Annotated in this window: 213 protein-coding genes, 1 tRNA gene and 1 other RNA gene (2 of these 215 cut by a window edge); 111 read left to right on the plus strand and 104 right to left on the minus strand. The window is 63.6% G+C overall.

The window, feature by feature from the left end; translation table 11 throughout:
- A protein-coding gene (locus ABIB00_RS00275) for a nuclear transport factor 2 family protein (protein WP_354102987.1) crosses the window boundary here: on the minus strand, nucleotides 1-88 show its 5' end (the start). 380 nt of this gene lie to the left of the window's left edge; 88 of the gene's 468 nt are visible here — the first part of the coding sequence; its start codon is at nucleotides 86-88; its stop codon lies beyond the left edge, outside the window.
- A gap of 77 nt (nucleotides 89-165) precedes the next feature.
- Entirely contained in the window at nucleotides 166-528 is a 363-nt protein-coding gene (locus ABIB00_RS00280) for a YbgC/FadM family acyl-CoA thioesterase (RefSeq protein WP_354103395.1), read from the minus strand.
- Nucleotides 529-718: 190 nt separating this feature from the next.
- Here ABIB00_RS00280 and ABIB00_RS00285 point away from each other — a divergent pair, with 190 nt between their 5' ends.
- Complete coding sequence (locus ABIB00_RS00285) at nucleotides 719-928, plus strand: hypothetical protein (protein WP_354102988.1); 210 nt, start codon at nucleotides 719-721, stop codon at nucleotides 926-928.
- Between the two features lie 300 nt (nucleotides 929-1228).
- Nucleotides 1229-2530, plus strand: a complete 1302-nt coding sequence (locus ABIB00_RS00290) for an RNA-directed DNA polymerase (protein WP_354102989.1) — start codon at nucleotides 1229-1231, stop codon at nucleotides 2528-2530.
- A gap of 12 nt (nucleotides 2531-2542) precedes the next feature.
- On the opposite strand, the gene ABIB00_RS00295 is transcribed toward ABIB00_RS00290, so the two are convergent.
- On the minus strand, nucleotides 2543-3886 hold the full coding sequence (locus ABIB00_RS00295) for an IS5 family transposase (RefSeq protein WP_354102990.1): 1344 nt from the start codon (nucleotides 3884-3886) through the stop codon (nucleotides 2543-2545).
- A 133-nt stretch (nucleotides 3887-4019) separates the two neighbouring features.
- On the opposite strand from ABIB00_RS00295, the gene ABIB00_RS00300 reads away from it, so the two are divergent.
- Nucleotides 4020-4337, plus strand: a complete 318-nt coding sequence (locus ABIB00_RS00300) for a hypothetical protein (protein ID WP_354102991.1) — start codon at nucleotides 4020-4022, stop codon at nucleotides 4335-4337.
- Nucleotides 4338-4360: 23 nt separating this feature from the next.
- On the opposite strand, the gene ybgC is transcribed toward ABIB00_RS00300, so the two are convergent.
- From ybgC to ABIB00_RS00340, 7 genes are all read right to left on the minus strand, one after another.
- Nucleotides 4361-4825: a tol-pal system-associated acyl-CoA thioesterase gene (ybgC, locus tag ABIB00_RS00305; protein ID WP_354103396.1), complete on the minus strand. Its 465-nt coding sequence runs from the start codon at nucleotides 4823-4825 to the stop codon at nucleotides 4361-4363.
- Between the two features lie 194 nt (nucleotides 4826-5019).
- Nucleotides 5020-5364, minus strand: coding sequence for a type II toxin-antitoxin system RelE/ParE family toxin (locus ABIB00_RS00315; RefSeq protein ID WP_354102992.1), 345 nt, complete (start codon nucleotides 5362-5364; stop codon nucleotides 5020-5022).
- Between the two features lie 222 nt (nucleotides 5365-5586).
- Entirely contained in the window at nucleotides 5587-6504 is a 918-nt protein-coding gene (locus ABIB00_RS00320) for a metallophosphoesterase (protein WP_354102993.1), read from the minus strand.
- Nucleotides 6505-6633: 129 nt separating this feature from the next.
- Nucleotides 6634-7692 (minus strand): Holliday junction branch migration DNA helicase RuvB, encoded by a 1059-nt coding sequence (ruvB, locus tag ABIB00_RS00325; RefSeq protein WP_247341745.1) that lies wholly within the window; start codon nucleotides 7690-7692, stop codon nucleotides 6634-6636.
- The gene (gene ruvA, locus ABIB00_RS00330) at nucleotides 7689-8306 is read right to left on the minus strand and encodes a Holliday junction branch migration protein RuvA (protein ID WP_354102994.1); all 618 of its coding nucleotides are present in this window, start codon (nucleotides 8304-8306) and stop codon (nucleotides 7689-7691) included. Before ruvA ends, ruvB begins: the two co-directional genes overlap by 4 nt.
- Entirely contained in the window at nucleotides 8303-8830 is a 528-nt protein-coding gene (gene ruvC, locus ABIB00_RS00335) for a crossover junction endodeoxyribonuclease RuvC (RefSeq protein WP_354102995.1), read from the minus strand. Before ruvC ends, ruvA begins: the two co-directional genes overlap by 4 nt.
- A gap of 70 nt (nucleotides 8831-8900) precedes the next feature.
- Nucleotides 8901-9647, minus strand: a complete 747-nt coding sequence (locus ABIB00_RS00340) for a YebC/PmpR family DNA-binding transcriptional regulator (protein WP_354102996.1) — start codon at nucleotides 9645-9647, stop codon at nucleotides 8901-8903.
- A gap of 205 nt (nucleotides 9648-9852) precedes the next feature.
- Between ABIB00_RS00340 and ABIB00_RS00345 the strand changes: the two genes are divergently transcribed.
- The 5 genes from ABIB00_RS00345 to ABIB00_RS00365 all read left to right on the plus strand — a co-directional run bounded on the left by ABIB00_RS00345 (nucleotide 9853) and on the right by ABIB00_RS00365 (nucleotide 17704).
- On the plus strand, nucleotides 9853-11598 hold the full coding sequence (locus ABIB00_RS00345; protein ID WP_354102997.1) for a methyl-accepting chemotaxis protein: 1746 nt from the start codon (nucleotides 9853-9855) through the stop codon (nucleotides 11596-11598).
- A gap of 109 nt (nucleotides 11599-11707) precedes the next feature.
- The gene (locus ABIB00_RS00350) at nucleotides 11708-13132 is read left to right on the plus strand and encodes a methyl-accepting chemotaxis protein (protein ID WP_354102998.1); all 1425 of its coding nucleotides are present in this window, start codon (nucleotides 11708-11710) and stop codon (nucleotides 13130-13132) included.
- Nucleotides 13133-13713: 581 nt separating this feature from the next.
- Entirely contained in the window at nucleotides 13714-14178 is a 465-nt protein-coding gene (locus ABIB00_RS00355) for a (2Fe-2S)-binding protein (protein WP_247341764.1), read from the plus strand.
- Between the two features lie 8 nt (nucleotides 14179-14186).
- Nucleotides 14187-16364, plus strand: coding sequence for a xanthine dehydrogenase family protein molybdopterin-binding subunit (locus ABIB00_RS00360; protein WP_354102999.1), 2178 nt, complete (start codon nucleotides 14187-14189; stop codon nucleotides 16362-16364).
- Nucleotides 16361-17704 carry a c-type cytochrome gene (locus tag ABIB00_RS00365; RefSeq protein WP_354103000.1) on the plus strand — a complete coding sequence of 448 codons (1344 nt, stop codon included), beginning with the start codon at nucleotides 16361-16363 and terminating at the stop codon, nucleotides 17702-17704. Before ABIB00_RS00360 ends, ABIB00_RS00365 begins: the two co-directional genes overlap by 4 nt.
- 227 nt (nucleotides 17705-17931) lie before the next feature.
- Here the strand turns inward: ABIB00_RS00365 and ABIB00_RS00370 are convergent, their stop codons facing one another.
- The 6 genes from ABIB00_RS00370 to ABIB00_RS00395 form a co-directional block, all read right to left on the minus strand.
- Nucleotides 17932-18624 carry a hypothetical protein gene (locus tag ABIB00_RS00370; protein WP_354103001.1) on the minus strand — a complete coding sequence of 231 codons (693 nt, stop codon included), beginning with the start codon at nucleotides 18622-18624 and terminating at the stop codon, nucleotides 17932-17934.
- Between the two features lie 606 nt (nucleotides 18625-19230).
- Nucleotides 19231-20055 carry a TIGR00282 family metallophosphoesterase gene (locus ABIB00_RS00375; protein WP_354103002.1) on the minus strand — a complete coding sequence of 275 codons (825 nt, stop codon included), beginning with the start codon at nucleotides 20053-20055 and terminating at the stop codon, nucleotides 19231-19233.
- A complete protein-coding gene (locus tag ABIB00_RS00380; RefSeq protein WP_354103003.1) occupies nucleotides 20033-20629 on the minus strand; it encodes a 5-formyltetrahydrofolate cyclo-ligase in 597 nt (198 codons plus the stop codon). The genes ABIB00_RS00375 and ABIB00_RS00380 overlap by 23 nt, the downstream gene beginning before the upstream one ends.
- Nucleotides 20630-20818: 189 nt before the next feature.
- Nucleotides 20819-20978: non-coding RNA, 6S RNA (gene ssrS, locus ABIB00_RS00385), on the minus strand.
- 48 nt (nucleotides 20979-21026) lie between these two features.
- Nucleotides 21027-21410, minus strand: a complete 384-nt coding sequence (locus tag ABIB00_RS00390) for a cell division protein ZapA (RefSeq protein ID WP_354044819.1) — start codon at nucleotides 21408-21410, stop codon at nucleotides 21027-21029.
- The gene (locus ABIB00_RS00395) at nucleotides 21407-21727 is read right to left on the minus strand and encodes a DUF4164 domain-containing protein (protein WP_247341857.1); all 321 of its coding nucleotides are present in this window, start codon (nucleotides 21725-21727) and stop codon (nucleotides 21407-21409) included. The genes ABIB00_RS00390 and ABIB00_RS00395 overlap by 4 nt, the downstream gene beginning before the upstream one ends.
- A gap of 310 nt (nucleotides 21728-22037) precedes the next feature.
- Here ABIB00_RS00395 and tkt point away from each other — a divergent pair, with 310 nt between their 5' ends.
- From tkt to ABIB00_RS00435, 8 genes are all read left to right on the plus strand, one after another.
- Complete coding sequence (gene tkt, locus ABIB00_RS00400; RefSeq protein ID WP_354103004.1) at nucleotides 22038-24023, plus strand: transketolase; 1986 nt, start codon at nucleotides 22038-22040, stop codon at nucleotides 24021-24023.
- A gap of 170 nt (nucleotides 24024-24193) precedes the next feature.
- The gene (gap, locus tag ABIB00_RS00405) at nucleotides 24194-25201 is read left to right on the plus strand and encodes a type I glyceraldehyde-3-phosphate dehydrogenase (protein ID WP_354103006.1); all 1008 of its coding nucleotides are present in this window, start codon (nucleotides 24194-24196) and stop codon (nucleotides 25199-25201) included.
- Between the two features lie 141 nt (nucleotides 25202-25342).
- Entirely contained in the window at nucleotides 25343-26539 is a 1197-nt protein-coding gene (locus ABIB00_RS00410) for a phosphoglycerate kinase (RefSeq protein WP_354103007.1), read from the plus strand.
- 67 nt (nucleotides 26540-26606) lie between these two features.
- Nucleotides 26607-27674, plus strand: coding sequence for a class II fructose-bisphosphate aldolase (fba, locus tag ABIB00_RS00415; RefSeq protein WP_354103008.1), 1068 nt, complete (start codon nucleotides 26607-26609; stop codon nucleotides 27672-27674).
- Between the two features lie 199 nt (nucleotides 27675-27873).
- Entirely contained in the window at nucleotides 27874-28899 is a 1026-nt protein-coding gene (locus ABIB00_RS00420) for a class I fructose-bisphosphate aldolase (RefSeq protein WP_354103009.1), read from the plus strand.
- 3 nt (nucleotides 28900-28902) lie between these two features.
- On the plus strand, nucleotides 28903-29607 hold the full coding sequence (locus ABIB00_RS00425) for a thiamine phosphate synthase (RefSeq protein WP_354103010.1): 705 nt from the start codon (nucleotides 28903-28905) through the stop codon (nucleotides 29605-29607).
- Nucleotides 29608-29615: 8 nt separating this feature from the next.
- Complete coding sequence (locus ABIB00_RS00430) at nucleotides 29616-30680, plus strand: tetratricopeptide repeat protein (protein ID WP_247341804.1); 1065 nt, start codon at nucleotides 29616-29618, stop codon at nucleotides 30678-30680.
- 97 nt (nucleotides 30681-30777) lie between these two features.
- Entirely contained in the window at nucleotides 30778-31563 is a 786-nt protein-coding gene (locus ABIB00_RS00435) for an inositol monophosphatase family protein (RefSeq protein ID WP_247341807.1), read from the plus strand.
- A gap of 446 nt (nucleotides 31564-32009) precedes the next feature.
- Here ABIB00_RS00435 and ABIB00_RS00440 read toward each other — a convergent pair whose 3' ends face one another.
- The 4 genes from ABIB00_RS00440 to ABIB00_RS00455 all read right to left on the minus strand — a co-directional run bounded on the left by ABIB00_RS00440 (nucleotide 32010) and on the right by ABIB00_RS00455 (nucleotide 38870).
- Entirely contained in the window at nucleotides 32010-33134 is a 1125-nt protein-coding gene (locus tag ABIB00_RS00440; protein ID WP_247341809.1) for an AAA family ATPase, read from the minus strand.
- A gap of 129 nt (nucleotides 33135-33263) precedes the next feature.
- On the minus strand, nucleotides 33264-36422 hold the full coding sequence (locus tag ABIB00_RS00445) for a multidrug efflux RND transporter permease subunit (protein ID WP_354103011.1): 3159 nt from the start codon (nucleotides 36420-36422) through the stop codon (nucleotides 33264-33266).
- A gap of 6 nt (nucleotides 36423-36428) precedes the next feature.
- Nucleotides 36429-37622 carry an efflux RND transporter periplasmic adaptor subunit gene (locus tag ABIB00_RS00450; RefSeq protein ID WP_354103012.1) on the minus strand — a complete coding sequence of 398 codons (1194 nt, stop codon included), beginning with the start codon at nucleotides 37620-37622 and terminating at the stop codon, nucleotides 36429-36431.
- A 228-nt stretch (nucleotides 37623-37850) separates the two neighbouring features.
- Nucleotides 37851-38870, minus strand: a complete 1020-nt coding sequence (locus ABIB00_RS00455; RefSeq protein WP_354103013.1) for an SAM-dependent methyltransferase — start codon at nucleotides 38868-38870, stop codon at nucleotides 37851-37853.
- A 211-nt stretch (nucleotides 38871-39081) separates the two neighbouring features.
- Between ABIB00_RS00455 and ABIB00_RS00460 the strand changes: the two genes are divergently transcribed.
- The 5 genes from ABIB00_RS00460 to ABIB00_RS00480 all read left to right on the plus strand — a co-directional run bounded on the left by ABIB00_RS00460 (nucleotide 39082) and on the right by ABIB00_RS00480 (nucleotide 42717).
- Nucleotides 39082-40101, plus strand: a complete 1020-nt coding sequence (locus ABIB00_RS00460) for a flagellar motor protein MotA (RefSeq protein ID WP_247341821.1) — start codon at nucleotides 39082-39084, stop codon at nucleotides 40099-40101.
- 4 nt (nucleotides 40102-40105) lie between these two features.
- Entirely contained in the window at nucleotides 40106-41134 is a 1029-nt protein-coding gene (locus ABIB00_RS00465; protein ID WP_354103014.1) for a peptidoglycan -binding protein, read from the plus strand.
- Nucleotides 41134-41580 (plus strand): GNAT family N-acetyltransferase, encoded by a 447-nt coding sequence (locus tag ABIB00_RS00470; protein WP_354044805.1) that lies wholly within the window; start codon nucleotides 41134-41136, stop codon nucleotides 41578-41580. Before ABIB00_RS00465 ends, ABIB00_RS00470 begins: the two co-directional genes overlap by 1 nt.
- A gap of 125 nt (nucleotides 41581-41705) precedes the next feature.
- Nucleotides 41706-41927 carry a hypothetical protein gene (locus ABIB00_RS00475; protein WP_354103015.1) on the plus strand — a complete coding sequence of 74 codons (222 nt, stop codon included), beginning with the start codon at nucleotides 41706-41708 and terminating at the stop codon, nucleotides 41925-41927.
- A 208-nt stretch (nucleotides 41928-42135) separates the two neighbouring features.
- On the plus strand, nucleotides 42136-42717 hold the full coding sequence (locus tag ABIB00_RS00480; RefSeq protein WP_354103016.1) for a hypothetical protein: 582 nt from the start codon (nucleotides 42136-42138) through the stop codon (nucleotides 42715-42717).
- Nucleotides 42718-42964: 247 nt separating this feature from the next.
- Here ABIB00_RS00480 and ABIB00_RS00485 read toward each other — a convergent pair whose 3' ends face one another.
- Nucleotides 42965-44791: an ABC transporter ATP-binding protein/permease gene (locus ABIB00_RS00485; protein ID WP_354103017.1), complete on the minus strand. Its 1827-nt coding sequence runs from the start codon at nucleotides 44789-44791 to the stop codon at nucleotides 42965-42967.
- Nucleotides 44792-45039: 248 nt separating this feature from the next.
- On the opposite strand from ABIB00_RS00485, the gene rpmE reads away from it, so the two are divergent.
- A complete protein-coding gene (gene rpmE, locus ABIB00_RS00490) occupies nucleotides 45040-45267 on the plus strand; it encodes a 50S ribosomal protein L31 (RefSeq protein ID WP_247341837.1) in 228 nt (75 codons plus the stop codon).
- A 92-nt stretch (nucleotides 45268-45359) separates the two neighbouring features.
- Here the strand turns inward: rpmE and rcdA are convergent, their stop codons facing one another.
- Entirely contained in the window at nucleotides 45360-45869 is a 510-nt protein-coding gene (rcdA, locus tag ABIB00_RS00495; protein ID WP_247341840.1) for a protease adaptor protein RcdA, read from the minus strand.
- 546 nt (nucleotides 45870-46415) lie between these two features.
- Nucleotides 46416-46607 (minus strand): DUF1192 domain-containing protein, encoded by a 192-nt coding sequence (locus ABIB00_RS00500; protein WP_247341843.1) that lies wholly within the window; start codon nucleotides 46605-46607, stop codon nucleotides 46416-46418.
- 111 nt (nucleotides 46608-46718) lie between these two features.
- On the opposite strand from ABIB00_RS00500, the gene ABIB00_RS00505 reads away from it, so the two are divergent.
- Both ABIB00_RS00505 and ABIB00_RS00510 read left to right on the plus strand, forming a co-directional pair.
- A complete protein-coding gene (locus ABIB00_RS00505) occupies nucleotides 46719-47717 on the plus strand; it encodes an NAD(P)H-quinone oxidoreductase (RefSeq protein WP_354103018.1) in 999 nt (332 codons plus the stop codon).
- A 153-nt stretch (nucleotides 47718-47870) separates the two neighbouring features.
- Complete coding sequence (locus ABIB00_RS00510) at nucleotides 47871-50747, plus strand: EAL domain-containing protein (RefSeq protein WP_247341849.1); 2877 nt, start codon at nucleotides 47871-47873, stop codon at nucleotides 50745-50747.
- A 12-nt stretch (nucleotides 50748-50759) separates the two neighbouring features.
- Here ABIB00_RS00510 and ABIB00_RS00515 read toward each other — a convergent pair whose 3' ends face one another.
- Nucleotides 50760-51029, minus strand: a complete 270-nt coding sequence (locus tag ABIB00_RS00515; protein ID WP_354103019.1) for a DUF7662 domain-containing protein — start codon at nucleotides 51027-51029, stop codon at nucleotides 50760-50762.
- 144 nt (nucleotides 51030-51173) lie between these two features.
- Here ABIB00_RS00515 and ABIB00_RS00520 point away from each other — a divergent pair, with 144 nt between their 5' ends.
- Complete coding sequence (locus ABIB00_RS00520) at nucleotides 51174-52670, plus strand: diguanylate cyclase (protein ID WP_354103020.1); 1497 nt, start codon at nucleotides 51174-51176, stop codon at nucleotides 52668-52670.
- A 97-nt stretch (nucleotides 52671-52767) separates the two neighbouring features.
- Here ABIB00_RS00520 and ABIB00_RS00525 read toward each other — a convergent pair whose 3' ends face one another.
- Nucleotides 52768-53643, minus strand: a complete 876-nt coding sequence (locus ABIB00_RS00525; protein WP_354103021.1) for a UTP--glucose-1-phosphate uridylyltransferase — start codon at nucleotides 53641-53643, stop codon at nucleotides 52768-52770.
- A 202-nt stretch (nucleotides 53644-53845) separates the two neighbouring features.
- Between ABIB00_RS00525 and ABIB00_RS00530 the strand changes: the two genes are divergently transcribed.
- Both ABIB00_RS00530 and ABIB00_RS00535 read left to right on the plus strand, forming a co-directional pair.
- Entirely contained in the window at nucleotides 53846-55243 is a 1398-nt protein-coding gene (locus ABIB00_RS00530; protein WP_354103022.1) for a lytic murein transglycosylase, read from the plus strand.
- A 199-nt stretch (nucleotides 55244-55442) separates the two neighbouring features.
- On the plus strand, nucleotides 55443-57146 hold the full coding sequence (locus ABIB00_RS00535) for an SGNH/GDSL hydrolase family protein (RefSeq protein WP_354103023.1): 1704 nt from the start codon (nucleotides 55443-55445) through the stop codon (nucleotides 57144-57146).
- Nucleotides 57147-57308: 162 nt separating this feature from the next.
- Here ABIB00_RS00535 and ABIB00_RS00540 read toward each other — a convergent pair whose 3' ends face one another.
- Both ABIB00_RS00540 and ABIB00_RS00545 read right to left on the minus strand, forming a co-directional pair.
- Nucleotides 57309-57677, minus strand: a complete 369-nt coding sequence (locus ABIB00_RS00540; RefSeq protein WP_247446321.1) for a CsbD family protein — start codon at nucleotides 57675-57677, stop codon at nucleotides 57309-57311.
- Between the two features lie 60 nt (nucleotides 57678-57737).
- Nucleotides 57738-58475: an SDR family NAD(P)-dependent oxidoreductase gene (locus tag ABIB00_RS00545; RefSeq protein ID WP_354103024.1), complete on the minus strand. Its 738-nt coding sequence runs from the start codon at nucleotides 58473-58475 to the stop codon at nucleotides 57738-57740.
- A 99-nt stretch (nucleotides 58476-58574) separates the two neighbouring features.
- Between ABIB00_RS00545 and ABIB00_RS00550 the strand changes: the two genes are divergently transcribed.
- Both ABIB00_RS00550 and ABIB00_RS00555 read left to right on the plus strand, forming a co-directional pair.
- The gene (locus ABIB00_RS00550; protein ID WP_354103025.1) at nucleotides 58575-59354 is read left to right on the plus strand and encodes an SDR family NAD(P)-dependent oxidoreductase; all 780 of its coding nucleotides are present in this window, start codon (nucleotides 58575-58577) and stop codon (nucleotides 59352-59354) included.
- A 141-nt stretch (nucleotides 59355-59495) separates the two neighbouring features.
- Nucleotides 59496-60383, plus strand: a complete 888-nt coding sequence (locus tag ABIB00_RS00555) for a TauD/TfdA dioxygenase family protein (protein WP_354103026.1) — start codon at nucleotides 59496-59498, stop codon at nucleotides 60381-60383.
- Nucleotides 60384-60551: 168 nt separating this feature from the next.
- On the opposite strand, the gene ABIB00_RS00560 is transcribed toward ABIB00_RS00555, so the two are convergent.
- A complete protein-coding gene (locus ABIB00_RS00560) occupies nucleotides 60552-61196 on the minus strand; it encodes a YqgE/AlgH family protein (protein WP_247343712.1) in 645 nt (214 codons plus the stop codon).
- A gap of 151 nt (nucleotides 61197-61347) precedes the next feature.
- On the opposite strand from ABIB00_RS00560, the gene ABIB00_RS00565 reads away from it, so the two are divergent.
- From ABIB00_RS00565 to ABIB00_RS00575, 3 genes are all read left to right on the plus strand, one after another.
- Entirely contained in the window at nucleotides 61348-62187 is an 840-nt protein-coding gene (locus ABIB00_RS00565) for a protein-disulfide reductase DsbD domain-containing protein (protein ID WP_247343715.1), read from the plus strand.
- A gap of 140 nt (nucleotides 62188-62327) precedes the next feature.
- Complete coding sequence (locus tag ABIB00_RS00570; RefSeq protein WP_354103027.1) at nucleotides 62328-63695, plus strand: flippase; 1368 nt, start codon at nucleotides 62328-62330, stop codon at nucleotides 63693-63695.
- Between the two features lie 197 nt (nucleotides 63696-63892).
- Nucleotides 63893-64717: a sulfite exporter TauE/SafE family protein gene (locus ABIB00_RS00575; RefSeq protein WP_354103028.1), complete on the plus strand. Its 825-nt coding sequence runs from the start codon at nucleotides 63893-63895 to the stop codon at nucleotides 64715-64717.
- 46 nt (nucleotides 64718-64763) lie between these two features.
- Here the strand turns inward: ABIB00_RS00575 and ABIB00_RS00580 are convergent, their stop codons facing one another.
- The 12 genes from ABIB00_RS00580 to cysG all read right to left on the minus strand — a co-directional run bounded on the left by ABIB00_RS00580 (nucleotide 64764) and on the right by cysG (nucleotide 75983).
- Nucleotides 64764-65552 (minus strand): 3-hydroxybutyrate dehydrogenase, encoded by a 789-nt coding sequence (locus ABIB00_RS00580; protein WP_007599857.1) that lies wholly within the window; start codon nucleotides 65550-65552, stop codon nucleotides 64764-64766.
- A 2-nt stretch (nucleotides 65553-65554) separates the two neighbouring features.
- Nucleotides 65555-66730, minus strand: coding sequence for a DUF3734 domain-containing protein (locus ABIB00_RS00585; protein ID WP_247446315.1), 1176 nt, complete (start codon nucleotides 66728-66730; stop codon nucleotides 65555-65557).
- A gap of 79 nt (nucleotides 66731-66809) precedes the next feature.
- Complete coding sequence (locus ABIB00_RS00590) at nucleotides 66810-67313, minus strand: CAP domain-containing protein (protein ID WP_354103029.1); 504 nt, start codon at nucleotides 67311-67313, stop codon at nucleotides 66810-66812.
- Between the two features lie 90 nt (nucleotides 67314-67403).
- Entirely contained in the window at nucleotides 67404-68441 is a 1038-nt protein-coding gene (locus ABIB00_RS00595) for a sulfate/molybdate ABC transporter ATP-binding protein (protein WP_247446314.1), read from the minus strand.
- Nucleotides 68431-69342 carry a sulfate ABC transporter permease subunit CysW gene (gene cysW, locus ABIB00_RS00600; protein ID WP_354103030.1) on the minus strand — a complete coding sequence of 304 codons (912 nt, stop codon included), beginning with the start codon at nucleotides 69340-69342 and terminating at the stop codon, nucleotides 68431-68433. Before cysW ends, ABIB00_RS00595 begins: the two co-directional genes overlap by 11 nt.
- 9 nt (nucleotides 69343-69351) lie before the next feature.
- Nucleotides 69352-70188 (minus strand): sulfate ABC transporter permease subunit CysT, encoded by an 837-nt coding sequence (gene cysT, locus ABIB00_RS00605; protein WP_354103031.1) that lies wholly within the window; start codon nucleotides 70186-70188, stop codon nucleotides 69352-69354.
- A gap of 36 nt (nucleotides 70189-70224) precedes the next feature.
- Nucleotides 70225-71238, minus strand: coding sequence for a sulfate ABC transporter substrate-binding protein (locus ABIB00_RS00610; RefSeq protein WP_502917781.1), 1014 nt, complete (start codon nucleotides 71236-71238; stop codon nucleotides 70225-70227).
- A 112-nt stretch (nucleotides 71239-71350) separates the two neighbouring features.
- Nucleotides 71351-72082 carry a phosphoadenylyl-sulfate reductase gene (locus ABIB00_RS00615; RefSeq protein ID WP_354103033.1) on the minus strand — a complete coding sequence of 244 codons (732 nt, stop codon included), beginning with the start codon at nucleotides 72080-72082 and terminating at the stop codon, nucleotides 71351-71353.
- Nucleotides 72079-72594, minus strand: coding sequence for a DUF934 domain-containing protein (locus ABIB00_RS00620; RefSeq protein WP_354103034.1), 516 nt, complete (start codon nucleotides 72592-72594; stop codon nucleotides 72079-72081). Before ABIB00_RS00620 ends, ABIB00_RS00615 begins: the two co-directional genes overlap by 4 nt.
- Complete coding sequence (locus tag ABIB00_RS00625) at nucleotides 72581-74236, minus strand: nitrite/sulfite reductase (protein ID WP_247446310.1); 1656 nt, start codon at nucleotides 74234-74236, stop codon at nucleotides 72581-72583. Before ABIB00_RS00625 ends, ABIB00_RS00620 begins: the two co-directional genes overlap by 14 nt.
- An 11-nt stretch (nucleotides 74237-74247) precedes the next feature.
- Nucleotides 74248-74565, minus strand: a complete 318-nt coding sequence (locus ABIB00_RS00630; RefSeq protein ID WP_354103035.1) for a DUF2849 domain-containing protein — start codon at nucleotides 74563-74565, stop codon at nucleotides 74248-74250.
- Complete coding sequence (gene cysG, locus ABIB00_RS00635) at nucleotides 74562-75983, minus strand: siroheme synthase CysG (protein ID WP_354103036.1); 1422 nt, start codon at nucleotides 75981-75983, stop codon at nucleotides 74562-74564. Before cysG ends, ABIB00_RS00630 begins: the two co-directional genes overlap by 4 nt.
- Nucleotides 75984-76228: 245 nt before the next feature.
- On the opposite strand from cysG, the gene cysD reads away from it, so the two are divergent.
- The 3 genes from cysD (at nucleotide 76229) to ABIB00_RS00650 (ending at nucleotide 81419) form a co-directional block, all read left to right on the plus strand.
- On the plus strand, nucleotides 76229-77023 hold the full coding sequence (gene cysD, locus ABIB00_RS00640) for a sulfate adenylyltransferase subunit CysD (protein ID WP_247446358.1): 795 nt from the start codon (nucleotides 76229-76231) through the stop codon (nucleotides 77021-77023).
- Nucleotides 77024-77042: 19 nt separating this feature from the next.
- Nucleotides 77043-78959, plus strand: coding sequence for an adenylyl-sulfate kinase (cysC, locus tag ABIB00_RS00645; RefSeq protein WP_354103037.1), 1917 nt, complete (start codon nucleotides 77043-77045; stop codon nucleotides 78957-78959).
- A 294-nt stretch (nucleotides 78960-79253) separates the two neighbouring features.
- Complete coding sequence (locus tag ABIB00_RS00650) at nucleotides 79254-81419, plus strand: malate synthase G (protein WP_354103038.1); 2166 nt, start codon at nucleotides 79254-79256, stop codon at nucleotides 81417-81419.
- Nucleotides 81420-81487: 68 nt separating this feature from the next.
- On the opposite strand, the gene ABIB00_RS00655 is transcribed toward ABIB00_RS00650, so the two are convergent.
- Complete coding sequence (locus ABIB00_RS00655; RefSeq protein WP_007599832.1) at nucleotides 81488-81643, minus strand: Thivi_2564 family membrane protein; 156 nt, start codon at nucleotides 81641-81643, stop codon at nucleotides 81488-81490.
- A 274-nt stretch (nucleotides 81644-81917) separates the two neighbouring features.
- On the opposite strand from ABIB00_RS00655, the gene ABIB00_RS00660 reads away from it, so the two are divergent.
- Nucleotides 81918-84011 carry a methyl-accepting chemotaxis protein gene (locus tag ABIB00_RS00660; RefSeq protein ID WP_354103039.1) on the plus strand — a complete coding sequence of 698 codons (2094 nt, stop codon included), beginning with the start codon at nucleotides 81918-81920 and terminating at the stop codon, nucleotides 84009-84011.
- A 66-nt stretch (nucleotides 84012-84077) separates the two neighbouring features.
- Here the strand turns inward: ABIB00_RS00660 and ABIB00_RS00665 are convergent, their stop codons facing one another.
- Both ABIB00_RS00665 and ABIB00_RS00670 read right to left on the minus strand, forming a co-directional pair.
- Entirely contained in the window at nucleotides 84078-84731 is a 654-nt protein-coding gene (locus tag ABIB00_RS00665) for a DUF2865 domain-containing protein (protein WP_354103040.1), read from the minus strand.
- Nucleotides 84732-84747: 16 nt separating this feature from the next.
- Nucleotides 84748-85536 (minus strand): L,D-transpeptidase, encoded by a 789-nt coding sequence (locus tag ABIB00_RS00670; protein WP_354103041.1) that lies wholly within the window; start codon nucleotides 85534-85536, stop codon nucleotides 84748-84750.
- A 209-nt stretch (nucleotides 85537-85745) separates the two neighbouring features.
- Between ABIB00_RS00670 and ABIB00_RS00675 the strand changes: the two genes are divergently transcribed.
- The 5 genes from ABIB00_RS00675 (at nucleotide 85746) to ABIB00_RS00695 (ending at nucleotide 89877) form a co-directional block, all read left to right on the plus strand.
- A complete protein-coding gene (locus tag ABIB00_RS00675) occupies nucleotides 85746-86861 on the plus strand; it encodes an AI-2E family transporter (protein WP_247446303.1) in 1116 nt (371 codons plus the stop codon).
- A gap of 77 nt (nucleotides 86862-86938) precedes the next feature.
- A complete protein-coding gene (locus tag ABIB00_RS00680) occupies nucleotides 86939-87310 on the plus strand; it encodes an ElaB/YgaM/YqjD family protein (RefSeq protein ID WP_247343768.1) in 372 nt (123 codons plus the stop codon).
- 83 nt (nucleotides 87311-87393) lie between these two features.
- Nucleotides 87394-87849, plus strand: coding sequence for a hypothetical protein (locus ABIB00_RS00685; protein ID WP_354103042.1), 456 nt, complete (start codon nucleotides 87394-87396; stop codon nucleotides 87847-87849).
- Nucleotides 87850-88037: 188 nt separating this feature from the next.
- Nucleotides 88038-89180 carry an OpgC domain-containing protein gene (locus ABIB00_RS00690; protein WP_354103043.1) on the plus strand — a complete coding sequence of 381 codons (1143 nt, stop codon included), beginning with the start codon at nucleotides 88038-88040 and terminating at the stop codon, nucleotides 89178-89180.
- 88 nt (nucleotides 89181-89268) lie between these two features.
- Nucleotides 89269-89877 (plus strand): TetR/AcrR family transcriptional regulator, encoded by a 609-nt coding sequence (locus tag ABIB00_RS00695; protein ID WP_247344333.1) that lies wholly within the window; start codon nucleotides 89269-89271, stop codon nucleotides 89875-89877.
- 7 nt (nucleotides 89878-89884) lie between these two features.
- On the opposite strand, the gene ABIB00_RS00700 is transcribed toward ABIB00_RS00695, so the two are convergent.
- From ABIB00_RS00700 to urtA, 16 genes are all read right to left on the minus strand, one after another.
- On the minus strand, nucleotides 89885-91543 hold the full coding sequence (locus ABIB00_RS00700; RefSeq protein WP_354103044.1) for a CHASE domain-containing protein: 1659 nt from the start codon (nucleotides 91541-91543) through the stop codon (nucleotides 89885-89887).
- 299 nt (nucleotides 91544-91842) lie between these two features.
- Nucleotides 91843-92466, minus strand: coding sequence for an urease accessory protein UreG (gene ureG, locus ABIB00_RS00705; RefSeq protein ID WP_354103045.1), 624 nt, complete (start codon nucleotides 92464-92466; stop codon nucleotides 91843-91845).
- Nucleotides 92467-92517: 51 nt separating this feature from the next.
- Nucleotides 92518-93246: an urease accessory protein UreF gene (locus ABIB00_RS00710; RefSeq protein ID WP_354103397.1), complete on the minus strand. Its 729-nt coding sequence runs from the start codon at nucleotides 93244-93246 to the stop codon at nucleotides 92518-92520.
- Nucleotides 93227-93856 (minus strand): urease accessory protein UreE, encoded by a 630-nt coding sequence (locus ABIB00_RS00715; protein ID WP_354103046.1) that lies wholly within the window; start codon nucleotides 93854-93856, stop codon nucleotides 93227-93229. The genes ABIB00_RS00710 and ABIB00_RS00715 overlap by 20 nt, the downstream gene beginning before the upstream one ends.
- An 11-nt stretch (nucleotides 93857-93867) precedes the next feature.
- Complete coding sequence (locus tag ABIB00_RS00720) at nucleotides 93868-94167, minus strand: putative quinol monooxygenase (RefSeq protein ID WP_247343784.1); 300 nt, start codon at nucleotides 94165-94167, stop codon at nucleotides 93868-93870.
- Between the two features lie 24 nt (nucleotides 94168-94191).
- The gene (locus ABIB00_RS00725) at nucleotides 94192-94491 is read right to left on the minus strand and encodes a putative quinol monooxygenase (protein WP_247343788.1); all 300 of its coding nucleotides are present in this window, start codon (nucleotides 94489-94491) and stop codon (nucleotides 94192-94194) included.
- A gap of 129 nt (nucleotides 94492-94620) precedes the next feature.
- Nucleotides 94621-96336, minus strand: a complete 1716-nt coding sequence (ureC, locus tag ABIB00_RS00730; protein ID WP_354103047.1) for an urease subunit alpha — start codon at nucleotides 96334-96336, stop codon at nucleotides 94621-94623.
- A gap of 37 nt (nucleotides 96337-96373) precedes the next feature.
- Nucleotides 96374-96913 carry an HD domain-containing protein gene (locus tag ABIB00_RS00735; RefSeq protein WP_247446298.1) on the minus strand — a complete coding sequence of 180 codons (540 nt, stop codon included), beginning with the start codon at nucleotides 96911-96913 and terminating at the stop codon, nucleotides 96374-96376.
- 57 nt (nucleotides 96914-96970) lie between these two features.
- Nucleotides 96971-97276: an urease subunit beta gene (locus ABIB00_RS00740; RefSeq protein ID WP_007599812.1), complete on the minus strand. Its 306-nt coding sequence runs from the start codon at nucleotides 97274-97276 to the stop codon at nucleotides 96971-96973.
- Nucleotides 97277-97286: 10 nt separating this feature from the next.
- Nucleotides 97287-97589, minus strand: coding sequence for an urease subunit gamma (locus ABIB00_RS00745; protein ID WP_247446297.1), 303 nt, complete (start codon nucleotides 97587-97589; stop codon nucleotides 97287-97289).
- Nucleotides 97590-97626: 37 nt separating this feature from the next.
- Nucleotides 97627-98457 carry an urease accessory protein UreD gene (locus tag ABIB00_RS00750; RefSeq protein ID WP_354103048.1) on the minus strand — a complete coding sequence of 277 codons (831 nt, stop codon included), beginning with the start codon at nucleotides 98455-98457 and terminating at the stop codon, nucleotides 97627-97629.
- A 36-nt stretch (nucleotides 98458-98493) separates the two neighbouring features.
- Nucleotides 98494-99189, minus strand: a complete 696-nt coding sequence (urtE, locus tag ABIB00_RS00755) for an urea ABC transporter ATP-binding subunit UrtE (protein ID WP_354103049.1) — start codon at nucleotides 99187-99189, stop codon at nucleotides 98494-98496.
- A 3-nt stretch (nucleotides 99190-99192) separates the two neighbouring features.
- Nucleotides 99193-99954 (minus strand): urea ABC transporter ATP-binding protein UrtD, encoded by a 762-nt coding sequence (urtD, locus tag ABIB00_RS00760; RefSeq protein ID WP_247343809.1) that lies wholly within the window; start codon nucleotides 99952-99954, stop codon nucleotides 99193-99195.
- Between the two features lie 4 nt (nucleotides 99955-99958).
- On the minus strand, nucleotides 99959-101128 hold the full coding sequence (gene urtC / locus ABIB00_RS00765; RefSeq protein ID WP_354103050.1) for an urea ABC transporter permease subunit UrtC: 1170 nt from the start codon (nucleotides 101126-101128) through the stop codon (nucleotides 99959-99961).
- Entirely contained in the window at nucleotides 101125-102732 is a 1608-nt protein-coding gene (gene urtB / locus ABIB00_RS00770) for an urea ABC transporter permease subunit UrtB (RefSeq protein WP_354103051.1), read from the minus strand. The genes urtC and urtB overlap by 4 nt, the downstream gene beginning before the upstream one ends.
- A gap of 82 nt (nucleotides 102733-102814) precedes the next feature.
- A complete protein-coding gene (gene urtA / locus ABIB00_RS00775) occupies nucleotides 102815-104137 on the minus strand; it encodes an urea ABC transporter substrate-binding protein (RefSeq protein ID WP_247343819.1) in 1323 nt (440 codons plus the stop codon).
- A 504-nt stretch (nucleotides 104138-104641) separates the two neighbouring features.
- Between urtA and ABIB00_RS00780 the strand changes: the two genes are divergently transcribed.
- The 3 genes from ABIB00_RS00780 to ABIB00_RS00790 all read left to right on the plus strand — a co-directional run bounded on the left by ABIB00_RS00780 (nucleotide 104642) and on the right by ABIB00_RS00790 (nucleotide 106943).
- Nucleotides 104642-106126, plus strand: a complete 1485-nt coding sequence (locus ABIB00_RS00780; protein ID WP_354103052.1) for a DEAD/DEAH box helicase — start codon at nucleotides 104642-104644, stop codon at nucleotides 106124-106126.
- Nucleotides 106127-106176: 50 nt separating this feature from the next.
- A complete protein-coding gene (infA, locus tag ABIB00_RS00785) occupies nucleotides 106177-106464 on the plus strand; it encodes a translation initiation factor IF-1 (RefSeq protein ID WP_007599789.1) in 288 nt (95 codons plus the stop codon).
- A gap of 266 nt (nucleotides 106465-106730) precedes the next feature.
- Nucleotides 106731-106943, plus strand: coding sequence for a cold-shock protein (locus ABIB00_RS00790; protein ID WP_247320093.1), 213 nt, complete (start codon nucleotides 106731-106733; stop codon nucleotides 106941-106943).
- Between the two features lie 76 nt (nucleotides 106944-107019).
- Here ABIB00_RS00790 and ABIB00_RS00795 read toward each other — a convergent pair whose 3' ends face one another.
- From ABIB00_RS00795 to ABIB00_RS00810, 4 genes are all read right to left on the minus strand, one after another.
- Nucleotides 107020-107637: a TadE/TadG family type IV pilus assembly protein gene (locus tag ABIB00_RS00795; RefSeq protein WP_247343825.1), complete on the minus strand. Its 618-nt coding sequence runs from the start codon at nucleotides 107635-107637 to the stop codon at nucleotides 107020-107022.
- 23 nt (nucleotides 107638-107660) lie between these two features.
- Nucleotides 107661-108233: a TadE/TadG family type IV pilus assembly protein gene (locus ABIB00_RS00800; protein ID WP_354103053.1), complete on the minus strand. Its 573-nt coding sequence runs from the start codon at nucleotides 108231-108233 to the stop codon at nucleotides 107661-107663.
- Between the two features lie 217 nt (nucleotides 108234-108450).
- Nucleotides 108451-108948, minus strand: a complete 498-nt coding sequence (locus ABIB00_RS00805; RefSeq protein ID WP_247343830.1) for a pilus assembly protein N-terminal domain-containing protein — start codon at nucleotides 108946-108948, stop codon at nucleotides 108451-108453.
- A gap of 154 nt (nucleotides 108949-109102) precedes the next feature.
- Complete coding sequence (locus tag ABIB00_RS00810; protein WP_354103054.1) at nucleotides 109103-109930, minus strand: sterol desaturase family protein; 828 nt, start codon at nucleotides 109928-109930, stop codon at nucleotides 109103-109105.
- 260 nt (nucleotides 109931-110190) lie between these two features.
- Here ABIB00_RS00810 and ABIB00_RS00815 point away from each other — a divergent pair, with 260 nt between their 5' ends.
- The 10 genes from ABIB00_RS00815 (at nucleotide 110191) to ABIB00_RS00860 (ending at nucleotide 119107) form a co-directional block, all read left to right on the plus strand.
- On the plus strand, nucleotides 110191-110355 hold the full coding sequence (locus ABIB00_RS00815; protein WP_011084259.1) for a Flp family type IVb pilin: 165 nt from the start codon (nucleotides 110191-110193) through the stop codon (nucleotides 110353-110355).
- A gap of 68 nt (nucleotides 110356-110423) precedes the next feature.
- Nucleotides 110424-110570 (plus strand): hypothetical protein, encoded by a 147-nt coding sequence (locus ABIB00_RS00820; RefSeq protein WP_247343835.1) that lies wholly within the window; start codon nucleotides 110424-110426, stop codon nucleotides 110568-110570.
- A gap of 122 nt (nucleotides 110571-110692) precedes the next feature.
- Nucleotides 110693-111217, plus strand: a complete 525-nt coding sequence (locus ABIB00_RS00825) for an A24 family peptidase (RefSeq protein WP_354103055.1) — start codon at nucleotides 110693-110695, stop codon at nucleotides 111215-111217.
- A 127-nt stretch (nucleotides 111218-111344) separates the two neighbouring features.
- The gene (gene cpaB, locus ABIB00_RS00830; protein ID WP_247446287.1) at nucleotides 111345-112142 is read left to right on the plus strand and encodes a Flp pilus assembly protein CpaB; all 798 of its coding nucleotides are present in this window, start codon (nucleotides 111345-111347) and stop codon (nucleotides 112140-112142) included.
- 11 nt (nucleotides 112143-112153) lie between these two features.
- Nucleotides 112154-113629, plus strand: coding sequence for a type II and III secretion system protein family protein (locus ABIB00_RS00835; protein ID WP_354103398.1), 1476 nt, complete (start codon nucleotides 112154-112156; stop codon nucleotides 113627-113629).
- A gap of 17 nt (nucleotides 113630-113646) precedes the next feature.
- Complete coding sequence (locus ABIB00_RS00840; protein WP_247343843.1) at nucleotides 113647-114384, plus strand: CpaD family pilus assembly protein; 738 nt, start codon at nucleotides 113647-113649, stop codon at nucleotides 114382-114384.
- Entirely contained in the window at nucleotides 114381-115649 is a 1269-nt protein-coding gene (locus ABIB00_RS00845; RefSeq protein WP_247446286.1) for a CpaE/TadZ family protein, read from the plus strand. The genes ABIB00_RS00840 and ABIB00_RS00845 overlap by 4 nt, the downstream gene beginning before the upstream one ends.
- A 19-nt stretch (nucleotides 115650-115668) precedes the next feature.
- Nucleotides 115669-117129: a TadA family conjugal transfer-associated ATPase gene (locus ABIB00_RS00850; RefSeq protein ID WP_354103056.1), complete on the plus strand. Its 1461-nt coding sequence runs from the start codon at nucleotides 115669-115671 to the stop codon at nucleotides 117127-117129.
- Between the two features lie 16 nt (nucleotides 117130-117145).
- On the plus strand, nucleotides 117146-118123 hold the full coding sequence (locus ABIB00_RS00855; RefSeq protein ID WP_354103057.1) for a type II secretion system F family protein: 978 nt from the start codon (nucleotides 117146-117148) through the stop codon (nucleotides 118121-118123).
- A gap of 9 nt (nucleotides 118124-118132) precedes the next feature.
- A complete protein-coding gene (locus ABIB00_RS00860) occupies nucleotides 118133-119107 on the plus strand; it encodes a type II secretion system F family protein (RefSeq protein ID WP_354103058.1) in 975 nt (324 codons plus the stop codon).
- Nucleotides 119108-119165: 58 nt separating this feature from the next.
- Here the strand turns inward: ABIB00_RS00860 and ABIB00_RS00865 are convergent, their stop codons facing one another.
- The 3 genes from ABIB00_RS00865 to ABIB00_RS00875 form a co-directional block, all read right to left on the minus strand.
- Entirely contained in the window at nucleotides 119166-119993 is an 828-nt protein-coding gene (locus ABIB00_RS00865) for a tetratricopeptide repeat protein (RefSeq protein WP_354103059.1), read from the minus strand.
- A 93-nt stretch (nucleotides 119994-120086) separates the two neighbouring features.
- Nucleotides 120087-121475, minus strand: a complete 1389-nt coding sequence (locus tag ABIB00_RS00870; protein WP_354103060.1) for a metallophosphoesterase family protein — start codon at nucleotides 121473-121475, stop codon at nucleotides 120087-120089.
- A 253-nt stretch (nucleotides 121476-121728) separates the two neighbouring features.
- Nucleotides 121729-121932 (minus strand): hypothetical protein, encoded by a 204-nt coding sequence (locus tag ABIB00_RS00875; protein WP_354044638.1) that lies wholly within the window; start codon nucleotides 121930-121932, stop codon nucleotides 121729-121731.
- Nucleotides 121933-122134: 202 nt separating this feature from the next.
- On the opposite strand from ABIB00_RS00875, the gene ABIB00_RS00880 reads away from it, so the two are divergent.
- Nucleotides 122135-123508: a leucyl aminopeptidase family protein gene (locus tag ABIB00_RS00880; protein WP_354103061.1), complete on the plus strand. Its 1374-nt coding sequence runs from the start codon at nucleotides 122135-122137 to the stop codon at nucleotides 123506-123508.
- Nucleotides 123501-124343, plus strand: coding sequence for an NlpC/P60 family protein (locus ABIB00_RS00885; RefSeq protein ID WP_354103062.1), 843 nt, complete (start codon nucleotides 123501-123503; stop codon nucleotides 124341-124343). The genes ABIB00_RS00880 and ABIB00_RS00885 overlap by 8 nt, the downstream gene beginning before the upstream one ends.
- 6 nt (nucleotides 124344-124349) lie before the next feature.
- Here the strand turns inward: ABIB00_RS00885 and ABIB00_RS00890 are convergent, their stop codons facing one another.
- The 6 genes from ABIB00_RS00890 to ABIB00_RS00915 all read right to left on the minus strand — a co-directional run bounded on the left by ABIB00_RS00890 (nucleotide 124350) and on the right by ABIB00_RS00915 (nucleotide 132838).
- Entirely contained in the window at nucleotides 124350-125987 is a 1638-nt protein-coding gene (locus tag ABIB00_RS00890) for an ABC transporter ATP-binding protein (protein WP_354044635.1), read from the minus strand.
- 4 nt (nucleotides 125988-125991) lie between these two features.
- Nucleotides 125992-127173: an ABC transporter permease gene (locus ABIB00_RS00895; RefSeq protein ID WP_247343872.1), complete on the minus strand. Its 1182-nt coding sequence runs from the start codon at nucleotides 127171-127173 to the stop codon at nucleotides 125992-125994.
- On the minus strand, nucleotides 127173-128282 hold the full coding sequence (locus tag ABIB00_RS00900; protein ID WP_247446276.1) for a microcin C ABC transporter permease YejB: 1110 nt from the start codon (nucleotides 128280-128282) through the stop codon (nucleotides 127173-127175). The genes ABIB00_RS00895 and ABIB00_RS00900 overlap by 1 nt, the downstream gene beginning before the upstream one ends.
- A 2-nt stretch (nucleotides 128283-128284) precedes the next feature.
- Complete coding sequence (locus ABIB00_RS00905; protein WP_354103063.1) at nucleotides 128285-130159, minus strand: extracellular solute-binding protein; 1875 nt, start codon at nucleotides 130157-130159, stop codon at nucleotides 128285-128287.
- 14 nt (nucleotides 130160-130173) lie between these two features.
- On the minus strand, nucleotides 130174-132075 hold the full coding sequence (locus ABIB00_RS00910; protein WP_354103064.1) for an extracellular solute-binding protein: 1902 nt from the start codon (nucleotides 132073-132075) through the stop codon (nucleotides 130174-130176).
- A 211-nt stretch (nucleotides 132076-132286) separates the two neighbouring features.
- Complete coding sequence (locus ABIB00_RS00915; protein WP_247343882.1) at nucleotides 132287-132838, minus strand: c-type cytochrome; 552 nt, start codon at nucleotides 132836-132838, stop codon at nucleotides 132287-132289.
- Between the two features lie 218 nt (nucleotides 132839-133056).
- On the opposite strand from ABIB00_RS00915, the gene ABIB00_RS00920 reads away from it, so the two are divergent.
- Both ABIB00_RS00920 and ABIB00_RS00925 read left to right on the plus strand, forming a co-directional pair.
- Nucleotides 133057-133797 (plus strand): 3-deoxy-manno-octulosonate cytidylyltransferase, encoded by a 741-nt coding sequence (locus ABIB00_RS00920; protein WP_247446273.1) that lies wholly within the window; start codon nucleotides 133057-133059, stop codon nucleotides 133795-133797.
- A gap of 21 nt (nucleotides 133798-133818) precedes the next feature.
- Nucleotides 133819-134664: a prephenate dehydratase gene (locus tag ABIB00_RS00925; protein WP_247343888.1), complete on the plus strand. Its 846-nt coding sequence runs from the start codon at nucleotides 133819-133821 to the stop codon at nucleotides 134662-134664.
- A gap of 126 nt (nucleotides 134665-134790) precedes the next feature.
- Here the strand turns inward: ABIB00_RS00925 and ABIB00_RS00930 are convergent, their stop codons facing one another.
- Entirely contained in the window at nucleotides 134791-135804 is a 1014-nt protein-coding gene (locus ABIB00_RS00930) for an LLM class flavin-dependent oxidoreductase (protein ID WP_247343891.1), read from the minus strand.
- Nucleotides 135805-136191: 387 nt separating this feature from the next.
- Between ABIB00_RS00930 and metF the strand changes: the two genes are divergently transcribed.
- The 5 genes from metF to ABIB00_RS00955 all read left to right on the plus strand — a co-directional run bounded on the left by metF (nucleotide 136192) and on the right by ABIB00_RS00955 (nucleotide 143318).
- Nucleotides 136192-137103, plus strand: a complete 912-nt coding sequence (gene metF / locus ABIB00_RS00935) for a methylenetetrahydrofolate reductase [NAD(P)H] (RefSeq protein WP_354103065.1) — start codon at nucleotides 136192-136194, stop codon at nucleotides 137101-137103.
- Nucleotides 137104-137109: 6 nt separating this feature from the next.
- Entirely contained in the window at nucleotides 137110-140967 is a 3858-nt protein-coding gene (gene metH, locus ABIB00_RS00940) for a methionine synthase (RefSeq protein WP_354103066.1), read from the plus strand.
- A 380-nt stretch (nucleotides 140968-141347) separates the two neighbouring features.
- Nucleotides 141348-141479: a hypothetical protein gene (locus ABIB00_RS00945; RefSeq protein WP_354103067.1), complete on the plus strand. Its 132-nt coding sequence runs from the start codon at nucleotides 141348-141350 to the stop codon at nucleotides 141477-141479.
- Nucleotides 141480-141535: 56 nt separating this feature from the next.
- The gene (locus ABIB00_RS00950; protein WP_354103399.1) at nucleotides 141536-142228 is read left to right on the plus strand and encodes a hypothetical protein; all 693 of its coding nucleotides are present in this window, start codon (nucleotides 141536-141538) and stop codon (nucleotides 142226-142228) included.
- A gap of 82 nt (nucleotides 142229-142310) precedes the next feature.
- Nucleotides 142311-143318: a DUF3592 domain-containing protein gene (locus tag ABIB00_RS00955; protein ID WP_354103068.1), complete on the plus strand. Its 1008-nt coding sequence runs from the start codon at nucleotides 142311-142313 to the stop codon at nucleotides 143316-143318.
- Between the two features lie 718 nt (nucleotides 143319-144036).
- Here the strand turns inward: ABIB00_RS00955 and ABIB00_RS00960 are convergent.
- The 8 genes from ABIB00_RS00960 to ABIB00_RS00995 all read right to left on the minus strand — a co-directional run bounded on the left by ABIB00_RS00960 (nucleotide 144037) and on the right by ABIB00_RS00995 (nucleotide 155387).
- The gene (locus tag ABIB00_RS00960) at nucleotides 144037-144666 is read right to left on the minus strand and encodes a glutathione S-transferase family protein (RefSeq protein ID WP_247344349.1); all 630 of its coding nucleotides are present in this window, start codon (nucleotides 144664-144666) and stop codon (nucleotides 144037-144039) included.
- 390 nt (nucleotides 144667-145056) lie between these two features.
- Nucleotides 145057-146559 (minus strand): glycerol kinase GlpK, encoded by a 1503-nt coding sequence (gene glpK, locus ABIB00_RS00965; RefSeq protein WP_247343901.1) that lies wholly within the window; start codon nucleotides 146557-146559, stop codon nucleotides 145057-145059.
- Between the two features lie 255 nt (nucleotides 146560-146814).
- Nucleotides 146815-147588 carry an SDR family NAD(P)-dependent oxidoreductase gene (locus tag ABIB00_RS00970; RefSeq protein WP_354103069.1) on the minus strand — a complete coding sequence of 258 codons (774 nt, stop codon included), beginning with the start codon at nucleotides 147586-147588 and terminating at the stop codon, nucleotides 146815-146817.
- 125 nt (nucleotides 147589-147713) lie between these two features.
- Entirely contained in the window at nucleotides 147714-148856 is a 1143-nt protein-coding gene (pimD, locus tag ABIB00_RS00975; RefSeq protein ID WP_354103070.1) for a pimeloyl-CoA dehydrogenase small subunit, read from the minus strand.
- Nucleotides 148857-148987: 131 nt separating this feature from the next.
- A complete protein-coding gene (gene pimC / locus ABIB00_RS00980) occupies nucleotides 148988-150178 on the minus strand; it encodes a pimeloyl-CoA dehydrogenase large subunit (protein ID WP_354103071.1) in 1191 nt (396 codons plus the stop codon).
- Nucleotides 150179-150194: 16 nt separating this feature from the next.
- Nucleotides 150195-151382 carry an acetyl-CoA C-acyltransferase gene (locus ABIB00_RS00985; RefSeq protein WP_354103072.1) on the minus strand — a complete coding sequence of 396 codons (1188 nt, stop codon included), beginning with the start codon at nucleotides 151380-151382 and terminating at the stop codon, nucleotides 150195-150197.
- Nucleotides 151379-153073: a dicarboxylate--CoA ligase PimA gene (gene pimA, locus ABIB00_RS00990; RefSeq protein WP_354103073.1), complete on the minus strand. Its 1695-nt coding sequence runs from the start codon at nucleotides 153071-153073 to the stop codon at nucleotides 151379-151381. Before pimA ends, ABIB00_RS00985 begins: the two co-directional genes overlap by 4 nt.
- 217 nt (nucleotides 153074-153290) lie before the next feature.
- Nucleotides 153291-155387, minus strand: coding sequence for a 3-hydroxyacyl-CoA dehydrogenase NAD-binding domain-containing protein (locus ABIB00_RS00995; protein WP_354103074.1), 2097 nt, complete (start codon nucleotides 155385-155387; stop codon nucleotides 153291-153293).
- 127 nt (nucleotides 155388-155514) lie between these two features.
- Here ABIB00_RS00995 and ABIB00_RS01000 point away from each other — a divergent pair, with 127 nt between their 5' ends.
- From ABIB00_RS01000 to ABIB00_RS01040, 9 genes are all read left to right on the plus strand, one after another.
- The gene (locus ABIB00_RS01000; protein ID WP_247343920.1) at nucleotides 155515-156381 is read left to right on the plus strand and encodes an IclR family transcriptional regulator; all 867 of its coding nucleotides are present in this window, start codon (nucleotides 155515-155517) and stop codon (nucleotides 156379-156381) included.
- 66 nt (nucleotides 156382-156447) lie between these two features.
- On the plus strand, nucleotides 156448-157245 hold the full coding sequence (locus ABIB00_RS01005) for an ABC transporter ATP-binding protein (RefSeq protein ID WP_354044619.1): 798 nt from the start codon (nucleotides 156448-156450) through the stop codon (nucleotides 157243-157245).
- The gene (locus ABIB00_RS01010; protein WP_007599709.1) at nucleotides 157242-157955 is read left to right on the plus strand and encodes an ABC transporter ATP-binding protein; all 714 of its coding nucleotides are present in this window, start codon (nucleotides 157242-157244) and stop codon (nucleotides 157953-157955) included. The genes ABIB00_RS01005 and ABIB00_RS01010 overlap by 4 nt, the downstream gene beginning before the upstream one ends.
- A 12-nt stretch (nucleotides 157956-157967) precedes the next feature.
- The gene (locus ABIB00_RS01015; protein ID WP_247343927.1) at nucleotides 157968-158846 is read left to right on the plus strand and encodes a branched-chain amino acid ABC transporter permease; all 879 of its coding nucleotides are present in this window, start codon (nucleotides 157968-157970) and stop codon (nucleotides 158844-158846) included.
- A 1-nt stretch (nucleotide 158847) separates the two neighbouring features.
- Entirely contained in the window at nucleotides 158848-159864 is a 1017-nt protein-coding gene (locus tag ABIB00_RS01020) for a branched-chain amino acid ABC transporter permease (RefSeq protein ID WP_247343930.1), read from the plus strand.
- Nucleotides 159865-159895: 31 nt separating this feature from the next.
- Nucleotides 159896-161131, plus strand: coding sequence for an ABC transporter substrate-binding protein (locus tag ABIB00_RS01025; RefSeq protein WP_354103075.1), 1236 nt, complete (start codon nucleotides 159896-159898; stop codon nucleotides 161129-161131).
- Between the two features lie 121 nt (nucleotides 161132-161252).
- Nucleotides 161253-162479, plus strand: coding sequence for an ABC transporter substrate-binding protein (locus tag ABIB00_RS01030; RefSeq protein ID WP_354103076.1), 1227 nt, complete (start codon nucleotides 161253-161255; stop codon nucleotides 162477-162479).
- A gap of 240 nt (nucleotides 162480-162719) precedes the next feature.
- Nucleotides 162720-163949, plus strand: coding sequence for an ABC transporter substrate-binding protein (locus ABIB00_RS01035; protein ID WP_247343937.1), 1230 nt, complete (start codon nucleotides 162720-162722; stop codon nucleotides 163947-163949).
- Nucleotides 163950-164135: 186 nt separating this feature from the next.
- Nucleotides 164136-165419 (plus strand): glycerate kinase type-2 family protein, encoded by a 1284-nt coding sequence (locus ABIB00_RS01040; RefSeq protein ID WP_354103077.1) that lies wholly within the window; start codon nucleotides 164136-164138, stop codon nucleotides 165417-165419.
- A gap of 140 nt (nucleotides 165420-165559) precedes the next feature.
- Here the strand turns inward: ABIB00_RS01040 and ABIB00_RS01045 are convergent, their stop codons facing one another.
- The gene (locus tag ABIB00_RS01045) at nucleotides 165560-166093 is read right to left on the minus strand and encodes a MarR family winged helix-turn-helix transcriptional regulator (RefSeq protein WP_354103078.1); all 534 of its coding nucleotides are present in this window, start codon (nucleotides 166091-166093) and stop codon (nucleotides 165560-165562) included.
- Between the two features lie 177 nt (nucleotides 166094-166270).
- Here ABIB00_RS01045 and ABIB00_RS01050 point away from each other — a divergent pair, with 177 nt between their 5' ends.
- The 3 genes from ABIB00_RS01050 to ABIB00_RS01060 are packed head-to-tail and all read left to right on the plus strand — an operon-like array spanning nucleotide 166271 to nucleotide 169816.
- Nucleotides 166271-167311, plus strand: a complete 1041-nt coding sequence (locus ABIB00_RS01050; RefSeq protein ID WP_354103079.1) for a branched-chain amino acid ABC transporter permease — start codon at nucleotides 166271-166273, stop codon at nucleotides 167309-167311.
- A 7-nt stretch (nucleotides 167312-167318) separates the two neighbouring features.
- Nucleotides 167319-169088 carry a branched-chain amino acid ABC transporter ATP-binding protein/permease gene (locus ABIB00_RS01055; protein WP_354103080.1) on the plus strand — a complete coding sequence of 590 codons (1770 nt, stop codon included), beginning with the start codon at nucleotides 167319-167321 and terminating at the stop codon, nucleotides 169086-169088.
- Complete coding sequence (locus tag ABIB00_RS01060) at nucleotides 169085-169816, plus strand: ABC transporter ATP-binding protein (protein WP_247343952.1); 732 nt, start codon at nucleotides 169085-169087, stop codon at nucleotides 169814-169816. Before ABIB00_RS01055 ends, ABIB00_RS01060 begins: the two co-directional genes overlap by 4 nt.
- Before the next feature lie 191 nt (nucleotides 169817-170007).
- Here ABIB00_RS01060 and ABIB00_RS01065 read toward each other — a convergent pair whose 3' ends face one another.
- Entirely contained in the window at nucleotides 170008-170628 is a 621-nt protein-coding gene (locus ABIB00_RS01065) for a pyridoxamine 5'-phosphate oxidase family protein (protein ID WP_354103081.1), read from the minus strand.
- 120 nt (nucleotides 170629-170748) lie between these two features.
- Here ABIB00_RS01065 and ABIB00_RS01070 point away from each other — a divergent pair, with 120 nt between their 5' ends.
- Nucleotides 170749-171633, plus strand: coding sequence for a LysR family transcriptional regulator (locus ABIB00_RS01070; RefSeq protein ID WP_354103082.1), 885 nt, complete (start codon nucleotides 170749-170751; stop codon nucleotides 171631-171633).
- Nucleotides 171634-171756: 123 nt separating this feature from the next.
- Here ABIB00_RS01070 and ABIB00_RS01075 read toward each other — a convergent pair whose 3' ends face one another.
- Entirely contained in the window at nucleotides 171757-172176 is a 420-nt protein-coding gene (locus tag ABIB00_RS01075; RefSeq protein ID WP_354103083.1) for a PaaI family thioesterase, read from the minus strand.
- A 234-nt stretch (nucleotides 172177-172410) separates the two neighbouring features.
- Nucleotides 172411-173580: a 4-hydroxybenzoate 3-monooxygenase gene (gene pobA / locus ABIB00_RS01080; RefSeq protein ID WP_354044610.1), complete on the minus strand. Its 1170-nt coding sequence runs from the start codon at nucleotides 173578-173580 to the stop codon at nucleotides 172411-172413.
- 215 nt (nucleotides 173581-173795) lie between these two features.
- Between pobA and ABIB00_RS01085 the strand changes: the two genes are divergently transcribed.
- The 11 genes from ABIB00_RS01085 (at nucleotide 173796) to ABIB00_RS01135 (ending at nucleotide 183260) form a co-directional block, all read left to right on the plus strand.
- Nucleotides 173796-174812: a TRAP transporter substrate-binding protein gene (locus ABIB00_RS01085; RefSeq protein WP_247343965.1), complete on the plus strand. Its 1017-nt coding sequence runs from the start codon at nucleotides 173796-173798 to the stop codon at nucleotides 174810-174812.
- 205 nt (nucleotides 174813-175017) lie between these two features.
- Nucleotides 175018-175527, plus strand: coding sequence for a TRAP transporter small permease (locus ABIB00_RS01090; protein WP_007599673.1), 510 nt, complete (start codon nucleotides 175018-175020; stop codon nucleotides 175525-175527).
- A 2-nt stretch (nucleotides 175528-175529) separates the two neighbouring features.
- Nucleotides 175530-176849 carry a TRAP transporter large permease gene (locus ABIB00_RS01095; RefSeq protein ID WP_247343970.1) on the plus strand — a complete coding sequence of 440 codons (1320 nt, stop codon included), beginning with the start codon at nucleotides 175530-175532 and terminating at the stop codon, nucleotides 176847-176849.
- Between the two features lie 11 nt (nucleotides 176850-176860).
- Nucleotides 176861-177322, plus strand: a complete 462-nt coding sequence (locus tag ABIB00_RS01100) for a DUF3237 domain-containing protein (RefSeq protein WP_354103400.1) — start codon at nucleotides 176861-176863, stop codon at nucleotides 177320-177322.
- Nucleotides 177323-177366: 44 nt separating this feature from the next.
- The gene (locus tag ABIB00_RS01105) at nucleotides 177367-177555 is read left to right on the plus strand and encodes a type II toxin-antitoxin system HicA family toxin (RefSeq protein WP_247441729.1); all 189 of its coding nucleotides are present in this window, start codon (nucleotides 177367-177369) and stop codon (nucleotides 177553-177555) included.
- Between the two features lie 5 nt (nucleotides 177556-177560).
- Nucleotides 177561-177959 (plus strand): type II toxin-antitoxin system HicB family antitoxin, encoded by a 399-nt coding sequence (locus ABIB00_RS01110; RefSeq protein ID WP_247343978.1) that lies wholly within the window; start codon nucleotides 177561-177563, stop codon nucleotides 177957-177959.
- A gap of 151 nt (nucleotides 177960-178110) precedes the next feature.
- Complete coding sequence (locus ABIB00_RS01115) at nucleotides 178111-178920, plus strand: crotonase/enoyl-CoA hydratase family protein (RefSeq protein ID WP_354103084.1); 810 nt, start codon at nucleotides 178111-178113, stop codon at nucleotides 178918-178920.
- Nucleotides 178917-180800, plus strand: a complete 1884-nt coding sequence (locus tag ABIB00_RS01120) for a feruloyl-CoA synthase (RefSeq protein ID WP_354103085.1) — start codon at nucleotides 178917-178919, stop codon at nucleotides 180798-180800. Before ABIB00_RS01115 ends, ABIB00_RS01120 begins: the two co-directional genes overlap by 4 nt.
- Nucleotides 180801-180826: 26 nt before the next feature.
- Nucleotides 180827-181588, plus strand: a complete 762-nt coding sequence (locus ABIB00_RS01125; protein WP_247343988.1) for an SDR family NAD(P)-dependent oxidoreductase — start codon at nucleotides 180827-180829, stop codon at nucleotides 181586-181588.
- 10 nt (nucleotides 181589-181598) lie between these two features.
- On the plus strand, nucleotides 181599-182018 hold the full coding sequence (locus ABIB00_RS01130) for an acyl-CoA thioesterase (protein ID WP_354103086.1): 420 nt from the start codon (nucleotides 181599-181601) through the stop codon (nucleotides 182016-182018).
- A gap of 90 nt (nucleotides 182019-182108) precedes the next feature.
- Entirely contained in the window at nucleotides 182109-183260 is a 1152-nt protein-coding gene (locus ABIB00_RS01135; protein WP_354103087.1) for an ABC transporter substrate-binding protein, read from the plus strand.
- Between the two features lie 75 nt (nucleotides 183261-183335).
- Here the strand turns inward: ABIB00_RS01135 and ABIB00_RS01140 are convergent, their stop codons facing one another.
- Nucleotides 183336-184064: a glutathione S-transferase family protein gene (locus tag ABIB00_RS01140; protein ID WP_354103088.1), complete on the minus strand. Its 729-nt coding sequence runs from the start codon at nucleotides 184062-184064 to the stop codon at nucleotides 183336-183338.
- A 38-nt stretch (nucleotides 184065-184102) separates the two neighbouring features.
- Entirely contained in the window at nucleotides 184103-184408 is a 306-nt protein-coding gene (locus tag ABIB00_RS01145) for a hypothetical protein (protein WP_354103089.1), read from the minus strand.
- A gap of 113 nt (nucleotides 184409-184521) precedes the next feature.
- On the opposite strand from ABIB00_RS01145, the gene ABIB00_RS01150 reads away from it, so the two are divergent.
- Nucleotides 184522-185220, plus strand: a complete 699-nt coding sequence (locus ABIB00_RS01150) for a helix-turn-helix transcriptional regulator (RefSeq protein ID WP_247441720.1) — start codon at nucleotides 184522-184524, stop codon at nucleotides 185218-185220.
- A 5-nt stretch (nucleotides 185221-185225) separates the two neighbouring features.
- A complete protein-coding gene (locus ABIB00_RS01155; protein WP_354103090.1) occupies nucleotides 185226-185549 on the plus strand; it encodes a YkgJ family cysteine cluster protein in 324 nt (107 codons plus the stop codon).
- Nucleotides 185550-185603: 54 nt separating this feature from the next.
- On the opposite strand, the gene ABIB00_RS01160 is transcribed toward ABIB00_RS01155, so the two are convergent.
- A complete protein-coding gene (locus ABIB00_RS01160) occupies nucleotides 185604-185999 on the minus strand; it encodes a hypothetical protein (protein ID WP_247441717.1) in 396 nt (131 codons plus the stop codon).
- A gap of 275 nt (nucleotides 186000-186274) precedes the next feature.
- Nucleotides 186275-186622 (minus strand): DUF3307 domain-containing protein, encoded by a 348-nt coding sequence (locus ABIB00_RS01165; RefSeq protein WP_247344354.1) that lies wholly within the window; start codon nucleotides 186620-186622, stop codon nucleotides 186275-186277.
- Nucleotides 186623-187025: 403 nt separating this feature from the next.
- Between ABIB00_RS01165 and ABIB00_RS01170 the strand changes: the two genes are divergently transcribed.
- From ABIB00_RS01170 to ABIB00_RS01185, 4 genes are all read left to right on the plus strand, one after another.
- Nucleotides 187026-188471 (plus strand): TAXI family TRAP transporter solute-binding subunit, encoded by a 1446-nt coding sequence (locus ABIB00_RS01170; RefSeq protein ID WP_354103091.1) that lies wholly within the window; start codon nucleotides 187026-187028, stop codon nucleotides 188469-188471.
- A gap of 120 nt (nucleotides 188472-188591) precedes the next feature.
- Entirely contained in the window at nucleotides 188592-188810 is a 219-nt protein-coding gene (locus ABIB00_RS01175; protein WP_247441713.1) for a hypothetical protein, read from the plus strand.
- A gap of 110 nt (nucleotides 188811-188920) precedes the next feature.
- Complete coding sequence (locus ABIB00_RS01180) at nucleotides 188921-190030, plus strand: cyclic nucleotide-gated ion channel (protein WP_354103092.1); 1110 nt, start codon at nucleotides 188921-188923, stop codon at nucleotides 190028-190030.
- Between the two features lie 12 nt (nucleotides 190031-190042).
- Nucleotides 190043-190828, plus strand: a complete 786-nt coding sequence (locus ABIB00_RS01185) for an enoyl-CoA hydratase/isomerase family protein (protein ID WP_354103093.1) — start codon at nucleotides 190043-190045, stop codon at nucleotides 190826-190828.
- Here ABIB00_RS01185 and ABIB00_RS01190 read toward each other — a convergent pair whose 3' ends face one another.
- A complete protein-coding gene (locus tag ABIB00_RS01190) occupies nucleotides 190829-191263 on the minus strand; it encodes a DUF6157 family protein (RefSeq protein WP_354103094.1) in 435 nt (144 codons plus the stop codon). It abuts the gene before it with no gap.
- Between the two features lie 17 nt (nucleotides 191264-191280).
- The gene (locus tag ABIB00_RS01195; RefSeq protein WP_354103095.1) at nucleotides 191281-191928 is read right to left on the minus strand and encodes a glutathione S-transferase family protein; all 648 of its coding nucleotides are present in this window, start codon (nucleotides 191926-191928) and stop codon (nucleotides 191281-191283) included.
- 83 nt (nucleotides 191929-192011) lie between these two features.
- Between ABIB00_RS01195 and ABIB00_RS01200 the strand changes: the two genes are divergently transcribed.
- Both ABIB00_RS01200 and ABIB00_RS01205 read left to right on the plus strand, forming a co-directional pair.
- Nucleotides 192012-192992, plus strand: a complete 981-nt coding sequence (locus tag ABIB00_RS01200) for a helix-turn-helix transcriptional regulator (RefSeq protein ID WP_354103096.1) — start codon at nucleotides 192012-192014, stop codon at nucleotides 192990-192992.
- 138 nt (nucleotides 192993-193130) lie between these two features.
- Entirely contained in the window at nucleotides 193131-193364 is a 234-nt protein-coding gene (locus ABIB00_RS01205) for a hypothetical protein (RefSeq protein WP_354103097.1), read from the plus strand.
- Nucleotides 193365-193421: 57 nt separating this feature from the next.
- Here ABIB00_RS01205 and ABIB00_RS01210 read toward each other — a convergent pair whose 3' ends face one another.
- The 3 genes from ABIB00_RS01210 to ABIB00_RS01220 all read right to left on the minus strand — a co-directional run bounded on the left by ABIB00_RS01210 (nucleotide 193422) and on the right by ABIB00_RS01220 (nucleotide 196359).
- Nucleotides 193422-194369 carry a fatty acid desaturase gene (locus ABIB00_RS01210; RefSeq protein WP_354103098.1) on the minus strand — a complete coding sequence of 316 codons (948 nt, stop codon included), beginning with the start codon at nucleotides 194367-194369 and terminating at the stop codon, nucleotides 193422-193424.
- A gap of 15 nt (nucleotides 194370-194384) precedes the next feature.
- Nucleotides 194385-195401, minus strand: coding sequence for an alpha/beta fold hydrolase (locus tag ABIB00_RS01215; RefSeq protein ID WP_354103099.1), 1017 nt, complete (start codon nucleotides 195399-195401; stop codon nucleotides 194385-194387).
- A 154-nt stretch (nucleotides 195402-195555) separates the two neighbouring features.
- Entirely contained in the window at nucleotides 195556-196359 is an 804-nt protein-coding gene (locus ABIB00_RS01220) for an MBL fold metallo-hydrolase (protein WP_354103100.1), read from the minus strand.
- A gap of 180 nt (nucleotides 196360-196539) precedes the next feature.
- On the opposite strand from ABIB00_RS01220, the gene ABIB00_RS01225 reads away from it, so the two are divergent.
- Entirely contained in the window at nucleotides 196540-197739 is a 1200-nt protein-coding gene (locus tag ABIB00_RS01225; RefSeq protein WP_247441699.1) for an MFS transporter, read from the plus strand.
- 47 nt (nucleotides 197740-197786) lie between these two features.
- On the opposite strand, the gene ABIB00_RS01230 is transcribed toward ABIB00_RS01225, so the two are convergent.
- The 3 genes from ABIB00_RS01230 to ABIB00_RS01240 form a co-directional block, all read right to left on the minus strand.
- Entirely contained in the window at nucleotides 197787-198794 is a 1008-nt protein-coding gene (locus ABIB00_RS01230) for a zinc-dependent alcohol dehydrogenase family protein (protein ID WP_354103101.1), read from the minus strand.
- Between the two features lie 15 nt (nucleotides 198795-198809).
- The gene (locus ABIB00_RS01235) at nucleotides 198810-200423 is read right to left on the minus strand and encodes an acyl-CoA synthetase (RefSeq protein WP_354103102.1); all 1614 of its coding nucleotides are present in this window, start codon (nucleotides 200421-200423) and stop codon (nucleotides 198810-198812) included.
- Between the two features lie 114 nt (nucleotides 200424-200537).
- Entirely contained in the window at nucleotides 200538-201305 is a 768-nt protein-coding gene (locus ABIB00_RS01240; protein WP_247344048.1) for a FadR/GntR family transcriptional regulator, read from the minus strand.
- A 164-nt stretch (nucleotides 201306-201469) separates the two neighbouring features.
- Between ABIB00_RS01240 and ABIB00_RS01245 the strand changes: the two genes are divergently transcribed.
- On the plus strand, nucleotides 201470-202675 hold the full coding sequence (locus ABIB00_RS01245; RefSeq protein ID WP_354103103.1) for an ABC transporter substrate-binding protein: 1206 nt from the start codon (nucleotides 201470-201472) through the stop codon (nucleotides 202673-202675).
- Nucleotides 202676-202722: 47 nt separating this feature from the next.
- On the opposite strand, the gene ABIB00_RS01250 is transcribed toward ABIB00_RS01245, so the two are convergent.
- Nucleotides 202723-203667, minus strand: a complete 945-nt coding sequence (locus ABIB00_RS01250) for a helix-turn-helix domain-containing protein (protein ID WP_247344054.1) — start codon at nucleotides 203665-203667, stop codon at nucleotides 202723-202725.
- 268 nt (nucleotides 203668-203935) lie between these two features.
- Between ABIB00_RS01250 and ABIB00_RS01255 the strand changes: the two genes are divergently transcribed.
- From ABIB00_RS01255 to ABIB00_RS01280, 6 genes are all read left to right on the plus strand, one after another.
- Entirely contained in the window at nucleotides 203936-205825 is a 1890-nt protein-coding gene (locus tag ABIB00_RS01255; RefSeq protein WP_354103104.1) for an AMP-binding protein, read from the plus strand.
- Between the two features lie 41 nt (nucleotides 205826-205866).
- Nucleotides 205867-206838 (plus strand): ABC transporter permease, encoded by a 972-nt coding sequence (locus ABIB00_RS01260; RefSeq protein ID WP_247344060.1) that lies wholly within the window; start codon nucleotides 205867-205869, stop codon nucleotides 206836-206838.
- Nucleotides 206839-206879: 41 nt separating this feature from the next.
- Nucleotides 206880-207896 carry a sugar ABC transporter substrate-binding protein gene (locus tag ABIB00_RS01265; protein WP_354103105.1) on the plus strand — a complete coding sequence of 339 codons (1017 nt, stop codon included), beginning with the start codon at nucleotides 206880-206882 and terminating at the stop codon, nucleotides 207894-207896.
- 75 nt (nucleotides 207897-207971) lie between these two features.
- Complete coding sequence (locus ABIB00_RS01270) at nucleotides 207972-210095, plus strand: ABC transporter permease (protein WP_354103106.1); 2124 nt, start codon at nucleotides 207972-207974, stop codon at nucleotides 210093-210095.
- The gene (locus ABIB00_RS01275; RefSeq protein ID WP_354103107.1) at nucleotides 210092-211189 is read left to right on the plus strand and encodes an NHL repeat-containing protein; all 1098 of its coding nucleotides are present in this window, start codon (nucleotides 210092-210094) and stop codon (nucleotides 211187-211189) included. The genes ABIB00_RS01270 and ABIB00_RS01275 overlap by 4 nt, the downstream gene beginning before the upstream one ends.
- Nucleotides 211186-212682 carry a sugar ABC transporter ATP-binding protein gene (locus ABIB00_RS01280; RefSeq protein WP_354103108.1) on the plus strand — a complete coding sequence of 499 codons (1497 nt, stop codon included), beginning with the start codon at nucleotides 211186-211188 and terminating at the stop codon, nucleotides 212680-212682. Before ABIB00_RS01275 ends, ABIB00_RS01280 begins: the two co-directional genes overlap by 4 nt.
- Before the next feature lie 9 nt (nucleotides 212683-212691).
- Here the strand turns inward: ABIB00_RS01280 and ABIB00_RS01285 are convergent, their stop codons facing one another.
- The 3 genes from ABIB00_RS01285 to ABIB00_RS01295 form a co-directional block, all read right to left on the minus strand.
- A complete protein-coding gene (locus ABIB00_RS01285; protein WP_354103109.1) occupies nucleotides 212692-213180 on the minus strand; it encodes a DUF2059 domain-containing protein in 489 nt (162 codons plus the stop codon).
- Between the two features lie 32 nt (nucleotides 213181-213212).
- Nucleotides 213213-214415: an OpgC domain-containing protein gene (locus tag ABIB00_RS01290; RefSeq protein ID WP_354103110.1), complete on the minus strand. Its 1203-nt coding sequence runs from the start codon at nucleotides 214413-214415 to the stop codon at nucleotides 213213-213215.
- A gap of 311 nt (nucleotides 214416-214726) precedes the next feature.
- Nucleotides 214727-217783 carry an ATP-binding protein gene (locus tag ABIB00_RS01295; RefSeq protein ID WP_354103111.1) on the minus strand — a complete coding sequence of 1019 codons (3057 nt, stop codon included), beginning with the start codon at nucleotides 217781-217783 and terminating at the stop codon, nucleotides 214727-214729.
- A gap of 299 nt (nucleotides 217784-218082) precedes the next feature.
- On the opposite strand from ABIB00_RS01295, the gene ABIB00_RS01300 reads away from it, so the two are divergent.
- The gene (locus ABIB00_RS01300; RefSeq protein ID WP_354103401.1) at nucleotides 218083-218577 is read left to right on the plus strand and encodes a hypothetical protein; all 495 of its coding nucleotides are present in this window, start codon (nucleotides 218083-218085) and stop codon (nucleotides 218575-218577) included.
- A 197-nt stretch (nucleotides 218578-218774) separates the two neighbouring features.
- Here the strand turns inward: ABIB00_RS01300 and ABIB00_RS01305 are convergent, their stop codons facing one another.
- Nucleotides 218775-219527 carry an SDR family NAD(P)-dependent oxidoreductase gene (locus ABIB00_RS01305; RefSeq protein WP_354103112.1) on the minus strand — a complete coding sequence of 251 codons (753 nt, stop codon included), beginning with the start codon at nucleotides 219525-219527 and terminating at the stop codon, nucleotides 218775-218777.
- A 93-nt stretch (nucleotides 219528-219620) separates the two neighbouring features.
- On the opposite strand from ABIB00_RS01305, the gene ABIB00_RS01310 reads away from it, so the two are divergent.
- The 4 genes from ABIB00_RS01310 to ABIB00_RS01325 all read left to right on the plus strand — a co-directional run bounded on the left by ABIB00_RS01310 (nucleotide 219621) and on the right by ABIB00_RS01325 (nucleotide 222886).
- A complete protein-coding gene (locus tag ABIB00_RS01310) occupies nucleotides 219621-219932 on the plus strand; it encodes an ArsR/SmtB family transcription factor (protein WP_354103113.1) in 312 nt (103 codons plus the stop codon).
- Nucleotides 219933-220387: 455 nt separating this feature from the next.
- Nucleotides 220388-221134 carry a DUF5131 family protein gene (locus tag ABIB00_RS01315; RefSeq protein ID WP_354103114.1) on the plus strand — a complete coding sequence of 249 codons (747 nt, stop codon included), beginning with the start codon at nucleotides 220388-220390 and terminating at the stop codon, nucleotides 221132-221134.
- A gap of 3 nt (nucleotides 221135-221137) precedes the next feature.
- Nucleotides 221138-222289, plus strand: a complete 1152-nt coding sequence (gene tcmP, locus ABIB00_RS01320; RefSeq protein ID WP_354103115.1) for a three-Cys-motif partner protein TcmP — start codon at nucleotides 221138-221140, stop codon at nucleotides 222287-222289.
- Between the two features lie 9 nt (nucleotides 222290-222298).
- The gene (locus ABIB00_RS01325; protein WP_354103116.1) at nucleotides 222299-222886 is read left to right on the plus strand and encodes a hypothetical protein; all 588 of its coding nucleotides are present in this window, start codon (nucleotides 222299-222301) and stop codon (nucleotides 222884-222886) included.
- 338 nt (nucleotides 222887-223224) lie between these two features.
- Here the strand turns inward: ABIB00_RS01325 and ABIB00_RS01330 are convergent.
- Nucleotides 223225-223301, minus strand: a tRNA-Met gene (locus ABIB00_RS01330).
- 309 nt (nucleotides 223302-223610) lie between these two features.
- On the opposite strand from ABIB00_RS01330, the gene ABIB00_RS01335 reads away from it, so the two are divergent.
- Nucleotides 223611-225080, plus strand: coding sequence for a coniferyl aldehyde dehydrogenase (locus ABIB00_RS01335; RefSeq protein ID WP_354103117.1), 1470 nt, complete (start codon nucleotides 223611-223613; stop codon nucleotides 225078-225080).
- Between the two features lie 125 nt (nucleotides 225081-225205).
- Complete coding sequence (locus ABIB00_RS01340) at nucleotides 225206-226798, plus strand: GMC family oxidoreductase (protein ID WP_354103118.1); 1593 nt, start codon at nucleotides 225206-225208, stop codon at nucleotides 226796-226798.
- Between the two features lies 1 nt (nucleotide 226799).
- Here ABIB00_RS01340 and ABIB00_RS01345 read toward each other — a convergent pair whose 3' ends face one another.
- Entirely contained in the window at nucleotides 226800-227561 is a 762-nt protein-coding gene (locus tag ABIB00_RS01345; protein WP_247344103.1) for an SDR family oxidoreductase, read from the minus strand.
- A gap of 129 nt (nucleotides 227562-227690) precedes the next feature.
- On the opposite strand from ABIB00_RS01345, the gene ABIB00_RS01350 reads away from it, so the two are divergent.
- Nucleotides 227691-228082, plus strand: the 5' portion of a protein-coding gene (locus ABIB00_RS01350) for a CvpA family protein (protein WP_247344106.1). It continues 121 nt past the right edge of the window; the window shows 392 of its 513 coding nt (coding positions 1-392); it begins with the start codon at nucleotides 227691-227693; its stop codon lies beyond the right edge, outside the window.

The following is a 228082-nucleotide window of genomic DNA, read 5'->3' on the forward strand; positions in this document are numbered from 1 at the left end:
GGTCGCGCGAATTCCAGGTGTCCTCGGCCATGCGGGCCTTCTGCGCGGCGGTCTCACGGGTGAAGGGCGGAAGCGGCGGGCGCGACATGATGGCCTCATCGGTTGACGGGAGCGCAATCTACGCCTGCATGCCGCGGAGTCGAGAGGCCGTCCGCTATCGCCCGATCACGAAATCAGATCAGCCTTCATCATGGCGCGGATCGATTTCGGGATCGGCTGGGCGCGGCCGCCGCTGATGAAGGCGACGCGCACCTCGGCTTTCACCAGCACGTTCTCCCCGCGCCGCACCTCCTGCGCCAGCATGATCGAGGCGCCCTTCACCGCGACCGGCCAGGTCACGACGTCGAGTACGTCGTCCATGCGCGCGGGCTTGAGGAAATCCAGATGCATCGAGCGCACCACGAAGGCGAAGCCGGCGTCCTCTGTCGCGGGCTGCTCGAACAACGCTTGCTGCTCGGCACCCATCAGCCGCAGATGATTGGTCCGCCCGCGCTCCATGAAGCGCAAATAATTGGCGTGATAGACGATGCCGGAAAACCCTTGCTTTGAGCTATCGCAACATGGAGTTCAGTAGGGATAACGCTGCCACAAGGGTATCTCGGCGACGTGGGCGCTTCACAAACCTGCCTTCCAAGCAACATTTCTCCCTTCAACTCATGTACATTGCAAAAAAAGGTGCTCTATGACATAATAACAATTATTACGTGTGGAGCACATAATGACCATAGATGACCTAACGACAGCGTTGAAGTTTTTGAAGCCGGGCCAAATGGCTGCGTTACCCTATTCCGTCTATGAGATTTTGTTTCCGCCGGGAGAACCGGACGAAAGGGCTCGCGAGCGAGCATACAATTTTGCGAAACAGCACGGATGCATCATTGAGAACAAGATCGCTGAACAACAAGTTTGGTTCAAAAAACCGACATAGATAGTTGCCGCCTACAGGCAGAAGTCCGCACTTGATCGAACGCGGAGCAGGCGCATATTCAGTAGATGGCGGAAACAATTGTCACTTGCAAATGCGGCGCGGTTTATCGGCGCACAACCACTAAGCTGACCGTCAGGGATAAGGGCAGCTTTGAGTGCAAGTGCGGCCATACCCTTGAGTCTTGGAGTGGTTCTGTGCTGCCCATTTATCGCAAGATTTCAGATGCCCCTGCAAAGTGATTGCCCCCGCGTCGTCTGATACTTACCTCACTAGCTTGAGATTTTGATTGGAATTTGCTCGATGACGACTCGCTTGTCTAAGGCGTCAATTGAAAGGGCAATCGACCATATTGCCGCATTTGGTGATACAGATGTATTTCCTCATCCCATCGAAACAGCCTTTCTGGTCGAGAAAAAGAATGAAATCGCGGCCGAACTGAGCATCCTCGATTTAGATAAATTTGAGCCTGCGCAAGCAATCGAGACGATTGCCCCTAAGAGCAGGTGGGGCTTCCGAATCGTGCATCAATTGCCCCTGCTAGAAACAATTCTTTATACCGCCGCCGCAATCGAGATCGGTGCAGACATCGAAAACATCAAGCGGCCAATTGATGAATTCGGACCCTTTGGATATCGTTTTGACAACGCCGGAAAGGATGGATCGCTTTTCATTCCTGACCGATCTTACAAGCATTGGCTTGAGTGGCAGCGAGAGCAACTGAAACAGGCACAATATTCTCACGTCGTCGCGACCGACATCGCGGACTTCTACCAACGTATTTATTTCCACCGGATTGAAAACATTCTGGACGTCGCAACCCAGCGCAAGGGAATCAAGTCTTTCATCGAAAAACTTATCAAGCGAATTCGCGGCAAGCAGTCCTACGGAATTCCAGTCGGGGGGAGTGCTTCCAGAATCATTGCTGAGGCAACTTTAAGTGACGCTGACAGCGCCCTAGCGAACGAAGAGTTCGTATTCACGCGATTCGTTGATGACTATCGAATCTTTTTGACCGAAGACCAAGCCCCCTACGTCGTTTTGGCCTTCTTGGCTGAACAGCTTGCTACCAACGAAGGTCTTTCGCTGAACGCTCAAAAAACTAAGGTTTGGACAATTGCCGAGTTTGAGGAGGAGCTTGATAGTCAGGAGGATGACGTCTTCGATACGGCAGAGCGCGCAGCTATAGAGGCCTTAACTCAGTCGTTGTATTTTGATGAAGAACCCGACCCCGATGAGATCGAGAAAATTCGAGCATTGAATCTTGTTGAAATGCTTGAAAACGAGCTCGCTAATGACCTCTGGGACTTTGGCAAGATACGGTTGATCTTTCGAGGATTGAGACTCACCGCTGACGCAGATGCGCTAAAGGTGATTATCGAGAGATTTGATGATCTTTTGCCTTTCACTAAAGAATTCGTCCTTTTTGTAGATGCGCTTCATAATGCTGGCGCGGTTCTCGGAGAAGAGATTGCGAACAAGGTTTTGCAGTTCCTTCAAGCTGGCGCTGCCACCTCTGTGCCGACGATTCAAGTATGGTTATTGGAATTGTTTGTTCGCGGCTGCTTCGGCATCGATCATAAAAACCTAACCAGTCGTCCGTGAAGAACGCTAATTTCAGACCGGATTGATCGTCGGCCCCACGAAGAGAGCGCTGAGGATTTGGCGCAACAAAATCCTCAGCCAGCGGATCAGGCGGCGGAAGTTGTAGCCGACGGCGGCGAGGACGGCGTTGTTGGCATCGCCGCGCCGGAACCAGAGATAGTTGCGGCCCATGCGATGCTCAGCTTTGAGATGGCCGATGACGGGCTCGACGGCGGACCTGCGACGGAGTTCACGCTTGATCTGTGGCGTTACCCCTCGCTTCTGGCCGGAGAGGAAGACCCTGAGCTTGTAATGGGGTGGTGCATTGTGGCCGCGGTAGCCCTTGTCTGCGAGGATGCGCGCGATGGTGTTGCCGACCAGCGCCTCCATGTCCGGGATCACGGTTTCCAAGGTGTGGCCGTCATATGGATTGCCGGGCAGCGCCTTCACGTGGGTAACGAACTGGCCGCCCTTGCAGTGCTTGAGGGTGGTGGCAACGCTGACCTTGACGCCGAACTCGTAAGGCCGATGGGCCTTGCCTTTGCCGATGCATTCGACTTCCGGTGCATGCAGGGAATAGACCTTCGGCCCGCGTTGACGTTGCTGCTGCTCGCGCACGCGGCGAGCCAGCAACAGCAGCCTGGTGAACGCTGCTTCGAGCCCGCCATTGCCCTCGATCTTGCGCCCGATGTCGCGGATGACGCGGCCGAGGTAGGTGCGCATCTTCCTGAGCATCCGGTTGGCGCGCTTGAACTGTTTGGCATGGGCATAGCGCTGATGCTGGATCAGGGCGAACTTGCCCACCCGTGCATAGGACTGGCGCAGATTCACCCCATGGCACTGCGCCAGCCGCACCAGCTTCTCGCGCGCCCGGTTCAGAAGCTTGGCATCGGTGGGGAACGTCACGTTCTTGGGCTGCACCGTGGTGTCGATGATCACCCGTGACAGCTCGGACGGCTTGATCGCCATGGTCCTGGTGGCAACCGACAGGCTCTCCTGCAGCAGCGCCTGCAGCCGTTCCTCGCCCATCCGGTTGCGCCAGCGCGTCAGTGACGAGCGATCGAACACCAGCCGGTGCTGGAAGAACTCCTCGCCGCAGAAGAATTGGTAGTAGGGGTTCTCGACCCAGCGCTCGCACAGCACTTCGTCGGACAGGTCATAGGTGTGCTTGAGGATGGCCAGCCCCGCCATCAATCGCGTCGGCAGTGGCGGGCGGCCCGGGTCATCCGTGTAGACCGCGCCAAACTCCCGTTCCAGGAACTCCCAATCCACCGTGCGCCCCAGCGCCACCAGCGGATGCTTCAGGTCGATGATCTGATCGAGCCGGGACCGGAACAGATCCTGCTCTCCCGTCTCCCGCCGTTCCGGTGGCCGCATCTGGTCCCCCCGCCAAATCGTTCAATGGCGAGTGAATCACAAATCAAATTTGCAAGGAATCCCCTTCGTTGCACCCGATTCCCGGCAAGCTCAATTAGCCCAGTGCGCCGTTTCCAGATTCTAAATCAACGACTTGGGAATTCTTCACGGACGACTAACCAAGGCTGTCACGGGGCATACCCTAACACAGCGCCATAGCTTTATTGTTCGAGGACTAAATGGCGACGTAAATTTCTTTCGAAAAAACAAAACGCGGTTCGAAGAACTCAACGGATTTGAAAAACACCATTTCATGATCGGCGCGACCTGCTTGCCGAAAGATGAATTCATTAACTGGATTGGCGCGGTCAAGCCGAACCTTGATCGGCCGCTTGATGCTAGATTCTGCGACTGGGTGAAGACAAAAAACGGCGAACTAGAGAAAATAGTCGAAGCCCGAATTCCCGCATAGACGGTACGAGCAACTTCTTTTTCCTAGGGAATGCTACTGTCCATTGCAAGACCGTGCCCCATAGCAACGCGTAGCGCCTTCGGAATCCGCTGCGCCTTTCCGCCGGAGACAAATGCGACACGCACGCGGGCCTCGACTAGCAGGTCATTCCCGCGCCTGCATTGTTGCAGTAGCGAGATTGAAGCGCCCTTCACTTCTAGGGGCATGGTGACGATATCCAGCACATCGTCCATAAAGGCTGGTTTGAAAAAATCTAGTGTCATCGAGCGCACTACGAATGCAAAGCCGGGTGCTTCGGTCTGTGTTTCTTCAAACAGAGCGCGGTGATCAGTCCCGAGCAAACGCAAGTAGTTCGTTCTAGCCCGCTCCATGAAGCGCAAATAATTTGCGTGATACACCAGCTTTGAAAAATCGGTGTCCTCATAGTAAACGCGGACCTGCATATGATGGCCGCCGTCGCGAATTTCGCCGTCGAGATGTGGTTTCATCATGTGGGGCACATTTTCAATTGAGGCACCGGCCTTTCCGCCCATCCCATTGTCCATCGACCCAAGGAGACAAGGTCCTCCGAGCTACGCCGGAACATCGTATTAGACAATTCCGAGGAAGTCCGTATCCTCATAATAAACCCGGACCTGCATATGATGGCGGCCGTCGCGGATCTCGCCGTCGAGATGGACTGTCATTTCGAAAACTCTCGCTCTATATCTCGACGCCCGTCCAAGACTCGCACAATGGCTATTCGATCAAGCCCGACGAGGTAAAAAGCGATATAACCATCAATCGACAAACCTCGAAGTGACGCCCTCAACTCACTCCGATCCGGCCCCATAAGGGGAAACTTCCGCAGCTCATCGAACCGCTCCGAAAATCTTGCGGCCAATCGATCCGCTGCAGCCGAACTACGCTCGGCGACATATGAATGGATCTCAAGAAGGTCTGTGCGAGCGCGCAAGGACAGAACGACCTGCACGCGGCCCCCTATCGCTTCGCCCGAGTTTGCCTGAGGAATTCGTCGAGGTCCCACGGGACTACGCGTCCTGCTTCCACGTCTGCCATCCCTTCATCGATCGCGTCTCTGAGCGCTCGAAACTTCTTGGCTTGGGACAACAGATAATCAGCCGCTGACTCCTGCATCTCCTCAGGAAGCAGCTCAAGGGCTTCGACAGCTTTCTCGATGGCAGAATTCATCAGATCAGTATAGCGCAGCCCCAGGCACGTGCCCAGATGCCTGTCCGAAATTTAGCGACTACGCGACCACCGGCCCCCGTCCCAGCGTCACTTCGACGATCTCAGGCGGCACGCCGACGCGGAGCGGCAGGATGCTGCAACCGAGGCCGCCGGAGATGATGACGTCGCATTTCAGCCGGACATGACCATAGGCGAGCCGGAGGCCATGCTGCGGCGGAACGGCCGGCGACCAGCCGAGCAGACGGACCTGGCCGCCATGGGTGTGGCCGGACAGTTGCAACGCGACGCGGGCGGGCACGCGCAGCGCGACGTTAGGCTCATGCGCGAGCAGGATGATCGGCGCGTCGTCGGTGACCTTGGCAAGCGTCGCGGCGAGATCGTCGGCGCCGAAGTGTCCCGTGCTCCGGAAGCGTCGCGCCGGCAGAAAAGCGAGTTGATCGCCCAGCCCCGCGAGCCAGAACGCGCGGCCGTCCTTGGTGATCCGCACGGCGTCGTTCTCGTAGACGGGAATGCCGGCCGCCTCCAACGCGCGATGCGCGACCGTCGGCCCCTGCCCGGCCTGCTGCACGGTCCTGTCGGCCCAATAGTCATGATTGCCCATGACGGCATGGACGCCGAGCGGCGCCCTGAGGCCGGCCAGTACCTTGGCCCATTCGCTCGCCGGAATGATGCGCGTGACCTGGTGCAGACCGGCGACATAGTCGCCGAGCAGCACGATAATATCCGCGTTCAGGGCGTTGGTGCGATCGACGATGGCCTCGATCCGCTCCAGCGACATCCAGGGATCGCAGGCATGGATGTCGGCGATCACGGCGATCTTCAGCGGAAAATCCGCAGGCCATTGCCGCGGGGTTGGATGATAGCGGGTGACGCTAAGTCGCACCACCGGTTCGACGGCAAAGCCATAGGCCGCGGTCGAGAGGCCGAGCGCGGACAGGCCGCCCATGGAACGGAAGAAATGACGGCGCGTGATCATGGCAGCCCGATCGTGATGCAGCTTCTTGATGCGATCCGATTGGAGCGGAAATGGGGTGCGTTTGTGCAGACCCTCTGCACGAGATTACCGGAAATTCATGATGGCCCGAGCACTCAGCACTTGCGCAGGTCAGTCGTCGCTTTCGTCGGTGCCGAACAGGCCGAACTGTGCCGCCGCATCGCGCGAGGGCTCGCTGATGCCGAGATGGCGGAAGGCGTGCGAAGTGAGCAGGCGGCCGCGCGGGGTGCGCTGCAGATAGCCGCACTGGATCAGATAGGGCTCGATGATGTCTTCGATCGCATCGCGCGGCTCGGACAGAGCGGCTGCCATCGTCTCCACGCCGACCGGGCCGCCGCCATAGTTCTGCGCGATGGTCGTGAGGTAGCGGCGGTCCATGGCGTCGAGGCCCGCGGCGTCGACCTCGAGCGCGCTCAGCGCGTGGTCGGCAATCTTGCGATCGATCCTGTCGGCATCGGCCGCCGAGGCGAAATCGCGTACGCGGCGCAACAGCCGGCCGGCGATGCGCGGCGTGCCGCGGGCGCGGCGCGCGATCTCGTTGGCGCCGTCCGCGCTCATGCCGACCTTGAGCACGCGGGCGCCACGGGTGACGATGCTTTCCAGCTCCTCGATGGTGTAGAAATTCAACCGGATCGGAATGCCGAAGCGATCGCGCAAAGGATTGGTGAGCAGGCCGGCACGCGTGGTGGCGCCGACAAGGGTGAATTTCGACAGTTCGATCTTCACCGAGCGCGCCGCCGGGCCCTCGCCGATGATGAGGTCGAGCTGAAAGTCCTCCATCGCGGGATAGAGCACTTCTTCCACCGCCGGGCTCAGGCGATGAATCTCGTCGATGAAGAGCACATCGCGCTCTTCGAGATTGGTGAGGAGTGCTGCGAGATCGCCGGCCTTGGCGATCACCGGGCCCGACGTCGCGCGAAAGCCGACGCCGAGCTCCTTGGCCACGATCTGTGCCAGCGTGGTCTTGCCGAGGCCGGGCGGGCCGACGAACAGCACATGATCCAGCGCCTCGCCGCGCTTGCGTGCCGCCTCGATGAAGATCGAGAGGTTCTTGCGCGCCTGCTGCTGGCCGACGAAGTCAGACAGCGATTGCGGGCGCAGCGCGGTATCGCCGACATCATCGCTGCGGCGCTCGGGCGTGACCATGCGGTTGGCCTTCGGGTCGCTCACTTCGACAGCTCCTTCAGGCCTAGCCGGATGAGCTGCGCGGTCTCGGCGCTCTCGCCGGCGCTGCGCGATGCCGATGCAATGGCCGCAGCCGCCTGCGGCTGGCCGTAGCCGAGATTGACCAGCGCGGAGATCGCATCCGCGACGGGCCGCGGCGCGCGCTGGTCGTCAACGGCACCGGCAAGATGCACCACGGCCGGGTCAATAGTTGCGAAGGCCGGCGCCTTGTCCTTCAGTTCGGTGACGATGCGCTCGGCAACCTTGGGGCCGACGCCGGGCGTGCGCACCACCGCGGCCTTGTCGCGCAACGCGATCGCGTTGGCGAGGTCGGAAGGCTGCAGCGTGCCGAGCACGGCAAGCGCGACCTTGGCGCCGACGCCCTGCACGGTCTGGAGCAGGCGAAACCATTCGCGCTCGTGGTCGCTGCGGAAGCCGAACAGTTTGATCTGGTCCTCGCGGACATAGGTCTCGATCGAGAGCACGGCGGCCTCGCCCGGCGACGGCAGATGCTGCAGCGTGCGCGACGAGCAATGCACTTGATAACCGACACCGCCGACATCGAGAATGACGAAATCCTCGCCGTAGGAATCGATCAGGCCCTTGAGCTTGCCGATCATAACCCCACCACCTTCAGCCTGAGCGCCGTGCTCGTGCGATGATGGGCGTGGGTGATGGCGATGGCGAGCGCGTCGGCGGCGTCCGCGGACGGCGGATCGGCCTTGGGCAGCAAGATCTTGAGCATCATCGCGATCTGGTGCTTGTCGGCGTGGCCAGCGCCGACCACCGTCTTCTTCACCTGGTTCGGCGCGTATTCGGCAACACTGATGCCGAATATTGCGGGCGCCAGCATGGCAACGCCGCGGGCCTGACCAAGCTTCAGTGTCGCAGCGCCGTCCTTGTTGATGAAAGTCTGTTCGACCGCCGCTTCCATCGGCTTGTGAACGGACAAGATCGCGGCGAGCCCTTCATGGATCGCGAGCAGCCGGCTTGCGAGCGGCAAATCGTCCGGCGGTTCCACCGAGCCGCAGGCGACGTAGATCAGGCGGTTGCCCTCGGCCTCGATCACGCCCCAGCCGGTGCGGCGCAGGCCGGGGTCGATGCCGATGATGCGAACGGGGACGCGAATCGGGAGCGCAGTCATGGGCCAGTGATAGCGGTTGGCTGCCGTGGGGGAAACAGAAACAGAACGGAAGTAACAGGGGAAGTGGGCCCTACCCGCCCATCTTCGCCAGCAGCGCGTCCGACACCTCGAAATTGGCGTAGACGTGCTGGACGTCGTCATGCTCGTTGAGCAAATCCATCAGCTTGATCAGCTTCTCGCCGGTCTCGTCGTCCACCGCGATCGTGTTCTGCGGCTTCCAGATCAGCGCCGCCTTGCGCGGCTCGCCGAATTTGGCTTCGAGCGCCTTGGCGACGTCGCGATAGCCTTCGGTCGAGGCGTAAATCTCGTGGCCGCCTTCGCTCGATACCACGTCGTCGGCGCCGGCTTCGATGGCGGCATCCAGCACCGCATCGTCGGAGGCGACGCCGCGGTCGTATTCGATGATGCCGGTGCGGTCGAACATGAAGGAGACCGAGCCGGTCTCGCCGAGATTGCCGCCGGACTTGGTGAAGAAGGAGCGGATGTCGGAAGCGGCACGGTTGCGGTTGTCGGTCAGCGCCTCCACAACGACGGCGACGCCGCCGGGGCCGTAACCCTCATAGCGGATCTCGTCATAATGCTCCCCGTCATTGCCGAGCGCCTTCTTGACGGCGCGCTCGATATTGTCCTTCGGCATGTTCTCCTGGCGCGCCGCGATGATGGCCGCACGCAGGCGCGGATTCATGTTGGGGTCTGGCGTCCCCAGCTTGGCCGCGACGGTGATTTCCCGCGCCAGCTTGCCGAATAGTTTCGACTTCTGGGCATCCTGCCGCCCCTTGCGGTGCATGATGTTCTTGAATTGGGAATGTCCGGCCATGCGTGATCTTCTCTAGGGAGTCGTGTGCCAAGATGAGCGTGGGAAGCGCGGCCTTATAGGCCGCCACCCCACTGGAATGAAAGAGGCTCTACGACTTTAAGGTAATAGCGTAGTGGCCCCTGCCTAGATGTCAGGCATCGTTAACCCTGATTTCATTCCAGCCTGCGAAAATAGCGTCCGACCGTTCCCCGACAAGAGAGACCTGATGGTGTTCGGACTATTTCGGAAGCGTCTGCCGGACATGGCTGCGCCTGCGGCAACCCCGCAGGCTGCGCAGCCGGTCAATTCCGAGCCCGCTCCGGCCGTTGAGGGCGATTCCGCCAAGGAAATCCTGGAACTGCTGGAACTCGAGCTGGGAGCGATGATTCGCCAGCTCGAGCGCGCCGCCAATTCGGTGGCCGGCGGCGCCGGGGCGACCGCCACGACGCTTGCCGCCATCCGCGACCGCACCGACGCGCTGACCGGCCGGACCAACGCCGCGCAATCGAACGCCTCGACCTTCGCCCATGCCGCCGACAAATTCACCCAGTCCGCGCACGGAATCGGCGCGCAGGTTCGCGAAGCCGGCAAGCTCGCCGACGAGGCCAGCGCCGCGGCGCAGGAAGCGCGCGCCAATGTCGATCGCTTGCGCGAGTCCTCGGCCGCCATCGGCAACGTGGTCAATCTGATCGCACAGATCGCGCGGCAGACGACGCTGCTCGCCCTCAACTCGACCATCGAGGCTGCGCGTGCGGGTGATGCGGGAAAAGGCTTTGCGGTCGTCGCCACCGAGGTCAAGGCACTCGCGGTGCAGACCCAGGGTGCCACGGAAGAGATCACCAAAAAGATCGACGCGCTGCAGCGCGACGCCACCGGCTCCGCGGACGCGGTGCACCGCATCTCACAGGCGATCGAGGCTATCCGTCCGGTATTCGAGACGGTCAACGGCGCGGTCGCCGAACAGAACGCCACCACCAGCGAAGTCTCCGGCAACGCGACAAGTGCGTCGGAGTTCATCGTCTCGGTCGGCGAAAGCGCGGCCGAGATCGATGCTGCCACCAAGGCGGCCGAGACCCACGGCGAGAACGTCGCCAGCGCCGGTAAGACCGTGACCGCCTTCGCACAGAAACTGAAATCGCGTTGCGCCGTGCTGCTCCGCCAGAGCGAGCATGACGACCGCCGCAAGACCGAGCGGCTGCCCTGCCATCTCAAGCTCGAAACCGCTCGCGGGGTGCTGCCGGTCTACGAGCTATCGATGGACGGCGTGCTGATCGGCGGCGCGGACGCGGGCCGCCTTGCACCGCAAGCAATGATTGAAGGTACTCTCGAGGACGTCGGGGCCTGCCGCCTGCGCGTGGTCGAGCAATCCAAGGCCGGCGCTCGCGCGCAATTCGTTGCGCCCAACGCCGCGCTCAACGAAAAGATCGAGGACAGGCTCTGGTCGATCCACGAAGAAAACACGGAGTTCGTCACCCGTGCCATGGAGGCGGGTAACGCGCTGACCGGAATCTTCGAGCAGGCGGTTGCATGCGGCGATGTCGGGATCGACGACCTCTTCGACATCGATTATGCCGAAATCGCAGGAACCGATCCGCAGCAATACCGCACCAGATATCTGGACTGGGCCGACCGCGCGTTGCCGCCGTTCCAGGAAGCTTTTCTGGCGAAGGATCCGCGCCTGGCGTTCTGCGCCATGGTCGATCGCAACGGTTTCCTGCCGGTGCACAACAAAATCTATTCGCATCTGCAGCGACCGGGCGATGTCGCCTGGAACACCGCCAACAGCCGCAACCGGCGGATCTTCAACGATCCGGCGGGGTTGGCCGCCGCGCACAACCTGCGCTCGTATCTGGTCCAGAGCTATGCGCGCGACATGGGCAATGGGAATACCGTGATGATGCGCGAGATCGACGTCGCGATTCGCGTGCAGGGCCGGCACTGGGGCGGATTCAGGACGGCCTACAAGCTCTAGTGCGCGCTCAGGCAAGACATCAAAGCGCGAATCACCTCTTAAGATCGAAATTGGAATGGGAATGCCGCGGAGAGCCGGCGAACGGCTCTGACTGGAGGACTCTCAAGACATGTCCGTCGTACAATTTGCAGTACTGGACACCGGCTCCAACCGAACGCTTGCCGAACGGCTGATCGATCAGCTCGCCGACCGCATCGGCGGCCTCGGCGTGGAACTCGCCGACATTGCCGGCAACGTCCAGGAAGTCGCACACCGCGTCGCGAACCAGTCGGATCGGTTCCATCATCTCCAGCAAACCGCCGAGACGATGGTCTCGGCCAATCACGACATCGCCAATGCGTCACAGGCGGTGCAATCAACCACGTCAGCGGCGGTCGGCGAGATCGCGCAGTCGCGCAATGCCGTCGACACTGCGGTCAACCACATCTCCGAACTTGTCGCAGCCGTCGAACGCATCGAGGCGCGGCTCAGCGCAGTCGGTTCGGCGCTGGCGCAGGTGGCAAAGGTCTCCGGCTCGATCGAGGCGATCGCGAAGCAGACCAATCTGCTCGCGCTCAACGCCACCATCGAGGCGGCACGCGCGGGCAATGCCGGCCGCGGCTTCGCGGTGGTCGCAAGCGAGGTGAAGAACCTCGCGGAAGCCACCCGCCAGGCCACGCACCAGATCTCCGAGACCGTGCGCGATCTCGACGGCCAGATCGAAGGCCTGATCGGGGAGAGCAGCGACGCCTCGCAGCGCGCAAAGACTGCCGGCGAAGGCGCCCAGCAGATCTCCGGCATCATCTCGCGGGTCCAGCAGGGCTTCGCCTCCGTGGAAGCGGAAATCGGCAGCGTCACGCGCGCCGCGACCTCCAATCTCGGACACTGCGACACCGTCATCAGCGAGCTCAACGAGCTTGCCAAGGGCGTTGACCTGTCCTCGCGCGATCTCAAGAACGCCGATCAGCGCGTGACCAAACTGCTCGACACGTCCGAAGGCCTGATCGCACTGATCGCCGACAGCGGCGTCGAGACATCGGATGCTCCGCTGATCCGCGTCGTCGTCGAGACCGCAAAGCGGATCTCGGATGAATTCGAAGCCGCAATCGGCCGCGGCGAGATGACGCTCGATCGGTTCATGGACGAGAACTACCGGGAAATCTCCGGCAGCGATCCCAAGCAGTACAATACCAGCTATGTCGAGTTCACCGACCGCCTGCTGCCCGCGATCCAGGACCCGATCCAGAAATCCGATTCGCGGATCGTGTTCTGCGTCGCCTGGGCCAAGGGCGGCTATCTGCCGACGCATAACCCGAACTATCGCCTGCCGCAGGGCAAGGACCCGGTCTGGAATAACGCCAATTGCCGCAACCGCCGCCTGTTCACCGATCGCGCGGTACAGAAGGTCGCGGCCAACACCAAGCCGTTCCTGCTGCAGACCTATCGCCGCGACATGGGCGGCGGGCAGTTCGTGCTGATGAAGGATCTGTCCTCACCGATCATGATCCGCGGCAAGCACTGGGGCGCCTTCCGGATGGGTTTTCGGCAGAGCTGACGGTCGTCGCGACGCGCCTGCCGCGACGGCGCTATGGCGTCCCTCAATCAAAACCTCGAAAACAACCCCATGCACAGTAGCCGGGGTGAGCGGAATCAATGGCTTAAGCGCCTGACGAAACCGTGGGTTAGGCGCCCGCCTGGTGAAGTCGTTGCGCCGTCGGGCAAAACAGGCGCACGATGGCATCATCGCGGATGTTGGGTATCGCATCGTTGGATCCGGCGGCTGGCCGTTGCGATCGATCGCGTCAGAACTGCACCGTGCTCGCCGTCGGTCGACTTCCACAATCGCACGACTTTCGTCATCGCATGATTTTGCGCATTTGCACGATCATCTGCGGCGACCAATGACGCATGTGAAGAAAAAGTGTCAGAAAATGACGCTTATCATATCAATTAGCGCAAGATCACTGCAGCGATCGCCGCACAAATTCGTGAACGTCATGGCCTGACGCGCTCGCCGCGCAAATATGCATTGTCGAAAATTTCGACGCTTCATCGTTTCGCATCGATATGATTATTGTCGCGCGCAAATTCGCTGACTAGATCGCCGTAAGCGATCAAGCGAGCAAGGGGATGCATATGGCAACTGTTCTCACCATCAACGGCGAAACGAAATCCTTTGACGCGCCACCTGAAATGCCGCTGCTGTGGGTGCTGCGCGACGTCCTCGGAATGACCGGCACCAAATTCGGCTGCGGCATCGCGCAGTGCGGCGCCTGCACCGTGCACGTCGACGGCAAGGCGGTGCGCTCCTGCGTATTGCCGGTCAGCGCAGTCGAGAACCGCGCCATCACCACGATCGAACATGTCGGCAGCACGCCGTCGGGCGCGAAGGTGCAGAAGGCCTGGCTCGATCTCGAAGTGATCCAGTGCGGCTACTGCCAGTCCGGCCAGATCATGGCGGCCGCCGCGCTGCTGGCGGCGACGTCCCATCCGGACGATTCCGACATCGACGCTGCGATGGCCGGCAACATCTGCCGCTGCGGCACCTATGTGCGCATCCGCGAGGCCATCAAGCAGGCCGCCAGCGGCCGTCAGTCGTGAGGTCCGCCATGATGATAGACAAGACACTTCCGGCCGTTTCCCGCCGCTCGCTGCTGACTGGCGGTCTCGCCACCGGTTTCCTGCTCGCCTTCCATCTGCCGCTGCGCGCCGCCGTCAACGAGCCGGTGCAGCCGGTTGACACGACCGACGGCAAGTTCGCACCGAACGCCTTCATCCGCATCGACGAGACCGGCCGCACGATCCTGATCATGCCGCAGGTCGAGATGGGCCAGGGCACCTACACCTCGATCTCGGCAGTGCTCGCCGAAGAGCTCGACGCCGACTGGAGCAAGGTCGAGGTCCAGCACGCGCCGCCGAACGACAAGCTCTACGGCAATCCGGCTTTCGGCCTGCAGGCGACCGGCAACTCCAACTCGATCCGTGCCTGGTGGACGCCGCTGCGCAAGGCCGGCGCCACCGCGCGCGCGATGCTGGTGCAGGCCGCAGCCAGCCAATGGGGTGTCGAGCCCGCAAGCTGCTCGGCCGCGAAGGGCGAGGTCGCGCATGCCGCGAGCGGCCGCAAGCTCGGCTATGGCGCGGTGGCGCTCGCCGCGCAGGGCCAGACGCCGCCGAAGGATGTCGCGGTCAAGGACCGCAAGGACTTCGTCATCATCGGCCAGCCCCTGAAGCGGCTCGACACACCTGACAAGGTCAACGGCAAGGCCGTCTACGGCATCGACGCGATCCTGCCCGGCATGAAGTTCGCAACCGTCGCTGCCTGCCCGGTGTTCGGCGGCAAGGTCGGCAAGGTCGACGACAGCGCGGCGGTCAAACTCCCCGGCGTGCGCAAGGTCGTCGTGCTCGACGACATGGTCGCCGTGATCGGCGATCATATGTGGGCGGCGAAGAAGGGCCTCGAAGCGCTCCAGATCGAGTGGAACGAGGGCCCGAACGCCAAAATCACCACCAAGGACATCTGGGAGGATCTGCGCAAGGCCAGCGAGAAGGACGGTGCGGTCGCGAAGTCCGACGGCGATATCGTCAAAGCGCTCGCGAGCGGCGACAAGTTCGAGGCGGCCTACGAGTTGCCGTTCCTGGCGCACGCCTCGATGGAGCCGATCAACGCCACCGTCCACGTCAAGCCGGACTCTTGCGAGATATGGACCGGCACGCAGATCATGACGCGCGTGCAGTCCGAAGCGGCGAAGGCCGCGGGCCTTCCTATCGACAAGGTGATCGTCAACAATCATCTGCTCGGCGGCGGCTTCGGCCGCAAGCTCGAGCCGGACATGGTGATCGCGGCGGTCAAGATCGCCAAGCAGGTCGACTACCCCGTGAAGGTGGTGTGGACCCGCGAGGAGGACATCCAGCACGACGTCTACCGCCCGGTCTATCGCGACCAGATCACGGCGTCGCTGGTCGACGGCAAGGTCGCGGCCTGGAAGTACAAGGTCGCGGGCTCCTCGGTAATGGCACGCTGGTTTCCGCCGGCGTTCCAGAAGGGGGTCGACATAGACGCCGTCGACGCGGCGATCGATACGCCGTACGACTTCGCCAACTTCCATGTTGAATATGTCCGCGCCGAACCGCTGTCGGTGCCGACTGGTTTCTGGCGCGGCGTCGGCCCGAACAACAACGTGTTCGCGGTCGAATGCGCGATGGATGAGCTCGCGCGCAAGGCCGGCAAGGATCCGATTAAATTCCGAAGGTCCATGCTGACCAAGAACCCGCGCATGCTTGCGGTACTCAACCACGTCGCTGAAAAATCGGGCTGGGGGCAACCACTGCCACCGCGCGTCGGCCGCGGCGTTTGCGTGCAGCCGTCGTTCGCAAGCTTCATTGCGACCGTGGTGGAAGCGGAGATCGACGATATCGGCGAAATCAGGCTACGCCGCATCATTTCGGTGGTCGACACCGGCATCGCGGTCAATCCCGACACGGTGAAAGCGCAGATCGAGGGCGGCCTGGTGTTCGGCCTCACAGCCGCGCTCTACGGCGAGATCACCATCGAGAAAGGCCGCGTGCAGCAGTCGAACTTCCACGACTACCGCATGATGCGCATCAACGAGACACCGAAGATCGAGGTCATCGTGGTCAAGAGCGGCGAGGCGCCCGGCGGCATCGGTGAGGCCGGCGTCAACGCCGGACCGCCCGCGCTGCGCAACGCCATTTACGCGGCAACCGGCATCGCGCTGCGGCGCCTGCCGATCGACCGGAAACTGCTGGCTGCGGGGAAAAAGGCATGAGCGGCAAGATGCGTATCCTCACGAGCCTGGTCGTGATCGCCATTGTCGTGGTGGCGCTTGGCGTCTGGATCATCCGCGGGCCCGGCCCGCTCGACTTCGCCGGCGGCCCCAAGGTGGCGCTGGCGGACTACCGCGCCGGCAAGCCGACCGGCGTGCCGGCGAGGCTCGAAAACGCGAGTCTGGTCGAGCGCGGCGAATATCTCGCGAAGGCGGCCGACTGCATGGTCTGCCACTCCAAGCCCGGCGAGAAGGAATATTCCGGCGGGCTCGGCTTCAAGCTGCCGTTCGGCACCCTCTATTCCACCAACATCACGCCGGACAAGGACACCGGCATCGGCAATTACAGCGACCAGGATTTTCTCAACGCCGTCCAGCGCGGCAAGCGCCATGACGGCGCCCGGCTCTATCCGGCGATGCCGTACACGTCCTACACCACCATGACCGACGAGGACGTGCTGGCGGTGAAGGCGTATCTGTTCAGCCTGCCGGCGGTGCGCGCGAAGCCGCCGGAGAATACGCTTTCGTTCCCGTTCAACCAGCGCTGGGCCATGATCTTCTGGTCAGCCGTGTTCAATCCGGACACGCGCTTTGCGCCCGACACCTCCAAGAGCCCGGAGTGGAACAGAGGTGCGTATCTCGCGGAGGCGCTCGCGCATTGCGGCGAGTGCCACACCCCGCGCAATCTCGGCTTCGCGCTGGACAACCGCAAGAAATTTGCAGGCGCGATCACGGCTGGTTGGCGCGCCTTCAACATCACCTCCGACAAGGCCACCGGCCTCGGCAACTGGCGCGACGAGGACCTGATCTCCTATCTCTCGCTTGGTCACGCGCCAGGCCACGGCTCGGCGTCGGGGCCGATGGGTGAAGCGGTCGATCACAGCTTTAGCCAGTTCGCCCCCGAAGACATCCGCGCCGTTGTTGCTTACTTGCGCAGCGTGCCGCCGGTGCCCTCGCCCGACCTGCCCGCAACCACGGCGCCCGTCGCACCCGCCTCGCACAAGGACGGCGTCACGGCGGATGCACGCGGCAAGCAAATGTTCGCCAGCGCCTGCGCCAGTTGCCACGGCTGGAGCGGCGAGAGCCCGGTCTCGCCGATGGCAACGCTGACCGGCACCTGGGCCGTCAACGATCCCGCCGCCACCAACGTCGCGCAGATCGTGCTGTCAGGCACCAAGCGCCACACCCCGGACGGGGCGCTGTCGATGCCCGCGTTCGGCAACGCGTATAGCGACGACGAGATCGCGGCGGTCGCCAACTACGTCACGGCACGGTTCGGGGCGAAGGGCTCGAAGCTCACGGCGAAGGATGTGGCGGAGTTGAGGGAGCAGACGGCGGAGTGATCACGGCGAGATTAATGGGCGATCGCGCATCAATCTCCGCTGTCGTCCCGGATAAGCGAAGCGAAGATCCGGGACCCATAACCCGCCGGTTTGGGCTTGGACAAGACTCGGAGCAGGAGCTTTGGCCCACGCTTCTGCCGGGCACCATGTACTTTATCCCCGCAGGGCATCGAGTTCCTAGTTTTGAGCCGCCACCGGTTGTTTCCGGAAGGCTGACGCGCCCGCGGCTATGTCTGCTCTTTTTTCTGGTCCAGGTAAGGAAGCAGTCCTGAGAGCAATCCCAAAGGAGTTGGATTGTTGGGACCGCCGTCTTTACTCGTCTGTCGAGGTGGTGCAACGGCTGGCAGAGATGATGGAGGAATTGCTGCGTACCTAGATCCGAGGGCGCCTAGTAAACCGCTTAACGTTCCAGGCGTCTGGCTTCTTCGTTTCATCCACGCTTTGTGAGCGGCGGCATGGTTGCCAAAGCGCTTTTTGCTCATTGCTTCGATGCAGTGAAGGCAAACCATAATAAATCGCCATTGCGGGGCCATCTTTTTACTCTGGGCGAATTTCTTCTTCTGGCCCCTGTGGCTGACGATCTTAGCAAGTTCGTCAGCTATGAAGGAGTGCTCAAACGTAATGAGCCGTTTTGTGTGAGCAAATCTGTTTCGAACGTTTCTGATGATATCTAGGTTCGTCTGCACGCTCGCATCTAAAATGCCAAGATACCCGGCGAACTTGATCTTCCGGTCAAATGATCCTAGAGGGCCTTCGTGGTCAGATAGAATCGTTTCCCATTCCTCTTGAGATATTTTTCGAAGTCTCGCTTTGATTGATAACTCTAATTCGTCCTCCACTGTCAAAGCGCCTATGACTGCGTATGAAACGGCAAGTGGCGGCTCAATGAGCGCATCCATTAATGCGTTTCGTTCTTCCATGCTGAGTTCGCGCGTCGCAATCTGGCGCTTCTCGCGTGCTTTCCTTCCTCGGTTTCTGGGCACAAGTACCTCATGAATAAAAGAAGGATAAGGAGCTCGACGAGAAGGAGGCACAAGGGCGCTTCAGAGCTGCGCTAGGCGGGCATTTCAACGGTACCGATGCCGCTGAAGGGTGAACTCAAGACCAATGCGAAAGGGAAAAAGGCCAAGGCTAACCAAAACGACGACGGTAGTAGCGGAGAGCCTTAAATATGCGCTCGCCCTGTTGGACGAGATACAAAACTACGGCCAAGAACTTTTTTGCGAATATGGCCACGACGCTGACGGTTGGCCATAGTTTATCAGGCTTCTCGTGGATTGATACTAGGGCCCATGTTAGGCCTGTGACCGTTAGCGCTGGAAACCAGAAAATTGCCGAAAGATACACCCATCCGGCTCGCCTTCGAATGGCCCACCGGATGACTCTTTTGTTGGTTATCACCAAGCTATTGGCAAGCATGGTGATAGGCCAAAATACGATGCTGGATATTCTAGCTAGTATTCTTTTTGCAGCAGCGATCATTGTCGAATTTGCTTCGCTGCGCGCGCCATCAGTCCGCCGCACTATCAGCTCAACCAGAATCTCGGCGTCGCCGGCTCCAGCCGGCCGCCCATACGCACCGGCGCAACCTTCAGCGCGAGCCCCGTCGCATCGTCCGTTTCCACCGCAACGCCGCTGAGCGTCGCCGCACCCGCGGCCGGTTCGAATCTCCCCGACGGAATCCCCGAGGTAAACCTCCGCAGCGGTTCTTCTTTCTGCATGCCGATGATGGAGTCGTAATCGCCGGTCATGCCGGCGTCCGTCATGTAGGCGGTGCCGCCGTTGAGGATCTGATGGTCGGCGGTCGGCACATGGGTGTGCGTGCCGACGACGAGGCTGGCGCGGCCGTCGCAAAAGAAGCCGATGCCCTGCTTCTCGCTACTCGCCTCGCAATGGAAATCGACGACGATGGCGTCCGCGGCAACGCCGAGCGGACAGGCGCCGAGCTCGCGCTCCAGGGCTGCGAAGGGATCGTCGAACGGGGTCATGAAGACGCGGCCGAGCGCGTTGACGACCAGCGCGTGCTTGCCGTTCTTGGTCTCGACCAGCGCCGCGCCGCGGCCGGGCGTGCCGCGCGGATAGTTCGTCGGCCGCACCAAACGCTCCGCGCGCTCGATGAACACCAGCGCTTCGCGCTGGTCCCAGGAGTGATTGCCGAGCGTCACGGCGTCGGCGCCGGCGTCGAGAAATTCCTGATAGATCGCTTCCGTGATGCCGAAGCCGCCGGCGGAATTCTCGCCGTTGACGACGACGAAATCGAGCGACCAGTCCTTGACCATGCCGGGCAGATATTCGGCGATGGCGTTGCGCCCCGCACGGCCGACGACATCACCCACGAAGAGAATGCGCAACTTCAGAACTCCGGAAATCGAATACGTCGGATTCCGTTAGCACATAATCCAGCGCGACGTCGTGGGATAGTGCCGGAACCGCCTTGATCTCCTGCGCTGCAAAAGCGAGCCCGACAGCGATGATGTTGTTGGCTTTTCGCAAATGCGCGAAGGTGTAGTCGTAGTGCCCGGCGCCATAGCCGATGCGATGGCCGAGACGGTCGAAGGCAGCGAGCGGCGTCAGCATGATGTCCGGAATGACTTCAGCGGCCCCGGGCGACGGCTCGGGAATGCCGAGCGGACCGAGCATCAGCCGATCGTTCGGATGGAAGATGCGGAAGATCAGCGACTGGCCGCGCGCGGTGACACAGGGCAGCGCGAGCCTGGCGCCCTCCTCGGCCAGCTTCTTCATCAGCGGCATCGGATCGATCTCGCTGCGGATCGGCGAATAGCCGGACACGATGCTGCCAGGCAGGAGCTGGAACGGCAGCCCGCGCTTGGCGAGCTTGGCGGCGGCGGCGGTACGCTTCTTTTCGCTCAGCGCATCGCGCGCCGCGAGCGCCTTGGCACGGAGTTCGGCTTTCGAATTCGACATGCGCAGGGTCCCCACGTCATCACCCGCCTAGTCCGCCCTTGCGCAATGGAGCGGGTGATCCAGCGTTCCAGAGAAGGTGGTGATTCACACAAAGGCCGCGGCGTACTGGTTGCCCCGGTCAAGCCGGGGCATGACATCTGTTGAACCAGCCGCAGTCGTTTCAACAAGCACAAATCGAGCAAACAAAAGTGCGAAGCCGCGAACGCCGTTGAAGCACTCGATCCCGGAGTTCCCTACGAAAGTAGGTGGGCACCATATGTCCGAGCCCACGGGCCCGGCCAGGGACAGTTCCCTAAAGGATCGATAAGGCCCCGGGGATTATGGCTCCTGACGCGCGTCGCAGCCTCGCTCGGGCAATGTAACAACGATGCTGACGAATCGCCAGCCCAGTGAAGGGTCAGCCGATCGCGATCCCGTTGCCGACGGTCCGGTTCAGGACCTGGGTCGATTTCTCGATGCGCTCGGCGGCGGCGTTCAGTGCGTTGACGACCGCGGTCTGGCTCAACCGGGCGCGCTCGACGGCGGCATTGCGGAAATCCCGCAATTCGGTCAACTCCTGCTCCATGGTGCGGATGCGGTTGCCGGCGTCGACCAGCTCGTCGCAGACGGTCAGCGCCGCCATCACCGTGAGCCGTGCGTCGCCGATCTCGCCGAACTTTCCGCGCAGGGACTGGATCCGCGTCTCCAGGCTTTCGGCGAGCTTGAGCAGCCGCACCTCCTGGCCCTCCTCGCAGGCCATGCGGTATTGCCGGCCGTTGATGGTGACGTTGATGTGGCTCATCCGTCCTCTCCGGTATCGAGCACCGAGCGTATCGTGACGATCGCGGAATCCAGCCGATCGGAGATCTCGCGGCTGGAGCGTTCGAGCTTGCGCGCCTTCACCAGCGCGCCGTCGAGCTCGTCGGCAAGCCGTGAGCGGTCCGCGCCCAGCGCCTGGATCCGCGCCGCGAGCTCGTTCTCGTCGCGGTCGGCATCGCGCCGCCGCTCCACCGCGTTTTCGAGCGAGTCGAGCGCCGCCATGAGCCTGCGGGTCGCGATCTCGATCTCGACGGCAGAGGACTCGGTCATGGCAGAGCTGTTGGAAACGCGATCGTTCATGCAGTCAGCGGCGGAACCTGTGGCCTTGCCCATGGGCTTTTCCTTGGGCTTTTTCTGGGGCTTGCCGCCCGGCAAAAGACTCGGTTCGGCAAGCGGTTAGAAGCAGAAATTTACGTGGCAAGCCAGGGAAGCGCAACGCCGCCGCGAAACTATGCACCGCTAAGCAACTTTTACGGCCAAACCGACGTTTGATTGCCTTGGACTCCCGGAACCGAGGTGCTATTTCAGCCCCCGACCTTCAGTGCCGCCAGGCTCCCCCCATACGGCCCGCACCCGCCGCCAAGCGCCTCATTTCAGACGGATTTCAGACATGACGCAAGTCGACCACACCCGTATGGCCAACGCGATCCGCGGCCTCGCAATGGACGCCGTCGAGAAGGCGAAATCCGGCCATCCCGGTTTGCCGATGGGCGCGGCCGACATGGCCACGGTGCTGTTCACGCAGTTCCTGAAATTCGACGCCGCCGCACCTAGCTGGCCGGATCGCGACCGCTTCGTGCTCTCGGCCGGCCACGGCTCGATGCTGCTGTATTCGCTGCTGTACCTGACCGGCAACTCCGACATGACGCTGGACCAGATCAAGCAATTCCGCCAGGTCGACTCGCTGACCCCCGGACATCCCGAAAATTTCCGCACCAAGGGCATCGAGACCACCACAGGCCCGCTGGGCCAGGGCATCTCCACCGCCGTCGGTATGGCGCTCGCCGAAAAAATGCTCGCCGCCGAGTTCGGCAAGAAGATCGTCGACCACCACACCTACGTGCTCGCCTCGGACGGCGACCTGATGGAAGGCGTGTCGCAGGAAGCGATCGCGATGGCCGGGCACTGGAAGCTCAACAAGATGATCGTTCTCTACGACGACAACGGCATCTCGATCGACGGCCCGACCTCGATTTCCGATTCCGTGGACCAGGTGAAGCGTTTCAAGTCGGCGGGCTGGGCCGCCGAGAAGATCGACGGCCACGACCAGGCCGCGATATCGGCCGCGATCACGCGGGCGCAGAAGTCGAGCAAGCCGACGCTGATCGCCTGCCGCACCACCATCGGCTTCGGCGCGCCGCATAAGGCCGGTACGGCGAAGGCCCATGGCGAAGCGCTCGGCGCCGACGAGCTCAAGGCCGCCAAGGAAAATCTCGGCATCTCGCTCGAGCCGTTCTCGGTCCCGGACGACGTGCTGAAGGCGTGGCGCGCAGCCGGCAGCCGCGGCGTGGCAGCTCGCCAGGAATGGGAAGGCCGTCTCGGTGAACTCGGCAGCCGCAAGCGCGCCGAGTTCGAGCGCCGCCTGCGCCATGAGCGTCCGGCCTCGCTCGTGAAGGCAGTGCGCGCCTACAAGAAGGAGCTGCTGGAAAAGCCGATGACAGCGGCGACCCGCAAATCCTCGGAAGCGGTGATCGAAGTCATTGCCGGCGCCATGCCGATGGAATTTTTGGCAGGCTCGGCCGACCTCACGGGGTCCAACAACAACAAGGCGAAGTCGGCAACCGCCTTCTCGGCCAAGACGCCGAAGGGCCGCTTCATCCATTACGGCATCCGCGAGCACGGCATGTGCGCGGCCATGAACGGCATCTTCCTGCACGGCGGTTTCGCGCCGAACGGCGCGACCTTCCTGGTGTTCACCGACTATGCGCGCCCTGCGATGCGCCTTGCCGCGTTGATGGGCGCCGGCGTCGTCTACGTGATGACGCACGACTCCATCGGCCTCGGTGAAGACGGCCCGACCCATCAGCCGGTCGAGCATCTCGCCGCGCTCCGCGCCATCCCGAACATGCGTGTGTTCCGCCCCTGTGATTCCATCGAGGTGGCCGAATGCTGGGAGCTCGCGCTGAACCGCCTCGACGGCCCGACCGTGCTGGCGCTGACACGGCAGAACCTGCCGCAGCTCCGCACCACCGCGCCGAACGACAGCCCTTGCGCTCAGGGTGCCTACGAACTGGTGGCCGCCCAGGGCGAAGCCAAGGCAACGCTGTTCGCCTCCGGCTCCGAGGTCGAGATCGCGGTCGCGGCCCAGAAGCAGCTCGCCGAACGCGGCATCCCGTCGCGGGTGGTCTCGGTTCCCTCGCTCGAGCTGTTGTTAGCGCAACCAGAGGCCAAGCGCGCCGCCATCATCGGCAACGCGCCGGTGAAGGTCGCGATCGAGGCGGCGGTACGCTGGGGCTGGGATGCCGTGATCGGCCATGACGGCGAATTCATCGGCATGCATTCCTTCGGCGAAAGCGGTCCAGCGAAGGAGCTTTACAAGCATTTCGGCATTACCGCCGAGGCTGCGGTGAACGCCGTGCTGAAGCGCGTTTCCTGAGAGTTGAGCTTGCCAAAAAAAGGGATTACCTAAGTTCTCATATGATCAAGCACCGCCCGGCTGAACCGGGCGTCCGCCCTAAAAAAACCCTCGCAGGCGCGCTAAGCGCGTTGTGCGGGAAGATCGGCGTTATCGAACACCGTCATTGAACGGTCATAAGGAGACGAAACATGGTGGTCCGCGTCGGAATTAACGGTTTTGGCCGCATCGGCCGCAACATCCTGCGGGCCATCGCTGAGTCCGGCCGCAAGGACATCGAGGTCGTCGGCATCAACGACCTCGGCCCGGTCGAGACCAACGCCCATCTGCTTCGCTTCGACAGCGTCCATGGCCGCTTCCCCGGCACCGTGACCGTCGAAGGCGACACGATCAGCCTCGGTGGCAACAAGATCAAGGTGACCGCCGAGCGCGATCCCTCGAAGCTGCCCTGGAAGGACCTCGGCATCGATATCGCGATGGAGTGCACCGGCATCTTCGCCTCGAAGGACAAGGCGTCTGCGCATCTGACCGCCGGCGCCAAGCGCGTGCTGGTCTCCGCGCCCGCCGACGGCGCCGATGCCACCATCGTCTACGGCGTCAACCACGACACGCTGAGCAGGGACCATCTGGTCGTCTCCAACGGCTCCTGCACCACCAACTGCCTCGCTCCGGTCGTCAAGGTGCTGAACGACCTCGTCGGCATCGAGACCGGCTTCATGACCACGATCCACGCCTATACCGGCGACCAGCCGACGCTCGACACCATGCACAAGGATCTCTATCGCGGCCGCGCCGCCGCGATGTCGATGATCCCGACCTCGACCGGCGCCGCCAAGGCGATCGGTCTCGTGCTGCCGGAGTTGAAGGGCAAGCTCGACGGCGTCGCGATCCGCGTGCCGACCCCGAACGTCTCGGTCATCGACCTCAAGATCGTCGCCAAGCGCGCCACCGATCCGAAGGAAATCAACGCGGCGATGAAGCGCGCCTCCGAGCAGCAGCTCAAGGGCATTCTCGGCTACACCACGGCGCCAAACGTCTCGATCGATTTCAACCACGACCCGCACTCCTCGACCTTCCACGAGGACCAGACCAAGGTGCAGAACGGCACGCTGGTACGCGTGATGTCCTGGTACGACAACGAGTGGGGTTTCTCGAACCGCATGGCGGACACCGCCGTTGCGATGGCGAAGGTGATCTAAGAACGTAGGTCCCATGTCCCGGACGCGGTGCAGCGCGCGTGCGCTGCTCCGCAGAGCCGGGACCCATGTTCCCCGCGTAGGTCCCGGTTCTGCACAGCGGCACTTCGCGCCGCAGTGCACCCGGGACAAGAGGGCCCAGAGATGACCAACAAATTCCGCACCCTCGACGACGTCGACGTGAAGGGCAAACGCGTGCTGCTGCGCGTCGATCTCAACGTGCCCATGGACGACGGGCGCGTCACTGACGCGACCCGGCTCGAGCGCGTCGCGCCGACCATCACCGAAATCTCCGACAAGGGCGGCAAGGTCATCCTGCTCGCGCATTTCGGCCGGCCCAAAGGGCGCGATGCCAAGGACTCGCTCAAGCCCGTCGCCGAGGCGCTCGCCAAGGTCGTGAAGAAGCCCGTCGCCTTCGCCGACGACTGCATCGGCGAGCCCGCGGCCGCGGCCGTTGCCGGCTTGAAGGACGGCGACATCCTCTGCCTGGAAAACACCCGCTTCCACAAGGAAGAGGAACAGAACGATCCCGCCTTCGTCGCGGAGCTGGCCAAGCTCGGCGACATCTGGGTCAATGACGCGTTCTCGGCCGCGCACCGCGCCCACGCCTCGACCGAAGGCCTCGGCCACAAGCTGCCGGGCTATGCCGGCCGCACCATGCAGGCCGAACTGATTGCGCTGGAGAAGGCGCTGGGCTCACCGGCCAAGCCCGTCATCGCGATCATCGGCGGTGCCAAGGTCTCGACCAAGATCGACCTGCTCGAAAACCTCGTGACCAAGGTCGACGCGCTCGTGATCGGCGGCGGGATGGCCAACACCTTCATGCACGCCCAGGGCGTCGGGATCGGCAAGTCGCTGGCCGAGAAGGATCTCGCCGCGACTGCGCTGCGCATCATGGAGAAGGCGGAAGCCGCCAACTGCGCGATCATCCTGCCGGTGGACGCGGTCGTCGCCTATCATTTCGCCGCCAACGCGCCGTCGCATGCCTATGGCCTCGACGCGATCCCGGCCGACGGCATGATCCTCGACGTCGGTCCGCAATCGATCGCACGCGTCCATGCCGCTATCGACGACGCGGCGACGCTGGTCTGGAACGGACCGCTCGGTGCCTTCGAGATGCAACCCTTCGATCGCGGCACGATGGCGGCCGCCAAGCATGCCGCCGAGCGCACCAAGGCCAAGAAGCTGATCTCGATCGCGGGCGGTGGCGACACCGTCGCGGCCCTCAACCAGGCCCATGTGGCCGGTCAGTTCACCTATGTCTCGACCGCCGGTGGCGCATTTCTTGAATGGATGGAAGGCAAGCCCCTGCCCGGCGTCGAAGTTCTGCGCACCAAATAATCAATCGCGAATAATTAGCGGCCTTCAAGAAGTGGCCTTTGCAGGCCCAAACGGGAGAAGAAGACACATGGCTCGGATCACGTTGCGTCAATTGCTCGACCATGCGGCAGAGAACGATTACGGCGTACCGGCCTTCAACATCAACAATATGGAGCAGGCGCTGGCGATCATGGACGCGGCCAATCAGGTCGACGCGCCCGTCATCATCCAGGCCTCGCGCGGCGCGCGGTCCTACGCCAACGACATCATGCTCAAGCACATGATGGACGCGGTGACCGAGATCTATCCGCACATCCCGGTCTGCGTGCATCTCGACCACGGCAATGAAGCCGCAACCTGCATGACCGCGATCCAGGCCGGCTTCACCTCGGTCATGATGGACGGCTCGCTCAAGGCTGACGGCAAGACCCCCGGCGACTGGGGCTACAATGTCGGCGTCACCAGGATCGTGACCGACATGGCCCATCTCGGCGGCATCTCGGTCGAGGGCGAGCTCGGCGTGCTCGGCTCGCTCGAGACCGGCATGGGCGACAAGGAAGACGGCCACGGCGCCGAGGGCAAGCTAAGCCACGACCAGCTCCTGACCAATCCGGACGAAGCCGTGAAGTTCGTCCAGGAGACCCAGGTCGACGCGCTCGCGATCGCGATGGGGACTTCTCACGGCGCCTACAAATTTACCCGCAAGCCCGACGGCGACATCCTCGCCATGAACGTGATCGAGGAGATCCACCGCAAGCTGCCGAACACCCATCTCGTCATGCACGGCTCCTCGTCGGTGCCGCAGGACCTCCAGGACATCATCAACGCCTATGGCGGCAAGATGAAGCCGACCTGGGGCGTTCCGGTCGCCGAGATCCAGCGCGGCATCAAGAACGGCGTTCGCAAGATCAACATCGACACCGACAACCGCATGGCGATGACCGGCCAGATCCGGAAAGTGCTCAAGGACAATCCGGAAGAGTTCGACCCGCGCAAGTACCTGAAGCCCGCGATGGACGCGATGACCAGGCTGTGCAAGCAGCGGCTCCAGGAATTCAATACCGCCGGGCAAGCTTCCAAGATCAAGAAGGTGCTTACGACGGCCGAAATGGCCAAGCGCTACGCCAAGGGCGAGCTCGCCCCCCGCGTCGCGTAGCGATCGCGCGGTGGCGTAACCAGCCCCCACTTTCTCCGTCATTCCGGGCGCCGCAAACCGGCGAGCCCGGGATGGCGACCTTGTTGCCGGTACCAAAGCCCCTCCCCCCTTGCCCTGCGACGAACGTTAACTCGGCATTTGCCCGAGAACGGTCTATTTTCACAGGCAAGGGCAGAAATCGTTTTGGGAGGACCTCTCGATGAATCTGACTGAGCTCAACAGGATCGCGACCGCCATGGTCGCGCCCGGCAAGGGCATCCTTGCCGCCGACGAATCCTCCGGCACCATCAAGAAGCGTTTCGACGCGATCGGCGTGGAATCGACCGAAGAGAACCGCCGCGACTATCGCGAGATGCTGTTCCGCTCGAAGGAAGCCATGAGCCGGTACATCTCCGGCGTCATCCTCTATGACGAGACGATCTGGCAGGACGCGAAGGACGGCACGCCCCTGGTCAAGCTGATCGAGAGCAGCGGCGCCATTCCCGGCATCAAGGTCGACGAAGGCACGCAAGCCCTGCCGATGTGCCCGGGCGAGCTCGTCACCGTCGGGCTCGACAAGCTCGCCGAACGGCTGAAGAGATATTACGAGCGCGGCGCACGCTTCGCCAAATGGCGCGCGGTGATCGACATCGGCAGCGGTATTCCCTCGATGACCGCGATCAGCGTCAACGCCCATGGGCTGGCGCGCTATGCGGCGCTGTGCCAGGCTGCGCAGATCGTACCGATCGTCGAGCCGGAAGTGCTGATGGACGGCGATCACGACATCGATCGCTGCTATGAGGTGACGAACCGCGTGCTCAACAAGACCTTCCAGGAATTGCGCCTGCAGCGGGTCGCGCTCGAGGGCATGGTGCTGAAGCCGAACATGGCAGTCTCCGGCAAGAAGTCCGCGAAGCAGGCTTCCGTCGAGGAGGTCGCGGAGAAGACGATACGGCTGCTCAAGGCCTGCGTGCCCGCGGCGGTGCCCGGCATCGCCTTCCTCTCCGGCGGCCAGTCGGATGAAGAGGCGACCGCGCATCTCAACGCCATGCACAAGCTCGGTCCGCTGCCCTGGGGCCTGACCTTCTCCTACGGCCGCGCGCTCCAGGCCGCACCGCAGAAGGCCTGGTCGGGCAAGGCCGAGAACGTCGCAGCCGGACAAAACGCATTCAGTCACCGCGCGCGTATGAATGGGCTCGCCTCCAGAGGCGAATGGCAAAGCAGCCTGGAACAGAAGGCAGCCTAGATCTTGTCGAACAAATCTCCTCCGCCGCGCCCTGCGCCGCGCCTTTATCTCGCGACGCCTGTCGTCGATGATCACGCTTCGCTTCTGGCCGAGCTGCCCGGCCTGCTTGCTTCCGCCGACGTCGCGGCCGTGCTGCTGCGGCTGAAGGAGACCGACCAACGCACCATGATCTCGCGGATCAAGGCTCTGGCGCCGCCGGTTCAGAACGCGGGCGCCGCGCTGCTCATTGAAGGCCATGCCGAACTGGTCGCGCGCGGTGGCGCCGACGGCGCGCATCTTGCGAGCCTCGCTGCGCTGGAAGAGGCCGCACCCTCGCTCAAGCCCGATCGTATCGCCGGCGTCGGCGGGCTTGAGACGCGCCACGATTCCATGAGCGCGGGCGAGCTGGGCGCCGACTACGTGCTGTTCGGCGAGCCCGACGAGAAAGGCCAGCGGCCGTCGTCTCAGGCGATTGCCGAGCGGCTGGATTGGTGGGCCGAGTTGTTCGAGCCGCCCTGCGTCGGCTTTGCCATGTCGCTGGAAGAGGCCCACGAATTCGCCGCCAGCGGCGCCGATTTCGTGCTGGTCGGCGAGTTCATCTGGGCCGATCCGCGCGGACCCAAGGTCGCGCTGATCGAGATCGACGCTGCGATCAGGAAGGCCTATGCGACAGCGCTTGCCGGCCAAGATCCTGCGGGCCGGAAGCCTGCGGGTCGAGAGCACGGCTAGCGCCCGACATGAAGCTCCCGCGCATCACCATCCTGGCCACGTTGCTGCTCACGGTGCCTGCGGCCGCGCAGCTCCAGATCACGCCGCCTGCGGCGACGCCGAGCCCGCCCGCCGAGAAACAGAAACCCAAGCCGCCCCCGGTCGCCAAGAAAAAGGAGGCCGCGCCGGCTCCCAAACCTTCGGCGTCCCCCAAGCCGGCCCCGGCAGCAACCGTGATCCCGGCGCCTCCGACCGACAATTCCAACGTCGATCTGGTGTTCGGCGCCTATCAGCGCGGCCAGTACAAAACCGCCCTCGATCTCGCCACCGCCCGTGCCGCGACCGGCGATGCCAAGGCGATGACCATGCTGGGTGAACTCTATTCCAACGCCATGGGCATCCGGCGCGACTACGCCAAGGCGCTGCAATGGTACAAGCGCGCCGCCGATGCCGGCGACCGTGAGGCGATGTTCGCGCTCGCCATGCTCAGGATTTCCGGCCGCGGCGGCGCGGTCGATAAGGGCGAGGCGGTCAAGCTGATGGCCTCCGCCGCCAAGCTCGGCGAGCCCAAGGCGGCCTATAACCTCGCGCTGCTCTATCTCGACGGCCAGACCCTGCCGCAGGACGTCAAGCGCTCCGCCGAGCTGCTGCGCCAGGCCGCCGATGCCGGCCTGCCCGAGGCGCAATACGCGCTCGCGACCTTCTACAAGGAAGGCACCGGCGTGCCCAAGGACCCCGAAAGGGCGGTGCGTCTGCTCCAGGCCGCCACGCTGACGGACAATGTCGATGCCGAGGTCGAATACGCCATCGCGCTGTTCAACGGCACCGGTACGCCGAAGAACCAGCCGGCGGCCGTGGCCCTGCTCCGCAAGGCCTCCCGCCAGGGCAGCGCGATCGCTCAGAACCGGCTGGCCTGGGTCCTGATCAACGGCATGGGTACATCCGTGGACAAGGTCGAAGGCTTTAAATGGCATCTCGTGGCCAAGACCGGCGGCAAGGGCGATCCGGAGCTGGACAAGCAATTGTCCGATTTGCCGGCCGAGGAGCGCGCCAAGGTCGAGGCCGCCGCCAGGAAATGGCTCGGGACCAAATGACTTGACGCAATGACTTGACGTTGGGCCCCTCGCAGGGCACCCAATCTCTCAAACAGGCGCGATTTCGCGCCATTTCCCCCGTTCAAGACCAGAGCTCATGCTGTATTCCGCAACTATCAACGTCATGGTCAAGGCCGCGCGCCGCGCCGGCCGCAGCCTCAAGCGCGATCTCGGCGAGATCGAGCATCTCCAGGTCTCGCTGAAGGGACCGGCGAATTACGTCTCGCTCGCGGACAAGCGCGCTGAGGAAATCGTCTACCAGGACCTCGCCAAGGCCCGCCCCGGCTACGGCTTCATCGGCGAGGAAGGGGGAACGCGCGAGGGCTCCGACAAGAGCCACACCTGGATCGTCGATCCGCTCGACGGCACCACCAACTTCCTGCACGGCATCCCGCAATTCGCGATCTCGATCGGGCTTTCGCGCGAGGGCACGATCATCGCAGGCGTGATCTACAACCCCGCCAATGACGAGCTCTATATCGCCGAGCGCGGCAAGGGCGCCTTCCTCAACGACCAGCGCCTGCGCGTTGCCGGCCGGCGCCAGCTCAACGAATGCGTGGTGGCCTGCGGCCTGCCCCATATCGGCCGCGGCGACCACGAGGAATTCCGCCGCGAGATGACCGCGATCCAGGACCGCGTCGCCGGCCTCCGCCGCTTCGGCGCCGCCTCCCTCGATCTCGCCTTCGTCGCCGCCGGTCGTCTCGACGGCTACTGGGAGCGCAATTTGCAATCCTGGGACATCGCGGCGGGTATGATCATGGTGCGCGAGGCCGGCGGAACGGTCACCGACATCGACACGCCCGGCGATGCCCTGGTGACGGGCAATGTCGTGTGCGGGAATGAGTTCGTGCACGGGGAATTGGTGAAGGTGTTGAGGAAGTAGGCGTAGGCCGAGGTCGCGCCTTACACACCTCTGTCATCGTCCGCGAAGGCGGACGATCCAGTATTCCAGAGAGTTCAGTTGGATATGGAACGGCCGCGGCGTACTGGATGCTCCGCCTGCGGCAAGCTATCGACTTGAGAAGTAAAGCCCGGCGACGATGAGAGCAGCAAAGATTGCCCATGGAACGGCTAAGTCTCGCAAGACACCGCCCCGGCAGGCCGCAGACAACGTTCCGGGGAGCCAATAGAGCACGATAAACAGCTTGGTCCTTATGCCGCCCCACTTGACATAGCTGGGCTGCTCATCGACCGGCCTTCGGAAATCGCGCCAAATGTAAAGAGCGCCCGTAAGTATATAAGCGATTGCTATGGCGGCCACCATTCTCATGGATCGCCTGCTCCTTCCCAAGCCGCTGGGTGGCAGCTCTGCGGCTTCATCTGAACCAACTAAGCGTCATCCTCGTCGGATTCGTCGCGGTACTCACCGCCGATGGTCAGGCCCTCGATGGCCGTGGCGCCTTTCGACTTGATCACCCGGCGAAGTGGGACCGAACTCTCGCTTCGCAACGCCTCCATCAGCTGTTCCGAATGGGTGACAATCCAGATGTCGGCGCGGCGTGACGCCTTGGCGATCAGCCGGGCCAGCGGTGCCAGCAGCGACGGATGCAGGCTTGTCTCGGGTTCGTTCAGCGCGATGAACGGCGGCAGCCGGTAACCCATGAACACCGCGAGCAGGCAGATGTATTTCAGCGTGCCATCGGATAGTTCATGAGCCCTGAACGGCCGCGGCATATCCGCCAATTGCAGATCAAATTGACAGAAGCCGTTTTCCTCCCATGCGCGGAGTTCGGCGCCCGGGAATGCATCCTGGATTGCGTCCTGCAGGTCGTTGGCGTCTTCCCGAATGACATAGAGGGTCGCGAGGGCGGCAGCCAAATCGGTTCCATCGGCGCTGAGCGAGGGCGTTGCGATCGCCAGACAAGGCTTTCGTATCGGTGACGCCGGATCAGTGCGAAAGTCATGATAGAATCGCCAGCCCAGCATCGCATTTCTGATCAGGTCGATTTCCGGGCATTGCTTGCCATTGGAAAAAGCCGCAAGCGCGGTCTCTGACGGCAGCACCGCATCCTTGTGAGCGTTCCAGGCGCCGCTCTCGCCGCGGACGCTGATGAGCGAATTAATCCGCTCCATCAGCTTGACCGTCCGTTTGCCGTGCGTCGCCTCGATACCTTCCGCCTTGATCATCGGCTCGCCGGAAAACGCGGCCTGAGCCGGGCTTGGAAACCCCAGCTCGATGGAATACCTCATGCTGTCGAATGTGGCCGAGAGGCGCAGCCGCCCGTCTTCGCCTCGCTTGCGAATGCCGGACCAGCAGACCGAATTCAATCCGCCTTCATCGGCGATCGTGCGGGTGATTTGACCGGTCGCCGCGTCGCGCAACAGCGACAAGGACTTGTAGAGATTGGATTTGCCGACACCATTCTCGCCCACAAACACGGATAAGGGGTGGATGGGTATGGAGAGCCGCCGAATGGAGCGATAGTTCGAGATCGCAATTTCAATCGGACGCATCGCATGCTCTCAATCGGCAGGCTGCCGTGCATTCGCGATGCAGCGCGAATGACGGTTTTTTCAATCCAGGGATGCAGTCTGGATTGACGCTCCCAAGAAAGCAAGCCGAAGGCAAAACCGATCTGGCGTTCAGTGGCCGGCCCTTGCCGGCGCGGGCGGCCCATACATCTCGGCCTCCTCCGCCACCTTCTCCCGATCCCCGCCCAGCACGCGCTGCACGGAGACGAAGAACACCGGCACCATCAGCAGGGCCAAGATCACCACCGCAATCATGCCGCCCATCACGATCGAGCCGAGCGATTGTTGGCTGGCGCCGCCGGCGCCGTGGGCGATGGCCATCGGCAGCACGCCGCAGATGAAAGCGAGACCGGTCATCAGGATCGGGCGGAAGCGCAGGCGGCAGGCCTCGATGGTGGCGTCCACCAGCGGCTTGCCTTCTTTCCGCAGATCCTTGGCGAATTCGATGATCAGGATCGCGTCCTTTGCCGCTAGCCCGATGATGGTGATCAGGCCGACGGTGAAATAGACGTCGTTCGGCAGGCCGCGCAGCATCGCCGCAATCACGGCGCCGACGATACCGAGCGGCACAGTGAGCAGCACCGCGAGCGGAATGGTCCAGCTCTCGTACAGCGCGGCCAGACACAGGAACACCACGAACACCGACAGCGCCAGCAGGAACGGCGCCTGCGAGCCGGACAGCTTTTCCTGCAGCGATTGTCCGGTCCATTCATAGCCGAAGCCGCGCGGCAGCTTGCCGGAAAGCCGCTCCATCTCGGCGATGGCGTCGCCCGAGGTGAAGCCGGGCTTGGCCTCGCCCGAGATGCGCACCGCCGGATAATAGTTGAAGCCGGCGATCTGGGTTGGTCCGCGTGCCCATTCCACGGTGGTAAAGGACGAGAACGGCACGAGCTGCCCGCGGCTGTTCTTGACGTTGTAGTTGAGGATGTCCTCGGTCCGCATGCGGTCGCGGGCATCGGCCTGCACCACGACGCGCTGCATGCGGCCGCGGTTCGGGAAGTCGTTGATGTAGTTCGAGCCGAGATTGGTCGAGATCGTGTTGTTGATGTCCTCGAAGGTGACGCCGAAGGCGCCGGCCTTTTCGCGGTCGACCACGAGATTGACCACGCCGGCCTCGGGCAGGCCCTCGACATAGACCTTCTGCAGCACAGAGCTGGCATTGGCCTCCGCGATCAACTGGTCGGCGGCACGCATCAGGGCCGGATAGCCCTTCTGGCCACGGTCCTGGAGGCGGAACGAGAAGCCCGAGGAATTGCCGAGATTGTCGATCGGCGGTGGCTGCAGCGCGGCGATCTTTGCGTCGCGGATTGACGACGACAGATCGCGGTTGATGTCCGTGACGATCGCCGCTGCCGAATCCTTCGGCCCGCGCTCCGACCAGTCCTTCAGGGTGATGAAAGCCTGCGCGGTGTTCATGCCCTGGCCGGAGAAGCTGAAGCCGGTGAGGAAGGTGACGTTGTCGACGCCCGGCCGCTCCGCCAGATATTTCTCCACCTTCTCGATCACCGCCTCGGTGCGAGCATAGGAGGAGTCGGAGGGCGTCTGTACGTCGGTGGTGACGAAGCCCTGGTCGTCGACGGGCAGGAAGCCGCCGGGCAGGTTGACGAAGGCCCAGGACAGGCCGGCGAGCAGCGCGACGTAAACCAGCATCAAGCGGCCGGTGCGCTTGAGCGAGAAGCCGACAGTGCGCGAATAGCCCTCCTTGCTGCCGTCGAGCATGCGGTTGAACCAGCCGAACACGCCCTTCTTGGCGTGACCGTGGCCGGCCGCGACGGGCTTGAGCAGCGTCGCGCACAGCGCCGGCGTCAGCGACAGCGCCAAGAAGGCGGAGAAGCCGATCGCGGCGACCATGGTCACGGAGAACTGGCGGTAGATGATGCCGACCGAGCCCGGGAAAAACGCCATCGGCACGAACACCGCCATCAGCACCAGCGTGATGCCGATGATGGCGCCGGTGATCTGCGTCATCGCTTTCCGCGTCGCTTCCTTCGGCGGCAACCCTTCCTCGGCCATGATGCGCTCGACGTTCTCGACCACGACGATGGCGTCGTCGACGAGGATGCCGACCGCGAGCACCATGCCGAACATCGAGAGCATGTTGATGGAGTAGCCGGCGAGCAGCAGCGTGGTACAGGCGCCCAGCAACGCCACCGGCACCACGATGGTCGGAATGATGGTGTAGCGGATGTTCTGCAGGAACACGAACATCACCACGAACACCAGCACGATGGCTTCGACCAGCGTTGTCAGCACCTTCTTGATCGAGGCCTCGACCACCGGCGTGATGTTGTAGGGAATCTCGTAGGAGATATTGGCCGGGAAGAAGCGCGACAGCTCCTTCATCTTCTCTTCGACGGCGCTCGCAGTCGCCAGCGCATTGCCGGTCGGCGACATCAGCACCGAGAGACCGGCGGTCGGCTTGCCGTCGAGACGCGTGTTGAACTGATAGCTGAGACCACCGACCTCGATGCGCGCGACGTCGCGCAGACGCACGGTCGAGCCATCGGCATTGGCGCGCAGGATGATGGAACCGAATTCGTCCGGTGACGAGAGCTGGCCCTTGACCAGCACCAGCGCGGAGGTGCGCTGGCTCGACGTCGACGGCTCGGCGCCGATGCTGCCCGATGCCACCTGCGCGTTTTGCGCGGTGATCGCCTTGTTGACGTCGTCCGCCGTCAGCCCATAGCCGACCAGCTTTGCCGGATCGACCCAGACGCGCAAAGAACGCTCGGTCGAGTAAAGCGTGGCGCGGCCGACGCCGGGGATGCGGCGGATCTCGCCGAGCACGTTGCGGATCATGAAGTCGCCCAGGCCCACCTCGTCGAGGCTGCCGTCGGTCGAGTTCAGCGTGATGATCTGAAGCACCGCGCTGGATGCTTCCTCGATCAGGATGCCTTGCTGCATCACCGCGCGCGGCAGCCGCGCCTCGACGCGCTTGATGCGGTTCTGCACCTCGACCGAGGCGGCGCTGGTGTCGGTGCCCGGCTGGAAATTGGCGATGATCTCGACCTGGCCGAGCGAGTCGCTGGTGGATTCGAAATTGAGGATGCCGGAAGCGCCGTTGAGCTCCTCCTCGATCAGCCGCGTGACGCTGTTGTAGAGGTTTTCGGGCGAAGCGCCGGGATAGCTGGTCGAGATCGAGATCGAGGGCGGGGCGATGATCGGATACTGCGCGATCGGCAACAGCGGAATCGAAATTGCGCCGACCAGACAGATGAACAGCGCGACCACCCAGGCGAAGATCGGCCTGTCGATGAAGAAGCTCGCCATGGCCTATTACCGCGTGAGCTTCTGGGCGTGCCGATTGTCCGCGGTTGCATCCGCTTCCGACCAGGATTGCGGCTTGACCCTGTCGCCGGCGGCGAATTTCTGGAAACCTTCGACCACGACCTTGTCGCCTGCCTTCAGGCCGTCGGTAACGAACCAGATTCCGTCCTGTGCCGAGCCGGTACGCACCGGCTGCACCGCGATGTGGTTGTCGTCCTTGACGACGAACACCTCGCTGCCGCCGCCGCCGTTGCGCTGGATCGCCTGTTGCGGCACCGCGATCGCGTCGCTATCGAGGCCCTGGTCGATGCGGACCCGGACATACATGCCCGGCAACAGCTCGCGCTTGGGATTGCGGAACTCACCGCGCAAGGTCACCTGACCGGTGTTGGCATCGACCTTGGCGTCCGAGAACAGCAACTTGCCGTCGAGCGAGTAGAGGGTGTTGTCGTCGAGCACGAGATGCACCTTGGCGGCATCAGGCGCGATGCGCTCGAGGTCGCCGCTCTCGAAGGCGCGGCGGAGCTGGTTGAGCTCGTTCACCGACTGGGTGAAGTCGGCATAGATCGGATCGAGCTGCTGGATCGTGGCAAGGTTGGTCTCGTTCTGGACCGCGAGCGCGCCCTCGCTGACCAGGGCAGCACCGACGACGCCGTCGATCGGCGCGCGCACGGTGGCGTAGTCGAGATTGAGCTTTGCGCGCGCGAGGTCGGCCTTGCGGCCCTCGACCTCGGCATGGGCCTGGCGCTCGGCCGCGATCGCCTTCTCGTTCTCGGCTTCGGGCGCGGCGCGCTGGGCGGTGAGCGTGGCGATGCGGCGCGCCTGCTGCTGGGACTGCATCAACGCAGCCTGGGCCTTGGCGAGCGCGGCGTCGTTGGCCATCACTTCGACCTCGAACGGACGCGGATCGATGCGGTACAGTGCATCGCCCGCCTTCACCTCGCTGCCCTGTCGGAACAGGCGCTCGACCACGATGCCGGAGACGCGCGGCCGCACGTCGGACACGCGCGTCGGCGCAATGCGGCCCGGCAGTTCGCGCACTACGGCGCGCGGCTGCGGCTTGACGATGACAATGCTGACGTCGGGGTCGTTGGGCTGGGCGGCTGAAATGGCAGAGCTGGATTCGTCGCAGCCTGCCAACAGCGGCGTAAAGGCCGCGAGCATCATTGCAACGCATGCCGATCGCGCGCGAAGTCCTGACATGAAGTGGGGTGCCCCGATATTGTTGAAACCGATCACGCTCCGCGGGGCCTGTTCTGGGTGATTCCGCGCGGCCGATGTCGTCAACATAGAGGGGACTTGCTGCGACGCAACGCACGTTGCGGCGGCTCAATGTCACACGGCCTATCATGCTGAGGTCAGGGCGTTTTTCACGCCTCACCCGATTGTGAATCGGGTTCCATCGCGGCGTGCTGCGACAGAAGATCGCAATTACCCGGCGGCCTTCATCCGGTAGTGGCTGACACCCCACTCGGTTCCATCGGCGTGGCCGAACAGGCCCGACGTCGCGAGGAAGAGCCAGCGCCAGCGTCGCAGCCACAGGCCGGTCTCCTCGCCATGGATGTTGCGCAAGGCCGTCTCGATGGAACCGCGATGCGCGTCGAAATTGGCGAGCCAGTCGCTGGCGGTGCGCTGATAATGCGTGCCGCTCCAGCACCATTCCTTCTCGATCGTGAAGATGTCGCCGAATTGCCTGACGAGGTGATGGCTCGGCATCAGCCCGCCCGTGAAGACATGCTGCGCGATCCAGTCTTCGCGATTGGCCCGGTCGAACAGGTGAGAGCCGGAGCGATGGGCGACGATGTGCATGAAGAACCGCCCCTCCGGCGCGAGCCACGCGCGCAGGCGCGTCATCAGCTTGCGCCAGTTCATCACGTGCTCGAACGTCTCGACCGAGACGATGCGGTCGAATTGCCCGTCGGGCGCGAACACATTCATGTCCGCAGTGACCACGCACAGGTTGAGGAGACCGCGCAGCCGCGCCTCTTCCTCGACATAGGCGCGCTGCGCCTGCGAGCTCGACACGGCCGTCACCTTCGCGTGCGGAAACTGACGCGCCATCCACAACGACAGCGAACCCCCGCCGCAGCCGAGTTCGAGGATGGTCTGACCGTCGGCGAGAGCGGCATGCTCGACGGTCTGGCGCAGCGCCTCCTCCTCGGCCTCCCGCAAGGTGGTCGCGCCGGTCTTGTAGAAGCAGGACGAGTATTTGCGGTTGGGACCGAGCACCTTCGCAAAGAACGAAGCGGGCATCTCGTCATGCCCGGCATCCGCGTCCTCGGCGATCGGCCGCAGCATCATCCTTCCTGCGAAGGCGGCATCGTCGGCCGCGCCCAGCGCGGACAGGCGCGTCGCCGTGCGCGAACACAGGCGCTGGATCGCCGCGCGGATCACGACATCGGGCAGCGGCAACCGTTCGGCAGTCCCGATGATCGCGGAAACGACGCTCATGCGATCACTCCGTCTCTGGGCGGCAGGGGGCCAAAAATCCGAGCTAAGCCTGTGGAATACCGAAGTTCTGCAAGATGCGCGGGTATCAAAGCCCCGTTTCGGCATTGGGTTCCACAACCCTCCCCGAAATCGCCGCATCCGGCGCTTTTTTTGGGCTGGCGCTGTGCCATAGTGCGCCCGCAAGCAAGTTTCGTAACGGATGATACCGACCATGCCGTCAGGCGCCTCGCCTCGCTCTCCCATCGACATCGAATACACCAAGCTATCCTCGCCCAGCGTTTTCCTGGTGCGGATGCTGGTCTTCCTGGTGCTCTGCACCCTGGTCGGCGTGGTGCTCTACAAGCAGATCATCCAGGCCTTCTTCGCCAATCCCGGGCTCAATGCGCTGATCGGAGGTGTGATGTTCATCGGCATCATCCTGGCCTTCCGCCAGGTGATCCGGCTCTATCCTGAAGTCTCCTGGGTCAATAATTTCCGCATCGCCGATCCCGGCCTGGCGCCCGCCCGCCACCCCAAGCTGCTGGCGCCGATGGCGATGATCCTCGGCGGCGAGCGCTCCGGGCGGATGTCGATCACCCAGACCACCATGCGGCACCTGCTCGATTCGATCGCGACCCGCCTCGACGAGGCCCGCGACATCTCCCGCTACATGACCGGCCTTCTCGTGTTCCTCGGCCTGCTCGGCACCTTCTGGGGCCTGATCGAGACGGTCGGCTCGGTCGGCAAGGTGATCGACGGGCTCAAGGTCGGTGGCGATTCCGGCGCCCTGTTCGACACGCTGAAGGAGGGTCTCGCCGCGCCGCTCGGCGGCATGGGCATCTCGTTCTCGAGCTCGCTGTTCGGCCTCGCCGGCTCGCTGATCCTCGGCTTTCTCGACCTGCAATCGAGCCAGGCGCAGAACCGCTTCTACACCGACCTCGAAGACTGGCTCGCCACCACCGTGCGCGAGTACGGAAGCGGTGAGGTCGCGGCGGCCTCCGGCGGCGGCGGCGTTGCCAGCGGCGAACTTCAGGCCGCGGTCGAGCGGCTGCGCATCGTGCTCGAGGAGGGCACGGCCAGCCGCAGCACCACCGCGTCAATGGCAGGCCTTGCCGAAGCCATCCAGGCGCTGGTCTCGCATATGCGGACCGAGCAGCAGATGATCCGCGAATGGGCCGACGGCCAGGGCGAGCAGAACCGCGAGATCCGGCGCCTGCTGGAGCGCATCGCGCGTCAACCCGAGAAGGGCTAGCAACATGGCTCTGGCGCGCGGCCGTCGCGGCGACACCTCTTTCAACTATTGGCCCGGCTTCGTCGACGCGCTGTCGACGCTGGTGCTGTCGATCGTGTTCCTGCTGTCGGTGTTCCTGGTCGTGCAATTCTTCCTGTCGCAGGAGGTCACCGGCAAGGACAAGGCGCTGGAGCTGCTCAACGCCAAGATCGCGCAGCTCAACGAGCTGCTGTCGCTGGAAAAGCTCGGCAAGCTCACGCTCGACGACCAGGTCTCGTCACTGAAAGCCGGCCTTGCTTCGGCCGAGTCCGAGCGCAACCGCATCAAGGGCCTCTATGAGGGCTTAGCCGCCGCCGGCAACGACGCGCAAGGCAAGTCCTCCGAACTCGGCAAGGCGCTGGACTCGGAGAAGGCGGTTTCGGCGCGGGCGCTGGCGCAGATCGAGGTGCTGAACCAGCAGATCAGCGCGCTGCGGCGGCAATTGGCGGCGCTGGAAGAAGCGCTCGACGTCTCCGAGAAGCGCGACAAGGAATCGCAAAATCGAATTGCCGATCTGGGGTCTCGCCTGAATGTTGCCCTGGCGCAGCGCGTGCAGGAATTGTCGCGCTACCGCTCGGAATTCTTCGGCCGCTTGCGCGCCATCCTCGGCAACCGCCCCGACATCCGCATCGTCGGCGACCGCTTCGTGTTCCAGTCCGAAGTGTTCTTCGACACCGGACAGGCGGTGCTGTTGCCTGAAGGCCGCGCCGAGCTCGACACCCTGGCGACCGCGCTGATCGACCTCGACAAGAAGATCCCGAACGAGATCCCCTGGGTGCTGCGCGTCGACGGCCATACCGACGTGCGTCCGGTCAACGGGCCGAACTTCAAGTCGAACTGGGACCTCTCGGCCGCCCGCTCCATCTCGGTGGTGCAGTATCTGATCTCGCTCGGCGTGCCCGCCCAGCGCCTGGTCGCCGCCGGCTTCGGCGAATTCCAGCCGCTCGACACCGCCAACACGGAAGAAGCCTATAAGCGCAACCGCCGCATCGAGCTGAAGCTGACGGAGCGGTAGTGAGCGCCGTCCACCTCCGCCCTTACCGTCCCGAGGACGAGGCAGCCTCGATCGAGCTCTGGCATCGCACCTGGCAGCAGGCCTATCCGCAGATCGACTTCGCCGCCCGCCTGGAATGGTGGCGCGAGCGCTGGCGCACGGATCTGGTGCCGAAAGCCTCGATCGTGGTGGCGGAGCAGGATGGCGCGCTGACCGGCTTCGTCACCATCGACGGCGACGGCTATCTCGACCAGCTCGTGGTCGATCCCGGTCACTGGGGCTCGGACGCCGCAAGGCTGCTGGTGGATGAGGCCAAGCGCCTGTCGCCGGCGGGCGTGACGCTGCTCGTCAACAAGGACAACACCCGCGCCATCCGCTTCTACGAACGCAACGGCTTTGCCCATGCCGGCGACGAGCTGAACCCGACCTCGGGCCGGCCGGTGCTGAAGATGGCATGGCGAGTTTGATTCTGGCGGGTTTGATTCTGGCGGCCTTGATTTTGGCGGGCGTGACCCCCGTCACGTCGGGATCCCAGGACGTCACCTATTCGTTGTGCCCGAAAGTTGGGCCGGCAAGCGGATGGAGATGGCCGATGAAACTGAGCGATCTGGCCAAGGGGTGTTCGGTCCTGCTGGGCGTCATCGTCGCCGGATATGTCTCGACGAATTATGTCGACCAGCGCTTCGCCACGCCGGTCAAGACGACGAGTGCTCCGGCGAACGGGCCCGCGCCATCGGCCTGCGTCGAAGAGGACGGTAGCTGGAAGAACTGGTTCTGGCCGAACGTGCCGGCGCTCTCGCCGAAGTGCAAATGATCGGGACGGCCAGTAAGGGTGTGGTCGAGAAATAGCGCAGCCTACCAGATCCAGCCGCCGATACTCCGGTGTAAGCGCAACTACCTTCCGGGCGGCCGCTGAGGTGACTGTCTCGACGGTGTGTTGCCGGCATCCACTGCTGGGTGCGCAAAATTCGCACCCAGCGCACGTTCGGATTTGAAGCCTACTCGAAGGCAAAGGAGCCGTTATGCTCAAGGTCGAACCCACGCTTGAAAATCTGGCATCGCATATCCAGCGGCAGGAGCGATCGCTGAAGGCCATGAGATGGAGCGTTCTAGGGGCTACAATCATGGCGGCTGCAGCGATCATTGCATCCCAATGGCACGCGACCGTTAATGCCGGTACAGTCAAGGCCAAGACCCTGTCTGTTGAAACAATAGCCTTGCGCAATGACACCGGCAAAATCGTCGCCTTGATCTCGTCCACTTCCGACGGAACGCCGCATATTTCGCTATTCGATAGCCGCCAGAAGGTGCGTCTCAGCATCGGGCTTCGCCAGGATGGCGCACCTTCGGTGTCGCTCCTCGACACGGAGCAAGGTCAGCGGGCACTGCTGTCTCTGAACGATCATCAGGATGCGTCCTTGACGATGTTTAATGCTGCAAAACTTCCCCGTGCGACGCTCGCCGTCGACGCCGCCAGCTCGGGTCACATGGTTCTCTTCGGGACCGGCGGTGGTCTAAACCTCTCCGCTTTGGATGGTCGGGTGCAGTGGAATCCGGTGGACGGAGCCGTTCAGAACGTCCAAACAAGAACCGAATCCAAATAAATTCAGCCGTAAGGGTCATGCCGCCTTCAGCCAAAGCTCTGGTGCGATCCGAGGCTGAAGTTCTCAGGTGACTTGGAAGGAAAGCTTGGACGAGCGCTCGGTTTGGAGAAGCAAGTTCATGCGCCCAGGTCAGCTTTGGCTCCACTTGCGGTGATCTTGCGGTCCGGCGCTAATGTCCGATAAGCCCTTACGGACTTCAGCGGTGCGCGGGCGATGACACATGAAGCGGCAGCCGGCCTACTCCGCCTCACGCCCCCTCGAACTGCAACCTCGCCAGCCGCGCATAGAGCCCGTTCGCAGCGACGAGCTCGGCATGCGTGCCCTGCTCGACGATTCTGCCCTGGTCCATCACCAGGATGCGGTCGCATGACAGCACGGTGGCGAGGCGATGCGCGATGACGAGCGTGGTGCGGTGGCGCATCAGCTCTTCCAGCGCGGTCTGCACCAGCGTCTCGCTTTCGGCATCGAGCGCGGAGGTGGCTTCGTCGAGCAGCAGGAGCGGCGCATCGCGCAGGATCGCGCGGGCGATCGCGATGCGCTGACGCTGGCCGCCTGATAGCGTCACACCGCGCTCGCCGAGTGGGGTCTCGAAACCTTCGGGCAGGCGGCGGATGAACTCGGCGGCGTGCGCGAGTTCGGCGGCGCGCTCGACCTCGGCGTCGGTCGCATCGGGCCGACCGAAGCGGATGTTGTCGCGGGCGCTGGTCGCGAACACGTTCGATTCCTGCGGCACCAGCGCGATACGGGAGCGGAAATCGCGCGGATCGGCGGATTTGACCGGCACGCCGTCGAGCGAGATCGCGCCGCTCCGCGGATCGTAGAAGCGCAGCAGCAGATGAAAGATCGTGCTCTTGCCGGCACCGGACGGACCGACGATCGCGACCTTCTCGCCGGGGCGCACGGTGAACGACACGGCATCGAGCACATTGACGTCGCGCCGCGCCGGATAGGCGAAGCTGACCTGGTCGAAACCGACTTCGCCGCGTGCCGGCACCGGCAGCGCGCGCGGCGCCGCGGGCGCCTTGATGTCAGGCTGCACATGCAGGATCTCGAACAGCCGCTCGGCAGCGCCGGACGCTGCCGAAACCTCGCCCCAGACCTCGCTGAGCTGGCCGAGGCCCGCTGCTGCGAAGGCCGCATAGAGCACGAATTGGCCGAGCCGGCCCGGCGAGATGGCGCCGGTCAGCACGTCGTGCGAGCCGATCCAGAGGATCGCGACCACGCTTGCGAACACGATGAAGATGATGATGGCGGTCAGCACGGCGCGGGCCTGGGTCGAGGTGCGCGCGGCTTCATAGGCCTGCTCGACCTCGCCGCCGAAGCGCTTCGCAGCCAGCCCTTCGCTGGTATAGGCCTGCACGGTACGGATCGCACCGATCAGCTCGCCCGCATAGGCAGAGGCCTCGGCCAGCGTGTCCTGCGCATTGCGCGACAGACGCCGCACCCAGCGCCCGAAGGCGACCAGCGGCAGCACGATCAGGGGAATGGCCAGCAGCACGAAGCCCGATAGCCGCGGGCTGGTGAACACCATCATCGCGGCGGCGCCGAAGAACATCATCAGATTGCGCAGCGCGATCGAGACGGAAGCACCGACGGCGGATTTGATCTGGGTTGTATCCGCCGTGAGACGCGACACCAGCTCGCCGCTGCGCGCGGAATCGAAGAAGGCCGGCGAGAGCGACAAGAGATGGGCGAAGACGTCGCGCCTGAGATCGGTGACGATGCGCTCGCCGATCGTCATCACGAGGTAGTAGCGCGCGGCGCTTGCGAGCGCGAGCACGGCGACCACCGCGATCATCACCGAGAAGTAGCTGTTGATCAGCGCGATGCCCTCAGGCGTCAGGCCGAAATCGATCATCCGGCGCACGGCCACCGGCACCAGCAGCGTGGTCAACGCTGCAACCGTCAGCGCGACGAAAGCGAGCGCCGCCCGGCCGCGGTAGCGGGCCACATAGGGCGCGAGCGCCAGCAGCGGCCGCAGCTTCGCGCGGCTCTTCGCCGGCGCCTCCATCAATTCGGCTTCGATCGACGGGGCTTCTGCGGGCCCGGTTTCAAGCCGTTCTACTGCGCTCATGAGATCTGACCAAAAAAGAGAGGAGTCCGCTCCAAATAGGCCTGGCGAGCGGGAGTGGCAAATCCGGGATGTCCCTTAGGAGGACCGCCGGTCCTTCAGGCACCGCGAAGGCGCTGCCAAAGCGGTCCCAAGGCCATCCCAAGACCGTCCGGTGGCTTGTTTTACAGGGGCTCGTGGGGTATAGACCCGGCCAAATCCGTCATTCGATAGCCACTCAAGCGAGGCGCCGGGGCGCCCTAGGAATTGCCATGAAAGCCGAAATTCATCCGGATTATCATACGATTAAGGTCGTGATGACCGACGGAACCGAGTATCAGACCCGCTCGACCTGGGGCAAGGAAGGCGACACGCTGAACCTCGATATCGACCCCAAGTCGCACCCGGCCTGGACCGGCGGCAACGCCCAGCTGATGGATCGCGGCGGCCGCGTCTCGCGCTTCCAGAAGAAGTTTTCGGGCTTCCTCAAGAAGGATTGATCCGGCCCTCGAGGCTGGAGATGAAAAACGCCCCCGGAGAGCCGGGGGCGTTTTTGTTTGTGGGGGTCTGTCGCGTAGCTGCCAGCCGGATCTTACCGCTCGAACGCCGCTTTCAGCGCGTTGAGATGCGGCACCAGCGGGTTGCCGATCGAGGGATGATCGACCGGCGGGGTGTGGATGGTGGTGTCCAGGCGGCGCACACGGGTCTGGAGGCTCATCGAGCGATGGATCAGGTCCTGGAGCTGCGAGGGCAGCTTCTCGACGGTATCGGTGGGGCCGGGATCGGCGGCCGAGAGCTTGACCTTCGTCTTCTCGCGGCTGGCCTGGCCGAGCGTCATCTCGCCTTCCTTGACCGCGCGGTGCAGCAGCAGCCACGAGGCGAGCTGCATCAGGCGGGTGGTGAGGCGCATGCTCTCGGTCGCGTAGGTGAGGCTGACGGCGCGATCGAGCGCCTTGGCCTCGGTGCGGCCGGCGCCGTCGAGATAGGCGGCGGTCTCCTCGACCAGATCCATACCCTCGCGGAACAGGACGCCGAACGCCGCAGAATTGGTGAACCGCTCGCTGAGTTGAACGAGAGCGCCGTCGGCTTGCAAACGTTCCATGGTTAACGCCCCTTACGCAACTGTCTGACTGCCCGGCTTGGCGCCGGCTTATGATGAATAAATCATTGCGCGGGCGCGACGCCGAGTCCAGCGGCAAGCGCGGATATGGTTTCCGCGGGTCTTTCCTCGGAATTCAACCGAAACCAGTCTCTTTTTTGACGCGTTTTCTTCACGCGAACCGGTACCCACTTCGCTCGAAGACGCTTTCGAAGCAAAAAAAAGAGCCGCCGGAAAACCGGCGGCTTGAAAGTTGATAACAGGGAGGCGTCAAACAGAGTGGACAGGAGCCACTCGGTGTCCAAACAAGGACAGTTCCAGTCATAAACTCGAAAGCTTAATGTGGAGTAAACGAGCGATTATTTTGAGAGTTCATTAGCCATGTCGGTCAGTGGCCGAGGGGCCACCGTGCCCCGGACGCAGTGCGGCACGAAGTGCTGCACTGCTGAGCCGGGGCCCTTCTCTTGAGCTCGACGTATTCGGAGGCATGGGTCCCGGCTCTGCGGAGCGTCACTGCGTGCCGCACCGCGTCCGGGACACGAGATCTCACTACGACTTGAAAACGCTATTCGCCGCATCGCGCGAGGCGCGCTTCTTGGTGGCGGCTTCCTCAAGCCTTGTGATCTCGCCCTTGAGCAGCGCGATGCGCTCGGTCAGTTCCTCGACCGACAACAGTGAGAGATCCTGTCCGATCTCGTGGCTGATCTTCTTGCGCGGACGGTCGTCGTCTTCCATCGCCATCCTTGTTCCTCCTGCGTTCGCACGGCGAGCCAAGCCGAGGTTGCCAGCGTGGACCGCGCTGGCTAAGCAATGGCCTCGTTTCCATCCCGCACCTTTGCTCAAGGACACATCATGGACAAGCTGCCCGCGCAAATGACGGTGGTCGCCATCTCCAAACCCGGCGGACCGGAAGTGCTGGTGCCGGAACAGCGGGCGCTGCCGCAGCCCGGCCCCGACGAGATCCTGGTCAAGGTGCAGGCCGCGGGCGTCAACCGGCCCGACGTCGCGCAGCGCTCCGGCGCCTATCCGCCGCCGCCCGGCGCGAGCGACCTGCCCGGCCTCGAGATTGCGGGCGAAGTGGTCGCCGTCGGCAGCAATGCCAAGCGGCACAAGATCGGCGACAAGGTGATGTCGCTCGTCGCCGGTGGCGGTTATGCGCAGTACTGCATCGCCCAGGACGCCCAGGCTATGAGCGTACCGCCGGCGCTGTCGATGAAGGAAGCCGGTGCGCTGCCGGAAACCCTGATGACGGTCTGGCACAATGTGTTCGAGCGCGGCGGCCTCAAGGCTGGCGAGACGCTGCTGATCCATGGCGGCTCGTCCGGCATCGGCACCATGGCGATCCAGCTCGCGAAAGCGTTCGGCGCGAAGGTGATCGTCACCGTGGGATCGCAGGACAAGATCGACGCCTGCCTCAAGCTCGGCGCGGATCGGGCCATCAACTACAAGGACGAAGACTTCGTCGCCGTGGTCAAAGCGGAGACGAACAACACCGGCGCCAATCTGATCCTCGACATGGTCGCCGGCGACTATGTCGACCGCAACTATGATGCCGCCGCGGTCGACGGACGCATCGTGCAGATCGCGACCCTCAACGGGCCCAAGGTCACCGTCAACATCGCCAAGGTGATGGTCAAGCGCCTCACCCATACCGGCTCGACGCTGCGCCCCCGTAGTAATGCGGACAAGGCGGCGATGGTGGCCGCGATCGAGGCGAAAGTGATGCCGCTTTTGCGCGAAGGCCGGGTCAAGCCGCTGATGGACAGCACTTTCCCGCTGGAAAAGGCATCCGATGCACACCGGCGGATGGAAACCTCGGCACATATTGGCAAAATTGTGTTGGAGGTCTAGGACAGCGACCCACAGGCGGGCCGGAAACCCTTTGATTTTCCTCGCTTTCGTGGCATCTATCGCGACGCACCGAACTATCTTGTTCCGTTCGGAAAACGCCGTGCACCGAAGAGCCTGCACTGAAGAGTTTGCGTCGAACGCGGAGAACTGACCTTGCGTCTGATCAGGCGCCTCGCGCCCATAGCGCTGGGCCTCATGATTCTCGTCTGCGCGTTCCCGGCGCGCGCGCTGGACGCTGTCAGCGTCCGCGGTGACGCGCCCGCGATCGACCTCACCGGCGTGCTCGAGCATCAGCGCAGCGACGCCGACCGCATTCAGGTCTCTACCGCGCCCGGAACCGACGGCATCGTCCGCCGCATCGAGGTGCGCGCCCGCGAAGGCGGCCAGAACTGGGTGGTGTTCGCGCTCGCCAACAACACCGACGACCAGCTCGACCGCCTGATCGTCGCCCCGCATTACCGCATCGTCTCCTCGGGGCTGTTGTGGCCCGACCTCGGGCTGTCGCGCATCGCAACCATCACGCCCTCGACCGGCGACCGGCCGGAGCGGCAGGAGAGCCCGACCGCCGACGTCTTCCGCGTCACCCTCGATCCCGGCGCCGTCGTCACCTTCGTCGCGGAGCTGCGCACCGACAAGCTGCCGCAGCTCTATCTGTGGGAGCCGGAAGCCTACAAGGACAAGGTCAACTCCTTCACGCTGTACCAGGGCATCGTGATCGGCATCTCCGGCTTGCTCGCGCTGGTGCTGACCATCCTGTTCGTGGTCAAGGGCAGCATCATGTTCCCGGCCGCCGCGGCGCTGGCCTGGGCGGTGCTGGTCTATATCGGCGTTGATTTCGGCTTCTGGGGCAAGGTGCTCGACATGTCGAACAACGCCGAACGCATCTGGCGCGCGGCGGGTGAGGCGATTTTGGCGGCAACGCTGCTGGTGTTCCTGTTCGCCTATCTCAACCTCAGTCGATGGCACGTGCGCTATTCGCACATTACGGTGGGCTGGCTCGCGTTCCTGGGCTCGCTGGTTGCGCTCGCTCTGTTCGACCCTGCGGTCGCCTCCGGCATCGCGCGCATCTCGCTGGTGCTGATCGCCTTCGCCGGCTTCGCGCTGATCGTCTATCTCTCCACCCACGGCTTCGACCGCGCGGTGCTGTTGATCCCGACCTGGTTCCTGCTGGTGATCTGGGTGATCGCGGCCGGCATGGCGGTCGCGGGCTCCGTCACCAACGACATCGTCGGCCCGGCGCTGCTCGGCGGTCTCGTGCTGATCGTGATGCTGATCGGCTTCACGGTGATGCAGCACGCGTTCGCGGGCGGCGGCGCCACCACCGGCGTGGTCTCCGACATCGAGCGGCGCGCGCTGGCACTGGCCGGCTCCGGCGATCTGATCTGGGACTGGGACGTTTCCGCCGACAAGGTGTTCACCAGCCCGGAGACCGAAGCCCTGCTCGGTCTCAAACGCGGCACGCTGGAAGGCCCGGCCGCGTCCTGGCTGGAAGTGCTGCACCCGCTCGACCAGGACCGCTTCCGCGCCGCGCTCGACAGCGTGCTGGATCAGCGCCGCGGCCGCCTGGTGCAGGATTTCCGTCTGCGCACGCCGGACGGTCACTTCATGTGGTTTGCGCTGAAGGCGCGCCCGGTGGTCGGCTCCGACGGCGAGGTCTCGCGCGTGGTCGGCACCCTCACCGACGTCACCGAACTGCGCAACGCCGAGGAGCGCCTGCTGCACGATTCCGTGCATGACAACCTCACCGGCCTGCCCAACCGCAAACTGTTCATGGACCGGCTCGGCGCGGTCGCGCATTTCGCCAAGACCATGCCGACGCTGCGGCCGACGCTGATGGTGATCGATCTCGACCGCTTCAAGCAAGTCAACGATTCCGTCGGCATCGCGGTCGGCGACTCGATCCTGCTGACGCTCGCCCGCCGCCTCACCCGCATCCTGAAACCGCAGGACACGCTGGCGCGGCTTGCCGGCGATCAGTTCGGCCTGATCCTGCTATCGGAGCAAGACCCCGCGCGCATCACCGCTTTCGCCGAGACCATCCGCAAGACTATCCGCGCGCCGATCGCCTTCAACGAACGTGAGATTTTTCTCACCGCCTCGATCGGTCTCGCCTTGTCCGATCCGCAAGTGCAGCTCACCGACGAGATCATCAAGGACGCCGAGCTTGCGATGTATCATTCCAAGCGCATCGGCGGCGACCGCATCGACGTCTACAAGCCCGCGATGCGCGCGCGAAAAACCGACCGGCTGACGCTGGAGAGCGAGCTGCGCCGCGCCATCGAGCGGCAGGAGCTCACGATCCTGTACCAGCCGATCGTGCGGCTGGAAGATCGTTCGATCGCCGGTTTCGAGGCGCTGGTGCGCTGGGATCATCCGAAGCTCGGGCGCATGGCGCCGTCGGAATTCATCGCCATCGCGGAAGAGACCGGTCTCATCATCGACCTCGGCATGTTCGTGCTCGACCAGACCGCCAAGCAGCTCTCGATCTGGCAGCGTGCGATGCGCTCGCGCGAGCCGATCTTCGCCAGCGTCAACGTCTCCTCGCGGCAATTGCTGCGCCACGACCTCATCCACGACATCCGCACCGTGCTGTCGCGCTCGTCGGTCGCCCGCGGCACGCTCAAGCTGGAATTGACGGAATCGATGGTGATGGAAAATCCGGAGCACGCGGCGCAGATGCTGACGCGGATCCGCGAGCTCGGCACCGGGCTCTCGCTCGACGATTTCGGCACCGGCCATTCGTCGCTGGCCTATCTCCAGCGCTTCCCGTTCGACACGATCAAGATCGACCAGTCGTTCGTGCGCACCACCAATCGCGGCACCCGTCCGGTGATCCTGAAGTCGATCATCGCGCTCGCGCACGACCTCGGCATGGACGTGGTCGCCGAAGGCGCCGAGACCGATTCCGACGCGGTCGAGCTCTACCAGATGGGCTGCGAATACGCGCAGGGCTTCGCCTTCGGCGAGCCCATGGACGCCGACGCCGCGATGCGGCTGCTCACGGAAGTGCGGCTGGAAGCGGCGAGCTGACTTTCCTTCGCCTCACCCCGGCCGCCGCCGGTCGCTCTTCCGCTTCGTGAACCGCACGCTCTGGCCATCCGGCATTCGCATTGCCACGAAGCCCGCGGCGAGGCAGGCTTCGCGCTGCGGCATCTTGAGGTCGGGGCTGCGCAGGCTGTCCCACCATGAGGCACGATTCGCGGCGCGCGGCAGGGCCGCGCCGATGATCTCCTCGATCTGCTCATAGGTCAGCACGAATTCCGCCTGCTTGTGCCGCATCAGATAATCGCGCAACGCGTCGTAATCGTTCACCGCTGTCCTCTTCGCTGGTCGAAGCCCCGCTTTGCCAAAAAACGTCAGCCGCGGAAACCAATTTTTAACTCATTACGGCAGCGCCGTCCCGGCTTAAACACTACTCAAGCTTTCGGGCGCATTCACTGATGTCGGGAGCGAATGATGTTGTCTGGATGGCGCGAAGTCATGGCCCGCCGGCCGTGGCGGCTTTCGGCGAAGCTGCTGATCATCTCGTCCGTGGTGACGGTGATCGGCTTTTCCGCCATTTGCGTCAACGTCATGCTGGACATGCGCCGCGGCGAGGAGGCGCTCGCCCGCCAGACGCTGGAAAACCTCGCAACGACCATCGAGTCCGACGTCACCCGCAACATCGAGATCTACGATTTGTCTCTGAAGGCGGTCGCCGGCAACATGCTGCTGCCGGAGATCGCGACGGTCTCAAAGCCGATCCGGCACCTGATCCTGTTCGACCATGCGACCACGGCGAGGAACTTCGGCGCGATCCAGGTGTTCGATGCCGAGGGCAGGCTGACCATCGATGCCTCCACGCTCGATCCCCTGCCGGAGAACCGCAGCGAGGAGGACTACTTCAGGATTCATCGCGACAATCCTGGAGCCGGGCTCTACATCAGCCGTCCCATGCTGTTCCGCGGCGCCTACGCGATCGTGCTGAGCCGGCGCATCAGCGACACTGACGGCGGCTTCCTCGGCGTCGTCGCCGGCTCGATCCGCTTCAGCTATTTCCACGAATTGTTCGAGCGGCTGAACCTCAACCCCGATGACACCATCACCGTGCTCAAGCGCGACCGCACCATCATGATGCGGCGGCCGTTCGACCTCGACGTGATCGGCACCAACCTGAATGATCGCCGGACCTGGAGCGCCGACAATCTCCGGGCCGGCGCCTCCTATGCAGGCCAGGGCCCGGTCGATCCGACGCCGCGGCTCTATGTACGCAGCACCGACAGCGGTCCGCTGTTCGTGGTGGCGGGCAAGCCGCTGAACGCCGTGTTCGAGCTCTGGCAGAAGGAAGCCTACCGCATCGGCGCCGTGGTCCTGGCGCTGATCCTGTTCATGCTGGCCTCGACGCTGGTGCTCGCGCGCGAGATCGGCCGGCGCGCCGAAGCCGAGCGCAAGCTCGAGGAGATGGCGACGACGGATGCGCTCACCGGCCTGAGGAACCGCCGCAAGTTCGACCAGGTCATCGACGTCGAATGGCGCCGCGCCATGCGCCAGAAGACGCCGGTCGCGCTGCTGATGATCGATGCCGATCATTTCAAGGCCTACAACGACACGTTCGGCCATCAGGCCGGCGACCAGGTGCTGGTCGGCATCGCCATCTGCATTTCCGACTCGGTGAGCCGCGCCGGCGATTGCGCCGCGCGCTATGGCGGCGAGGAATTCGCCGTGCTGCTGCCGGGCACCTCGGTCACCGACGCCTTGGAGGTCGCCGAGGCGATCCGCATCAAGGTGCAGGGCTGGTCCGACGACCAGACGGCCTCGACGGTATCCTGCGGCATCGCGAGCTTCGTTCCCACCACCGGCATGGACTGGCCGATCCTGGTCGCTGCCGCCGACAAGGCGCTCTATGCCGCGAAAGCCGGCGGCCGCAACCAGTCGGTGGTCGCGAGCTTACCGAAGCTGGCGCTGGTGGCGTGAGGGCTACGCTGCTTACCGCCGTCATTGCGGGAAGCTCTTGCGACGAAGCATTCCGGATCGCTTCGCTTCGCTCGCCGTGACGAGTAGAAACCGACGTCTATTCCCCCAGATACTTCTTCATTTCCGCGATCAGGCCATCGCGCAGTTCGGGCCGCTTCAGGCCGTAGGCGATGTTGGCGCGGAGGAAGCCGGGCTTGGAGCCGCAATCGTGGCGCTCGCCCTCGAATTCGACGCCGTAGAATTTTTGCGATTTGGCGAGCCCGATCATGGCGTCGGTGAGCTGGATCTCTCCGCCGGCGCCGCGCTCCTGGGTCTCCAGGATCTTGAAGATCTCCGGCTGGAGGATGTAGCGGCCGGTGATCGAGAGGTTGGAGGGCGCGGTGCCCTTGGCCGGCTTCTCGATCATGCCGTCGACCTCGAACATCTTGCCGGTGCGTTTGCCGACGCCGCAGATGCCGTATTGATGGGTGAGATGGTCGGGCACCGCCTCGACCGCGATGATGTTGGATTTTTCGCCGAGCTTGCTGGCGGTCTCGATCATCTGCTTCAGGCAGCCGGGCGAATTGAGCACGAGTTCGTCGGGCAGCACGACCGCGAACGGTTCGTTGCCGACGATGTCCCGCGCGCACCAGACCGCATGACCGAGGCCGAGCGGCGCCTGCTGGCGGGTGAAGCTGACGGCGCCGGCTTCGGGCTGGTTCTGCGCCAGAACGTCCTGCTCGGTCTTCTTGCCGCGCGCGGCCAGCGTCGCATCGAGCTCGAACATCCGGTCGAAATGATCTTCGATGACACTTTTGTTGCGGCCGGTGACGAAGACGAAGTGCTCGATGCCGGCTTCCCTGGCCTCGTCATAGACATACTGGATCAGCGGCTTGTCGACGATCGTCAGCATTTCCTTCGGCATCGCCTTGGTGGCGGGCAGGACGCGGGTGCCGAGGCCGGCAACGGGAAATACGGCTTTGCGGATTTTCATGGGATTGATCGAATACCTGAGGAACACGTGAAGGAAGCAATGGCATCTTGCTAGCTTGTTTGCAGCCGCCAACAAAGGCGGATGTGGGGCCTCGTCCTCACAGAGTTAAGAAAAAGGCCACCATCAAAATTTCACCTTTGTTAAGCAGTTGGCAACCGTAACCAGGCCTCCTGAGGGCGGATTTGGCCGGACAGGTGAGGACATGATGCAATCAATGGCAGGGCTGGCAAAACGGGGCGGGTCCGTGACCGGTGCGATGATGATTGCGACCGTCCTGCTGTTCCCGCTCCCCGCCGGCGCGCAGACTCAGAACGGTCTGTCAAATCTGTTCGGCGGCATTTTTTCCGGTCCGAACCCGGCGCCCTCGCAAGCAACGCCCGGCCCCGGGGGCGCTCAAACGGGAGCTCAACCTTGGAGCGGCGAGGACGGCGCCTCCGGTCATCCGCTGATGACGGCCGCCGCGATCCGCGAGGCCGCGGGTAACTTCAACAATTGCGTCGCAGGCATGTGGCCCGATGCCGCACGGCGCAACATCACGCAGGAAAATTTCCAGCGCTTCACGGCAGGCCTTGCGCCCGACCTGCGCATCATGGACCTCATGGACTCGCAGCCGGAGTTCACCAAATCGATCTGGGACTATCTCGACATCCTCGTGAACGACAACCGCCTCGCCAAGGGCCGCGAGGTGCTCGCCAAATACAAGGCGCAGTTCGACGCCACCGAAAAGGCTACCGGCGTCGATCGCTATATCATCGCGTCGATCTGGGGCATCGAGTCCAACTACTCGACGCAGATGGGCGACCGCAGCGTGCTGCAATCGACCGCGACGCTCGCCTGCATCGGCCGCCGCCAGGCCTATTTCAAGGACGAGTTCCTCTCGGCACTGGAGATCCTGAACCGCGGCGACCTCAGGCCCGAACAGTTGCGCGGCTCCTGGGCCGGCGCCTTCGGCCCGACCCAATTCATGCCGACCGCGTTCAAGCGCTTTGCCGTGGATGGCGACGGTGACGGACGGCGCGACGTCGTCGACAATCCCTCCGACCTGATCGCCTCGACCGCCAACAATCTGAAGAAGGACGGTTGGCAGGCCGGCCAGACCTGGGGCTACGAGGTCGTGGTGCCGGAGGGATTCAACTACATGCTGGCCGACCGCGCCAAGGCGATGACGATGGCGCAATGGGAGAAGCTCGGGCTCAAGCGCCCGGCCAACCAGCCGTTGCCGCACCCGGCGGAGAAAGCCTATCTGCTGGCGCCCGCCGGCGCGCAGGGGCCGGGCTTCCTGATGCTGCAGAACTTCCGGGTCATCATGAAGTACAACCCTGCCGAGGCCTATGCGATGGCGATCGGCCATTTCGCCGACCGCCTGCGCGGCGGCCAGCCCTTCGTGCAGCCCTGGCCGCGGCAGGAACGCGAGCTGTCCCGCACCGAGCGGCTGGAACTCCAGCAGTTGCTGGCCCAGCGCGGCTTCTACAAGGGCATCCCCGACGGCCAGTTCGGCGGCCAGACCCGGGAAGCCCTGCGCAACTTCCAGGCCTCGATCGGGGTCCCCGCGGACGGATTTGCCTCCTCCGACGTGCTGGACCGGCTGCGCGGGCGGTAAAATCGCGCCGAAAGTAACCCTGAACAGGGATTCTGGCAGGCAGCCTTGACGGGGGCGGCGGTTCCCCGTGTATGGGCCAAGAGAATATGGGCCAAGAGAATCTGAAGAGAAATCTGAAAAGAGAATCTGCCCGTTTGGCGCCTGATTCCGTTATTATATTGAACTAGTCCCGATCCCCATTACGCGTGCCCGAGATCGCATGTCGAAGAAGTCCCTGTTCAAGGCGCTGACCGAGACCGGCCCGCTGATCGCGCTGGGGACGGCGCTTGCGATTCTGGTCTTGATCGCGGGGCCGGCCTCGGCGCAATTCTTCAATTTCCCTGGCTTCGGCGGCCCGCCGCAACGCCAGGCCCCGCCACCACGAAGCGGCGGTGAACGTGGCGGATGGTTCGGCGGCGACTTCTTCGCGCCGTTCCAGCAGCAACCGCAGCAGCAGGCGCCGCGCCAGGATTTTTCGCGCGCACCGGCGCCGGCCAAGCACGACACGACGCCTGACAAGAACGTGCTGGTGATCGGCGACGCCATGGCCGACTGGCTCGCCTACGGCCTCGAAGACGCCTACACCGAGCAGCCCGACATGGGCGTGATCCGCAAGCACAAGACCACGTCCGGCCTGATCAAGTACCAGCCCAAGGGTGAGCCCTCGGACTGGGCGGCAGCCGCGAAGGGCATTCTCGAAACCGAAAAGCCCGACGTGATCGTCGTCATGCTCGGCCTCAACGACCGCATCGCCATCCGCGAGGCAGCAGCCCCCGATAAGTCGGACAAGGCGACGGACAAGGACAAGAAGAACGACAAGGGCGCGCGTGGCAAACCACCGGCCAAGCCCGGCGATGCCAAGCCCAACGACAGCGCGGCCAAGCCGGACGACAAGCCGGCCGACGCCGACCTGCCGCAGGATGATGCCGACAACGCTGACACACCGGCGGTCGCAGCGCCCGAGAAGAGCGCACGCAACCCGAACGGCCTCTACGAATTCCGCGACGAGCGCTGGGTCGAGCTCTACGGCAAGAAGATCGAGGAGCTCGCCAACGTGCTCAAGAGCAAGGGCGTGCCGGTGCTCTGGGTCGGCCTGCCCGCGATCCGCGGCCCCAAGGGCACCGCGGACATGCTGTTCCTGGATTCGCTCTATCGCGAAGGCGCGGCCAAGGCCGGCATCACTTATGTCGATGTCTGGGACGGCTTTGTCGACGAGGCCGGCCGCTTCCTCCAGAAGGGCCCGGACTTCGAAGGCCAGATCCGTCAGCTCCGCAGCTATGACGGCGTCTATTTCACAAAACCCGGCGCGCGCAAGCTCGCTCACTATGTCGAACGCGAGATCACGCGCCTGCTCGCCGGGCGCTCCGGCCCGATCGCGCTGCCGAGCGAACCCGCAACGCCCGACACCAGTGCCGAACCCGGCAAGCCCGCGCCGCGGCCGCTGGCCGGCCCGATCGTGCCGCTGGTTGCGGCCTCGATCTCGACTGATCAATTGCTGGGCGGACCGGGCTCGCGCCCTGCCGCCGTCGATGCGCTCGCTGCGAGGACAATGGTGAAGGGCGAGCCATTGGCTGCGCCCGCGGGCCGTGCTGACGATTATGCCTGGCCGCGCCGCGAAGTCGGCCGCGAGCAAGCCAAAGGCGACACGCCGATGGCCGCGACGTCGCCCGAGGGCGGTGCTGCTCCGGGTTCACCCGGCGCCGCCGCAGCGATCGCGCCGCAAAAGCTCGCGCCGAAGAAGCCGTCGGTGCCGCAGCAGCCGGCACAGGCAACGCCGTCAATTCGTGATTTCTTCGGCTTCGGCTCTCCGCAAGCACCGCCGCGTCAATTGACGCCCGCGCCAGGGCCGCGCAATCCCAATCAGAACCCCGCGATCCCACGACCGCCGGGCAATGTCGGGCGGTCGGCGGAAGTGGCTCGGTAGTTTACCGAGCTGAGCCCTCGTGTCCCGGACGCGTTGCAGCGTGTAACGCTGCTGCGCAGAGCCGGGACCCAGCTCTTGACTCACAAAAATAGGCCCCGGCCGCAATGTGGCGCTTCACGCCGCATTGCGTCCGGGGCACGTTGGATGGCGTTTAGCCGAGCCCTAATAACGCCAGCGCGGCGGCGGGCGGCGCGTAGGCCGCGCCATCAACAGCGCGAGTGCAAAGCCGATGCCGCCGGCGACCAGCAGCGCGCCGAGCGGGTTGTCCTGCACCTTCTGGGCAATTGCCTGCGAACCATCGCGGAAAGTGTCGCCGCTGTTCTCGTAGGCATCCTTGGCGTAACCCGCCGCCGTTTCACCAGCGTCACGGACGGCATCCTTGGCCTGGCCGTAGAGATTTTGCACGGTGCCTGCGGCTTCCCGCGCGTTGCCCGACGCCTGTGTCTGCGCATCGCCTGCGAGATCACCGACAGCGCCTTCCGCGCGTCCGGCGAATTCCTTGGCCGATCCGACAATCCGATCCTTATCCATGATGCTCCTCCTCGGGGGTCAGCCCAAGTAACCGATCAGGAGCGGCACGGTTCCTTCGCGCTAGAGAATAAGCCCGCCGTCGACGACCAATGTTTGGCCGATGATGTAGGACGACAGCGGCGATGCCAAAAACAGCGCCGCGCCCGCCATGTCAGCCGGGGTGCCCAATCGCCGCAGCGGAATGCGTGAAAGTGCACCTTCGAGCCGCTTGGGATTTTCGGTCGTCACCTTGGTCATCTTGGTGTCGACGAGACCGGGCGCGATGCCGTTGACGCGGATGCCGTCCTCGGCCCAGGCCTCGCCCAGCGTCCGCGTCAATCCGACCGCGCCGGTCTTCGACGCGTTGTAAGCGGGATTGCCCATAGTGGAATGATAGGCCGCGGTCGAGGACACCATGATCAGCGACCCTTGCGAGTCCCGCAGCATGGAATGAAACCGCGTGGCGCAGGCCATCAGGCTCATCAGATTGACCTCGACGACCTTGCGGAAGCCGGCCATCTCGAACTCGCCGCGGCGATAGAGCACCGCGCCCTGCGCGAGCACCAGCACGTCGAGCCTGTCGAACGACGGCTTGAACGCTTCGACCGCCCCGGCATTGCCAACGTCGAGCTGCGCGTAGGAGAGACCGGTGAGATCCGAGCCTTCCTCCTGCGAATATTCCTTGGCGTGAGCACGCGTACCGCAGACCGCAACTTGCGCGCCCCTGATGCGAAAGGCTTGCGCAATACCGTTGCCGATGCCGCTGGATCCGCCGACGATCAGCACTTGCCTGCCTGAGAAATCGAGCTCGTTCGTCATCACGTCCTCCCGTTTTGTTTTGCTTGTTTGACCTGTCTGCGGATCGATGCCAGCCTTGTCAATCTCACAACAAGAAACAAAAAGCCCTGAGGAAACAGCATGTCCGAGTTCAAACAGCTCAGCCGATCCGTGAAGGGTCTGACCGTTCTCGTCACCGGCGCGGCCAGCGGCATGGGGCGCGCGACGGCGCGCGTGTTCGCCGCTGAGGGCGCGAACGTCGCCGTCACCGATTATGACGAGCAAGGCGCGCAAGCCGTCGCGAGGGACATCGCGACAGCCGGCGGATCGGCGAAAGCCTGGAAGCTCGACGTTGCCGACGGCGCCGAGATCAAGCGCGTGGTTGGCGACGTCGCCGCGCATTTCGGCGGGCTCGACATCATCGTCAACAATGCCGGCATCTCCGTGCGCGTCGCGATCGACGACGAGGCCTATGAAGACGCCTGGGCCAGGGGCATCGCGGTGATGCTGACGGCGCATCCGCGCATCGTCCGCGCCGCGCTGCCTCACTTGCGCAAGTCAAACAGCCCGCGCATCGTCAACATCGCTTCCACCGAGGCGCTCGGCGCCACCGCGTTGCACAGCCCTTATTCGGCGGCGAAGGGCGGCGTCGCCAGCCTCACCCGCTCGCTGGCGGTGGAGCTCGGCCGCGAAGGCATTACCGTCAACTGCATCTGCCCGGGTCCGATCCGCACAGCCATCACCGACCGGATATCGGAAGAGCACAAGACGATCTACGCCAAGCGCCGCACCGCACTGGGCCGCTACGGCGATCCCGAAGAGGTCGCGCACATGACGCTGAGCCTGTGCCTGCCGGCAGCGTCCTTCCTCACCGGCGCGGTCATCCCCGTCGACGGCGGCCTGATGGCGCGCAACGCGTAAGAGCTGTGGCCCGGATGGAGCGTAGCGCAATCCGGGCTACGGGCAGCTATGCGCACCGAGCGTTGACAACGCCTATTACGGGAGTAGCTTTTTCAGCGACAGAGCGGGACCAACCGCTCGCGGTTCGCGGGAGAAAACGTCATGACGATCGCCATCCGGCAGCTTCAGAAGCATTTTGTCGGGGAGGTCTCGGGCCTCGACCTGAGACAGCCTCTCACACAGGACCAGGCCCGCGAGGTCGAGGCTGCCATGGACAAATATGCGGTGCTGGTCTTCCACGACCAGGACATCACCGACGAGCAGCAGATGGCTTTTGCGCTGAATTTCGGCCGGCGCGAAGACGCGCGCGGCGGCACGGTGACGAAGGAGAAGGACTACCGGCTCCAGTCCGGACTGAACGACGTCTCCAACCTCGGCAAGGACGGCAAGCCGCTGGCGAAAGACAGCCGGGCGCATCTGTTCAATCTGGGCAACTGCCTGTGGCATTCCGACAGCTCGTTCCGCCCGATCCCGGCAAAATTCTCGCTGCTGTCGGCCCGCGTGCTCAACCCGAAGGGCGGCAACACCGAATTCGCCGATATGCGCGCGGCCTATGACGCGCTCGACGACGACACCAAGGCGGAGATCGAGGACCTCGTGTGCGAGCACTCGCTGATGTATTCGCGGGGATCGCTCGGCTTTACCGAATACACCGACGACGAGAAGAAGATGTTCAAACCGGTGCTGCAACGTCTCGTGCGCACCCATCCCGTGCATCGTCGCAAGTCGCTTTATCTCTCATCGCATGCCGGCAAGATTGTCAGCATGAACGTGCCGGAGGGCCGGGTACTGCTGCGCGATCTCAACGAGCACGCGACCAGCGCGGAGTTCGTCTACGTCCACAAATGGAAGCTGCATGATCTCGTGATGTGGGACAACCGCCAGACGATGCACCGCGTCCGCCGCTACGACCAGTCCCAGCCCCGCGACATGCGCCGCGCGACAGTGGCGGGGACCGAGCCGACGGTGCAGCAGCAGGCGGCGGAGTAGGGATACAGCCACACATTCCACCGTCGTCCCGGCGAAGGCTGGGATCGATAACCACTGAATGTAGTTTGAAAGGCTAGTGGCGTCAGCTCGCTTCAACAATCACTTCCTGTGGGTATGGGTCCCGGCCTTCGCCGGGGACGACACCGGAGGGTGTTGCGATACCAACAGCTACGCGTGACCCGCCTCGTTCGAGAGCATGCCGGGATCGATGCCGATCTTGCGCAGCGCGCGGCCGTATTTTTCATCGACGTCATCGCCGAAGATCAAATCCGAATCCGCGTCGCAATGCAGCCAGCCATTGCTCTGGATTTCGGTCTCGAGCTGGCCCGGCGCCCAGCCGGCATAGCCGAGCGCCAGGATGGCATGCTTGGGACCGGAGCCGTCGGCGATCGCGCGCAGGATGTCGACGGTCGCGGTGAGGCAGACGCCGTCGTCGATCCGGAGCGTCGCGTTCTCGATGTAGAAATCGCTGGAGTGCAGCACAAAGCCGCGGCCGGTATCAACCGGACCGCCGCGCAGCACCTTCATGCTTTCGGCGTTCTCCGGCAGCTTGATGTGCTCGCCCTTCTTGATGATGCCGAGCTGTTGCAACAGCTCTGGGAAGTCGATGCTGCCGGCCGGATGGTTGACGATGATGCCCATGGCGCCTTCGGCGGAGTGAGCGCAGAGGTAGATCACCGAGCGCTCGAAGCGCTCATCGCCCATCACCGGCATCGCGATGAGGAGGCGGCCGTCGAGGTAACCCGCCGAACTGGGGAGCGCGGGGCCGGGCTTGCGGGTGCTTTCGCCCATCCTCTTTCCTGTGGGAGCCATCGGTGAAGCACTCCGGTTTCAATTCCTATCCTGATGTCGGGCCGGTCCGCTGTCAAATCAAGGCTTGCAAGGTCAAGACTTGCAGGACTTGATTCAAGTCATCACAAGCAATTCAATGGTTTGCCCCGGGGTGACCCTGTAAAGACGTATCATGCTGACAAGAGTTCCCCTGCATGCGGCGATTGGCGTCGCGACAACCCTGCTTGTGTCATCGCTGGCGCTTGCGGCCCATGCCGACGACGCATCGCCGTGGCAGCGCGACGGACATTCCGCGGTGCGGTTGCTCGCGGGATCGCGCAGCGGCGCCGTCCTGCTCGGCGGTATCGCCTTCCAGATCCAGCCCGGCTGGAAAACCTATTGGCGCATGCCGGGCGATTCCGGCGTTCCGCCGCGCTTCGATTTCTCGAAGTCTGACAATGTCGAAGCGGTGACGGTGATGTGGCCGGCGCCGCTGAAGTTCGACGACGGCGCCGGCGGCCATTCGATCGGCTATCACGACCAGATCGTGCTGCCGCTGCGCATCATCGCCAAGGCGGCCGACAAGCCGGTGACGCTGCGCGCCGAGATCAATTACGCCGTGTGCGAAAAGCTTTGCATTCCGGTCGAGGCCAAGGCCGAGCTTGGCTTCAACAGCGTCGCGTCGACCGAGGACGCCAATCTGCGTGCAGCGCTCGACACCGTGCCCAAGCCCGCCAATATCGGCGATCCCAACCCGATCACCATCCGCGACGTCAAGCGTGACGGGCCCAAGAATGTGGTCGTCGACGTGGTGACGCCGGATGCGGGCAACGTCAATTTGTTCGTGGAAGGCCCGACGCCGGATTGGTCGTTGCCGATCCCCGCGCCGGTCGAGCCCAGCCCGCCGGGCGTGAAGCGATTTTCTTTCGAGCTCGACGGACTGCCACCGGGCGCCAAGCCCGACGGCGCCGCGCTGAAGTTCACGCTGGTCGGGCCGCAGAAGTCGTACGAGTTCAATACGAATTTGGAGTAGTCGTCGTCCTCCCCCGTGCGCAATTGCGCACGGGGGACGACGGAAACACCCAACCGAATCTTAACGAATGGTTGCTAATCCCCAAGGCTACTGCAGCAAGGCTGCCGCAGCATGCGCGTGCGCCTCGGGGATCCTTCGAATTGGCCGTGATGGATGCAGAACCCGCAACGACCGGACCTGCCGGCCTGATCGCGCGGCTGCGCGGAAAATTAACGGGCGGATCGAGCGAGGCGTCGCTGACGCGGCGGCTGGCGGGCACCATCTTCATCATCCGGGTGGTCAGCGCGGGCCTTGCATATTTCTCGCAGGTCCTGCTCGCGCGCTGGATGGGCACGTCCGACTACGGCGTCTACGTCTATGTCTGGACCTGGGTGCTGCTGCTCGGCAGCATGATGGATTTTGGCATCTCGGCCTCCGCACAAAAAATCATTCCGGAGTACCGCACCAGCGGCGAGCAGGCGCTGCTGCGCGGCTTTCTCTCCGGCAGCCGCTGGCTGACCTTTGCCGTCTCCGCGCTGGCGTCGCTCGGCCTTGCCGGCATCGTCAAATTGCTGTCGCCCTGGATCGATCCGGCCGAGGTGCTGCCGCTCTATATCGGCTGCATGACGCTGCCCGCTTTCGTCGTCGCCAACACCCAGGACGGCATCGCGCGCTCGCATGACTGGATGCAGCTCGGCCTGATGCCGCAATTCATCATCCGCCAGGCGCTGATCATCGGCATCACGGCCTGCGCCTTCCTGCTCGGGTATCATCTCGGCGCGGTCGCCGCGATGGTCGCGAGCGCCGGCGCGGTGTGGATCGCGATGACCGGGCAGATGATGGTGCTGAACCGCAAGCTTGCCAATCACATCGAGCCGGGCCCCAAGGCTTATGACATCGGCGGCTGGCTCGCCGTCTCGCTGCCGATCCTGCTGGTCGAAAGCTTCTACTTGCTCTTGTCCTATACCGACGTGCTGGTGCTTCAGCAGTTCCGCCCCTCCGACGAGGTCGGCGTCTATTTCGCCGTGGTGAAGACGCTGGCGCTGGTCTCCTTCATCCACTACGCGATGTCGGCGACCACCGCGCATCGCTTCGCTGAATACAACGCAGCTGGCGACAAGGTGCGGCTGTCGGCTTACGTGGCGCATGCCATCAACTGGACGTTCTGGCCGTCGCTGGCGGCGACCATCGTGCTGCTCGCGCTCGGCAAGCCGCTGCTCTGGCTGTTCGGGCCGCAATTCGTGGTCGGCTACGACATCATGTTCGTCGCCGCGATCGGGCTCGTGGTGCGCTCCGCGATCGGCCCGGTCGAACGCCTGCTCAACATGCTCGGGCAGCAGAAGATCTGCGCGCTGGCCTATGCGCTGGCCTTTGTGATGAACCTGGTACTCTGCATCGCGCTGGTGCCGCGCTACGGCGGTCATGGCGCCGCGGCCGCGACCTCGATCTCGCTCTGCTTCGAGACGGTGCTGCTGTTCTGGATCGTGCGACAGCGCCTCGGCCTGCACGTGCTGGCGTTCGGTAAATAGGCGCTTCACACCTGCCCTCGCATGCTGCCCTCGGGGAACGGCTGTTTCGCAGCAGGCCCGGGAACAAAAAGAAATGCCTACTTATCGTCGGCATGCAGCACGATTTTTCTTATTGCTCCCAATTGGTTGCACCGTAGGGAAATTTTATTCTACGTCGTATTGCCCAACTGACGAGATAAACCTAAGCTTCCCCGGACATGATCGATCCACTCTACGTCGCCTCGGGTTTCGGCGTCGGCCTGCTGGTCGGGATGACCGGCGTGGGCGGCGGTTCGTTGATGACGCCGCTGCTGATCCTGCTGTTCGGCATTCATCCATCGACCGCAGTCGGCACCGACCTGCTCTATGCGGCCGCCACCAAGACCGGCGGCAGCGTGGTGCATGGCTGGTCGCGCAGCGTGCACTGGCCGGCGGTGCTGCGGCTCGCCTGCGGCAGCCTTCCGGCGAGCGCGCTGACGCTGCTCGTGCTGTGGGAGCTCGACCTCAAGAGCGATTCCGAGCGCAGCCTGGTCAATCTGGTGTTGTGCTTTGCGCTGCTGCTGACCGCGACCTCGCTGATCTTCCGCAAGGCGATCATGAAGCGTTATCGTCGACGCCTGGAGCAGGTCGATGACCGCACCACGGCGATCGCGACGGTCATCACCGGAATCGTGCTCGGTGTGCTGGTCTCGATTTCATCGGTCGGCGCCGGCGCGGTCGGCGTCACCGTCCTGCTGCTGCTCTATCCGCGCCTGCCGATGGCGACCATCGTCGGCTCCGACATCGCCCATGCGGTCCCGCTGACGCTGATCGCCGGAATGGGGCACTGGGCGCTTGGCGACGTGGATTGGGCGCTGATGGGCGTGCTGCTGTTGGGCTCGCTGCCCGGCATCATCGTCGGCAGCTTCAGCGCGACGCGCGTGCCCGAGACGGTGCTGCGCCTGACACTTGCCAGCGTGCTGTTCGTGGTCGCCGGCAAGATCATGTTCGCGGAGCTGAACCTGTCCTCGGCATTCGTGACGGCGCTGGCCTGGACACACTGAACGAAAATGGCGGAGCTCGGCTCCGCCATTCGCCAGCCGTAGTCCCCTACTCCGCGGTCCAGCCGCCGTCGATCGAGAGGTTGGTGCCGGTGATCTGCGCGGCATCGTCGCCGCACAGGAACAGCGCGAGTGCCGCGACCTGCTCGGAGGTGACGAACTCCTTGGTCGGCTGCGCATCGAGCAGCACGTCGTTGATGACCTGCTCGCGGGTGAGGTTGCGCGCCTTCATGGTGTCGGGGATCTGCTTCTCCACCAGCGGCGTCCAGACATAGCCGGGGCTGATGCAGTTGCAGGTGATCTTGCTGGTCGCGACCTCCAGAGCCACGGTCTTGGTCAGGCCGGCGATGCCATGCTTGGCCGACACATAGGCCGACTTGAAGGGCGAGGCGACCAGCGAGTGCGCGGAAGCGGTATTGATGATGCGGCCCCAGCCCTTCTTCTTCATGCCGGGCACGGCGGCGCGAATGGCATGGAAGGCCGAGGACAGGTTGATCGCGATGATCTGGTCCCACTTCTCCGGCGGGAATTCCTCGATCGGCGAGACGAACTGGATGCCGGCATTGTTGACGAGGATGTCGACCGAACCGAAACTCTTCTCGCCGAGCGCGATCATCCCGGCGATCTCCGCCGGCTTGGTCATGTCGGCGGGCGAATAGACCGCCTTGACGCCGAAATCGGATTCGATCTTGGTGCGCTCCTTCTCGATGTCCTCCGGCGAGCCGAACCCGTTGATGACGACATTGGCGCCGGCGGCGGCGAAGGCGCGCGCATAAGCAAGTCCGATGCCGCTGGTCGACCCGGTCACGACGGCATTCTTGCCTGACAGACTACCCATATTCATTCGCTCCTTTTTGGCGGGGGCGCGGTGACGTCCCCCGTGAGATCGTAGGTCACCATGGTCTCGCCGGATTGCGGCCGCTCGAGCCAGTCCTTGTGGCGCATCGACAGATGCACGTCGCGCACGCCGGCTTCCCAATGCTCGACCATGGCGACATGCGAGAAATCGTAATCCTTGGACGAGGATTCGTAGTTCTTGCTGCGGTAGATCAGGTGCACCACAGTAACAGTGCTTTCGCGCGATACCTTCGCAAGGAATTCCACGGAAGGGTCGTTCTTGAGATAATCGGGCAATTTGGAAATCAGGTCGCGCACGGCCCTGCGGGCGTTGTGCACCTGCTTGTTCTTGTCGGTGTTCATCCGCGTGCGGCTGGAGAAGCGGATGTCCTTCTCGCGCTCGGTGGCCTCGAGCAGCGAGGTCGGCAGATCGCCGCGGGCGCTGAACAGGTCGATCTGGAAGATCAGGAGGTCGCGGTCGACCTCGGCGTCCAGCACGTAGTCGAGCGGCGTGTTGGAGGCGATGCCGCCGTCCCAATAATGCTCGCCGTCGATCACGACGGACGGAAAGCCCGGCGGCAACGCGCCGGAGGCCATGATGTGCTCCGGGCCGATTTTCTTGCCACGCTTCTTGAATTCGTAATTGTCGAAATACTTGAAGTTGCCGGAGGTGACGCCGACCGCACCGACCGACAGCCGTGTCTTCAAGTCATTGATGCGGTCGAAATCGACAAGGCGCTCCAGTGTCTTCTTCAGTGGCGCGGTGTCGTAGTAGCTCTGCGCCTGTGGGCTGCCGGGGGGCCAGAGCAGCGCGGGAGGCAGGCGAGGCACGAAGAAGCCGGGCACGCCGAACGTTGCAATGAGCGCGGCGCTGCTGGAGTTGAACAGCTCGCGGCTGTGATCGCTCTTGCCGATCGGCTTCCACGGCACCGGCGCGGAGACCATCTCCCAGAATTCCTTGAGCCGCTTGACCCGCGTCTGCCCTTCGTTGCCGGCAATGATCGCGGCGTTGATCGCGCCGATCGAGATGCCGGCCACCCATTCCGGCTCGAAGCCGGCATGGCAGAGCGACTGATAGGCGCCGGCCTGATAGGAGCCGAGCGCGCCGCCGCCCTGGAGGACCAGGACGCGTTGCGCATTCGCGGGGACTGTTGCGATTTCCGGGCTATGATCTGTCATGTGGGAACAGTAGCAAAAGGCGAGCCACCGTGGCGACAGTTTCGCCGCGGCGTCAATGCATCCCGGGATCAAGTCTGGCTTATCGGGGGTCGGTCGAGGCCAGGATCATGGTCCAGAACACCTTGTATTTGGTGCCGGGAGCATAACCCGCCGCTATGCCCAATTTTGTGACACCGTTCTTGAGCATGTTGGCGCGGTGCGGGGGCGAGTCGCGCCAGCCGGAAAACGCTTCCGCCAGCGTATGATAGCCGGCCGAGACGTTCTCAACCGCAACATTCGCCGGATAACTGCCGGCGCTGAGGCGCTTGGCCAGCGGCGCGCGGACGTCATGGTCCATCTTGTTGGCCGCCGCCATGGCCTGTGACTGGGATTCGGCGAGCCGCATCAGATCGGGGTCGATCACGACGGTGCCGAGCCCGTTATTCTGGCGGTATTGCGAGATCATGATCGCAGCCGCCTGCGCATCGAGCTTGGTGCCGGGAACGGACATATCGGCATACATGGACGGCTGCTGGACCGGCGCTTCGTTGCCGGCGCAGCCGGCGAGCAGCAAAGTGATGAGTATCGCGGCCGCGGCGCGCATGAACAGAAGCCCCCAAATCAGGGGCCGTTGTTGCATAGCAACCGTGGCTGAAAGGTGAATATTGAAGAAAAATTGACCCGTCGAGCCGGCTCAGGCGCCCGCAAATATCCGGTAGCGGCGGGGCTCCAGGCCAATCGTATCGCCGGCGCGCAGTTCCCTGTCGCGGGGGGCGTCGATCTCGATGGTCTCGCCGCCTGACAGGGCGACCTCGGCCCGCTGCACGGGGCCGAAATTCCGGACGTGCTGAACCGCGCCCTCGAAAGCGCCGCTGCCGGGCGGCCCGACCAGCATGTCGTGTCGCCGCACGAACAGTCTTGACGCGCCAGGCGCAAGGCCGTCGGCCGCAAGCCGCAGCGGCCGATCGCCGAGCCTGATGACGCCACCTTCGATCTTGACCGGCAGCTCGATGGATTCACCGATGAAGCCGTGGACGAAGGCCGTCGCCGGAGTTTCGTAGACGTCGTCGGGCGAACCGATCTGCTCGATCCTGCCCTTGTCCATCACCACGACACGGTTGGCGACTTCCAGCGCCTCCTCCTGGTCATGGGTGACGAAGATCGATGTGACGTTGATCTCGTGGTGCAGCGACCGCAGCCATCTGCGCAGCTCTTTCCGCACCTTGGCGTCGAGCGCGCCGAAGGGTTCGTCGAGCAGCAGGATGCGCGGCTCGATCGCGAGCGCGCGGGCGAGTGCGATGCGCTGGCGCTGGCCGCCCGAAAGCTGGCTCGGATAGCGGTCGGCGAGCCAGTCGAGTTGCACGAGATCGAGCAGCTCTTTTACGCGCGCACGAATGGTAGACTCATCCTTGCGGATGGCGCGCGGCTGCACGCGGAGGCCGAAGGCGACGTTCTCGAACACCGTCATGTGGCGGAACAGCGCATAGTGCTGGAATACGAAGCCGACGTGGCGTTCGCGCGCGCCCTGCGCCAGCGCGTCCTCGCCGTTGAAGGCGACGTCACCTGAATCAGGCCAATCGAGGCCGGCGATGATGCGCAGCAGCGTGGTCTTGCCGGAACCGGACGGGCCGAGCAGCGCCAGCAGCTCGCCGTTGTCGACCTTGAGGTCGACGCCATCGAGGGCTTTGAAGCTGTCGAACTTCTTGACGAGATTCCTGACTTCAATGGTCACTTGCGTCGTGTCCTTCGTCGAGATGATGTTCGAGAACGGTCTTGGCGATCAGCGTGATCAGCGCCAGCATTGCGAGCAGCGATGCGATCGCGAACGCCGCGACGAACTGGTATTCGTTGTAGAGGATCTCGACCAGGAGCGGCATGGTGTTGGTCTCGCCGCGGATATGGCCGGAGACGACGGACACCGCGCCGAACTCGCCCATCGCGCGGGCATTGCAGAGCAGGACGCCGTAGAGCACGCCCCATTTGATGTTGGGCAGCGTGACGCGGAAGAAGGTCTGCAAGCCCGAGGCGCCGAGCGAGATCGCGGCCTCCTCCTCCTGCGTGCCCTGCTCCTGCATCAGCGGGATCAGCGCACGTGCGACGAAGGGGAAGGTGACGAAGGTGGTCGCGAGCGCAATGCCGGGCACGGCGAACAGGATCTGGATGTCGTGATCGCGCAGCCAGCTCCCGAAATAGCCCTGCGCGCCGAACAGGAGCACGAAGACGAGGCCCGAGATCACCGGGCTCACCGAGAACGGCAGGTCGATCAGCGTGATCAGGAAGGTCTTGCCCCTAAACTCGAACTTCGCGATGGCCCAGGCCGCGACGAGACCGAACACGAGGTTGAGGCCGACTGAGATCGCGGCTACCACCAGTGTCAGCTTGATCGCGGACAACGCCTCCGGGTCGGCCAGCGCGGCGAGATAAGCGAGGATTCCCTTCGAGAAGGCCTGCGCGAACACGACCACCAGCGGCAGCACAACGAAGACAGAGAGAAAGATCATCGCCAGCGCGATGATAATGATGCGGACCGCGCGTGGTTCGGTGCGAAGGCTGTTCCGCGCAGCCGCCGCATGCGCGCGTGCCTTGGCGTCGGGGGCCGAGAGTGATACGGAATCAGCGATCTGCATCGTCATGATCCGCCCTCAGCGCGCCGGGATCCGGCTCCGCGCCCAGCGCTGGAGCCGGTTGACGGCGAAGATGATGACGAAAGACACGACGAGCATGACCACAGCGATGGCGGTCGCATCGGCGTAGCGAAATTCAGAGAGGCGGATCACGATCAGGAGTGGCGCGATCTCGGACACGTTCGGCAGATTGCCGGCGATGAAGATCACCGAGCCGTATTCGCCGACGGCGCGGGCGAAGGCGAGCGCGAGCCCGGTGAGCAGCGCCGGCCCGAGCGAGGGCAGGATCACGCGGATGATGGTCTGCCAGCGGCTGGCGCCAAGGCTGCCCGCGGCCTCCTCGATCTCGGGATCGAGATCCTGGAGCACCGGTTGAACCGTGCGCACCACGAAGGGAATGCCGATGAAGATCATCGCGACGAAGATGCCGAGCGGCGTGAACGCCACCTTGATGCCGGCCGCCGCAAGTGGCGCGCCGAGCCAACCCTTCTCGGCGAACAACGCGGTCAGCGCGACGCCGGCGACCGCCGTCGGCAACGCGAAGGGCACGTCGACGATGGCATCGAACAGTCGCCGACCGGGGAAGCGGTAGCGCACCAGCGCCCAGACGATGATGCTGCCCATCACCAGATTGACGCAGGCCGCCGCAAACGCGAGCCCGAAGGAGACGCGAAGCGCGTTCAGGGTACGGCGGCTAGAGATGATGGCCCAGAACTGTTCCAGGCTCAGCTCCAGTGATTTCAGGAACAGCCCGGCGAGCGGAATCAGGATGATGATCGACAACCAGGAAAGCGTCAGTCCCATCGTGAGACCGAAGCCCGGCAATGTCCGGCGTCGTGCTGCGACTGCGCTCACCAGGCCCCCTGTTAACGCCCCTCCGCCAACGCCCGATCAGTTCTTATAGATCTGATCAAAGACGCCGCCGTCGGCAAAATGTTCCTTCTGCGCCTTGGTCCAGCCGCCGAACACATCGTCGATCGTGAACAGCTCGACCTTTGCGAAGGAGTTTTCATATTTTTTGGCGATCTCGGGATCGCGCGGACGATAGAAATTGCGTGCCGCGATTTCCTGACCTTCCTTGGTATACCAATATTGAAGGTAGGCATCGGCGGCGTTGCGGGTGCCTTTTTTATCGGCAACCTTGTCGACGATGGTCACCGGCGGTTCCGCCAGGATCGAGAGCGGCGGCGCCACGATCTCGAATTTCTCCGGACCGAACTCCTTCAGCGCCAGATACGCCTCGTTCTCCCAGGCGAGCAGCACGTCGCCGACGCCGCGCTCGACGAAGGTCACGGTCGCGCCGCGCGCACCGGTGTCGAGCACCGGCACCTGCTGATACAACTTGCCGATGAAGTCCTTGGCTTTGTCGACTGAACCGTATTTCTTCTGCGCAAAACCCCAAGCCGCGAGATAATTCCAGCGCGCACCGCCCGACGTCTTCGGGTTCGGCGTGATCACCGCGACACCCGGCTTGAGCAGATCGTCCCAGTCCTTGATGCCTTTGGGATTGCCCCTGCGGACCAGAAACACGATGGTCGAGGTGTAGGGCGATGAATTTTGCGGCAACCGCTTCTGCCAGTCGGCCGCCGTGAGGCCTTTGCCCGCGATAGCGTCGATGTCGTAGGCGAGCGCAAGCGTTACCACGTCGGCCTGCAATCCGTCGATCACAGCGCGCGCCTGCGAACCGCTGCCGCCATGCGACTGCTTGATCTCGACGCTCTTGCCAGTTTCCTTCTGATAGGCATTCGCGAACGCCTTGTTGAACTCGGCATAGAGCTCGCGCGTCGGATCGTACGATACGTTCAGCAGATTGATGTCAGCGGCGAGAGCCGAGCTTGCCAACAAGCCTGTCACGAGCAGTCCTGCAGCGAGCGGAACGATACGGCGCATCATGTCCATCTCCATTCACTTCGATGACGTCGGTGTCAGCGAAGACCTGCAGGCATAACTCGGATGCAAACGGGCTTAAGTCAACGGAACCGGATTTTCTTGTTCGTAGCCGGGCAGCGCGACTGTGCTACGAAATCTTCATCGTGTGGATGCCGCATTCTGTCTTGGCCCGGCCGCGCCACCGACCGGCGCGTTCGTCTTCGCCTTCAGCCGTTCTGCTCGTGCAAGGCATACACCCAACCGACAGGAAACCGGACTCCACCAGAGGATGGCGCGGCAATTTGGCGCGGGCGAAAATCGCCTCGAGTTCCTCGCGCGAGACATTGGCGAAAGGATTGAACTTCAACCGCGCGCCGTCGTCCTCGACCACCGGAATGTCGGCGCGCGTGCTGCCCTGGAAGCGCTTGCGGCCGTTGAGCCACGCATCGAACGGTTTCAGCGCACGCGCCAGCGGCTCGACCTTGCGGATACGGCAGCAAGCGTCGGGATCCGAAAACCAGAGGTCGCGGTCGGGATCTTCGCGCGACAGCGTCTCTTCGGCAGGTTTGATCGAGCGGACGTCCGTCAGGCCCAGCGTCGCGATCAGCGTGTCGCGATAGGCCAACGTCTCCTCGAACAGCCAGCCGGTATCGAGGAAGATCACGGGAATCGCCGGATCGACGTCAGCCATGACTTTCAGCAGCGTCGCCGATTCCGTGCCGAAGGACGACACCAGCGCCAGCTTCTCGCGCCCGACCGTCTTCAGCGCAACGGCAATGATTTCAGCGGGCGAGGCATCGCGTAGGGCATGATCGAGCTCCTCCGCTGTGGGCAGCGCAGAGACGGACATCGACGGAACCTGAGGCGCGATTGCGTTCACGTGCCGACACCTTCGGAGTGACGCAGCTGCATGCGCCGGTGCAGCGCCGTGATCCGGCCGTCGCCGGTCGGCTGGTAGAATACCGAATAGCGCTTCGCGGTCTGCATGAAGGCTTCCGCGTCGGCCTGCTTCTTGACGTCGAAGGAATCGAAGCCGGCGCGGAGCATGAACACGAACTGGTCGCGCAGGATCTGGCCGGTGGCACGCAGGTCGCCGCGATAATTGTAGCGCTCGCGCAGCAGCCGCGCCTGGCTGTAGGCACGTCCGTCGCGGAAGGTCGGGAACACCAGCGCGACGACGGCGATCTTGCCGAGATACGGCACCAATTCGGCGATGTCGCGACTATTCGGCCAGATCACGCCGACCTTGCCGGTCCGCTTGAGCAACGCATCCGCCTCGCCGACGAAGCGCTCGGCCGGCACCAGGATGTCGCCGCCCTCGGGCAGCGGCGTGTCGACGGCGAGCTTGACGAAGCTGTCGTCGACGATCTTTCCGCCGTTAACGAGTGGCATAAACGCGCTCCTTGAAAGGTTCGACGCCGAGGCGCTTTACGGTGTCCATGAACAGCTCTTCCGGCCGCTCGCGCAGCGCCAGATAGGCTTCCACGATGTCCTCGACGACGTCGGCGACCTCGTCGAACTTGACGCCAGGGCCGATCAGATTGCCGAGTGCGGCGCTCTCGTCGGCGCGGCCGCCGATGGTGATCTGGTAGACTTCCTCGCCGTTCTTCTCGACGCCGAGAATGCCGATATGGCCGACATGGTGATGGCCGCATGCATTGATGCAGCCGGAGATGTTGATGTGGAGACGGCCGATCAGATTGGCGAGCTCGTGATTGGCGAAGCGCCGCGTCAATTCCTGCGCGATCGGGATCGAGCGCGCATTCGCCAGCGAGCAATAGTCGAGCCCCGGGCAGGCGATGATGTCGGTGATCAGATTGACGTTCGGTGTCGCCAGCCCGAGCTTGTCCAGCGCCTTCCACAAGGCCGGCAGGTCGCGCTTGGCAACGTGCGGCAGAGCGAGGTTCTGCTCGTGGCCGACGCGAATCTCACCGAATGAGTATTTGTCGGCGAGATCGGCCAGTGCATCCATCTGCTCTGCGGTGGCATCGCCCGGAGGCGCGCCGATCGGCTTCAGCGAGATCGTGACGATGGAATAGCCCTGGACCTTGTGCGGGGCGACCGAGTTCTTGCGCCACGCCTCGAAATCAGGATCGGCCGCGGCCTGGCGCAGCTGGTCCGGCATGTGCGGTAGCTTCTCGTAGGACGGGTAGGCGAAGCGCGAGCGGATGTCCTCGATCACCTCGTCGTCGATCTGGAGCGAGGAGTTGCGGATGTGCTGCCACTCTTCCTCGACCTCGCGCGAGAATTTCTCGATGCCGAGCTCGTGCACCAGGATCTTGATGCGCGCCTTGTAGATGTTGTCGCGGCGGCCGTACTGATTGTAGACGCGCAGGATCGCTTCGATATAGCTGAGAATGTCGCGGCCATGCACGAAGTGCTTGATGGTCTTGGCGATGAACGGCGTGCGGCCGAGCCCGCCACCGACCAGCACCTCGAAGCCGGTCTCGCCCTTCTCGTTCTTGATCAGGCGCAGGCCAATATCGTGGATCTTGATCGCCGCGCGGTCATGGTCCGACGCGGTGATTGCGATCTTGAACTTGCGCGGCAGGAACGAGAATTCCGGATGCAGCGTGGTGTGCTGGCGGATCAGCTCCGACCAGATGCGGGGGTCTTCGATCTCGCCTGGCGCGACGCCGGCCCACTGGTCCGAGGTGACGTTACGCATGTTGTTGCCGGAGGTCTGCATCGCATGGATGCCGACCTCGGCGAGATCAGCCAGCGCATCCGGCAATTCGGCAAGCTTGATCCAGTTGAACTGGATATTCTGCCGCGTGGTGAAATGGCCGTAGCCGCGGTCGTATTTGCGCGCGACATGGGCGAGCGCCCGCAACTGGTTCGACGCCAGCGTCCCGTAGGGGATCGCGACGCGGAACATGTAGGCGTGCAGTTGCAGGTAGACGCCGTTCTGAAGCCGCAGGATCTTGAACTCGTCCTCGGTGAGCTCGCCGGAGAGGCGGCGCTTCACCTGGTCGCGGAACTCCGAGACGCGCTCGTTGACGAGCGTGCGATCGATTTCATCGTAAGCATACATAAGAAAACGCCTTAAACCTGGACCGGGTGTCCGATGGTCACGCCGGTGCGGCGGATCTGTTCGCGCAGATTGCCGGGTTCGATCTGGCCGTCCGCACCGACCTGTACCGGCGCGATATAGGGACCGATCGCGCCGACGTCATCGGCAACGGACTCCGCAAGCAACGCTTTCGCCTCGTCGGAGTTGCGCACGATCGCGGCTTCCGACAGGTCCGCGGACCAGCTCCTGGCGGCGGTGCGGTAAACGACGATGCCGTCCCAGGTACGGTTGGCGGTCACGACCGAGGGGCCGGCGATTTTGATCTTCTTCTGTTCAAGCGGGGAGGTCATTCGGCTGCATCCAACAGGTCAGAGATGATTTGCTTTGGGGTTTGGCGAAGCGAGCCGGCATGCCGGACCACATCGCCGATGATGAGAATGGCGGGGCCGCCGTTGGTCCGCCGCACCAGCTCGGGCAGGTCGCGCAGCGTGCCGATCGCGCCTTGCGCATCGGGACGCGTGACGCGGGCGAACACGCCGACCGGCGTCTCCGGCGAACGCCCGGCGGCAAACAGGCCGGCGCGGATCGCGGGGGCAGCCGTCATGCCCATGTAGACCACGACGGTCATCTTGGCGTCGGTCAACGTCGACCAGTCCACCGTCTCCGCGTCGCGCGCCTTGTGCGCGGTGAGGAAGGTGATGCGGGTCGCTTCATGACGGTAGGTGAGCGGCACCTCGAAATCGGCGGCGCCGCCGAGCCCTGCGGTGATGCCGGGAATGATCGAATAGGCAACGCCGGCTGCACGCAGGGCTTCGACTTCTTCGCCACCGCGGCCGAACACGAAGGGATCGCCGCCCTTCAGCCGCACCACGCGCTGGCCGGATTGCGCGGCCTCGATCATGCGCTTGTTGATCGCGTCCTGCCCGATGCCGGGCTTGCCGACGCGGCGGCCGACCGGCACGCGCGTGGTGTCGCGGCGGATGCGGTCGAGAATTTCGGGCGAAACCAGTTCGTCATGGAAGACGGTATCGGCGTCCTGCAATGCGCGCAGCGCCTTGATGGTGAGCAAATCCGGATCGCCGGGTCCGGCGCCGACCAGTGCAACGGAGCCTTCCGGCTTGTCGGCGCGCGCGAACGCGGACGGATCGGTGATCCTGTTCAGCGCCGCTCCAGCCTCGCCCTTGCGGCCGGCCAGAACGGCGGCGCCGATCGGGCCGTCGATGACGCGCTCCCAGAAGCGGCGGCGCAGCGGAAACTCGGCAATACGTTCGTTGATGGATTTGCGGAAGCCGCCGATGAACTCGGCAAGCTCGCCGATCCGCGCCGGCAGCAACGCCTCGATCTTTTCGCGCACGCGCCGCGCGACGACCGGCGACGTTCCGCCGGTACCGACAGCGACCACGACATCGCCGCGATCGACGATCGCAGGGAAGATGAAGCTGGAATGTTCGAGATCGTCCATGACGTTGACGGGCAGGCCGAGCGCCTTGGCGCGGGCCGACATCGCCACACCGATATCCTCCGCGCCTGCGCAAACGATGGCGATGACGCCGGCGAGATCGGCGGCGAGCGGATCGCCGGCCACAACTTCGATACGCACCGCGTCCGCAGGGCTCAAACCCAAGTCCTGATTGCCGTCGATCGTATGCACGCGAATGCGCGCACCGGCAGCGGCGAGCACGCGCAACTTGGCGCGCAAAAGCTCACCCGCGCCGATGAGGACCACCGGGCCGGCCTTGAGATCGAGAAACACCGGCAAGAACTGCATGCGATACTCGCTTCCCCCACATCCGGGGTTGACTGGAATTATTTTCTATATATGTGTCGTTTCGAGCGAGCAAAGAGAAAATTTTTTCTTCTCTCCCGCACCGCAACTATAGAATTTTCGCCTCCAAACGCAAAGTGGCAGAGATGCATCTTCTCAAGGACGATTCCGTAGCAAACGGACTGAGCAGCCCCGCATTCATCGTGCGCGCGCCCGCGAAAGAATTTTTTGCTGACCTTGCCCCGAGCATGGACCATCTCGACCAGCTTGAAGCCCAGAGTATCTATATCTTCCGCGAAGCCTTCGGTCGCCTCAAGAAGATTGCCCTGCTGTGGTCGCTCGGCAAGGACTCCAATGTCATGATCTGGCTGGCGCGCAAGGCGTTCTTCGGCCGCCTGCCGTTCCCGGCCCTTCATGTCGACACCGGCAAGAAGTTTCCGGAGATGTATCGCTTCCGCGATCACTACGGCAAGGAGTGGGAGCTGGATCTGCGCGTCGAGCCCTGCCCGCCCATCGATGCCGTCGACCCAACGCTGCCGCCCGCCGCCCGTTCCGCCGCGCGCAAGACTGAGGGTCTCAAGATGGCGCTCGGCAAATACGGTTTTGACGGCCTGATTGCCGGCATCCGCCGCGACGAGGAGGCGACGCGCGCCAAGGAGCGCGTGTTCTCGCCGCGCGGCCTGGAGGGCAATTGGGACGTGCGCGACCAGCCGCCGGAGTTCTGGGATCATTTCAACGCCTCGCCGCCGCAAGGCGCGCATCTGCGCATTCACCCGATCCTGCATTGGACCGAGTCCGACATCTGGGCCTACACCAAGCGCGAGAACATCCCGATCATTCCGCTTTATCTCTCGCAAAACGGCAAGCGCTACCGCTCGCTGGGCGATCAGGACATCACCAATCCAGTCGCTTCGACGGCGTCGAACATCGACGAGATTCTGGTCGAGCTCGAGCAGACCAAGGTGCCGGAACGTGCCGGCCGCGCGCTCGACCACGAGACCGAGGACGCGTTCGAGCGCCTCCGTGTCGCCGGCTATCTCTGATCAAGGACGCGAGCGCCGTATGAACATGATCGTCACCCCCGCTTCGCCCGCCACGCCGAACGGCACCACGCGTCCCCAAGTCCGCATCGTCATCGTCGGCCATGTCGACCACGGCAAGTCGACGCTGGTCGGCCGCCTGCTGCACGAGACCGGCAGCCTGCCCGACGGCAAGCTCGAGATGCTCAAGGCCGTCAGCGCGCGGCGCGGCATGCCGTTCGAATGGTCGTTCCTGCTCGATGCGCTCCAGACCGAGCGCGACCAGGGCATCACCATCGACACCACGCAGATCCGCTTCCGCACCAATTCGCGCGACATCGTGCTGATCGACGCGCCCGGCCACGCCGAATTCTTGCGCAACATGATCACCGGCGCCTCGCAGGCCGACGGCGCGGTGCTGATCATCGACGCGCTCGAAGGCGTGCGTGACCAGACCCGGCGGCACGGCTACCTCCTGCATCTGCTCGGCGTGAAGCAGGTCGCGATCGTCGTCAACAAGATGGACCGCGTCGACTTCTCCGCCGAGCGCTTCAACGAAATCAGCGACGAGATCTCGGCGCATCTGCTGGGCCTCGGCGTGAAGCCCACGGCCGTGATTCCGATTTCCGCCCGCGACGGCGACGGCGTCGCCGAGCGCACCGACCGGATCCGCTGGTACAAGGGCCCGACCGTGGTCGAGGCGCTGGACAGGCTCGAGCCGGCGCGGCCGCTGGAAGCGCTGGCGCTGCGGCTGCCGGTGCAGGCGATCTACAAATTCGACGACCGCCGCATCGTGGCTGGCCGTATCGAATCCGGCAGCCTCATCGCCGGCGACGAGATCGTGATCATGCCGGCCGGCAAGATCGCCAGGATCAAGACGGTCGAGAGCTGGCCGGTGACGCCGGTTGCGGGACGCCAGGGTGCGGGCCGATCGGTCGGCATCACGCTCGACCGCGAGCTGTTCGTCGAGCGCGGCGATATCATCGCGCATGCCAACAGCGCCCCGCGTGAGACGCGGCGGCTGCGCGCGCGGATCTTCTGGCTGCACGACAAGCCGCTGGCCAAGGGCGACCAGCTCCTGGTGCGCTGCGGACCGAAGGAAAGCCGCGCCACCGTCGTCGCGATCGAGAAAGCCGTCGATCCGGGCGAACTGTCGAGCGTCGAGAACAAGGCGATCGGCCGTAACCATGTCGGCGAGATCGACATCTCTCTTTCGAATTCGATTGCCACCGACCCCTACACCGAGAACCCGCGCACCGGCCGCATCGTGATCGAGGTGTCTGGACGCATCGCGGGCGGCGGCCTCGTGCTGTCGGTCGATGCCGGCCAGCGCGCCCTGCCCGTGGACATCGTGCCGGTGGAATCCGCGCTGCGGCCCGACGAACGGTCTGCGCGCTATCAGCACAACGGCGCCGTGGTCTGGCTTACGGGCCTGCCGGCGTCCGGCAAATCGACGCTGGCCAAGGCGCTGGAGCGGCGGCTGTTTTCGAATGGCGGCTCGCCGATCCTGCTCGACGGCGACACGCTGCGCGCCGGGCTCAACAGCGATCTCGGCTTCTCGGCCGCCGATCGCAGCGAGAACATCCGCCGTCTCGCCGAAGTCGCGACGCATCTCGCGCGCAACGGCCACATCGCCATTGTCGCCGCCGTCTCGCCCGCCCGAGAGGACCGCGCCACCGCGCGCCGCATCGCCGACACTTCGTTCCGCGAGATTCATGTCGCGACCCCGGCCGGGGTGTGCGAAGAGCGCGATCCCAAGGGCCACTATAAGAAGGCCCGCGCCGGCGCGCTCGCGTCGTTCACCGGCATCGGCAACGATTACGAGACACCGCAGGCCGCCGAGCTCGTGATCGACACCTCGACGCGGACGGTCGCCGAGGCAGCCGACGAGATCGAGCAGATGCTGAAGACGACCGGCGTGCTGTTCGACGAAGTCGTGGACCTCGCCGCGAATATTTGAGACCGTCCTACTGCCCCGCTGTCGTCGCCCGGCTTGACCGGGCGACCAGTATTCCACCGACAGCAGTGATTCAGCCGAAAGGCCGCGGCGTACTGGATTCCCCGCTTTCGCGAGGAATGACACCGGTGCGTGGGCCGGCCACCGCGCCTTGACATTTTGACAGACGTCGGGGGCCTTCTCACGGCCCCGATTTTGGGGCTAATAAGGCCTCGAAAGCTGCTCCCTTGGGGCGCATTTTGCTGCTGTCTGGTCAAAAGCAGCCAAAAACATCGATTTCCAACGAGAAAGCCCATCATGGAACGCGTCGACGCCCACGGATTGAAGATCGCTCCCGTCCTGTTCGATTTCATTGCCAAGGAAGCGGCCCCGAAGACGGGAATCGCGCCGGATGCGTTCTGGGCCGGGCTCGCCGCCATCATCAAGGAGCTGGGGCCGAAGAACCGCGCATTGCTGGCGCTGCGCGACACGCTGCAGGCCAAGATCGACGACTGGCACCGCGCCAACAAGGGCAAGGCGTTCGACCTCAATGCCTATACCGCTTTCCTCAAGGAGATCGGCTATCTCGTCCCTGAGCCGGTGACGCAGAAGGTCGAGACGACCAATGTGGACGAGGAGATCGGCAAGATCTGCGGCCCGCAGCTCGTCGTGCCCCTGACCAATGCACGCTACGCGCTGAACGCGGCGAATGCGCGCTGGGGCTCGCTCTATGACGCCTTCTACGGCACCGATGCGATCCCGCACGATCCTTCCGAGAGCGGCAAGGGCTACAACAAGGCGCGCGGCGACAAGGTAATCGCGAAAGCAAAAGCGTTCCTCGATGCCGCCGTGCCGCTGGCGACCGGCAGCCACACCGACATCACCGCCTATAGCGTCGTCGCGGGCCAGCTCGCGGTGAAGCTGAAGAGCGGCAACGCCACCGCGCTGAAGAACGCTGCGCAATTCGCGGGCTTCCAGGGCGACGCGGCCGCACCGAGCGCAGTGCTGCTCGTCAACAACGGCATGCATGTCGAGGTGAAGATCGACCGCAGCAGCACGATCGGCAAGGACGATCCGGCCGGCGTCGCCGATATGATCATGGAGTCCGCGGTCTCCACCATCCTCGACATGGAGGATTCGGTCGCCGCGGTCGATGCCGAGGACAAGGTGCTGGTCTATCGCAACACACTCGGCCTGATGAACGGCACGCTGATGGCCGATTTCGAGAAGGGCGGCAAGACGCTGACGCGCTCGCTCAATGCCGACCGCAGCTACAAGACGCCGGATGGCAAGGGCGAGGTCAAGCTGCACGGCCGCAGCCTGCTGCTGATGCGCAATTGCGGTCACCACATGTTCACCGACGCGGTGCTGGACGAAAAGGGCGAGGAGATTCCCGAAGGCCTGCTCGATGCCGCCGTGTCCGGGCTTCTTGCCGTTCACGACCTCAAGGGCAACTCCAAGGTCAAGAACAGCCGCACCGGCTCGGCCTATATCGTCAAGCCGAAGATGCACGGCCCCGACGAGGTGTCGCTGACCTGCGAGATCTTCGACCGCGTCGAGAAGATGCTGGGCCTGCCCGAGAACACGCTCAAGGTCGGCATCATGGACGAGGAGCGGCGCACCACCGTCAACCTCAAGGCCTGCATCCAGCGCGCCTCCAAGCGCATCATGTTCATCAACACCGGCTTCCTCGACCGCACCGGCGACGAGATCCACACCTCGATGGAAGCGGGTCCGATGATCCGCAAGAACGAGATGAAGGCGCAGCCCTGGATCAAGGCCTATGAGGACTGGAACGTGGATATGGGCCTGACCTGTGGCCTGCCCGGCCACGCCCAGATCGGCAAGGGCATGTGGGCCGCGCCGGACAAGATGGCGGACATGCTGGCGCAGAAGCTCGCCCATCCGCAGGCCGGTGCCACCACCGCCTGGGTGCCCTCGCCGACCGCCGCGACCCTGCACGCGCTGCACTACCACCAGGTCAACGTCACCGCGCGCCAGCAGGAACTCACCAAGGGCGGCCCGCGCGCAAAACTCTCCGACATCCTCACTATTCCGGTGTCGAAGTCGAACTGGGCGCCCGACGACGTCAAGCAGGAGATCGACAACAACTGCCAGGGTATTCTGGGCTATGTCGTGCGCTGGATCGACCAGGGCGTCGGCTGCTCCAAGGTACCCGACATCCACGATGTCGGCCTGATGGAAGACCGCGCCACCTTGCGCATCTCCAGCCAGCACCTCGCCAACTGGCTGCACCAGGGCGTCATCACCGAGGCACAGGTGATGGAATCGCTCAAACGTATGGCGGTCGTGGTCGACAAGCAGAACGCGGGCGATGCCATCTACAAGCCGATGGCGCCGGCGTTCGACGGCACAGCCTTCAAGGCCGCCTGCGACCTCGTCTTCAAGGGCCGCGAGCAGCCGAACGGCTACACCGAATACATTCTCACCGCCCGCCGCCGCGAGGCCAAGGCCAACGGCTGAGCCCTATCGGTGTCATGCCAAAGCCCCGGCTCGCGCCGGGGCTTTCTTGTTTGCGGTAGCACCGCCCGTTAGAACACTGCGAGATATTTCAGCAGCGACACGATACCGATGATGATGACGACAACGCGCGCGATCTGCTTGGCGCGGCCATCCATCGGCAACATGTTGATGAGGTAAAGCACGAGAATGACGACGAGAAAGGTGACGAGTACGCCGACCAGCATCGCTAGGACCCCCCTTTAGGCAAAGTTGCTGACGGTTTCACAACGCGCAACTCCCGCACCGGTTCCATCGCCGCAACCCTCTGCAACTTCTAGTAAATGCGTACTTCTACGATCCGCGGGCCGGCATAAAACTTTACCCTTTTCCTTTCAGATGCAGAAACCGTTTGGGTCCTGAGCCGCAAACGGCATGCGATTGCCGATTCTTGCGTGCCCCTCTTTTCCGATGTTGCCCGGGGCGACGTCACGAACTTTGCAACGGGAACTGGGGACTTCGATGCTGAATCGTCTGACCGTATCCGCGCTGCTGAAGGCGGTGATCGCGATCACGTCGGTCTGTGTGGTGATCTCGCTCTCGCTTACTGCCTACGAGTCGTGGGATCGCCTCAGGACCGCCAACCGCATCTCGCAGATCGCCGACGCCTCCGCCGATTTGTTCAAGGCGATGCACAATCTGCGCACCGACCGGTCGACCACGTCACGGCTGCTGAACGCGACCGAGCCGATGGACCCCGAAATCGAGAAATATCTGCGGAGCCTGCGCGATGCGCAGATGCCGGCGATGGCTCGCGCGCTCAAGCTGCTGCCTAGCATCGACTTTCCGCAATCGGGCACGATGGTGCCGGAGCTGGCTCGCCTCTACAAGCTGCTGATCGAGGAGCAAACGCAGTTCTGGGACGACGTCGCCAAGGCCAAGGATCAACGCCGGGCCGGCCTGACCAAGGAATACATGGAGACGACCCAAGGCCTGCTCGATGTGCTCGACAGGCTGTCGAACACGCTAGCCGGCACTGTCAACCATCAGGACGCCACGATCGACCAATTGCTGTCGATCAAGCAGAACGCCTGGCTGCTGCGCAACACCGCAGGCGAAGCCTCGCTGATCGTCTCGACCGGGCTGGCGGCGGGGAAGATCACGCCAGAGGGCCGCTACAACTACACCCAATATGTCGGCGGCACGGCGGCGATGTGGAAGGCGCTGGAATTGTCGACGTTTGGCATGCAACTGGCACCGGCGCTGACCTCTGCCGTGGCTGCTGCCAAGACCGCCTATTTCGAGCCGCAATATTTGGCCTTACGCGACCGCCTTGCGGACGCGCTGGTAAAGAGCGAGAAGCCCGAGATGACCGCCAACCAGTGGAGCCCGCTCACGGTCGGCCGCATGGCAAGCGCGGTCGCGGTAGCGGAAGCCGCGCTCGACGCCGCCAGGACGCATACGCTGGAGCAGCGCAGTGGCGCGCAGCGCGCCCTGATCGCGCAGCTCACGCTGCTAGCGTTCGCCATGGGGCTTGCCGTCGGCGCGATCATGCTGGTCAGCCGTCGCGTCATCACTCCGCTCAACACCATCCGCGATGCCATGCTGAAGGTCGCCGGCGGCGACCTCGCGGTCGACAGCGGCTATCTCGATCGCCAGGACGAGATCGGCGCGCTTGCCGGCGCACTGGAGACCTTCAAGCAGCAGGCCAACGAGAAGCTCAAGATCGAGGCGCACGAGCGCGAGCGCAATGTGGGCGCCACCGCGCGCCAGCGCGCGGTCGAGGCCTATGTCGGCGAGTTCGAGGGCGCGGTGCGCAAGACGCTCGGCGAATTGAGCGAAGCCTCCGGCGAAATGCGCAAGACCTCGGGCGATCTGTCCGCGGTGTCGCGCCAGACCAACGACCGCGTGCAAATCGCCGGCAAGGCCTCCAACGACGCCTCGATGAGCGTCGACAGCGTCGCTGCCGCCGCCGAGGAGCTTTCTGCATCGATCAACGACATCAGCCAGCAGGCCGCACACGCCGCAGGCATCGCCAGCCGCGCCGTCAACCAGGCCCGCGAAACCGACAGCACCGTTCAGGGGCTAGCACAATCCGCGGGACGCATCGGCGAGGTCGTAGGCCTCATCAACACCATCGCGGCACAGACCAATCTGCTGGCGCTGAACGCCACGATCGAGGCCGCGCGCGCCGGCGAAGCGGGGCGCGGGTTTGCGGTTGTGGCATCCGAAGTGAAGTCACTGGCAAGCCAGACCGCCAAGGCGACCGAGGAGATTTCGGAGCAGATCGCCGACATCCAGAAGGTCGCCGGCGATGCCATCAACGCGATCCAGGCGATCGGCGGCATCATCGGCGAGGTCAATGAAGTCGCCACCGCCATCGCCGCCGCCGTACAGGAGCAGGGCGCGGCGACCCAGGAGATCACCCGCAGCACGCAATACGCGGCGCAGGGCACCAAGAACGTTTCGGAGAATATTTCCGGCGTAAAGGCCGACGCCGATACCGCAGCCGGGGCCGCCGAGAACGTCAAGCAAGCCTCCGAAACGCTGGAAACGCAGAGCCGCCAGCTCGGTCATCAGGTCAGCGACTTCCTGGGCAAGATACGGGCGGCGTAGGGCTGCGGGCGCTATCCGCTCACAGTCATCCTGGAGAAAGCCAGGACGACGTGGAAAGAGCTCCCCTTACTCCTTCGCCACCACCGGCACCTGGCGGAATCTTGCGCGCACCGAGTCCGGCAGCGGAGAGAAGTTCATCGCGACGCCGCGACGGTCGTTGGCATTGCGGCTGGCGACCACCAGGCCGTCCGCGCCCGCGACGATGTCGCCCTTGCGCAAGGTGGGATCGTCGTCGACCTTGACCTGAGCGAGCCCGACCGGATCCTTGCCATTGCAGGTGCAGCCCGTCACGATCTCGTTGCGGTACCGGAAGGCGTTCGGCAGCTCGGAATAGGATTTTCCCTTGTCCGTCGTGGCGTCGTCGATATTGCCGCCATAGACCAGCGAAGTCTCCGAGGCCGGGCAGAAGCTCTTGCAGGACTGCGCCTTGCTCTCGGCATCGTTTCCCTGCGCCGGGAAATAGCGACCGTCGCAGCCGCGCACGCAATAGGCCGTGCCGCCGCCATAGGAGGCCCGCTGGCGCGGCGCGTCGTATCGCGGCATGTCATCGCCGGGGAACGGCATGCGGATCTCCGGCGCCGGCCGCCCGCGGAAGCCGCCGAACAGCGCCGAGAAAAAGTCCTCCGCGTGCGCCGACGGCGTCAGCGCGAGGCCGAAGGAGGCGACGGCGAAGAACGCCGCCGCGCCACCTGCCAGTTTGCCGATCGAACGTCTCTTCATGTAACCTCGCTCAACTCTAATTCACGGCCGACGTCGAAATGTTCAGCGCCTGCCTGCCTGAAGGCAACGTCGTCGGTGCCGGGCGCTTGCGCAGGGAATCTCCGCCTCTCGCCATCAGCGGTGCGTTCTTCGGCAGCACCACGACCTTGGCGCCGACATTGACGCGGCTAAACAGGTCGGTGACGTCCTCGTTGGTCAGGCGGATGCAGCCGGACGAAACGAACTTGCCGATCGTGGTGGGATCGTTGGTGCCGTGGATGCGGTATTCGCTCGAACCGAGATACATCGCGCGCGCGCCGAGCGGATTGCCGGGACCGCCAGCGACGAAGCGCGGCAGATAGGGCTGGCGTGCGATCATCTCCGCCGGCGGGTGCCAGTCCGGCCATTCCGCTTTGCGGCTGACGCTCTGCACGCCCGACCAGGTGAAGCCCTCGCGGCCGACGCCGACGCCATACCGGATGGCGCGGCCCTGGCCGAGCACATAATAAAGATAGGTGTTGTTGGTATCGATGACGATTGTACCGGCCGGCTCGCTCCGGTCGAAACTGACGATCTGCTTGCGCAGGCGATCGGGCAATGCGGCATCCTCGTCGGAGGCCTGCGACTCCTGACTCGCATAACCCGGCCTGGCATAGCCCTGCGAATAACCCTGATCCTGCGGATAGGCCTGCTCCTGCGGGTACGTATAACCCAGCGTCTGCGCGCTCGCGGCGCCGAACGGCACTGCCAGCAAAGCGGTTGTGAAGGCGAAAGCGGCGATGCGGCGCGGCGGAAAGCGGCGTCGGACTGCAGAGAACTTGGTCATGTGCTGCCCCGTTGGATGCCTGCATCAGGGTGATGCGCTGATCCGATAAACGCGGTCGAGCCGCTATAAGTTCCGCGGCAGGATGCGGCCTCCAAGTCACAGTCAAGCGAGCGTCTCTTCACGAAGCGGCGATGGAACCGGTGGCGCGTTGGTACGTTTCTCATTTCATAGGGCACGCGGACCGAAGCCTTCCGTGCCGGAGAGGTATTGTGCGCGTCCTTCCCAGTGAACGTATAATTCCCGGCAACAGCGAAGGCACACCGCTCCCCGAGCGCCACGGCGAACTTCCGCCAGTGATCCGGCGCACCGAATTCGTCGCATTCGCGCTTGCGGGGCTGCTGCTGATCGCGGTGGTCGCCGTTCTCTATGTCGGAAAGGCGTTCTTCCTGCCTGTCGTGATGGCGTTCGTCACCGGCACGATGCTGTCGCCGGCGGCAACCTTCCTGGAGGAGCGGAAAGTGCCGCGCGGGCTCGCGGCCGCGTCGATCGTGATCGCGGTGACCGCCGTGGTCGGCTTCATCGTCGCGCTGATCGCCTCACCGCTGATGGAATGGAGCTCGCGCCTGCCCGAACTCGGCGCGCAATTGAAGGACAAGCTGCACGTGTTCGACCGGCCGCTGGCGTTGTGGCAGGAGCTGCAGACGATGGTCGGCGGCGGCTCGGACGGCTTGCACAGCTTCCAGATGCCGAAATTCGAATGGGTGCAGCCGACGCTGGAATTTTTGTCGCCAACCTTCACCGAATTTCTGCTGTTCTTCGTCACCCTCATCCTGTTCATCGCGAGCTGGCGCGACCTGCGCCGCGCGATGATCATGACCTTCGGCGATCACGACGCGCGGCTGCGCACGCTTCGAATCCTCAACGAGATCGAGGTCCATCTCGGCAACTATCTTCTGACCGTGACTGTCATCAATGTCGGCGTCGGCATCGGCGCGGGCCTGGTCTGCGCGCTCATCGGCATGCCCAATCCCGCCGGCCTCGGCGCCCTCGCGGCCACCCTCAACTTTATCCCGATTATCGGGCCGGTTGCGATGTTCGCCATTCTGGTCGTGGTCGGACTGGTCACTTTTCCGACCATTGGAGGTGGCCTGATGGCGGCGCTTGCCTTTGGCGGCCTCACCTTCCTGGAGGGGCACTTCGTCACACCAACCATCATCGGCCGGCGGCTGGAGCTCAATGCGCTCGCCGTGCTGCTGGCGCTGGCATTCTGGACATGGCTGTGGGGCCCGATGGGCGCGTTCCTGTCGTCGCCGCTTCTGATCGTCGCGCTGGTCCTGAAGGAGCATCTGCTGCCGACGGATTCGCCGCAGCTCCCACAAGGTTGAGAGGTTTCGATGACGGAACTTCCGTCACGACGAAACGTTCTCCGCCCATCTCAACCGCCAACAGTTCGGAGCTCCCGATGTCAACGTCCGACGGCGAAGCCAGGATGAGAGACTGGACTGACAAGGCCACCGCAGAACGCCTCGAGAAGGATGTAGCAGCCGTGAAAAACGATATCGCCGCCCTCACCGACCAGATCACCGACGCGCTCAACGTCTTTGCCAATTCTGCCGGCAAGCAAGCCCGCCGCGGCTACCGCCAAGCGCGCGAAAACGTGGATTCGACCTTCGACGACATGTCGGAGCGCGGCAGCGCCATGATGGGCGCAGCGCAAGATGCCTACGGCTCGATCGAGGAGAGGCTGGAAGACGCGATCACCCAGCGACCGCTCGCGACCGTGGGCATCGCGCTCGGCATCGGCTTCCTGATCGGTGCCGCCTGGCGCCGCTGAGGTCGTGAACGAGTTTTGAAACGGCGGCGCCGTCGGTGCCGGCATGTGACGATTCGGCTCATGGGGGTTTGAGGAGCAAGGCCATGTTTCAGCGCATCATCGACGGGATCAGCGCATCCACCGGCACGACTGTGCGGTTGACCTCGTTGGCGGCGGGCGCGGCGCTCGCGCTCTTCATCACGACATGCTTCCTGTGCGCGGCGGCATTCATCTCGGTGCTGGAAAAATATGGTCCAGTGCAGGCTTGCCTCGCGGGTGCCGGCGTTTTCTTTCTGCTGACCCTGACTGCGGCAGTGAGCTATTGGGCCTACAAGCGGCAGCTGCGCAAGCAAGCCCATATCGCGGCCGAGCGCGCCGCGAAGTCGACGGCCGCGAGCATGCTTGCGGACCCCATGCTGCTCGCCACGGTACTCCAGATCGTTCGCGCCATCGGGATCAAGCGGCTGTTGCCGATCCTGGCGATCGGCGGCGTCGCCCTCGGAATCATGGCAAGCCGCGCCGGCGTGCCCGACGAGGCGTCGGCTGAACCTGCCGAGTGACGGCTCAAGCGGGTTAGAAAATTTCGTCGTAAGTCTCACGAGCGCATTTATCGGAATTGGGCACGGACGCCGCGGCGCAATTTTGCCCCATGGGGCAGCGATGCCCCCTCCATCACGCAATCGCTACTCGGATAGGCAGGAGGTTGCCGCTACAAGCAGCGCCCCTGATTCCAAAAGCTATTTTTTCGATGAAACCGTCCGTCAAGGCGAACCTCGCCGCATTCAATCACGACGCCCGGCTCTATTTGACGCTCGGCATCGCCAACTGGTCGATTTTCGTCGACCACATCCCGAACAATGTCGTCAACTTGCTGACGCTGCGAAACTTCGGCTTCAGCGGCGCCGCAGACCTGTTCGTGTTCGTGGCGGGCTATGGCATGGCCATCATTCATGGCAAGATGGCGCTGGAGCGTGGTTACGTCGTCGCAGCGACGCGCATCTTCCAGCGCGTTTGGCGGCTCTACGCCGCCTATGTCGTTCTGTTCGTGATCTACATCGACACCATCGCCTATGTCGCCTCGCAATCGATGGCGCCAGAGATCATCCACGAATACAACATTTCCGGGATCATCGAGCATCCGCTGCGCATCCTGGTACGCGGACTGGTGCTGCAGGAAGAGCCGCTGAACCTCGATCTCCTGCAACTGATGATCCCGCTGATGGCGTTTCTTCCGTTCGCGCTGTGGGGGCTGTTGCGGCGTCCGAACCTGACGCTGGCGGCATCGGTCGCCCTGTACTTCGCGGCGCGCTGGTTCGATTGGAATTTCCGGGTCTATCCGGACCAGGAGTGGACCTTCAACCCGTTCTGCTGGCAGATGCTGATGGTGCTGGGCGGCTGGTTCGCCGTCACCGGTACGTCGGGCCGCGCCCTGCACGGCCTGACCTGGCTGCGCGTGCTTGCAGGCGCTTATCTCGTATTCGCGATGGCGATCACGCTGATGCGCCACTCGCCGACGCTGGCCGTCTACTTGCCGGATGTCGTGCTCGAGAACATCACGCCGACCGACAAGGAAAACCTCGCACCCTATCGCGTGGTCCACTTCCTCGCGCTCGCTTTCCTCGCGACCCATCTGGTCCCGGCCGATCATCCCGGTCTGCAATTGAGGCCGCTCCAGGCGGTCATCAGATGCGGCGAGGAATGGCTCGCCGTGTTCTGCGTCGGCGTGTTCCTGTCCTTTGCCGGACATCTCATCCTGATCACCGGCGCCAATCTGGTGGTGATGCAGATCTCCGTGAGTCTGGCCGGCTTCGCGGCGATGGCCGCGGTCGCGTATTACATCGCTTGGTCGAAGCGGCAGGACCTGCCCGCGGCCTTACGCCAGCAGGCCTAGCCCGGCACCTTCCGATTCCGCTAGGCCGACCATCACGGCTGCGCTATGCGGAGCGGGAGCGGATTGCGCGAGGAGGCCGGGCGTGGCGATGGCGAAAGGCGGGGGTGAGGGAGCCGACAGCGCGCCCCGGCGCGGCCGGCCAAGGTCGATCGAGACCACCAACGCCATTCTCCAGAGCGCCTATGCGCTGATGGCCACGACCGGCCTTGCCGCCACCACCATCGACGCGGTCGCGCGGCGTTCCAGCGTCTCCAAGATGACGATCTACAAATGGTGGCCGTCTCGCGAGGCGTTGCTGATCGACGCCTTCCTCCAGCATGCCGCGCAGATGCTGCCGCTACCGCCTGCAAGCTCCGGCAGTGCCGCCGCGCGCGCACGCCGCCACGCCGCGGCCTATGCCGAAGCGCTCCAGGGCGAGTTCGGCAAGGTCCAGCTCGCCGTGATCTCCGAATGCATTTCCAAGACCGGCTCAGCCGAGCTGTTCTACGCCCGCTATCTGCAATTCCGCCGCGACGCCCTGGTCGAGATGATCGCCGCCGGCCAGAACGACGGCAGCATTCTGGCGGAAGCACCGCCGGAGGATCTCTACGATGCGATCTATGGCGGCCTGTTCTACCGCTACGTCTTCGGCATCGCGCCGATCACGCCGGCCTACGCGCGCAATCTGGTTGACCTCGTGCTGCGGCCGAAGAGCTAGCCTCGCATTACCGCGCCGGCCGGATCGGTGCTGAAAGCTTGTCAGTGCGGTCGCGCTCGGTCATGTCCTCGACCGTGTCCATCGGCGCGGTCAGCTCGTAGACATAGGAGACGTCGGTGAAATAGCGCTTGGCGGCGCCGCCGAGCGCCTCGGGCGCGACCCGGTCGAGCAGGATCAGGCCGAAATCGGAATCGGGGCGGCGCGTCGCCTCGCTGGTGTTGAACTCCTCCCAGCGGAAATGAAAAACCTCGCCAGTCTCCTCGCTCGTCACCGTCCAATTGGCGGTGATGTGCGGATGCTTGCCGACCAGCGACAGGCCCTCGTCGGAGTGCGAGGCCAGTTCGAAGAACAGCAACGACAAGCTCTGCGCCGCGCGCGCGCTGACTGCGATGTCCGGACCGGTGACGGCGATGCGGTCGGCGTGCGGGATGGCGCGCGCCTCGAACAGGCCCTTCAGCTTGACGCCCTGCCACTGGCTCTCGCTGAGCAGCGAGACAACGTTGGACATGGCGTGAATGCGGCCGATCAGGAGTTCACGCGCGACATCGATGTCGGAGCCATGGCGCAGCGTGCGCGTCACGATCGACTGGATCACGGCCAGGATGTTCTTGACCCGGTGGTTGAGCTCGTCGATGACAGCCGTCAGCCGGCGCTCGAAGCCGATTCTGACCTGGATTTCCCGGCTGAGCCGCAGATTGTTGTAGGCGACATAGCCGAACAGGCCGCACACCATCGCGGTGATCGCAAAGCCGATCGCCGCCACGATGATCGCAGTCTGCTCGGCGCGGCGCGCCGAGTTGGTCTTGGCGTAATAGCCGAGCTGCCAGTCGCGACCGCCGAAGCTCACCGTGCGCGTCGCCGACGGCGCCGGCCCATCCGCCGCCGTCGTGCGGGCCGAGACCACGCCTTGATCGTTGGCGACAAGCTCGCCACCCTCCCTGCGCGGATCCTTCAGCGCGACCGCGAACAGCGACATGTCGTCATTGGTCAGCATCAAGGAGGCGAGCTCGTAGGAAAATGTGATGAAGCCCACCGGCTCCGTCGCGCCCTCGGGGATGACCGGAGCGGCCACGATGATGCCGACCGGTCCGTCGCCGCGCAGGAGAGGAACCGGCTCGGAGGCAACCGACCTCTTCTCCACTCTGGCGCGTGTCAGCATGGCGCTGCGCACCTGATCCTGGTCGTAGCTGCGGCCGGGCAGCGCCTTGGTCTCATTGCTGCGCGGTTCGAGGTCCATCAGCACGTCGATCGGCTGAGTGACACGCGCCGGATCGATCGGCTTGTCGTCATAGCTGCGGATCTGCGGATTGGGGAAGCCGGCGCTGGCGATGGCGGTCTGCGCTGCGGCAAGCTCGTCCGGCTTCAGGCGGGCGACCCAGCCGGCCACCACGAAATCGGTCTTGAAGGCGTAGATCGCCGAGCGCAGCGGCTCGAGCATGTTCGGTTTGAGCACCGACGGCGTCCGGAACAGGCCGGAGGCGACCCGCGCAAGCAGTTCGCGCTCGGTGAGCCGGTCCTGGACCAGGCTCGCATGGACGTCGATCGCGCGCGCCAGCGCGATCCGGTCCAGCGCCAGCTCCTGGTCGTGGACGCGATAGGCCGCAAGCCCGGAGAGCAAGGCTCCGAGCAGGGCGATGAAGCCGATGATGAAACCCAGCCGGACCACGCGACTACTCAGGCGAAAGCGGGAGGTCGGCAATAAACAAGGAACATATGAACGCCGCTCGAACGGCCATGTGCCGAAACAGGGTGAACCCCGGTGGCGGAGATAATGAAGGAGGAGGCATCAGTACGCAACTTGGGTCGCCTGAAAAGCATAATCCGCTCGGCCGATGGTCCGGCCGGGATGGTTCGGCTCCCGGGCACCGGAGGTAGATAATCGCCCTGTCCGAAATTGGTTCCGCGGATGGCTCCGCCCACTGGGCGTTAACGGATAGAAACGCCTGCGTTAAGTCGTCGCGTCGGTCAGCTGTCCCGTTTCAAGCCGCCTTTGGCCTCGATAAAGCCGATGATGCGGTCGAGCCCCTGGCTCTTCTTCAGGTTGGTCATGACGAACGGACGCTCGCCGCGCATCCGCCTGGCGTCCGTCTCCATCTTTTCCAGCGAGGCGCCGACATGGGGCGCCAGGTCGATCTTGTTGATGACAAGGAGGTCGGACCGGGTGATGCCGGGGCCGCCCTTGGACGGGATCTTGTCGCCGGCCGCGACGTCGATGACGTAAATGGTGAGGTCGGCGAGCTCCGGGGAAAAAGTGGCAGCGAGGTTGTCACCGCCGGACTCGATCAGCACGAGATCGAGCGCGGGAAACTTGGCGCGCATGTCCGCCACCGCGGCGAGATTCATCGAGGCATCCTCTCGGATCGCGGTATGCGGGCAGCCGCCGGTCTCGACCCCTGCAATGCGATCCGGCGTCAGCGAGCCCGAGCGCACGAGGAATTCCGCATCCCATTTGGTGTAGATGTCGTTGGTGATCGCGGCGATGTCGTAGCGTTCGCGCATGGTCTTGCAGAGCAGGTCCATCAGCGCGGTCTTGCCCGATCCGACCGGGCCGCCGATGCCGACACGCAAGGGGCCGTGAGACGTAGCCATCGATTCTTTCCTATCGTCGTCCTGGCGATTGCGGAATGTACTGGCCCGCAATCATGATCTGAACAGCCGCGTATATTGCGTTTCGTGCCGCAGGCTGGCGAGGTCGGCGCGAAACGTCGCGCTGCCGAGATCGTCCAACGTCGCATTCAGCGCACGATTGGCCGTCGCGGCAACCCCGGCTTCCAGCTTCACCAGCACGCGCTGGCTATCGGTCTGGCCGAGCGGAATGAGCCGGCTGGCCGCGGAAATCCAGTTCGAGACCAGCGCATGCAGGAAGCCGTGCAAGGTCGGCGCCAGCGGCACGCCATGCACGGCAGCGACGACGCCGACGGCGACGGGATAGACCAGCGGCGTTCGGCATGCCGCAACCATGGCATTCAGTCCGTCGGCATCCCAAGCGGCGCGGGCGATGTCGATGAAGGCGCGGCCCTGCGATGTCGTCTCCAGCTGCCGCTCGCGCGACGGCACAAAGGCCGCGGCGAGCTCGGCGATATCGCTCAAGGTGGCGCCCTCGTCCGCTTCAGTGGCGCGGTAGGCGTGGACCAGAAACGTCGCATCGCAGAAGCCCGAGCCGTCGCGGAGCATTGCGTCGAGCCAATCCGCCAGCGTCGCTGTGTCCGCGATGTCTCCGGCTTCGACCGCCCATTCGATGCCGCTGGAGTAGGAAAAGCCGCCGACGGGAAACGCCGGCGACAGCCAGGTCATCAGCCGGTACAGCGCCGCCGCCTCACGTTCCGCGAGATCGCCGGCGCCGACCGGCTCATTTGTGGTCGTGAGCATGCTTGTGGCCGTGGTGATGGTCGGGGTGATCGCAATGCTCGTCGTGGTGATGATGATCGTGGCTGTGACCATGGTCATGCGCAACATGGTCATGCGCGGCATGGTCATGACCATGATGATCATGGTGACCGTGGCCATGATCGTGATGCGCGTGGTCGTCGTGTCCATGTGCGTGGCCGGCATCGGCATAGGCGCCGCCTTCGGGATCGAATGGCGCCTCGATCTCGATCACGCGCGCACCGAGGCCCTTCACCATGGCTTCGATGACGTGGTCGCGGCGAATGCGCAGCCCCTTGGCCATGATCTGCGTCGGCAGATGGCGATTGCCGAGATGCCAGCCGATGCGGATGAGGTGGTGCGGATCCTGGCCGCGGATCTCCAGCAGCGGCTCGGGCGCGGCGACCACCTCGACCAGCCGACCGTCCTCCAGCACCAGCGCATCGCCGCCGCGCAGCGCAACGGCATTCTCCAGGTCGAGCAGGAAGGCGAGCCCCCGCGTCCCCGTCATCGCCATGCGGCGGCGGTGCCGATCGTCGAAATCGAGCACGACTGTATCCGCTGGCGCTTCTGCGAAGCGGTGTTGTCCCTTGACCTGCGTCGCCCGGATCATGCGCTGCTACCTCAGAGCTTCTCGACCTTGCCGTCGCTGATGATCTCGATCACCGTCGGCGCCGTCTTCATCTGCGCGGAATATTCGCGCCACACCTTCATGTGCGGCGCCTTGGCATGCGCCGTGAGATCGTCGCGGGTCTCCCAGCGTTCGACCACCACGTACTGATTGGGGTTATTGACACTGACACTACCGTCGTAGGAGAGGCAGCCCTTCTCCTTGAGCGTCTCGACGGTGCAGGCCTTGTGCCCCTTGATGAAGTCGTCCTTGTTTTCCGGCTTCATGGGCGTGGTGGCGATGACATAGATCATGAGGGTTATTCCCTGTTGTTCTTGTTAGCGTATGTCGACCTTCTCGGGCGTGATCACTTCGATCTTCGGCGGTGCCGTGAAGCACTTCACCGCGACGCGGCCGAATGTCTTCATGTGCTCCTGGCCGCGATGCGGCACCAGCGCCTCGGCATTCTCCCACTGTTCGACGAACACCATCTTGGCGGGATCGGTGACACTCTCGTGCAAATCATAGGCGATATTGCCGGGCTCTTTCCGGGTCTCCTTGATGCAGGCAGTGGCAGCTGCAATGAATTCGGCGCGCGTTTCGGGCTTGATGGTCAGGGTGGCAACGACGTAGATCACGAGAAATCCTCCCGGCTTTTCTTTTGGGTTCAAGATACCGGGCGGGACATTAGACCAGGCGGGATCGAACGCAACACCGTAAATCCGCTCCCCCGGGGGCGCGCCGGGGGCATGTGTCGAGGCGCTATTTCAGTACATGAAATATCGCTGCGCCATCGGCAGCACTTCGGCCGGCGCGCAAGTGAGAAGCTCGCCGTCGGCGCGCACCTCATAGGTCTCCGGATCGACCTCGATATTGGGTGTGGCGTCGTTGTGGATCATGCTCTTCTTCGAGATTTTTCCGCGGGTGTTCTGGACCGCATAGAGCTTCTTGTCGATGCCGAGTTTTCGCGCGAGGCCGCCGGTGATCGCGGCCTTCGAGGTGAACACCACGGAGGATGCGGTCCGCGCCTTGCCGAAGGCACCGAACATCGGCTGGTAGTGCACCGGCTGCGGCGTCGGGATCGAGGCGTTGGGATCTCCCATGGGCGCGGCGACGATCATGCCGCCCTTGACGATGCAGTCCGGCTTGACGCCGAAGAAGGCCGGCGACCACAGCACGAGATCGGCGAGCTTGCCCTTCTCCACCGAACCAATCAGCTTCGAGACGCCATGGGCGATCGCGGGATTGATGGTGTATTTGGCGAGATAGCGCTTGACGCGAAAATTGTCGTTGTCCTTGCCCTTGTCCTGCGGCAGCGAGCCGCGCTGCTTCTTCATCTTGTCGGCGGTCTGCCAGGTGCGGATGATGACTTCGCCAAGGCGGCCCATGGCCTGGGAGTCCGAGGACATCATCGAGAGCGCGCCGAGATCGTGCAGGATGTCTTCGGCGGCGATCGTCTCCTTGCGGATACGGCTCTCGGCGAAGGCCAGATCTTCCGCGATCGAGGGATCGAGATGGTGACACACCATCAGCATATCCAGATGCTCGTCGATGGTGTTGCGCGTGAAGGGGCGCGTCGGGTTGGTCGAGGACGGCAGCACGTTCTTCAAGCCGGCGACCTTGATGATATCAGGGGCGTGACCGCCGCCGGCGCCCTCGGTGTGGAAGGCATGAATGGTGCGGCCTTTGAAGGCCTTGATCGTATCCTCGACGAAGCCGGATTCATTCAGTGTGTCGGTGTGGATCATCACCTGGATGTCGTAATCGTCGGCGACCGACAGGCAATTGTCGATGGCAGCCGGCGTCGTGCCCCAATCTTCGTGCAGCTTCAGCGCACAGGCGCCGGCCTTGATCATCTCGACCAGCGCGGCAGGCCGCGAGGCGTTACCCTTGCCGGAGATGCCGAGATTGACCGGAAAGGCGTCGAACGACTGGATCATCCGCCCCATGTGCCACGGCCCCGGCGTGCAGGTGGTGGCGAACGTGCCGTGCGAGGGGCCGGTGCCGCCGCCGAGCATCGAGGTCACGCCAGACATCAGCGCGTGCTCGATCTGCTGCGGACAGATGAAATGGATGTGACTGTCGAAGCCGCCGGCGGTGAGGATCTTGCCCTCGCCCGCGATCACGTCGGTGCCGGGACCGATGACGATGGTGACGCCCGGCTGGATGTCGGGATTGCCGGCCTTGCCAATACCGGCGATCATGCCGTCCTTGATCGCGACGTCGGCTTTCACGATTCCCCAGTGATCAACGATCAGCGCATTGGTGATGACGGTATCAGCCGCGCCCTGCTTGTTGGTGACCTGTGATTGCCCCATGCCGTCGCGGATCACCTTGCCGCCGCCGAATTTCACCTCCTCGCCGTAGGTGGTGAAATCCTTCTCGACCTCGATGATGAGGTCGGTGTCGGCCAGCCGCACCCTGTCGCCGGTGGTCGGACCGAACATGTCGGCATAGACGGAACGCGTTATTTTGACGGACATCACAAGCCCCGTTTGCGTTTGAATTTCGGATCGGTGCTCACAGCGAGGCCCTCGCTGTGAGCACCATGTCGTCGAATGTCGTATCGAGCCAGGCGTTGTCGCCGCGGCAGCCCGCGATCACCTGCTCGGACCAGCCGACGTAGTCGGTGAGGTCGTCACGCTCTTCGGCGGCTGGATCGGAATGAATGCGCGCGCCGATGTTGCTGATCTTGTCGGCGATCTTGATCAGCCTGGCACCGGCCGACTTTTTCGGTGCTTCGATCACCTGCCGACGCCGTCGCTCGGCCTTCGGCAGGCTCATGTCGTCGGTGCACTCGACGACGAGTGACGCGACACGGTCGGAGAATTTTTGCGCGAGCTCCTCGCGCGTGGTGTCGGTGTCCTCGATCGCATCATGCAGCCAGCCGGCCGCAACGAGTTCGGCGTCGGCGCCATCGGTCGCTATCGCAAGCAGGTTCGCGACCTCGGCGAGGTGATTGATGTAAGGCTCATGACCGCGGCCCTTGCGCGCCATCCCGTTGTGGCGGCGCGCGGCGAACTCGGCGGCTTCGGAGACGAGGCGGACGGGTGACAGCATGGCAAAGACCTCCGTTTTCGTCTCAACCGTGCCGTGCCGCGCTCGTTCCTGTGGAGCTCACAGCTTCCCCATCACGTCGCCGCGGAAGCCGTAGATGGTTTTCTTGCCGGCGACGGCGACGAGCTGGACGTCGCGGGTCTGGCCGGGCTCGAACCGGACGGCGGTGCCGGCGGCGATGTCAAGGCGCATGCCGCGGGCCTTCTTGCGGTCGAACTTCAGTGCCGGATTGGTCTCGAAGAAATGGTAGTGCGAGCCTACCTGGATCGGACGGTCGCCGGTGTTGGCAACCGTCAGCGTCACGGTCTTGCGGCCAGCATTGAGCTCGATCTCGCCGTCCTGGATGAAGAGTTCACCGGGGATCATGCTCTCGCTCCTACCTGATCGGCTCGTGCACGGTGACGAGCTTGGTGCCATCCGGAAACGTCGCCTCGACCTGGATGTCGTGGATCATCTCGGGGATGCCGGGCATCACCTGTTCACGGGTGAGGACCTGCGCGCCGGATTGCATCAGCTCGGCGACGGTGCGCCCGTCGCGTGCGCCTTCGAGGATGAAATCGGAAATGATCGCGATCGATTCGGGATGGTTGAGCTTGACGCCGCGATCCAGCCGGCGGCGGGCCACGATGGCCGCCATCGAGACCAGAAGCTTGTCCTTTTCGCGGGGAGACAGGTTCATGCGAAATCTCTTCCGTTCAACGCATCAATTCAGCCGGTCAGTTCAGCCAGAGCCTCGGCAGCGCCGCACCGCTGCGCGCCAGCACGGCCATCATGTCGGCGCGCAGGCGCGCCGCATCTTGGGCACAGAACCGCGCCATTGCAAAGCCATTCCAGGCGGACATTCCGACCTCGCCGGAGAATGAGTCCGACGCTTCCCGGATGCGCTCGATCAATGCCTCGTCGCCGGGCACGATCAGCGCCGTGCCGATCGCCGCGCCGCTTTTGGCCATCGCGGATCGCGCGAGTTTTGCGCCGATATTGCCGTCGAGCCTGACGGTTTCCGCGAACACGAGCTTGCCGCCGCGGGAGAGCCGCCAACGGTCGACGAATTCGCCCTGCTCCACACGCTCGCCCATGGCGGTGCGGCCGAACACGACGATCTCGCAAAGCAGGAGCGAGGCCGTCTCATCGAGAGCGATGTCGAAGCTACGATGGACGCGGGCCCGATCGAACAGAATGGTCTCTTGCGGCAGCCATCCGATATGCGCACCCGCGGCGACCTTCAAGGCGATATTGAGCTGCGCCGCCGCCCCGGGGGCACGATAGACCTTCTCGGCCGCCGCCGTGGTCAAGGTCAGGCGCGAACCCTCGCCCGCGGCAATATCGATATCAAAATTGTCCCCGCCGGCAACGCCGCCGGCCGTGTTGACGAACACGCCGGAGAGGCCCTCGCCTTCCGGAGAGGGAAAGCGGACGCGCAGGGAGCCGGATTCATGCAAGATCCCCCGTCGCGTCACGCCGTCGCGCGCGTGGACGTCGAAGCGCACTACGCCACGGGCGCGGTTGGCTTCAAACACCGAAGATGTCGTTAAAACGTCGCTGCGCATCCGTCTCCCCAGCCGGCCGCGGCAGAAATTTTGGGATTACAGCGCCATCTGGCGGCTGATTTCGGCCGGGTCGAGATTGGAGCGGTCGCAGGTGAACTTCACCGCGCCGCGATCCATCACCGCAAAACTGTCGCCGAGTTCGCAGGCAAAGTCGAGATATTGTTCGACCAGCACGATGGCGATGTTGCCGAGGTTGCGCAGGTACGAGATGGCGCGGCCGATGTCCTTGATGATCGAGGGCTGGATGCCTTCGGTCGGCTCGTCGAGCAGCAGCAGCTTTGGCCGCATCACCAGTGCGCGGCCGATCGCGAGCTGTTGCTGCTGGCCGCCGGAGAGATCGCCGCCGCGCCGGCCGAGCATGGATTGCAGCACCGGGAATAGCGAGTACACGTCGTCCGGAATGTGCCTGTCCTCGCGCCTGAGCGGGCCGAAGCCGGTCTTGAGATTCTCCTCGACCGTCAGAAGCGGAAATATCTCGCGGCCCTGCGGCACGAAGCCGATGCCTTTGCGCGCGCGCTCATAGGGCTTCAGGCCCGTGATGTCGCTGCCGTCGAGCACGATCGCGCCCGATGAGATCGGATACTGGCCGACCATGGCGCGCAAGAGCGAGGTCTTGCCGACGCCGTTGCGTCCGAGCACGCAGGTCACCTTGCCGGGCTCGGCCGCGATCGACACACCGCGCAGGGCCTGCGCCGCGCCGTAGAACAGGTTGATATCCTTGACCTCGAGCATCGTTCAGCGTCCCAGATAAACTTCGATGACCCGCTCGTTGGCCGAGACCTGGTCGATGGTGCCTTCGGCGAGCACGGTCCCCTCGTGAAGGCAGGTGACCTTGACGCCGAGCTCGCGCACGAACGTCATGTCGTGCTCGACCACCATCACGGTGTGGGTCTTGTTGATTTCCTTGAGCAGTTCGGCGGTGAGATGCGTCTCGACGTCGGTCATGCCGGCGACCGGCTCGTCGACCAGCAGCAGCTTCGGATCCTGCGCGAGCAGCATGCCGATCTCGAGCCACTGCTTCTGGCCGTGGCTGAGGCTGCCGGCGAGACGATTGCGGGCATCGGTGAGGCGGATCGTCTCCAGCACCCTGTCGATGCGCTCGGACTCGTCCTTGCTGCCACGCCAGAACAGCGTGCCCTTGACACTGTGGTCGACATTGAGCGCCAGCAGCAGGTTGTCCTGCACGGTCTGGCTCTCGAACACGGTCGGCTTCTGGAATTTGCGGCCGATGCCGAGTTCGGCGATGCGGGTCTCGTCCAGGCGCGTCAGGTCGGTGACGCCGTCGAACAGCACCGTGCCTTCGTCGGGCTTGGTCTTGCCGGTGATGATGTCCATCATCGTGGTCTTGCCGGCGCCGTTCGGGCCGATGATCGCCCGCATCTCGCCGGGCTCGAGCGTCAGCGACAGGTTATTGATGGCGTGGAAGCCGTCGAAAGAGACGTGCACGCCGTCGAGATAGAGCATTGCGGAAGTGGCGCGGGTGTCCATGACGTTCATCGCGCTACTCCGCCATCCTGGGTTCGGTGATGCCGTCTTCGGCCGCGGCGCTCGCCGTCGTCGCAGCGGCGCGCTTTTCCTTCGACGAGTCCCACCATGCATTGAAGGTGCCGACGATGCCCTTCGGCAGCAGCAGCGTCACCAGGATGAACATCGCGCCCAGCATGAAGAGCCAGTAGGGCGCGAGCATGCCCGAGGTGAAGATCGTCTTGGCGTAGTTGACGACGACGGCGCCGAGCGCCGCGCCGACCAGCGTGCCGCGGCCGCCGACCGCGACCCAGATCACCGCCTCGATCGAATTGCCCGGCGCGAATTCGGACGGGTTGATGATGCCGACCTGCGGCACGTAGAGCGCACCGGCAACGCCGGCCATGCAGGCCGACAACGTGAACACGAACAGCTTGTAGGATTCGACCCGGTAGCCGAGGAACCGACTGCGCGATTCCGCGTCGCGGATTGCGATCAGCACCTTGCCGAGCTTGGAGGACACGACGGAGCGGCAGATCAGGAAGCTCGCGATCAGCGCCAGGCAGCTCAGCGCGAACAGCGCCGCGCGGGTTCCTTCCGCCTGGACGTTGAAGCCCAGGATGTCCTTGAAATCGGTCAGACCGTTGTTGCCGCCGAAGCCGAAATCGTTGCGGAAGAAGGCGAGCAGCAGCGCGTAGGTCATCGCTTGCGTGATGATCGACAGATACACGCCGGTGACGCGCGAGCGGAAGGCGAGCCAGCCGAAACAGAAGGCGAGCAGTCCCGGCACGACCAGCACCATCAGGGCTGCGAACCAGAACATGTCGAAGCCTTGCCAGTACCAGGGCAGCTTCGAATAGTTCAGGAACACCATGAAGTCCGGCAGGATCGGGTTGCCGTAGACGCCGCGGCTGCCGATCTGGCGCATGAGGTACATGCCCATCGCATAGCCACCGAGCGAGAAGAAGGCGCCGTGACCGAGCGAGAGGATGCCGCAATAACCCCAGATCAGGTCGATCGAGAGCGCGAGAATTGCGTAGCAGACATATTTGCCCCAGAGCGCGACGAGATAGGTCGGCACCTGCAGGAACGAACCCGCGGGCAGCAGCAGGTTGGAGAGCGGGATGAGGATGCCGCAGGCTGCGACGACGGCAAGGAAGATCGTCGCGCCGCGGTCCAGCGACCGCGTCAGCATGTGAGGCGTCATGCTTCCACCGCACGGCCCTTGAGCGCGAACAGGCCGCGCGGCCGCTTTTGAATGAACAGGATGATGAGAACGAGGATCGCGATCTTGCCGAGCACGGCGCCGGCGACCGGCTCCAGGAATTTATTGGCGATGCCGAGCGTGAAGGCGCCGACCAGCGTGCCCCAGAGATTGCCGACACCGCCGAACACCACAACCATGAAGCTGTCGATGATGTAGCTCTGGCCGAGATTGGGGCTGACATTGTCGATCTGCGACAGCGCCACGCCGGCGATGCCGGCGATGCCCGAGCCGAGACCGAAGGTCAGCGCGTCGACCCGCGAGGTGGCGATGCCCATCGAAGCCGCCATGCGGCGGTTCTGCGTCACCGCGCGCATCTCGAGCCCGAGCGCCGTGTAGCGCAGCATCGCGAGCAGAATGACGAACACCGCAAGCGTGAAGACTAGGATCCAGAGCCGGTTATAGGTGATGGTGATCTGGCCGAGCTCGAACGCACCGCTCATCCAGGAGGGGTTGCCGACCTCGCGGTTGGTCGGACCGAACATGGTGCGCACCGCTTGCTGGAGCACCAGCGACAGGCCCCAGGTCGCCAGCAGCGTCTCCAGCGGACGGCCATAGAGGAAGCGGATGATGCTGCGCTCGATCAGCACGCCGAGGGCGCCGGCGACGACGAAGGCGAGCGGCACGGCGATCAGCAGCGAATAGTCGAACAGGCCGGGATAGCGGGTGCGGATCACGTCCTGCACCACGAAGGTGACGTAGGCGCCGATCATCACCATCTCGCCATGAGCCATGTTGATGACGCCCATCACGCCGAAGGTGATGGCGAGCCCGATCGCGGCGAGCAGCAGCACCGAGCCGAGCGAGAGGCCGTACCAAGCATTCTGCACGGTGGACCAGACCGCCAGCGAGCTCTGGATCGAGCCGATCGCGCTCGCGGCAGCCTTGGTCACCGAGGCCGGCTGGTCGCCCATGCCGGTGAGCAGCGCCAGCGCCTCCTGGTCGCCGCGCGCCTTGAGGGTGGCGACCGCTTCGAGCTTCTCGACCTCGGCGGCATCAGGCTTGAACAGCAGGATGCCGGCGCGGGCGTCGCCGAGCGCAGCCTTGACGAATTTGTTGGTTTCCTTGGCGAACGCACCATCGACCGCCTCGAGCGCGGTTTCGTCGTGCGACTTGAACACGGATTGCGCAGCCTGGAGCCGCGTTCCGACATCCGGCGACTGCAGCGTCAGGCTGCCGATCGCAGCGTCGACGCTGCGGCGCAGGCGGTTGTTGAGACGCACTGCGCTCGCGCTGTCGGGAACGCTGGCGACGGATTCACCGGTCGCCGCGTCGATCGACTTGCCGTCGGCGCCGGTGACGTAAACCTTCTTGCTATCAGGATCGGCCATGAGGCGGCCGTCCTGGAGCGCGCTGATGATGGGAAAGGCCAGCTTGTTGCCGCTGCTCGCGACGGCGCCGATCGCCTCATCGGTATCGGAGAAATCGTCATTGGCGAATTTGGCGATCGCATCCTCGAACGGACCGGCGAAGGCCGGCAGCGCGAACGCGATCAGGAACAACGAGAGCAGGAGCGAACAGAAACGGGCGGACAAATTGGCTGGCACTGTGAAAGACCCCGGCAGAATGGTGGAGAAGGCGGCGGGATCGCCGCCTTCTCCGATCGTGCAATGGAGCGTCAGATCCGGATCAGGAGCCCGAACCGAGGCACTTGTTGGTCTTGGTGTTGAAGTTGCCGCACTTCTTGCCGACCCAGTCGCCGACCAGGTCCTTGGAGCCGTCGAGCTCCTTCGACCAGGCATCGCCCGCGACAAGACCCGGGGTTTTCCACACCACGTCGAACTGGCCGTTGGCTTTGATTTCGCCAATGAACACCGGCTTGGTGATGTGATGGTTCGGAAGCATCTTGGAGGTGCCGCCGGTCAGGTTCTTAGCTTCGATGCCCGGGAGCGCATCGATCACCTTGTCCGGATCGGTCGACTTCACTTTCTCGACCGCCTTGACCCACATGTCGAAACCGATGACGTGCGCTTCCATCGGATCGTTGGTCACGCGCTTCGGATTCTTGGTATAGGTCTGCCACGCCTTGATGAACTTCTCGTTCTCCGGCGACTTGATCGACTGGAAGTAGTTCCAGGCGGCGAGATGGCCGAGCAGCGGCTTGGTGTCGATGCCGGCGAGTTCTTCCTCACCCACCGAGAACGCGACGACCGGGATGTCCTTTGCCTTGATGCCCTGGTTGCCGAGCTCCTTGTAGAACGGAACGTTGGCGTCGCCGTTGATGGTCGAGACCACCGCGGTCTTCTTACCGGCCGAGCCGAACTTCTTGATGTCAGCCACGATCGTCTGCCAGTCGGAATGACCGAACGGCGTGTAGTTGATCATGATGTCTTCCTGGGCGACACCCTTGGACTTCAGATAGGCTTCCAGGATCTTGTTGGTGGTGCGCGGATAGACATAGTCGGTGCCCGCGAGCACCCAGCGCTTCACCTTCTCGTCCTTCATCAGATAGTCGACGGCGGGGATCGCCTGCTGGTTCGGCGCAGCACCAGTGTAGAACACGTTGCGCTCGCTCTCCTCGCCCTCGTACTGGACGGGGTAGAACAGGATGCTGTTCAGCTCCTTGAACACCGGGAGCACCGACTTGCGTGACACCGAGGTCCAGCAGCCGAACACGACCGCAACCTTGTCCTTGGTGATCAGCTCGCGCGCCTTCTCGGCGAACAGCGGCCAGTTCGAAGCGGGATCGACGACGACGGCTTCGAGCTTCTTGCCGTTCACGCCGCCCTTCTTGTTCTGCTCGTCGATCAGAAAGAGGATGGTATCCTTCAGCGTGGTTTCGCTGATGGCCATGGTGCCGGAGAGGGAGTGAAGCACGCCGACCTTGATGGTGTCGTCAGCGGCCTTCGCACTGGAAATGGAAGCCAGACCGAGCATCAGTCCGGCGGTCGCGGCGAGAACGCCACGGCGGCTAAATGACGCCGCTATATCGTGAGTGGATTTGCTATGCATGAGTGTCTCATCTCCCTGACGCAGACGTGAAAAACGCTGCGAAACGGCCCCACGGCCGCCTGCGATTAACGGATTCGCAAGAACCGTGCCATGGATTGGACACCAACCAAGTCGTTGTTTTTGTTTGGAAAATTGCCTAAAAACGAAGTATCGCCACTATTCGCCGGCCCAAAATTTAGGCAATTCAAATGTATGCGAAAGCGGCACGCAGGTTACTTTCTGAGCAGGCTGCGCACTCTGGCTAAATTTCCGGCATAACTATTTCTGCACCGCAATCGCCATTTGTGGCCCACGTGCCTTGAAAGCGCCCCCTCAATGTTCCATATGGTGGCTGAGGCCTCTTGCGAATCAAGAGACCGTTGCGAGCCGCGTGTTCTTAAGCCCTTTCGGGCGTCTGGCTTGCCCCATCTCACCAAGCCATCCGACACCCCAAACACGCAGGTGTCCCATTTGACACCCCTATTGCGCGTGCCCCGCTAACTGCGCCGGGCGCCTGCTTTCGACATGGAAAGAACCCCTCTTTTGACTTCCTTTCAGGATTTCGGCCTGGCCGAACCCATCGCACGTGCCCTCACCGAAGAGAACTACGTCACCCCCACCCCCATCCAGGCCCAGACGATCCCGACCGCGCTGACTGGCCGCGACGTGGTCGGCATCGCCCAGACGGGAACCGGCAAGACTGCGGCCTTCGCGCTGCCGATCCTGCACCGCCTGCTCGAGAACCGCATCAAGCCGCAGCCGAAGACGACCCGCGTCCTGGTGCTCTCGCCCACCCGCGAGCTGTCCGGCCAGATCCTCGACAGCTTCAACGCCTATGGCCGCCACATCCGCCTGTCTTCGACGCTCGCCATCGGCGGCGTGCCGATGGGCCGTCAGGTCCGCTCGCTGATGCAGGGCGTCGAGGTGCTGGTCGCCACTCCCGGCCGCCTGCTTGACCTCGTGCAGAGCAACGGACTGAAGCTCGGCAGCGTCGAATTCCTCGTGCTCGACGAGGCCGACCGCATGCTCGACATGGGCTTCATCAACGACATCCGCAAAATCGTCGCCAAGCTGCCGATCAAGCGGCAGACGCTGTTCTTCTCGGCCACCATGCCGAAGGACATCGCCGAGCTGGCCGACGCCATGCTGCGGGACCCGGCCCGCGTTGCGGTCACCCCGGTCTCCTCGACGGTGGAACGCATCCAGCAGCGCATCATCCAGGTCGACTTCTCTTCCAAGCCCGCCTTACTGGCCAAGCTGCTGAAGGACGAGCCGGTCAACCGGGCCCTGGTCTTCACACGCACCAAGCACGGCGCCGACAAGGTCGTAAAGACACTCGAGAAGGCGGGCATCCCCGCCAGCGCCATCCACGGTAACAAGTCGCAGAACCATCGCGAACGGACGCTTGCCCAGTTCCGCACCGGTGAAATCCGCACGCTGGTCGCCACCGATATCGCCGCTCGCGGCATCGATGTCGACGGCATCACCCACGTCATCAATTTTGACCTCCCCAACGTGCCCGAGACCTACGTGCACCGCATCGGCCGCACCGCGCGCGCCGGCGCCGAGGGCACCGCGATCTCGCTGGTCGCAGGCGGCGAGGAACTCGCCTATCTCCGCGACATCGAGCGGTTGATCAAAGTGACGCTGCCGCGCGAAGACCACCGCACCGACGCGGGCCGCCGCGATGCGGGTCCTCCCCCGTCCCAGCAGCGTCAAGGCCGGCCCAGCCGCCCAGGCCAGCGTCCGCAAGGCGCACGGCATGGCGAGGGGCGGCGTGCCGACGAAAGGCATGCTGACGGTCGTCACCACAGTGCCGGCAAGCAGGGCGACGGAAGGCCCGGCAGCGGCCCAAAGGCTTCGAAGCCATCTCGTCACGGCCGCTCCGGCGGCAAGGCGCATTCTTCGCCAAACGGCCGTCCTGAACAGCGTTCCGCGCATAGCGCCGGGGCGTCTGATGGGATACAAGGCGTTGCCTTTTTGCGCCGCGAGAGTCGGCCGAACGGCTAACCGAGCCGCAAACCCCATTCGCACTAGCCGTCCACGACCTGGAGAAATTCATGGCTAAGGAAGAGCTGATCCAGTTCGAAGGACTGGTCACCGAAATCCTCCCCGACGCGCGCTACCGCGTGCAACTCGACGCCGGGCACGAGATCGTCGCCTACACCGCCGGCAAGATGAAGAAAAACCGCATCAAGACGCTGGCGGGCGACCGCGTGACGGTGGAGATGTCGCCCTATGACCTCGAAAAGGGCCGGCTGATTTTCCGCCACAAGGATGAACGCCCGAGCGGCATGGGCGGACCTCCGCGTCCCGGGCAGCGCGGTGGCCAGTTCCGCCGCCGCTAACAGGGGTCAGCGCGCGAGCGCGGACCCAAAATCTCGACCTGTATGCTGATCCGCCGTGACCGTCACGGCGGATCAAAAAAACGTGCATGCAGGATTGTTATGCGGCCTTGTTTCCAGTAAAAACAGCTCATCGATTTTCGGCCGGACGACATTGGCATCCACCGGTACAGCCGGTTCAGACACGCTGACGACCCTTCCAAAATTCGATCTAACCTGTCCGCGCGAGCGGGCTCTTACATTGTGTTATCTGAGAAGGGACTACCCCCATGAGCATGGGAACCGTGAAGTGGTTTAACGCGACCAAGGGCTTCGGCTTCATCCAGCCCGACGACGGCGGCCAGGACGTGTTCGTCCACATCAGCGCCGTCGAGCGCGCTGGCCTCGGCACGCTGAACGAAGGCCAGAAGATCTCCTACGAGATCGTGGCCGACCGCCGTTCCGGCAAGTCGGCAGCGGACAACCTCCGCTCCGCCGGCTGAGCTAGCGCTTAGGGCCCGATCGGCTCAAGCGAACAAGTAAAGGAAAGGCCGGGCGCAACGCCCGGCCTTTTTTTCATTACAGGCAGGACGACGGTACACCGTTGTAAGGAACGCAGGTGACCTGGCGCGGCCGCGTGTAGGAGACATCGGCCAGCGTTACGCCCGACTTCAACACGTAGCCCACCGAAGGTGTGTAAAGGTAGCTCACCTCGCTGAGAATGAGGTAGGTCGACGGGACCAAGAGCGTCGGGGGGATCATCGACGTGACAATGTCGCCTTTCTTGTGGGCCGAGACCGTCAGCGTCGCCTGGGTTGCACCGCTCGCAATGGTGCCGCCCGTGCTCCAGTCAACCGTGGCAATGCTGTTCTTATCGATATGGATCTGCGAGATCGCGCCCTTCACGAGCGTAGCGTCGTAAGGCATGATCACCGATATGCTTGCCGTGAACGTGTCCTGCATGTTGCTATCGGCGAGCGTCGTTGACTGCGACGTCAAATCGGACAGAGTCCGTGCAATCATCGTGACTTTGCTTTTGATGGCCACGGCCGATGAAAATTCGACGGTGCCGAAGAACATCGCCAGCATCAGCGGCACGATGACCGCGAATTCAGTCGCCGCAACCGCGCGCCCGTCGGCGACGAAGTCCCGCACGCAGCTACGGGCTTTTCTCCAGATATTCGCAATCATCTGCATCGGTCCGCTCGGATCCATCTGTCTCAGAAGGGTTCATTCTTGAAGGCCGCTGTCGCCACCAGCAGCCGCTTGTTGCTGCAGCCCATGTTGAAGCCGAGCCCGGTGACGAAGAGCGGCCACTGATAGAACAGCCGCACCACGACGACCTGGCCAGCGGTCCCGGCACCGTACTGCACGCCGGTTGGGTTGAAGTTGCAGGAATCGCCATAGCTGGTGAGGCTCAGCGATCCGAAGCTGTTCGTGCTCACGACGTCGACGTAGAGCTTGGCGCAATCGAACAGCGCCGGGATCTGGTTACAAACGTAAGTCTTGAACGTCGTTTGCGAGCAGGGTGTGCTCACGCCGGATACCGCGCAGGCCGTCACTGAACCGGATTGCGCCTGACCGGTCAGCAACACGCGCGCGGAATTCTGCGCGACGGTCTCGAGCACCTGGCTCGCGAAGAACATCAGCGCCGACTCGATGATGGCGAACAGCAGCGCGAAGAAAACCGGCGCGACGAGCGCGAACTCGACGGCTGCCGAGCCACGGCGGCTGCCGCGAAACCGGCGTAATGCGGCGAGGAGCGTGAACCTCTTAGGCGCGGGCGATGGCATCAAATTCCCCAGCAGCGGCGATCATCTGCCCCATTCAGTAGCGGAAACTGATTGTTTAAGTGTTCAGGCGATCCGCACTCGGCGGCCCGGGCCGTTAAAGGTGCGTTAACCGCGAACGACCCGAGGCTCGGAGAGAGGACCTCACTCGCACGCGCGTGTCCGAGCGGGACGATCTTGCCCGGGCACGCCCGCCAATCGGTCTTGCTAGTTCGTCTTGCTAGTTTGTCTTGGCGCCCGCACCGGCACTGCCGCTGGCCGTGCTGCTCAACGAACCGGCCTGGCTCATCGTGTTGTTGAAGTAGACGTCGCTGTCGCCGAGCGTCACGCGACGCTGGCAAAGCGGCGCGCAGCTGTAGGACTCGCGCTCGATCCCGCGATAGACGGTGACGAGCCGGTCGCTCGGACCTTCGACCTGGATCTGGCGGTCGACCAGGATCTCGCCGCCGCGGTCGAGCGCGATGAAATTGGTGGCGCCATAGCCCTTTCCGGTCACGACGATCATGCCGCCGGGCTGGAGCGTGACGTCGGCGATCATGGGATTGCCGACCACGATGGTCGCCACCTTACCGGGCAGCCGCACCAGCTTGGCCTGGTCGACATTGACGGCGATCGTATCGGCGGTCGGCTCGGCAAGTCCGGCAGCCGGCGATGCCAGCACCGCGGCCGCAACCAGAAGACAGACGCGCGCATGACGGCGCAGCAGTTGTTTACGCATACTCTTACCCCCGGGACGTCACAAACCGGCAGAAGCGATCAGATAGCAGCGGAGCCGGTGCCCGACGCGGCTAACCTGCCCTTAATTCGTGAACGTTCCGCAAATTCGCCGACTATTGTTTGAACGGACTGGCGTTTTGCGGCCCCCGAGGACCCTAGTGGCGGAACGGATAGGCAAGCTGCCCTCCGATCTCCTTCGGCATGGTGGCTTCGTCCTTGCCGTAATCCTGCGGCAGTTCCCCCGCAGGCATGCGGAAGGTGCCGAACAGCACGTCCCAGATCGGGAACGTGCCGGCAAAATTGGTGTCGCCGCCTTCTGTGAGCGAGGTGTGATGCCAGCGGTGGAACACCGGCGTCGCCAGCAGATATTTGAACGGCCCGAAGGTCCAGTTCAGGTTGGCGTGCACGAAGGCCGAATGGAAGGTCGTGAACGGGGCGACCCAGATCATGACGTTCGGGGAAACCCCGGCCATCAGCAGCACGACGTCGACCCCGATCGTGCCGAGCATGAGATTGACGGGATGGAAGCGGGCCGCCGAAATCCAGCTTATCTCCTCCGAGGAGTGATGGATCGCGTGGTACTTCCAGAACCCGCCGCCGTGGAACAACCGGTGCAGCCAGTACAGCATGAAGTCGGACAGGACCAGGAACAGCACGGCCTGGACCCAGAGCGGCAATAGCGACAGCGGGCCGTGGCCATTGTCGTAAAAGGCGATGAGCTCGTCGGCATCGTGGATGTTGAAGACGAAGCTCGCGCCGACGATCAGAAGTCCGATCCGCATGACGCGTGCGAACACCGGAACGAAGAACCAGTAGCAGATGTCCGTAACGATCTCCCGCTTGCGCCACCACGGCACGCCGGGATTGCAGGCCCAGAAATACTCGAGCACGGTGAAGACCACCGCCAGCGCGAACGTCGTGGGGACCACCTTCGCGATGGTCTCGCCGAGCATCAGGGCGACTTGCATGGGCAGGCTCGACATCGTCGTCTCTCTTGCGAATTGCTGGTCCCGCCTACGCGTACTCTCCTACATTTAAGGGACGGTGAAGCCGGCGCTGCGCTTGCTGCACATCCACTTCCGGGGCGAATTGCAGCTGCCGCCTTAAGGTGAAATTCACTCTGGCCAGCGGGAAGCGGGTTTGCCCGATCGAATTAACTCTACCGAAAGAGCTCGGATCTCATGGTCAGCGCGTCAAGCACAGCGCCGAACGAGGCGATCCCACCCCAGATGGAGTTATGTTCATGAAGAACCTGATTGCGCGTTTCGCGAAAGATGAATCCGGCGCCACCGCCATCGAATACGGCCTGATCGCCGCCGGCATCGCGCTGGCCATCATCACCGTCGTCAACAATCTCGGCAGCACGCTGAACACCAAGTTCACCTCGATCAGCACCTCGCTGAAGTAAGCGACCGACGAACGACGGCAAATGCCCCGGACCTCCGGGGCCTTTGTTTTCTAAGACGGTGAGTTCCAGTGGCGTTGCGCAAGTACAGAACCGATGCCGCGGTCGCGGCGAACGAGGCGGAGACGGCGCAGACCGGCTCGCCGGCCTATTGGATCTGCCTTGCGCTGCTGCTTGCGACGACCGCGCTCGCCGCGCGCATCGCCAGTCTCTGGTGAGCACGCGTTCGGCGGGTTGCACCCTTCGGGACCGCGGCCGCCGTTGTCGGTTTGTTTAGCACTGCCGGCTAGCATCCGGCGACGCCAGCTCCGCGCCAAAACCCAGGCCTCAAGACGCAGCCATGATCCTCGACCTTGCGCGCCTTCTGCTCTTCCCTGCCCTGATGGCGTTTGCCGCCGCGAGCGATCTCTTCACGATGACGATCTCGAACCGCGTGTCGCTGGCGCTGGTCGCCGGCTTTTTCGCGCTCGCTCTCGCCGGCGGCATGGCACCTTACGAGATAATGAACCATGTCGGCGCCGGCGCGCTTCTCCTGGTCGTGGCCTTCACCTGTTTTGCAATGGGCTGGATGGGCGGCGGCGACGCCAAGGTCGCCGCGTCGGTCGCGCTCTGGTTCGGCTTCGCGCAATTGATGGATTTTCTGCTCTACGCTTCGCTGTTCGGCGGAGCGCTGACGTTGCTCCTGCTCCAGTTCCGCCAATGGCCATTGCCCTACGGGCTGGCGGGCCAGGCCTGGCTGGCACGGCTGCACGACAAGGAAAGCGGCATCCCTTACGGCATCGCGCTCACGCTCGGCGCGCTGATGATCTACCCGGAGACCGAATGGGTGAAGGCAATCGACCTCGCTCACCTCGCATTGCGCTGAACGCATCGGGTAAACCCGGCGTCAAGGCGATTTAGATACGCCTCATTAACCATGCTTTGACGAATAGCTGGTCAACTGCCGATTACAGCGACGGCAGCGTCGCGGCGTTTGGTGGAAAGTGAAGCGTATGAATAGGGCACGCATTGTCGTCCTGACGGTTGCCATTTGCGCCGGCGGTGTCGCCGCGTACTTGGCGAGCGGCACGGACAATTCTGCGCCGCCTCCGGCTCCGGTCGCGCAGCTTCCGACGGTCGACGTCCTGGTGGCCAAGAACGACATCGGCCTCGGCCAGACCGTCAAACCGGAAGATGTGCAGTGGCAGACCTGGCCGACCGCGACCGCCAGCGCCACTTTTATCCGCCGCAATGAGCGCCCTGAGGCGGTAACCCAGGTCACCGGCTCGATCGCACGCGCTCCCTTCATCCAGGGTGAGCCGATGCGCGACCAGAAGCTGGTCAAGGCCGAAGGCTCCGGCTTCATGGCGGCAATCCTGCCCACCGGCATGCGCGCAATCTCGACCGAGATCTCGCCGGAGACCGGCGCAGGCGGCTTCATCCTGCCCAACGATCGTGTCGACGTGCTTCTGACTCGCCGTCTCAAGAACCCGGACCAGAACAACGGCGCGCCCGATGTCGTCACGTCCGAGATCATCCTGGCCAATGTCCGCGTCCTGGCCATCGACCAGGCACCCAAGGAGAAGGACGGTCAGAACGCGGTGGTCGGCAAGACCGTCACCCTCGAGCTCAACCCCGCGCAGACTGCGACACTCTCCGCCGCGCGCCAGAGCGGCACGCTGTCGCTGGCGCTGCGCAGCATCGTCGACGTCAAGATGAGTGAGATCACGCTCGATGAATCCGCGCAGAAGCGCGACGGCGTTTCCATCATTCGCTATGGCATCCCAAGCTCGACGGCGAAGGCACGATGAGGACTGTCGATATGGAATGCCGGGCAGATTTGACGACGATGCGAACCTCAATGGTCCGCGCCCTGTCGTTTTCGGCTGCCGTTGCGCTCGCGCTCAACCCGGTGCTGACCCCCGCGGTCGCTGCCGACTATCGCCCTGCGGCGCAGGCCGCGGCCGACGGTCAGATGAACGCGCGCTTCCTCTCGCTGGGCATCGGCAAGTCGATCGTGATCGACCTGCCGCGCGACATCAAGGACGTGCTGGTCGCTGATCCCAAGATCGCCAATGCGGTCGTTCGCTCGGCGCAGCGCGCCTACATCATCGGCGCCGCGATCGGCCAGACCAACATCGTGTTCTTCGATTCCGCCGGCCAGCAGATCGCGGCCTATGACATCGCGGTCAAGCGCGACCTCAACGGCGTGCGCGCCGCGCTGAAGCAGGTCCTTCCCAATGCAGACATCCAGATCGACGGACTCGGTGACGGCATCATCCTGACCGGCTCGGCGGCGAACCCGGCCGAAGCCCAGCAGGCCAACGATCTCGCCTCGCGCCTTGCGGGCGGCCCCGAGAAGGTCGTGAACTCGATCGTGGTCCGCGGCCGCGACCAGGTCATGTTGAAGGTGACGGTCGCGGAAGTCGCGCGCAGCATTGTCAAGCAGCTCGGCATCGACCTCACGGCCAACCTCAACTACGGCACCTCGGTCGTCAGCTTCACCAACGCCAATCCGTTCACGGCGCTCGGCCACAACCTCGTCGACGGCAACAACCTGACCACCAAGTTCGGCGCGACCCCGTCGGTGCAGGCCACCCTGCGTGCGATGGAAACCGCTGGCGTGATCCGGACGCTGGCCGAACCGAACCTGACCGCGATCTCCGGTGAATCAGCAACTTTCATCGCCGGCGGTGAATTCCCGGTGCCTGCGGGCTATGCGTGCGACCCAACCACGCATGTCTGTACCACCCAGATCAGCTTCAAGAAGTTCGGCATCTCGCTCAACTTCACCCCGGTCGTTCTCAGCGAGGGCAAGATCAGCCTGCGGGTGATGACCGAGGTCTCTGAGCTCTCAAACGAAAATGCGATCACGCTGTCCCAGGCCGTGACCTCGACGTCGGTCAACTCGCTGACGGTGCCCTCGATCAAGACCCGCCGCGCCGAGACCTCGCTGGAAATTCCCTCCGGCGGCGCGATGGCGATGGCCGGCCTGATCCAGCAGCAGACCAAGCAGGCGGTCAGCGGACTGCCGGGCCTGATGCAGCTTCCGATCCTCGGCACGCTGTTCCGCAGCCGCGACTTCGTCAACAACGCGACCGAGCTGGTCGTGATCGTGACGCCCTATATCGTTCGCGCCGTTGCGCAAAAGGACCTGTCGCGGCCGGATGATGGCTTCTCCGCGCCTGCGGATCCGCAGGCCGAGCTGCTCGGCAACATCAACCGCATCTACGGTGTGCCCGGCCGGACCGAACCGGCCAAAAGCTACCGCGGCACCTACGGCTTCATCACCGACTGAGGCGGAACGGGGACTTCATGAAGATCACAAGACCACCCCAGCTTCGCAGTCGCGCCATCCGCCTCGGTGGCGCGCTCGTCGGCATGGCGCTCGCCCTTGGCGGCTGCCAGCACGACGAAGCGGTCACGGGCTCGATTCCCGACGACTACAAGCAGCGCCATCCGATCGCGATCGAGGAGCAGAACCGCTCCATCGTCGTTTTCGTCGGCCATGCCCGCGGCGGATTGACCGCCGCCCAGCGCGCCGACGTGATGGGCGTCGCGTCGGCCTGGCTGCACGAAGGCACCGGCGCCATCCGGATCGACGTGCCGTCCGGCACGCCCAACGCGCGTCCAGTCGCGGAGACAATGCGTGAAATCCAGGCGATGCTGTCGGCAGCGGGCGTTCCGCCGCGCGGCGTCAACGCGCGTCCTTACCAGCCGGAAGACAAGCGTTTCCTGCCGCCGATCCGGCTCACCTATTCCAAGATCGCCGCGGTCGCAGGTCCCTGCGGCCTGTGGCCGGAGGACATCGGCCCCTCAATGAAGAACAAGAGCTGGTTCGAGAACAAGGACTATTACAATTATGGCTGCGCCTATCAGCGCAACCTCGCGGCGATGGTCGACAATCCATCGGATCTCGAGCAGCCGCGGCCGGAAACGCCGTCTTACACGGCGCGGCGCACTGCCGCGTTCGAGAAGTATCGCAAGGGATTGGCGACGGGCGTCGCCTATCCTGACGCCGACAAAGCCAAACTCAGCGACACCGGCAGATGATCAACTACGCTCGCCAGCCTCAAGAAGAGCAGTCTGAGGCATCTCTCCCCCCGATCGAGGAGCATATTGCGCCTGCGCCGCGCGTTTCCGTGCAGGCCTTCTGCGAGACCGTGGAAACGGCGGCCGCTGTGCAGTCGGCTGGCGAGGATCGCCGTCTCGGCAAGGCCCATCTTAAGATCCAGATGGGCGGTATGGCGGCTGCGGTCGAAGCCTACCGCTCAGCGCCCACGCCGAACGTGATCGTGCTCGAAAGCGATGGCCGCAGCGACATCCTGGGCGGGCTCGACCATCTCGCGACCGTCTGCGACGCCGGCACCCGCGTGGTCGTGATCGGCCGCATCAACGACGTCACGCTCTACCGCGAGCTGGTGCGCCGCGGCGTCAGCGACTACGTGCTTGCGCCAGTCGGCCCGATCGACGTCGTGCGCTCGATCTGCAACCTGTTCTCGGCGCCGGAAGCCAAGGCGGTCGGCCGTATCATCGCTGTGGTCGGCGCCAAGGGCGGCGTCGGCGCTTCGACCATCTCTCACAACGTCGCCTGGGCGATCGCACGCGATCTCGCGATGGACGCGGTCGTCGCCGACCTCGACCTCGCCTTCGGCACCGCCGGGCTCGACTACAACCAGGACCCGCCGCAGGGCATTGCCGACGCCGTGTTCTCGCCCGATCGCGTCGATACCGCCTTCATTGACCGCCTGCTGTCGAAATGCACCGACCACCTCAGTCTGCTGGCGGCGCCGGCGACGCTCGACCGGGTCTATGATTTCGGCACCGACGCCTTCGATGCCGTGTTCGACACGCTGCGCTCCACCATGCCCTGCATCGTGCTCGACGTTCCGCACCAATGGTCGGGCTGGACCAAGCGCGCCTTGATCGGAGCGGACGACATCCTGATCGTAGCAGCGCCCGACCTCGCCAATTTACGCAACACCAAGAACCTATTCGATCTCCTGAAGGCCGCGCGGCCCAACGACAGACCGCCGCTCTACTGCCTGAACCAGGTCGGCGTCCCGAAACGGCCCGAAATCGCCGCGGCGGAGTTCGCCAAGGCGATCGAGAGCCAGCCGGTCGTCTCGATCGCGTTCGAGCCGCAGATCTTCGGCTCGGCGGCCAATAACGGCCAGATGATCGCGGAGATCTCGGCCAACCACAAGTCAATCGAGATGTTCCTTCAGATCGCCCAGCGCCTGACCGGCCGCAGCGAGACGAAGAAGCAAAAATCGTCGTTGCTTTCACCCCTGATTGAGAAGTTGCGGGGAAAATAGCCCCGCATGGAGTTGTTAAGTGTTCGGTAAGCGTAGCGGAACAGACACCGATACTCGGGCCCCGAAGCCCGGCGCTGTGGCGTCAGAGCCTGCCCAGGCTTCGGCGCCCGCCGTGTCGCGCGCGCCGCCGCCGGCGGTCGCCTCGCCGCCGCTTGCCCCGGCGAAGCCTGCGCCGACCATGGAAGCCCGCCGCTCCGACAATTACTACGAGGTCAAGGCGACCATCTTCGGCGCGCTGATCGAAGCCATTGACCTCGCCCAGCTCGCCAAGCTCGATTCGGAGTCCGCGCGCGAGGAAATCCGCGACATCGTCAACGAGATCATCGCGATCAAGAACATCGTGATGTCGATCGCCGAGCAGGAAGAGCTGCTCGACGACATCTGCAATGACGTCCTCGGCTACGGTCCGCTGGAGCCGCTGTTGTCGCGCGACGACATCGCCGATATCATGGTCAACGGTGCCAATACCGTCTACATCGAGGTCAACGGCAAGATCCAGCGCACCGGCATCCGCTTCCGCGACAACCAGCAGCTGCTCAACATCTGCCAGCGCATCGTCAGCCAGGTCGGCCGGCGCGTCGACGAATCCTCGCCGATCTGCGACGCGCGCCTGGCCGACGGCTCCCGCGTCAACGCCATCGTACCGCCGCTGTCGATCGACGGCCCCACGCTCACCATCCGCAAATTCAAGAAGGACAAGCTGACGCTCGATCAGCTCGTCAAGTTCGGCGCGATCTCGCCGGAAGGCGCTGAAATCCTCCAGATCATCGGCCGCGTCCGCTGTAACGTGCTGATCTCCGGCGGTACCGGCTCGGGCAAGACCACGCTGCTCAACTGCCTGACCAACTACATCGAGCACGACGAGCGCGTCATTACTTGCGAAGACGCCGCCGAACTCCAGCTCCAGCAGCCGCACGTGGTGCGGCTGGAAACCCGGCCGCCCAACATCGAGGGCGAAGGCCAGGTCACCATGCGCGAGCTCGTGCGCAACTGCCTGCGTATGCGTCCCGAGCGCATCATCGTCGGCGAGGTCCGTGGACCCGAAGCTTTCGACCTGCTTCAGGCCATGAACACCGGCCATGACGGCTCGATGGGCACGCTGCACGCCAACAATCCCCGCGAAGCGCTGTCACGCTGCGAATCCATGATCACGATGGGCGGCTTTTCGCTTCCATCGCGAACAATCCGCGAGATGATTTGCGCTTCGATCGACGTCATCATCCAGGCCGCGCGTCTGCGCGACGGCTCACGCCGCATCACCCACATCACCGAGGTGATGGGCATGGAAGGCGACACCATCATCACCCAGGACGTCTTCCTCTACGACATGGTCGGCGAGGATGCCAACGGCAAGATCATCGGCCGGCATCGCTCGACCGGCATCGGCCGCCCGAAGTTCTGGGAACGCGCCCGCTATTACGGCGAAGAGAAGCGCCTTGCCGCGGCACTCGACGCCGCAGAAGTGGCGCCCCCGACGTGAGGAAGTCAGCACGGCCATGAACATGCAGGTCCTCGCCCTCGCCTTCCTCGCTACCGCCGCCGTCGGCGGCCTCGCCTGGGTCTTCCTCTATCCAATGCTGTCCGGGGAACGGAAGGCGGAGAGCCGCCGCGCCTCGATCGCGCGCGCCGAGGTGCCCACGGCCCGCGCGGCCGAGAAGACGCAACGCTCGCGTCGCGAGCAGGTCGAGACCTCGCTCAAGGATCTCGAGGCGCGGCGCCAGCAGGAGAAGAGCGTACCGCTCAGTGTTCGCCTGTCGCAGGCCGGCCTCGACTGGGCGCCGCAGAAATTCTGGATCGTCTCCGCCGTCGTGGCGGGCGTGCTGTTCGCAGCCGCCCTGTTCATCGGCGGCGGCCTGCTCGGCGCCGCCGGCCTCGCCTTTGCCGGCGGCCTCGGTCTGCCGCGCTGGGGGCTGGGCTTTCTGAAGAATCGCCGCGAAGCCAAGTTCCTGAAGGCGCTGCCCGACGCTGTCGACGTCATCGTCCGCGGCATCAAGGCGGGCCTGCCGCTGTTCGAATCGATCAAGGTCGTCGCCGCCGACGCGCCCGAGCCGCTGCGCAGCGAGTTTCTGTCCATCATCGAGACCCAGGCGGTCGGCATGCCGCTCGGCGAGGCCTGCACGCGGCTCTACGATCGCATGCCGCTGCCCGAGGCCAACTTCTTCGGCATCGTCATCTCGATCCAGCAAAAGTCGGGCGGAAACCTCTCCGAAGCGCTCGGCAACCTCTCCAAGGTGCTGCGCGACCGCAAGAAGATGAAAGAGAAGATCCAGGCGATGTCGATGGAAGCCAAGGCCTCGGCCGGCATCATCGGCTCGCTGCCGCCGATCGTGATGTTCCTCGTCTATCTCACGACGCCGCAATACATCTCGACGCTTTGGACCCATCCCACAGGCCAGCTCATGCTGGTCGGCTGCGTCGTCTGGATGTCGGTCGGCATCATGGTGATGAAGAAGATGATCAACTTCGACTTCTGATGGTGCCTTATGGTAGAGTTCCTCGTTTCGAAACTTCACGACGTCCACTTCATGACGATGATGCTGGCGGCCGTCGCCGCCAGCGCCACCGTCTATTCGCTGGTGATGCCGCTGTTCGCCGGCGAAGGCCTTGCCAAGCGCATGAAGGCGGTGGCGAACGAACGTGAGCGCATCCGGCAGCGCGAGCGCGAGCGCCTTCACAAGAGCGAAAAGGTCTCGCTGCGCCAGACGCCGAGGCAACTCGTCTCGAAAGTCGTCGATGACTTCAACCTGACCAAATGGCTCGCGCAGGAAGCTGCGCGGGACAAACTCATCATGGCGGGCTATCGCGGCCAGGCGCCCTACATCACTTTCCTGTTCGCCCGCCTGGTGGCCCCGATCGTGTTGTTCGTCGGCTCGGTCGTCTACGTGTTCCTGATCGCGCATATGGAGCAGTCGATGCCGATCAAAATCGGCATCTGCGTCGGTGCGGCCTATCTCGGCCTTCAGGCGCCGATGCTCTTCCTAAGGAACGCGATCTCCAAGCGACAACTCTCGATCAAGCGCGCCTTCCCCGATGCGCTCGACCTGCTCCTGATCTGCATCGAATCCGGCATGTCGGTCGAGATGGCGTTCCGGAAGGTCGCGGTCGAAATCGTGGGCCAGTCGATCGCGCTGTCGGAGGAGTTCACCCTGACCACGGCCGAGCTGTCCTATTTGCAGGACCGCAAGGTCGCCTATGAGAACCTCGCGCGCCGCACCGGGCTCGAGGGCGTCAAGTCGGTATGCCTCGCGCTCCAGCAGGCGGAGCGTTACGGCACCCCGCTCGGCCACTCCTTGCGGGTGATGGCGCAGGAAAACCGCGACATGCGCATGAACGAAGCCGAGAAGAAGGCCGCCGCCCTGCCGCCGAAGCTGACGGTGCCGATGATCCTGTTCTTCCTGCCTGTGCTGTTCGTCGTCATTCTCGGACCGACCGGCATCAAGATCTCCGCGATGCAATGACGCAAGACGCGGACCGCGCGGTCCGCGGTTGTCTTCAGCATTGGAAAATCACGTCTGATCAGTCGGGCTGACCGAGCGAGGCGACCGGAGTCCGCTTCGGGGCCCCGCGCGGGGCGGCGCTGCGGGTCAGCATTTCCTTGAGATAGGCGACATTGGCCGCGGCCTGGTCCGGCGGCAGGTCCGCCTTCACGATGGTCTCGGCTTCGGCGAAGCGGCCCTGGAGACCGACGACCAGACCGAGATTCTGCCGCACCCGCGTGCTTGCGCGCGGCGAGGCGTAGGCCTGTCGCAGCGCGTCTTCGGCCTTCGGCAGGTCTCTTGACAACATGTAGGACAGGCCGAGATTGGAGAGCACGCCGGCATCGCCCGGCGCGATCTTCAGCGCGCTCGCATAATAGGAACGCGCTTCCTCGTGACGACCCATCTGATCGAGCGCGGTACCCTGCACCGAGAGCAGGCGCCAATCCGGATTGTCGGGCGAATGCGCCTTCGACAGCACATCGAAGGCCTGCTGGAAATTTCCGTTGTCGGAGAGCGCGCGACCGTATTGGGCCATCAGCGCCTTGTTGCCGGGATTGGCGATGGTCGCCTGCTCGAGCACGGCGGCGGCCTGGGCGCGCTGGCCGTTGGCGCGCAAGGCCTGGCCGTAGGCGAGCGCCGCCTCGGCGTCCTTGGGATTGGCACGGTAGCGCTCGCCATAGAGTTCAGCGGCGCGCGCGGGATCGGTGGGAGCGGCTTCCGCCCGCGGCCCGATCGAGCCCGTGACGTCGGAGAGCTTCGACATGGCCGTGCAGCCGCCGAGGCCCATGGCCACCGCCGCGACTAGCGAGGTAGACGCAAGAAGCCGGGCAAGACTGAACCGTTCGAGACTGAACCGTTGACGCATGACGCTTTGACTCTCGAGCCGATTGATCGAGCCGAACGCGCCAGCAATAGACTGTTAACCCTAACGGCCGGTTAACGCTCTCCGACCCGCCTGTCACTGCGGCGTCTGCGGCGGCACCTTGCCGCCGAGACCCGGATCGAGGCCGAGCGCCTTCGCCTGCTCGTTCAGGTCCCGCAGCAATTGCAGTCGTTGCTGCGCCTCGACCTCGACATCGATGCCCGGGCGCGCCACCCTCGGCAATTCGCGGCGAAGATCGTCGCGATTGACCAGACGCCTCGCGCGGAGCTCGTCGAGCTGAAAATCGTCGATGCCGAGCACGTTGGCCGATTGCTCGATCAATCGGCGCAGCACCGATGTCACCACGGACGCCGCCTCGGCGTCATGCTTGCACGCAGACCTCGGGAACTTGCTTTCGAGATCGGCCCAGGCGTGAGAGGTGACGAGATAGACGTGGAGCAAATTGGCCCAATCCACCTCCCCGTCGGCATAGAAGGCGCGGCGCAGCAGGAGCCGGCGGGCAAATGCTGTAACCTCATCCCGTTTCAGCGCCGTGCATGCGTCGATCTCGATGGCCGACTGGACGGCCGGGTCACGGGAAAAATCCCGCCCTGCCGGCAGCCTGACGACGCCGTGCGGCAGGTTCGAATCGAGCGGCCTGAAGACTCCGTCGTTGCGTGATCGTGAGTAGCGGGCGATCGCGAAGCGATACTCCATACGGCCGGCATGGGACATCGGGCCGAAATGGATGACGTTGAAGCCGGCATCGTCACCGGCCTGCCCGGTCGATGACGGACAGGACAAGACGTAGATCGTGCGCCACAATGCTTCACCGCTCTCGCTCGACGTGGCACGCGGATCGGGGATCGAATAACGTGTCAGCCCCTCGACATGCCGGTGCCCGTGCAGAACCAGATCGACGTTGAGCGACGTCGCCGCTTCGAGGAAGGTCGCGGGCGCGGCGAGATACATCAGCGGCTCGTCAGGCACGCCGAGAAATCGCTTCCCCTCTCCGGTTGCCTGCGGCAGCGGATGATGGTGCAGCGCCAGCACACGCACGAGGTTTTCCGCCGGCTCGGCATAATCGGCGCGGCTGGCCGACCTAAGGCTGCCCGCAAGCTCGACGCTCAGCCGCGCGGAATCCGCAACCATGGCGTTATAGGCGCCCTCGTCCAATTTGCCGCTCGCGAGTGTCGTAATGCTGGCGCGGTTGGAATCGAGCAGCACCAGATCGAGGCCGGCCTGGCGGTAGTAGAGGCTCTTCGAGGTGCGTGGCAGATGCAGGTAATCATAGACGTCGTGGCGGCCTGCACGCTGGCTCGGGCGCTTGACGTCGTGATTGCCGGCAATCGCCTGGATGTCGGTGAACAGCCCGGTCTGCCGGAAGGACGCAATGACGGCGAGCGTCTCGATCGTCGCAAGCAGCCGACCCGTCCCGTCCAGATGCAGGTCGGAGATGTGTACAATAACAAACGATCTATCCATCCTGCGCCGCTTGTTTACAAATGCTGCGCCGCCCAAACGATAAGAGAAATGCCTTCGACGATCAGGTTCAGTCCGGTTTCAACCCGGGCCGCGATGAGCCTCGCCACATGCAGAACCGCACGACACAATCTAAAATAATTATCGATAATGCCACAACCGCAGCGCTAGTAAAGCCCTTGCGGCCACACTCGCGTGAACGGCAGTTCTCAGCATGGGATACGAGCCCTATCCGACGATGGTTTCGCTCGCCCGATCAATATTCGATGGCCATCCGCTTGCGGATTTCGTCGATGCGCTTGTCGAGCGCATCGAACCGCGCGTGAACGGAGCGGTCGTGGAGATAGAAGACGTAACCGCCGGCAAGGAATGCGAAGATCCAATGATGATGCTCGACATAGCCGAAAATCGCCTCGACGGCCTGGCCCATGAATGTGACCACGCTCCACACAAATTCCATTGCATTCCTCCCGGCCGGCTTGGTCGTCGGCCGCCGGATATCTCCGCACCTGACGGCCGTTGCCGGAACGTAGCATGGCCCTCCTGCTGCGAGTAGCGGATCGCCGAATGGTGAGCGCAAAGCTGATTGCAGCGGCGGCGAAACTCTGCGAAATCTCGTCCGTTCGTATGACCCGCTCGATCTGACGATCCGGACCCGCCAAATGCCTTCTGTCTTCGAGACGTCACCCTCCGCCATTCCGATCACCTTCGTCACCAAGTCGAGCTGGGATCAGGTCGCCGAGACGCTGCCGCCGGCGCAACGCCGGTTCGCCACCGCGAGCGCTTTTACCGCAAAGCCCGGCGGCTACCTCGCGCTGCCCGCGCCCGACGGCACGATCGCGCAAGTGCTGTTCGGCCTTGAGGACGAAGGTGCAAGAGCGCCCGACCTGTTCCGGCCGGGCGCCCTGCCCGGCCTGTTGCCTCCGGGCATCTATCGCTTCGCCAATGCACCGCACGATGCACGGCTCGCCGCACTCGCCTTCGCGCTCGGCAGCTATCGCTTTGCCCGCTACCGCGAGGCGGATCGCCCCGAGGTCCGCCTCGTGCCGCCCGACGGCGTCGACGCGGCCGAGATCAACCGCATGGCGGACGCTGCGACGCTGGCGCGCGACCTCATCAACACGCCGGCCAATGACATGGGGCCGGAGGAGCTGGCCGCAGCCGCGCAAGATCTCGCCGCCGAATTCGGTGCAGGCTTTGCCTGCACCATCGGCGAGGACTTGAAGACGAATTTTCCGCTGATCCACGCCGTCGGCATGGCCTCGAACCGCGCGCCGCGGCTGATCGACATCGGCTGGGGCGACCCGGCTCATCCCAAGGTGACGCTGGTCGGCAAGGGCGTCTGCTTCGACACCGGCGGGCTCGATTTGAAGCCGTCGAGCGGCATGCTGATCATGAAGAAGGACATGGGCGGCGCCGCCAACGTGCTGGCGCTGGCGCGCATGGTGATGGATGCGAAGCTCAAGGTCCGCCTACGCGTGCTGATTCCGGCCGTGGAGAACGCGGTCTCCAGCACCGCCTTCCGCCCGCTCGACATCTTCACCTCGCGCAAGGGCATCACGGTCGAGATCGGCAATACCGACGCAGAGGGCCGCCTCGTGCTCGCCGACGCGCTGGCGCTGGCCGACGAAGAAAAGCCGGACCTGCTGATCGATCTCGGCACGTTGACGGGAGCGGCACGCGTCGCGCTGGGGCCTGATTTACCGCCCTTTTACACCAATGATGAGACGCTTGCCGCCGACGTCGCGCGATGTGCGGTGAAGGAGAACGATCCGTTGTGGCGCATGCCGCTGTGGGCGCCTTACGATGCGTGGCTGGACTCCAAGACGGCCACCATCACCAACGCACCGTCCGGCGGCTTTGCCGGCTCGATCATTTGCGCCCTGTTCCTGCAACGGTTCGTCGAGCAGGCCAGGAGCTGGCTGCATGTCGACATCTACGGCTGGACGCCGTCGGCGAAGCCCGCGCGCCCCGAGGGCGGCGAATGCCAGGCCGCGCGCGCGATCTACACATTGCTGAGCGAGCGCTATGCATGATCCGCGGCTGACACCAATGCGGGGCGACCTCGCCGCGAAATATCTCGAAGGCAAGGTGCAGGCCGATCGCTTCGTCACGGGCGAGGAATACGAGATAGTCGAGGCGATCGCCCCCGTGCGCGAGCAACCGTCGTCGAACGCGATGCTGATGACACAAGCGCTACGCGGCGAACGCGTCACGGTCTACGATCGCGACGGCGAAGGCTGGGCCTGGGGTCAGCTTTCCGGTGACGGCTATGTCGGCTGGCTGCCGGACGCAGCGCTCATGAAGCCCTCGGCCGCCCCGACCCACATGGTCGGCGCGCTACGAACCTTTGCCTTCCCCGGTCCCTCGATCAAGCTGTCCCCGGCAGACACGCTAGTGATGGGATCGAAGATCGCGGTCGCGCGCGAGGACGGCAGCTTCGCTGTGACGCGCGACGGACAATATCTGCCAAAGGCCCATCTCGCCCCGCTTGGTCATCGCGAGCCAGATTTCGTCACAGTCGCCGAGCGTTTCGTCGGCACGCCCTATCTCTGGGGCGGCAAAAGCAGTTTTGGCATCGATTGCTCGGGCCTCGTTCAGGTCTCGCTGACATCAGCGGGCATCGGCTGCCCGCGCGACAGCGACATGCAGCAGGCCGGCCTCGGCCGCGCGCTGGAGCCGCATGAGCTGAGCAAGCTGCAACGCGGCGATCTCATTTTTTGGAAGGGCCATATCGCCATCGTTCGCGATGGCGCCACCATGGTCCACGCCAACGCGCATCACATGGCAACTGTGATCGAGCCGATCGAGCCGGCCATTGCGCGGATCAAGCAAGCCGGCAGCGAGATCACCGCGATCAAGCGGCTCTGACGGACGCTACGTCGCCGCCGACCCGTTCCCCGCCGTCTCCAGCCGGAACGCCGCCGCAAACAGCGCGCGGGTGTAATCCGTTTTCGGGCTCTTGAAGAGTTCAGAAGCCTGGCCTTCCTCGACCACCTTGCCGCCGCGCATCACGATCAGATGGCTGGCGAGCGAGGCAACGACGCGCAGATCGTGCGAGATGAACATGTAGGTGAGGTCGCGGCGGCGCTGCAGCTCGCGCAACAGGTCGACCATCTGCGCCTGAATCAGCATGTCGAGCGCGCTGGTCGGCTCGTCCAGCACGACGAAATCCGGCTCCAGCACCACGGCGCGCGCGATCGAGATGCGCTGGCGCTGGCCGCCGGAGAATTCATGGGGATAGCGGTGGCGAGTGTCTGCCTCCAGCCCGACGTCCTCGAGCGCCTTGACGACGCGCACCTCACGCTCCTCGTGCGAGAGCTTCGGCTGATGCACGGAGAGACCTTCGGCGACGATGTCGGCAACCGACATACGCGGGCTGAGCGAGCCGAACGGATCCTGAAACACGATCTGCATGTCGCGCCGGATGGGCCGCATCTCCTTGAAGCGCAGACCCTGGATATCTTTTCCCAGGAACACGATGCGTCCGTTCGAGGAGATCAGCCGCATCAATGCCAGTCCCAGCGTGGTCTTGCCCGAGCCGGACTCGCCGACAACGCCAAGCGTCTCGCCCTTGCGCACGGCGATGCTGACGCCGTCGACCGCCTTGATGTGACCGACCGTCTTGCGCATCAACCCGCGCTTGATCGGAAACCAGACTTTCAGGTCGTCGGCCGACATCACCACCGGCGCATCCGGCTGCGGCGGCGCTGGATCCGGCTTCGGTTCGGCGGCAAGCAGGTCGCGCGTATAGGGATGCTTCGGGCTTTTGAAGACCTGCTCGACCGGCCCCTGCTCGACGATCTCGCCGCCCTTCATGACGCAGACCTGGTCGGCGATGCGGCGCACGATGCCGAGATCGTGGGTGATGAAGAGCAGGCTCATGCCGAGCCGACCGCGGATCTCTGCGAGCAGCGTCAGGATCTGCGCCTGCACGGTGACGTCGAGCGCCGTGGTCGGCTCGTCCGCTATCAGGAGGTCCGGCTCGTTGGCGAGCGCCATTGCGATCATCACGCGCTGGCGCTGGCCGCCGGAGAGCTGGTGCGGATAGCTCTTCAGCCGCGTTTCAGGCTCGGGAATGCCGACCTGCGTCAGCAGCTCCAGCGTCCGCCTGCGCACCTCGGCATTGCCGGTCGGGTTATGGAGCTGGATGATCTCGCCGATCTGCGACTCGATCGTGTGCAGCGGATTGAGCGAGGTCATCGGCTCCTGGAAGATGATGGAGATGTCGCTGCCGCGAATCTCGCGCATCTCCCGCTCCGACTGGTCGATCAGCTCGCGCCCCTTGAAGCGGATGCTGCCCGAGGGATGCGAGGCGTTCGGATAGGGCAACAGCTTGAGGATCGAGAGCGCGCTGACCGACTTGCCGGAGCCGGACTCGCCGACCAGTGCGACGCACTCGCCGCGCTTGATCTGGAACGAGACCTTGTCGACCGCGAGCGTGGTGGCGCCGCCCTGGTGGAAGGCCACCGAGAGGTCGCGCACGGCAAGCAGGGGCTGGTTGATCGCGTCCATTGGTTTACCTGAACGTCTTGCGCGGATCGAAGGCGTCGCGCACGGCCTCGCCGATGAAGATCAAGAGCGACAGCATGATCGCGACCGAGAAGAAGCCGGAGAAACCGAGCCATGGCGCCTGCACGTTGGACTTGCCCTGCGACAGCAGCTCGCCGAGCGACGGCGAGCCGGGCGGCAACCCGAAGCCGAGGAAGTCGAGGGCCGTGAGTGTCATCACCGAACTCGACACGATGAATGGCAGGAACGTCATCGTCGCGACCATCGCGTTCGGCAGCAGATGCCTGAACATGATCACGGCGTTCGACACGCCGAGCGCCCGCGCCGCCTGGATGTACTCGAAATTGCGCCCGCGCAGAAATTCCGCGCGCACGAGTCCCACCAGCGACACCCAGGAAAACAACAGCAGGATGCCGAGCAGCACGAAGAAGCCGGGCACGAGCACCGACGACAGGATCAGCAGCAGATAGAGCGAAGGGATCGCAGTCCATATCTCGATGAAACGCTGGAACAGCAGGTCGATCCAGCCGCCGAAATAGCCCTGCACCGCGCCGGCCGCGATGCCGACGACGGAGGAGACGATGGTCAGGCAGAGGCCGAACAGCACCGAGATGCGGAAGCCGTAGATCAGCCGCGCCACCACGTCGCGGCCCTGATCGTCGGTGCCGAGCCAGTTGTATTCCAGGTCGCGGCAGCTCTTGAGGCCCTTCTTCTCGACCACCGGCTTGCACTGCGCTTCCGTCAGCATCCAGGTCGGCGGCGACGGTGCCGGCGTCGGCAGATCGAGATTGTGGGTGTCGTAGGAGTAGCGGATCAGCGGCCAGACGATGCTGCCGCCCTTGTCCCTGATCAGCTTTTGCAAATAGGGATCGCGATAATCGGCCGCCGTTTCGAAGTCGCCGCCGAAAGTGGTTTCCGAATAGGTGATGACCGACGGCCAGTAGAGGCGGCCATCATATTTGATCATGAACGGCCGGTCATTGGCGATCAGCTCGGCGAACAGCGACACCACAAACAGGATCATGAAGAGCCAGAACGACCAGTAGCCGCGCCGGTTCGCCTTGAAATTCTGCCAGCGGCGCCTGTTGAGCGGCGACGGCACGAACGGTTTGCGCGTGATCGGCACCGCATTGCCGAGCGGCGACTTCGCAGTGGTTTCGATCGGCGTGGTGGGGGCGGCCAGCGTCATCAGACCTCCCGCGCCTCGAAATCGATCCGCGGATCGATCCACATATAGGTCAGGTCGGAGATGAGGTTGATGACGAGGCCGACGAGTGAAAAGATGAAGAGCGTGCCGAACACCACCGGGTAATCGCGGTTGAGAACGCTCTCGAAACTGAGCAGTCCCAGTCCGTCCAACGAGAAGATGGTCTCGATCAAAAGCGAGCCCGAGAAGAAGGCGTGAATGAAGGTGCTGGGAAAGCCCGCGATGACGATCAGCATCGCGTTGCGGAAGACGTGGCCATAGAGCACTCGATTCTCGCTGCAGCCTTTCGCGCGCGCGGTCATCACGTATTGCTTGCGGATCTCGTCCAGAAACGAGTTCTTGGTCAGGAACGTCATGGTGGTGAATGCACCGAGCCCCATAGCGATGAGCGGCAGCGTCAAATGCCAGAAGTAATCGATGATCTTCCAGTACCAGGGAAATTGCGACCAGCCGTCTGAGGTCAGTCCGCGCAGCGGGAACCAGTTGAAGAACGAGCCCCCGGCAAACAGGATGATCAGGAGGATCGCGAACAGGAAGCCGGGAATCGCATAGCCGAGCACGAGCACGCTCGACGTCCAGGTGTCGAAGCGCGTTCCGTCCCTGACCGCCTTGCGGATGCCGAGCGGAATCGAGATCAGGTAGGTCAGCAGTGTCAGCCAGATGCCGAGCGAGATCGAGACCGGCAGCTTCTCCTTGATCAACTGGATCACGCTGACATCGCGGAAGTAGCTCTTGCCGAAATCGAAGCGGGCGAAATTCCACACCATCAGCGCGAACCGCTCGGGCGCCGGCTTGTCGAAGCCGAACTGCACCTCCAGCTTCTTGATGAAATCGGGATCGAGGCCTTGCGCGCCGCGATATTTCGAGTTGATGGCATCGCCGCCGGCCCCTAACTGCCCCGGGGCGCGCTGTGCAAAGTCGCTGCCGCCCGAAATGCGCGAGCTGCCGCCGGTGTCGGCGCCCGAGAGCTGGGCGATCACGCGCTCGACCGGGCCGCCCGGCGCGAACTGCACGACGATGAAGGAGACGAAGAGGATCCCGAGCAAGGTCGGGATCATCAGCAGGATGCGGCGGGCGATATAGGCGCTCATGGCTATTTCGCCTGTTCGAGCTTGGCGGCCTTGCCGCCATCGTGCCACCAGATATCGGGGGCACCGACGCCGTTGGCATAACGCGGCAGCTTCTGCGGATGGCCGAATTGGTCCCAATAAGCAAGCCGGTGCGTCTTGTTATACCATTGCGGCACCCAATAGCGGCCGGCTCGGAACAGGCGATCGAAGGCACGGCAGGCCACGGTCAATTCTGCGCGGCTGTCAGCCGCCATGATTTTCTCGACCATCGCGTCGATGGCCGGGTTGGCGATCCCCGCCAGATTGTACGATCCCTTGGTTGCCGCGACCTGCGAGGAAAAGAAAGCGCGCATGGCATCACCCGGTGTCGCCGACATGCTGAAGCGCTGGATCGTGATGTCGAAGTCGAAATCCTCCTGGCGCGCCTTGTGTTGCACGGCATCGACGAGGCGCACGCTCGCTTCAATGCCGAGCGTCGCGAGATTCTTGATGTAGGGCGCATGGTGCGGCTGGAAGGAAGGCTCGTCCAACAGAAACTCGATCCTGAACACCTCTCCGTTCGGCAGCGTTCGCTTGCCGTCCTTGATCGGCAGGCCGGCGTCGCTGAGCAGTTGCTGCGCCTTGCGCAACAGACTGCGATCTTGCCCGGAGCCGTCGGAGACCGGCGGCGTAAAGGGCGCGGCGAACACTTCGTCGGGAATCTGGCCGCGAAACGGCTCCAGCAGCTTCAGCTCGTCCGGCGGAGGAGGTCCGTCGCTTGCCATGAGGTCCGAATTCTGGAACGGCGACACCGTACGGGCATAAGCGCCGTACATGATGGTCTTGTTGGTCCATTCGAAGTCGAAAGCATCGATCAGGGCCTCGCGCACGCGAGGGTCTTTGAATTTGTCGCGCCGCGTGTTGATGAACCAGCCTTGCGCACCGGACGGCGTGTCATCGGGCACGATCTCGAGCTTGACGCGGCCATCCTTCACGGCAGCGAAGTCATAGCGCGTGGCCCAGATGCGGGACGTGAACTCCTCGCGGTAGAGATAGTTCTTGCCGGTAAATCCCTCGAAGGCGACGTCGCGGTCGCGATAAAACTCATAGCGCACCACGTCGAAATTGTAGCTGCCGCGACAAGATGGCAGATCGACGGCCCACCAGTCCTTTACCCGCTCGAACTCGATGTAGCGATTGACCTCGAACTTCCCGACCTTGTACGGACCCGAGCCCAATGGCGTCTCAAGCGACGTTTCGTCGAAGGCGCGAGAGGCATAATACGCTTTCGAGAAGATCGGCAGGCTCGCCAAATAGAGCGGGACGTCACGCGCGCGTCCCTTGGCGAAGGTCACGACAAGCGTCGTGGCGTCGATCGCTTCCGCGCTGACCATGTCGCGCATCTGCACAATGATCAGCGGATGCCCCTTGGTCTTCAGCGCCGTCAAGGAAAACGCCGCGTCGTGCGCGGTAAGCTTGGTGCCGTCGTGGAATTTCGCCTCAGGCCGCATCGTGAAGCGATAGACCAGTTTGTCTGCCGATATATTTACAGACTTGGCGGCAAGCCCGTACATCGCGTCCGGCTCGTCGTTTGCGCGCACCATCAGCGGCGCAAACGTCATGTCCATGCCTTGCGCGCCGTCACCCTTCAGAATGAAGGCGTTGAGCGAGTTGAAGGTCTGGTAGGACTGGTTATACGCGCGCACCGACGGAATGAGGGAGAACGTGCCGCCTTTCGGCGCATCGAGATTGGCATAGTCGAAATGGTGGAAGTCGGCGGGGTATTTGAGATCGCCGAAGGCCGAGATGCCATGGACCTCGGCGGGCATCTCGGACGCTGTCGCGCGCCGGAGCCAGGAGGCGCTGAACGCGCCGCCTGCACCCAAGGCCAGCACATGCCGGCGTGAAAGCTGCGCCATGCGAGAAATGCCCCTCACGACTTCTTTGCGATCCGCGCCGCCTTGTCCGCGTCGTACCACCAGATGAACGGGAAGCCGGACTGACCGTATCGGGGCAGCTCCGCCGGCCGGCCGAAGCGGTCCCAGCGCGCGGTGCGGACTTTCGAATAGGTCCATTGCGGCACGACGTAGTGATTCCACAGCAGCACGCGATCGAGCGCCTTGGTGGCCGCGACGAGATCGTCGCGACCCGTGGCGTAGATCACCCGCTCGATCAGCTTGTCGACTGCCGGATTCTTGATGCCGGTAATGTTGCGCGACCCGGCGATATCAGCCGACTTGGATGACCAGAATTCGCGCTGCTCGTTACCCGGCGACTGCGACTCGCCCCAGGAGTTGGTGACGACGTCGAAATCCCACTCTCTGGTCCTGTTCTCGTATTGGGTCGGATCGACCGTGCGCACGCTGACCGCGATGCCGAGCCGTTCCAGCGACGGCTTGTAGAACAGCGTGATCCGCTCGAAGCTCGGATCCGAGTTCAGCAATTCCAGCGAGAACTGGGCACCGGTCTTGACGTCGATCAGCTTGCGGTCGCGCACCTCGTAGCCGGCTTCCTTGAACAGGCGCAGCGCCTCGCGCAGATTCTCGCGCACGGTTTCCGGACTGCCGCCGACCGGGTTGGTGTAGGCCGTGGTGAAGACTTCGGGCGGGACCTCGGCGCGGACGGTCTCGAGGATTTCGAGCTCCTTGCCCTGCGGCAAGCCGGTCGCCATGAGGTCGTCGATGCCGTCGAAATAACTACTGATGCGCTTGTACTGACCATAGAAGATCTGCTTGTTCATCTCCTCGAAGTCGAACGCATAGTTGAGAGCGCGTCGCACGCGGGGGTCGCTAAACTTGGCACGGCGCAGGTTCGGCACGAAGGCCTGCATGACGCCCGAGCTGCGATTGGCGAACTCCTCGAGAATCACCCGCTTTTCAGTGACGGCCGGGAAGTCGTAGGCCGTCGCCCAGTTCTTCGCGCTGTTCTCGGTACGCCAATCGACCTGATCGGCCTTGAAAGCCTCGATCGCCACGGTGGCGTCCCGGAAATACTCGTAGCGCATCTCGTCGAAATTATTGCGGCCTACATTGGCGGCGAGATCGCGCCCCCAATAATCCTTGACGCGCTCCAGCGCGATCGACCGTCCGGCAACGAATTCCTTGATCCTGTAGGGGCCCGAACCGAGCGGCACTTCGAGCGTAGTGGCGGAAACGTCGCGCTTGCGACCCTGCGCGTCGGTCCCCTCCCACCAGTGCTTCGGCAAGACCGTGAGCTGCCCGACGATCTGCGGGAGTTCGCGGTTGCCCGGCGCGTCGAACACGAACTTCACCTCGCGTTCGCCGACCTTCTCGGCCTTCGTCACATGGCTGTAATAAGCCGAGTATTGCGGGTGATGCTTCTTGAAGGAATCGAGCGAGAAGATCACGTCGTCCGCGGTCACAGGCTTGCCGTCATGCCATTTGGCGTCGGACCGCAAACGATAGGTGACGAAGGAAAAATCGTCCGGGTGGCTGACGGCCTCGGCCAGCGCGCCGTATTCGGTCGAGACTTCGTCGAGCGAGGGCGTCGTGAGGGATTCGTAAATGAACGCAACGGCGCCGGCGACCTGCCCCTTCACACCGGAGACGACGATGTTGAAATTGTCGAATGTGCCGACGGCGATCTGGCGCGCGACGCCGCCTTTGGGCGCTTCCGGATTGACGTAGTCGAAGCGCTTGAAGTCCGCGGGGTACTTGACCTGTCCGAACAGCGACAGCGCGTGGCGCCAAGAAAGCTCACTGGCAGATTGCGCGTGCGCCACGCCAATGACGGGAATGCCCGCTACGGAACCGAGGGCGGGGAGCGCGGCGGCAGCAGTGCCGGTGAGCAGGAGATCGCGTCGGGTAATGGCCAAATCAACATTCCTGTCTTGAAGGAGGCTACTCCTTTAAGGTCCCAATATAGGCAAGGTTTCGACGGAATATGTTGCTTTTTCCTCATCTTGGAAGGCCGGACGGCCATCCGATGCGGCCAAACGCCCCGATAACGTTGCCGCGAGGCCCGGACACGGAAACGGCCAGGCTTTCCAGCCTGGCCGCATAGTTCAAGACGGGTTTTTTGACGCCTTACTTTGAGGCGGTCGGCAACGGCTGCGGATGGTCCGACAGCGAATTCAGATAGGCAATGACGTCGGCGCGCTCGGAATCCTTCGGAATGCCGGCGAAGCCCATGGCGGTGCCCGGGATGAAGCCCTTCGGGTTGGCGATGAACTTGTTGAGGTCGTCGAACGTCCAGGTGCCGCCCTTGGCCTTCATGGCGGCCGAGAAATTGAACCCGCGTCCTTCACCCCTGGGCTCGCCGACGATGCCAAAGAGATTCGGACCGACGCGGTTCGGGCCGCCCTTCTCGAAGGTATGGCAGGCGCCGCACTTCTTGGCGGCGGAAGCCCCCTTCTCGACCGAGGCGGTCTGGAGCAGCTTTTCGATCGGCTCGGAGGGCGCAGCAGCGGCGGCGCCTTCCTTGCCGTGGCCGGCGTCTTCCTTCACGGCGATCTCAAAGCCCGGCTTTTCCGGCATCTTGGGCGAGAACAGCGCACTCGCGGTGAAGCTCGTCACCAGCAGGATGAGACAGGTGCCGAGCACGGCACCGAGAATTTTGTTGAGTTCGAAAGAGTCCATTTCCGGCCAGGCCCCACACCGCAAGAAGAATTGGCGGCCAGGCGGCCGCCAGGACGAGCCTCGGGAGAAGCAAACGTTCCCAATTGTTTCCCCGAGTTTTGCCATTGAGATATCGGTTTGCCCGGGGTCTGGCAACCCGTATAAGCGAGCGGGCTTCAGGCCCGTCCCCACCCCATTTCTCGGCGCGGAAAACGCCCCGTTTCCAGGCCCTTGAACCGATGATCAATCCCCGCATCCTGGTGCTGATTCCGGCCCGCATGGCCGCCACCCGCCTGCCCGGCAAGCCGCTCGCCGATATCGCGGGGCAGCCGATGATCGTGCATGTGATGCGCCGTGCCGAGGCCGCCGGGATAGGCCGGGTCGCAGTCGCAACGGACACGGCGGAGATCGCTTCCGTGGTCACCGCCCATGGCGGCGAGGCCGTGATGACCCGCCCGGAGCACCCCTCCGGCTCCGACCGCATCCACGAGGCCATGCAGAAGCTCGATCCGGACGGCAAGGCCGAGATCGTGGTCAATCTCCAGGGCGATTTTCCGACCATCACGATCGACAACATCCGCGAGGTGCTGCCGCCGCTGCAAGACCCCGTCGTGGACATCGCCACGCTAGCCTCGCAGATCCACACCGAGGAGGAGGACCTCGCGCCGAGCGTCGTGAAGGCGATCGGAACCTCGCTCGGCGGCAGGCGGATGCGCGCACTTTATTTCACCCGCGCCACCGCCCCGACCGGCGACGGACCGCGTTACCACCATATCGGCCTGTACGCCTATCGCCGCGCCGCGCTGGAGCGCTACGTCCGGCTTCCGCCCTCGCCGCTGGAATTGCAGGAGAAGCTCGAGCAGCTTCGGGCGCTTGAGGCCGGAATGCGCATCGACTTCACCATTGTCGATACCGTGCCCCGCGGGGTGGACACGCCGGCGGACCTGGAAACCGCGCGCAGCATCCTTTCCAAATCCTGAGCCGCTGTTACAAGGCCGAGCATGAGCAAGCTGAAAATCGCATTCCAGGGCGAGCCTGGGGCCAATTCCCACATCGCCATCGTCGAGGCCTATCCGGACGCAGAGCCGATGCCTTGTGCCACCTTCGAGGACGCGCTGTCGGCGATCTCGTCGGGCGAGGCCGATCTCGGCATGATCCCGATCGAGAATTCGGTCGCGGGCCGTGTCGCCGACATCCATCATTTGCTGCCGGCCTCGGGCCTCTTCATCATCGGCGAATGGTTTCTGCCCGTCCGTCATCAGCTGATGGCGGTGAAGGGAACCAAGCTTGCCGACATCAAGAGCGTCGAGAGCCATGTGCACGCGCTCGGCCAATGCCGGCGCATCATCCGCAAGCTTGGCATCAAGGGGATCGTGCACGCCGATACCGCCGGCAGCGCCCGCGACATCTCCGAGCGCAACGACAAGACCGTCGCCGCAATCGCCTCGCGCCTCGCCGCAAAGATCTACGGCCTCGACATTCTGGCTGAGGACATCGAGGACGAGGCCCACAACACCACGCGCTTCGTGGTGCTCGCGCGCGAGCCGAAATGGGCCGCCCAAAACTCCGGCCCGCTGGTTACCACTTTTGTGTTCCGGGTGCGCAATTTGCCGGCCGCCCTTTACAAGGCGCTCGGCGGTTTTGCCACCAACGGCGTCAACATGACCAAGCTCGAGAGCTACATGGTCGACGGCAATTTCTTCGCCACCCAGTTTTACGCCGACGTCGACGGCCACCCTGACGACAAGGGCCTTGCGTTTGCGATCGAGGAGCTGAAATTCTTCTCGCGCGAATTTCGCATCGTCGGCGTGTATCCGGGGCATCCTTTCCGGGCAACGATGGAATAGTTTCGTGTCCCGGACGCGCGAAGCGCGAGCCGGGATCCAGAGGCTGCGAAGCGTAGGGGCGCGATGGGCCCCGGCTCTGCAGCGCACCGCCGAAGGGCGCTGCGCTGCGTCCGGGGCACGAGAGCTTTATCCGGCCGCCTTAAGTCCAAACGCCTCCGCCAGCAGCGAATACGACTTCTTGCGCGCGTCGTGGTCGTACACGGCGGTGATCACCATCAACTCGTCCGGCTTGCTCGAATCGATCAGCGGCCGCAGCGTCTTTTGCACGGTAGCAGGGCTGCCGACGAACAGACGGGAGCGGTTGCGCCGCATCGAGGTGAGCTCGGAGTCGGTATAGGGATAGGCCAGTGCTTCCTCGACGCTTGGTAGCGGAAGATATTGACCGCGGTCGCGGCGCAGGCGGTTGAGATCGAAAGACGTGGCGAGCTTTTCGGCCTCCTCATCCGTGTCGGCCGCGATGACGGCGACTGCGAGGATCGCGCGCGGGCTCGCGCTCCAGGCCGAGGGCTGAAAACGATTGCGGTAGTGCACCATGGCATCGATCGCATCGTGGGACGCAAAATGATGGGCGAAGGCGAAGCCCATGCCGACCTGCGCGGCGAGCTCTGAGGAATAATCGCTGGAGCCGAGCAGCCAGATCGGCGGCAACGGCGTATCGTCGGGCATCGCGACGACGTTGTGGTAGGGATGGCCCGAGGGGAATTCCCGGGTCTGCCACAGGATCAATTCGTGCAGCCGCTCGAGGAAATCGTCGCCTTCGCGGCGATCGAGCCGGCTACGCAGCGCATAGGCCGTGGCGCCGTCGGTGCCGGGGGCGCGGCCGAGGCCGAGATCGATGCGGCCGGGAAACAGCGCCTCCAGCATCTTGAAGCGCTCGGCCACGACCAGCGGCGCGTGGTTGGGCAGCATCACGCCGCCGGAGCCGACCCGGATGTGCTTCGTCACCGCCGCGATCTGCCCGATCATCACGTCGGGCGCCGGGCTCGCGACGGAGGCGAGGTTGTGATGCTCGGCGAGCCAATAGCGGACATAGCCGAGCCCATCGACATGGCGCGCCAGATCGATGCTGTTGCGCAACGCCGCGGCGGGCTTTGTGCCTGTTGTGACGACGGAAAGGTCGAGGACTGAGAGCGGGATCATGGCGCGCTAACCTAGTGGAGAGCGGCGCGGCGGCAATGGGCAGGCCGCGCAGGTCTGACGTGCAGGCCGCGGGCCGGGACGCGGAAGCGGGTAGTTGGGACGAACGGCCTGCATATCATTTCGAATTCAGGCTGCCCACAGATCAAGCCAACCACCGAACTGCCCTTAACTTGCATCAAAATATTGATATATCGATGTATTTTACCATGAGCATAATTCCCACTATTCGACCATAAGGTAGAAAAACTCAGCCTAATACACATGAAGTGGGCCATTTCCCATCCACGATGGGCTGTCGATAAGACTGCCTTTGTCCTATCTTGGACATCCCAGGCTAGCGCTGACCGGCGCCAAAACCTGGTGAATAATCTGGAGTGAGTGGTGCCCATGACTGACGTGACGACGGCCGCCCACACCGACCGGCACCAGAAGCGGCCTGCGATCTCCTTCGAGTTCTTTCCGCCCAAGACCGAAGATATGGAGCGCAATCTCTGGGACACCATCAACCGGCTGGCCCCGCTCGACCCGAAATTCGTCTCGGTGACCTATGGCGCCGGCGGCTCGACCCGTGAGCGCACCCACTCGACCATCTCGCGCATCCTGAAGGAGACCGCGCTGCTGCCGGCCGCGCATCTGACCTGCGTCGGCGCCTCGCGCGGCGAGATCGACGAGATCGTCGACCGCTACCACGAGGTCGGCGTCCGCCACATCGTCGGCCTGCGCGGCGATCCCGCAGGCGGCATCGGCACGCCCTATTCCAGCCATCCCGACGGCTACCAGACGTCCGATGCGCTCGTCGCCGGCATCAAGAAGCGTCACGCCGACATCGAAGTGTCGGTCTCGGCCTACCCCGAGAAGCACCCCGAGGCGCGCGACTTCGACGACGATATCGACACGCTGAAGGCCAAGGTTGATGCGGGTGCGACCCGCGCGATCACGCAGGTGTTCTTCGATAACGATCTCTACTTCCGCTATCTCGACCGCGTCCGCGCCCGCGGCATCAACATCCCGATTGTGCCGGGCATCATGCCCATGCACAATTTCAAGCAGGCGAGAGCCTTCGTCACCCGCGCCGGCACCTCCGTGCCGGATTGGTTCGCCGCGAAGTTCGAGGGCCTCGACGACGACGCCGAGACCCGCAAGCTGGTGGCAGCCACCGTCGCGGCCGGCCAGGTGCAGAAGCTCGCCAAGCACGGCGTCGACACCTTCCATTTCTACACCATGAACCGCGCCGATCTCGTGTTCGCGATCAGCCATTTGCTCGGCATCCGCGCCAAGAGCGCGCAGAAGGCGGCTTAAGACAACATGACCGTATCCACCTCTTCCAAGCGAACTGCCCTTTTGAACGCCGCGCGCGAGCGTATTCTCGTGCTCGACGGCGCCATGGGCACGATGATCCAGAACCTCCAGTTCGACGAGGCCGCCTTCCGCGGCGAGCGCTTCAAGAATTTTCATCGCGATTTGCGCGGCAACAACGACCTCTTGATCCTGACCCAGCCGCAGGCGATCGAGGACATCCACGCGGCGTATTTGCGCGCTGGTGCCGACATCGTCGCCACCAACACCTTCTCTACGACCTCGATCGCGCAGGCCGATTACGACCTCACCGACATCGTCTACGAGATGGCGCGCGAAGGCGCCCGCCTCGCCGGCAACGCCGCACGCCGCGTCGAAGCCGAGGACGGCAAGCCGCGCTTCGTCGCCGGCGCCATCGGCCCGACCAACCGCACCGCCTCGATTTCGCCCGACGTTTCCAATCCCGGTTACCGCGCCGTCAGGTTCGACGATCTGCGCAAATCTTATGGCGAGCAGATCAACGGCATGCTCGACGGCGGCGTCGATCTGCTGCTGGTCGAGACCATATTCGACACGCTGAACGCCAAGGCGGCGCTCTACGCGATCGCCGAGATCACCGAGGCGCGCGGCATCGACATGCCCGTGATGGTGTCGGGCACCATCACCGACAAGTCCGGCCGCCTGCTGTCGGGCCAGCTGCCGGAGGCATTCTGGCATTCGGTGCAGCACGCAAAGCCCGTCACCATCGGCTTCAACTGCGCGCTCGGCGCGGAAGATCTGCGCGCGCACATCGCCGATATCGGCCGCGTCGCCGACACGCTTGTTTGTGCTTATCCCAACGCCGGCCTGCCCAACGAGTTCGGCCAGTATGACGAGACGCCGGAATACATGGCGCGCCTGATCGGCGAGTTCGCACGTGATGGTTTGGTCAACATCGTCGGCGGCTGCTGCGGCACCACGCCGGATCATATCGCGGCGATTGCCGCTGCGGTCGCGCCGCACAAGCCGCGCATCGTGCCGGAGATCGAGCCTCGCTTGCGGCTCTCCGGCCTCGAGCCGTTCATTCTGACCGACGCGATTCCCTTCGTGAACGTCGGCGAGCGCACCAACGTCACCGGCTCCGCCCGCTTCCGCAAGCTGGTCACCGCCGGCGACTACACCGCCGCGCTGCAGGTCGCACGCGACCAAGTCGAGAACGGCGCGCAGATCATCGACGTCAACATGGACGAGGGCCTGCTCGACTCCGAAGCGGCCATGGTGACCTTCCTCAACCTCGTCGCCGCCGAACCCGACATCGCCCGCGTGCCTGTCATGGTCGATTCCTCGAAATTCTCGGTGATCGAAGCCGGCCTGAAATGCGTGCAGGGCAAGCCGGTCGTCAATTCGATCTCGATGAAGGAAGGCGAGGAGAAATTCATTCACGAGGCCAAGATCGCCCGCCGCCACGGCGCGGCCGTCGTGGTGATGGCGTTCGACGAGGTCGGCCAGGCCGACACGTTCGCGCGCAAGACCGAGATCTGCAAGCGCGCCTACGACATCCTGATCAACCGCGTCGGCCTGCCGCCGGAAGACATCATCTTCGATCCGAATATTTTCGCGATCGCGACCGGCATCGAGGAGCACAACAATTACGGCGTCGACTTCATCGAGGCGACGCGCTGGATCCGCAAGAACCTGCCGGGCGCGCACATCTCGGGCGGCGTCTCCAATTTGTCGTTCTCGTTCCGCGGCAACGAGCCGGTGCGCGAGGCCATGCACTCGGTGTTCCTGTATCACGCCATCAAGGCCGGCATGGACATGGGCATCGTCAATGCCGGGCAGATGATCGTCTATGACGACATCGATGCCGAATTGCGCCAGGTCTGCGAGGACGTCATCCTCAACCGCGATCCGGGCGCGTCCGAGCGTCTGCTGGCGCTCGCGGAAAAATTCCGCGGCAACAAGACCCAGACCAAGGAAGCCGATCTCGCCTGGCGCGAATGGCCGGTGGCGAAGCGGCTGTCGCATTCGCTGGTGCACGGCATCACCGAATTCATCGAGCAGGATACCGAGGAGGCCCGCAAGGCCTCGACGCGGCCGCTCGACGTGATCGAGGGACCGCTGATGGCCGGCATGAACGTGGTCGGCGACCTCTTTGGCGACGGCAAGATGTTTTTGCCGCAGGTGGTGAAATCCGCACGCGTGATGAAGCAGGCTGTGGCTTGGCTGATGCCGTTCATGGAAGAGGAGAAGGCGCGCAATCGCGCCAACGGCATCGACAGCGATGCAAAATCCTCCGCCGGCAAGATCGTGCTCGCGACCGTCAAGGGCGACGTCCACGACATCGGCAAGAACATCGTCGGCATCGTGCTCCAGTGCAACAATTACGAGGTCATCGACCTCGGCGTGATGGTGCCTGCCGCCAAGATCGTCGAGATCGTGAAGGCGGAGAAGGCCGACATCGTCGGCCTGTCCGGTCTGATCACGCCCTCGCTCGACGAGATGGCATTCTTCGCCGGCGAATTGCAGCGCGAAGGCCTCAAGCTGCCGCTGCTGATCGGCGGCGCGACGACAAGCCGTGTGCATACGGCCGTGAAGATCGACCCGAGCTATCGCGCCGGCCCCGTCGTGCATGTCAACGACGCCAGCCGCGCCGTCGGCGTCGCCTCCGCGCTGCTCTCGCCCGAGAAGCGCGAGGCCTATGCCGCCGAGGTGCGTGCCGAGTACGCAAAAATCTCGGACGCGCATATGCGCGCGCAGGCCGACAAGAAGCGGCTGAAGCTGGAGGTGGCACGCAAGAACCGCGTGCCGGTCGATTTCGCAGCGAACAAGCCCGTGAAGCCGACCTTCCTCGGCACCAGAAGCTTCGACGACTACGATCTCGCCGAGCTCGTGCCCTATATCGACTGGACGCCGTTCTTCCAGACCTGGGAGCTCGCGGGCCGCTTCCCGGCGATTCTCGATGATGCCAAGGTCGGCGAAGTCGCGCGTTCGCTTTATGATGACGCGCGAAAAATGCTCGACACCATCGTCAAGGAGAAATGGTTCCGGGCGCGCGCGACCGTCGGCTTCTGGCCCGCGAATGCGCAGGGCGACGACATTGTGCTCTACGCCGACGAAAGCCGCACCAAGTCGATCGCGACGCTGCACACGCTGCGTCAGCAGCTCGAGAAACGCGAGGGCCGTTTCAACGCGGCGCTGTCCGACTTCATCGCACCGGTCGGCACCGGTGTGCCCGATTATGTCGGCAGCTTCGTCGTCACTGCGGGGATCGGCGAGGACGTGATTGCCGACCGCTTCAAGATGGCGAACGACGACTACTCATCGATCCTGTGCAAGGCGCTGGCCGATCGCCTTGCGGAGGCCTTCGCCGAGCGCATGCATGCCCGCGTGCGCCGCGAGTTCTGGGCCTATGCCCCGGACGAGGCGCTCTCGACTGACGAGCTGATCCTCGAAAAGTACCAGGGCATCCGCCCCGCGCCCGGCTATCCCGCGCAGCCTGATCACACCGAGAAGGCGACGCTGTTCGAGCTGCTCGACGCAGAAAACACCGCCGGCGTGACGCTGACCGAGAGCTTTGCGATGTGGCCGGGCTCTTCCGTGTCCGGGCTCTATTTCGCGAACCCCGAGAGCTATTATTTCGGCGTCGGCAAGATCGAGCGCGATCAGGTCGAGGACTATGCCGTACGCAAGGGCATGAGCGTCGCCGAGACCGAGCGCTGGCTCGCGCCGGTGCTGAACTACATCCCGTCGCGGGAGGGCACCGACAAGGCGTTTGCGGCGACACCCGCAAATGACGAGACCTCAAAAGACCTCGCCTCGCACCCGCCCGGCTGCACCTGCGCGGTGCATCTCGTCTGGCAGAAGAAACGCGCGGGCGCGGGGTAGGCGCGCCCCTCAACTCAAAAACTAAAAAACAACCCCATGCACAGTAGCGATGGGATTGAAAAGCCTGAACATTTTTTCCCCTCCGGAGCGGCGGGCGGGCACGAGATCGTCGGCCGCGACCAGGGCGGCGACCGCGAGCACTGTTGCTCCGTCGGGCAAAACACCTGTAGCATTCCATCATCGCCAACCGCGCCAGTTTCGCACTCCGCGTTGCGAGCCCTCACGCCTCAGTGGCGTTGGCGGCTGCACGATCTCGCCTCTCCGGCTTTTTTCGCGCGGGAACCAGACGGTGTGAAGTCGTTCACTTGTCCACTCAACCTGGATTCGATAGCCTACCGGTCTGCTACCTTCAAACCGATGGTTTGCTCGGGATCGAACACATGAAGCAGTTCATTGCACTGTTCATCGCCGCGATCGTTCTTGTCGTGCTGCCCACGATTGCCTCGGCGGACTGTCCGAAAGGCTACGTGCCATGCGGCGAGCGAAGTCAGTTGTGCTGCCCAGGCAAGTAGCAAGCCGCAAATGGCTTTGGCTTGGTAGCGGAGTTTTTGTCGCGATTGCCCTCGTGATGGTCTCGGTGTACGCCGGGTTCCCGCGAAAGAAGCAGACGATCACGGCCATCCTCTCCGAGACCGGATATTTCGAAGTGGTACCGCCAAGCACTTTTGGCGGCCCCGGCACGATCAACACGATCGAGTATCTGAGCAACGGCCGGCTGGAGCTGCATCCGACCTGCGACGTCGACCCTACACTGCTGACCGGCAAGATCCAGAGATCGCGGACCGTTGACCGGGACCTGAAGCAGTCGCTCGAGAAGAAGCTCGACGTGTCGGCCCAGGTCAGGGACAAGCTGTCGGCCGTCGCCGGGATGCAGCAGGTCGAGGCGGTCAACCTCAAGCTCGAGAATGCCAACATTCTGCTGATTTCCGACGAGTCGCTGATATCGACCCGGAACGCATTGCTGAAGGCCGAATGCGAGGACGCGATCACCCAGAACGTTTCGAGCGGCGCCGTCGTGTGCCAGACGCGGTCCGTGCTGGAGGCCGATGTCGTCTACGAGATCAAATATCGCAACGCGATTTCGATGGAGGAGAAGGCCAAGCTGACATCCGAGATCGCCGCGAAGCTCGATCTGGACGTACACGAGAGGGCGGACGACAAGGTGTCCGGCTCTCAACTGTTCTTCGGCATAAGATTGTCGCCAAATCCGATCGTCCTGAAGTCCGCGACGGGCGAGATCAAGCCCTGTACGCGGAAGTAGGATCGGCGCCGCACCCTGCCGTGAACGCAACGCGCGCTCGCTGCGACCAATGGCGGTCGCCGCCGAAGAGCAGGGGAATCGGATGCTGAACGCCCAACAATTGATGTGGACACAGATTGCCGCCGGCATCGCAGTGCTCCTGTTTGGATTGACGCTGCTCAATCTGGTCCGCATGCGGGGCCGGATGCAGGCCGCGCGGAGCTGGGACAGGGTTGAGGGCATCATCACGGTCTCCCGGGTCGACCAGCCGGCGGCGCACGCCTCGGACGATCGGAACGACGCCAAGCCCATCATCCGCTATCGCTATCAGGCCGGCGGCCAGGAGCTGGAAAGCGACAAGATCTTTGTCGGCGGCCCCGCCATCACGACGAGGGTCCTGGCCGCAAAACTGACCGGACGCTATCCGGTCGGCGCCCATGTCGACGTCCATGTCGATCCGAAGCAGCCGACCGAGGCGCTGCTGGAGCCTGCTGCCGCGCAGAACGTCGCGGCACTGGTGGCGTTCACGATGGTGTTCGGCGTCATCGCCGCCACCCTGACCGCGCATTCGTTCGCAGGCCACGTGCTCTACGCCGACAATGGCGTTCCGCTGTTCGCGTTCGCGCTGCCGATCATCGTGCTCGTGGGCGGCGTGTTCTGCGTCGCCGAGTATGTCAGGACGCGCCGGCTGGCGAGCGCCAGCCTGCGCTGGCCGACCGCGTCGGGCAGGGTCACGCGCTGCGACGTGATCGAGGAAATCATCGAGGAGAAGACCGACCACGACAACAGACCGACGACTTCAAAGCTTGTACACCGCTATCAGGTCGACCTGCGCTACGCCTACAGGGTCGGCAAGCGCGACTTCATCGGCACCGAAGTCGATTGGAACGGCACCATGATCTCCGGGCTGCGCGAGGTCGCCGCAGAGGCCGCGGCGAAATATCGTCCCGGGCAGAGTGTGAAGGTCTATTACGATCCGGACCAGCCGGGACAAGCCGTGCTCGAGCCCGCAAGCCGGGAAGGCGCGCTGGGGCCGCTGATCGGTGCCGCGGTCTGCGCGGTCGTCGGAGGCCTTTTCCTGACAATCCTGATCAAAATTGGATTTGCGTAGCGGCGCCTCTCCCTTTCGCCTCGTCCCGCTAGCGGCGGGGCAATCGCACATGACGTCTCAGCGGCGCCTGAGCGAGCGCCTCGTCCTTCGAGACGACCGCTTCGCGGCCTCCTCAGGATGAGGCTCAGCTGCATCCCTCTGCGTTGAAATGCTGCCGCATACTCATCCCTCATCCTGAGGGCCCGCCGCAGGCGGGCGTCTCGAAGGATGGCCGCAGTCGAGCTTCCAGGCATATGCTTCTTCATATGCACTTGCCCTGCCCGCAAGCCGGGAAGGTGCGCTGGGGTCGCTGATCGGTGCCGCCGTCTGCGCGCTCGTCGGAGGCCTTTTCCTGACAATCCTGATCAAAATTGGATTTGCGTAGCGGCGCCTCTCCCTTCGCCTCGTCCCGCTAGCGGCGGGGCAATCGCACATGACGTCTCAGCGGCGCCTGAGCGAGCGCCTCGTCCTTCGAGACGACCGCTTCGCGGCCTCCTCAGGATGAGGCTCAGCTGCATCCCTCTGCGTTGAAATGTTGCCGCATACTCATCCCTCATCCTGAGGGCCCGCCGCAGGCGGGCGTCTCGAAGGATGGCCGCAGTCGAGCTTCCAGGCATATGCTTCTTCATATGCACTTGCCCTGCCCGCAAGCGGGAGAGGGAGCCCGCTGCTGATGCTGCCGCATCATGCACGCCAAATGCAATTGCCCTGCCGCCCGCGGAGAGAGATTGAAAAAGGCTCACCCCTTCGGCGGCGCCAGCGGCTGCACGATCTCCCGGAACGGCGCCAGCGCCTCGCAAGCGTCGGCATGCGCCGACAGCGCCGGATAGCGCGCGACGTCGAACAGCTGCGGGTGCGCCTCGCGGGTGAAGCGGACGACGCAGGCCACCGCAACGTCGGCATGACCGATGCGATCACCCAGCCAGTTCGGCGTGGTCACCTTGGCGCGTTCGGCCTCCAGCACGCCGAGCACGTCCGCGATCTGCGCCTGGCAGCGCTCGACCCACAGCGTGAGCTGCTCCTTCCGTAGTACGCGCTCATAGAGCAGGCTGACCGCCTTGTCGCCCAGGCCGGAGGCGAGCGCGCAGATGCGCAGGTGCTTGCGCCGATCAGCGCCATCCCGCGGCAGCATCGCTTTCTCGAGTCCCACCAGCTCGTCGAGATAATCGAGAATGATCGTGCTCTCGATCAGCACCTCGCCGTCGTCGAGCACCAGCGTCGGCACGCGGCGCAGCGGATTATACGGCGCGATCTTGTCGGCATCGCCGAAGGTCGACCACGGCTTGTGCTCGAAGGCGAGCCCGTAAAGCCGGAGCGCAATCGCGACGCGGCGGACGAAGGGGGAGTCGTATTGGCCGATCAGGAACATGGCGGGACCTTTCGTCATTGCCGGGCTTGACCCGCCTGGGAGGCCGAAGCCCCTTCGACGCGGCGAAGGCCCCGCAATCCATCTTTCCCCAGATTAGGAAGCGATGGATGCCGGGATCAAGTCCGGGCATGACAGAGCTGGGCGCAGGTGCATGCATGATGACGCGATTTGCGATGTTAGTCCTTGGAGTCTCTGTGCTCGCCGCCACCACTGCTCACGCGCAGGACCGCCCGATCGGGTTCTCGACCCCGTCGAAAAACATCGCCTGCCAATTTTTCACCGATAACGGTCAGTGCGTCCTCCCGCGCCGGCGCGGTCATCTCCAGATGGGTGACGAACGGCAGCCGTCTTCCCGTTGGGCACATCGGAATAGCCGTCGGGGAGGATCACTCAGTCCCCCTCGTCGCTCGCCAGCACGCCCTTCACCGCGCGCGCCCAACCCGCGAGCTTGCGCTCCCTTGTCGCCTGGCTCATGTTCGGCTTGAAGCGATGCTCCAGCCGCCAGTTGTCGGCGAATTTGGTCGGCTCGGGATAGACGCCGGCCTGGAGGCCGGCGAGATAGGCGGCGCCGAGCGCCGTGGTCTCCTGGATCACGGGTCGGTCGACCGGTGCGTCGAGCAGGTCGGCGAGGCGCTGCATGGTCCAGTCCGACGCGGTCATGCCGCCGTCGACGCGGAGCACGACGCTTGCCGTTTCCGAGCTCGGCCAGTCGGCGCGCATCGCGGCCCAAAGGTCAAAAGTCTGGTAGCAGACGCTTTCCAGCGCGGCGTGGGCGAGCTCGGCCGGGCCGGTGTTGCGGGTGAGGCCGAACAGCGCGCCGCGCACGCGCGGATTCCAATAGGGCGCGCCCATGCCGACGAAGGCCGGCACGAGATAGACGCTCTGCATTGAGTCCGACTGATCGGCAAGAGGTCCGGTCTCGGCGGCGTGCTTGATGATGCCGAGGCCATCACGCAGCCACTGCACCGCCGAGCCCGCGACGAAGATCGAGCCTTCGAGCGCGTAGGTGCGTTTGCCGCCGAGCTGATAGGCGATGGTGGTGAGCAGCTTGTTCTTCGAGGCCACCGGCGTGGTGCCGGTGTTGAGCAGGGCGAAGCAGCCAGTGCCGTAAGTGGACTTCATCATGCCCGGTCGGAAGCAGGCCTGGCCGATGGTCGCGGCCTGCTGGTCGCCGGCGATGCCTGAGATCGCGATAGCGCCGCCGAACAGATCGGGCACGGTCTCGCCGAAGCGGGCGGAGGAATCTTTCACCTCGGGCAGCATTGAGCGCGGCACGCCGATGATCTCCAGCAGCTCGTCGTCCCACTGGCCGGTGTGGATGTTGAACAGCAGCGTACGCGAGGCGTTGGTAGCGTCGGTGGCGTGCACCTTGCCGCCGGTGAGGCGCCAGAGCAGGTAGCAGTCCACGGTGCCGAACATCAATTCGCCGCGCGCGGCGCGCGCCCGTGCGCCGGGGACGTGGTCGAGAATCCAGGCGACCTTGGTGCCGGAGAAATAGGGATCGATAATGAGGCCGGTCTTCTGCGAGATTACAGGCTCGCGGCCGTCTGATTTCAGCTTGGCGCAGATGTCCGCGGTGCGCCGGTCCTGCCAGACGATGGCACGATGCACGGCCTGGCCGGTGGCGCGGTCCCACACCACGGTGGTCTCGCGCTGGTTGGTGATGCCGATCGCGGCGATGTCTTTTGCGGTGATGCCGGCCTGCGCGATCGCATCGCGGCAGACCGTCACGGTCGAGGTCCAGATGTCTTCCGGCTCGTGCTCGACCCAGCCCGAGGCCGGAAAATGCTGCGGAAACTCCTGCTGTGCACGGGCGGCGATCGAGATGTCGCCGCGAAACACAATCGCGCGCGAGGAGGTGGTGCCCTGGTCGATGGCGAGGACGAAAGACATGGGAGCTACCTTGGTGTTTCCCGGTGACGGGTCATATGTCGCGCCAAAGGGAGCGGATTAGGACGGGAAGGTCAAGGCTGCCGGAATCGTCTTCACCTCGCCCAGCTTGCGGTCAGCTTGCGGGGAGAGGTCGGAATTCAAGCGCAGCTTGAATTCCGGGTGAGGGGGCACGAACTCATCGCCAGCCGTATTCCTGGAGACAGGCCCTCACCCCAACGCTCTCCCCGCAAGAGCGGGGCGAGGGAGTAAACCGCTTTACACCGCCGCCGTCGTCACGCCGCCGTCGATGACGATGGTCTGGCCGGTCATGAAGCTCGACGCATCCGAGGCGAGGTAGGCGACTGCGCCCGCGATTTCGTCGGGTTCGCCGATGCGGCGAAGCGGGGTGGTGGCGGTGCGGCGTTTTAGATTCGCTTCGTCTTCCCACAGCGCGCGGGCGAAGTCGGTCTTGACCAGGCCCGGCGCGATGCAGTTGACGCGGACGCCTTTCGGACCCCATTCGCCGGCGAGCGAGCGACACAGCGCGAAGTCGGCGGCCTTGGAGATACCGTAGGCACCGATCACGGTCGAGCCGCGCAAGCCGCCGATCGAGGAGATGATGACGACGGAGCCATTGCCGCGCTCCGCCATCTGCGGGATCGCCAGCGCGGAGAGCCAGATGTTGCTCTTGACGTTCGAGCCCATGATCTTGTCGAAGGCCTCGTCGGTGATGTCGAGCAGCGGGCCATAATACGGATTCACCGCGGCGTTGCAGACAAGGATGTCGATTTTGCCGTAATGCTTCGTGGCGCCCGCGATCAGCGCCTCGACCTCTGGCTTGCGCGCGATGTTGCAGGGGATGACGGTTGCATCGCCGCCGGCCGCATTGATGCCGTCGGCGACCTCCTTGCAGGCGTCGGCCTTGCGCGAGGAGACCACGACTTTTGCGCCGAGCTTTGCGAGCAGCTCGGCGGAGGAGCGACCGATGCCGCGGCTGGAGCCGGTGACCACGGCGACCTTGCCGGTGAGATCGAACGGGGTGTTTTTCATTGTCGCTGCTCCGTTGATTCCGTTTGCTTCGTCATTGCGAGCGCAGCGAAGCAATCCAGAATCTTTCCACGGAGAAAGCCTGGATTGCTTCGTCGCAAGAGCTCCTCGCAATGACGGCGTGGCGCTTAGATCAACCCGCCACCATCCGCGACGCGGCGCTGGTGGTAGTCGGTGTCGCCGAACGAGTTCTCGATCATGGTCAGGCGCTTGAAGTAATGACCGATCTTCGCCTCCATGGTCATGCCGATGCCGCCGTGGAGCTGGATCGCCTGCTGCCCGACGTACTTCAGCGACTTGCCGATCTGCACCTTGGCGGCGGCGATGGCGTTGGAGCGTTCCTTGGCGTCCTCGAAATCGGCCGCCATGGTCGCGAACATCGACATCGATCTTGCCTGCTCGGCGGCGACGAACATGTCGGAGGCGCGGTGCTGGAGCGACTGGAACGAGCCGATCGCGACGCCGAATTGCTTGCGCGTCTTGATGTACTCGACCGTGGTCTTCAGCGACTCGTCCATCAGGCCGACCGCCTCGGCGCAGAGCGCGACGCGGGCTTCGTCCACGATACGCTCGATCAGCGCGAGCGAATCATCGGGATTGCCAAGCGCCGCATCAGCCCCGACCTCGACACCGGTGAAGGTGATGTCGGCGGCGTGCATGCCGTCCTGGGTCGGGTACGACTTCTTGGTCACGCCCTTGGCGCTCGCCGGGACCAGGAACACGCCGATGCCGCTCTTGTCGCGGCGCTCGCCCTTGGTGCGCGCGGTCACGATGAGGGTATCTGCGTTCTCGCCGTTGAGCACGACGAATTTTTCGCCGTCGATGACCCAACCGTCGCCCTTCTTCTTCGCCGTCGTGGAGACGTCGAAGAGATCGTAGCGCGAATTCTTCTCGAGCTGGGCAAACGCCAGCGTCTTGCTGCCGTCGACGATGCCGGGCACATGCGCAGCCTTCTGCGCATCGGAGCCGGCATGGCGCAGGAAGCCGCCGCCGATCACGACGGTTGCGAGATAAGGCTCGAGCACCAATGCCTTGCCGAGTGCTTCCATCACGATCATGGTCTCGACGCCGCCGCCACCGAAGCCGCCATCGGCCTCCGCGAAAGGCAGACCGAGCAGGCCCTGCTCCGCGAGCTTGCCCCAGACGGCTTTGCTCCAGCCGCCCTTCTCCTTCATGTACTTCTTGCGGCTCTCGAAATCGTAGGAATCGGTCAAGAGGCCGTCGATGCTTTCCTTGAGAAGCCGTTGCTCCTCGTTCAGATCAAAATCCATGTTCTTTGCTCTCCCGGTATCGATTTCGTCATGCCGGCCTTGTGCCGGGCATCCACGTTCTTTCGGCCGCTAGGCGTAGATGGCCGGGTCAAGCCCGGCCATGACGGTGGGTGCGTGTTAATAGTGTGCGATCAAAGCCCCAGCACCGCCTTGGCGATGATGTTGCGCTGGATCTCGTTGGAGCCGCCGTAGATCGAAACCTTGCGGTTGTTGAAATAACTCGGCGCGATCTGGGCGGTCCAGTCCATGGCTTCGTTCGAGCCGTCGTCGCCGTGCACGTCGTAGGGCGCGGCGAACGGGCCGATCACTTCCATCAGCAGCTCGGTGGTGGTCTGCTGGATCTCGGAGCCCTTGATCTTCAGGACCGAGGACGCCGGATTGGGCTTGCCCTTGCCGTGCTTGCCTTCGTCGGCGACGACGCGCAACTGCGTGAGCTCGAGCGCCTTGAGCTCGATCTCGCAGGCCGCGAGCTTCTCACGGAAGGCCGCGTCCTGGATGATCGGCTTGCCCCCGGATTCGACTTTGGAGGCCAAGTCGCGGATGCGGCGCAGCCGCTCCTTGGAGACGCCGACCCGCGCGATGCCGGTGCGCTCATTGCCGAGCAGGAATTTTGCGTAATCCCACCCCTTGTTCTCCTCGCCGATCAGGTTCTCGTAGGGAACCTCGACGTCGTCGAAGAACACTTCGTTGACCTCGACGCCGCCGTCGATGGTCTGGATCGGGCGCACTGTGACGCCCTTCGACTTCATCGAGAACACGATGAAGGAGATGCCCATCTGCTTCTTCGCAGTCGCGTCGGTGCGGCAGAGGCAGAAGATCATGTCAGCGTGCTGGGCGAGCGTGGTCCAGGTTTTCTGGCCGTTGATGATCCACTTGTCGCCTTTGCGCTCGGCTTTTGTGTTCAGCGAAGCGAGATCAGATCCGGAGCCAGGCTCGGAGAAACCCTGGCACCACCAGTCGTCGACATTGGCAATGCGCGGCAAATACTGCTTCTTCTGCTCTTCGTTGCCGAAGGTGTAGATCACAGGGCCGACCATGCTGACGCCGAAGGCGAGCGGCTGCGGCGCCGGATAGGACTGCAGCTCCTCGTTGAAGATGTAGTGCTGCACGGAGGTCCAGCCGGTACCACCATATTGCTTGGGCCAATGGCTGGTGCCCCAGCCCTTCTTGTTGAGGATGCGCCACCACGTCACCATCTCGTCCTTCGAGAGATGGCGGCCCTCGACCAGCTTGCGCCGCGTATCCGGCGGCACGTTACCGCGGAAGAACTCCCGCACTTCCTCGCGAAACGCCTGCTCTTCTTTCGTGAATGCGAGATCCATCGGATCCTCCTGTGAATTACTGCAAAATCTCAAACAAGCCCGCTGCGCCCATGCCGCCGCCGACGCACATGGTGACGACCGCGTACTTCGCCTTGCGGCGGCGGCCTTCGATCAGGGCGTGGCCGGTGAGGCGCGCGCCCGACATGCCGTAGGGGTGGCCGACCGCGATCGCGCCGCCGTCGACGTTGATCTTGTCAGGGTCGATGCCGAGCTTGTCGCGGCAATACAGCACCTGCACCGCGAACGCTTCGTTGAGCTCCCACAGGCCGATGTCGTCGACCGTGAGGCCGTGACGCTTGAGCAGCCGCGGCACCGCGAACACCGGGCCGATGCCCATTTCGTCCGGCTCGCAGCCGGCGGAGACGAAACCGCGGAAGATGCCGAGCGGCTTGAGGCCGCGTTTCGACGCTTCCTTGTCGCTCATGATGACGGAGGCGCTGGCGCCGTCCGAGAGCTGGCTGGCATTGCCGGCAGTGACCGAAAAACCTTCACCGCGCACGGCCTTGAGGCCGGCGAGGCCTTCGGCGGTGGTCTCGGGCCGCGGACCCTCGTCTTGCGACAGCGTCACGTCCTTGAACGAGACTGCGCCGGTCGCCTTGTCGGTCACGGCCATTTTGGTGGTGATCGGCGCGAGTTCGTCCTTGAACTTACCGCCCTGTTGCGCGGCCGCAGTGCGGCGCTGGCTTTCCAGCGAATATTCGTCCTGCTTCTCGCGCGAGATGCCGTAGCGCTTGGCGACGATTTCGGCCGTGTCGATCATCGGCATGTAGACCTCGCCCTTGATCTCGAGCAGCGCCGGGTCCTGGGCGTGGAAGCTGTTCATCTTGTCGTTCTGCACCAGCGAGATGGACTCGCCGCCGCCGCCGACCGCGATCTCGACGCCGTCAAAAATCACCGAGCGCGCGGCGAGCGCGATCGCCTGGAGGCCCGAGGCGCATTGCCGGTCGATGGTGGTGCCGCCAACGGTGACGGGCAAACCGGCGCGGAGCAGCGCCTTGCGCGCGATATTGCCTCCGGTCGTTCCCTGCTGCAGCGCCGCTCCCATCACGACGTCCTCGACCTCCTTCGGGTCGATCTTGGCGCGCGCGACGGCTTCGCCAATGGCGTGGCCGAGCAGGGTCGCACCCTCGGTGGCGTTGAGCGCGCCGCGATAGGCCTTGCCGATCGGGGTGCGGGCGGTGGAAACGATGACGGCATCGGTCAAGAGCGACCTCCTGATACAGATTGGGTGGCAAGTTGGGGGGATTGTGATGGTTTCTGCTGCTGACGCAACTCGTGGCGCGACAGCTTTCCGACCGGCGTGCGCGGCAGATCGTCGACGAATTCGACCTCGGCCGGCAATTCGTGCTTGCCGAGCTTGCCGGTGAGCTGCGCGCGCAAATCGTCGAGCGAGAACGGCTTTGCGTCCGGCTTCAGCTTGATGAAGGCCTTCGCGGCCTCGCCGCGGTACTGGTCGGGAATGCCGAGCACGATCACCTCGTGCACGCCGGCAATGGTGTAGATCGCCTGCTCGATCATCTGTGGATAGACGTTGAAGCCGCCGGAGATGATCATGTCCTTCTTGCGGTCGACCAGGAAGAAATAGCCGTCCGTGTCGACGTAGCCGATGTCGCCGGTGAGGAAGCGGCCGTCGGCAAAGGACTCCGCGGATTCCTTCGGCTTGTTCCAGTAGCCCTGGGTGACGTTCGGGCCCTTGATGCGGATCTCGCCGACTTCGCCCGGCGGCAGCACTTTCGTGGAATTGTCCAGCGAGACGACGTCGAGTTCGATGCCGGGCAGCATCAGGCCGATCGAGCCGGGCTTGTCGGGACCTGTGGGCGGATGGCCGGTGCCGGGCGAGCAGGTCTCGGTCATGCCCCAACCGCTGCGGAGCTTCTTGCCGACCTTGCGCTCGAAGAAATTTGCGAGCTCCACCGGAAGCGGCGCGCCCCCGGAGCCGATCGTCGCCAGCGAAGAGAAGTCACGCTTGTCGAGATCGGGAAGGGCTGCGATCGCGATCCACATCGTCGGCACGCCCGGGAAATAGGTCGCGCGCTTGATTTCGATGTCGCGCATTACTGCTTGGACGTCAAAACGCTGATGCAGCGAGATCAGATTGCCGCGGCTGAGCGAGGATAACAGCACGACGGTGAGCGCGTAGATGTGGAACAGCGGCAGCACACAGATCACGCGCTCGATGGCATCGCCCCGCGTCGTGCGCGACGGCTTGCCCCAGACGTCGTAGATCGACACGGCAGAGGTGAGATTGCCGTGCGTGAGCATCGCGCCCTTGGGCAGGCCGGTGGTGCCACCGGTATATTGCAGCAGGGCGACGTCGTCGGCCGTCACGGACGGCCACTGCGCCGGCGCGGTCGCGCCCTCGACGAAGGTCTTGAAGGTGACGATGCGGGGATCAACGGGGATCGCGGCCTGCGGCGTGCCGACCTTGCCCCAATTGTCGTCCTCGCAGACGACCAGGCGATCGATCAACCCCTTCTCCAGGAACTTCAGCGCGGTGGGCAGCAGCGCCGCGAGGTTGGACGTGACGAGCAGGCGCGAGCCGGAATCGGAAACCTTGTGCGTCAGCGCAATCTCGCCGTCGAGCGGGGAGAGATGCGCAACGCGCGCGCCGGCCTTCAGCGCGCCGAAGAAATTGACGGGATGGTCCGGCGTATTGCCGAGGAACAGCGCGATGGAAGTATTCTTCCCGCATCCGGCGCGCAGGAACGCGGCGGCCGCACGCTCCGCCATCGCGGCGAGTTCGGTGTAACTGATCGGACGCTCCCGGAATTCCAGCGCGGTGCGCGGGCCGTACTCGGCGGCGGCTTTTGCCAGCAGGTCAGGCAGCGAGCCCTGGACGATGGTGTCGTCCCAACGCACGCCTTCGGGATAAAACTGTTCGCCGGGATGGGTCATTTCACTTCGTTACTTTGCACTGCCTGAGCAGCGGTTCCACGTAAGGCGGGCACGGACGGAACGGGCTCCCTTCCCCGTTGCGGGGAAGGGTTGGGGAGCGGGGTAGCCACGCACATTGACCTCGCCCGGGGCTCCCTGCCTGACTGTCCCCCGCAAGGGGCGAGGGAACGGAGAGGGCGTCGCCCGGAGCAAATCATCGCGGCCACGGCCAATCCGATCAAGCCGCTTTCGACGCCGCCGCCAGCGAGGCGAAGGTCTTGCCTTCGGCCGCGAGCTTCTTCAGCAGCGGCGCGGGCTCGAGGCTGGGGTCGTTGGTCTCCCTGGCATAGAAGGAGAGACGATCGGCGATGTGCTTGAGGCCGACGCTGTCGGCCCAGAACATCGGGCCGCCGCGGTAGATCGGCCAGCCATAGCCGTAGAGCCAGACCACATCGATATCGGAGGGACGCGCCGCGATGCCTTCCTCCAAAATCTTCGCGCCCTCGTTGATCATCGGGTACATCATGCGCTCGAGGATCTCGTCGTCGCTGACAACGCGCTTCTTGCGGCCCAAACGGAGCAGCGTCTCGTCGATCAGCTTTTCGACCTCGGGATCGGGCAGCGCCGAGCGGGAGCCGGCTTCGTACTTGTAATAGCCCTTGCCGGTCTTCTGGCCGAAGCGACCGGCTTCGCAGAGCGCGTCCGCGATCTCGGACTTGATGCCGCGGTCCTTGCGCGAGCGCCAGCCGATATCGAGGCCGGCGAGGTCGCCCATCGCGAACGGGCCCATCGGCATGCCGAACTTCGTCACCACGGCGTCGACCTGCTGCGGCAAGGCACCTTCGAACAACAGCTTCTCCGACTGCTTGCCGCGCTGGGCGAGCATGCGGTTGCCGACAAAGCCGTCGCAGACGCCGACCACGGCCGGCACTTTCGCAATTTTGCGCGCGATCGAGACAGCCGTCACAAGGGCGTCCGGCGCGGTCTTGTCGGCGCGCACGATCTCGCACAGTTTCATGACGTTGGCGGGCGAGAAGAAGTGCATGCCGAGCACGTCCTGCGGACGCTTGGTCGACTGCGCGATCTCGTCGATGTTCAGGTAGGAGGTATTGGAGGCGAGCACGGCACCCGGCTTGACGTATTGGTCGAGCTTGCCGAACACTTCCTTCTTCACCGCCATGGTCTCGAACACGGCTTCGATGACCAGGTCGGCATCGCCGACGTTCTCGATGCCGACGACGCCGTTGATCAGCGCCATGCGCTTGGCGGGCGCATCCACCGGGATGCCGCCGCGCGCCGCGGTCGCTTCCCAGTTCTTCTGCATGATGCCGAGGCCGCGCTTGAGCTGCTCTTCGCCGGTCTCGATCAGGGTGACGGGCACGCCGGCATTGGCAAACGACATCGCGATGCCACCGCCCATGGTGCCGGCGCCGAGGATGGCGACGCGGTTCACGGGCCGCGACTTGGTGCCTTCAGGCACGCCCGTGATCTTGCTGGCCTCGCGCTCGGCGAAGAAGGCATAGCGCTGCGCCTTGGACTGATCGCTGGCGACGAGCTTCAGGAAGCCCTCGCGCTCCTTCTTCAGACCTTCGTCGAACGGTAGGTCAATGGCGTAGCCGACGGCGTCGGCCGCCGCGAACGGCGCTTCCAGGCCGCGCGACTTCTTGGTCATGGCGGCGACGGCATTGGTGAAGATCGAGCGATCGGCCTTGGCCGCAGCGATCTTGGAATCGTCGTCACGCAGGCGGCGCAGCGGGCGCTTTTCGGCCAGCAGCTTTCGCACGAAGGCTTCGCCTCCGGCAGCCGGGCCCTCGACGATCTCTTCGATCAAACCGTTTTTCAGCGCTTCCGCCGCACCGATCGGATCACCGCCGACGATCATCTTGACCGCAAGCTCCGGTCCGACCGCGCGCGGCAGGCGCTGGGTGCCGCCTGCGCCCGGCAGCAGGCCGAGCTTCACCTCGGGCAGGCCGAGCTTGGCTTCTTTCGCCGCGACGCGAAAATGACAGGCGAGCGCGACCTCGAGGCCGCCGCCGAGTGCGGTGCCGTGGATCGCGGCAACGACCGGCTTCGGCGAGTTCTCGATCTCGGAAAGCACGTCGTTGAGGGCGGGCGCCTTCGGCGGCTTGCCGAATTCGGTGATGTCGGCGCCGGCAATGAAGGTGCGGCCGGCGCAGGTCAGCACGATGCCCTTGATCGCGGGATCGGCGATCGCGGCCTTGATGCACTCCAAAATACCGCCGCGAACCGCGGCACTCAGCGCATTGACCGGAGGGCTGTCGACCGTGACGATCCCGACTTCGTCATGACGCTCAAGCTTGACCACTTCGCTCACGGTGTCCCTCCTTGCTGGGGTAACTTTGTTTGATTTCGCATTGCGGAATTTAATTCCGCATCTTGACGGCAGGGTTATTTTGAAGCACGTGGCTTGTCAACGACTCCGCGCAAGAAGCAGATCAGGGATGAAGCGTACAGGAAAGAAGACCGCGACCGATCGGAATTTCGTCGTCGCGCTTTCCCGCGGACTAGACGTATTGCGCGCATTCCAGCCCAGCGACGGACTTCTTGGCAATCAGGAAATCGCGGCCCGCACCAACCTGCCCAAACCGACCGTTTCGCGGCTGACCTATACGTTGACGAAGCTCGGTTATCTGACGCCGGTTCCCCGCTTCGAGAAGTATCAGCTTGCGCCGGCTGCGATGGCGCTCGGCTACGCGGCGCTATCCAATCTCGGCGTTCGGCATTTGTCCGAACCGTTCCGCGAGGAAATGATGCGCGCGACCGGCGGAGCCGTCGCGATCGGTGGCCGCGACCGCCAAAGCATGATCTATTTCGGGCAGAGCCGCGGCAGCGAGACGGTCGGCGTTCAACTTGACGTCGGCTCCCGCGTGCCGATTGCAACCACCGCGATGGGCCGCGCCTATTTCTGGGCGCTGAACGACGACGAGCGTGCCGAATTGTTGCGCGATCTGCGCGAGCATTACGGCAGCCGCTGGCCCAAGATGCGCGACGGACTGGAACGTTCCGGCGAAACAATCGCAAAACACGGTTTTGCGACTTCGGTCGGCGACTGGCATGACGACATCGGCGCCGCCGGCGTCGCGCTCAAGCTCAATGACGGAACCGGTCCCTACGCATTTAATTGCGGCGCGCCCGCATTCCGCTTCACGGAAGAGCGTTTGATCAACGACATTGGACCGCGTCTGCTTGCGATGGTAAGGAACATCGAAGCGGCGCTCGGGGGTCTGATGCCGCATTCCAAAAAAGACGTCAGCAAAAAGCTGAAATCAGGAGGAAAAGTTGCGCGTGTGGTCGAGGGGATCAGATAGCCTTTGTGATCATCAGGAGCGGTTCGTATCGCCCCTTCGTCCACTCAACAGCGTGGGCGAGACGAGATGACGCAGGCACAGCTCGCGCAGGGGACATCGCCCCTGCTCGCGGTTCGCGACGTCAGCGTCGTGTTCGGCGGCATTGTCGCGCTCAACGGCGTGTCCTTCGACATGCACAAGGGCCAGATCCTCGGCTTGATCGGCCCCAACGGCGCCGGCAAGACCACGCTCTTCAACTGCCTCTCCCGGCTCTATCAGCCGTCGTCCGGCGACATCCTGATGGAGGGCGCGACCATCCTGAAGCGGCCGCCGCACCGGATCGCGGAGATCGGCATCGGCCGCACCTTCCAGAACGTGGCGCTGTTTCCGAACCTCTCGGTGATGGACAATGTCCGCGTCGGCACCCATGCCCGCACCTCCAGCGACATCATCAGTGACTCGCTGCGTCTCGCCTGGATTCGCCGCAGCGAAGCCGACGTCAACAAGAAGGTGCACGAGATCCTCGCCTATCTGAACCTCGAGGATGTCGCCCACACCGTCGTGTCCGGCCTGCCTTTCGGCACGCAAAAACGCGTCGAGCTGGCGCGCGCGCTTGCTGCCGATCCGAAGATCCTGCTGCTCGACGAGCCCGCCGGCGGCCTCAACCACGAGGAAGTCCACGTTCTCGGCGACCTCATTCGCCGCATCCGCGACGAGCGCCACATGACCGTGCTGCTGGTGGAGCACCACATGGGCCTCGTGATGTCGATCGCCGACCACGTCGTCGCGCTGAATTTCGGCAAGAAGCTCGCGGAAGGCACGCCGGCCCAGGTGCAGGCGGATCCCGACGTCATCAAGGCCTATCTCGGGAGCAAGGACCAATGACGACGCTGCTCAACGTCAAGGACCTGCGCGCCTATTACGGCCAGGTCCAGGCGCTTCACGGCCTGTCCTTCTCGCTCAGCGAGGGATCGCTGACGACGCTGTTAGGGGCGAACGGCGCCGGCAAGACCACGACGCTGCGCGCGATCTGCAATATGGTGCGCTCCACCGGCGGCATCGAGTTCGACGGCAAGCCGCTGAACAACCGCTCCACCGAGAGCATCGTGCGGTTCGGTATCGCGCATGTGCCGCAGGGCCGCGGAACCTTCACCACCATGACAGTGGAGGAGAACCTCCAGCTCGGCGCCATCACCCGCAAGGACAGCGCCGGCATCGTCTCCGACATCGAGCGGATGTATGCGCATTTCCCGGTGCTGAAGCAGCGGCACACCCAGCAGGCCGGCACGCTTTCGGGCGGCGAGCAGCAGATGCTCGCAGTCGCCCGCGCCCTGATGCTGCGGCCGCGGCTGATGCTGCTGGACGAGCCGTCATTCGGCCTGGCGCCGCTCGTCGTGCGCGACCTGTTCGGCATCCTCGGGAAGATCAACCGCGAGGACAAGGTGTCGATCCTGGTGGTGGAGCAGAACGCCCAGCTCGCGCTCGAGCTCGCCGACCAGGCCTATGTGATCGAGACCGGACGCATCGTGATGTCGGGCAATGCCAAGGACATCGCGAACAACGAAGAAATCCGCAAATCCTATCTGGGCTACTGAGGAGCCGGCACGATGGAGCTTTTCACCAACCAGGTGCTGGCCGGGATCGCCACGGGCGCGATTTACGCCTGCATGGCGCTCGCCGTGGTCATGATCTACCAGGCGATCGACCATCTCAACTTCGCGCAGGGCGAGATGGCGATGTTCTCGACCTTCATCTCCTGGCAGCTGATGCAATGGGGCATCCCCTATTGGGCCGCCTTCGTGATCACGCTGGCATTATCCTTCGTCGGCGGCATCGCGATCGAGCGCATTCTTTTCAAGCCGCTCGCCAAGGCGCCGGTGCTGACCAACGTCGCCGGCTTCATCGCGCTGTTCGCGATCATCAACTCCTCGGCTGGCCTGATCTGGGACTTCACCATCAAGCAGTATCCGACCCCGTTCGGTTCCTCGCCGTTCCTCGGCAGCCAGCTGATCTCGACCCATCAGGCCGGCATGATCGGCGTTACCGTGCTGCTGCTGCTCGGCCTCTACTTCTTCTTCCAGTACACCAAGATCGGCCTCGCCATGCGCGCGGCCGCCTCCGTGCCTGAATCGGCCCGGCTGGTCGGCATCAACACGAGTTGGATGATCGCGTTGGGCTGGGGCATGGCCTCCGCGATCGGTGCAATCGCCGGCATGCTGATCGCACCGGTCGTGTTCCTCGAGCCCAACATGATGGGCGGCGTGCTGATCTACGGCTTCGCCGCGGCGGTGCTCGGCGGACTGACCAGCCCGTTCGGCGCCGTGGTCGGCGGCTTCCTGGTCGGCGTCTTCGAAAACCTCGCCGGCACCTACATTCCCGGCGTCGGCAACGAGCTGAAGCTCCCGATCGCGCTCGCGCTGATCATCTCCGTCCTGGTCGTCAAACCCGCTGGCCTGTTCGGCCGGCACATCGTCAAGCGAGTTTGATATGAGCGCTGCAGAAGATGTCGTAACGGAAGCCCCGGCGATCGATGCGGTTCCGAAGCGGGCGATGACGCTGGGCACGGGCACCTCCCTGTTGGTGCTGGCGGTGCTGTTGATCGTGCCGGTGTTCGTCAAGAACTTCATCATCTTCCAGATGACGATGCTCCTGATCTACGGGCTGGCGGTGCTGGCCTTGAACATCCTGACGGGCGGCTCCGGCCAGTTCTCGCTCGGCCAGAGCGCCTTCTACGCCGTGGGCGCTTATACGTCGGCGGTGCTGATGGAGTACTTCAACGTCAACTATGCGCTGACAATTCCGATTTCCGCCGCGGTCTGCTTCGGATTCGGCTACCTGTTCGGCAAGCCGGCGCTGCGGCTGTCGGGCGTCTATCTCGCGCTCGCGACCTTTGCGCTTGCCACCGCGATGCCGCAGCTGCTGAAGCTGAACTTCCTCGAGCACTGGACCGGCGGCGTGCAGGGCCTCGTCGTCACCAAGCCGGACGCGCCGTTCGGGCTGCCGATGTCGCAGGACATGTGGCTATACTACTTCTCACTCGCCGTCGTGCTCGCGATCTACATCTTCTCGGTGAACCTGCTGCGCTCCCGCTCGGGCCGCGCCTTCATGGCGATCCGCGACAACGAGATCGCGGCCTCCTCGATGGGCGTCAACGTCGCGCTCTACAAGACGCTGGCCTTCGGCGTGTCCGCCGGCATCACCGGCGTTGCCGGCTCGCTTGGCGCCATCGCCGTGCAGTTCGTCGCGCCCGACAGCTACACCATCACGCTGGCGATCTCGCTGTTCCTCGGCATGGTCGTCGGCGGCGTCGGCTGGCTGCCCGGCTCGTTCGTCGGCGCAGCCTTCATCATCTTCGTGCCGAACATGGCGGAGGGCATCTCCAAAGGCCTGTCCGGCGCGGTATTCGGCGTACTGTTGTTCCTCGTCATCTACCTGGTGCCGCACGGCGCAAGGCAGATCGCGATTCTGGGCCAGCAACTCGTCGGCCGGCTCAGAAAGAACTGAAAACCCGTTAATTTAACCAAGGAGACCCGAATTGCTTTTTGAAAGAACACTGCGAACCGCTGCGCTGGTCACGGCAACGGCGGTCATTACTCTCACCTCCGGCGCAGCACTCGCGCAGAAGAAATACGACACCGGCGCGTCCGATACCGAGATCAAGATCGGCAACATCATGCCGTACAGCGGCCCGGCGTCGGCCTATGGCATCATCGGCAAGACCGAAGAAGCCTATTTCAAGATGATCAACGACAAGGGCGGCATCAACGGCCGCAAGATCACCTTCGTCACCTATGACGACGGCTATTCGCCGCCCAAGGCCGTCGAGCAGGTCCGCAAGCTGGTCGAGAGCGACGAGGTGCTGGCCGTGTTCAACCCGCTCGGCACGCCCTCGAACAGCGCGATCCAGAAGTACCTCAACGCCAAGAAGATCCCGCAGCTGTTCGTCGCCACCGGCGCCACCAAGTGGAACGACGCGAAAAACTTCCCCTGGACCATGGGCTGGCAGCCCTCCTACCAGAGCGAAGCGCAGATCTACGCGAAATGGCTGTTGAAGGAAAAGCCGGACGCCAAGATCGCGATCCTTTACCAGAATGACGATTTCGGCAAAGACTACCTCAAGGGCACCAAGGACGGCCTGGGCGCCAAGGGCGCGTCCATGATCATCATGGAAGAGAGCTACGAGGTGTCCGAGCCGTCGATCGACGGTCACATCGTCAAGATCAAGGCTGCCAATCCCGACGTGCTGTTGATCTACACGACGCCGAAATTCGCTGCCCAAACCATCAAGAAGACAGCCGAGCTGAGCTGGAAGCCGCTGCAGATCCTCACCAACGTGTCGATCTCGGTCGGCAGCGTGATGAAGCCGGCCGGCTTCGAGGCTGCGCAGAACGTGCTCTCGGCCGCCTACGCCAAGGACTCGACGGACCCGCAGTGGGCGAACGACCCCGGCATGAAGAAGTGGAACGAGTTCGTCGACAAGTACATGCCGGGTGCCGACAAATCCGACACCAGCATGGTCTATGGCTACGGCGCGGCGTCGACGCTGGCCAAGGTCCTAGAAATGTGCGGCGACGATTTGACCCGGGCCAACATGATGAAGCAGGCGGCCTCATTGAAGGATTTTGCTCCGGACACGCTGCTGCCCGGCGTCAAGATCAACACCAGCGCCACCGACTTCGCCCCGATCGCGCAGCTCCAGATGCAGCGCTTCAAAGGCGAGAAGTGGGAACTCTTCGGCGAGATCATCAGCGGCGACGTCGCCACGGAGTGATACTCTGACGCAATAATCCAACGCCTCGAGAAGCCCCCGCGAGCAATCGCGGGGGCTTTTTGTTGACGTCGAGCGTCAATCTTGTTCAATGCGGCGCCGATCCAGCCGGGGTGGGAGAGAAATGACTGCTGTTCGATTTCAGGTTGCGGCCCTGTTGGCCGCATTCATATTGTGCACTGCGATGAGCGGCCCTGCACTGGCGCAGAAAAAATACGACAGCGGCGCTTCCGATACCGAGATCAAGATCGGCAACATCATGCCCTATAGCGGCCCGGCCTCCGCCTACGCGGCGATCGGCAAGGCCGAGGAAGCCTATTTCAACAAGATCAATGCCGAGGGCGGCATCGGCGGCCGCAAGATCAAGTTCATCTCCTATGACGACGGCTATTCGCCGCCGAAGACGGTGGAGCAGGCGCGCAAGCTGGTCGAGAGCGACGGGGTGCTGCTGATCTTCGGCTCGCTCGGCACCTCCACCAACGGCGCCATCCGCAAATACATGAACGAGAAGAAGGTGCCGCAATTGTTCGTGGCGAGCGGCGCTTCGAAGTGGAACGATCCCAGGCAGTATCCCTGGACCATGGGTTGGCAGCCGAGCTATGCGAGCGAGGCGCACATCTACGCCAAGTACATTATGAAGGAGAAGCCGGACGGCAAGATCGGCGTGCTCTACCAGAACGACGATTTCGGCAAGGACTATCTGAAGGGGCTGAAGGACGGCCTTGGGCCCAAGGCCTCGATGATCGTGCTGGAGGAAGGCTACGACACGTCCGAACCGGCCATCGACGAGCACGTCGTGAAATTGAAGGCCGCCGGCGCCGACATCCTCATCAGCATCACCACGCCGAAATTTGCCGCCCAGGCGATCAAGAAGGCGGCCGAGATCAACTGGCACCCGGTCCACATCATCTCCAACGTCTCGGCCTCGGTCGGCGGCGTGCTCGAGCCGGCGGGGCTCGAGATTTCGCAAGGCATCCTGTCGGCGAGCTACACCAAGGACGGCTCCGACCCGCAATGGAACGCCGATGACGGCATGAAGAAGTTCTATAACTTCCTCGCGCAATACGCTCCCACGGCCAACAAGCTCGATGCCGGCGTGGTGTTCGGCTATGCCGCCGCGCAGACCATGGTGAAGGTGCTGCAGATGTGCGGCGATGACCTTACCCGCGAAAACGTCATGAAGCAGGCCGCCAGCCTGAAGGATTTCGAGCCCGATACGCTCTTGCCCGGCATCAAGATCAACACCGCGCCGGACAATTTCGCCCCGATCGAGCAGCTCCAGATGATGCGATTCAAAGGCAAGAAATGGGAGCTGTTCGGCGACATCATCTCGAGCGATCCTGGCCATTGAGGCCGATCAACTCAAAATCGCGCTACTCAAATTAAACAATCAGCGGCGGTGGCGATTTTTTCGCAGCGCACACGATCCCGCGGCCGCCTTTGACTACTAAAGAAGCAGCCCCTGCGACGCCGTCGTAGGGGCTTTCTGTTGAAGGCATCAGGTAAATCGTATTGAATTGCGGCCGCGTCACCAAAAACAAGCAACGCAAGAAAAGGAACGCACACACACCAAGAAAATAGGGAGATAGGAATGCCCGCTGTCACCGGCAAACTTGCGGCCGCGTCACTGGCGCTTGCGCTCATTGCGGCCTCGGCCTCCACTGCATCGGCCCAGAAGAAATACGATACCGGCGCGACCGATACCGAGATCAAGGTCGGCAACATCATGCCCTACAGCGGACCGGCCTCCGCCTACGGCATCATCGGGCGGACCGAAGCCGCCTATTTCAAGAAGATCAACGACGAAGGCGGCATCAACGGCCGCAAGATCAACTTCATCTCTTACGACGACGCCTATTCGCCGCCGAAGACGGTGGAGCAGGCGCGCAAGCTGGTCGAGAGCGACGAGGTGCTGCTCATCTTCAACTCGCTCGGCACACCGCCGAACTCGGCGATCCACAAATACATGAACTCGAAGAAGGTGCCACAGCTCTTCGTCGCGACCGGCGCCACCAAGTGGAACGATCCGCAGAACTTCCCGTGGACGATGGGCTGGCAGCCCAACTACCAGAGCGAGACGCAGATCTACGCGAAGTGGCTGCTCAAAAACAAGCCCGACGCCAAGATCGCCGTGCTGTTCCAGAACGACGATTACGGCAAGGACTATCTCAAGGGCCTGAAGGACGGCCTCGGCGCCAAGGCCGCCTCGATGATCGTCATCGAAGAGAGCTATGAGACTTCGGAGCCGAGCATCGACAACCACATCGTCAAGCTGAAATCGACCGGCGCCGACGTCTTCATGAACATCACGACGCCGAAATTCGCAGCCCAGGCGATCAAGAAGAACGCCGAGATCGGCTGGAAGCCGCTGCACTTCCTCAACAACGTCTCTGCCTCCGTCGGCAGCGTGATGAAGCCTGCCGGCTTCGAGAACGGCCAGGACATTATCTCGGCCGATTATCTGAAGGACGTGTCGGATCCCGAATGGGCCAACGATCCCGGCATGAAGGACTTTCTTGCGTTCATGACCAAATACTTCCCCGACGGCGACAAGCTCGATAAGGGCACCATCGTCGGCTATGCCGTGGCACAGACGCTGGTCCACGTCTTGAAGCAGTGCGGTGATAATCTCACGCGCGAGAACATCATGAAGCAGGCCGCTGGCATGAAGAACTTCCGCACGGAGGCGCTGCTGCCGGGAATCCAGATCAACACGTCCCCGACCGACTTTGCGCCGATCAGCCAGCTCCGGCTCGAGAAGTTCAAGGGCGACAAGTGGGAGCTGTTCGGCGACGTGATCAGCGCCGACGTCGGCGGCTAGCCCCGACACGACAACAAGCCCCCTGCGAGCTCTCGCAGGGGGTTTTTGCTTGCGCGCCGATTATGATCACGCGATTGCACAATCGAATGACGACAAAGCCCGCTTACGCTTTCGCGCCTGATGCGGTAGGCAGGTGGAACGGCGCGTTTGCCGCCAGTCTTTCCTGTCCGCTCAAGGCCTTTCGTCATGACCGACCGACGCCCGCTGCTCCGCGCGCTCTACGACGCCGCCGTTGCCGCCGCCCATCCCAACACGGTGCTGGCGCCTCACTTGCGGCCTGCACCGAGGGGACGCGTGATCTGCCTCGCCGCCGGCAAGGGCGCGGCCGCGATGGCCGCGGCGGCAGAGCGGCATTATCTCGACACGCTCGGGCTCGCACCGGAGCGCCTCGTCGGCATCGCCACCACGCGCCACGGCTACGGCGTGCCGACCCGCCGCATCCGCGTGGTCGAGGCCGGCCATCCCGTGCCTGACGAGGCCGGCCTGAAGGGCGCGGCCGATACCCTCGCGCTCGCAGGCGAGGCCGGACCCGATGACCTTCTCCTGGTGCTGCTCACCGGCGGCGGCTCGGCGAACTGGATCGCGCCTGTCGACGGCATCAGCTTCGCGCAGAAGCAGGCCGTCAACAAGGCGCTGCTCCGCTCGGGCGCGCCGATCGGCGAGATGAATATCGTGCGCAAGCACCTGTCACGGATCAAGGGCGGGCGGCTGGCGCGCGCCGGCAAAAATGCCGCCGAGATCATTACGCTCGCGATCTCCGACGTTCCGCATGACGACCCCTCCGCGATCGCCTCGGGCCCCACCGTGCCCGATTCGACCACGCTCGCCGATGCACGCGCGATCGTGACCAAGTACAAACTCGACATCGACGATGCCGTCCGCCGCGCGCTGGACGCCCCCGCCAACGAGAGCTGCAAACCGGGTGACGCCGCCTTCGCACGCGCGCATTTCAAATTGATCGCACGTCCGAAGCAATCGCTCGATGCCGCGGTGAAACTCGCGCACGAGGCCGGTTACGAGACCATCGATCTCGGCGCCGATCTGGAAGGCGAGGCCCGCGAGGTTGCCGCCGATCACGCCAGGCTGGCGCTTCAGGCCCGCGCGCAAGGCAAGCGCGTCGCGATCCTCTCCGGCGGCGAGCTCACGGTCACCGTGCGCGGCCAGGGGCGCGGCGGCCCGAACCAGGAATACGCGCTGGCGCTCGCCGACCTGTTGAAGGACACGCCAAACATCTCCGCGCTCGCCGGCGACACCGACGGCGCCGATGGCGGTGCCGGCAATTCCACCGATCCCGCCGGCGCGCTGATCGACGCGGCGACGTTCGCGAAGATGAAGGCGCAGGGGCTGCAGCCGCAGGCGTATCTCGCCAGCAACGACGCGACGACGTTCTTCGAGGCGACGGGCGACCTGCTGCTGCCGGGGCCGACGCTGACCAATGTGAACGACATAAGGGTGATTCTGGTCGACTGAGGCGCCTGCCCCAATCACGGCGTCATTCCCCGCGAAGGCAGGAAATCCAGTACGCCGCGACTTCTCCATCACCCACTACTGCCTCTGGAATACTGGATCGCCCGCCTTCGCGGGCGATGACAGCTGAGCCGACCGCCCCCTCAAAACTCGTTGGCGATCTTCGAGAGCATCCCGAGCAGCGCTTCGCGGTTGGAGGGGCCGAGCAGCTCGTTCAGCCGGGCCTCGTGCTTGGTGGCGACGAGCTTCTTGGCGCGGGCCAGCACCGCCTTGCCCTTGTCGGTCAGCACCAGGATGTGCGAGCGGCGGTCGTTGGTGGAGCGGATCCGCGCGCAAAGGTCGCGGCTCTCGAGGTTGTCGAGCATGGCGACGAAATTCGGGCGCAGGATGCCGAGGGTGGAGGCGATCTCGGTCTGGTTACGGCCCGGATTTTTTTCGACCAGCAGCAGAACGGAGAACTGCGCGGGCGTGAGCTGAAGCGAGGCCATGCAGCGCAGGAAGTTCTCGAATACCTTGAGCTGCGCCCGCTTCAGCACATAGCCGAGCTGCTCCGAGAGCTCGCCGAGCTGGAGGGCTTCGCCGGGCCCCTGACCTTGCACCTCGGCCGCGTCCTTGCGGCCCTTGGCCGTATCGGCAGGCTTTTCAGAGGACTTTTCAGAGGTTTTCGAAACGGTCATCGCCTCATGCTCGTAATCCCGCTAAGTTCGGGAGGGTCGCCCGCCACCCTTGAAGTTATATTTGATAATTGTTATGGATCATATCAAATATCGTCAGCGTTTTTCAATGGCTGTGAGCGGACCGTCCACGACTATCAGGGGGACCGGTCCTTAATCTTTGAGGGGGAGCGTCCGGTCTTGAATACCACCATCATGCTGTTCCTGCTGCAGGACGGCATCACCAATGGCGCAATCTATGCGCTGCTCGGCCTCGCGCTGGTGCTGGTGTTCGCCGTCACCCGCGTGATCCTCATCCCACAAGGCGAATTCGTCACCTATGGTGCGCTGACTTATGCCTCGCTGGCTGCGGGCCAGATGCCGGGTACGGCGAAACTCGCGCTCGCCCTGGGCATCGGCGCCTTCGCGTTCGACCTGTTCGCCGCGCGCAAGGCGCTGCACGGACGCCTGGTCCTGCGCAGCGCCCTCACCAACATCGTGCTGCCGGCCATCGTGCTGGCGCTGACTGTCTACTACGCCGCTCAGAAGCCTCCGGTTGCGGTCTGCATCGCGCTGTCGCTGGTGATCGTGGCGATGATCGGCCTGTTTCTCTACCGCATCGCATTCCAACCGCTGGCGCACACCTCGGTGCTGGTGCTGCTGATCGCCTCGGTGGGCGTCCACCTGGCGCTTCAGGGTTTGGGCCTTTTGTTCTTCGGCGCCGAAGGCCAGCGCGGACCTGCCGTGCTGTCCGGATCTTTCACCACCGGCGCGCTGCGCTTCACGGGCCAGAGCATCACGGTCTACGGCATCACTATCGCCTTCATCGTCGGGCTGTGGCTGTTCTTCGGGCTGACACTTTACGGCAAGGCGCTGCGCGCGACCGCCGTGAACCGGCTCGGTGCCCGGCTCGTCGGCATCCGCACCACGCTGTCCGGGCAGATCGCCTTCCTGCTGGCGTCCGTCATCGGCGCACTGTCGGGCATCATGATCGTGCCGATCACGACGCTCTATTACGACTCGGGCTTCCTGATCGGCCTGAAGGGCTTTGTCGCCGCCATCATCGGCGGGCTTGTCAGCTATCCCCTCACCGCGGTCGCGGCGCTGGTCGTCGGCATCGTCGAGGCGTTCTCGTCCTTCTATGCCTCCAACTACAAGGAGGTGATCGTTTTCATGCTCTTGATTCCCGTGCTGCTGCTGCGCTCGCTCGCTGCGCCTGCGGTCGAGGAAGAGAAGGACTGACGCCAAGATGCAGAGCCGGCTCCCCATCCTCATCTTCGCGCTTCTCATGGCGGCGATCCCGTTCGTTCCGGGCATGCCCCCGTTCTGGATCGTGCTGCTGGACAATGTCGGCCTCACCGCCCTGGTCGCGATGGGCCTCGTGCTGCTGACCGGCGTCGGCGGCCTGACCTCGTTTGGACAAGCGGCCTTCGTCGGCTTCGGCGCCTACACCACCGCGGTGCTGTCGACGACCTACGGCATGTCGCCCTGGCTGACGCTGCCGCTGTCGCTGCTGGTCAGCGGCTTACTGGCGGTGCTGCTCGGCCTCGTCACAGTCCGTCTCTCCGGCCACTATCTGCCGCTCGGCACGCTCGCCTGGGGACTCGGCTTGTTCTATCTCTTCAGCAAGCTGGAATTTTTAGGAAGGAACGACGGCATCTCGGCGATCCCGCCGCTGTCGATCGGCTCGTTCAAGATGCTCTCGCCCGGCTCGATCTATTACGCGATCTGGGTGGCCGTGATCGTCTCGGCGCTGCTCACGATGAACCTGCTGGACTCCCGCACCGGCCGCGCCATCCGCGCGCTCCGGCGCGGCCATGTCGCGGCCGAAGCATTCGGCGTGCACACGCCGCGGGCCAAGATGCTGGTGTTCATCCATGCGGCCGTGCTCGCCGGCCTCTCCGGCTGGCTCTACGCTCATCTTCAGCGCGCGGTGAATCCCACGCCGTTCGGCGCGCAGGCCGGCATCGAATATCTCTTCATTGCCGTGGTCGGTGGCGCCGGTTATGTCTGGGGCGGCGTCCTCGGCGCGGCGCTCGTCGTGGTCCTGAAAGAAGTGCTCCAGAGCTACCTGCCGCTGATCCTGCCGGGCTCCGGCCAGGTCGAAACCATCGTGTTCGGCATTATGCTGGTGGCGCTGCTCCAGCTCGCACCCGGCGGCGTCTGGCCCTGGCTGATGTCGTTCCTGCCCGAGCGCACCCGTGGCAAAAAGCCGGACACCTCCCTGAAACTGGCGCAGCGCGCCCGTTCGCCCGGCCAATCCGGCGTCTTGCTCCAGGTCGAGAAGGCGCGGAAGCAATTCGGCGGCGTGGTCGCGGTAAATAGCGTCTCCTTCGACGTCCAGGCCCGCGAGATCGTTGCGCTGATCGGCCCGAACGGCGCCGGCAAGAGCACGACTTTCAACCTGATCACCGGCGTGCTGTCCGCCACCTCGGGCTCGATCTCCGTGCTCGGCAACAAGGTCGACAAGGCGCCGCCTCAGGAGATCGTCAAGCTCGGCATCTCCCGCACCTTCCAACACGTCAAGCTGGTGCCTGACATGACCGTGCTGGAGAACGTCGCGATCGGCGCGCATCTGCGCGGCCATTCCGGGCCGATCTCCTCGATGCTGCGGCTGGACCGTGCCGACGAGGCCAAGCTGCTCGCGGAAGCCGCCCGCCAGATCGAGCGCGTCGGACTTGGCGAGCAGATGCATCAGCTCGCAGGCGCGCTTTCGCTGGGACAGCAACGGATCGTCGAGATCGCCCGTGCGCTGTGCGTCGATCCGATGCTGCTGCTGCTCGACGAGCCGGCCGCCGGCCTGCGCCACATGGAGAAGCAGCGGCTCGCGACGCTGCTAAGGGAGCTGCGCGACGGCGGCATGAGCGTGCTGCTTGTCGAGCACGACATGGGCTTCGTCATGAACCTCGCCGACCGCATCGTGGTGCTCGATTTCGGCACCAAGATCGCGGAAGGAACGCCGGCCACGATCAAGACCAATCCCGAAGTGATCAAGGCCTATCTCGGAGTGGCGGCATGAGTGCGCTGTTGTCCGTCACCGACGCCCATGTGTCCTATGGCAAGGTCGAGGCGGTGCGTTCGGTCTCGCTCGAGGTCGGCCAAAACCAGATCGTCACCATCGTCGGCGCCAACGGCGCCGGCAAGACCACGCTGCTCTCGGCCATCATGGGCGTTTTTCCGCTGAAGGGCCGCGTCGCCTTTGCCGGCCAGGACCTCTCCCGGCTCGACATCGAGGACCGCGTCGCGATGGGGCTCGGTCTCGTTCCCGAGCACCGCGAACTGTTCGTGACCATGAATGTCGAGGACAATCTCGAACTCGGCGCCTTCAGGATCGAGAGAAGCAAGGCGAAAGCCTCGATGGAGCGGGTCTACACGCTGTTTCCGCGGCTGAAAGAGCGACGCAAGCAGTTCGCCGGCACGCTCTCCGGCGGCGAGCAGCAGATGCTCGCGATGGGCCGCGCGCTGATGGGCGAGCCCAAGCTCTTGATGCTGGACGAGCCGAGCCTCGGCCTCGCTCCGATCATCGTCGCCGACATCTTCCGCATCGTCACCGAACTGCGTGCCGCCGGCGTCTCCGTGCTGCTGGTCGAGCAGAACGCGCAGGCCGCATTGAAGATCGCGGACCAGGCCTACGTGATGGAGCTCGGCGAGTTCGTGCTCAGCGGCAAGGCCAGCGACATCGCCGCGAACGAGCGGGTGGCGGCGAGCTATCTCGGCTTCCAGCACGAAGGCGCGAGCGTGATCTGATTTCGCGGCCCTACTTCCCTTCTCCCCTTGTGGTAGAAGGTGGCGCGAAGCGCCGGATGTGGGATTCTCTCCGCGAATTACAACGCGGGACCGTTGCATGCGGAGAGAGACCCCTCACCCGTCTCGCCGCTTTGCGGCGAGCCACCCTCTCCCACAAGGCCCACAAGGGAGAGGATAAGAAGCACCATTTTTCAGCTCACCTTCTCCCCCTTCAGGGCTGCCAACTCCGCCTCCAACTCCGCGATCCTTGCATCCCTTGCCGCCAGCGCAGCCGCAACATCGCCGGCGTCGAACTTCTGCGGGATGTGCTGCGGGCAGTTCGTGTCCCACGCTTCGATCTTGAACAGGATCACCTGCTCCGGCCGCGCGCGATAGCCTTTCGGCATCAGGGACTGCGTCAGCGCGGCGTCGTCCTCGACCACGCGCGCCTCACCCCAGATCTTCACCCGGCGGCGATGGGCGTAGTCCATCACAAAGATGTAGGCCCTGGGATTTTCGGACAGGTTTCCCTGCGTGATGTACTGCCGATTGCCGGCGTAGTCGGCGAACGCGAGCGTCTGCTTGTCCAGCACCTTCAAAAAGCCCTTCGGGCCGCCGCGGTGCTGAATGTAGGGCTGGCCATCGGCCGAGGCAGTGGCGAAATAAAAGCTGTTGGCATCAGCGATGAACGCCGCGAGGTTCTCGTCGACCTCGGTGCGCCAGCCGCGCTGCTCGGCATGAGCATAGCCTTCGCGCGATCCTTTTCGGATCTGGATCGATTTCACCGCCGGCGTGAATGCCACGTCGCTGGCGTAGGTGTGAGTTGCCGTCATCGGAACATCTCCTGAAATCCCGGCGCATCTCTGCGTCTTCGGGACCTAAAATGGACCTTCCGGCTGCCAAAACAATCTGTCCGCTTGACACTTCATCGTTGCAATATATGCAATAATGAAATGGACCGCCTTGAAGCCATGGTTGTCTTTGTCACCGTCGCCGATTTGCGCGGCTTTGCGCCGGCGGCACGAAAACTGCGGCTGTCGCCCTCGGCGGTGACGCGGCTGATCGCGGCGCTGGAGGAGCATCTCGGCGCGCGGCTGTTGCAGCGGACCACCCGGCAGGTGGGGCTGACCGACGTGGGCACGCGTTATCTGGAGCGCGCGCGTCGCATCCTCGCCGACGTCGAGGAGGCCGACGGCTCGGCGCGGGAGGAGCGCAACCGGCCGAGTGGACGTCTGGTGGTGTCGGCTCCGGTCGGCTTCGGCCGTCTCCATGTCGGGTCTGTCATGACCGCCTACCTCAAGCGTTATCCCGAGGTCACCTGCGAATTGCGGCTGTCGGACAACCTCGTCAATCTCGTGGAAGATGCCGTCGACGTCGCGGTGCGGATCGGCCATCTCGCCGACTCCTCACTGGTCGCGCGCCAGGTCGGCGAGATGCGGCGGATCGTGGTGGCGACGCCGGGTTACCTGAAGCGCCATGGCGAGCCGAAGACGCCGGAGGCACTGCTCACGCACCAGACCATCGCGTTCGGTCCATCCGCCAGCTGGCGCTTCGTACTGGACGGCCGCGACATCGAGGTGACGCCGGAACCGCGCTTCGCCAGCAACAGCGCCGACGCCGCCCTGCAATATGCGGAGGCCGGCGGTGGCGTGACGCGGGTGCTGGCTTATCAGGCCGCCGAGGGCTTGCGTCGCGGGCGGCTAAAGATCGTGCTTGCGAAATACGAGCAGCCGGCGCTGCCGATCCACATCGTCTACCCGACCTCGCGCCTGCTCTCAGCCAAGGTGCGCGCATTCGTCGATCTCGTGGTGGAGACGGCGGAGTGGAGATTTGGGTGATTTTCGTGCCCCGGACGCGCTGCAACGCATAGCGTTGCTGCGCAGAGCCGGGGCCCAGAAGGCTATGGGTCCCGGCTCTGCGGAGCGGCACTTCGCGCCGCACCGCGTCCGGGACAAGGGAATTCACCCCTTCTTCGGCACGACGCGAAAGGTGCCGCTGGCGCGCGCGATCACGGCGTCGTCGGCCTTCGCGAGGCACTGCGCGAAACAGATCGTGCTGCCGGTCTTGATCGCCTCACCCTCGACCGCGAGCCATTGACCGATTTCGCCGGCACCGACGTAGTCGACCGACAGCGAGATGGTGACGAGCGACGTTGTCCAGCCCGTCACTTGCGCGCAGCTGTAACCCATGGCGGCATCGGCCAGCGCCGCAATCAATCCGCCATGGATCAGCCCGCGCGCGTTGGTATGCGGTGTCGCCAGCCGCAATCCCATGGTGACGCCCTTATCGGTCTTTCTGGAATAAAGCGGCTCCCACGGGTCGGTGAGGGGCGCTTTTCGGAAATGCGGCTCGAAGCCGGCGGGAATGTCGGTGCTGGTCATATCTGGCTCGCGTCGTTGGCTGCCGCCATTGAACGCGATGTGGATGCCAGTTTCACCGCCTACAAAGTTTTAAACGGAATTTGCGCGAGTGTTTGAAACGAGCGGCACTGTCGCCCCACAACCACTGTCATCACCCGCGAAAGCGGGTGACCCAGTATTCCAGAGGCGGTGACGTGATACGGACGGGCCGCGGCGTACTGGATGCCCCGCCTTCGCGGGGCATGACAGCTATTTTCAAAACGGCAGCCCCACGTAATTCTCCGACAGCGAGGTCATCGCGGCCTGCGACTGCGTGACGTAGTCGAGCTCGGCGAGCTGGATGCGAGCGCCGATGGTGCCGGTGTCGGGGAATTTGTGCAGCATCGAGGTCATCCACCAGGAGAACCGCACGGCCTTCCAGACTCGCGCCAGCGCCTTGGCGGAATAGGCGTCGATCCCGGCGCTGGATTTCTCGTCGTAGAATTCGCGAAGCGCGCTCGACAGATAATGGGCGTCGCTGGCCGCGAGGTTCAGTCCCTTGGCCCCGGTCGGCGGCACGATATGGGCGGCGTCACCGCACAGGAACATCCTGCCGAAGCGCATCGGCTCGGCCACGAAGCTGCGCAAGGGCGCAATGCTCTTCTCGATCGAGGGTCCTGTGACCAGGCTGTCCGCAGCCTCCTGGTCGAGCCGGCTCTTGAGCTCGTCCCAGAAGCGGTGGTCGGGCCATTGGTCGACATGGTCGTCGAGCGCGCATTGCACATAGTAACGGCTGCGTTTGGCCGAACGCATGGTGCACAGCGCAAAGCCGCGGGCGTGGTTCGAATAGATCAGCTCGTGGCTGACCGGCGGGGTATCGGAGAGGATCCCGAGCCAGCCGAATGGATAGATCCGCTCGAACTCCTCGATCGCCGAGGCCGGAACGCTGGCGCGGCTGACGCCGTGAAAGCCGTCGCAGCCGGCGATGAAGTCGCAATCGATGGTGTGGGTGACGCCATCCTTGACGTAGGTCACGCGCGGGCGACCGCCGTCGAAATCATGCGGCTGCACGTCCTTGACCTCGTAGACCGAGGTGAGACCGGCGGCCTTGCGCGCATTCATCAGGTCGAGCGTGACCTCGGTCTGGCCGTAGATCATGACCGTCTTGCCGGTCGCGGCCTTCATGTCGATACGGTGTCGGCGGCCGGAAAAGGCCAGCTCGATCCCTTCATGCAGCAGACCTTCGGCATGCGCCCGCGCGCCGGCGCCGATCTGGTCGAGCAGCGCGACGGTTCCCTCCTCCAGGAGGCCGGCGCGGATGCGGCCGAGCACATAGTCCGGGCTCTGGCGCTCCAGGATGACGTTGTCGATGCCGTAACCGTGCAGAAGTTGCCCAAGCAACAATCCAGCCGGCCCTGCCCCGATGATTGCGACTTTTGTCCGCAATACTTGCTCCTCCCGATCCTGTAGGTTTTCGTCGCGGCTCGCTTGTCGCAGCCGTCCGCGCACGATAATTATATCATATAACGGTTGGGCAAAAGGGGAGTGCGCGGCGGCACGCCGCGCCAGTTCCGGCTTGAATGCGCCGGCTAATTAGATAACATGTTAATTAACGAGACCGGGCCATCGAAGCCCGCAGTCACAAGAGGGAGAGACACGTGATGAGGAAAGCCTGTCTGGCGTTGCTGCTGGCAGCAAGCGTGAGCCCTGCGCTCGCGCAGGACAAGACCTTCGACCTGAAGATCTCGCACTGGGTGCCGGCCTCGCACCCGCTGCAGAAATCGCTGGAGGATTGGGCCGCTGCGGTCGAGAAGGATTCCGGCGGCACCATCAAGGGCAAGGTGTTTCCGGCCCAGCAGATGGGCAAGGCGTTCGACCATTACGATATGGCCCGCGACGGCATCGCCGACGTCACCTACGTCAATCCCGGCTACCAGCCTGGCCGCTTCCCGATCATCGGGGCCGGCGAACTGCCGTTCCTGATTTCGGATGCCAAAGGCGGCTCGATGGGGCTCGACGCCTGGTATCGCAAATACGCCGAGAAGGAGATGAAGGACGTCAAGTACTGTCTCGCTTTCGTCCACTCGCCCTCCTCCTTCCACTCCCGCACCAAGAAGATCGTGATGCCGGAGGACGTGAAGGGCCTGAAGATCCGCCCGGCCCACGCCACCATGGCGAACTTCGTCACCTCGCTCGGCGGCACCAACGTGCAGTCCTCCGCGCCCGAAGTGCGCGACATCATCGAGCGCGGCGTCGCCGACGGCGTCACCTTCCCCTGGGGCTCGCTGGTGCTGTTCGGCATCGACAAGGTAACCAAGTACGACATGGAGGCGCCGCTCTACACCACGACCTTCGTGTTCGTGATGAACAAGGACAAGTACAATGCGATGTCCGACAAGCAGAAGGCCGCGATCGACAAGAATTGCACGATCGAGATGGCAGGCGTGGTCGGCGAGCACTGGGGCAAGTTCGAGGATGCCGGCATCGACAAGGTCAAGGCGGAATCCGGTCACGAGGTCTACAAGCTGACACCCGAGCAGACCGCCGCCTGGAAGAAGGCCGCCGAGCCGCTGGTCAAGACCTGGTCCGACGGCGCGAAGAAAGCCGGCGCCGATCCGGATGCTGCGCTCGCGGATCTGAAGGCATCGCTGAAGAAGTACAACGCGCTGGCGGAGTGAAGCTGGGCTGCGGCTGCGCACTCCCTGTACCTCTCCCGCTTGCGGGGGAGGTCGGCGCGATGCGCCGGGTGGAGGCTCTCTCCACATCGGGATTATCGCCTGCGGAGAGACCCCCACCCCGACCCTCCCCCGCAAGCGGGAGAGGGAGCGCAGCTTGATCGCGGGCGCACCTCGAACTCGTCAAGCTTTTGAACAGGACCACCCCATGAAGCGCAGCTGGATGGATCGCGTTATCGATTCGATCGAATGGATCGCAGCGGCCTTCGTCGGCATCGTCGCGCTCGACATCTTCCTGTCGGTGCTGCTGCGCAACACGCTGAACTATGCGATTCCCGACAGTTTCGACATCGGCCGCATGCTGCTCGGCATCCTCATCTTCTGGGGCATCGCCGCGACCTCCTATCGTGGCACCCACATTACGGTCGATCTGGTCTGGGGCAATGTCGGACCGCGCTACCAGCGCTGGATCGACGTGTTCGCGACCCTGGTGCTGCTGTTCGTCGTCACGGTGCAGACCTGGACGCTGTTCGACAAGGTCCGCGGCACCTACAACGACAACGTCCAGACCTTCGACATGCACATGCCGACCTGGCCATTCTTTGCAATTGCCTGGATCGGCGACGTCTCGGCCGTGCTGCTGATCGCGATCCGCACCTACCGATTGATCTTCCATCCCGAAGAGATGCACGACCCCAAGCTGAAGGCGACGGAGTAATCATGAGCACCGATGCCGTCGCCGTAATAGGCTTCGTTTCCCTATTCGCCCTGATGCTGCTGCGCGTGCCCGTCGGCATGGCCATGGGCCTCGTCGGCGTCTCCGGCTTCACCTATCTCGTCGGCGCCACGCCGGCGCTGAAACTGGTCGGCCAGACCTCGATGCGCACGGTCACCGACTACACTTTCGGCGTCATCCCGATGTTTTTGCTGATGGGCTCCTTCGTCAGCAATTCCGGCATGAGCCGCGAGCTGTTCCGCGCCGCCAACGGCTTTGTCGGGCATCTGCGCGGCGGGCTCGGCATCGCCACCGTCGGCGCCTGCGGCGGCTTTGCCGCGATCTGCGGCTCGTCGGTCGCGACCGCCGCGACCTTCTCCGCCGTCGCCTACCCGGAGATGCGCCGCTTCGGCTATCCGCAGTCCTTTGCCACCGGCGTGATCGCGGCCGGCGGCACGCTGGGCGCGATGCTGCCGCCCTCCACCGTGCTCGCGGTCTATGGCATCATCACCGAGCAGGACATCGGGAAACTCTTCATCGCCGGCATCATCCCCGGCATCCTGGCGATGACCATGTACATGATCACGATCTTTCTGATCGGCTATTTCCGGCCCGACTTTCTGCCCAAGGGCAAGGTGCTGCCGTGGCGCGAGCGCTTTGCCGGCCTGAAGGACATCTGGGCGCCGGTGCTGCTGTTCGTGTTCGTGATCGGCGGCCTCTACGGCCTGCCCTATTTGCCGCGCTTCACCCCGACCGAAGCCGGCGGCGTCGGCGCTGCCGGCGCCTTCATCATCGGCGTGGCGACCGGCCGCCTCGACCGCGAGAAGATTTTGGCGTCGCTGCTCCAGGCCACCCGCACGGCGGCCGCGGTGTTCACCGTGCTGATCGGCGCCTTGATCTTCGGTTATTTCCTCACGGTAACGCAGACCCCGCAGAAGGTGACGGAATTCCTCACCGGCCTCGGCCTCGGCCCCTACGGCGTGCTGGCGCTGATCATGGTGATGTATCTCGTGCTCGGCTGCCTGATGGACGCCATGGCGATGATCATCCTCACCGTGCCGATCATCTTCCCCGTGATCATGCATCTCGGTTTCGACCCGATCTGGTTCGGCGTCATCATCGTGATGACCGTCGAGCTCGGCCTGATCCATCCCCCGGTGGGCATGAACGTCTTTGTCATCAAAAGCGTGGTGAAGGACGTCTCCTTCTCCACCATCTTCAAAGGCGTGATCCCGTTCGTGGCGACAGACCTCGTGCGCCTGGTGATCCTGATCGCGTTCCCGCTGCTGGCGACATGGCTGCCGACGCGGATGATGGCGCATTGAAAGGCAAAGCGATGACCACACCGGCGCTGGAAACCAAATACGTTTTCACCATCACCGCAAAAATCGGCGACGTCGTCACCGCCGGCGAGACCGGCATCGGCGTTCGCCGCATCATCCCGATCCTCGGGGGCGAGGTGACGGGCGCGGTCACCGGCAAGGTGCTGCCGTTCGGTGCGGACTTCCAGACCATCCGCCCGAATGAGCTGATCGATCTCGAAGCGAAGTACGCCTTCGAAACCGACGACGGCGCCATCGTCTATGTCGAGAACAAGGGCATGCGCTTCGGCCCGGTCGAGCTGTTGCAAAAGCTCAAGCGCGGCGAACCGGTCGATCCAAAACTGATCTATTTCCGCACCGTGCCGAAATTCGAGACGGGGCATGAGAGCTACCGCTGGCTGATGGAGCACATTTTTGTGGGCTCAGCAGCGCGGCATGCGGATCGCGTCGTGATCGACGTGCATCAGGTGATGTAAGTCAACGTTGACCACTGCCTGTTTAGTGTGTATAAATACACACCATGAATAGTCGAGACATTATCTCGGCCCTTCACAAGGATGGGTGGGTGCAGGTGGCTCAAAAGGGCAGCCACGTCCAGTTCAGACATCCGTCGAAAAAGGGCCGCGTCACGGTCCCTCATCCGAAGCGAGACATCGCGCTCGGAACGTTGAAGAGTATTGAACAGCAATCAGGACTGAAGCTGAGGTAAGCGCCATGCGTCACTACATTGGTCTTATCCATAAGGATGCCGACAGCGATTTCGGCGTGTCGTTTCCGGACCTGCCCGGCGTCGTGACTGCGGGGACCACGCTCGACGAGGCGCGCGACATGGCCGAGGAAGCGCTGGCGTTTCACCTCGAGGGCATGGCGGAGGACGGAGTGGCTATTCCCGAGCCTTCGTTGCTCGAAGACATCATGTCGGATCCCGAGAACCGCTCCGGTGTCGCCATTCTGGTGTCGGTGAAGGATGACCAGCCAAAGGTCGTGCGCGTCAATGTCACTCTGCCCGGAGATGTCCTGGAGCAGATCGACAAGTATGCCGAGGCCCACGGCTATACGCGATCGGGCCTGCTTGCTCAGGCCGCGAAGAAGCTGATGACTGAAGCGGCCTGAGACTCTTCTGAACATCGCCCCCTATAAGGCGCCCGATTGCCTGGCATTCGTCCGAGCCCGAAGGAGCTTTCACCCAGCCCTTGGGGAGAGCTTCCCGTATTGACTCCTCCCGAATTCGTTATACAACATAACTATTCTGACAAGGACGCAAATGACACAGGGAAACGCCGAGACCGCTGACGCGGGCGCCCCCGGACTATTGAGGATAGAGCGCGCGGACCGGGTTTTGACAGTCGGCCTGAACCGGCCGGCCAAGCGCAATGCGCTCAACGACGGCATCATCCTGGAAATCGGCGAGTGTTTTGCGTCCCTGCCCGAGGATATCGGCGCGGTCGTCATCCACGGCATCGGCGACCATTTCTCCTCCGGGCTCGATCTCTCCGAGCTGACCGACCATGACGCGACAGGCGGCCTGCTGCATTCGCAGATGTGGCACCGGGTGTTCGACCGCATTCAGTACAGCCGCGTGCCCGTGATCGCGGCGCTCAGGGGCGCGGTGATCGGCGGCGGGCTGGAGCTCGCCTGTGCGGCGCATATTCGCGTCGCCGAGCCCTCGACCTATTTCGCCCTGCCGGAGGGGCAGCGCGGCATCTTCGTCGGCGGCGGCGGCTCCGTACGGCTGCCGCGGCTGATCGGCGTCGCCAGGATGATGGACATGATGCTGACGGGGCGCGTCTATACCGCGACCGAAGGCGCCTCCTACGGCTTTGCGCAATATGTCACGGAAGCCGGCAACGGCCTCGGCAAGGCGCTGGAGCTTGCGACCAAGGTCGCCTCCCACGCGCCGCTGACGAATTTCGCCGTACTGCAGGCACTGCCGATGATCGCGGAAGCCAATCCGCAGGCCGGTCTCCTGATGGAGTCGCTGATGGCAACGGTGGCGCAGAGCGACAAAGAGGCAAAACGCAGGATCCGCGAATTCCTCGAACACAAGACCGCAAAGGTGAAGCCGAAATCATGAGTGCGCAGCCGTCCTCGTCCAGCATGGAGCGCGGCGCGAGCACTTCCCCGCTGCGGCCCATTTCGTTCGGCGATCCCGTCGTCAACATCGAGCGGCGCGACGACGGCACGATTTATCTGCGGCCAACACAGCCGCTCGGCGACTATCCGGTTCGTATCACCGACCGCCTGCATCATTGGGCGACGACCACACCCGACCGCGTCTTCATGGCCGAGCGCGAAGGCGGCCGCGGCTGGCGCAAGATCAGCTACGCCGAGTTGCTCGCCGCGAGCCGGCACATCGCCTCAGGCCTGATTGCGCGCGGCCTGTCGGCGGAGCGGCCGGTCGTCATCCTCTCCGGCAATTCGATCGACCACGCATTGCTCGCGTTCGGCGCGTTCTATGCCGGCATTCCGTTCTGCCCGGTGTCGCCGGCCTATTCGCTGGTGTCGAAGGATTACGGCAAGCTGTCCTATTTGATGAAGCTGCTGACGCCCGGCCTCGTCTTCGCCGACGACGCCGACAAATTCGCCGACGCGCTCGCCGCCAATGTCTCGCTCGGCACCGAAATCGCCGCGTCTTACGGTCACGTCCCGGGCCGCGACGTCACCTTGCTCGCCGATCTCATGGCAACGCCGATCCACGCCGATCTGGACGAGGTCCACGGCAAGATCGGCCCCGATACCATCGCGAAATTCCTGCTGACCTCGGGCTCGACCGGCAACCCCAAGGCGGTCATCAACACCCAGCGCATGATCTGCGCCAACCAGGTGATGCTGCGCGAGACGCTCGCCTTCCTCAAGGACGAGCCGCCCGTCATCATCGACTGGCTGCCCTGGAATCACACTTTTGGCGGCAACCACAATATCGGACTGACGCTCTACAATGGCGGCTCGATGTATCTCGACGCCGGCAAGCCGGTGCCCGGAGGCATCGAGGAAACCGTGCGCAATCTCCAGGAGATATCGCCAACGGTCTATTTCAACGTCCCCAAGGGCTATGAGTCGCTGCTGCCTTATCTGCGCGACGACCAGGGCCTGCGCGCAAAATTCTTCGACCGTCTGCATGCGATGTTCTTCTCGGGCGCGGCGCTGTCGCCGTTCGTCTGGAGCAGCCTCGACGAGCTCGCGGTGAAGGAAAAAGGCTACCGCGTGCCGATGCTGACCGGGTTGGGTGCCACCGAGACCGCGCCGTTCTTCATGTCGGTCAACCCGCGCACCAGCCGCTCCGGCCATGTCGGGCTTCCCGTATCTGGCAACGACGCCAAGCTGGTGCCGAACAACGGCAAGATGGAAGTTCGTTGCAAGGGGCCGAACGTGATGCCCGGCTACTGGCGCCAGCCCGACATCACCGCAAGTTCGTTCGACGAAGAAGGCTTCTACAAGCTCGGCGATGCACTCAAGCCCGTCGATCCCGATGATCTCAATGCCGGCTTCGATTTCGACGGCCGCATCGGCGAGGATTTCAAGCTCGGCAGCGGCACCTGGGTCAGTGTCGGCCCGTTGCGCGCGCGCTTCGTTGCGGCCTGTGCGCCGCTGGTGCGCGACGTCATCATCGCCGGCATCAACCGCGACGAGGTCTCCGCACTCGTCGTGCTCGATCTCGACGGCTGCCGGCTGATCAATCCGACGCTGCCGGCCGACGATCTCGTCGTCGCGACCCGCGACCGGCTGGTGCGCGAAGCTTTCCGCGAACGGCTGACCCGTTTTCTCGGCGAAGCCACCGGCTCCTCGACGCGGATCACGCGCGCGATCCTCATCGACACGCCACTCTCGATCGACAAGGGCGAAGTCACCGACAAGGGCTCGATCAACCAGCGCGCGGTGCTCGAACATCGCAGCCTCCTGATCGAAGAGCTCTACGCTGCCAATCCATCGGACCGTGTGATATCGGTCGGCTAAGAAATCATCGCTACAGGGAGAACGCCATGTTGTTGAAGGATCAGGCTGTCATCGTCACCGGCGGCGCGTCGGGACTTGGCGCTGCGACCGCGCGAAAGTTGGCTGCGCAGGGCGCCAAGGTCGCGGTGTTCGATCTTAATGCCAAGCTCGCCGAGACTGTTGCCGCCGAGATCAAGGGCGTGGCCGTGGCTTGCGACGTCTCTGATGCCGCCTCCGCGGAAGCTGCGATCGCGCAGGCGACCAAGGCCCATGGACCCGCGCGCGTGCTGGTCAATTGCGCCGGCATCGGCGTTGCCAAGCGCGTCGTCGGCCGCGACGGCCCGATGGCGCTCGCCGATTTCGACAAGGTGATCAAGGTCAACCTGATCGGCACCTTCAACATGCTGCGTCTTGCCGCAACCGAGATGTCCAAGCTCGAGCCGCAGGCAACCGGCGAGCGCGGCGTCATCATCAACACGGCGTCCGTTGCGGCCTATGACGGCCAGATCGGGCAGTCGGCCTATTCGGCATCGAAGGGCGGCATCGTCGGTATGACGCTGCCGATCGCGCGCGAGATGGCGCAGTTCGGCGTCCGCGTGCTGACGATTGCGCCCGGCCTGTTCCTGACCCCGCTGCTCGCCAACCTGCCGCAGGAAGCCCAGGACTCACTCGCCGCCGCGATCCCCTTCCCGCGCCGGCTCGGCCACGCCGACGAGTTCGCGGCGCTCGCCCTGCATATGGTCGAGAATTCCTACCTGAACGGCGAAGTGGTGCGCCTCGACGGCTCGCTGCGCATGGCGCCGAAATAGGGCGCGACATATGTTCGTGAACCGGCGCGACGTACAGATCCAGTGGGGTGACTGCGACCCCGCCAACATCGTCTATTACCCGCGCTATTTCGCGATGTTCGACGATTCGACGTCGACCCTGTTCGAGGTCGCCGGCTTCTCCAAGCAGGATTTGGTCAAAAAATACGGCCTGGTGGGCATTCCCATGGTCGACACGCGCGCCAAGTTCTACATTCCATCCACTTATGGCGACTGGATCACCATCGAAACGAAGATCGAGAGCATCAAGCGCTCGAGCTTCGAGGTGAAGCACAGCGTCTACAAGGGCGAGGCGTTGGCGATCGAGGGCTTTGAGACCCGTGTCCTGGTCGGCCGCGACCCCGTTAACCCCGCCAAACTGAAATCGGCACCGTTCCCTGCGGAAATGGTAGCCAAATTCACGGGGAGTTAGGTCGGGAGCTAAATCGCCACATCACCCAAAGAGGGGGCTGAATTACCCCCCGATTTCTGCTTTCAAAGAAACACATAAAGGGAGGAATAGATGAAACGCTTTTACCTGACCGCTGCCGTCACCGCGGCCGCGCTTGCGCTGCCGGCCCTGCCCGCACTGGCCCAGACCACCGAAATCACCATCGGCATCACCACGACCACCACCGGCCCGGGCGCGGCGCTGGGCATTCCCGAACGCAACGCGCTGGAGTTCGTGCCGAAGGAAATCGGCGGCGTGCCGCTGAAGGTGATCGTGCTCGACGACGGCGGCGATCCCACCACCGCGACCACCAACGCCCGCCGCTTCGTCACGGAATCCAAGGCCGACATCATCATGGGCTCGGCGCTGACGCCGCCGACCATCGCTGTCTCCAACGTCGCCAACGAAGCCGGCATCCCGCATTTCGGCCTCGCACCGTTCCCTATCACACCGGAGCGCATGAAGTGGTCGGTGGCGATGCCACAGCCGATTCCGATCATGGGCAAGGTGCTCTACCAGCATATGAAGTCGAAGGGCGTGAAGACGGTCGGCTATATCGGCTATTCCGACTCCTACGGCGACCTCTGGTTCAACGACTTCAAGGCCCAGGGCGTGCCGATGGGCATGACCCTCGCGGACGAAGAGCGCTTTGCGCGGCCCGACACCTCGGTGACCGGACAGGTGCTGAAGCTCGTCGCCGCCAATCCCGACGCGATCCTGGTCGGCGCCTCCGGCACCGCGGCCGCACTGCCGCAGACCGAGCTGCGCGAGCGCGGCTATCAGGGTCTGATCTACCAGACCCACGGCGCGGCCAGCATGGATTTCATCCGCATCGCGGGCAAGGCCGCGGAAGGCGTGCTGATGGCTTCGGGCCCGGTGATGGACCCGGAAGATCAGCCGGATGAAGCCGCGACCAAGAAGCCGGGCCTGGCGCTCAACTCGGCCTACGAAGGCAAGTACGGCCCGAACAGCCGCAGCCAGTTCGCCGGCCACTCCTACGATGCCTTCGAGATCCTGAAGCGCGTGATTCCAACGGCGCTGAAGACGGCCAAGCCCGGCACGCCGGAATTCCGCGAAGCAATCCGCCAGGCACTGCTGTCGGAGAGGGAAATTGCTGCAAGCCAGGGCGTCTACAATTTCACCGAAAAGGACCGCTACGGCCTCGACGACCGCTCGCGCATCCTGCTGACGGTGAAGAACGGCAAGTACACGCTGGTGAAGTAGATGCGGCGATAGTTTCGAGACGACGAGAGCCGGCCCAATGGGCCGGCTCTTTTCATTTGCGATCCTTGAGCGGCCTCAGGCCGCCTGACGCAGCGGGGTCCAGGCGAATTCCGGATAGTAATTGTCCATCATCCGGTCGACATAGGCGGTGAGATTCGGAAACCCCTCGGCGCGACGGCGCAGTCCGGATTCGAAGAACGGCGTCAGGATGCCGGCAAGCGCGCCGAAGGCGGTGGCATCGACGCCGCAGGGCTTGTTGCCCATCAGATAGGACTTGTCGCCGAGTTGCACCGAGAGCGCAAACAGCGAGCGCACGGCGAGATCGACGTCCTCATCGGGCGCGTGGCGGCCGAGGCCGGAGAGCAGATAGTTCTCGGCGACACGGAATTGCGCGTCCTCGCGTAGCTTCTCGCGAGCGTGCTCCGGCGCGCCGTCGAAGAAATGCGCAGGCCCCTTGGCGAAGTTGACCGGATCGACCCAGCGCGCCCCGACCAGCGCAAAATAAACGTGATGCTCGATCATGCGCTCGAATGCCCAGGCCTGTGCGCGCTCGGCAAGCGACAGGCCGGCGTCGAAATCGAAGCCATAGCGGCGCTCGATATGGACGCGGATGAAGGTGGAATCCGCCACCGCCTCGCCGCCATCGTCGATGAAAGGCAGCTGCCCCTTGGGAGAGGCGGGCGGCATCGCCCGCTCCTTCCGGTAGGGCAGTCCCGCCATCTTGAGCTGCACCTCCGTCTTGGTGACGAAGGGGCTGATTTCCGGCAGGCCGAAGCCGGTGCCAAAGCCGTAAAGCGTGATCATGAAGGCTCTCCTGAAGCGACCGAAAGAGTTGAGGGAACTTAACCGCCGGCTGCTGCCACCATGGTGGCAGCAGCCGTGATATCTTCTGCGAAACGGGCTCCTCGCCAGGCGCGGGCCATGACATGACGGACCAGCGCGTCCGCAGCCTGGACCAACGAGCGAGCCACCACGGTCGCGAGCGCAAGGCGGAGATCGATGACCATGAGATCAAGCGATACAAGGCGGCTGGACGCCCATGCGTACCAGGCTCGGATTTGCCAAGGCTGGACGCTCCAGGGCCGGGCCTGCGAAGGCTGGGTCCGCCACAGCGCACCGGCTGGGCCGAAATGGGTTGGAATGATCATGGACAAATCCTCTTCAGTCGACGTGTTGTCCCGGTATAGAACTCCCCTGCTGCCAACATCCTGTCAGCAGCCGCGCGCCGCCTTCTGAAAAAACAAGCGACAAGAGACCCCTCATGAGACGCGCCGACCGGCTGTTTCAAATCATCCAGGTGCTGAGGCGCACGCGTAAGCCGCTGACTGCGGACGCCATCGCGTCCGAGCTCGAGACCTCGAAGCGCACGATCTATCGCGATATCGCGACGCTGATCGGCCAGCGCGTGCCGATCCGCGGAGAAGCCGGCATGGGCTACATCCTGGAAAAGGGTTTTGACCTCCCGCCTTTGATGCTGACACCCGAGGAGATCGAGGCGGCGGTGCTGGGCGCGCAATGGGTCGCCGGCCATGCCGATCCCGCGCTGGCGCGCGCGGCTGAAGATTTGATGGCCAAGATCGCGGACACCGTCCCTGAGCGCCTGCGTCCCTTTGTGCTGGAGCCGGCAAGCCGCGCACGGCCGAGCTGGAACAGGGAGCCGGACCGCCTGGACATGGTGCGCACGCGCACCCAGATCCACGAAGGCAGGAAGATCATGCTGCGCTATCGTGACGAGCAGGGCCGCGCCAGCGAGCGCATGATCTGGCCGATTTCGGTCGGCTATCTCGAAGCCGTGCGCCTGCTCGCGGCCTGGTGCGAGCTACGCGGCGACTTCCGCAGCTTCCGCACCGACCGCGTGGTGGATGCGAGCTATCTCGACGACAGATATCCGGAGCGGCGCGACGTGCTGCGCGCGAAATGGCGGCAGAGCCTGGTCTGGGGCCCGCCAAAGGACACGTGACGACGATGGACGAGAACTCCCCCATCGACCTGTCGAGTTGCTGCCAGGGTTGCGGCGCCTGCTGCGGCTATTCGGCGAACTGGCCGCGCTTCTCGATCGAGAGCGACGAGGAGCTTGCCGCGATTCCCGAAACGCTGGTCAACGACCGCCAGTCCGGCATGCGCTGCGAGGGCGATCGCTGTTCGGCGTTGCAGGGAGAGATCGGAAAGCAGACCGCATGCGGCATCTACCAGGTGCGGCCGGAGGTCTGCCGCACATGCATGCCGGGCGACGCCGAATGCGCGATGGCGCGGCGGAAATTCGGGCTGCCGATTATCACGAACGCATGATCCGGAAAAATGTGCAGCGGTTTTCCGTCAAGATCATGCGCCAGCAAATGAGGCTTAGGCCGGAACGGCTTCGCTGATCTCGTCGTCGATCTCGTCGTCCAGCGGTGCGAGCACCGAGAGCGGCTTGGTCGACAGCGTGATCGGCTTGCGGCCACCCGACGACGGCGAGGATTTCGCCGCGCCTTCGCGCGCCAGCGCGTAGAGCGTCGAGCCGACGCGACCGCCGCTCTCGATCAGGTCGCGCTCGTTGCAGCTGCCTGCGATCGCGACTGCCAGCGAATGCAGATGGCTGCGGCGATAGCAGAACAAGGCCAGCATGGCGCGGACCTCAGGGGTAACAGTCTCAACCAGCCTCGGCAGACCGCTCTCATTGGCGCGATACATCTCGCCAAGGAGTTCGTCGCGGACCGGGCAGAAATCGCTTTCAAAGGCGTCGCGGCTTGAAAACATTGCAGTTCTCCCTCGTGGGGGAAGATGCAGTGCAATTCTCTAATGAAAGGTTAACCACGCTGCCCGGTAGTCACCCGGGGTCCTTGCGCCCTGACCGCGTATCAGAGGGCCGGAAAGGGTTTTCTCCGTGGCCATCCTTCGAGACGCCCGCCTCCGGCGGGCCCTCAGGATGAGGCCGGTTTCTGCTGAAAGATTCTCACCCCTCATGATGAGGAGGCGCGAAGCGCCGTCTCGAACCATGCAGGCCCGACAGCCACTCCAGAGGGCCGCCGGCCTCAGTTCGCCGCCATGAAGATCGACAGGCCGAAGCCGGTCAAATGGTGCAGGGCCTGGTCGACACCGATCAGGGTCCAGAACCAGGGATGCGCAAGGTCGACACCGAAATTGGCCGAGACGAGGCCCTTGGCGCGGTCGATCGTGATGTGGATCACGAAGTCGATCAACGCCACAAACCAGAATTTCGGCGCCACGATCAGGATCAGCGGCAGCGCAACCGCAAGGTGAATCAGGCAATGCACCAGGAGCGGCAGGGCCCAGCCGTGCTTCTGGTCCTTGCCTTGCGCCATCCAGGCGGTCTGCAGAACGAAATCGGCGATGATGTGCTTGAAGGTGAGCAGCAACATCCAGCCAATGAGCGCTTCGACCGGAACCGCCGATGACAGGGATGGAAACGACAAAGCTGACGCCCTCATTGACGTGAGAAGAAGAATTGGAGCGTGCAGCGCAACCTCTTCCTGGACCGGTCAATTCGCCGGGACTTGCGATTTATGACATTTCCCGCGGCGGAATGCAGCCGGGGGAACCGGAAAATCGCCAACTGTGGCAAACTGGTGATAGGATGACCAATGGCCGCGGCCGAGTTGAGTAAGGTTACCTTCGGCTCGAAATTTGCTTTCCGCGACCTGCGCGCTATCATTGTCAGTAGAATATCGTTCCTTTTTCAGACGTTTACGAATTACGGGGCGTCCGCAGCGATCCACTTCCGCGAGCCGGCCGCCGTTGGAAGAATAAGGCCAGAGTGCTGCCATGAGTACTGAGGGCCCTACCTCGTCGCCGATCGAGCCACCGCCCCGGCGACCCAAGGTGATCAAGACCAATCAGCAGCAGGTCTTCCTCTACGTCGTGCTGACCCTGCTGTTGTCGCTTGCCACCGTCTGGGGCGGCCGCGCGCTGGTGCACAATTCGGAGACGCTGATCTTTGCCGTCGGCGCCCCCAACAGCGACGAGGCGCTGTTCGCGGCCAAGCTTGCCGCTGTCCTGAAGAACAACACCTCGCGCTTCCGGATCAAGATCGTCAACAACGCCGACAACGCCAAGGCGATCGCCCAGTTCGACCGCAAGCAGGCCGACCTCGCCGTGCTGCGCACCGACGCCAAGGTGCCGCTGCGGGCACGCACGCTCGCGATCCTCGAGCACGATCTCGTGCTGCTGCTCGGGCCCGGCAACAAGAAGATAAAGTCGCTCGCCGAGTTGAAGAAGAAGAAGGTCGCCGTCCTCGCCGACAACGAAGCCTCGCTCGCCTTCGTCCGCGGCATCCTCGACGTTCCCGATTTTCCGGACGCGGCGAAGATCCAGATGGCGCCGCAGGGCGCAACGCTCGACAAGCTGTTCGCCCCCGCAAGCGGCTTTGGTGCGGTCGTCGCCATCGTCCACGCCTCGAAGGCGGTGCGGGACAAGGCCTATGAGCAGGTCGCCAAGCGCGGCGGCTTCACACTGAACGCGATTGACGAGGCGAAGGCGCTGGCGCGCAAGATCCCCGGCATTTCCAGCGAGACGCTGACGGCGGGCACGCTGTCTGCATCGCCGGAAATTCCCGACGACGATCTCGACACGATCGGGCTCGAATGGCTGCTGGTGACGCAATCAAAGATGTCGCCGGCCGCCGCGGGCGAGCTGGCGCGCACCGTCTATGAGAACAAGTCCGCGCTCGGGCTCGACAGCGGCTTTGCCAGCCGAATCGAGCCCGCCTCCGTCGAGAAGGACGCCTTCGTGATGGCGCATCAAGGCGCTGCCGACTACATCAACGATGACACCAAATCGTTCATGGATAAGTACAGCGACCTGATGTATCTGGGCGCTGCCGCGCTCAGCGTCATCGGCTCGATCTTCGCCGCGATCTACGCCAAGATCACCCGGATCGCACCGGAGAAGGCCAGCGAGCTCTCGACCGCCATCCTCGACATCGGCGAGCGGATCGAGCACGCCCATTCGCTGGACCAGCTCGAATGTCTCCAGGACGAGCTGGAAGGCATCTTGCGCGGCGCGGTGATCGGCTTGCGGGACGGTACGATCAGCACCGACGGACTCGACACCTTCAAGCTCGGCTACGAATTCGTCCGCGACGAGATCGGCATGCGCCGCGATTACCTCAAGCGCCATGCCGGCGAGGGCGAGAAGGCCACTCAGGATGTGGCCCCTCCCCAGCACGACGAGGGCAATATCGTGGTGGTGAAGACTGCTCAGAGTGCCTGACCTATCGATCTGAAGTCTTGCGCGGCGCGTTGCCGGCATTTTCCACAAGCAACCAGGCCGGGTTCGGGAACCGTCTTGCCTCCACAACCGTTGCCTCCTGGATACAACCGGAGACCGCGCATGCGTGCACTCCTCATCATCTTCCTGCTGGGAATGCTGACGGCAGTTAGCTATTTCGCTTATTCCGCGATGACGGTCGGGGGCGAGCCGATCCCGACGGAAGGCTATGTGGCGCTGGCGCTGGGGGCCGGGTTTTCCGTTGTTGTCGGCGTAGGCTTGATGGTGCTGCTGTTCTTCAGCAGCCGTCGCGGCTACGACGAACCGCCGCATTTCAGGTAACGGCTCGCGGAACGGCAGGCCGCTCTCGTTGACGGCCTCGGCCCGGGCAGGCACTTTGGCACCGAGGTTCCAGCCGGGACCGCAAAGCACAAACCGAGCCGCCTTTCCGCATGTCCAAGCCGCTGATCTCCGCTCTGGCCCAGTTCGCGGCCGCCACGGCCGGCCGCAACATGACCAGGGCAGCCTATGTGGCGGTCGGCGTCGGCGTGCTCGGCATGGTGCTGCTGACGGTCAACCCGGCCTATGAGACGGCGCATCGCTGGGTCGATGCCCTGCTTTGGACCTGCCTCGTCTACTTCGTGTTCGAATGGGTGGTCCGGCTGCGCCATATGGCGCGACAGGGGCGCCTCGCACTCTACATGTCCTCTTCCGCCGGGCTGGTCGACGCGCTCGGGGCTCTCGCCGTGCCGGCCGCGCTGATTGTCGGGCTCGAGCCGAAAACGGCGTGGCTACTCAGCGTGCTCTGGGTGTTGAAGGTGGTGCCGGGCATTCCCGGCCTGCGGCAGCTCCGCCGCGTGCTGGTGCTGGAATCGGGGCCGCTGGTCAGCGTGCTCGTGATTTTCCTGATGGTGGTCTTCCTGGCCTCGGTCGCCGAATATTTCCTGGAGCGGGACGTGCAGCCCCAGACTTTCGGCAGCGTGCCGGCCGCGCTGTGGTGGGCTGTCGCAACTCTGACGACGACCGGCTATGGTGACGTCGTGCCGGTGACGCCGCTTGGCCGCATGGTGGCCGCGCTGGTGATGATCTCCGGCCTCGGCGTGTTCGGTCTCTGGACCGGTATTTTGGCCACCGGCTTTGCCGCAGAGACCCGACGCGACAATTTCCTCAAGACCTGGGAATCCGTCAGCAAGGTACCGTTCTTCGCAGCGCTCGGACCGGCGGCCATCGCCGACGTCACCCACATGCTGCGGACCATGGAGCTGCCGGCGCGCACCATGATCATCCGCAAGGGTACGCAAGGTGACTGCATGTATTTCATTGCCGCCGGCGAGGTCGAGGTCGACCTGCCCGGCAAGAAGGTGCAGCTCGGCGACGGCGCCTTCTTCGGCGAGATGGCGCTGCTCGGCAACAATTTGCGCGGCGCCAATGTCTCGACCACCAAGGTGTCGCGGCTCCTGGTGCTCGACCTCGTCGACTTTCGCGTGCTGATGGCCCGGCACCCCGATCTCGCCGAGACCATCAACACGGAAGCAAAGCGCCGCGCGCTCGAAAACAAATAAATGGAGACAAGAATGTCGGACATCACCGACGCGGCCTCTGGCCCCGTGCTCGAAATCATGGGGGCACGCGCCACCATCCGCCTCAACCGGCCCAAACATCTCAACCGGCTCCAGGCCGAGGATCTCGGCGAGCTGGTGAAATTGTTCGACCGGATCGAGGCCGATCCCGATATCCGCGTGCTGGTGCTGACCGGCACGGGGCGCGCCTTCTCCGCCGGCTATGACCTCAACTCGGTCGCCGAGCGCGCGATCAGCGCGAACGAGCAGCAGAGCGCGGGCTTCGCCTTCGAGGTGGTCGTCAACCGGCTGGAGGATCTCGGCGTACCCACGATCTGCCGGCTCAACGGCGGCGTCTATGGCGGCTCCACCGACCTCGCGCTTGCCTGCGATTTCCGCATCGGCGTCGACACCGCCGAGATGTTCATGCCGGCGGCACGGCTCGGGCTGCACTATTACAGGAGCGGCATCAAACGCTACGTGACGCGGCTCGGCCTCGACAATGCGAAAAGACTGTTCCTGACCGCGCAGAAGATCAGCGCGCCGGAGATGCTGCGGATCGGCTATCTCACCGCGATGGTAGCGGTGGAATTTTTGGATGAAGAGGTCGACAAGCTCGCCGGCATCCTTGCCGGCAACGCGCCGCTGGCGATGCGCGGCATGAAGCGCGCGATCAACGAATTCGCCCGCGGCGAATTGGACGAGCAAGCCGCGGACCAGCGCCACCGCGACAGCATGCGCGGCGACGAGATCAAGGAAGGCATCAAGGCGTTCGCGGAGAAGCGACCGCCAGAATTCTGATTACGCCCGCTTCGACCGCATCGCGCGCACCTGCGTGAGCTTGGGATCGCGGACAAGCTCCTGGTAGCGTTTGCTGTCGATGGCGTAGATCGCGATCCGGCCCTCGCTATCGGCATGAACGCCCCAGCCGAAGCGCTTGCCCAGGCTCGACGCCCTCATGCACGCCTGCCCCCGGGAGAAGAACGCTTCACGGGCCGCATGCTTCTCCGTTTTCGTCGCCTTCACAGCGAGCTCGCGTCCCGGCGCAGACGTCGCGAAGATCACATCGTCGGACGTGTATTTATAGGGTGCCCTGGCGATCATCAGATATTGCAGGCACGCCACCGTCGGCTTTCCCGCGCGCAGCGGCGGCTCCTCGCCAGTACGCGCGAGACAGTCTTCGGCAACCCGGATGAAGGTGTTGAAGCAGTTGGTCGTGTGCATCTGCGTCGTCATCCGCAACCCTGGATCACTCATCCCCCAGCAGCCGCGGCGGCATGCTGCGCCGCCATCTCGGCATCGGCCGCAGTGATGCGCTGGAACGCAGGCCGCGAGGTCATGCGTTCGGCATAGCGGACGAACACGTCCTTCTTCGGCACGATGCCGAACATCATGGTCCAGCTGAACGCGACACCCCAGAGAACATCTGCGGCCGTCATGCGTTCGCCGAGCAGATACGGCCCGTTCGACAGCTGCGCCTCGAGCGCACCCAGCATGGTGTCATAATCGGCATAGGGCGACTGCGTGATCGGCGCCGGCTCGCGCTGCATGAACTTGTCGATCAGGGCCGGCTCGAAGGACGAGCCGTAATAGGCGATCCAGCGCAGATAAGGGCCGCGCAGCGGATCGTTCAGCGCGGGCGTGAGCCCTGCCTGCGGAAACAGATCGGCGAGATAGATAGTGATCGCGACCTGCTCGGTCACGAGCTGCCCGCCGTGGCCGATCGCCGGCACCTTGCCGAGCGGATTGATGGCGAGATAGGCCGACTTGCGCTGCTCGCCGGCCTTCATGTTGAGGACATGGAGATCGTAGGGCGCCCCCAGCTCCTCCAGCAGCACGCGCGTGCCGGTGGCGCGGCTTTGCGGCGAATAATACAGCGTGATGCGGTTCGAATCGGTCATGGCAGGTCTCCATCTGGCCGGCTGGCGATGGCCTTGTAGCGGACCATACCTGACATCTTGTGTCAGGTATGGTTTAAGGGATCATGCGCGCGAGCCGGATGCTGTCAATCCTCACCACCCTCCAGGCCAAGGGGCAGGTCACTGCGCCCGAGCTCGCGGAGGCCTGCGAAGTCTCGGTGCGCACGATCTATCGCGACATCGACGCGCTCGCGGCCTCCGGCGTCCCCGTTTATGCCGACCGCGGCGCGGAGGGCGGCTATCGCCTCCTCGACGGCTATCGCGTGCGGCTGAACGGCTTGTCGCAGAGCGAGGCGGGAGCGCTGTTCCTGACCGGATTGCCGGGCCCGGCCGCGGCGCTCGGGCTCGATGCCGCGATGATCGCCGCGCAGAACAAGCTGATGGCAGCGCTGCCCGCCAATTTGCGCGAGGATGCCAGCCGGATGCAGGAGCGCTTTCATCTCGACGCGCCGGGCTGGTTCGGCGAGGCGGAAGAGCCAAAGCATCTGCGCACCATCGCCGGCGCGGCTCTGCGCGGGACGCTGATAAAAATCCGCTACCAGAGCTGGCGCGCCGAGAAGCAGCGCCGCCTCGCGCCGCTCGGCCTCGTGCTGAAGGGCGGCAGCTGGTATCTCGCAGGTTTGGTCGACGGCAGCGTGCGCACCTATCGCGTCGCGCGCGTGCTCGACTGCTCGGCGCTCGACGATCACTGCGAGCGTCCCGCCGATTTCGATCTCGCGGCCTATTGGCGGGATGCAACGCTGCGCCTCGAGGCCGAGATGCATCCCAATGTCGCGGTCGTCCGGCTATCGCCCTTCGGCGTCAAGCTGCTCGACGCGCTGAGCCAGCCTTACGTCAGGGCGCGTACGCAGCTTGAGGACACCGCCGATGCAGACGGCTGGCGCATTGCCAGAGTGCCGACCGGAAAGACGTCATGGCACGCTGCGGCCGAATTGTTGCGGCTCGGGCCCGAGGCCGAAGTGCTGGAGCCGGCCGATCTGCGCGAGAAGATGGCGGAGCTGACGCAGGCGATGGCTGCGCGCTACCGCGCGGCGCGGAAAACATGACGGGGGCGTAACCCGCCGCGATCGACGAAACACTCCTGAAACACGATTCTCCCCTCGCTGCATGAACGCGTTCGCGTTTCGGCTCGACCGAGATGCAGGGACACAACAACGGCCCTTGCGCCACACTGGAGAATGAAAATGTTTCGTAAGCTTGCACTTGGTCTGATCGCTGCCGGCTCGCTCGGCGTTGCCGCTCTCGCGCCGACCGCCGCGTCGGCCCATGGCTTCCATCATCACTGGGGTCCCGGCTGGGGCTTTGGCGGCATCTATGTCAACACCGGCGTCAACAATTGCTACCAGGAGCGCGTCATCCAGACCCGCCACGGCCTGCGCGTCCGCATGGTGAATGTCTGCGCCTACGGCGTCTACTGATTGATCGCCTCCACGACAAAGCTCCGGTCGCGCCGCGACCGGAGCTTTGCGTTTGCGCTAGCCGGCCTGCCGCTGCCGACGAAACCAGGCCCAGGTCTCGCGCGTCGTTCTGATGTAGCCGCGGCCACGATAAAGGATCTCGCCGTCGACGATCACGTTCAGCTTCGGCAGCGCGTGAAAGGGAATCGAGGGATAGGCGTGGTGCTCGACGTGATAGGGCATATTCCACGTGAACCATTTGACAATCGCGCCGGTATAGGTGGTGCGGGTATTCTGAAAAGCGCTGCGGGTGCGATCGCAGCCGGTGTGCTCGGCATAGAGATACGGCCGCAGGAAGAGTTGCCCGATCATCAGCGGAACGATCCAGACCCAGAGCAGCAGTGCCGACGAGAACCAGAGCGACAGCACGAGCAGCAGCGCATAGAGCGCGACATAGGCACGCGCCTCGGTCACGATGATGGCGCGCCTGTTCTCGGGGATCCAGGGCACGACGACCTTGCCGGTGACGGCATGGCCGAACATCAGCCAAACGCGGCCGACGACCTGAAGCAGGCCGCTATAGGCGAGCGCGAGCTGCGTGTCGGACTTCGGCTTCACGCCGACGACCAGCTCGGGATCCTTGTCCGGATCCTGGGTGTAGCGGTGATGGTCCCAGTGGAACAGGCAGTAATATTCGTAAGGCAATCCGATGATGAAGCCTGAGAGATAGCCGACCGCGAGGTTGAGGCCGCGGCTTCTGAACGCGGTCTTGTGCGCGGTCTCATGCACCGCCATGAACAGGAAGGCGACGAAATAGCCCTGCACGGCCACCAGCGGCAGCGCCCAGAGGACGCCGTATGTCGCGGTAACCTTCCATATCAGCGCGCCGACCAGCGTGATCAGGCCGTAATGGCAGAGGCTGCGCGCTGCGCCCTGAAAATTGGAGCGCGACGACAATTCGCGCAGCATCGCCGGTGACAGCGGCTTCAGGCGATGGCCGGACTCTGAAACGGCTGCGTCGCTCATGATCGGATGCCTGCCCTACTTGCCGATGAGTGTTGCAATCTCGGCCTTGATGAAGGCCTGATCGCGCGGATTGTTGACGGGGTTGCCGGCGCGATGGCCGTGCAGCGATGGGATCGGATGCAGCGCCGCTGATTTCGCGTTGACCAGCCGGCCGAGTTCGTCCTCGTTGTCGCGGACGTCGAAATAGCGATCGGTCGCGCCCGGCATCAGCAGCATGTGCGCTTTGATCGCACCGAGCGCGCGATCGAAATCGCCGTCGAATGCGGTGCAGCGGCTGACGTCGCCGTTCTGCCAGATGCCGATCTGGGCCAGGAGATCGTTGGCGTCGCGCCGGGCAAACGCCGGGTCCCATGCGCGGACGAGATAGTCGTCCAGCGAGGCGAAGCCCGCTTCGCGCCAGATCTCGTCGCGATAGAAACCGTGCGACATCGCCCAACCCGCGTAGACGCGCCCCATGGCGCGATAGCCAGCGACAGGCTTCTCGACGAAGCGGCCGTCGCGGAAGGCCGGATCGGCGGTCAGCGCGGCCTTCACGCTTTCCAGAAAGACGTAATTATAGGGCGCGCAGCGGGCACTGCCGCAGACAACAGCCGCGCGCTCGACCATATCGGGATGCAGCGCCGCCCAGTGATAGGCCTGCATGCCGCCCATCGACCAGCCATAGACCAGGGCAAGCTTGGAGATGCCGAACCGCTCGGTGAGCAGCCGGTGCTGAACCGCGATGGCATCGTGATAGGTCATCATCGGGAACGACGCCGCCGTATTCGACGGCGAGGACGACAGGCCGTTACCGAACAGGTTCGGGATGACGATGAAATAACGTGTGGGGTCGAGCACGCCGTCAGGGCCGATCAGCCACTCGGTGTCGGTGTGCTGCGCGCTGAACGAGGTCGGATAGAGAATGACGTTGTCTTTGGCGGGGCTAAGCCGGCCGTAGGTCTTGTAGGCGAGCTGGAGCAAAGGGACGACGGCGCCGGACTGGAGCGTGACGTCGCCAGCCTCGAAGATCTCATAGTCGCGGTCCGCCGTCATGCGTCCAACTCCCGCTCGCGCGCCAAGCGCGCCGCCAAAACGGCGATGCATCGATCATGCCGTTCCCGCAGACGCATCGTTGCGCCACGCTTAATAACTGTACTTATAGTCCATTTATTATGGACCGGCAAGGTGAATCCGATCGCGCGTCGGCTCAGGCGATGGCCGCCAGATAGCGCGCGACAGACGCCGCGAATGCGACCTTGGCGCCTGCGGCGATGTTGCGGCCCCACCACGCACCGTAGATGCGATCGAACGCCAGCGGCTCGACCGCAGCTGCAATCCGTCTTACCGCCGCGGCATTGAGTGGCATGTAGTTCGGATAGGAGTACATGAAGCTGACGAAGCGGCGATCCATCGTCACCTGAGCGATATCGCCGGTGAGCAGCGCACCCCTGCCGCCCGCACCGCGCGCATGGTGCAGCATGGTGGCACCGGCGAAATGACCGCCGGTGCGCTGGAGCAGCACATCGTCGGAGATACGATGGCTTTCACCGGTCCAGTGCACGATCGATGAATGTGGACGCGTCACCCATTGGCGATCATCGGCGTGCAAATAGACCGGCACCCCGCCGAACGCCTCGCTCCAGTCGGCCAGCGCGCCATAGTAATGCGGATGCGAGATCGCAATCGCCTTCAGCCCGCCGAGTGACCGCACATGCGCGATCGCCTCCGGCGTCGCCAGCGGTACGCAGTCCCACATCAGGCAGCCGCCCGCGAGCGGCACCAGCAGCGCGCGCTGGCCGATGGCAAAGCTTGGCTCGAGCGCGATGCCGGTCAGGCCGAGATCCTCGCGCCAGACCAGGCGGTGACGTACTCCGAGCGCCTCGCGCGTGAGGAAAGTTTGCCCCTTCCAGCCGACGAATTGCCGTTCGTCCTCGCAAATCGGACAAGACGGGGGCGGATTTTCGCCGTCCGGGAATTGCGCGCCGCAGGTTTCGCAGGTCCAGAGGGGCATGATCATGATCCAGAACGAGACCGGAACGGCGCGAGGCGACCTTCCCGTCCTCAATCGCAGGCGCGGCCGGAACCAACGCGCTGAGCGCAGGTTACTTTCTGGTCCGCCCCGGCGCAATTGGCCGGCCGTCAGTCTTGCACGAGACCATAGTCGGTTGGCAGCAATACGTTCAGCGTCTCGATGACATCGCGCCCCGCCCCGTCCCGCCTCTGGCCGCTGTTCGCAGTCAACTTCTTCATGGCCGACATGCAGTCGGGCATCGGGCCCTTCGTCGGAGTGTTCCTTCAGGAGCGCGGCTGGGCGAGCGGGCTGATCGGCACCGCGATGACGATCGGCAATGTCGCGGGCATGCTGGTCACGACGCCGATTGGCGGGTTCATCGATTCCAGCCGCAACAAGCGCCTGTGGGTGGTCATCCCCGGCATCTGCGTGGTGCTTGCGTCCGCGATCATCCTGATCTCGCAGAATTTCTGGGCGGTGACGTTCTCGCAGGTCGCACAATCGCTGGCGAGCGCCGCGATCGTGCCGGCCGTCACAGGTATCACGCTCGGCATCGCGAAACAGAAGGGATTCAATGCACTGAACGGCCGCAACCAGGCGTTCAACCATGCCGGCAACATGGTCGGCGCGGCGCTGTCGGGCTATCTCGGCTATCAATTCGGCTACGTCTCGGTGTTCGTGCTGGCCGCCGCGTTCGGCGCCATCGCGATCGCCTGCGTGCTGATGATACCGGCCAAGACGATCGACGACCGCGCCGCGCGCGGCAGCAAGGAGGATGACCCCGACAGCCAACCGGATGCGCTCACGATCCTGCTCAAGCACAAGGCGCTGCTCGTCCTTGCGCTGGCTCTCGCCCTCTTCCATCTCGGCAACGCCGCGATCGTTCCGCTTTACAGTCTTGCGGCGGTGGCCGACGGACAGGCCAACGGCCCGAGCTTCGTCGCCACCACCGTGGTGATCGCACAGGGCGTGATGATCGTCACCTCGCTAATCGCCATGAAGGTCGCGAGCAAGCGCAATTACTGGCCCGTCATCCTCGTCTCCTTCATGTTCCTGCCGATTCGCGGCGTGCTCGCCTTCTTCGTTACGGGATGGTGGGGCGTCGTGCCGATGCAGGTGCTCGACGGTATCGGCACCGGGCTCCAGACGGTTGCCGTCCCCGGCATGGTCGCGCGCTCGCTCAACGGCACCGGCCGCATCAATCTCGGCCAAGGCGCCGTCATCACCGTGCAGGGCGTTGGCGCGAGCCTCAGTCCCGCCCTTGGCGGCTGGATCGCACAATGGATCGGCTATGGCCCGACCTTCCTGCTGCTCGGCGGCTTCGGGCTCGCGTCGATGGCGCTGTGGCTGGCGTTCGGCGCCGCCGTGAAGAAGTATTGAGAGCGTCATTGCGGGACGAGCGCTCGCTCCGACGCCCCAGCGCATTCCTAAGAGAACTCCACCACGATCTTGCCGAAATGGCCACCCTGCTGCATCAGCCGCAGCGCGTCGGGCACGGCGTCGAAGCCGAACACGCGGTCGATCACGGGCTTCATGCCATTGCGACCGATCGCAGCACTCATACCTTCGAACATGCGGCGGCTGCCGACAGACAGACCAATGACGTGCAGGTTCTTGGAAAACAGGCTCGGTATCGCGATCTGCTGGGAAAAGCCTGTGAGCACGCCGATCACCAGGATGTTGCCACCGACCCGCGCCGCCTCGAGCGATTGCGCAAAAGTATCCTTGCCACCGACCTCGACGACATGATCGACGCCGCCACCGGTCCACTCCGAAGCCGCCTTGCCCCATTCGGGCACCGAACGATAGTTGATGGTGTGATCCGCTCCGAGCGCCTTGGCACGTTCGAGCTTCTCGTCGCTCGACGAGGTCACGATCACGCTCGCACCGGCGAGCTTTGCGAATTGCAGCGCAAAGATCGACACACCGCCGGTACCCTGCACCAGCACCGTGTCACCGGGCTGCACCCTGGCCTCCTCGAACAGCGCGCGCCAGGCGGTTAGCCCGGCACAGGGCAGCGTCGCCGCTTCCCGGAAAGACAGATGCAACGGGATATGGGTGACGCCCTCGGCGTCGAGCACCATGACCTGCTGAAGCACGCCGGGCCGCGTGCCGCCGAGCGCATAGCGACGGCTGGTGGCCGACACCTTCCCGTCGATCCAGGATTGGAAGAACATCGGACAGACGCGATCACCCACCGCGACGCGGACAACGCCATCACCGACAGCGATCACCTCGCCGGCGCCATCCGAGAACGGGATCAGCGGCAATCTGGTGACGCCGCCCTTCCCCTGCACCGTGAGCAGGTCGCGATAATTCACAGATGCCACCCGCATGCGCACCGCGACCTGCCCCGCGCCAGGTGTGGGCTCGGGCAGATCGGCCAGTTGCAGGCCCTCGATCGACCAGTCACGCGCAACCTGCCAGGCTTTCATGGCGATCGCTCCGCCTCAGGTGCCAAAATTTGTCTGGATCGCCTTGTCGAGCGTCACGCCCCCGACGAAGCGCTGGCGCAACTCGCGCTTGAGCAGCTTGCCGCTCGGGTTCTTGGGCAAGGCATCGACGAAGATGACGCGCTTGGGCACCTTGAAATGCGCCATCTGGCCGGCGCAGTGCTTGATGACGGAATCTTCGTCGAGCTTCTCGCCGCTCTTGACCACGACGATGGCAGTCACCGCCTCGATCCAGCGCGGATCGGGCAAGCCGACGACGGCGACTTCGGACACCGCGGGGATGCGATAGACCATCTCCTCGACCTCGCGGCTGGCGACGTTCTCGCCGCCGGTCTTGATCATGTCCTTGACGCGATCCACCACGGTGATGTGGCCCTCTTCATCGACGATGGCGAGGTCGCCCGAGTGAAACCAGCCGCCGGAGAACGCCGCCGCCGTCTTGACCGGGTCGTTGTAATAGCCGGAGAGCAGGTGCGGCGAGCGGTGCACGATCTCGCCGACCTCGCCGATCTTGACGTCCTCCATCGACGTGGTGACGACTCGCGTCTCGACATTGAGCACGGGCTTGCCGGCCGAGCCCGCCTTGCGCAGCTGGTCCGCAGGACCCAGCACGGTCGCGAGCGGCGCTATCTCGGTCTGTCCGTAGAAATTCCAGAACTTGACGTTGGGCAGACGGCGCTGGAGCTCGAGCAACACCTCCACCGGCATGATCGAGGCGCCGTAATAGCCCTTCTGAAGCGTCGACAGGTCGGCCTTGTCGAAGTTCGGCGAGCGCAGCATCGCGATCCAGATCGTCGGCGGCGCGAAGAAGGACGTGATCTTGTGCGCCTGGATCAACGACAGAATGTTGTCGGCGGTCGGCTTGCCCGTGATCACGCCGGAGGCGCCGAGATAAATTTGCGGCCCCAGGAACACGTCAAGCTGCGCGCAGTGATAGAGCGGCAGCGCGTGCAGGAATTTGTCATCGACGCTCATGCCGCCGTCGATGATGCAGCTGACATATTGCCACATCACGGCATCATGGGTCAGCATCGCGCCCTTGGGCAGGGACTCCGTGCCGCTTGTGTAGACGATCTGCGCGAGATCGCGGCTGTCGACGGACGCCTCCAGGAACGAAGCGTCGGGGCTGAGGAGATCGTCGAAGGTGGTGAGGCCCGCGGGCGCCGTGGCCGGATCCTCGCCCGGCAGCCAGATCAACTTTTCGACCGCACAATCCCTGGCGCTTGCGGCGCGCGCGGGCTCGACGAAATCAGGACCGGCCGCGAGCACCTTTGCGCCGGAGCTCTTCAGGATGAAGTTGATCTCGTCCGGATTGAGCATGAAGTTGATCGGCACCAGCACCGCGCCGATCCGGGCCACCGCGAACCGGAGCGCCGCAAAGGCGTGCGAATTGCGCGACAGCACGGCGAGGCGGTCGCCCTTCTTGACGCCGAGGCCGAGCAGACCGCGGCCGAGCCGGTTGCAGATCGCGTCCATCTCGGCAAACGTCCAGCTCACATTGCCACAGCTCACCGCAAGCCTGTCCGGCTCGCGGCCCGCCGAACGGCGCAGAAGATCGCCGATGGAATGCTCGCGGGCCTTCGAGATGGTGGCTACGATGTCGCCGGTCATGTGTCCCTCCGTGTGATGTCTTTTTTTGCTGGATTTTGCTTGAAGTCTTGCGGCTTGTCTTTTCTTGCGCATGATCCTCCCGGAAAACCGCTCCACACTTTTCCGGATTATGCGCTATCTGCGTCGGACCGCTTGCGCGTGCTCCATGTACATATGCTCGACGGAACGGTCGAGCGAAGCGATCTTCTCGAAACCGCGCCGCCAATCCTGCAAGTGCCGGCGCGTCCAGAGCACGCCCGCCTCGCGGTCGCGGCGCTGGATCGCCTCGATGAGATGGCGATGCGCGGCGACGAGGCGCGGGCCGCCTTCGGCCACACCAGCGACGATCATCTCGGTGGTCGGATAGAACAATTGCGCGGCCGGCTCACGCGCGAGCTGGAGCACGCGGTTCTGCGAGGCCTTGGCAACCAGCACGTGGAATTCGGCATCGCATTCGGCAAGCATCGCGGGATCGCCGACCACGGCCTCGCTGCGCACGAGGTTATCGGCGAGCTCTGCGAGGTTCTCCTCCGTCGCCCGCTCCACCGCGCCTTCGATGCTCGCCACTTCGAGCGTCATCGAGGCCTCGTAGAGCTCGCGGAAAGTGACCTCGTGCAGCACAAGCGCGCGACTGAGACGGCTCGCGAGCTTGGTGTACCGTGGCAGACAGGCATGCAGCCGTCGCGAGGAATCGCGGCTGATCAGCCCGCCCTCCTCCAGCACGCGAATGCCTTCGCGAATGGTCGAACGGTTGACGCCGAACTGGCGCACCAGATCGTGCTCGGTGCCGATGGGATCGCCCGGCTTGATGCGGCCATTGACGATCTCGCGCTCGATGGCGTCGGCGACCTTCTGATAGGCGGGCGCGACATCGATCGGACGGAAGAGCGGCGCGAGAGGCAAATCAGGCTCCAATGGCGTTTGTCGGACAAACTATAGGAACGGCGGTGGGCGCGTCAAACTGCGTCATTCGTGCCGACGATGCAACAAATTGACTCCTGAGGAACCCGCCTCTAACTTTGTCGGACAAAGGGACAGCATAGTCCCGCGCAAGAGGAAACGTATCCATGAGACCTATCGCAGCATTCGTGTCTGCGGCCGGCTTGCTGTCGGCTGCCCTGATCACCCCCACCTCCGCCCAGCAGGCGCCGCTCAAGATCGGCGTGCTGTCCGACTTCTCCTCGGTCTATTCCGACATCGGAGGCCAGGGGAATGTCGAGGCCACCAAAATGGCGATCGAGGATTTTGGCGGGCAGATGTTCGGCAAGCCGATCGACATGGTCTCTGCCGATGTGCTGAACAAGCCCGACGTCGCCTCGACCATCGCGCGAAAATGGTGGGAGACCGAAGGCGTCGACATGATCATCGACCTGCCGACATCGGCCACTGCGCTCGCGGTGATGGAGCTGTCGAAGCAATACGAGAAGATCATGATCGTGACGGATGCCGCGAGCTCCGACATTACCGGAAAGTCCTGCTCGCCCTACACTGCGCACTGGACCTACGACACTTATTCCAACGCGCACACGGTCGGCAGCGCCATCGTCAAGAACGGCGGCGACAGCTGGTTCTTCCTCACCGCCGACTATGTATTCGGCCATTCGATCGAACGCGACACCGGCGACGTCGTGAGGGCCGCCGGCGGCAAGGTGCTCGGCAGCGTCAAGCATCCGCTCAACACCGCGGACTTCTCATCCTTCCTGCTCCAAGCCCAGGCCTCCAAGGCCAAGATCATCGGGCTGGCGAACGGCGGCGGCGACACCATCAACGCAATCAAGCAGGCCGGTGAATTCGGCATCGTCGCCGGCGGCCAGAACCTGGCTGCGATCGTGATGTTCATCTCCGACGTGCACAGCTTAGGGCTAAAGCTCGCGCAGGGACTGATCATCACCGAGGCCTATTACTGGGACCTCAACGACAAGACCCGCGCCTTCGGCAAGCGCTTCATGGAGCGCGTCAAGCGCATGCCGACGATGAACCAGGCAGCGACCTACAGCGCGACGCTGCATTACCTGAAGGCGGTGCAGGCCGCAGGCACAAAGGACACCAAGACGGTGATGGCCAAGATGCGCGAGCTGCCGGTGAAGGACGCCTTCACGGACAACGGCGTCTTACGCGAGGACGGCCGCATGGTGCACAGCACGTACCTGTTCCAGGTGAAGAAGCCCGAGGAATCGAAAGGGCCTTGGGACTATTACAAGCTGCTCGCCGAGGTGCCTGCCGACCAGGCCTTCCGTCCACTCAAGGACGGCGGTTGCCCGCTGGTGAAGTAATGCTTTCGCAACGACCGACCTGCATCGCCTCGCGCGGTGCAGGTCCTTTAGCGCCGTCGCAAGTCGGATGGGCTGTGCCCGAATTTCCTACGAAAGACCGTGCTGAAGTACGACGAGCTGCTGAATCCCAACTGATAGGCAACTTCGGTGATCGACAGGGAGCGCAACTCGGGACGGGTCAGGACGTCGTAACAGCGCTGCAGCCGGCGATCCAAAATCCATTCGGACACCGAGACATCGGTGAGCCGGAAGAGATAATGCAGATGCCTGAGCGAGACGCCGTTGTTCTTTGCGACCTTCTCGAGCGACAGGTCCGCGTCCGTGAGGTGCGTCTCGATCCAGGCTTTGACCGAGCGCAGACGGGCCTGCTGCGCGCCGGCATCCTCCGAGAATTCGTCCCGGTCGCCCATGTCGAGCGCGAGCGCCAGCACGTCCATCAGCTCACCGCCGAGCCGGGTCCTTACGGTCTCATCCAGCGGACCTCCTTGCGCCGCGAGCGTGGCGCAGAACTCGGCGGCAATCCGTCCGAGGCCCCGGCTCGTCGCCATCGTCGTGACGACAGGCAGGCGCCCGTCGCTGAAGCGCGCCGAGAATTCCTGGCGCGGAATCTCGAGGTAGAGCGATCGCACCTTGCCGATGCACTCCAGATCATAGGCCTCCGAGGCCGAGAAGATCGCGCCCATACCGGGATTCGAGAGCAGGGTCTGGCCGGCCTGGAGGACGTTGACCCGGCCCTGCTGGACGAACTCGACGTAGTAGCAATCCTTGTCGAGCTTCGCGATATGCCGCTCGCGTCGGGATATGCGCTGTTCGGACAGCAGTACGTCTGTCATCGTAACTGCGCCGAACCGCGCCTCGCGAATAAAGCCGTGGTAGTCGGATCGCTCCTCGGCATTCACGTCGACATGGACGTAGACATCGCAAATAGCGCCTTGCCACGCGGCGTAGCGCTTGGACGGCTCCAGATCGTCTGTCGAAAATACCAGGTTCATCGTCGGCCCATCCATTGCGAGGCCAGGATGAACGTCGTTTGTGCATCGCACAAGTCGGCCAGGCAAAGAGATTCTAGATGGCCGCCGTCTGCACGCAAGACCGGTTTGCGCGGAGAAGCAAAAGCTTTGCGCTCCGGAGCAAGCCGCCTCCGGGCATGTGGCCTATGAAGAACAAAAAACGGACAACGAAATAGGCGGGAAACGTTCGCTTGCATCAGGTCAGATCAACCGCTGCACAATCTGCCGTGCCGCTTGAATGGCGGTGCCCGTGAGCAGCGCGTTGCCGATCACGACGCGGTTCACGCAACCGATCAAGGTCATCGCCGATATCGAAGCGCTGGAGCGGCGGTCTTACGATTCCCTCGTTCCTGCCCGCAATCTCCATCATCTCTTCGAAGCAACGGCGCGCCTGCATCCTGATCGGCCTGCGCTAACGGTTTTGACCAAAGGCTCGCGCGAACCGGGCGACGTCACGCTGACGCATCGGCAGTTGCTCGCGGAAATCGCCCGCGCGGCAAACCTGTTCCGGTCGCACGGGATCAACCGGAATGGCGGAACGATCGCGTTTCTCTGTCCGATCCTTCCGCAGCTATTCCCGGCGCTGCTTGGCGCCCAAATCGCGGGCGTCGCCAGCTCGATCAATTTTCTCCTGAACGAAGATGCGATTGCCGACCTGCTGGAGGCACAGAACGCAACCGTCCTGGTCGTTGCTTCCGAAGCGGCCGATCGCGCGATCTGGACCAAAGCAACTAACGTCGCGAAGCGCGTCCCGTCACTCAGAACGATTTTCGTGCTTGGCAAGGATAGCCGCTCGATTGGCCACTTTCTGAGCTTCGATGAGGCGATTGCAGGTGCGCCGGACATTCTCGAATTCCAGCCGTCGACAGACCGCCAAGCCGTATGCGCACTCTTCCACACCGGCGGAACGACCGGAAGACCGAAGCTCGTGCGCCTGACGCATGGAAACCAGATCCATGCCGCCTGGAGCTTTGCGCAGGTTCACGGATTGGACGAGCTAGATGCCGCCGTGAATGGCTTTCCGCTGTTTCACGTCGGCGGCACGATGACACTCGGTCTGTCCATTCTCGCAGCCGGCGGCCATGTCATCATTCCCTCGCCGTACGGTCTCAGAAGTCCGGATGCGATCCGCGATTATTGGCACACCGTGGAGCGCTTCCGCGCAACCATCGTCAGCGGCGTGCCGACGTCGATTGCCGCGCTTGCCGAGGTGCCGATCGGATCCTCCGATATCAGCTCGGTTCGAATGGCCCTCACCGGCGGGGCCGTGGCTCCGAAGGCCATCAGCGAGAGATTTCAGGCGCGAACCGGGATTACCTTGTTCGAGACCTATGGCATGACGGAAACCGCAGCAGCGATCGCGTTCAATCCCGGCCGCGGGACACCCATACAGGGCAGCGTAGGATTCAGGGCGCCATTTGCGAGGACCAGAATCGTTTCTCTGGCCGATGCCGACCTGAAGCAAGACTGCCCGCCGCTCACCAGCGGCCTCGTCCTCGTCAGCGGACCGCAGGTGTTTCCCGGATACATCGACCCCCGGCACAACAAAGGCGTGCTGACCGACGACCAATGGATCGTCACCGGCGATGTCGGATATCTAACCCCGGATCAGCGCCTGGTGCTGACCGGCCGCGAGAAAGACCTGATCGTGCGCAGCGGTCACAACATCGACCCTGCCGCAATCGAGGATGTCGCGAACGCCTTCCCCGGCGTGCAGATAAGCTCGGCCGTCGGCATGCCGGACGCCTATGCCGGCGAGGTCCCGATTCTCTTCGTGGTGCCGTCTCCGGGGCAGACGATCGATCTGCCGCAGCTGCGCGAGCATCTCGAACGCAACGTCAATGAACCTCCTGCGCGGCCGAAGCGGGTCGTGCTGCTCGAAGCGCTGCCAGTCACCGCCGTCGGGAAGATCTTCAAGCCCGCGCTTCGCGACCTCGCCGTTCGGGAGAAGGTCAGGACCGAGCTCGACCGCATCTTCAGCCCGGATACCGCGGCAAACATTCTCGTCGAGAGGGACGCCAGGCTGAACACACTCGTCCACATCTCGGTGGACTCCAATGATCAGGAACGGGCTAAGGTACTTGCCGAAAGCCTGGCGACGCTTCCACAAACCTATCGCATAGAGACCCGATCGTCCTGACGGACCCACAGAGGCCGAAGTCGAAGAAAGGCAAAACGGGGATGAAACGCTTTCGGTTCAATCAGCAAGAGATCGTCTTCGCCGTCTTCGCGCTGCTGTTCCTGGTTTTTTCGATCTTCCTGCGCGGCTTTCTGACCGCTGACAACATGCTGACGCTGCTCCAGAACGTGGCGGTGCTCGGCATACTCGGCCTTGCCATGGCGATCGTCGTGATCGGCCGCGGCATCGACATCTCGCTGATCGCAGCGCTCGCGGTCCCGCCGGGGCTGGTGCTGCAGATGGTGCAGAACGGTCATTCGCTGCCTGCCTCGCTGCTGGCCGCAGTGCTGCTCACGATTGCCTTCGGCCTCATCAACGGCTGGCTGATTGCCTATGCGGAGGTCCCCTCGCTATTTGCGACACTCGCAACCGGCCTGCTGCTCGCCGGGCTCGGGCAGACCGCATTGTTTCAGCTCGACGTCGTGCAGTGGAGCCCCGGCATGGACGGCTTCGAGCGGCTCGGACAAGGCACCATCCTCGGCATTCCAACATCAATCGTGATGTTCGCGCTCGCCTGTATCGCAGTCTCTTTCCTGCTGCGCCAGACGCGCTGGGGAGCCTATATCTATGCAATCGGCGATAACCCTTACGCCGCGCGTGTCACCGGCATTCCCTCCCGGCCGATCATCGTGCTGCAATATGTCGTCGCCGCCCTGATCGGCTGCTTTGCCGGTCTGGTAATGGCCGCATCCGTTAATTCAATGCCGACCCGCATCTTCAACTCGACGCTCATCTACGACGTCATCCTGGTCGTCGTGCTTGGCGGCATCGGGCTATCCGGCGGCCGCGGCGGCGTGCTGAACGTCGTGATCGGCACGCTCGTGATCGGCACGATGCTCAACGGCATGACCATCATGGACATTTCCTACGCCGGACAGAATCTCATCAAGGGCGTGGTCCTGCTGCTCGCCGTCATCACGGACTCTTTCTTGAATCCACGCAACGAAGAAACGGCACAGCAAGGCGACATCTGAACGACCCAACGAGAACGACAACTATAACCAAGGAGGAAGCAATGAAACATTTCGGCAGCCCGACAAAGGCGACCGTGGCCGCACTGGGTCTCGCGGCAATGACCGTACCGGCCCTGGCCCAACAGGGCCTGGACGAGCCGTTCCAGAAGCCGTTCAAGGAGGCGCTGGCCGGCAAGACCGTGGCCTATGTTCCGGTCGCCATGAACTTCGACCTCACCGAAGGCTGGTATGCCGGCCTGAAGAAGGAGCTCGAGCCGTTCGGCGTCAAGTTCGTGATCCGCGATGCCAACTGGAATACCAATGCCGGTGCGCAGGCCGTCACGTCGCTGATCTCGGAGAAGCCGGCCGTGATCGTGGTCCAAAATCCGGACGTGCAAACCTACGCCAAGCTGCTGCAGCGCGCCGAGAACGAAGGCATCTACGTCATCCAGATCAACATGGGCTCGGCCTACCGGAGCTCGGCCTTCGTCGGCGCCAACTGGGTCGAGATCGGCGAACGCCAGACCGAAGCCGTGGTCAAGGCCTGCGAGGGCAAGTCGAACAAGATTGCGATCATCCAGGGGGCGCTGTCGGCGGCAGCGAGCGCCTATACGCTGAAAGGCGTCGAGAACGTCCTCGCCAAGCATCCCGAGGTCAAGGTGGTGTCCAGCCAAGCCGCCGATTGGGACGCGGCCAAGGCCAAGGCGATCACGCAAACGGTGCTGAAGCAGAATCCCGATCTCTGCGGCATCGTCGGCTTCTGGGACGGCATGGATATCGGCACCGCGGCGGCCGTCAAGGAAGCAGGCCTCACCGGAAAGGTGTTCGTCGCCACCTCGGGCGGCGGCGAGCGCAAGGGCGCGTGCGAGCTGGTGAAATCAGGCGCGTTCGACCTCGACATGAGCTACGACGTACCAACCCAGGCCGCGCAGATGGCCGGCACGATCAAATGGCTGCTGTCCTCGGGCGTCAAGCCCGGCTCGATCAAGGGCTCAGAATACACGACGTTGATTCCGATCACCAAGGAGAACGCCGATAGCCAGATGGCCTGCTGGAATCTCAGCGACCTCAAGAAATAATCCCACGACACCAGACCCAAGCGTCCCGGGCCGCTTCGCGCCCGGGACGTCGCTCGAAATTTGCAAGGTCCTGGAATGCCGATGCGCGATACCCTGACGAGCCTACGTTACCGCTACTGGCCTGATCATCTGCTCGGTGAAATTCTGTCCAAGCGATGGACCGAGACAGCCATCCCGGTGATCCTTCTCCTGATCATTGGCCTCGCGCTCAGCCGATCCATCGACAATTTCCTGTCGCCGGCGAGCCTCGCCGACACCGCGCGCCAGGCCGGAGAGATCGGCTTCATCGCGCTCGGGCTGGCGCTGGTGGTCATCGTCGGCGGAATCGATCTTTCCGTCGGTTCAATCTTCGCGCTAACAGATTTCTGCGCCCTCTATCTGCTCGACGTATTGGGCTGGCCGGTGCCGGCGGTGGTCGCCGCGACGCTGCTCTGCGGCGCGCTGCTTGGTGCCGTCAATGGTGTGCTGATCGGATATCTGCGGCTACGGGCCTTCATCACCACGCTGATCACGCTGATCATCTACCGCTCGGCCTACGATCTCCTGATCCAGCGCTATTCCAACGCGATCGCGTCGTCCCTTCCCGACATTCCGTCCTGGGATTTCATCGGCGGCGGCAGTGTCTTCGGCTTTCCGACCGTGGCGCTCGTCTATATCGTGATCGCCATCTTCGGTCATATCTTCATGACGCGGTTGCGTCCGGGCTGGCACATCACCGCGATCGGCGGCTCGCGCCGTTCGGCTTACAATTCCGGCATTCCCGTCCGCCGCACCATTGCGCTCTGCTACGTCGCGAGCGGTGTGCTGACCAGCATCGCCGCGCTGTTCTTCGCGTCCCGGCTCGGCACCGTCGGCGGCGACATCGGCGTCGGACTTGAGGTGATCGTGGTGACCGCAACGGTGCTGGGCGGCATCACGCTCGGCGGCGGCAAGGGCTCGGTGGCTAAATCAGCCGTCGGGGTGCTGATCGTACTCCTGATCACCAACGGCCTGACGACCATGAACGCGCGCGGCGGCGTCAACCGGATGGCGCTCGCCGGTATCCTGCTTGTCGCTGCCATGGTCGATATCCGCTGGCAGAAGAACCGCACACGCATCATCAGCAAAGTCTATGTCGCGCCCACCTATCACGCGCTGCCGCCGCCTCCACCGACCGAAATCGGGCAAGGCGGCCCGTTCGAGCAGAACGACAAGCTGCGTAACGTCGAGCTGATCGGCCTCGGACGGATCGAGGCACCCGAGGACGTCATCCTCGATCGCCACGACAATCTCTATGCGGGTTCGCGCCACGGTGACATCATCCGCTTTCTCGCACCGGACTATCAGAAGATGGAGGTGTTCGCCCATATCGGCGGCCAGCCGCTCGGCATGGCCTTCGATCGCGAGGACAACCTCTACATCTGCATCGGTGGCATGGGGCTCTATCGGGTCAAGCCCGACGGTACGGTGGAAAAGGTGACCGACGAGACCAACCGCAGCATGCGCTCGGTCAACGACGACAGCCGCCTGCGGCTCGCCGACGATCTCGACATCACCGACGACGGCCTCATCTTCTTCTCGGAGGCGACTGTGCGCTACGAGATGGACGAATGGCCGATCGACGGCCTCGAGGCGCGCGGCAACGGACGCATCATTTCTTACGACACCAAGACCGGCACGACACGCACGGAGCTGCGCGGCCTCAAATTCCCGAACGGCATCTGCGTCGCCAGCGACGGCCAGTCGATCCTGTTTGCCGAAACGTTCGGCTGCTCGATCAAGCGCTATTGGTTCGCGGGACCGAAGAAAGATGCCATCGAGGTGGTGATGGACAATTTGCCGGGCTACCCTGACAACATCAACCTGGCCTCGGATGGCAATTACTGGCTGGCGCTGGTCGGCATGCGCAGCCCCTCGCTCGACCTCGCCTGGAAAATGCCTGGCTTCCGGCGACGCATGGCCAAACGCGTGCCCGTGGATGAGTGGCTGTTCCCCAACATCAACACAGGCTGCGTGGTCAAGTTCAACGAGCAGGGCAAGATCGTCGAATCGCTCTGGGATCTGCGCGGCGAAAACCATCCGATGATCACATCGATGCGCGAGCATCGCGGCTATCTCTATCTCGGCGGCATCCTCAACAACCGGATCGGCCGCTACAAGCTCGACAACGCCGATCCGAACTTCGTTCAATACGACAAGAGGTGGGGAAAGCAATCGTGATCGCGGCTGTAAGGGAGTTCGCCAACCGCTTTCTCGGGCGGGGCGACGCCACCATCACCGTGCCGTCCTTTGACGGCGCATTGAAGCCCAACCAGAAGCTGGAATCGGCGGAGATCTTGCTGACCTGCGAAGCGCCGGAGGACATCGCCACCGATGGAAGCAAGCTTTTCATTGCGGATGGTCCGCGCTTGATGCGCCTGGATGGCGTCTCGGCATCAGAGGTCCGCAGCTTCGATCGGCCTATCTCGGCCCTGTGTACTCTTCCCGGCGGCGGCCTCGCAGTCGCGCTCGGAGGGCGCGAGGTGCATCTCTACGCAAACGCTTCGGCCGAGCAGCCGGGCACGACGTTTGCCGATAGCGCCTTCAACGCCATCAACGCGCTCGCGCTCGCGGACGACAATACGCTCATTGCGACTGACGGCTCCGCGACATGCGGCGTGGACGACTGGGCGCGCGACCTGATGGAGCTCAACCGGAGCGGCCGCGTGTTCAGGCTGGATCCCGGCAGCAAAACCGTGACGCCCCTTGCGCAAGGGCTCGGCCATGCCTTCGGTGCTTGCGCGCATGGCCATGGCGTGCTGGTCAGCGAGAGCTGGCGTCACCGCCTCGTCCTGGTGACGCCGGGCGCTGCACCGCAGACAATGCTTGCTCACCTTCCCGTCTATCCATCGCGGCTGGCGAAGGCCTCGGGCGGCGGCTACTGGCTCACGGCCTTCACCGCGCGCACCCAGCTCATCGAGTTCGTGCTGCGCGAGCCGGCCTACCGGCGGCGCATGATGGCCGAAATCGATCCAGAGTACTGGGTCGCGCCGCGCCTGCGCTCCGGCCTCTCGTTCAAGGAGCCGATGCAGGGCGCGCATATCAAGACCATGGGCGTGATCAAGCCGTGGGCGCCGCCGCGCTCCTATGGGCTAGTCATCCGGCTCGACGCCGACGGCCAGCCGCTTTACTCGCTGCACAGCCGGGTCGACGGCGTCAATCACGGCGTCGTTGCGGCCATCGAGATGGGCGACGATCTCGTCCTGATCGCCAAGGGGCCGGGCCGTGTCCTGAGATTGCCCCTCGCCGGCCTTGCCGAGGAGTTTGGTTCATGAGCGACATCATGCTCTCGCTGCGCAAGGCCACAAAACTCTACGCTGGGGTGCCCGCCATCGACGGGGTCGACTTCGACCTCCGCCGCGGCGAGATTCACGCACTGGTCGGCGAGAACGGCGCCGGCAAGTCGACCCTGACCAAGGTGATGGCGGGCGTGGTGACGCTGACCTCAGGCGCCATGACGGTTGACGGCGTCGACGTCGCACCGAGGACGCCGCTGGAGGCGCGCAATCTAGGTATCGCCATGGTGTTCCAGGAGAACAGCCTGGTGCCGACTATGACGGTCGCGCAGAACCTGTTTCTTGGGCAGGAGAAGTTTTACAACCGGCTGCGCGGCATCTACATCGCCGCACAACAGTTCTTGCAATCGCTCAATTTCGACGTCACGCCGACTGCGACCGTGAGCGGCCTTGGAGCTGCCAAGAAGCAAATGGTGGAGATCGCGCGCGCGGTTCTGCACCGCGCCAAGGTCATCATCTTCGACGAGCCGACCGCATCGCTGACGCCGGAAGAGAAGAAATACTTCTTCGACCTCGTCCGTGATCTCAAGAAGCGCGGCGTCTCGATCATCTTCATCTCGCACGCCCTCGAAGAGGCCCTGCTGCTCGCCGACCGCATCACGGTCCTGCGCGACGGCAAGCATGTCGTGACCGACGACGCCGCAAGATTCGATCGTGCCGCAATCGTGCAGGCCATGGTCGGACGCGACCTTTCCAACACGCTCTACGGCGCAAGGAAAAGCAACGTGCGGCCGGCCGGTGCGCGCGTGCTCACGGTGCAGAATTTGAAGATGGCGCCGATGGTGAAGAACAATTCACTGTCGGTGTTCGCGGGACAGATCACCGGCGTGTTCGGCCTGGTCGGCGCGGGGCGCACCGAAACCTTCAAGATCGTCTCCGGCGTGCTCAAGCGCGACTTCTTCCACGGCGGAGAAATCCTGCTGCACGACAAGCCGGTGCGCTACCGGGTACCGGCGCCGGCGGTCAAGGCCGGCATCGCCTATGTCACCGAGGACCGCAAGGTCGAGGGCTTCTTCGAGACGTCCTCGATCGCGCGCAACATTTATCTCGGCCTGCTGTCGAAATTCCCCAAGGGCCGCATGATGCTGTCCCGGCGGGAAACCGAGACGGTCGGCAGGAGCTGGATCGAGAAACTCGGGGTGCGCGCCATCGGCGACCACGGCAAGGTGGTCGAGCTCTCCGGCGGCAATCAGCAGAAGGTCGTGATCGCAAAATCGCTGGTGCAGGAGCCGGACCTGATCATCTTCGACGAGCCGACGCGCGGCGTCGACGTCGGCGCCATCGTCGAGATCCACGAGCTGATCAACCAGCTTGCCGACGAGGGCAAGGCGGTCGTGGTCATCTCGTCCTATTTGCCGGAGATCATGGCTCTGTCCGACCGGATCCTGGTCTCACGGCAGGGCAAGGTTGTGGAGGAATTCTCCGCGCAGGACGCGACGGAGGAGAGGATCATGTACGCGGCTATCCACTGAGAGAGCTGTCTACAGCTTGTGCCCCTTCTGGCGCAGCGCCTCGATCAGGCGCTGCTTCAACTCGTCGGCAGCCTTCTGGCTGACATCCTGGCCGATCTGCGCGCTTGCCTGCGCCAGCGCGTCCGACTTCTCCAGAAACTTCTTCCCGGCCGGCTGGGCATAGAAGGCCTCGATCTGGCGCAGCTCGTCGATGCTGAAGTCTTGGGCATAGAGGGCGGCGACCTGGTCGATCATCGAGGTCAGGGCCGGGGTGTAGATCTCGGAGCCGGGTGCCGTCATCGCGTCATAGTCGCGCTCGATCTCCGGCCTGTCCTGCGCGACCACGGGCCGGAGCTTGAGCAGAAGCTGCGGCAACAGCGCGCGATATTGATCCGCGATCTTCAAGGTGACCACGAGCTTGCGCGCCGCGCTCATCGCCTCCGGCGAGGGTGCTTGGGCCGCTGCGTCACAGATCAGGAGCAGGAGGGCGCCGGCGATCGTCAACAAACGTCTGGACATGAACCTCTCCACGAGATGCAGGCTGGCGATGCTCAACGACCGGCAGTTGCCGCCGGCGCGGTCTGCAATGTGGCGTCGGCCTCCTCGACCTCCGTCACCTTCACGAACAGGTTCGGCACTCGTCTGGCCCGGTCGAGCAGCCAGGCGGCTGCGATCATGATGATGATGCCGACGGCGGAGACCGCGAGCTGCTCCCAGACGCCCTTGGTGTATTGCGTCAGGATCCAGTGCGCCGAGAACGACAGGAATACGCCCAGGCAGAAGATCGGCAGCGAATGCCGGCCACACAGGATGACGGGCCGCAGCCAAAGCCCGTGCAGCGCCCGCCATTTGCGCGAGACGAAATGCGTCACCCACATCGCCAGCGCCAGGAAATGCGTGAAGCGCAGCATGTCGAGATCGGTCTTGTCGATCGGGTAGATCGCCTTGATCATCCATTTCGGGACCAGGGCTTCGAGCGCAGGGACATGCCAGGTCATCACGATCAGCAGCGCGAAGGCGAGCCAGGCCGCGGCCAGCCCCATCGCCGCTTTCGACCACACCCATGTCGCGACCTTGTCGATCTGGCCGATGCCGCACCAGGCCGCGAACACGAACATCAGCTGCCAGCAGAACGGGTTGAAGTACCAGGTCGTACCGGGCGGATAGGAGGCGACGTTCCAGTCGAACCAGCGCGACAGCGCATAAAGCAGCACGGACGCCGCGAGCGTCAGGTTCGGCCGGCGCACCAGGCACCAGACGATGAAGGGCGCGGCGAACACCAGCGTGATGTAGAGCGGCAGCACGTCAAGATTGACCGGCTTGTATTTCAAGAGGATCGCCTGGCCGATCAGCTCGTCCGGATGCGACAGGAAATTGAACACGTTGAACTCGTGCTCGTACATCGGATTGTCGAAGCGGCGCGCGGTCCGGGCGATCTGCGCCGTGAACAGCAGGAACAGCATGATGTGAGCGACATACATCTCGGCCGCGCGCCGCCACAGCCGCTTCAGCGCGGCGAGAAACCAGCCGCCTGCGACGATCGGGCCGTAGATCCAGCCGACCAGATAGCCGGAGATGAAGACGAAGAACTCCGCGGCGTCGCTGAAGCCGTAATTGCGCAAGGTCAGCCAGGCCACGACGTCGTGCGGGATGTGGTCGAGGAAGATCATCCACAATCCGATGCCGCGGAAGAGATCGAGCCGCAAATCGCGCTCGACCGGCGCAAGCAGCGCTGACTGGTCCCGTGTGATCATGGCCCCGCCTCGTTCGGTGGGCGTCGCGCCGTCGCGGCGCCGAAAAATCGGATGCTAAAAAACTTGAATCGAAATGTCGCCTGCCCCTGCGGCTAGGGCGGACGGTAGCCGACCTTGCTGTGCGCGCAAGAGGCTTTCATCAAAGCGGGCCGCACAAGCGTGCCGTCTCTGCGTTGCACCATGGGAGACCCTTCAAAAAAAGGCGAGAACAACCCCATGCACAGTAGCTAAACCCTTGCGTCGCCTGCGGGATTTATTTGACGCGTCGGGCAGATTTCGGCTGCGGCGGCCGATCCAACCGGGAGCAGGGTTCAGATTAGCTCGTCGTCCCGCGCCAGCATCTCGTTCAGCATCGCCTTGGCCTTGTGCTGGAGCGGCAGCGCGCCGCTCTCAGTGGCGATCGCGATGGTCGCGCGCAGGGCCGCAAGGATGGCCGCCCTGGCCTCTGCATTCGACGGCGGCGTCACCACGGCCTCGCCGAACAGAGCCTCGGCTTCCAGGCCGGAAAACCCCTGCTGCCGCGCCGTGTTGCGCGCCTCGCGCAGCATGTTCTGCGCGGCCTGGACGTCGCCGAGGCGGTGGGTGGCGAGCGCAAGATAGATCGAGCTGCGCAGCACCGCCGAGGTATAGCCGACCGCCCTCGCCTCCTCGCGCGCTTCGGTCAGCATGCCGCGCGCCCGGTCGAACAGCCCCTGCTCCAGATAGGCCATGCCGAGGTGACAGCCGAGCACCGGCACGAACAGCCGGATGCCGTGTTTTTGCGCAAGCACAAAACCGTCTTCGAGAATGGCCGCAGCCGCCGCCGGCTCGTTACGGCCGAGCTTCAGCCAGCCGCCGCTATAGGCAGCGGCGACACGGTCGTAGGGCCGGCCCGTCTCCTCCGCGATCGCCGCGGCCTGTTGCTGGAGCTGGTCGGCGGCATCGAGCTCGCCCATGACGGTGTGGGTGAAGCTCTTCATCATGCAGCAGAGAAGGAGTGTGTATTTGGGGGGAGTTCCGAAAGGCGCACTCGCTTCCGGCCCCATGAGATGGGCACGGGCTCGCGCGATAGTCCGCTCCGCCTCGCGATAGCGCCCGGCAAGAAAATAGGCCTGCCCGAGATTGTATTGCGCAAGGTTGCGCCAACCCGGGTTGCCGGACTCTTCGGCAAGACCAACGACCTCCTCGCCAAGAGTAACGGCCTCCGTAGGCGTCCCATAGAAGTTCTGCCCACCCGCCATGACCGTCTTGGCGGCAACCCTTCTGCCGACATCATCGATCTCGCTGGCCCGTTGGTCAGCTTCCTTTCCCAGATCGACCCACTCGGCAACCCGACCGGACCAGATGAACGCCATGCGCGCCTCCATCCGGAGATCAATGGCATTCGTCTCCCTCGAACTCGTTATTGGCGTCTTATCGAGTGAACTCATCGCGGTCCGGAAGTAGTCGACCGCGTCTGCATATGCCGAGCGCAAAAGACACTTCTGTGCGGCGCTCCTTCCGTAGTCGAACGCCTTGGGCCAGTCCTTGGCACGCATTGCGTGGTAACAGAGGGCGTCAGGATCATCTCTCAATATTTCGTCGCTCTCGAATGCCGCAAGAACGCGCGCATGTACGCTCTCGCGGACCTTTTCGACCATCGACTCGTAGGTCACCTGGCGAACCATCTCGTGTCGAAACTCAAGCGAGTCCGCGATGTCGCTATCGATCTTGACCAGCAGCTCGGCCCGATCGAGCGCTGCAAGGCAGTCCCGCAGGGCGTCTTCGGGCAAGTCCGAGACTCTCCGCACGACGGCTTCGCTCGATCGCGGCCCCAATGCGGCAGCGACCTGCAAAACCAGGCGCTCCTGCCTCGACACCCGATCGAGTCGCGCCGCAATCACACCTTGGATACTTGTGGGGATACCCAGCTCTTCTATAGGACGCACCAGGGCCAGATCACCCCACTGGCCGCGAAGTGTGCCGTTATCCTTCAGACCACGGCAGACCTCCTCGATGAACAGCGGAACGTTGGCCGTGTGAGAGATGATCCGGTTCTTCAAGCCTGCATTCGTCACGGACGTGCCGAGCATGTCGGCCAACATGGCCATTCCGGATTCATTATCCAATGGCCGCATCGCGATCACTTCTGCATGACAACGCGCGATCCATTCCGGCATTCCGTTCGGCCTGCTCGTGAGGAAAACGAACAGATTCGGCACCTGCAGCGACGCTATGGCGGCAATAACCGTGTCGCTGGCTCGATCAACCCAGTGCAGATCCTCGATGAGAAGAACGGTGCCGTTATGGCGGGCTACGCCTTCCAGGATTGCGCAGCTTGCCTCCGAAATCGCCCGTCCCCGCGCGTAGGGCTCCAATTCGCTCCAACGCGGATCGGAAATGGACAAATCCAGCACCGCGTCGATTGCAAACTGATGGACCGGCGACAATTCCCTTCGAGGGTCTGCCAGGCGATCTGAGTCCTTGGAGACTGCCTCCAGGAGGGAAAGCACCAGTCGCTTCAGGGTGCTAAATGGCGCGCCCTGAAGATTTGGGCTGCACTCGACGTCGAGCAACCGCCAGCCGTCAGCCCTGAGGCCCTGCGCAAACTCGTGCGCAAGCCGCGACTTTCCTATGCCCGCATCACCCATCAGCAGAACAGTCTGCCCGCTTGTGACAACCTTCTCCGCAGCGCGCCACAGCAGCGCCCGCTCCGTCGTCCGATCGACAAACCGGGAGATGCTACGAGCGCGTCGCACCCGCCAGCTCGAAAGATCGCTCGCTCCAATGATCCGATAGACCGGCAGAGCTTCGTTGAAACCGCGCAGAGTCTTGCGGCCAAGAAAATCAAAGCGGACATGCCCGTCCGCAAGCTTCTGGCAGGCTTCGGACACGTAGATCTGGTTCGCCTCGGCTGCCGTCTCCAGCCGCGCGGCCAGATGCTGGGCGGCGCCGCCGATCTCGTAGACCTTGGAAAATTCGCTGGCGACCATGTAGGCAACGACATGGCCGGAGTGGAGACCGACCCGGACCTGGAGCCCGGGATCCCCCAAACTGCCGACGCGCCGGACAAGCTCGATCGCCGCATGGCAGGCAAGGGGCGCATGGTTGTCGTCGGCGATCGGAGCGCCAAAGACTGCAGCCAGCCCGTCTCCCAGTTCCTTGCTGACGATGCCGCCAAACTGGCGTACTGCGGCCCTCATGGCCGCCAGTGCCGGCTCGAGGCGCGAGACAGCCTCCTCCGGCTCCAATTCGGCAACAAGACCTGTGGAGTCTATGACATCGGCACGAAGAATCGTCACAAATCGACGTTCGCTGTCGGGGTCGACCCGCTGACGCACCGCGGCCCCGCATCTGGAGCACCAGCTATCGTCCGGACCGATCGCAGACTGACACGTGAAGCAATTCATTCCTGCGCCTCAAAGGTCGCGGCCATTCTGTCGACCAGAATCCGCGAGCAACTCTCGATAAGAATACCTGTCGAAAACCGCTTGGCAATCGCGCTCGCTCCTCACCGTGAGCGGGGCACGGTGCGGTTGGCGATCTGGACGAAACACAGTCCTGAATGGTAGCGTAAGCAAATCCCAACAAAGACGGGGCACATATTTCGACGGCGCGAGGATTGGCCAAGCTGACCGGCGTGCTGGAGTTGTACGTATTTTCGCAAAGCCAAGAACATAAAGCCAAGAACATATTGAGGGAAAAGGCGATGGGCTCAAGAACTTATACCGGGGCTTCATTCAAAGATTTGATGAACGACAATTATTTCCCGCTGGAAAACATGCAGCGGAGCGTGGACATCCTCAAGGCGTCCCCGGACATCCACCTGCCGACGCTCGAATACGGCCAATACCACCTGATTTTGACGCCGCCAGACAGATGGCCAGATGGGAGCGCGGCGTACTGGCACAAGGAAAAGGGCCGGGCTCGCGTCGACCTCAGCACCCAGCCCAACACGATCCGCTTGTCCGACGACGAGCCGGGCGTCATCCCCTTGACGCGATGCGATCTGCTCGATGCCTGCGTCCGGAAATGCTTCAACTCCGAGCCGCCGATCCCGATGAAGACGAAGATCGTCACACACAAGGCGAGCGACGCCTACGCGCACCGGCATGAGATCCGGCTGGAGTGGGAGTATCGCGATGGCGAGGACAAGGCGCCGACGCTGCTTTATCTGACGATGGTTTGTCCGCACAGACCCTGATCATCGGACACATTCGACGCGACAGAATGGCTGTCATCACCTCAAGTTTCAGCCGGAGGGGCTGGTGTTCGGGGAGGCGCCGTCGGGCCTGGTCGGGGCCGACGGGAAGGCAATTACGCAGTTCTGAGCTGCCTTGAGCTCCAAACAAAAAAATGGCCCGCGCGAGACGGGCCATTTCCTCATGTAAGCCGACAAATTCAGCGAAGGCCGCCGGTGACGTGAAGTGTCTCGCCCGTGATGTAAGAGGCTTCGTCCGAAGCGAAGAAGGCCACCGCGGCGGCGATCTCCTCGACCTTGCCGATGCGGCCGAGCGGGGTCGTGGATTCGATCCAGTTGCGCATGTCACCTTCGTGCAGGCCGGCCGAGACGACGCCTTCGGTGGCGATCATGCCCGGATTGACGGCATTGACGCGGATCTTGCGCGGCGCCAGCTCCTTCGACAGCACGGAGGAGATCGCATCCACCGATGCTTTCGTCGCGGTATAGACGGCGGTGTTCGCCGGCGCGATGGTCGATACGCCGGAGCTGATGTTGATGATGCTTCCACCATTGGGGTTGAAGTGCTTCGACGCTTCACCAGAGACCAGCAGCAGGCCAAGCACATTGAGGTCGAAATGCTTGTGGAAATGCTCAGGCGTGATGGCCTCGAGCGGTGCGAACTCGTAAACGCCCGCGTTGTTGACGAGGATATCGATCGCACCGAACGCCTTCACGGTTTCCGCGACCACGCTTTTGACATCCTTGGCATCGGCCAGATTGCCGTGGACGGCGACCGCTTTGCCGCCCTTGGCGACAATGGCGGCGACGACGCGGTCGGCGGCCTGCTTGCTGGAGCTGTAATTGACGGCGACCGCCGCACCCTCGGCCGCGAGCCGGGCGGAGATTTCGGCACCGATGCCTTTGGATGCGCCGGTCACGAGCGCAACTTTTCCTTCGAGTCTCTTGGTCATCGCATATCTCCATGATCCGGCGGACGCCGATATTCAATAGTTCGATACTAATGAACTATTGAAGAAATTCAAGGGAGGTGCTATATTTTGGGCATGGTGCAGTTCGTTCACCCGCCGCGGAGCGAGATTTCACTGTCCGGGGTGCTTGGCGCGCTCGCGGATCCTATGCGGCTGCGCATCGTCAAAAGCCTGGCCGCGCAGAGCGATTGCATGTCGTGCACCGAGGCGGCGCCTTGCCCCGACATGGCGAAGTCGACCCTGTCGAACCATTTCCGCATCCTGCGCGAGGCCGGCCTGATCCGGACGTCCAAGCAAGGCGTCCAGCACCGCAATGTCCTGCGCGAGGAGGACATCAATGCGCGATTTCCGAAACTGTTGAAAATGATCCTCAGCTATCCGGACTGAGGGCGTTCGCCCACGAGCGGGTTTACAGAATGCGCAGCGAGACCGACATCGCCGACCTGATCGTCTGGCTTCGCTGTTCGACAACTTGTGCCGCACGATCCTTAGCGCTCAGATACTGACCTGCCGGGGCAAAGGTGCAATGCGCCAATGGCGTTCTGTACCTGATCGTCGAGTATCTAGTGGGCGAATCCGATCTGCCCAACTGCGTACGCAGTCAGAACCAGACCTTCACTCTCCCGGCCGGCCGCGGCGACGAAGCCGGCCATCCCGGCGGCCCCATCCCGCGAGGAGAAGTCCCGATTAAAAAATATTCGCGATATCTACATCTCAGACCTGCACTTCGACACGCTGGACGCGAAGGCTAGGAATGTTCGTCAAAGATTCGTACGACGAAAAACCAATGCTCGATCTACCTTTAACTGTGTTAAGATCACTCCTCGATTCAAGGTTTAGCCATGGCAAATACGACGACAATCGAATGGACGGATGCCACCTGGAATCCCGTCACCGGGTGCACTAAGATAAGCGCCGGCTGCGATAATTGCTATGCAGAGCGTTTCTCCGAACGTTTTCGCGGCACGCCCGGACACCCCTTCGAGACCGGCTTTGACCTAACCCTGCGACCCGAACGTCTCGAACAGCCGCTGCGCTGGCGCGAGCCTCGAATGATTTTCGTCAATTCGATGAGTGATCTCTTCCATAAGGAGGTCCCCTCATCGTTTGTTTCTCGCGTATGCGACACAATGGAGAAAGCCGACTGGCATACCTACCAGGTATTGACCAAACGTTCGTCATTGATGCGCAATTTCCTCAAGCGCCGCTATGGCAATGACCGGAGCCCTAGCCACATCTGGTTTGGCGTCTCCATCGAGGATGGAACGAGGATGAGCCGTTTGCGCCATCTCCAAGAGGCCCCCGCGAGCATCAGGTTTTTGTCCATCGAACCGTTAATCGGTCGCATCGGAAAGGTTGATCTCACCGGTATCGACTGGGTGATCGCCGGCGGTGAAAGCGGCCCCCGAGCCAGACCCATGAATCCGGATTGGGTTCGTGAGGTGCGCGATCAGTGTCTCGAAAATGATGTCGCATTCTTTTTCAAACAGTGGGGCGGATTACGTCCGAAGTCAGGCGGCCGCGAGTTGGACGGCGAAGAGTGGAGCCAGTTTCCGACCAAACAGACGTTTGCTGACGCGGCAGAGTGACCAATGGTTTCAATCGACGACTACAAAGGTCGTGAACAATCATACGTAAAGCACGTGCTTCTCGAGCAGTATCTTGAAGCACTTGTTCATAAGACGGCATCGGCGTACCCCCAGATCGTTTATATCGATGGTTTTGCCGGACCTTGGCAAAGCGCCAACGAAAATCACGAAGATACGTCATTCGGCATAGCGCTACGCGCATTACGACGCGCAAAAGCTTCCTGGAGAGCGATCGGTCGGGATGTTAAAATGACGGCGATCCTGGTGGAGAGATCGCCGACCGCTTTCAAAGAACTTGAACAGCTGCCGCCTAAATTTCCCGACATTGAAATTATCCCGCTTAAGGGAGACTTCATCAGTCTTATTCAAACGATACTATCGAAGATTCCCGGAGGGGCCTTTTCGTTTTTTCTTCTTGATCCGAAGGGATGGCGTATACGCCTGAAGGCAATTCAGCCGCTACTTTCTCGGCCGAATTCAGAAGTTCTGTTCAACTTCATGTTCGAATTTATCAATCGGGCAGCGAGTATCGACGATCCGTTGGTGATCGCAGGCTTGGACGAGCTATTCATATCCAGCTCTTGGCGCAGTGCATTCGCAAAGGCCAACACATCAGACGAGCGAAAAGCAATTCTTGTTGGCGCGTTCGAAAATGCAATGATCGCGATCGGGCAATATAAGTATGTCTGCGAAACAACGATCTTGCGGCCCGATAAGGATCGCCCGCTCTACTCACTGCTGTATGGAACGCGTCACGATATAGGCCTTGAAGTTTTTCGCGATTGCCAAGTCAAGGCTTTGGAAGCGCAGGCGAAGACACGCGCTGAGACCAAAGTGGGCAAAGCCGAAGAGAAAACCGGTCAAGGAGAAATGTTCGCCTCGTTACGCGAAATGGCAGGGAATGAGGCCGATGAATTTTTGAAATCTCAAGAAAAGTCCGCACGCGATGCGCTCATCGCATTAGCGCCCGATAGATCGGCTCCCGTGCTTTATAAAGATCTGTGGCCGAAAATCTTATCCAAACATGTTGTTCGATTGACGAGATTAAACCGAATTGCGGCTCAACTGCGGAAGGATGACATATTGGAATTTCCAGATTGGGAGCCTCGCAGACAAGTGCCGCAGCCGAACTACCGCATTTTCGCTAAGAAGTAAGAGAAAACAATGGCCGCGTCTAAGCTGAAGCACCTTGAATGGGCGATCAAAAGTCGCGCGAAGAATCAAGCGAGCGCCCTGCGGCTGCTTGCACTGTTTGAGAAATACAAAGACACTTGGAAAACAAAACGCTTTGCACGTGCTGCTCAAGATCTGATCGCTGTCACTTTTTCGCTTTGGCGCGCCGCATTCCTCGCAGACAAAACCGGCAGACGCGCTGACGTCTTCGACCATGGGAGGCTATTCCTCGAACGGGTTATTGAAGACAACGCGATATCGTACCCTATTGACAAAACGTCGCGCGAATGGACGTTCAATTATTACACTCGGAATGCCCGCTCCTCGCTCCAGGAAATTGCTAAGTTTTGGACGGAAGCACCAGAATACGAAGGTAGAAAGCGAGACTCGCAAGAGCGCTGGGACTACTGTCAGATGTTGCTCGACAAGCACATCGACGTATTCGATGAGTTGCTGACGAAGAAGGCAACGAACTCTGCTAAAGCTGCCGCTGCCAAACAAACCCGCATAGACCGGAAAAAGCGGCGCAAACAGGTCCGAGAAATTACAATTGCTTCGCGAAATGGCGCAGGTCAGTAGAACAAGTGGTGGCGCAGCTTCCTGAAGGCGATATGTAGTCAATCGATATTGTCGGGCTCGTACCCGTCCCATTCGCCCGGCTTATCTGAGGCGTAATAGTCGGTGGCTTCGAATGACCGGCTATTACTGTGACACTGCTGGACTGCGCTTAATTGGTCACGAGCAATCATCGCAATTGCTGCTGCGCTTCGCGGGCGCAGCGTTTAGCCGCCTGAAAAGGCGCACGGTTCGAAGGACCTGATCCTGGCCTGAGGTGGTCGGCGCGACCATGCCCCAAAAACAAAAATGGCCCGCTCAACGCGGGCCATTTTCTCATCCGAACCGGTAAAGTCCGATCTTGGTTGCGGGGATAGGATTTGAACCTATGACCTTCAGGTTATGAGCCTGACGAGCTACCGGGCTGCTCCACCCCGCGTTAAACCGTTGCTTGCCTTCGTGAAATGCCGAGGGACGGTGGATGGAGGGCCGACGCTGCTCGCGTGGCTTGCTTCGTCCGTCCCAAAGGCTTCCTTGGAAGGCGACCCCGGGCAAAGCCCGTTGGGTGCGGGCGGTATGTACCAACCCGGGGTGCCTTTGGAAAGGGCTGCGGGACGATTTTTTCGACTTTATGACAGCGAGCTGGGCCAATCTCCGGCCATTTGGCGCGCTCTTGCCAGAAGTTCCACAAAGGGCCAGCTTGCGGCAACAAAACCAGGCAAAAACGCCACTTAAGAGGGAGAACGCCATGGACCACGGCTTGGACCGATCCTTGGACAAATCCTTGGACAAATCCCTGCCGAGCGCCCCGCTTCGAGCGCTGGAGGACGCCTTTCATGCCATGGTCGCGCGGTCGCGGGCCGAGCCGGCGCCTGACCTTGCCGAGCGGCTCGACCGGCTGGCGCGGCTGCGTGCCGTGGTCGCGGACAACGAGGAGCGCTTCCGGCAGGCGATCTCGGCCGATTTCGGCCACCGCTCCGCGGTCGAGACCACCATCGCCGAAACGATGATGGTGTTCTCCGAGATCCGGCATGCCACCAAGCATCTGAAGAGCTGGATGGCGCCGCAGCGCATCGCCACCGCGCTGCAATTTTTGCCCGCGCGCAACCGGCTGATGCCGCAGCCGCTCGGCGTCGTCGGCATCATCGCGCCCTGGAATTATCCGCTCCAGCTGACGCTCGCGCCTGCGATCGGCGCGCTCGCCGCCGGCAACCGTGTCATCATCAAGCCGAGCGAGCTGGTGCCGCACTTCGCAGGCCTGCTGAGGGAGACGATCGCGCAAAAATTCGATGCCGCGGAAGTGCTCGTCACCGGCATCGAGGACGAGGTCGCAAAGGCCTTCGCACACCTGCCGTTCGATCATCTCGTGTTCACCGGCTCGAGCCGGGTCGGGCGGCTGGTCGCGGAGGCCGCGGGACGCAATCTGACGCCCGTCACGCTCGAGCTCGGCGGCAAATCGCCGGCGATCATCGACGCCTCCGCCGATCTCGAAGAAGCGGCCGAGCGCATTGCCTACGGCAAGCTGCTCAATGCCGGGCAGACCTGCATCGCGCCCGACTATGTGCTGGTGCCCGAGCGCTCGTTGCAGGCCTTCGCCGAAAAAGTGCGCGCGCAGATGCGGCGCATGTTCGGCACCGATCCCGCCAACAAGGACTACACCTCCGTGATCTCCGACCGGCATTATGCGCGGCTGGAAAATCTCGTCGCCGATGCGGCAAGCCGCGGCGCAAAGATTTTGCAGCCGGCGAAGGCTAACGATCCCAACTGGAAGGCGCACCGCAAATTCCCGCCGACGCTGATCGTAGGCGCGACCGAGGCGATGGCGGTGATGCAGGAGGAGATTTTCGGCCCTGTTCTGCCGGTGCTTGGTTATCGCGAACCAGCCGACGCCATCGCCTTCGTCAACCGGCGTGACCGGCCGCTGGCGCTGTACTGGTTCGGCAAGGACCGCATTGCGCGCGACGAGGTGCTGGCGCGCACCGTCTCCGGCGGCGTCACCATCAACGACTGCCTGTTTCACTTCGCGCAAATCAACCAACCGATGGGCGGCGTCGGCGCATCCGGCACCGGTGCCTATCACGGCGAATGGGGCTTTCGCACGTTCAGCAAGCTGAAGCCGGTGTTCTATCGCTCGAAATTCAACCGCCTCGCCGACCTCTATCCGCCCTACGGCGGCAAGATCGCGCGGCTGGAGAAGATGATGCGGTTCATGTCGTAAGGTCTCAGCACCCGTCATTGCGAGCGCAGCGAAGCAATCCAGAATCCCTCCGCGGTGTCGGTCTGGATTGCTTCGCTTCGCTCGCAATGACGAAAGAACAAAGAACTTGCGTGGGGGAAATATCAGTGACTGACACATTCGATTTCGTCGTCGTGGGCGCGGGCTCGGGCGGTTGCGCGGTGGCGGGGCGGCTCTCGGAGGATGCGGCGACATCCGTGGCGCTGCTCGACGCCGGCGGTCCGAACGACAATTGGCGGATCACCACGCCGTTCGGGCTCGCTTTGCCATACAAGGCAGCGAACTGGGCCTTCGATACCGTGCCGCAGAAGGGATTGAACGGCCGTATCGGCTATCAACCGCGCGGCAAGGGGCTCGGCGGTTCCTCGGCGATGAATGCCATGGTCTACATCCGCGGCAACAAATGGGACTACGACCACTGGGCCTCGCTCGGCAATGCCGGCTGGTCGTACGCGGACGTGCTGCCCTATTTCAAGCGCTCGGAGAACAACACCGATTTCGACGGCGCGTATCATGGCAAGGGCGGCCCGCTGCATGTCAACAGGCTGCGCTCGGACAATCCGATCCATGACGTCTTCCATCAGGCCGCCCGCGAGGCGCAGTTCCGCATTCGCGAGGACTTCAATGAAGACGACCACGAAGGGCTCGGCAGCTACCAGGTGACGCAGCATAATGGCGAGCGCTGGAGCGCAGCACGCGCCTATGTGCATCCCTACATGGACAAGCGCGCGAATCTGCGTGTCGAGACGCAGGCGCATGCCACGCGCATCCTGTTCGAGGGCGGGCGCGCGGTCGGCATCGAATATATGCAGGGCAAGCAGACAAAGCAGCTGCGCGCCCGCCGCGAGGTGATCCTCGCCGCCGGCGCCTTCCAGTCACCACAATTGCTGATGCTGTCGGGCATAGGCGATGGCGAGGCGCTTCGAGCGCACGGTATCGGCGTCGTGCATCACCTGCCGGGCGTAGGACGCAATCTGCAGGATCATCCGGACTTCGTGTTCGTTTACGCCTCCGACTATCCGCACTTCGTCCACTCATCGATCAGTCGGCTGCCATCCCTGCTCCGCGCCATCCAGCGATACCGCCGGGAGCGGCGCGGCCTGATGACCACCAATTTCGCCGAGTGTGGCGGCTTCCTGAAGACCCGAGCCGACCTCGATGTGCCCGACATCCAGCTGCATTTCATCATCGCGATGCTCGACGACCACGGCCGCAAGAAGCACAAGGAGGCGGGCTTCTCATGCCATGTCTGCCTGTTGCGACCGAAGAGCCGTGGCAGCGTCTGGCTGAAAAGCGCCGATCCGCTGGCAGCGCCGATGATCGATCCGAATTTTTTGGGCGAGGCGGAGGATCTCGAGACGATGGTCGCGGGATTCAAGACCACGCGACGGCTGATGGAGACGCCCGCGATGCGCGCGTTGCAGAAGAAGGACATGTTCACGTCTGACGTGAGAACGGACGACGACATCCGCACCATCCTGCGCGAGCGCGTCGACACCGTCTATCACCCCGTCGGCACCTGCAGGATGGGGACGGATGCGATGGCCGTGGTCGATCAGGCATTGAAGGTGCATGGCGTCGAGGGTCTGCGCGTCGTCGACGCCTCGATCATGCCGACGCTGATCGGCGGCAACACCAATGCGCCGACAATCATGATCGGGGAGAAGGCGGCGGAGATGATCAGGGCGGAGATGTGGTAGCTCAATTGAGCAGGAAACCACCGTCGACGGTGATAACGCTGCCCGTCATGTACCGCGACGCCTTCGAGGCCAGCAGCAAAATCGCGCCGTCGAGATCGGACTCGGCACCGATGCGGCGCTGCGGGATGCGCTTGGTCAGGCGCTCGCCCGGCGGCGTCGACCAGAATGCGTGGTTCATCTCGGTGTCGATGTAGCCGGGCGCCAGCGCGTTGATGCGGATGTTTTGTCCCGCGAGCTCCAGCGCCATCGCCTTGGTCGCCTGGATGATGCCAGCCTTGGAAATCGCGTAAGGCGACACCGCCTTCAAAACGCCGGTGCCGAGCACGGAGGCAATGTTGACGATGTTGCCTTCCTGCTTGCGCGCGATCATCCGCCGCGCGATTTCGGTCGCGAGGAAATAGGCGCCCTTGAGATTGGCGCCGATCACCGCGTCCCAATCGGCCTCGGTCTGCTCGGTCGCGAGCTTTTCGATCGCGATGCCGGCATTGTTGATCAGCACCGTGACCGGACCCAGCGCGGCTTCCGTGGCGTCGACGGCCCTGGCGATCGATGCGGTGTCGGTGACGTCGAGCGCGACTGCGGCGGCACGGCCGCCCTTGCCGCGGATCTCTTCTTCCAGGCTCTTCAGCTTGTCGGTCTGCCGCGCCGCGAGCGCGACGGCCGCGCCATGCGCTGCCAGCACCCGGGCAAATTGCCGCCCCAGGCCCTGGCTCGCGCCTGTCACGAGGATGGTTTCTCGACTGACGTCGAATAGGTCTGACATGACGCGTTCCTTGACGTTTCCTTGGGGCGCGATCCCTGAGCTTTGCAGCCATCAATACAGACGATTTTAACGATCTGAAACCGGAATGATCGGTTCTGCGTTCATTCGTTCCATGGCAGGCTCCCGCGCATGAACAGTTTCGATCTCGCCGTCTATGCAGCGCTCGCAATCGCGATCGGCTTCGGTTTCAGGACCGGCCTGCTCGGCAGCGCCATGACGATCCTCGCCTATCTCCTCGCCGCCCCCATCGCCGTCGCGCTGATGCCGCTGATCGTCCCGCAGGTCGCGGGCAATCCGAATTCGCCGCTGCTTCAGAACTGGATCTGGTTCTTCGGCATCTTCGTGGTGGTCGGCATGCTGTTTGGATATCTCGGCCGGCTGGCGCTGAGCGACACGATACGCGAGGCCGGCATCGGCGACCGGCTCGGGGGCGCCGCGCTCGGCGCCATCAGGGTCGGCCTCGTCGCCACCACCTTGGTGCTGGTATTCGACCAGATCGTGCCGGCCAACCGCCAGCCGCC

It is taken from the genome of Bradyrhizobium sp. LB14.3, from assembly GCF_040547985.1.
In the GTDB taxonomy this organism is placed as follows: domain Bacteria; phylum Pseudomonadota; class Alphaproteobacteria; order Rhizobiales; family Xanthobacteraceae; genus Bradyrhizobium.

Excerpts from the sequence above, each read along its gene's own strand:
- ABIB00_RS00285 (WP_354102988.1), top strand. The coding sequence starts at position 719 with ATGACCATAGATGACCTAACGACAGCGTTGAAGTTTTTGAAGCCGGGC.
- ABIB00_RS00290 (WP_354102989.1), top strand. The coding sequence starts at position 1,229 with ATGACGACTCGCTTGTCTAAGGCGTCAATTGAAAGGGCAATCGACCAT.
- ABIB00_RS00295 (WP_354102990.1), bottom strand. The coding sequence starts at position 3,886 with ATGCGGCCACCGGAACGGCGGGAGACGGGAGAGCAGGATCTGTTCCGG.
- ybgC (WP_354103396.1), bottom strand. The coding sequence starts at position 4,825 with ATGAAACCACATCTCGACGGCGAAATTCGCGACGGCGGCCATCATATG.
- ABIB00_RS00320 (WP_354102993.1), bottom strand. The coding sequence starts at position 6,504 with ATGATCACGCGCCGTCATTTCTTCCGTTCCATGGGCGGCCTGTCCGCG.
- ruvA (WP_354102994.1), bottom strand. The coding sequence starts at position 8,306 with ATGATCGGCAAGCTCAAGGGCCTGATCGATTCCTACGGCGAGGATTTC.
- ruvC (WP_354102995.1), bottom strand. The coding sequence starts at position 8,830 with ATGACTGCGCTCCCGATTCGCGTCCCCGTTCGCATCATCGGCATCGAC.
- ABIB00_RS00340 (WP_354102996.1), bottom strand. The coding sequence starts at position 9,647 with ATGGCCGGACATTCCCAATTCAAGAACATCATGCACCGCAAGGGGCGG.
- ABIB00_RS00345 (WP_354102997.1), top strand. The coding sequence starts at position 9,853 with ATGGTGTTCGGACTATTTCGGAAGCGTCTGCCGGACATGGCTGCGCCT.
- ABIB00_RS00350 (WP_354102998.1), top strand. The coding sequence starts at position 11,708 with ATGTCCGTCGTACAATTTGCAGTACTGGACACCGGCTCCAACCGAACG.
- ABIB00_RS00355 (WP_247341764.1), top strand. The coding sequence starts at position 13,714 with ATGGCAACTGTTCTCACCATCAACGGCGAAACGAAATCCTTTGACGCG.
- ABIB00_RS00360 (WP_354102999.1), top strand. The coding sequence starts at position 14,187 with ATGATGATAGACAAGACACTTCCGGCCGTTTCCCGCCGCTCGCTGCTG.
- ABIB00_RS00365 (WP_354103000.1), top strand. The coding sequence starts at position 16,361 with ATGAGCGGCAAGATGCGTATCCTCACGAGCCTGGTCGTGATCGCCATT.
- ABIB00_RS00370 (WP_354103001.1), bottom strand. The coding sequence starts at position 18,624 with ATGGAAGAACGAAACGCATTAATGGATGCGCTCATTGAGCCGCCACTT.
- ABIB00_RS00380 (WP_354103003.1), bottom strand. The coding sequence starts at position 20,629 with ATGTCGAATTCGAAAGCCGAACTCCGTGCCAAGGCGCTCGCGGCGCGC.
- ABIB00_RS00390 (WP_354044819.1), bottom strand. The coding sequence starts at position 21,410 with ATGAGCCACATCAACGTCACCATCAACGGCCGGCAATACCGCATGGCC.
- ABIB00_RS00395 (WP_247341857.1), bottom strand. The coding sequence starts at position 21,727 with ATGAACGATCGCGTTTCCAACAGCTCTGCCATGACCGAGTCCTCTGCC.
- tkt (WP_354103004.1), top strand. The coding sequence starts at position 22,038 with ATGACGCAAGTCGACCACACCCGTATGGCCAACGCGATCCGCGGCCTC.
- gap (WP_354103006.1), top strand. The coding sequence starts at position 24,194 with ATGGTGGTCCGCGTCGGAATTAACGGTTTTGGCCGCATCGGCCGCAAC.
- ABIB00_RS00410 (WP_354103007.1), top strand. The coding sequence starts at position 25,343 with ATGACCAACAAATTCCGCACCCTCGACGACGTCGACGTGAAGGGCAAA.
- fba (WP_354103008.1), top strand. The coding sequence starts at position 26,607 with ATGGCTCGGATCACGTTGCGTCAATTGCTCGACCATGCGGCAGAGAAC.
- ABIB00_RS00420 (WP_354103009.1), top strand. The coding sequence starts at position 27,874 with ATGAATCTGACTGAGCTCAACAGGATCGCGACCGCCATGGTCGCGCCC.
- ABIB00_RS00430 (WP_247341804.1), top strand. The coding sequence starts at position 29,616 with ATGAAGCTCCCGCGCATCACCATCCTGGCCACGTTGCTGCTCACGGTG.
- ABIB00_RS00435 (WP_247341807.1), top strand. The coding sequence starts at position 30,778 with ATGCTGTATTCCGCAACTATCAACGTCATGGTCAAGGCCGCGCGCCGC.
- ABIB00_RS00440 (WP_247341809.1), bottom strand. The coding sequence starts at position 33,134 with ATGCGTCCGATTGAAATTGCGATCTCGAACTATCGCTCCATTCGGCGG.
- ABIB00_RS00445 (WP_354103011.1), bottom strand. The coding sequence starts at position 36,422 with ATGGCGAGCTTCTTCATCGACAGGCCGATCTTCGCCTGGGTGGTCGCG.
- ABIB00_RS00450 (WP_354103012.1), bottom strand. The coding sequence starts at position 37,622 with ATGTCAGGACTTCGCGCGCGATCGGCATGCGTTGCAATGATGCTCGCG.
- ABIB00_RS00455 (WP_354103013.1), bottom strand. The coding sequence starts at position 38,870 with ATGAGCGTCGTTTCCGCGATCATCGGGACTGCCGAACGGTTGCCGCTG.
- ABIB00_RS00460 (WP_247341821.1), top strand. The coding sequence starts at position 39,082 with ATGCCGTCAGGCGCCTCGCCTCGCTCTCCCATCGACATCGAATACACC.
- ABIB00_RS00465 (WP_354103014.1), top strand. The coding sequence starts at position 40,106 with ATGGCTCTGGCGCGCGGCCGTCGCGGCGACACCTCTTTCAACTATTGG.
- ABIB00_RS00475 (WP_354103015.1), top strand. The coding sequence starts at position 41,706 with ATGAAACTGAGCGATCTGGCCAAGGGGTGTTCGGTCCTGCTGGGCGTC.
- ABIB00_RS00480 (WP_354103016.1), top strand. The coding sequence starts at position 42,136 with ATGCTCAAGGTCGAACCCACGCTTGAAAATCTGGCATCGCATATCCAG.
- ABIB00_RS00485 (WP_354103017.1), bottom strand. The coding sequence starts at position 44,791 with ATGAGCGCAGTAGAACGGCTTGAAACCGGGCCCGCAGAAGCCCCGTCG.
- rpmE (WP_247341837.1), top strand. The coding sequence starts at position 45,040 with ATGAAAGCCGAAATTCATCCGGATTATCATACGATTAAGGTCGTGATG.
- rcdA (WP_247341840.1), bottom strand. The coding sequence starts at position 45,869 with ATGGAACGTTTGCAAGCCGACGGCGCTCTCGTTCAACTCAGCGAGCGG.
- ABIB00_RS00500 (WP_247341843.1), bottom strand. The coding sequence starts at position 46,607 with ATGGCGATGGAAGACGACGACCGTCCGCGCAAGAAGATCAGCCACGAG.
- ABIB00_RS00505 (WP_354103018.1), top strand. The coding sequence starts at position 46,719 with ATGGACAAGCTGCCCGCGCAAATGACGGTGGTCGCCATCTCCAAACCC.
- ABIB00_RS00520 (WP_354103020.1), top strand. The coding sequence starts at position 51,174 with ATGTTGTCTGGATGGCGCGAAGTCATGGCCCGCCGGCCGTGGCGGCTT.
- ABIB00_RS00525 (WP_354103021.1), bottom strand. The coding sequence starts at position 53,643 with ATGAAAATCCGCAAAGCCGTATTTCCCGTTGCCGGCCTCGGCACCCGC.
- ABIB00_RS00530 (WP_354103022.1), top strand. The coding sequence starts at position 53,846 with ATGATGCAATCAATGGCAGGGCTGGCAAAACGGGGCGGGTCCGTGACC.
- ABIB00_RS00535 (WP_354103023.1), top strand. The coding sequence starts at position 55,443 with ATGTCGAAGAAGTCCCTGTTCAAGGCGCTGACCGAGACCGGCCCGCTG.
- ABIB00_RS00540 (WP_247446321.1), bottom strand. The coding sequence starts at position 57,677 with ATGGATAAGGATCGGATTGTCGGATCGGCCAAGGAATTCGCCGGACGC.
- ABIB00_RS00545 (WP_354103024.1), bottom strand. The coding sequence starts at position 58,475 with ATGACGAACGAGCTCGATTTCTCAGGCAGGCAAGTGCTGATCGTCGGC.
- ABIB00_RS00550 (WP_354103025.1), top strand. The coding sequence starts at position 58,575 with ATGTCCGAGTTCAAACAGCTCAGCCGATCCGTGAAGGGTCTGACCGTT.
- ABIB00_RS00555 (WP_354103026.1), top strand. The coding sequence starts at position 59,496 with ATGACGATCGCCATCCGGCAGCTTCAGAAGCATTTTGTCGGGGAGGTC.
- ABIB00_RS00560 (WP_247343712.1), bottom strand. The coding sequence starts at position 61,196 with ATGGCTCCCACAGGAAAGAGGATGGGCGAAAGCACCCGCAAGCCCGGC.
- ABIB00_RS00565 (WP_247343715.1), top strand. The coding sequence starts at position 61,348 with ATGCTGACAAGAGTTCCCCTGCATGCGGCGATTGGCGTCGCGACAACC.
- ABIB00_RS00575 (WP_354103028.1), top strand. The coding sequence starts at position 63,893 with ATGATCGATCCACTCTACGTCGCCTCGGGTTTCGGCGTCGGCCTGCTG.
- ABIB00_RS00580 (WP_007599857.1), bottom strand. The coding sequence starts at position 65,552 with ATGGGTAGTCTGTCAGGCAAGAATGCCGTCGTGACCGGGTCGACCAGC.
- ABIB00_RS00585 (WP_247446315.1), bottom strand. The coding sequence starts at position 66,730 with ATGACAGATCATAGCCCGGAAATCGCAACAGTCCCCGCGAATGCGCAA.
- ABIB00_RS00590 (WP_354103029.1), bottom strand. The coding sequence starts at position 67,313 with ATGCGCGCCGCGGCCGCGATACTCATCACTTTGCTGCTCGCCGGCTGC.
- cysW (WP_354103030.1), bottom strand. The coding sequence starts at position 69,342 with ATGACGATGCAGATCGCTGATTCCGTATCACTCTCGGCCCCCGACGCC.
- ABIB00_RS00610 (WP_502917781.1), bottom strand. The coding sequence starts at position 71,238 with ATGGAGATGGACATGATGCGCCGTATCGTTCCGCTCGCTGCAGGACTG.
- ABIB00_RS00620 (WP_354103034.1), bottom strand. The coding sequence starts at position 72,594 with ATGCCACTCGTTAACGGCGGAAAGATCGTCGACGACAGCTTCGTCAAG.
- ABIB00_RS00625 (WP_247446310.1), bottom strand. The coding sequence starts at position 74,236 with ATGTATGCTTACGATGAAATCGATCGCACGCTCGTCAACGAGCGCGTC.
- ABIB00_RS00630 (WP_354103035.1), bottom strand. The coding sequence starts at position 74,565 with ATGACCTCCCCGCTTGAACAGAAGAAGATCAAAATCGCCGGCCCCTCG.
- cysG (WP_354103036.1), bottom strand. The coding sequence starts at position 75,983 with ATGCAGTTCTTGCCGGTGTTTCTCGATCTCAAGGCCGGCCCGGTGGTC.
- cysD (WP_247446358.1), top strand. The coding sequence starts at position 76,229 with ATGGACCATCTCGACCAGCTTGAAGCCCAGAGTATCTATATCTTCCGC.
- cysC (WP_354103037.1), top strand. The coding sequence starts at position 77,043 with ATGAACATGATCGTCACCCCCGCTTCGCCCGCCACGCCGAACGGCACC.
- ABIB00_RS00650 (WP_354103038.1), top strand. The coding sequence starts at position 79,254 with ATGGAACGCGTCGACGCCCACGGATTGAAGATCGCTCCCGTCCTGTTC.
- ABIB00_RS00655 (WP_007599832.1), bottom strand. The coding sequence starts at position 81,643 with ATGCTGGTCGGCGTACTCGTCACCTTTCTCGTCGTCATTCTCGTGCTT.
- ABIB00_RS00660 (WP_354103039.1), top strand. The coding sequence starts at position 81,918 with ATGCTGAATCGTCTGACCGTATCCGCGCTGCTGAAGGCGGTGATCGCG.
- ABIB00_RS00665 (WP_354103040.1), bottom strand. The coding sequence starts at position 84,731 with ATGAAGAGACGTTCGATCGGCAAACTGGCAGGTGGCGCGGCGGCGTTC.
- ABIB00_RS00670 (WP_354103041.1), bottom strand. The coding sequence starts at position 85,536 with ATGACCAAGTTCTCTGCAGTCCGACGCCGCTTTCCGCCGCGCCGCATC.
- ABIB00_RS00680 (WP_247343768.1), top strand. The coding sequence starts at position 86,939 with ATGTCAACGTCCGACGGCGAAGCCAGGATGAGAGACTGGACTGACAAG.
- ABIB00_RS00685 (WP_354103042.1), top strand. The coding sequence starts at position 87,394 with ATGTTTCAGCGCATCATCGACGGGATCAGCGCATCCACCGGCACGACT.
- ABIB00_RS00690 (WP_354103043.1), top strand. The coding sequence starts at position 88,038 with ATGAAACCGTCCGTCAAGGCGAACCTCGCCGCATTCAATCACGACGCC.
- ABIB00_RS00695 (WP_247344333.1), top strand. The coding sequence starts at position 89,269 with ATGGCGAAAGGCGGGGGTGAGGGAGCCGACAGCGCGCCCCGGCGCGGC.
- ureG (WP_354103045.1), bottom strand. The coding sequence starts at position 92,466 with ATGGCTACGTCTCACGGCCCCTTGCGTGTCGGCATCGGCGGCCCGGTC.
- ABIB00_RS00710 (WP_354103397.1), bottom strand. The coding sequence starts at position 93,246 with ATGCTCACGACCACAAATGAGCCGGTCGGCGCCGGCGATCTCGCGGAA.
- ABIB00_RS00715 (WP_354103046.1), bottom strand. The coding sequence starts at position 93,856 with ATGATCCGGGCGACGCAGGTCAAGGGACAACACCGCTTCGCAGAAGCG.
- ABIB00_RS00720 (WP_247343784.1), bottom strand. The coding sequence starts at position 94,167 with ATGATCTATGTCATCGCCACCACGCCCATGAAGCCGGAAAACAAGGAC.
- ureC (WP_354103047.1), bottom strand. The coding sequence starts at position 96,336 with ATGTCCGTCAAAATAACGCGTTCCGTCTATGCCGACATGTTCGGTCCG.
- ABIB00_RS00735 (WP_247446298.1), bottom strand. The coding sequence starts at position 96,913 with ATGCTGTCACCCGTCCGCCTCGTCTCCGAAGCCGCCGAGTTCGCCGCG.
- ABIB00_RS00740 (WP_007599812.1), bottom strand. The coding sequence starts at position 97,276 with ATGATCCCCGGTGAACTCTTCATCCAGGACGGCGAGATCGAGCTCAAT.
- ABIB00_RS00745 (WP_247446297.1), bottom strand. The coding sequence starts at position 97,589 with ATGAACCTGTCTCCCCGCGAAAAGGACAAGCTTCTGGTCTCGATGGCG.
- ABIB00_RS00750 (WP_354103048.1), bottom strand. The coding sequence starts at position 98,457 with ATGCGCAGCGACGTTTTAACGACATCTTCGGTGTTTGAAGCCAACCGC.
- urtE (WP_354103049.1), bottom strand. The coding sequence starts at position 99,189 with ATGCTCGAGGTCAAGGATATCAACCTGTTCTACGGCGCGGCGCAGGCC.
- urtD (WP_247343809.1), bottom strand. The coding sequence starts at position 99,954 with ATGAACGTCATGGACACCCGCGCCACTTCCGCAATGCTCTATCTCGAC.
- urtC (WP_354103050.1), bottom strand. The coding sequence starts at position 101,128 with ATGACGCCTCACATGCTGACGCGGTCGCTGGACCGCGGCGCGACGATC.
- urtA (WP_247343819.1), bottom strand. The coding sequence starts at position 104,137 with ATGCATAGCAAATCCACTCACGATATAGCGGCGTCATTTAGCCGCCGT.
- ABIB00_RS00780 (WP_354103052.1), top strand. The coding sequence starts at position 104,642 with ATGGAAAGAACCCCTCTTTTGACTTCCTTTCAGGATTTCGGCCTGGCC.
- infA (WP_007599789.1), top strand. The coding sequence starts at position 106,177 with ATGGCTAAGGAAGAGCTGATCCAGTTCGAAGGACTGGTCACCGAAATC.
- ABIB00_RS00790 (WP_247320093.1), top strand. The coding sequence starts at position 106,731 with ATGAGCATGGGAACCGTGAAGTGGTTTAACGCGACCAAGGGCTTCGGC.
- ABIB00_RS00795 (WP_247343825.1), bottom strand. The coding sequence starts at position 107,637 with ATGCAGATGATTGCGAATATCTGGAGAAAAGCCCGTAGCTGCGTGCGG.
- ABIB00_RS00800 (WP_354103053.1), bottom strand. The coding sequence starts at position 108,233 with ATGCCATCGCCCGCGCCTAAGAGGTTCACGCTCCTCGCCGCATTACGC.
- ABIB00_RS00805 (WP_247343830.1), bottom strand. The coding sequence starts at position 108,948 with ATGCGTAAACAACTGCTGCGCCGTCATGCGCGCGTCTGTCTTCTGGTT.
- ABIB00_RS00810 (WP_354103054.1), bottom strand. The coding sequence starts at position 109,930 with ATGTCGAGCCTGCCCATGCAAGTCGCCCTGATGCTCGGCGAGACCATC.
- ABIB00_RS00815 (WP_011084259.1), top strand. The coding sequence starts at position 110,191 with ATGAAGAACCTGATTGCGCGTTTCGCGAAAGATGAATCCGGCGCCACC.
- ABIB00_RS00825 (WP_354103055.1), top strand. The coding sequence starts at position 110,693 with ATGATCCTCGACCTTGCGCGCCTTCTGCTCTTCCCTGCCCTGATGGCG.
- cpaB (WP_247446287.1), top strand. The coding sequence starts at position 111,345 with ATGAATAGGGCACGCATTGTCGTCCTGACGGTTGCCATTTGCGCCGGC.
- ABIB00_RS00835 (WP_354103398.1), top strand. The coding sequence starts at position 112,154 with ATGGAATGCCGGGCAGATTTGACGACGATGCGAACCTCAATGGTCCGC.
- ABIB00_RS00840 (WP_247343843.1), top strand. The coding sequence starts at position 113,647 with ATGAAGATCACAAGACCACCCCAGCTTCGCAGTCGCGCCATCCGCCTC.
- ABIB00_RS00845 (WP_247446286.1), top strand. The coding sequence starts at position 114,381 with ATGATCAACTACGCTCGCCAGCCTCAAGAAGAGCAGTCTGAGGCATCT.
- ABIB00_RS00855 (WP_354103057.1), top strand. The coding sequence starts at position 117,146 with ATGAACATGCAGGTCCTCGCCCTCGCCTTCCTCGCTACCGCCGCCGTC.
- ABIB00_RS00860 (WP_354103058.1), top strand. The coding sequence starts at position 118,133 with ATGGTAGAGTTCCTCGTTTCGAAACTTCACGACGTCCACTTCATGACG.
- ABIB00_RS00865 (WP_354103059.1), bottom strand. The coding sequence starts at position 119,993 with ATGCGTCAACGGTTCAGTCTCGAACGGTTCAGTCTTGCCCGGCTTCTT.
- ABIB00_RS00870 (WP_354103060.1), bottom strand. The coding sequence starts at position 121,475 with ATGGATAGATCGTTTGTTATTGTACACATCTCCGACCTGCATCTGGAC.
- ABIB00_RS00875 (WP_354044638.1), bottom strand. The coding sequence starts at position 121,932 with ATGGAATTTGTGTGGAGCGTGGTCACATTCATGGGCCAGGCCGTCGAG.
- ABIB00_RS00880 (WP_354103061.1), top strand. The coding sequence starts at position 122,135 with ATGCCTTCTGTCTTCGAGACGTCACCCTCCGCCATTCCGATCACCTTC.
- ABIB00_RS00885 (WP_354103062.1), top strand. The coding sequence starts at position 123,501 with ATGCATGATCCGCGGCTGACACCAATGCGGGGCGACCTCGCCGCGAAA.
- ABIB00_RS00890 (WP_354044635.1), bottom strand. The coding sequence starts at position 125,987 with ATGGACGCGATCAACCAGCCCCTGCTTGCCGTGCGCGACCTCTCGGTG.
- ABIB00_RS00895 (WP_247343872.1), bottom strand. The coding sequence starts at position 127,173 with ATGACGCTGGCCGCCCCCACCACGCCGATCGAAACCACTGCGAAGTCG.
- ABIB00_RS00900 (WP_247446276.1), bottom strand. The coding sequence starts at position 128,282 with ATGAGCGCCTATATCGCCCGCCGCATCCTGCTGATGATCCCGACCTTG.
- ABIB00_RS00905 (WP_354103063.1), bottom strand. The coding sequence starts at position 130,159 with ATGGCGCAGCTTTCACGCCGGCATGTGCTGGCCTTGGGTGCAGGCGGC.
- ABIB00_RS00915 (WP_247343882.1), bottom strand. The coding sequence starts at position 132,838 with ATGGACTCTTTCGAACTCAACAAAATTCTCGGTGCCGTGCTCGGCACC.
- ABIB00_RS00920 (WP_247446273.1), top strand. The coding sequence starts at position 133,057 with ATGATCAATCCCCGCATCCTGGTGCTGATTCCGGCCCGCATGGCCGCC.
- ABIB00_RS00925 (WP_247343888.1), top strand. The coding sequence starts at position 133,819 with ATGAGCAAGCTGAAAATCGCATTCCAGGGCGAGCCTGGGGCCAATTCC.
- ABIB00_RS00930 (WP_247343891.1), bottom strand. The coding sequence starts at position 135,804 with ATGATCCCGCTCTCAGTCCTCGACCTTTCCGTCGTCACAACAGGCACA.
- metF (WP_354103065.1), top strand. The coding sequence starts at position 136,192 with ATGACTGACGTGACGACGGCCGCCCACACCGACCGGCACCAGAAGCGG.
- metH (WP_354103066.1), top strand. The coding sequence starts at position 137,110 with ATGACCGTATCCACCTCTTCCAAGCGAACTGCCCTTTTGAACGCCGCG.
- ABIB00_RS00945 (WP_354103067.1), top strand. The coding sequence starts at position 141,348 with ATGAAGCAGTTCATTGCACTGTTCATCGCCGCGATCGTTCTTGTCGTG.
- ABIB00_RS00950 (WP_354103399.1), top strand. The coding sequence starts at position 141,536 with ATGGTCTCGGTGTACGCCGGGTTCCCGCGAAAGAAGCAGACGATCACG.
- ABIB00_RS00955 (WP_354103068.1), top strand. The coding sequence starts at position 142,311 with ATGCTGAACGCCCAACAATTGATGTGGACACAGATTGCCGCCGGCATC.
- ABIB00_RS00960 (WP_247344349.1), bottom strand. The coding sequence starts at position 144,666 with ATGTTCCTGATCGGCCAATACGACTCCCCCTTCGTCCGCCGCGTCGCG.
- glpK (WP_247343901.1), bottom strand. The coding sequence starts at position 146,559 with ATGTCTTTCGTCCTCGCCATCGACCAGGGCACCACCTCCTCGCGCGCG.
- ABIB00_RS00970 (WP_354103069.1), bottom strand. The coding sequence starts at position 147,588 with ATGAAAAACACCCCGTTCGATCTCACCGGCAAGGTCGCCGTGGTCACC.
- pimD (WP_354103070.1), bottom strand. The coding sequence starts at position 148,856 with ATGGATTTTGATCTGAACGAGGAGCAACGGCTTCTCAAGGAAAGCATC.
- pimC (WP_354103071.1), bottom strand. The coding sequence starts at position 150,178 with ATGGATCTCGCATTCACGAAAGAAGAGCAGGCGTTTCGCGAGGAAGTG.
- pimA (WP_354103073.1), bottom strand. The coding sequence starts at position 153,073 with ATGACCCATCCCGGCGAACAGTTTTATCCCGAAGGCGTGCGTTGGGAC.
- ABIB00_RS01000 (WP_247343920.1), top strand. The coding sequence starts at position 155,515 with ATGAAGCGTACAGGAAAGAAGACCGCGACCGATCGGAATTTCGTCGTC.
- ABIB00_RS01005 (WP_354044619.1), top strand. The coding sequence starts at position 156,448 with ATGACGCAGGCACAGCTCGCGCAGGGGACATCGCCCCTGCTCGCGGTT.
- ABIB00_RS01010 (WP_007599709.1), top strand. The coding sequence starts at position 157,242 with ATGACGACGCTGCTCAACGTCAAGGACCTGCGCGCCTATTACGGCCAG.
- ABIB00_RS01015 (WP_247343927.1), top strand. The coding sequence starts at position 157,968 with ATGGAGCTTTTCACCAACCAGGTGCTGGCCGGGATCGCCACGGGCGCG.
- ABIB00_RS01020 (WP_247343930.1), top strand. The coding sequence starts at position 158,848 with ATGAGCGCTGCAGAAGATGTCGTAACGGAAGCCCCGGCGATCGATGCG.
- ABIB00_RS01030 (WP_354103076.1), top strand. The coding sequence starts at position 161,253 with ATGACTGCTGTTCGATTTCAGGTTGCGGCCCTGTTGGCCGCATTCATA.
- ABIB00_RS01035 (WP_247343937.1), top strand. The coding sequence starts at position 162,720 with ATGCCCGCTGTCACCGGCAAACTTGCGGCCGCGTCACTGGCGCTTGCG.
- ABIB00_RS01040 (WP_354103077.1), top strand. The coding sequence starts at position 164,136 with ATGACCGACCGACGCCCGCTGCTCCGCGCGCTCTACGACGCCGCCGTT.
- ABIB00_RS01045 (WP_354103078.1), bottom strand. The coding sequence starts at position 166,093 with ATGACCGTTTCGAAAACCTCTGAAAAGTCCTCTGAAAAGCCTGCCGAT.
- ABIB00_RS01055 (WP_354103080.1), top strand. The coding sequence starts at position 167,319 with ATGCAGAGCCGGCTCCCCATCCTCATCTTCGCGCTTCTCATGGCGGCG.
- ABIB00_RS01060 (WP_247343952.1), top strand. The coding sequence starts at position 169,085 with ATGAGTGCGCTGTTGTCCGTCACCGACGCCCATGTGTCCTATGGCAAG.
- ABIB00_RS01065 (WP_354103081.1), bottom strand. The coding sequence starts at position 170,628 with ATGACGGCAACTCACACCTACGCCAGCGACGTGGCATTCACGCCGGCG.
- ABIB00_RS01070 (WP_354103082.1), top strand. The coding sequence starts at position 170,749 with ATGGACCGCCTTGAAGCCATGGTTGTCTTTGTCACCGTCGCCGATTTG.
- ABIB00_RS01075 (WP_354103083.1), bottom strand. The coding sequence starts at position 172,176 with ATGACCAGCACCGACATTCCCGCCGGCTTCGAGCCGCATTTCCGAAAA.
- ABIB00_RS01085 (WP_247343965.1), top strand. The coding sequence starts at position 173,796 with ATGAGGAAAGCCTGTCTGGCGTTGCTGCTGGCAGCAAGCGTGAGCCCT.
- ABIB00_RS01090 (WP_007599673.1), top strand. The coding sequence starts at position 175,018 with ATGAAGCGCAGCTGGATGGATCGCGTTATCGATTCGATCGAATGGATC.
- ABIB00_RS01095 (WP_247343970.1), top strand. The coding sequence starts at position 175,530 with ATGAGCACCGATGCCGTCGCCGTAATAGGCTTCGTTTCCCTATTCGCC.
- ABIB00_RS01100 (WP_354103400.1), top strand. The coding sequence starts at position 176,861 with ATGACCACACCGGCGCTGGAAACCAAATACGTTTTCACCATCACCGCA.
- ABIB00_RS01105 (WP_247441729.1), top strand. The coding sequence starts at position 177,367 with ATGAATAGTCGAGACATTATCTCGGCCCTTCACAAGGATGGGTGGGTG.
- ABIB00_RS01110 (WP_247343978.1), top strand. The coding sequence starts at position 177,561 with ATGCGTCACTACATTGGTCTTATCCATAAGGATGCCGACAGCGATTTC.
- ABIB00_RS01115 (WP_354103084.1), top strand. The coding sequence starts at position 178,111 with ATGACACAGGGAAACGCCGAGACCGCTGACGCGGGCGCCCCCGGACTA.
- ABIB00_RS01120 (WP_354103085.1), top strand. The coding sequence starts at position 178,917 with ATGAGTGCGCAGCCGTCCTCGTCCAGCATGGAGCGCGGCGCGAGCACT.
- ABIB00_RS01125 (WP_247343988.1), top strand. The coding sequence starts at position 180,827 with ATGTTGTTGAAGGATCAGGCTGTCATCGTCACCGGCGGCGCGTCGGGA.
- ABIB00_RS01130 (WP_354103086.1), top strand. The coding sequence starts at position 181,599 with ATGTTCGTGAACCGGCGCGACGTACAGATCCAGTGGGGTGACTGCGAC.
- ABIB00_RS01135 (WP_354103087.1), top strand. The coding sequence starts at position 182,109 with ATGAAACGCTTTTACCTGACCGCTGCCGTCACCGCGGCCGCGCTTGCG.
- ABIB00_RS01140 (WP_354103088.1), bottom strand. The coding sequence starts at position 184,064 with ATGATCACGCTTTACGGCTTTGGCACCGGCTTCGGCCTGCCGGAAATC.
- ABIB00_RS01145 (WP_354103089.1), bottom strand. The coding sequence starts at position 184,408 with ATGATCATTCCAACCCATTTCGGCCCAGCCGGTGCGCTGTGGCGGACC.
- ABIB00_RS01150 (WP_247441720.1), top strand. The coding sequence starts at position 184,522 with ATGAGACGCGCCGACCGGCTGTTTCAAATCATCCAGGTGCTGAGGCGC.
- ABIB00_RS01155 (WP_354103090.1), top strand. The coding sequence starts at position 185,226 with ATGGACGAGAACTCCCCCATCGACCTGTCGAGTTGCTGCCAGGGTTGC.
- ABIB00_RS01160 (WP_247441717.1), bottom strand. The coding sequence starts at position 185,999 with ATGTTTTCAAGCCGCGACGCCTTTGAAAGCGATTTCTGCCCGGTCCGC.
- ABIB00_RS01165 (WP_247344354.1), bottom strand. The coding sequence starts at position 186,622 with ATGTTGCTGCTCACCTTCAAGCACATCATCGCCGATTTCGTTCTGCAG.
- ABIB00_RS01170 (WP_354103091.1), top strand. The coding sequence starts at position 187,026 with ATGAGTACTGAGGGCCCTACCTCGTCGCCGATCGAGCCACCGCCCCGG.
- ABIB00_RS01175 (WP_247441713.1), top strand. The coding sequence starts at position 188,592 with ATGCGTGCACTCCTCATCATCTTCCTGCTGGGAATGCTGACGGCAGTT.
- ABIB00_RS01180 (WP_354103092.1), top strand. The coding sequence starts at position 188,921 with ATGTCCAAGCCGCTGATCTCCGCTCTGGCCCAGTTCGCGGCCGCCACG.
- ABIB00_RS01185 (WP_354103093.1), top strand. The coding sequence starts at position 190,043 with ATGTCGGACATCACCGACGCGGCCTCTGGCCCCGTGCTCGAAATCATG.
- ABIB00_RS01190 (WP_354103094.1), bottom strand. The coding sequence starts at position 191,263 with ATGACGACGCAGATGCACACGACCAACTGCTTCAACACCTTCATCCGG.
- ABIB00_RS01195 (WP_354103095.1), bottom strand. The coding sequence starts at position 191,928 with ATGACCGATTCGAACCGCATCACGCTGTATTATTCGCCGCAAAGCCGC.
- ABIB00_RS01200 (WP_354103096.1), top strand. The coding sequence starts at position 192,012 with ATGCGCGCGAGCCGGATGCTGTCAATCCTCACCACCCTCCAGGCCAAG.
- ABIB00_RS01205 (WP_354103097.1), top strand. The coding sequence starts at position 193,131 with ATGTTTCGTAAGCTTGCACTTGGTCTGATCGCTGCCGGCTCGCTCGGC.
- ABIB00_RS01210 (WP_354103098.1), bottom strand. The coding sequence starts at position 194,369 with ATGAGCGACGCAGCCGTTTCAGAGTCCGGCCATCGCCTGAAGCCGCTG.
- ABIB00_RS01215 (WP_354103099.1), bottom strand. The coding sequence starts at position 195,401 with ATGACGGCGGACCGCGACTATGAGATCTTCGAGGCTGGCGACGTCACG.
- ABIB00_RS01220 (WP_354103100.1), bottom strand. The coding sequence starts at position 196,359 with ATGCCCCTCTGGACCTGCGAAACCTGCGGCGCGCAATTCCCGGACGGC.
- ABIB00_RS01225 (WP_247441699.1), top strand. The coding sequence starts at position 196,540 with ATGACATCGCGCCCCGCCCCGTCCCGCCTCTGGCCGCTGTTCGCAGTC.
- ABIB00_RS01230 (WP_354103101.1), bottom strand. The coding sequence starts at position 198,794 with ATGAAAGCCTGGCAGGTTGCGCGTGACTGGTCGATCGAGGGCCTGCAA.
- ABIB00_RS01235 (WP_354103102.1), bottom strand. The coding sequence starts at position 200,423 with ATGACCGGCGACATCGTAGCCACCATCTCGAAGGCCCGCGAGCATTCC.
- ABIB00_RS01245 (WP_354103103.1), top strand. The coding sequence starts at position 201,470 with ATGAGACCTATCGCAGCATTCGTGTCTGCGGCCGGCTTGCTGTCGGCT.
- ABIB00_RS01250 (WP_247344054.1), bottom strand. The coding sequence starts at position 203,667 with ATGAACCTGGTATTTTCGACAGACGATCTGGAGCCGTCCAAGCGCTAC.
- ABIB00_RS01260 (WP_247344060.1), top strand. The coding sequence starts at position 205,867 with ATGAAACGCTTTCGGTTCAATCAGCAAGAGATCGTCTTCGCCGTCTTC.
- ABIB00_RS01265 (WP_354103105.1), top strand. The coding sequence starts at position 206,880 with ATGAAACATTTCGGCAGCCCGACAAAGGCGACCGTGGCCGCACTGGGT.
- ABIB00_RS01270 (WP_354103106.1), top strand. The coding sequence starts at position 207,972 with ATGCCGATGCGCGATACCCTGACGAGCCTACGTTACCGCTACTGGCCT.
- ABIB00_RS01280 (WP_354103108.1), top strand. The coding sequence starts at position 211,186 with ATGAGCGACATCATGCTCTCGCTGCGCAAGGCCACAAAACTCTACGCT.
- ABIB00_RS01285 (WP_354103109.1), bottom strand. The coding sequence starts at position 213,180 with ATGTCCAGACGTTTGTTGACGATCGCCGGCGCCCTCCTGCTCCTGATC.
- ABIB00_RS01290 (WP_354103110.1), bottom strand. The coding sequence starts at position 214,415 with ATGATCACACGGGACCAGTCAGCGCTGCTTGCGCCGGTCGAGCGCGAT.
- ABIB00_RS01295 (WP_354103111.1), bottom strand. The coding sequence starts at position 217,783 with ATGAATTGCTTCACGTGTCAGTCTGCGATCGGTCCGGACGATAGCTGG.
- ABIB00_RS01300 (WP_354103401.1), top strand. The coding sequence starts at position 218,083 with ATGGGCTCAAGAACTTATACCGGGGCTTCATTCAAAGATTTGATGAAC.
- ABIB00_RS01305 (WP_354103112.1), bottom strand. The coding sequence starts at position 219,527 with ATGACCAAGAGACTCGAAGGAAAAGTTGCGCTCGTGACCGGCGCATCC.
- ABIB00_RS01310 (WP_354103113.1), top strand. The coding sequence starts at position 219,621 with ATGGTGCAGTTCGTTCACCCGCCGCGGAGCGAGATTTCACTGTCCGGG.
- ABIB00_RS01315 (WP_354103114.1), top strand. The coding sequence starts at position 220,388 with ATGGCAAATACGACGACAATCGAATGGACGGATGCCACCTGGAATCCC.
- tcmP (WP_354103115.1), top strand. The coding sequence starts at position 221,138 with ATGGTTTCAATCGACGACTACAAAGGTCGTGAACAATCATACGTAAAG.
- ABIB00_RS01325 (WP_354103116.1), top strand. The coding sequence starts at position 222,299 with ATGGCCGCGTCTAAGCTGAAGCACCTTGAATGGGCGATCAAAAGTCGC.
- ABIB00_RS01335 (WP_354103117.1), top strand. The coding sequence starts at position 223,611 with ATGGACCACGGCTTGGACCGATCCTTGGACAAATCCTTGGACAAATCC.
- ABIB00_RS01345 (WP_247344103.1), bottom strand. The coding sequence starts at position 227,561 with ATGTCAGACCTATTCGACGTCAGTCGAGAAACCATCCTCGTGACAGGC.